The following is a 230,686-nucleotide window of genomic DNA, read 5'->3' on the forward strand; positions in this document are numbered from 1 at the left end:
GCCGGCATGCCTCTCCGTCGTCTTGCGCCCGACCTCGTCCAGCGGACGAAGCAGCAGGCCGGCTGCGACCGCAACGACCGCCCATGCGACGATGACCCAGATCAGATCGCGCGCGGCGATGTGGTCGACGAGAAAGCCGCAGGCGAGCGAGCCGGCGGCGAAGGCCGCCGAGCCCCACAGCCGCAAGGGTCCGTAATCGAGCCCGTAACGGGCGACGCCGCGCAGCGCATAGGCATCGGTCAGCGGCATCGTCGGCGTCCACATCATGCAGGTCAGCGCGTAGATCAGGAACAACGCGAGCGGCTGCTGCTGCAGGCCGACCGCGGTAAAGCCGATCGCGGTCGCCAGCACAGAGACCATCATGCCGGCGCGAATCGCATGTCGCTTTTCGGCAAAGGCGGTCACTTGCGGCAGCGTGGTGAAGCGCGTGATCGCCGGCAGCGCGTTGATGAGGCCGATCCAGGCCGCGTCGACGCCGATCGCCTTCAGCCACACCGGGAAGAACGGCAGATGCGTACCCGAGACCGCGAAGACGGCCGAATAGAACAAGGCGAGGCTGACGGCGAATCGCCGTTTCGCCGATGCTGGCGTGGGGATTTGTGATTCGGGTGCCATCAAACCAATTGCGATTCGGTCGATATCGTGGTGATCGTTACTGTAACGCGCGGTGATTTGCGCGACGAGATCGCAATGGCCAACGAAGCATTCGCCCTTTCGCCCATGTCTGCCCGCGCGGCCGAGCCGAACGAGCAGGATTACGACGCGATCCGCGAAGCCTTCATGGAGACGGCGCGCGGCCGCTGGTTCCTCGGCGAATACGCCAGGCGCAACCGCAACGCCGACACGAGCATGGTGCTCGACGCGGTCGCGAAAATCGAAGAAACCCTTGCGGCGCAGCGGCAACCCGTCGTCGAGGATCGTCTGCCCGAAGCACTGGTCGAGATCCGTCGCGCGATCCATGATGCCGAGACGAGCGCCATCGCCGCCTTCGATCCCACCGCGATCGAGGCAAGCCTCGCCGCGATCCCGCGCGGCGTGCGCATCATCAAGGAGATCTCCTGGCGCTGGCGCGAGATCGGCGCCGACGGGCGGATCTGCGACCTCATTGATTCGCAGCTCGCCTCGATCGAGGCCGCCTGCGGACAGATTTCGATCATCGACCCCCGCGTCGAGCTCAAGGCCGCATTCGATCTGTTGAGGGATCGGGTCGAGCAGACCGACGGCGGCGCAACGCCGCAGGCGCCCTCGGCTCCGGTGCAGGAGGCGCCGTCATCCGGTGCCGACGCTATTCCTGTCGAGACCGCGCCCGCGACGATGGCGAGCGACGCAGCCGTGGCTTTTACGGAGGCGCCGCAGGATCTCGCATCGGCTGCCGAGCCCGAAGCTGCCATCGAGGCGGCCGTCGCCAGCGAAGCGTTCGCCGAGACCGAGCCGGCCATGGACGCCGTCGTCGCACCCGAGATTGCGGCCGAGAGCCAGATCGTTGTCGAGAGCATGGCGCCGGACCAGGTCGCGCCGGAAGACGCCTCGTTCGAGCAACCCGCCGCCTTCGAGGAAGCCGCCGACACATTCGCGCTCGACGCCGCCGCGCAGGCCGAGGACGACGCCGTGCTCGAGGCCATCGCGCTCGAGATGGCCGCGCCCGATCCGGAGTTCGACGAGATCATCGCAGCCGAGGAGATGGAAGCGGCCATTGCGGAGCCGATGGTGGCAGAGGCCGCAGCGCCCGTTGCCGCGGAGCTTCCGGAGCCGATCGCGCCTCAGCCGGTGATGGCTCCCGTGGTGGAAGAGCCTGCCACCGACGCGCCGATCGCGATGGACTCGCTCGCACGTCTCACCGACGCCATCGCGGAGGCCGCCGCCGAAGTGATGGAGCAGCCGGCTCAGGCCATGGCCGCGACGGCGATTTTCGCTGCAGCGCCGGCCGCGACGCTGCCGCCGATGCCCGCGCCCCTCTCCTCATCCATGCCCGCGTCCATGTCCGAGACCTCGCTCGGCGCCACGATTCTGGCCAGCGGCATCCTGCAAAAACCCCGCGCGCCCGCCAACGATCCCCTCGCCCCGATCCGCCGCATGACCCAGGCCGAGAAGATCGCGTTCTTCTCGTAAGGGGGCGGACGCTCTTCCACATCGTCAGCGCGCCGTCACCCGCAATTCCACACCGCCCCGATCGGCGTGCGGGTCCAGCACGGACCGAAACTGCCGCCGTTGTAGCGGCCGCCGTTGAAGCCGGGGCGGCCGAAATAGTGCCACTCGCCGTCCCAGCGGTAATATTGCGGAACCGGATCGATGTACCAATGGCGGCGGTCGTTGCGCGCGAGACGCCGCATCGCGTCCTTCTGCTTGTAGAGCGGAATGCTGTTGCTCAGCGGCTGACGATAGCCCGGCAGGAAGCCGTAGCCCTTCCAGACCGGCTTGGGACGCTTGTGAGCGGGCTCAGCGGATGCGACGGCCGGCAGCAGCGACAGGATGACGGCAACGAATAGACACATGAGGCGGGACATGGATTGATCATAGTCATTCGATCGAAGGATGACCATTCAATTTCGAGTGCAGCCGCGTTGAAACGAACTCGTGCCGTAACAAAGGCCATGGGCCGTGCGAAATAGAATCGCACGTTTACAAGCGCGATCCACGACGAGGCTCAAACATGATCGGCGAAGTGATTGTCATTGGTGATCTGAAGATGCGCGACGGCGCCTCTGTCGAGGAGCACGACCGGTTGGGCGCGCGCATGTACGACCTCGTCAGCCGCATGCCGGGCTTTCTGTCGATCAAATCCTTCAAGGCCGATGACGGCGAGGAGGTCACGGTCTTCCGGTTCGCCTCGGAAGCAGCGCTGGAGGCCTGGCGCACCCATCCGGAGCACGTCGAGACGATGAGGCGGGGTCATGCCGAGTTCTACGACAGCGGCTTCCTGCAGATCTGCAAGGTGATCCGCGAGGTCGGCCCGTTCGCGCACGATTGACGCGGCGCTCACCATAGCAGGTTCCGGGCGTGATTCAGATCACGCAAGGCGCGAGGGTGAGAGGGATCACGGACGTCGAGCTCGAACGCGGCGAGGCTCCCCGGCAACCAATCTCGTATCCGAGATCAGTGCCAGAGGAGCACGCCATGTTCCGCCTAAAGCCTTTGCTGATGACAGCCGGCCTCGTGGGAAGCCTGTTCGGCTTCGCCTGCGGCCCTGTTTCCGCGCAAGTCGCCCCGGTCCAGCCGGCCCCTACCGCGTTGCAAGGCCCGGAGCAGCGGGTCGCGCTGGTGATCGGCAATTCGAACTACCAGAACGCACCGCAGCTCGCCAATCCCGACAATGATGCGGAGTCGATGGCGAAGTTCCTGAACTCCGCCGGCTTCGAGGTGGTCGCCGCGACCGACCTGACCCAGAACGACATGCTGCGCGTGGTGCAGGACTTCTCCGCAAAAGTGTCCGCGCGCGGTCCCAACACGGTGGCGATGGTCTATTACGCCGGTCACGGCGTGCAGCTCGCCGGCGAGAACTATCTCGTTCCCGTCGACGCCAAGGTGTCGAGCCAGACCGAGCTCGTCAACAATTCGGTTCGCCTGGTCGACGTGATGTCGACGCTGGAGACGATCCCGAGCCGCATGCGCATCGTCATCCTCGATGCCTGCCGCAACAACCCGTTCCCCGAAGTCAATGACGCCGGCCGCGGCCTCGCCATCGTCGATGCGCCGAACGGCTCGATCGTCGGTTACTCGACCGCGCCGGGCGCCGAGGCGCTCGACGGCACCGGCGGCCACAGCCCTTACACGCAGGCCTTCCTGAACGCCGCGCGCGAACCCAACGTGCCGATCGAGCAGCTGTTCAAGCGCATCCGCCTGCAGGTGAACCAGTCCACCAGCGGCCAGCAGATCCCGTGGGAAAGCTCCTCGCTGACGTCCGACTTCACTTTCTTCGGCGACACCGCGGTCGCCGCCAACCGCGCGCCGGTGAATACGCCGGTGGTGCAGATGGCTGCCAACCTGCCGAGCCGCTCGACGCGTCAGGCCTATGACTACGTCGTGTCCGAGGGCCGGCCGGAATATTATCAGGAGTTCATCCAGATGTATCCGCACGACCCGCTGTGCGACCACGTCCGCTGGCTGCTCAACAACATCCTGCTCTCGCAGGCCTGGCACAAGGCGGTGCTCGTGAACTCGCCCGTGGCGTACAAGAGCTTCTATGACAGCTACGGCAACAGCCCCTATGCGCAAGTCGCGCTGAAGCTGCAGACGCAGCCGAAGCAGATCCCCCTGATGCAGGCGACCAAGTTCTTGGCCCCGCAGAACATGGCTCCGACCTTCAAGATCGGCAATCTCGGCCAGCCGAAGTACATGCCGCTGCAGCAGGGCAACGGTGGTTCGCAGATGGGCGGCAATCTGCCGGTCGTGCAGAAGCCGGTCGACGGCAACGTCATCGGCAAGCCCGGCAATGGCGGCCAGATCGTCAACCTGCCCTCAGGCAACAACAACCAGCAGAACGGCACGCCGTCGCAGACCCCGGGCAAGATCGTCACGCTGCCTGCGCCGACCAACACGACCACCAACAATGGCGGCATCGGCAAGATCGTGACTTTGCCCGCGACCAACACCAAGCCGGACGCTGGCAGCGGCAAGCCGGGCAAGATCGTGAGCATGCCGGTGAATGTCGGCAAGGGCGGCACGAAGGTCGACACCAAGCCGGTGAATGTTCAGACGCAGAACAATCCGATCCGTGTCAACAACGGCGTGAAGGTCAACAACAACCCGGTGAACAAGGTGCAGGTTCAGAACAATGTCCAGAACAACAGCCGCCCGCAGTTCAACGCGACCAACCGCATGGTCAACAGCAACAACAACTTCCGCCAGTCGATGAACCAGTCGCAGGGCATGAATGGCGGCGGTAACAACCATCGCGGCTTCATGCGCTGATCAGACCGAGAAGACGGTGCGCTCCCTCCCCCGCCTGCGGGGGAGGGTTGGGGAGAGGGTCTCTCCGCAACGGGACAATCCCCAAGAGGAAAGAGCCCTCACCCGGCACTACGTGCCGACCTCTCCCGCAAGCGGGAGAGGTTGCACCGAGCAAGCGGAGAGTTCGTTCTACAAGATCGGCAGACACAGAAGGGGCAGAGCGGAAGCGCTCTGCCCCTTCTTCATGTCGAGGATAGATAATACGATCAGCTCGCCTTCACCAATGGAGCCGCTGGAGCGCACGCCTCGTCCTTCGAGACGACCGCTACGCGGTCTCCTCAGGATGAGGCTAATAGGCATCGGTGCCCGTTGAAGCTGTCGCCGCGCACTCCGCCCTCATCCTGAGGAGCCCGCCAAAGCGGGCGTCTCGAAGGATGCGCCACGAGGAAACCGCTCAGGCTACCAGCTCGGAGAACAGATCCGCGTCGACATTGCCGCCGGAGAGCACGATGACGACGTTCTTGCCGGCGACATCAAGCCGGCCCGCCAGCAGCGCGGCGAGGCCCACTGCGCCGCCCGGCTCCACCACGAGCTTCAGCTCGCGATAGGCGAACGCGACGGCGGCGCCGACTTCCTTGTCCGAGGCCGTGACGCCGCGCGCGAGCAGCTTGCTGTTGATCGCAAAGGTCATCTCGCCGGGGATCAGGGCCATCAGCGCATCGCAGATGGTGCGGCCCGCGGGCCCGTGCGGCTCGCGATGGCCGGCGGATAGTGAAATGCCGTGATCGTCGAACGACTCGGGCTCGGCCACCACGATCTCGGCCAGCGGATAGCGCGCCTTCACCGCTGTCGCGACGCCCGCAATCAGGCCGCCGCCCGAGGCCGGGGCCACCACGATGTCGGGGCTGAGGCCGAGCGCCGCCATGTCCTCGGCGATCTCGCGGCCGGCGGTGCCCTGGCCTGCGATCACGAAGGGATCGTCATAGGGCCGCACCAGCGTTGCGCCACGCTTCTCCGCGATGCCGCGCGAGATCGCCTCGCGGTCGTCGTTGTAACGGTCGTAGAGCACGACCTCGGCGCCATAGGATTTGGTGCGCTCGCGCTTCGATAGCGGCGCATCCGCCGGCATCACGATGGTTGCCTGCATGTCGAGGATCTTGGCCGCGGCCGCCACGCCCTGGGCGTGGTTGCCGGAGGAGAACGCGACGACGCCGCCGGCGCGCTTGTCCTGCGGGATCGAGGCGACCTTGTTGAAGGCGCCGCGGAACTTGAACGAGCCGGTGCGCTGGAGCATCTCCGGCTTCAGGAACACTTTCGCACCGACGCGCTCGTTGAGGACGGGAAACGACAACAGCGGGGTACGAATGGCATAGGGCGCGATCACGCGCGCAGCGGCGTCGATGTCGGCGGGGCCGATCGGGAGGAGCTGTTCGGTCATGCCGGATGTTATCGCGCCCGATGAGCCTCGGGCAAGACACCTCCGCGCGATGGACCGCGGTTTTCAGGCTACGAAGCTAACCGGCTCTGCCCCATTCCGGCCCGGAAGCACCGCGCCGACGGCTTCAATGCTGTCCACGAAAGCCCTCGCCGAGGCCTCCCAGGTGTAATTGGAGGCGAACGCGACGCAGTCCTGCCGGGGGACGTCGAGCGCCGCAAAGCAGGCGTTGCGGAGGTCGTGATCGAGCGCACCGACCGGCGCATCGCCGATCACGTCGCGGGGACCCTTCACCGGGAAGGCCGCGACCGGCAGGCCGCTTGCGAGCGCTTCGAGCAGCACCAGGCCGAACGTGTCGGTTTTGCTGGGAAACACGAACACGTCGGCCGCCGCATAGATGTCCGCCAGTTCCTCACCGTGCTTCTCGCCGAGGAAGATCGCGTCCGGATAGGCCTCTTCGAGCGAGGCGCGCGCGGGGCCGTCGCCGACGATCACCTTGGTCCCGGGCAGATCGAGATCGAGGAACGCCTCGAGATTCTTCTCCACCGCAACCCGGCCCACCGACAGGAACACCGGCGCCGGCAGGCAGAGGTCGATGGCGCGGGGGTGGAACAGATGGGTGTCGACGCCGCGCGGCCACAGCACGACATTGTCGAAACCGCGCTCGGTCAGCTCACGGCCGAGCGCGGGCGTTGCCGCCATCACGGCGCGGCTGGGCGCGTGGAAGCGGCGCAGCGCCCGCCAGATCAGCGAGCCCGGCACCGGCACGCGGGCGCGGACATATTCGGGAAAGCGGGTGTGGAAGCTGGTCGTGAACGGCAACTTGCGCTGGCGGCAATAGCGGCGGACCATCAATCCGATCGGCCCTTCGGTCGCGATGTGGATGCTGTCCGGTTGCGCCTCCGCTATCAGCTTCGCAATTCGCGCCGGGCGGGGCATCGCCAGGCGCACGTCGCGATAGCTCGGCATCGCAAAGGTTCGGAACGATTGCGGCGTCAGGAACTCGAATTCGACGCCTAGGCTCTTGCCGGCGTCGGCAAGCTTGGTCAGCGTCCGAACCACACCGTTCACTTGCGGGTGCCAGGCGTCGGTCGCGACCAGGATGCGCATCAGGCGGTCTCCGTCATGCAGCTCTGGCTGCGACCTGCGGGACGGCTGCCGGCTTCTGCAAATGATCCGCCCAGGTGATGATCTCGAAACGGCCGTCGTCGTGCTCGACCAGCGCCGTGCAGCTCTCGACCCAGTCGCCGCAATTCATGTAGCGGATGCCGCCCTCGTCGCGGATCACGGCGTAATGGATGTGGCCGCAGATCACGCCGTCGGCGTCGTGGCGTCGCGCCTCGGCGGCGAGCGCCTGCTCGAACGCGCCGATGTAATTGACGGCGTTCTTGACCTTCTGCTTGGCCCATTGCGACAGCGACCAATAGGGCACCTTGAACAGGCGGCGGAAGAAGTTGACGAAGCGATTCATCTGGATCGCGAAGTCGTAGGCCTTGTCGCCGAGATGGGCGAGCCAGCGCGCGTTCTGCACCACGAGATCGAAGATGTCGCCGTGGATGACGAGATAGCGCTTGCCGTCCACGCCGGTGTGGACGGTGTTCTCGACCACGTCGATGCCGCCGAAATGCGTGCCGTAATAGTTGCGCAGGAACTCGTCGTGATTGCCGGGGATGTAGACGACCTTGGCGCCCTTGCGCGCCTTGCGCAGCAGCTTCTGCACCAGATCGTTGTGGGATTGCGGCCAGTTCCAGCTCGATTTCAGCGCCCAGCCGTCGACGATGTCGCCGACCAGATAGATCGTGTCGGCATCATGGTAGCGCAGGAAGTCGAGCAGAAGATCGGCCTGAGAACCGCGGGCTCCGAGATGAACGTCGGAGATGAACAACGTGCGAAAGCGCCGCTCCGGGCTCTCGTCACTCACATCGTAACTTCCCATGCGCCAGCCTGTAACAAATGTCCCGTGACAGGGGGATGACAGATTGAACCCTTGAGGCACCTTCAGATACGAATCAAACCTTGCCTCGCCCTCCCCGCGAATATCAGTCGCATGCGACAATCAGGCGACATGGGGCCGCAGGGGGGCGCAGGACGTCTACCCTCCCCTGGAGGGGGAGGGTCGATCGCGCGCAGCGCGAGCGGGGTGGGGTGATCTCTCAGGCACTGTTGGCAATGGAGAGACCGTCACCCCACCCCGTCTCACATTTCGCTACGCTCAATGTGAGCCGACCCTCCCCCTCCAGGGGAGGGTGAGCGGGCCGCGCCGCTTGTGCTGAACGGGTAAATGGCCGCGTTTCCGCAGACTGGCTCAGTAGAACCGATGGAAATGATGCACGGGCCCATGCCCGTGGCCGACGCTGAAACGGTCGGCGGCGGCAATGGCTGCGCTGATCCAGGCCTTGGCGTTGCGCACGGCGGTTTCCAGATCCTCGCCCTTGGCCAGTCCCGCCGCGACCGCCGAGGACAGCGAGCAACCGGTGCCGTGGGTGTTGCGCGTGGCAACACGCGGTGCCGCGAGCGCGACTCCGCCTTCGGACGTGACGAGATAGTCGGTGCTCTCGGCGCCCTCACCGTGCCCGCCCTTGATCAGGACCGCGCGGCAGCCCAGCGCCAGCAGGCGCCGCCCCTGGCTTTCGATCCCGGCCTCGCTCACCGCGATCTCCTCGTCGAGCAGCGCCGCGGCCTCCGGCAGGTTCGGCGTGATCACTGAGGCCATCGGTATCAGCTTCGTGCGCAGGGCATCGACGGCCTCGGATGCCAGCAGGCGGTCGCCGGAGGTCGCCACCATCACGGGATCGAGCACGACGTGCTTCGGTTTCCAGCGCGACAGCGCGGTCGCGATTGCCTCGATGCTGGCGACCTGGGCGACCATGCCGATTTTCACCGCGCCGACGTCGAGATCGGAGAACACAGCATCGATCTGCGCGGTGACGAACTCGGCCGGCACCGCTTGAATGCCGGTGACGCCGCGCGTGTTCTGCGCCGTCAGCGCCGTGATGGCGGAGGCGCCATAGACGCCGAGCGCGGCAAAGGTCTTGAGGTCGGCCTGGATGCCGGCGCCGCCGCTCGAATCGGAGCCGGCGATGGTGAGTGCGACCGGGGTCGTCATGGGCAGATTTTCATCGTTTTCGGGACCATGGTCCGTCCTACCGCGCTCGCCCTGTGACAAGCAAGTTCGCTTGCTAATTCCGGCCGGTTTTGGCCTATTAGCCGGAAGAATACGCTTTCGGAGTGCCCGCGATGGTTCCTTTTTTCGTCCAGATCAAATGCAAGCTCGGCCAGTCCTATATTGTCGCCAACGCGCTTGCCGAAGCCGAGATCGCGTCCGAAATCTACTCCACGGCCGGCCAATACGACCTTCTCGTGAAGTTCTACGTCGACAAGGACACCGACATCGGCCATTTCGTCAACGAGAAGGTGCAGGTGCTGCCGGGCATCCAGGACACCCTCACCATCATCACCTTCAAGGCGTTCGGCGCCAGCTAGCCCGCAGCTAGCCGGCGTCCTTGCCGGCTTCCTTGCGCTTGGGCCGCGGCGGACCGTCCACCGGCGGCAGCGATTTGAGATAGTCCGCCATTGCGGCAAGATCCGCGTCGGACAACTGCGAGGTGTTCTTGATCACTCGCGTCATCGCACCGCCGACGCTGTCGCCGTCCGGGAGTTCGCCGGTCTTGAGGAAATAGGCGATATCCTTCGCGCTCCACTCGCCGAGGCGCTTCTGGGTGATGTTGGGCACCCAGCCCTCGCCTTCCGGATTAGGCCCGCCGGCAAAGCGCTGGCTCGAGATGATGCCGCCGAGCGCGTTGCGCGGGCTGTGACATTCGGCGCAATGGCCAAAACTGTTGACGAGATAGGCGCCGCGATTGAATTGCGGCGACCTGGTGCCGTCGGCGACAAAAGGCTTGTCGTCCAGGAACAGGAATTTCCAGATGCCGACGTTGCGGCGGATGTTGAAGGGAAAGCCGACGTCGTGGTCACGCACCTTGCCGGTCACGGGCGGCAGCGTCTTCAGATAAGCGAAGAGATCGAGCACGTCCTCGCGCCTGGCATGCTGGTACGACGTATAGGGAAACGCGGGAAAATAATGCTGCCCGTCCGGCGAAACCCCGTGCATCACCGCATTGACGAAGTCGGCGTCGGTCCATTTGCCGATGCCGTCGTTCGGATCGGGGGAGATGTTCGGCGCGTAGAACGTTCCGAACGGCGACTTGATCGCGACGCCGCCGCCGAGCCTGACACGATCGGGCTGGTTGGGCGTGGCATGGCAGGACGCGCAGCCCCCGGCGTTGAACATCGTCTCACCATTGGCAAGGTTTGCCACATGGGCCGGCGCGTTGCCCACAGCTGCCACCACCGGCGCGCTGAGCCACCAATAGACGCCGGCAGCAATGACCGCGGCGAGCAGCCCTGCGAGAATTGTTCGTTGCAACATGCCGATCCATTCACTCGTCGCGGCGAACCTAAGACCGATGTCGTCGCGGCTCCAGCCACGAAGAATTTAGCCCGCCCTGGCCAAAAGCGGGAATAAACTGAAATGCCGGCTGTTGGAAGGTTGGCAGCCCGAACGGGCTCAGCAGGGAGATTATCATGAACAAGACCGTCATTGCCGCCTTGGCGCTTGGCGCCGTTGCCTTCGCAAGCCCCGCCAGTGCAGAAAAGCTGAAAGCAGCGCTCGACGGCAAGTCCGAGGTGCCGGCAACCACCAGCAGCGGCACCGGAACCGCCGATCTGAACTATGATGCCGCCAGCAAGAAGCTGTCCTGGACCGTCACTTATTCCGGACTCTCCGGCCCCGCCACCGCCGCACATTTCCACGGACCTGCCGAGGCCGGCAAGAACGCCGGCGTGGCCGTTGCGATCCCGAATGCGGCCGCAAGCCCGGTCAAGGGTGAGGCGACGCTCACGGATGCGCAGGCTGCCGATCTGCTCGGCGGCAAGTACTACATCAACATCCACACCGCGGCCAATCCGGGCGGCGAGATCCGCGGTCAAGTGACGAAGTAAGCCTCCAAGATTACTTCGTCGCAAAAGGCCGGGCGCAGGAGGGGGCGTCCGGCCTTTTCGATTCCTAGGAGGTTGACGTCGCAGCCCGGATGGAGCGCAGCGCAATCCGGGACGAACTCAGAGGCGTAAAGATCCCGGATTACGCTTGCGCTCCATCCGGGCTACGCACTTTTCGAGGAGCACTCAGGCCGCGTTCAGCGCCTGCGTGAGGTCCGCGATCAGGTCCGACGGGTTCTCGATGCCGATCGACAACCGGATCGTGGAATCGAGCACGCCGATTTTCCGGCGGATGTCGGCGGGAACGCCGGAATGCGTCATGGTCGCGGGCAGGCTCGCGAGCGACTCGGTGCCGCCGAGACTGACCGCCAGCTTGATGATCTGCAGCGCATTGAGGAATTTGACCGCCGCGTCCTTGCCGCCGACGATGTCGAACGAAAAGGTCGATCCCGCCCCCAGGCATTGCCGCGCGAACACACGGCCCGCGGGCGAGGCCTCCTCGTGATGACCGAGGTAGTGAACCTTGGCCACCTTGGGGTGATCGCGCAAATAATCCGCCACGAGGCGCGCATTCGCATCGGCTTTTTCCATGCGCAGGCTCAGCGTCTCGAGCGAGCGGCTGATCATCCAGCAGGAATGCGGATCGAGTTGCGTTCCGATGGCGCCGCGTAGCGCCTTGATGCCCTTCATCAGCGCCTTCGAACCAAGGGCTGCGCCAGCGATCAGATCGGAGTGACCGCCGACATATTTCGTGAGCGAGTAGAGAGAAATGTCGGCGCCGTGCTCGATCGGCCGTTGAAACACCGGTCCGAGCAGCGTGTTGTCGCAGGCGATGATCGGCGTGTCGCCCTGCGCCTTGCCGATGGAATCGGCAATGCGGCGGATCATGGCGACATCGACCAGACCGTTGGTCGGGTTGGCCGGAGTTTCGATCAGGATCATCGACACGCGGCCCTTGGCCATGGCCTCCTCTGCCGCCTGCTGGACGGAGGCCTCATCAATCCCGTCGGCGAAGCCGACGGCGCCGATCGACAGACGCGCCAGCGTGTTCGTCAGCAGCGTCTCCGTCCCGCCATAGAGCGGCTGGGAGTGCAGGATGACGTCGCCGGGACGAACGAAAGCCAGGATCGTGGTCGCGATCGCCGCCATGCCGGACGAGAACAGCGCGCACTTCTCGGTACGCTCGTAGATCGAGAGCCTGTCCTCGACGATCTCGCTGTTGGGGTGATTGAAGCGCGAATAGACCAGGCCCGCGCCCATGCCTTCCGGCGGCTCGCGCCGGCCGGCGACGAAGTCGAAAAAGTCCTGCCCGTCATCGGCCGTCTTGAACACGAAGGTGGAGGTCAGGAACACCGGCGGCTTGATGGCGCCTTCCGACAGCTGCGGATCATAGCCATAGGTCAGCATCAGCGTTTCAGGATGCAGCATGTGATTGCCGATGTGCGTCTTCGACGGAAACGGTTTGACCATGGCATGTCTCGCTGTTGATGGGATCTTCGCCGCGTGCTGGAACTCCTGATGCCATGGCGCCGTCGGAACCGAGTGCACCTCGTCGCATCAATGGCGCGGCCATTGGCACGAAGATAGCTGCTCCCGCAGCGATCCGTCAGACCTTGCAGATGGAAAAAGGGCGGCTGCTTTCGCAACCGCCCTTGTGAATTCCGGGTAGTCCGGATGAGCGCAGCGACATCCGGGACAGACTATCGGCTGGACTCCCCGGATATCGCTGCGCTCATCCGGGCTACGAGACTACGAACCTCAGCCGTTCTTGACGCGATAGGTCTCGTGGCAGCCGCCGCATTCCTTGCCGACGGCGGGGAAATTCGCCTTGAGCGAGTCCAGATCCTTGATCTTGCCCTTGGCCTCGCCGACGACCTTGGCAAAGCTCGCGATCTTGGCGTCGAAGCCCGCCTTGTCGTCCCAGACCTTCGGCGAGCTCGAGTAGTCGCCCTCGGGCTTCATGCCCTTGGCGCTGGCCGGAAACAGGTTCGGCAGCTTCTTGGCGGTATCCTCGAACTGCGCCAGCGCGGTGTCGACCGTGGCCTGGTCGTAGGGCTTCTCGCCCTTCACCATCGCGGCCATCGCGCCGGCATTCTTGCCGTTGCCCTTCATGAGGGTCTGGACCTCCTTGACGGAGTCCTGTTGTGCCCAGACGGCGCCCATCCCGAGCAGCAGCGCGCCCCCAACAACCAACACTCGCTTCATTCGCAAAATCCCTTTCCTGATGCAGGATCGTGCCGACCCCTTATGGGCCAACACCGTTCGGCAGATTTCATTCCATCCCGAGCGCGACGATAAATCGTCGCACTCCGGATCCATCGACTGGGCCTGAAGTCACAGGCTGTGGCGGCGATGGTGCTCGTTGATCGCGATCCACACCCGTTCCGGGGTTGCCGGCATGTCAATGTGGTCGATCTTGTATTCGCGCCAGAGCGCATCCACGATGGCGTTGACGATGGCCGGACAGGAGCCGATCGCGCCGGCCTCGCCCGCCCCTTTCACGCCCATCGGATTGGTCTTGCAGGGGACGTTGGCGGTCTCGAACACGAAGGCCGGCCCGTCCGCCGCCCGCGGCAGCGCATAGTCCATGTAGGTCGCGGTGATGAGCTGGCCGTCATTGGGTCCATAGACCACCTGCTCCATCAGCGCCTGGCCGATGCCCTGCATGGCGCCGCCGTGCACCTGGCCGGCGAGAAGCAGCGGATTGAGCGTCTTGCCGAAATCGTCGACGATCACATAGTTGACGATCTTGATGATGCCGGTGGCCGGATCGATCTCGACTTCCGCGACGTGCGTGCCGTTGGGATAGGTGCCGTCGGCGCTGGCGAAGGTCGCGCTGGCATTGAGCTTCGACGGATCGGCGCCGGGCCGCTTGGCGAGATCGGCGAACGAGATCGAGCGGTCCGTGCCGGCGATGCGTACCACACCATCCGAGATCTCGAGGTCGCCCGCGCCGGCCTCCAGTGCCTGCGCCGCGATCTCCTTGAGCTTTTGCCCGAGCTCGCGCGTGGCCCGCTCGACGCTGACGCCGCCGGAGGGGATCGAGGCCGAACCGCCGGTGCCGAGACCGGTCTTGATTTCGTCGGTGTCGCCCTGATGGACGTGGACGCGTTCCGGCGCCACGCCGAACTGCTCAGCGACGATCTGCGCATAAGCCGTCTGGTGCCCCTGCCCGCTCGACTGCGTGCCGATCAGGACGGTGATGTCACCATTTGGGTCCATCCGCACATTGGCGGTCTCCTCGCCCATGGTGCCGCAAACCTCGACATAGCTTGCCAGCCCAATGCCGCGGATCAGGCCGCTCTTCTTGGCCGCCTTGGCGCGCTTGGAAAAGTCCTTCCACTCGGCGATCTCCATCGCGCGCTTCAGATGCGCGGCGAAGTCGCCGGAATCATAGACCTTGCCGGTCGCGGTCTTGTAGGGCAGCGCCTTCGGCTGGATGAAGTTCTTGCGGCGAACCGCGTCCGGCGTCATGTCGAGTTTTCGTGCGCAAGCATCCACGAGACGCTCGATGACGTAGGCGGCCTCGGGCCGGCCTGCGCCGCGATAGGCATCGACCGGCACGCTGTTGGTGAAGACGGTCCGCACCCGGCAGTGAAAGGCCTGGATGTCGTAGAGACCCGGCAGCATGCCGGCGCCGCCATGGGGGATGTAGGGGCCGAAGGTCGACAGATACGCGCCCATGTCGCCCATAAGGTCGCAATCCATCGCGAGGAACTTGCCGTCCTCGGCGAGCGCCATCTTGGCGGTGGTGACGTTGTCGCGGCCCTGCGCGTCGCCCATGAAGTGCTCGGTGCGGTCGGCCGCCCATTTCACCGTCTTCTTCAGTTTCTTCGCTGCGACCGCTACCAGCGCGTATTCGCGGTACGGGAACAGTTTCGTGCCGAAGCCGCCGCCGACATCCGGGCAGATCACCCGCATATGCTCGGTCGGGATCTTCAGCACGTTCTGGCACAGGATGTCGCGCAGGCGATGGCTGCCCTGGCTGCCGATCGTCAGCGTCAGATGATCGCGCTTGGCATCGTATTCGCAGACCGCGGCGCGCGTCTCCATGAAGCTTGCGACCACGCGCGGATTGACGATGGAAACCTCCGCCACCGCATGCGCCTTGGCGAAGGCGGCTTCCGTCGCCGCCTTGTCGCCGATCGAGACGTCGAACAGCACATTGCCGGCCTTGTCGGGCCACACCTGCGGTGCGCCCTTTTTGACGGCATTGACGACGCCGGTCACCGCCGGCAGCGGCGACCATTTGACCTCGATCGCCTCGATCGCGTCGCGGGCCTGGTCGATGGTCTCGGCGACCACGAAGGCAATGGAATCGCCGACATGGCGCACCTCATCCTTGGCCAGGATCGGATAGGGAGGGCCCTTGAACGGGTCGGTCTCGAGATTGAACAGGCACGGCAGATCGCCGAGATCGCTGACGTCGGCGGCCGTCAGGATCAGCGCGACGCCGGGCAGCCCGCGGGCGCGGCTCGCATCGATGGTGAATTTGGCGTGAGCATGCGGCGAGCGCAGCATCAGGCAGCGCAGCGCGGCCTGCGGCGCGTAATCGTCGGTATAGCGGCCCTTGCCGCGGATGAGCGCGTCATCCTCCTTGCGCAGCACGCTTTGGCCAACGCCGAACTTGATGGGAGCCGCCATTTGATTGTCCCGTTCTCATGGTTGTTTTGCCGGCATATTGCCGTGGAAAAACTGGCAAGGCAAACGGGTTTAAACCGGCGCCATCCGCCAAAAAATGCTCAGCCCGTTGCGCTCCAGAGCAGTACCGGACGGATAGGCCGCCGCTCGATCATTTCACTGTGAAAATCCTTGATTCTACACCGCAGCGCACACCTGAGAACAAGCGACGATGTTGACCGTCGCTTGCTCGCAAAGTGCATGTCTGCGTTTGCCAGGATGATCTACATCCCAGTGTGGTTCAACAGATACCTCGTGCGATCTCTCAAGGCATCGATCGCTCTCCCAGGTGCGAGGCGGTAGAGATCGCCGCGCGTCAGGCCGATATCCATCAACTCCCTGTCGCTCAAATCCTGCAGGATGACCCGCGGGTTCTGACGCCACTCTCGAAACGCGCGCCAATATCGCTTGAGCAAGCCAAGGACGCCCTGCGTCGGTTCGGCCACTGCTCCCGCATCCCTTCCCAATAGGGTGTCGCGCGGCATTGCCGTGGATGAATTAAGGCGCGCCGCTGCTGTCAAAACCTCGTCCATGGCCTCCTTCGCCAACGCGATCGAGCGGTCAAGGCGGAGCACCGCGGCATCGCGCTCCGTCACGGCTGTGATGATGTTCGTCTGTTGCGGTGGCATCGCACGCTCCTGCTGTTGTGCCGGCAGGGAAGCGTGGCCACAAAAAAGGCCCCGTCCGATGCCGGCGGGGCCTGGTGGAAAAGATGTCGTCGAGATCCTAGCGCACGACTCCTCCCACGGCCCAGCCGAAGCGGGTCATGTGATTGCGGTTGAGTTTGCGCGAGCATTTAATCATGCAGCGCTGATATCACGGCAATTGCACAAAATCAAGAGATGTGGAGAGGTTGCATACATCCCTGGGGCGAGCACCCTGCTTCGTCGGATGCATCGTCCCTCGGATCACCTTCCATGGGCAGGCACTCCAGCGGGATGGGCAAGAGATCTCGATGCTCGCCGGCTGCTACTTTTGCTGAATGCGACCGAGATAATCGACGACGGCGAGGATACGTTTTCGCACGACGACTTCCGGGCTTTGATCCGGTCCGGCCTTCTGCCAATAGGATGGATCGACATAGTGAGGCAGGTTGACGATCGGGTTGAATCGTACTCCCCAAACCGGCATTTCACGGGTGCCGTGAGCGGGAATTGTTTTCATTCCATCGATGGTTTCATAGACGGTGTTCGCAGGAAACACACCGTTGTTGGTCTTGGCCAACACAGTCAAATCGGAAGGCGGCGTCTTGAGCTGGTCGCTAACCGGTCCTTTGCCTCTGGCATCCGCACCGTGGCAACTCGCGCACGACGACTGAAACTCCAACTTGCCGACGTCGAGATCGTCAGCCTGAGCCGCCGCGGCGAAACCAGCGGCAAGACCGGCAATGATCAAACATTTCACAGCAGATATTACCATGTCCTGCTCCGATGCTGGCCAGCAAGAGTTCATTACTAGCCGCTTCGCCCGCCGGCAGTTTGACCCACATCAAGACTGGCTTCCGGCCTGGCTCAAGCGTGCTCCGAGCCTGCGCAAATTCAGGCGGACGGCGACGGGGCTCCGAAGGTTTCGACGAACCTGTTGCGTGCGATCGTTCCGCGCCTAGCCGCGCACCAGCGAGACCAGCCAGCTGCGGCCGAACAGCACGAGGATCGCGAGCGCATAGACGATGGTGCCACCGACCGCGAGGAGAACCAGCATCACCTCATCGCGGAAGTGCATCGGGCCCAGCGCGGGTCCGCCAAAGCGCGCAATCAGCCAGAACACCACCGCCAGAATGATCCCGGTCAGCAGAAATTTCGCGAGCGACATCAGCCAGGCACGATCCAGCACGAGAAAGCCCCGGCGCACGGCGAAGAACAGCACCAGCAATAGATTGGTCCAGACGCCGACGGCGGTTGCGAGCGCAAGGCCGATCTGGGCGAGCGATCCCATCAAGGCGACCTTCAGCGCGACGTTGACGGCGATGCCGGTCAGCGACGCCCGCACCGGCGTCGCGGTATCCTTGCGGGCGTAGAAGGTCGCGACTGCGCTGCGGATCAGCACGAACGGGATCAGGCCGATGGCATAGGCTGCGAGGGTGCCGCCGGCAGCCACCGCGTCGGCCTTGGAGAACGCGCCGCGGGCGAACAGCGCGCGCATGATCTCGTCGGGCACGGTGAGGAAGGCCGCCACGAACGGGATCGAGAACAGCAGCGTAAAATCGAAGGCGCGGCGCTGCGCCTTCATCGCCCCGTCATGGTCGTTCGCCGTGATCCGTTTCGACATCTCCGGCAGCAGCACGGTGCCGATGGCGATGCCGATCACGCCGATCGGGAGCTGGTTGAGCCGATCGGCGTAATAGAGAGCCGACAGCGCACCGGCGGGCAGGAAGGTCGCGATGATGGTGTCGGCGAACAGCGCGACCTGCGTGCCCATCGAGCCCAGTGTCGCGGGGCCGAGCGCTTTGAAGAAACCGCGGACATCTTCGTCGAGCTTGAGCGGCGCAAAGCGCGGCAGGCCGCCATGGCGGGCGAGATCGCCGGCCAGCAGGAAATATTGCAGGAAACCGGAGATCAGCACGCCCCAGGCGGCGGCGTGGCCGGCCGTCGGAAACCAGACGGCGACCGCCAGCGTCATCATCATGGCGACGTTGAGGAAGATCGATGCGGCTGCCGCGCTGGCAAAGCGCTGCATCACGTTGAGCATGCCGCCATAGAGCGTCACCAGCGTGATCAGCAGCAGATAGGGAAAGGTGATCCGGGTCAGCTCGATCGCGAGCTTGCGCTGCTCGGCATCCTCGGAAAAGCCGGGCGCAAGCAAGCTCATGGCCTGCGGCATGAACAGCCAGGCGACGATCAGCAGCACCACCTGCGAGGCCAGCAGCAGCGTGAAGATGCGGTCAGCGAACCGATGCGCCGCCGCCTCCCCCTTCTCGCCATGGACATGGGCATAGGCCGGCACCCAGGCGGCGTTGAAGGCGCCCTCGGCGAAGATCGCGCGAAAATGGTTGGGCAGCCGCAGCGCCACGAAAAAGGCGTCGGCCACGGGGCCGGCGCCGAGGATCGCCGCGAGCATGATGTCGCGGGCAAATCCCGTCAGCCGCGAGAGCAGCGTGTAGCCGCCAACTGTGAAGATGCGTCCGAGCATGCGTCTGTTTTAGAGGCTTATCGAACAGAGGTCGATTGCATCTTGCGATGCGCATCGCTGTGCCCTCTCCCCTTGTGGGAGAGGGCAGCTCCGCGAGTAGACACAAGCTCATTGGGGTGAGGGGTCTCTCTCCACGCATTCCGTGCGGAGAGAGACCCCTCACCCGTCTCGCCGCTTTGCGGCGAGCCACCCTCTCCCACAGGGGGAGAGGGTTGGAGCGGCCCGCTCAGCCCGCCAGCGCACCTTGCACGGCGGCGATGATTCGCTCCTGATCGGCTTCGGTCAGATAGGCATGCATCGGCAGGCTGATGACGTCCTGCGACAGGCTCTCGCAACCGGGCAGGCCGCCCTCGGCGACCGGATATTGCCTGTAGGCGGTCTGCTGATGCATCGACTTGCCGTAATAGATCGCGGTCGGCACGCCCTGGGCCTTCAGCGCGGCAGCAAAGCCGTCGCGGTCGGTGCCCTTGGGCAGGCGGATGGTGTACTGCGCCCAGACCGAGGTATTGCCGGGCGCCAGGCGCGGCACGGTGACGACGTTGGACAGGCCGCGCGCGTAGCGCTCGGCGACCTTGTTGCGGGCGGCGATCTCGTCGTCGAAGATCTTCAGCTTCTCGATCAGGATCGCGGCCTGCATGGTGTCGAGCCGGCCGGTGAGGCCGAGGCGGACGTTGTCGTATTTGTCGACGCCCTGCCCGTGCACGCGGATGCTGCGCAAGGTCGCCGCGAGTTCGTCGTCATCGGTGAAGATCGCGCCGCCGTCGCCGAAGCAGCCGAGCGGCTTGGCCGGGAAGAAGCTGGTCGCGGTCGCGAGCCCGAAGGTGCCGAGCTTGCGGCCCTTGTAGCTCGCGCCAAAGCCTTGCGCGGCGTCGTCGAGCACGAACAGGCCCTCGGCCCTCGCGATCTCGGCGATCGCATCGTGATCGGCGGGCTGGCCGAACAGATCGACCGGAACGACCGCGACCGGCCTGAGGCCGGCCTTGCGCGCAGTCGCGATGCCGCGCTTGAGCGATTCCGGGCTCATGTTGAAGGTGGTCTCGTCGACGTCGACGTAGACAGGCGTCGCGCCGGTTCGCGCCACCGGCGAGGCCGTCGCGATGAAGGTGAAGGACGGACACAGCACGGCATCGCCGGGCCCGACGTTCTTCGCCATCATCACCATCAGGATCGCGTCGGTACCGCTAGCGCAGCCGATGACGTGCTTGGCGCCGCTATAGGCCGCGAGCTGCTTCTCGAGCTCGGCGACTTCAGGGCCATTGACGAACTGGCAATGGTCGAGAACGCGCTTGACCGCGGCATCCAGCGAAGCGCCGAGCCGGCGGCGCTGCGAGGCGACGTCGATGAAGGGAATGGGTTCGGAACGCAGATGCTGGTTCATGGCCTGGTTCTTGGCGCTTTCAGGGGGCGTCGACATGGATCAAGGGTTTAGCCGGCGACGCGGCGCGGGCCCTTGAGGGCGGGCGATTTGGCCGCGGGCCGTGACGGCGTCTCCAGGCACTGCGTCGCGATCTCGAGGCTGGCAACGCCTTCGTCGCCCGTGACCGCCGGCGTCTCGCCGTTGCGCACCGCCTTGAGGAACGCGATCAGCTCGGCGCGGAGCGGTTCGTCATGGCCGACCGGCAGATGCCGCATCGAATAGCTGCCGTCAGGCTTGAAGCCGAAGCATTCGGTGACCTGGCGCGTCAGCAGATCGCCCATCACGTATTTGCCGCGGGTCGCGACCGTGACGCTGCGCGCCTTGAACGGCGTCAGCCAGTTGGTGTTGATGTGCGCGAGCACGCCGTTGGCCGTGCGGAACTGCAACAGCGCAATGTCCTCGCGTTCGGCGACCGCGCTCGACAATTGCGGCTGCACCTCGACGATGTCGGATTCGGTGAACCAGCGGATCAGATCGATGTCGTGCACGGCGAGGTCGATGACGACGCCGACATTGGACATGCGCGGCGGGAACGGGCCGACCCGCGTGATCGCGATGGAGAGAATGTCCTCGCCCGCGATCGCCTGCTTGACGGCGACGACCGCCGGATTGAAGCGCTCGACATGGCCGACCATCAGCGTGACGCCGGCCTTGTGCGCGGCAGCGACGATCTCGCGGCCCTCCTCCACGGTGGATGCGATCGGCTTCTCGACCAGAACATGGATGTTCTTGGCGATGCAGGCGAGCGCGACCTCGTGATGCAGATGGGTCGGAGCTGCGATGGTGACGGCGTCGACGCCTTCGGCCAACAGCTGGTCGAGGGTCTCGAAGCTTGCGCAATTGGCCAGTTCCGTCGCGCGTGTGCGATGTGCCGGCGAAGGATCGACGACGCCCACGAGGCTGACGCCGGGAAGACCCGCAAGCACGCGCGCGTGGTTGCTCCCCATTACACCGGCGCCAATGACGCCGACGCGCAAGCCGGCCTTTGCCGGTGCAGACCCTTTGGAACTCATCTGAGCAAACCCCGATTCAACGCAAATCCCCGGCGCGCTTCTAGCACGGCCGCCACATTTGTGGCGAATGCCGCCTTGGCGGCCCGGACACGATTTGATTCAAAAAGTTACACGTTCCCCGGGCCTTAAGCCGAAAAATATCGCCTACCTGGCCCGGGTCTCGTGATTCGGAGTTTGCTGGTTACGACCTTTGATAGTCGTCTTCAATCCGGATGATGTCGTCTTCCCCGAGATAGCTTCCAGTCTGGACCTCGATCAGTTCCAGCATGATCTTACCGGGGTTCTCCATCCGGTGGACGGCGCCCATCGGGATGTAGATCGACTCGTTCTCGTGCACGGCCTTCACGGTCTCGTTGACGGTGACGCGGGCGGTGCCGCGGACCACGATCCAGTGCTCGGCACGATGATGGTGCTTCTGCAGCGACAGCCGGCCACCCGGCTTCACCACGATGCGCTTGACCTGGTGGCGCTCGCCATTGTCGACCGACTGGTAGCTGCCCCAGGGGCGGTGCACCTTGAGATGCTCCTCGGTGACCTTCGGCGCGACCGCCTTCAGCTTGGTGACGAGACGCTTCAGGCCGTTGGCATCCTTCTGGCGCGAGACCAGCACCGCATCGGCGGTTGCGACCACGACGAGATCATCGACGCCTTCGAGCGCCACCAGCGCGGAGTCGGTCGTGACATTGCAATTGCGGGAATCCTCGAACACCGCGCTGCCGTGCGACGCGTTGCCTTGCGCGTCCTTGTCGGAGAGCTCCCACACCGCGTGCCAGGAGCCGACGTCGGACCAGCCGCACGACACCGGCACCACCGCTGCGCGCGAGGTCTTCTCCATCACGGCATAATCGATCGAAATCGCCTTCGCCGCGCCGAACGCCTCGGGCTCCAGCGTGACGAAGCCGAGATCGCGGCCGGCATTGTTGACCGCGCTGGTGATGGTCTCGACGCTTCCCGCATCGACCTTGCGATATTCGTCGAGCAGCAGGCTCGCCGGGAACATGAAGTTGCCGCTGTTCCAGAGATAACCCGAATTGACGTAATCGGAGGCCTTCACTGCGTCCGGCTTCTCGACGAAGCGTGCGACCGCATGAACCTCACCGGAGATCACTTCGCCCGGATTGATGTAGCCGTATTCGGTCGCCGGCCGCTCCGGCTTGATGCCGAAGGTGACGATGCGCCCGGTGCTCGCGGCGGTGAGGCCCTCGCGGCAGGCGGCGACGAAAGCCGCATTATCCTGCACGACGTGGTCGGCGGCGAGCGCGAGCACGATGGCGTCACTGGCGCGGTTCTGCGCGAACACCGCGCCGGCCGCGATCGCAGGTCCGGAATCGCGGCGCATCGGCTCGAGGATCACGTCGGCCTCGATGCCGATCTCGGCGAGTTGCTCCAGCACCATGAAGCGATAGGACGCGTTGGTGATGATGATGGGCCGGTCGAACAGGGAGGGATCGGAGACGCGCAGCAGCGTGTCCTGGAAGGTCGAGCGCGCGCCGAACAGCGGCAGGAACTGTTTCGGCCGCACCTCGCGCGAAGCCGGCCACAGCCGCGTGCCGGCGCCGCCGCACATGATCAGGGGGATTATGCGTTTGTCCATCGTCATCTCAAACCTTGAAGTAGTCGCGATACCAGGTGACAAAATTGTGGACCCCATGCTCGATCGGCGTTGACGGTGCAAAGCCGGTGTCGCGCATCAGATCCTCGACATCCGCGAACGTTTCCAGCACATCTCCCGGCTGCATCGGCAGCAATTCTTTGATCGCCGTCCGGCCCAGCTCCCGCTCCAGAAGACCGACGACGTGCATCAGTTCCTCCGGATGGTGATTGCCGACATTGTAGAGCTTAAACGGCGCATTTGCGGCAGCCGGATCGTCCGCAGGCACAAGATCGATCAGCTTGGATACTACACGTGTGACATCATCAACATAGGTGAAGTCGCGGCGCATTCGGCCATGGTTAAACAGCCGGATCGGCTTGCCCGCCATGATGGCGTTTACGAACAGGAACATGGCCATGTCGGGCCGTCCCCATGGCCCGTAAATGGTAAAGAAGCGCAGGCCCGTGACCGGCAGGCGATAGAGATGGCTGTAGGACTGCGCCATCACCTCGTTCGCCTTCTTGGTCGCGGCGTAGAAGCTCACGGGATGATCGGTGCGGTCCGCAACCGCAAATGGCATTTTTGTGTTGGCGCCGTAAACGGAGGATGACGAGGCGTAGACGAGATGACGACAGCCGCTGTTGCGGCAGCCCTCGAGCACGTTGAGAAAGCCCACCAGATTGGAATCGACATAGGCGTGCGGCTGCTCGATCGAGTAGCGCACGCCGGCCTGTGCCGCCAGATGCACGACCTCGGTGAAACGATGCCGCGCAAACAGCGCCGCCATCGTCTCGCGGTCGGCAAGGTCAGCCTCGACGAAGGAGAAGCGAGGGTCGCCCTGCAGCAGCGCCAGACGCGCCCGCTTCAGTGCCGGATCGTAATAGGCGTTGAGATTGTCGAGCCCGACGACGGACCGGCCTTCGCCCAGAAGCTGCCGGGCGACGTGAAAGCCGATGAATCCGGCGGCCCCGGTGACCAAAATCGCCTGATCCGTCATCCTGTTCCCCCGGAGATTCCCTCGCCCGATCCCCTTTAGCCGTCCGTTCGAGGGGATCGCAATAGGCCCGCCGCCGCTCACGACGGCTATTGCAAGATCGGCGCCAAAACCATACCAAAGCGGCCGAATTCGGCGCTCGCGTCGGGTTGCCTCAAATCTTCGCAAACCCAGTTCATGCGGGCGAGATGCGCCGAATCCTGCTGTCGACGGCCAAAATCCTGATTTCCGTGGCGCTGCTCTATCTGGCGCTGCGCAAGGTCGATCTGTCCGAATTGTTTTCGCGCTTCACCGTGTCCAGCCTGTTCTGGATCGGCGCCGCGATCGCGATCACCTTCCTGCAGATCTTCGTCGGCGTGCTGCGCTGGCGCGAGATCAGCGCCGTCTGCGGCGCGCCGCTCGAGCTCGGCCGCGCCATGCGCTACAACGTGATCGGCTCGTTCTTCAACCAGACCCTGCCGTCGGCCATCGGCGGCGACGCGGTCCGGCTGTGGCTGGTCGCGCGCGCCGGCGCCGGCTGGCGTGCGGCGACCTACTCGATCTTCGTCGACCGCGCGATCGGATTGATCGCGCTCGCGATTCTCATCGTCGCGAGCCTGCCCTGGAGCTACACCCTCATCACCGATCCGCACGGGCGCTCGGCGCTGCTGCTCATCGATCTCCTGGCGCTCGCCGGCGGCCTCGGCTTCCTGGTTTTCGGCGCGCTGAAATGGCGCTGGCTGAAGACCTGGTGGGCCACGCATCACATTCACGCCTGTGCCGTGATCGCGAACCGCGTGATCTTCAACCGCAGCCGCGGACCGATCATCGCGATCCTGTCTCTGCTCGTTCACGTGCTCGCCGTCGTCATCGCATGGTGCGTCGTGCAGTCGATCGCAGCCCCGGTCCGCTTCAGCGACGTCTTTATGCTGGTGCCGCCCGTGATGCTGATCACGATGATGCCGATCTCGATCGCCGGCTGGGGCGTGCGTGAAGCCACGATGGGCCTGGCGTTCGGCTTCGCCGGACTTGCCGCCAACGAGGGCGTCAACGTCTCGCTGCTGTTCGGCGCCGTGTCCTTCATCGTCGGCGCGTTCGGCGGCCTGGTCTGGATCCTCAGCGCGGAGAAAGCCGCGCAGGGGTCGGCGCCGATCGGAGTGCCGGAGTGACGACCCTCGTCGCGGGTCCGGACCTTGCGGCGGGACTGGTGCTGTTTGCACTTGCGCCGGCCGTGCTGGCCGCACTGATCTCGGCCGGCATCACCTGGCAGAGCATGCCGCTGCTGCAACGTTACGCGTTGGCGCGTCCGAACGCACGCTCGTCGCACAGGATACCGACCCCGCAGGGTGCGGGCATCGCGGTTGTCGCGGCCACGCTGCTGGTGGCTGCGGCATGGACATCCGGCGCGATCCCCTTGCCTCTGATCGGCTCCGCTGTCCTGATCGCGATGGTCGGGCTCGTCGATGACATCAGGCCTCTGCCAGTACTGCTCCGCCTCGTGTTGCAGGCGGCAGCCGTGGCTGCCGTCGTCTTCACGACACCGGAGACGCTGCGCATCGTGCCGGCCCTGCCGCTCGCGCTGGAGCGTGGCCTCATCCTGCTCGCCGGAATCTGGTTCGTGAACCTCGTCAATTTCATGGACGGGCTCGACCTCATGACCGTAGCGGAGGTGGTGCCCGTCACGACCGCGCTCGGACTGTTCGGGTGGTTTGGCGACCTCTCGCCATCCGCGGCGCTGCTCGCCACCGCGCTGTGCGGCGCCATGCTCGGCTTTGCGCCGTTCAACCGTCCGGCCGCAAAGGTGTTCCTGGGCGATGTCGGCAGCCTGCCGATCGGCCTTTTGCTCGGCTGGTGCCTGCTGGAGCTCGCCTGGAACGGACAGCCCGCCGCGGCGCTGCTGCTGCCGGCCTATTACCTTGCGGATTCCACCATCACGCTGTTTCGCCGGATCGCGCGCCGTGAACCATTCTGGTCGGCGCACCGCACGCACTTCTATCAGCGCGCCACCGACAACGGCTTCACGATCGGGCAGGTGATCGCCGAGGTGTTCGCGCTCAATCTCGTGCTGGCGTTGCTTGCCATCGCCAGCGTTCGCGCCGGCTCGGTGCCGGTCACGATCGTCTCCCTGATCGCAGGCGCGGTCTCGGTCGCCTTCGTGCTGCGGCGGTTCTCCCGCCCTCAGGCATCCTGAGCCGCCAACGCCAGCCGCAGCCCCTCGTCGAGGGAGACCTCGGGCTGCCAGCCGGTTGCGAGCGCCTTGGAGATGTTGAGCTCGAGCGAGCCGATCAGGCTATCATGCGTATCCTGCCGGCCGATCACGCTGAGCAGCGTACTGAGCACGCCCGACGGCACGCCGAGCAGCCGCAGCTTCTTGCCGGATGCTTCCGCCAGCCGCGTGATGAATTCGGGCGTCGAGACCTGCTCCCTGTCGGCGACGAGGAAGATCTCGAAATTGCTGGCGGGATCGGGATGGCCGAGCCGATGCAGGATGAACGACGACAGGTTCTGCACGGCAAGGAAGGCGCGGTGGTTGCGGATCGCGGCAAAGGGCAGCGGCAGCCCGAGATGGACCGCGCGCGTCAGCAGCGCGAAATTGCCCCTGGCGCCCGCGCCATAGACCAGCGGCGGCCGGATCACCGAGATTTTCATGTCGTTGTCGCGCGCCAGCGTCCTCAAGCCCGCCTCGGCCGCAGCCTTTGACATGCCGTAGAGGCCGCGCGGCGTCAGGATGTCGTCTTCGCTGAACGGCGCACGGCCCTCGTTGCTGCGACCGTGCACGAGAACGGTGCTGACGAAGACGAATTGGCGCACGCCGGCCGTCGCCGCGCAACGCGCCAGATGCAGTGTGCCGGCGATATTGACGTTGCGGTAGAGCTGGACCGCGTGCTCCTCGTTCTTGTGGTGCACCCGCGCGGCGAGATGGACGACGGCATCGACGCCCTCCAGCGCGGCGTGCCAATCGGTCTCGGGACCGATCGTTTCGATCACGACCTCGTCGTCGACACCTTGCGGGCTGCGGACCGCGCGGCGGACCGACCATCCCTCGCGCGCCAGCGCAGGGGCGACATGACGTCCGACGAAACCGTTCGCCCCCGTCACCAGCACGACCGGCTTCTTCTCGCTCATCGTTGCTCCGAAAGGTGCGGGGTGCGCAGCAATTCGTCGATTACGCCGGCATAGGCGTTCATCGCAATCGTCCGGTCGAATCGCGCTGCCGTCTTCACCGCGCGCGCCGCAATCGCGTCGTCGTCGGAACGCGACGCCGTGCGGATCGCCGCGGCGAGCTGATCGGCGCGGCCCGGCGTCACGACCCAGCCAAGCCCGTTCTCCACCACCGTCAAGGCCGCCTCGGCCTCCGGCTCGGAGACCAGCAGCACGGGACGGCCGACCGCCAGCAGATTGTAGAACCGGCTCGGCACCGACACCCCCGCCACGTCCTTCCGGTACGGAATGATCCAGAGATTGGCCGCCGCCAGGAACGCCTCGAGCTCGGTATCCGCGACGCGCGCCACGAAGGAGACATTGGAGAGGTTTGCTTCGGCCTGCAACTGCTTCAGCCGTTCGAATCCGATGCCCCAGCCGGACAGCAGGAAGTGAATGTCGGCCTCGTCCTTCAGAATACGCGCCGCCTGGAACACGATCTCGGGATCATGGGTGAAGCCGAGATTGCCCGACAGGCCGACGATGAAGCGCGCGGAAAATCCCTTGCGGAACGGGTTGTCCGAATTGACCGGCCGTGGCGCGGGCACGAGCGTCGCCCAGTTCGGGATGAAGCGGATCTTGTTCCGCGTCATTCCGGCATAGCTCAGCAGCGGCCGCTCCGCGTCGCGGCCGATGGTGATGACGGCATTGAGCGCGCGGAACATCAGGCCGTTGGCGGCGCGCATCGTCCGCGTCACGAGCGAACCCGGCTTCAACAGGCCCGCCATCACCAGCACGTCGGGAAAGAGGTCGTGCATGATCAACGCCGAGCGTGCGCCCTTGAACCTGGCTGCCGCCGCCACCGCGTAAGGCAGCATGAACGGGGCGGTGACCGTGAGCGCGACGTCCCCTGCCTTGAGCTCCCGCATCAACGCGACGAACGTGCGCGCCGCGAACAGCAGCTCCGACACCCCGCGCCGCACCAGCGCCGCCTTGCCCGCCATGCGGTTCTTGATCGCGACGACGCGCGGCTTGCCCGGTCCGGTCTGCAAGGCCGGCAATGCGCCCGGCCAGCCCGAGAGCACGACGACCTCGTGCTCGGCGGCGAGACGGCAGGCGATCTCTGCCATGATCGCCGCCGTCGTGCTCGTATCCGGCGGGTAATGCTGGCTCGCGACGACGATCTTGCCTCGAGGCTGCATGGTCAGGCCGCGGTCGACCCGAATTCGGGCACCGCATCCTTCAGGATGGTCCTGATGGTGGCGCGATCGTCGCGCGCGATCGCCTGCTCCAGCGCCGCGATCCATTTGCGCAGCGTCTGCATCGGCGGCTCGTTTGGCTGCGCGGCCATGATGCCGGCAACGCCGATCTCGCGGGTCGGCTCCTCGGTGGCGAACAGGATCTCGTGCAGGCGCTCGCCCGGCCGCATGCCGGTGAACACGATCTCGATGTCGTAGCCGGGCTGCAGTCCGGACAGGCGGATCATGCGCTCGGCGAGATCGACGATCTTCACCGGCTGGCCCATGTTGAGCACGTAGACCGAGACGTCGGGTCGGTGCGTTCCGAGCGCATGCGTGGCCGCAGTGATGACGAGATCGCAGGCCTCGCGGATGGTCATGAAGTAGCGGACCATGTCGGGATGTGTCACGGTCACCGGACCGCCGGCCTCGATCTGGGCCTTGAATTTGGGAACCACCGAGCCGTTCGAGGCGAGCACGTTGCCGAACCGGACCGAGATCAGCCGCATCGCCGGCCTGGCGCCGCCGCTACCTGCCGCAAGGTCGTGATCCAGCGCCTGGCAGTACATCTCGGCGAAGCGCTTGGTCAGGCCGAGCATCGACACCGGCTCGATCGCCTTGTCGGTCGAAATCATCACCATGGCTTCGGCGCCGGCGGCAACGGCGGCATCCGCAACGTTGATCGAGCCGAAGATGTTGGTCTTGACGCCCTCGCTCCAGTCGCGTTCGAGGATCGGCACGTGCTTGAGCGCGGCGGCGTGGAACACGATGTCCGGCTTGAACCCGGCCATCAGGCGCATGATGCGCTCGCGGTCGCGGATGTCGGCGATCCGTCCCTCGACCTCGGCAGCCGCGCCTCGCGCGGCGAGCGCCTCCGTGATCGCATAGAGCGCGGGCTCGGAGTTTTCGACGATCAGGAGCCGCGCGGCGCCGAAGGCGACGACGCGCTCGCAGATCTCCGACCCGATCGAGCCGCCGCCGCCGGTCACGATCACCGCCTTGCCGTTGATCAGCGCCTCCAGGCGGGCATAATCGATGGTCTCGCTCGGCCGCAGCAGGAGGTCCTCGACCGCGACGGCCGTGAGCCGCGGGGTGTCGCCGCTCTCGAGCGAGGGCATCCGGTTGACGATCACACCCAGCTTGCGCGCCCGCATCAGGATCGATTCCGGATGGGATTCCGGCTCGAATGCCGACGGCGTCATGACAAGGCGCGCGATCGGCTTGTTGCGCTTGGCGAAGTCGGCGACGACGTCCTCGACGTCGTCGATGCCGCCCAGCACCGGCACGTTGCGGATGAACTGGCCCCGATCCGAATTCGACGGCGACAGCAGGCCGACCGGCCAGATGCGCTTGATCGCCCCGCTCTCGATGCCGCGCAGGAGCACCTCCGCATCCGCGGCGCGGCCGATCAGCAGCGTCGGCGCGGCCTCCTCGCCCCTGGCGTGACGCCTCACCCGCGTGTAGCGGAAGTAGCGGTAGGCCATGCGCAACGCGCTGAGGCAGGAGATTTCGAGGAACCAATAGAGGACGATCGTCACCTTGCCGAGGAAGAAGGCGCCGCGGACGTTGGGGGCGACGAAGATGTAATCGAGCACGAGCAGCGCGACCGTGAGCACAGTCGCGACGCGGATGATGTTCAGCGCGTCAGGCAGCGAGATGAAGCGCCATTTCGTCGTGGTCAGGTTGAAGATGAAGAACACGACCACGCTGAAGGCGAGGAAATAAGGCAGGATCTGGAACAGCAGCGGCAGGCGGTCGAAGAAGCCGTCGCCACCCTCGAATCGCAGATAGAAGGCGGCAAAAAGCGCCGCCGCGGTCGCCAGCAGGTCGTGGAGCGCGATCAGGAAATTGCGCAAGGTGAGATGCGAAAGACGCGTCATCCGCCGACCGATGAAAACCCAGTTAGATGCAACCTGACCGCGCTGATAGCCCATCTGGGCTGGACTTGCCAGCCGCGCGGCCGCTCAGGAACCGGCTTCCCCCATCTTCACCTGGGGCTGTTGTGCCCGGAGCACCATGCCGCCGGCAACGCCGACGCCGATGACGTACATCCAGCCCTCGTGGAAGTCGAACAGATGGGAATTGAACAGCGAGGTGAAGACGTTCTGCACCACCACCAGAAGCCCGATCCAGTTGGCCAGCCCCTCGCCGCGAAACAACCGCAGGTGCAGGATCCAGATCGCGTAGAGAACGGCGATGCCGATCATGCCCCATTGCACGGCAACGTTGAGCGTCTGGTTATGCGGGTTGCCGATCACCTCGGCGGAGGCCTGGTACCGACCGGCGGGGGTCGCAACGCGTTCGAACAATCCGCGCGTCGAACCGGTGCCGTGTCCCTTGATCGGCGCCTCCGCGAAGAAGCCGAGCGACTTCCGCCAGAATTCGAGCCGCAGGCCGAGCGAGGTCGGCTCGCCATTTTCGACATAGCGCGTGTAGTCGTCGGAAAACCTCTCGGCAGTATGGCGCAAATGCGGCGAGGCCTGCCAAGCGAGAACGGCGCCGACGAGCAAGGCGGCGGAGATGAGCCCGATACTGCGCCTCTTGAGATGCAGCAGCGCGAACACGCCGAACATGATCGGGATGGTGACGAGCGCGGTGCGTGACACCACCACGAAGGTCATGTTGACGAAGAAGCCCAGTGCCAGTGCCGTCAGCAGTCCGGCGAACCAGTATCGCCTCTCACGCAGCAGCATCACGATCGGATAGGCGAGCGCGACCGCGCAGAGCGCGAATTCCTGGCTTTGGTCGATGTAATTCTTGACGAAGATGCCGCGCTCGGCCGGATCGGTCTTGAGTGCGAGGTTCGGATAGAAGGCGACCAGCCACGACATCACCGACAACAGGGCGCAGGACACCAGGAAGGCGACGAAGATCCAGCGGCCGCGCGGCGAGCGCTCGAAATGATAGAGCAGCACCGGCAGCACCAGCAGCTTCATGGTCGGATTGACCGCATAGAAGCGCGCGCCCCAGGCTGCGTCCGACCACAGCGTCCCCACCAGCGCGAGCAGGACGAGCGCGATCGGGGCCGCGCAGATCGGACGCTTCAGGGATTGCAGGAACGCGCGGACGTCGAGGAACGGCACCATGCAGAGCAGCATCAGCACGTTGAAGATGCCCGTCAGCGAGGTCGACCAGGGCAGCGAGGCCGCGGTCAGGATAGCAAATAGATCGACGGTCTCGCTCCAGGCCGCCGGGCTGCGCAGGCGGCGAAGCAACATCTCGCCGGTCGTCTCGCGTGCCAGTGCCGTCACTTGCCCCCTCCCCGGGCGCGATGGACCAGCGCCGTCGTGCTGAAGCCCTGGAGGATGTCGACCAGCACGACCGTTCCGCCGGCTTGCTCGACGACCTCGTGGCCGACCACCTGCTCGCGGGTGTAATCGCCGCCCTTCACCAGCACGCCGGGCTTGATCCGCGTGATCAGGTCGATCGGCGTGTCCTCTTCGAAGATGACGACGAGATCGACGGCTTCGAGCGCGGCGAGCACCTCGGCACGCGCGCGCTCGTCCTGGACCGGCCGCTCGGCGCCCTTGAGCCGCCGCACCGAGGCGTCGCTATTGAGCCCGACGATCAGGCGGTCGCAAGCGGCGCGCGCCGCAGTCAGCACCTTGACGTGGCCGGGATGCAGGATGTCGAAGCAGCCATTGGTGAAGCCGACACGCTGGCCCTGCCTGTTCCATTCGGCGAGCTGCGCATCGAGGGTATCAGGCTCGAGCACGATCTTCTCCTCGGCCGCCAGCGTGGCATGCGGCAGGATCTTCCGGCGCAGCTCGGCCGCGCTCACGCTGGCAGTGCCCTGCTTGCCGACGGCGACGGCGGCAGCGGCACTGGCCATGCGCAACGCCGTGTCCCAGTCCGCGCCTGTCGCAAGCGAGACCGCGAGCGCGGCGGCGACGGTGTCACCGGCGCCGGAGACGTCGCGCACCTTGACCGGGAAAGCCGGAACGTGAACCGCAGCACCATTGCGCGGCACCAGTGTCATGCCGTGCCCGCCTTGCGTGACCAGGATCGCCTCGCAATCGGCGAGCCGCATCACATCCTCGCTGGCGTCGACGATGCTTTGTGGCGTGTCGGCGCGGCTGCGCGTTGCTTCCGAAAATTCCTTGCGGTTGGGGGTGAGCAGCGTCGCGCCGCGATAGATCGCCCAGTTCAGGCTCTTGGGATCCACGATCACGGGCTTGCCGAGCTTGCGCGCGGCGTCGATGGTGTGGCGGATGACGCGCGCCGTCAGCACGCCCTTGGCGTAGTCCGAGAGCAGCACGACGTCGGCGCGCGCGATCTGCGGCAGGATCGCCTCGATCAACCTGGTCTCGACGTCGTCGGACGCAGGCGCCGCCTGCTCCCAATCCGCCCGCAGCATGTGCGTGGAAAAATGTTCGGAGACGAAGCGGACCTTTCGCGTGGTCGGCCGCGTGGGGTCGCGCACCAGCACGTTTTCGATCGCAGCAAGCTCATCCAGCGCCGCCTCCAGCCGTGCGCCTGCATCGTCCGCGCCGACGAGGCCGACGAAGATGCAGCGCGCGCCGAGAGAGGCGACATTGCGCGCGACGTTACCGGCGCCGCCGATGTGGATCTCGCTGCGCTGGGCCGTGATGACGGGCGTCGGCGCTTCCGGCGAGATCCGCGACACCTCGCCATAGACGAACTCGTCCAGCATGATGTCGCCGATGCACAGCACCGTGCGGCCTGAGATGGCCTTCGCGAGAGCGTCGAAATCGAGAATGGGCGTCGGCATGGTCAAATGGCCTCAGCGGAAGCGGTCGGGCCGGTCGAGGTAATCCCCGACATAGGCCTTCACCGCGTCCTCGAGCGTCGTGAAGCCGCCATTATAGCCGGCGCGGTGGAGGCGATCGACCTCGCTCTGGGTGAAGTACTGGTAGGCCCCGCGGATCTGCTCGGGCATGTCGATATATTCGATGTTGGGCCTGGTGCCGAGCGCCGCATAGGCGGCCTGCATCAGATCCTTGAAGCTGCGCGCCTTGCCGGTTCCGACGTTGAAGAGTCCTGATACCGATGGTGTCGCGAGCAGCCACATCACCACGCGCACGACGTCGTCGACATAGATGAAATCGCGGCGCTGATCGCCGTCGGCGATGCCCTCGCGGTGCGACTTGAACAATTGCACGACGCGGCCCGCCTTGACGTCGTCGAAGCGCCGCGCCAGCACGCTCATCATCGAGCCCTTGTGGTACTCGTTGGGGCCGAACACGTTGAAGAATTTCAGGCCCACCCATTGCGGCGGGAGCTTCTCGCCGCGCGCGGCACGTTCGGCGACCGCGAGATCGAACATGTGCTTGCTCCAGCCGTAGAGATTCATCGGCCGCAGTTTCTTCAGCGCCGGCAGCGAGCCGTCGTCGTCAAAACCCGTCTCGCCGTCGCCATAGGTCGCCGCCGAGGAGGCATAAATGAAGGGCACCGCGCCCGCCGTGCACCAGTCGAGAAGGCGCATCGACAGGCGGAAATTGGTCTCGAAGACGAGGTCGCCGTCGGTCGCGGTGGTCGCGGAAATTGCTCCGAGATGGATCATTGCGTCCAGCTTGCGGCCCTTCAGCCAGTCCATCAGCTCGTCGGGCGGAACGATATCCACAAGCTGGCGCTTGGCGAGGTTCCGCCACTTGCCCTCGTTGCCGAGGACATCGCAGACCACGACGTCGCTGCGGCCGGCGTCATTGAGCGCGGCCACGACATTCGACCCGATAAAACCGGCCCCGCCGGTCACTAGCAACATTCAGAAATCCCTGCCCGATCTTTGCGGCCCGGTCCTGCCGTAGCGCATGAGCCGCCGAAGTGTAAGCGGTTTTGGAATTGAACGGTCTGCCGGCTTTACCTGCCGGCCCGGAGCGGCTACCGAACCGCGATAATCGGATCGCCGCGGCCCCATCAACAAATGAATGCAGATTCGCAATTTAGTGAAGACGCCGATCCGGACGACACGCGCCCGATCCTGATCATTCCCTACATGTGGATCGGCGATTTCGTCCGGAATCACACCGTGGTGCGGGTCCTGAAAGAGCGCTGGCCCAACCGGCCGGTCGATCTGCTCACCACATCCCTCTGCGCTCCGCTGGTCGATTACATGCCCGGCGTGCGCGAGGGCATCGTCTGGGACCTGCCGCGTGGCCGCCTCGCCGTCGCCCGCCAGCTCGCCTTGGGGAAGCTGCTGCGCGAGCGGAACTACGGCACGGCCCTGGTGCTACCCCGGACCTGGAAGGCGGCCATAGCACCGGCGCTGGCCGGTATTCCTGAACGGGTCGGCTTCGTCGGCGAATTCCGGTTCGGCCTGCTCAACCGCTGGCGCTGGGGCGAGAAGAAGCTGCCCCGCTTCATCGACAAGAACGCCGCCCTGGCCCAGCCCGATGGCGCGCCCCTGCCTCCGGAATGGCCGGTGCCGCAATTGCGGGTCCCGGCCGAGGACATCGTCCGCTGGCGACAGGCCAACGGCCTCAGCGCCGGCGCCGCGGTGGCGCTGGCACCCGGCTCGGTCGGCGTGTCGAAGCGCTGGACCGGCTACCCCGAGGCCGCCCGGCTGCTGGTCGAGCGCGGGCTCGAAGTCTGGGTGGTCGGCGGCCCCGGCGAAAAGGGCCTCGCCCAGGAGATCGTCGCCGCGGGCGGTCCGGGGATCCGCGATCTCACCGGCACCGATTTGCGCAACGGCGTGCTGGCGATGGCCGCCGCCGGTGTCGCCATCTCCAACGATTCCGGCCTGATGCACATCGCGGCCGCACTGGGCACGCCCACCATGGGCATCTTCGGCCCGACCAGCCCCTATCTCTGGGCCCCCCTCAACGGCCTCGCCGCGACCGTGGTCCAGGACAAGGAAAAGCTGTCCTGCCAGCCCTGCCAGAGCACGATCTGCAAGATCAACGACCACCGCTGCATGCGGAATATCGCCGCGAGCGAGGTGGTGGGGATTGCTCAGACAGTCTTGGCGGAGTCACGCGTCACGGGCCGGGACATCGAGCACGGACAGTCCTGACCCAAATCGCACCGGAGACCACCCTGCGTCGGCACGGGTGGTCTCCGGTCGATCGTCAGTGATGCGTCTTGCCGCGCGCCGGAGGCAGCAGCACGGTGTCGATGACGTGGATCACGCCGTTCGACGCCTCGATGTCCGGCTGGATGACATGCGCGTCGTTGACCGTCACGCCGAAGCTGCCGTCGACGCTCACCGGCTGGCCCTGGACGGTCGCGACCTTGAGCGACTTGCCGGCCACGTCAGCCGCCTTCACGCGGCCCGGAATGACGTGATATTTGAGCACAGCGCGCAGCTTGGCCTTGTTCTTGAGCAGCGACTCGACGGTGCCCGGCGGCAGCTTGGCGAAAGCCGCATCGTTCGGCGCGAACACCGTGAACGGACCCTTGCCCTTCAGCGTAGGTACGAGGCCGGCGGCCTTGACGGCGGTGACGAGTGTCGTGAACTGCCCAGCGGAGACCGCGGTGTCCACGATGTCGGCGGCGCGTGCCATCGAGGGGCCGAGCAGACCAGCGACCAAGGCGGCTCCAGCCACGAACGAACGAATTGCGGGCGTCATCATTTTCTCCGAGTTGCTGTGATCTTGTTTCCACCGATGTGACGGATGCGCACGAAATCCACCTTGCGATCCGATGCGATCGACGTTGACGAAACGGAGCCTCGCGACCGCTGGATCACCTGCCTGTTGGAAAATCCTGCGGCGCAGTGCCGCGCTCGATCAACGCGACAGTGAACAACGAGCGATGCGCGCTCGTGGATCACCGCGCTCCCGGAGGACGCGTCAGCTCAGGGTCTTGATTACGAACTCCTTGAGGCGTTGCGCCGGCCGGGGGAGACGGTCGCGCTCCAGGATCGCGATCTCGGTATCCTTCAGGTCGGGCATCGGCTTTCCGTCCACGACATGCAGATCGGGCGGGACCATGTCCTTCGGAAGCACCGTCACGCCAAGCCGGGCGCGCACGGCCGCCAGCGTTCCCGCCAGCGAACCGCAGGTGTAGGCGACGCGCCAGGACCTTTTGGCGCGATCGAGCGCCTCGGTGGCCCGCTTCCTGTAGACACACGGCTTGGGCGACACGGCGAGAGGTAAAACGCCCTGCCTGAGATCGAGCCCGCCCGTCACCCAGACCAGAGGCTCACGCCAGACACGGATGCCGGGGATTTCGATGGATCGCTCACGCTTGATCAGAGCGAGGTCGAACGCGCCCTTCCTGAAGCGCTCGATCAGATTCATCGTCAGATCGCAGGTGACCTCGAGGTCGACCTGCGGATAGGCCTGGGCGAAACGCGAGAGCACGTCGGGAAGATGGCGGGTCGCGAAATCCTCGGGGGCCCCGAGCCGGACCAGCCCGCGCATCGCCGGCTCCTGGATGCGCGAGACCATCTCGTCGTTCAGATCGAGCATGCGCCGCGCATAGTCGAAGAACGTCTCGCCTTCCGCGGTCAACGCAACCGATTGCGGCGATCGCTCCAGCAGCTTGCTGCCGATCTGCTCTTCCAGCCGGCGGATTTGCAGCGAGATCGTGGATTGCTGCACGCCGAGCCCCTGCGCGGCGCGTGTGAAGTTTCCGAGCGATACGATGGCGACGAAGGACCTGACCAGGTCGATGTCCAGATTGACGCGCGTGCGTGGCATCATCATTGCCTTTCTCAATGATGATATTCAATACAATCAATTTCGACAAAGGCCAGCCGAAAGCTATCAGGGCGCTGTTGAACAAACACGTCAGGGGGTCCCGTGCTTGCGCTTGCCGTCCAGAACCTTGTCTCTCCTCCCGTGCTCTTCTTCGGAATGGGCCTCGGGGCTTCGCTCGGCCGGTCCGACCTGTCCGTGCCCGAGGCGATCGCACGCTTCCTCTCGCTCTATCTCCTGATCTCGATCGGCTTCCGGGGCGGCGCCGAGGTCGCCCACCAGGGGCTGACGCTGACGCTGGTGGCAACGATCGCGGCCGGAATCGCCTTGTCCGGCGGCTTGCCGTTCCTCGCCTACGCCTTCCTGCGCACTATCGCAGGCCTCGACCACGTCAATGCGGCGGCGGTGGCCGGACATTACGGCTCGATCTCGGCCGTGACCTTCGTCGCCGTCACCGGCGCCCTGACCCAGCTCGGGCTGCCGTTTGACGGCTACATGATCGCCGTTGCGGCTGCGATGGAGACGCCGGCGATCTTCTCCGCGCTGTTCATCGCGCACGCAGGGCGAGGCCGGGCCGAGGGAGAGATGCCAAAGGATTTCCTGCGGGAGATCGCGCTCAACGGCTCGATCGTGGCCCTGCTCGGCGCGTTCGCAGTCGGCTGCGTCACGGGCGAACGCGGCATGACCTCGCTCAAGCCTTTCCTGCTCGACGCGTTCGCGGGATTTCTCTGCATCTTCCTGCTCGACATGGGTCTGCTCGCCGGCCGGGGGCTGCGGGACGGCTGGCGGTCGCTGTCCGTCCCGGTCGCTGCCTTTGCCTGGGTCATGCCGCTCGTCGGCGCCGCGCTGGCGGCGGCCCTGGCGTGGCTGATCGGATTGCAGGCCGGCAGCACGGCGGTGCTGATGACGCTCGGCGCCTCCGCCTCCTACATCGCCGTGCCGGCCGCGATGCGGCTGGCGCTGCCCGCAGCCAATCCCGCGATCGCGCTCACGCTCTCGCTCGGTCTGACGTTTCCGTTCAACCTCACGGTCGGCATCCCCCTGTACATCGCCGCCGCACAGATCATCGCACAATGAGGACAGCATGCAGATGTTTGCCAAGAAGCGCGTCGAGATCCTGATCGAGCGGGCTCTGCTGAAGCGACTGACGGATGAACTGGTGCGCACCGGCGTCAGCGGATTTTCCGTCGTGCCCCTCGCCGCGGGACGCGGCCAGGCCGGACAATGGGATTCGGACGGCCAGATCGGAGACGCCGCCGGCATGTACGCACTGTGGTGCATCGTCGATCCCGGCCGCCTCGACGGCCTGCTGGAGGCTGTCTTCGCGATCGTCTCCCGGCAGGTGGGACTGGTCTCAGTCAGCGACGTGGAGGTGGTGCGGCCGGAGCGGTTCTGAGCGGGATGTGCCGTTAGAGCAGAAATGAGTCAGCTTGATCCAAAAGTGGGTCGGAAGATCGTCGCGCTGCCGACGGTCGCTTACGTTGAATGCCCGGTTCTGTTCGAGAGTCGACCTCGAGCCGAAGTCGCATTTTGTCCCAAAGCGGAAGAACGATGGAAGACCAGACTACGAAGCTAAAAATACTGGCGTCGTAAGCGCGTCGCAGAAGGCAATTCTCCGAATGCAGATTTGTAGCTTACCGAGAATTCGCCCATGTGCCAGAAGCCATTAGCCATGGCAATGTTCGTTACGGTCGCAGCCGGAGGACCGAATTGCAGCTGTTTTCGGACCTCCCAAAGTCGCTTACTGCGAATGTAGTGGTGTAAGTTGACGCCGTGCATCGTTCGGACTGCGGTTTGCAGTGTGCGCACCGAGACATGCAGTCGTAGCGCAAGATCGTCGCTGTATAATGGTGAGTGCTTGAGTAATGAAATATGCTCATCAAGCTCTGCCACTAATTTGCGATACGTTTCAAACTTGCCTCGCCGTCCTATAGACGTTCCTTCACGCGGCATCAGAGCGGCGTCGAGGCAAGCGTAGAGCGACTCACGTAGACTACCTTGCAACAGACCAAAGTCCGTCGCGTCGTTACAAGTCGACGCGGAACAAAAAATATCTAGAATTGATGCCTTAAGTCGGTTCATGACCGGTCGAGCCGGCCTTATAAGCGACAGCCCTTTACCACTATCCAGCCAGCCGCGGTGACTCATATCGGAATCAAAACGGAGCATTAAATAAGTGTTCGGATGTTCTTCGACCGCTTCAGTCTCAACTCGACCCCGCAGCACCGCGATAGTTGAATTGTCGAGCGTTGCCTTGTTGGCAATCGAGTGAAAGGCTATGGGGATGACGAGGCCCACTCCCTCATCCGTACCCATGTTTGTTTGAAGGCGTCTCGCAAAGGATCGCTGAAGAACGAGTAAGCTGCCTTGTAGAGGCAGGACGGCACGGTGAGCCGAAAAGTTTGATGGATCGGTAGGCTTGCTGATGCCGCCTCCGATCACCTCGTTAGGACGGAATTGCTCGAAATCGACGAACGACTCCGTGCTAAGAAAGCGAGAAGGTTTCAGCCAACGAACGGGCATATTGGTCTCAGGTTGATGCGAAGTCGTGTCCGAGCCAAATTCTAAGCTGCTGTAATACGTAAAGACGTCGCCAACGCATCATTCACGATGCGTCATAAAGCTACGGCTATGTGGTTGCTAAAAAGTTTGTCCCGCCAACGCCAGGGATGCTCAAATTCTGCCATGGCCTTTCAAAGGTCCAAGCCGATGGATTGCCTAAATCCGATAGCTAAATTTCTGGTGGCCATTTTAAATCCAACAGGTGGGTCCGATTTTGATACCGCCCTTTGGTCCGTCGGCGAAGTGGTACCATCGCTCCACGAAGTCGGCTTATTAAGACGACCCCCTCATGTCGGCTTGTGGCCCGTTGCTGACCAATCACGGCATGGTCAGCGATGGCAGCATTTGACGCTATTGGGACATTGGGTTGCAATGGCTGTCATGCCGGTTGCTCACGTTTCAGAGCTAACCTCGCTAAGGATTTCATCCCCAGTATCCTTCGTCAGCCGGTCGGGAATGCCCGGAGGCTGTTTGATCTCTGGCGGAATTGGCGAGACGTATTTGTAGTCACCTCGGCGGCGCACCAGATCTTCCTTCGCCGCTTTGCGCAAATCGGCGTTGGTCATTAGATCGTGCCCAATGCCTGCCATGATCTTCGCCGACGCAATGGATGCCTTGTCGCCGATGGACATCCCGCCGCATGCCGTTACACCCCACGTGTGCAAGGCGACGCCGAGCGGAAGCGTTGGCCAGCCGAAGACCGACAATGGCGTGTTGAAGCTGACGTCGCCGCAATCCGATCCGCCCCCCGTCGTCTTTTCGCCGATTGTTGGGGCGACAGCCGTGGCCAATCCTTTTTCCGGCAACGTCATTTCTTTCTGAATAGTTTTAGCAAACGTCTGCTCTGCGTCTGTCCATTCTATCGGCGTCGCCTTCATGTGCCGATGTGTTAGCGCAATGAGTGTATCGTTCGGAAGGATCTGGTGAACGCCGGTGAACACTTGGAATTCCGCTCTGGTCTGGGTCATCTGAGCCGCACCTTCGGCGATGCCCTTCGCCCACTCAGTGAGCTTCACCACGTTCTGGCGATTCTTGTCCCGAATCGTGAGGAGCATTTGTGCAAAATCCGGCACGATGTTCGGAGAGAGGCCAGCCTTTTCGTAAACGTAATGCATGCGAACGGTCGGCTCCACATGCTCGCGCATAAATTGTATGCCAATGCCGAATAGTTCCGCCGCTTTCAGTGCGCTGCGCCCTTGCCACGGTTCCACGCCCGCATGCGCAGTTCTGCCAAAGAACTTGATGTGAATGCCATTATTCGCAGCGGTAGAGACGGCGCCTGTGACTGCAACTGGGGCTGGATGCCATGACAAGGCGGCATCGACATCGTCAAAGAGCCCATCTCGCGCAAAATAGGCTTTTACCGCCCCGCCTTCCTCGGCGGCACAGCCAAAGACCAAGATAGTGCCGGGCGTTTTGTCCTGCTCCATCATTTTCTTGAGCGCTATAGCGGCGCCCGTGCACCCGGCTCCCAGCATATTGTGTCCGCAGCCATGCCCGACCTCAAAGCCGGTCGGCCCGGGCGTCTTGCGCGGTTCTGCCGCGTTGCCGAGGCCGGGGAGGGCATCATACTCAGGAAGGAACCCGATCTTGGGACCTGCCGATCCCTGTTTCCATTCCCCGAGAAATGCGGTTGGGATATTTGACGTACCGGTAGTCACCTTGAAGCCAGCGGCCTTCAGCTCTCTCACGTGAATTGCCGACGATTTTTCCTCTACAAAAAGGCCCTCGGCGTTCGTCCAAACCTCGCGGGAAATACGCAGAATGATGTCGCGCGTGCTCTCCACGGCTGTTGCAGCATTAGCTGCAGAAGGAGGAGGAGCAGCCGCTGCGGTTGCTACAGGTGCCGCCTGCGCCAGCACCGGTCCGACCGAGCCGATGCTGCTTGCTCCGATGCCAACCGCACCAGTTGCGAGAAATGTTCTGCGATCAACGCCGGCCTTGTCATTTTTATTGCCAGCCATTTTTGCCTCCCAAGGGCATGCATGCCTCTGAGGCACAATTTTCAGACTAACCCATTTAACTCAAGGATGATTGATCCATCTCAACAAGCGCCTTTCGTTCGATCACCTCAAGGTGGTCTCTACCGACGCTCGACGTCTCCGTTTGGCCCTTCTCGGACTCGTGGCTCCAGCGGAATGTCCGGTTCAGGCATAAAACTGCCGCCCCTCCGGTACTCGAAATTCAAGAGTCTCGGATGCTCGGGGCCCGCGGTTGATGAAAATCTGACTTCAAACCCGCTCAATGGGCCGGCTTGAAAGCAATAACGCTCCGATCTCCCCGGACCCGCAATTCGCCTTGAGGCACGCGGCGCATCATGCCGCCGTCGGATCGCCGCGCCGCCGGTAGATCTGGAGATAGTTGGTATTGCACGAGCGGGTCGTATGCCAGCGCATGGTGATCGGAGCGAGCTCCAGGCCGCAGGTCTCGATGACGGAGAAGCCGAGCGGAGCAAGTGTGCTCGCGATCTCGTCCGGCCGCATGAAGCGCCGCCAGTCGTGCGTGCCGCGGGGCAGCCAGCCCAGAACGTATTCCGCCCCGATGATCGCCTTCACGAACGACACCAGCGTGCGGTTCAACGTGCCGATCACCAGCAGCCCGCCGGGCGCAACCAGGCTGCCGGTCGCGGCGAGGAAGCAATCGGTGTCGGCGACGTGCTCGACGACTTCGAGCGACAAGACGATATCGAACTGCCGCCGTTCGGCGACCAGCTCCTCGGGAACGGCCTGCCGGTAGCCGATGGGCAAACCGGCCTGGTCCGCATGGACGGTCGCCACGCGGACGTTCCGCTCGGCAGCGTCGATGCCGAGGACAAGCGCGCCGAGACGCGCCATCGGCTCCGTCACCACACCCGCGCCGCAACCGACATCGAGCAGGGTCAATCCGTCGAGGGGCCGCTCCAGCCTGATGTCACGCACCATCAGCGCAGGTAGCCGCTTGCGGAGATGCGCGACGCGCGCCGCATTGAAGCTGTGAATTAGCTTCATGCGGCCATCGGGATTCCACCAATCCTCGGCGAGGGCCTCGAACCGCGCGATCTCGTCGGGATCCACGGTCGGCGGAAGACCGGTCTTCATGTCCTTGCGCAGCATGGTCAACCTTCCTGGCGCGCGGCTCTTCGCCCGTCGCCTCGACACCGTTCGGAACAGAATTTCACGCTTGGCCAATCCCGCGACCATTTTCGCCGCCAAGCGAACGGCCGCTTGCAAGCGGCGCATATTTTGGTCGGAAGGTCCGATTTGCGTCGCATCTTCGGCATGGAGGCTTGCCCGGAGAGAAAAAGACCCGTCAGGGCGGCTGGTGCCCGCAGCCAGCGTGGGTACCCGCACGGATCGAGACCTTCTCTCCCTGAACGACTCTGAACGGCTTCTGGATCATGACGCGTGGCCCTTCGCCGCGCCACCTGTGATCCGAATCCGGCTTGCGATCGTTTCCTACACCGTGGCGACGCTCATCGTGCAGGAAGATCAGATCAACCGGCGCGCCAAAGGCAGATGATCAAGACCATTGCAGCTTGGATCGGCAGCTATGCGGATCACCCGGAACCTCGTTCGGCCTTGGCCGGCAAGATCGCGCTCGTGGTGGCATCCAACCAGCCGTTCTATCCACTCTATCTGCATTGGATCGTGGGGACGGCCGCCTGGCCGGCCTGGCTCAGCCTGCTCTCCACGCCTTTTTTCCTCGCCGTCCCGGCCCTCGCAAAAAGGCATTCGCTTGCGGGGCGCGCGCTGCTTCCACTGGCCGGCGTCGGCAACACCGTCTTGTGCGTCAAGCTGCTCGGCGCACCGTCGGGCGTCGAGCTGTTCCTGCTTCCCTGTGCGCTGCTTGGCATCATCCTTTTTCGGCCGGACGAGCGCCTCAAAACCGCGATCGTCGCCGCGCTTCCCTTCATCGCCTATCTCTTCGTCGACGCCCATCTCGGCCAACCCCTGATGATGACGTCGGACCATGCGAGGCTGGTCGCCTTGAACGGCATGAGCGTGGCAGCCTTGATCGTGCTGATCGGCCTGCTCTGTTCGACGCTGCTGGCGGCGCGGGAGGCGTGAGATCGTGACCATCGGGATCCCCGGCGCGAGGCAGCATGTCGACATCTCCGGCTGACGATCACGATGGCGGGCGGCGGCGCGCCGCACCGGTTCCGACTGCTGCAACATGGCTCGGCGGATTGGGCCTGGTGCCGTTCGTCGGGCTCTCGGTCGCCTCCCAGGCCATCGAGGGCGATTTGAAGACCGCCACCCTGCGCGGACTGCTGGCCTACGGCGCCGTCATCCTGTCGTTCCTCGGCGGCATCCATTGGGGCGCGGCAATGACCCGGTCGATCTCACAGCCGGATCACGGCATCGATTCCGCCAGGCTCGGCATCAGTGTCGTTCCCTCGCTCGTCGGCTGGGCGTCGCTGCTGATCGATGTCCGGTATGGTCTCGCACTGTTGGCGGTCGGCTTCGCCGCGAACCTGTTGCTGGATCTCCGGTCCGCGCGTCAGGGTTTGGTCCCGCCGTGGTACCGCAGGCTTCGCCAGCCGCTCACGATGGTCGTCGTCGTCGCCCTGATTGTCGCCGAGTTCGGCCAGTGAGACGCCTTTGTTTCGCCGGATCTGATGATGTTGCGATGGTGAAGGCTGAGAGCTGTTTTGCCCGACAGGTCAATCAACTTTCGCATACTCAGAACAACGTTGTCACCGACCCGCAAGTCATTGATTCCGTTATGGCCGGCTACTGTGCATGGGGTTGTTTTCGCAGTTTTTAGTTCTTGGCGCCTGAAGGCGCTGCTCAAAGCAGCGGCCGATAGACCTCGCCGATCCGCGCCGCCTCGGCGTCGAGGCTGAACTTCGCGAGCACCCGCGCCCGCCCCCGCTCGCCCATCGCCGTCGCCGCGGCCACGTCGCGCATCAGCGGCTCCAGTGCCGCAGCCAGCGCCTCGGCATCGCCGGTCGGGACCAGCACGCCGCTCACGCCATCCTCGACCACCAGCTCGGCCGCACCGGCGCGGGCGGCGACGAGCGCGCTGCCCGCGGCCATCGCCTCGATCAGCGTCAGGCCAAAGCCTTCGTTGCGCGAGGTGAAGGCGTAGATCGTCAGCCGCTGATACCAGCGCTGCACCGCTTCGATCGGCAACTCGCCGGTGATGACGATGCGTGATTGCAGGCCGGCGGCTTCGATTCGCTTTTTCAGGTCATTGGCAAAGGCGGTCTGCTCGGCCGTGACCTGCCCAACGATCGCGGCGGTGAAATCAGGATAGTGCGGCAGCAGCCGGCACATCGCGTCGACGAACACATCGGTGCCCTTCTGCGCGCGCACGCGGCCGAAGCAGCCGATGGCGTAGCGGCCCGGCAGCGCGGCCTCCGCAAAGGCCGCGGCGCGATCGCTCGGCGGCGCATAGATTTCGGTGTCGACGCCGTGCGGGATCACAGTCGCCTTCACCTTCAGGAACGAGGCCGAGAGATCTGACGTCGCGATGATCGCATCCATGCGCCGGATCAGCCAGCGCGTGATCCAGCTATGGTGCCGCTGCGCCGCCGAGGTGAACACGAGTTTCAACGGCCAGCCGAGCGCGCGCAGCACGACGCCCGCGATCATCTCGTTGTTGCGCCGCGCATGCCAGATCAATGGCGCCTTGCGGCGCCACAGCTTCAGGAAATCGGCGGCGCTGAGGCGCGCGATCCCGGCCGGCGCGTGCGAGCCGAACCAGCCGGCGCGGTACAGTTTCGCCAGCCGCGGCGCCACCATCCGGTTGGTCGCGGTGACCCCGGAATAGCGCCTGTGCAGATTTGGCACGATCACTTCGAGATCGCCGGGGGAATTGGCCACGTCATGCTCCGTCTGGTGGGTCCCCTATACGCAACATTAAGCATAGTGACCAGTTCAGCGCCGCCGAAACCCACTCTTCACCGCACAAACGTTAGCTTGCCGCGTTGATCGAAGACGGGTGAGATCATGACTGTGCTAGTCACCGGCGGCGCCGGCTATATCGGAAGTCACACGGTCCTCGCGCTGGCGGAAGCCGGCGAGGACGTCGTCGTGATCGACGATCTCTCCACCGGTTTCTCCGCCTATCTGCCAGAGGGCGTGCCGCTGTTCATTGGCGACGCCGGCGACGAGAACCTGCTCGAAGGCGTGATCGCGCAGCACAACATCGAGAGCATCATCCATTTCGCCGGCTCCGTCGTCGTGCCGGATTCGATGCGCGATCCGCTCGGCTACTACCGCAACAATTTCACGACCGCGCGCAATCTGCTCAACGTCGCGGTCAAGCGCGGCATCAACCGCTTCATCTTCTCCTCGACCGCCGCCGTCTACGGCAATCCGGACCAGGTACCGGTCCCCGAACACGCGCCGACGCGGCCGCTGTCGCCCTACGGCTCGTCGAAGCTGATGACCGAGATCATGCTGCACGACGTCGCCGCCGCCTACGGCATGCAGTACGTCACCCTGCGCTATTTCAACGTCGCCGGCGCGGACCCGCAGGCCCGCATCGGCCTTGCCACCGCCGGCGCCACGCATCTGCTCAAGATCGCGGTGGAAGCCGCAACCGGCCAGCGCGCCAAGATCGACGTGTTCGGCACCGACTATCCGACCCCCGACGGCAGCTGCATCCGCGACTTCATCCACGTCACGGACCTCTCGCAGGCGCATCGTTCGGCGCTCGCGTATCTGCGCAACGGCGGCGCCTCGACGACGCTCAATTGCGGCTATGGCCGCGGCTATTCGGTGCTGGAGACCATCGACGCCGTGCGCCGGGTGTCAGGCCGCAGCTTCGCCGTGCAATACGCCCCGCGCCGGCCCGGCGACATCATGACCATGGTCGCCGACACCAGCCGCATCCGCGGCCTGCTCGACTGGAAGCCGCAATACGACGACCTCGAGACCATCGCCGCGCACGCCCTGGCGTGGGAGGACAAGCTGTTCCACGAGCGCCATGGCGAGCTCCGCCACGCCGCCTCGGCCTAGATTCTCTTCCGACGCAAGCCCTTAATTGGGCTTGAAAAACTCCGCTTGAGCGGGCACAGAGGCCCATCGATCCCTGACGCGCGGGCAGGCTTTGTCCCGTGCCGTCAATGGACTGCGGATGGCCCAGTTTCCAAAGAAAATCACCGACGATCCCTATGCGGCAATGGTGCTCGTTCGCCGCCTGGTCACGGAACAGGGGGTCGTCTATTGGCGGCGCTACCTCGTCGCCTTCGCGTTGATGGCGATTGCCGCGGGATCGACCGCGGGCGCGACCTACGTGCTCGGCCAGGTCATCAACCAGGCCTATGTCGACAAGAACATCCCGGGCATCGCGATGTTCTCGGGCATCACGGTGATCCTGCTCTTCATCAAGGGCGTGGCGACCTACGGCCACATGGTGATCCTGACCAAGATCTCCAACGCCATCCTCGCCACCAACCAGCGGCAACTGTTCGCCAAGCTGATGCGCGAGAGCGTCGGCTTCTTCTCCGAGCGGCATTCGTCCGAGTTCCTGGCGCGGCTGACCGCCGGCGCCAAATCCATCACCGACGTCCTCAACATGCTGGTCAACGCCATCGGGCGCGACCTGTTGATGCTGCTTGCCATGATCGGCGTGATGGTGTGGCAGGATCCGCTGATGTCGCTCATTGGCCTCGTCGCGGTGCCGCCGGCGATGCTGGTGCTGCGCAAGCTGGTCAAGCGCATCAAGGGTCTCGCCTTCAACCAGTTCACCGGCACCGCCGACATCATGGAGACGATGCAGGAATCGCTGCAGGGCATCCGCACCGTCAAGGCGTTCACGCTCGAAGACACCATGCAGAAGCGCATCGACGAGAACATCGCGATCGTCGAGCGCAACGCCAACAAGATGGCGCGTGTCGCCAACCGCTCCAACCCGCTGATGGAGATGCTCGGCGGCTTCGCGGTTGCCGGCTGCCTGCTGTACGGCGGCTATGCCGTGGTCGCTCTCAACGCCACGCCCGGCGCCTTCTTCTCCTTCATGACCGCCTTCCTGATGGCGACCGAGCCGGCCAAGCGGCTGGCGCGGCTCAATATCGATTTGAACAGCCAGCTCGTCGGCGCCCGCATGCTGCTCGAGATCATCGACAGCCCGGAGAGCGAGCGCTCCGACGACGACAAGCCGGCGCTGAAGCTCACCGACGCGCGGATCGAGCTGCGCGATGTCAGCTTCTCCTATCGCTCGGGCGAGACCGTGCTCAACCGCATGAGCTTCGTGGCGGAGCCCGGCAAGATCACCGCGCTGGTCGGCCCGTCCGGCGGCGGCAAGTCCACGGTGCTGGCGCTGCTGCTGCGCTTCTACGAGGTGTCTCAGGGCGACATCGCGATCGACGGCCAGTCGATCGGTGCGATCTCTCGCAAGTCGCTGCGGGCGCAGACCGCCTATGTCGGGCAGGACGTCTATCTGTTCCGCGACACCATCCGTAACAACATCGCATTCGGCAAGCCGGGCGCGACCGAGAACGAAATCGTCGACGCCGCCAAGGCAGCCTGCGCGCATGATTTCATCATGGGCTTCCCGCTCGGCTACGACACGCCGGTCGGCGAGCACGGCACGCAGCTTTCAGGCGGACAGCGCCAGCGCATCGCGGTGGCGCGCGCGCTGCTCAAGAACGCACCGATCATCCTGCTCGACGAGGCCACCGCCGCTCTCGATTCCGAATCCGAACGGCAAGTGCAGGAAGCGATCGAGCATCTCTGCCAGAACCGCACCACCATCGTGATCGCGCACCGCCTGCACACCATCATGCACGCAGACAGCATCCTTGTGATCGAAGACGGCGAAATCGTCGAGCAGGGCCGGCATGACGAGCTGCTCCGCCGCGGCGGGCGCTATGCCTCGTTCTTCCGCCTGCAACATCACGATGCCGGCGCTCTGGCGCCGATCAGCGCAACCGCATAGAGTTCCCTGTCAACCTCAAGAGCCGCGAGACCCGCATGAACGCCGCCTCCTACGTCATCCCGCTTCCACCCCAGGCTTCGCTTCCCGTCGTCGGCGAAAGCGGCCGCTATCCGGTGCGCCGCATCTGGTGCGTCGGCCGCAACTATCTCGAGCACATCCGCGAGATGGGCAATGACGAGCGCGCCCCGCCGTTCTTCTTCGCCAAGCACGCCGATATGCTGGTGCCCGATGGCGCCACCATTCCCTATCCGCCGCTGACCAAGGATTTGCATCACGAGGTCGAGCTGATCGTCGCGATGAAGAGCGGCGGACTCAACATCCCCGCCGACAAGGCGCTGGATCACGTCTACGGCTATGCCGTCGGCATCGACCTCACCCGCCGCGACCTCCAGATCGCCTCGCGCAAGAAGGAGCGTCCCTGGGAGATCGGCAAGTCGTTCGACGGCTCCGCTCCGTGCTCCGCGATTCAGCCGGCCTCCAAGATCGGCCATCCCGCCAAGGGCAAGATCTGGCTCACGGTCAACGGCAAGGAGGCTCAGAAGGGCGACCTCACCGAGCTGATCTGGAACGTGCCCGAGATCATCTGGCAGCTCTCGCAGCAGGTGAAGCTCGCCGCCGGCGACATCATCATGACGGGCACCCCCGCCGGCGTGTCGCAGCTCCAGCCGGGCGACAAGCTCGAATGCGGCGTCGACGGCGTCGGCGCGCTGAAGGTGAGCATCGGCCAGCCGGAATAGGCTGCACGACATCTCGAAAATCAAAAGGCCCCGGACATATCCGGGGCCTTTTTGATTCCGATCACATCTACCAGGCTTTTACCGGTCGATTGGCGTGGCTGGCCTGCGGCACACCACGATTGAGTGACATGTGCGAATGCACGCACAGCCAGCCATCACCTTCTCTCGAAAACACCATCGTCGCGCGACCAGGGCGCGGAAAAGCGCTGCCATCGGCATGATAGCCCGTGCTCGTCCATGGCGCGATGACCGTCGCCATCATGCCGTCAGGGGATGCCAGGATCGAGGTTTGCTCGAGCACGAAACGGAAGTCGCTTGTCTTGGGCCAGACGTTATTCCATTGACTCGTGACCCATTGGTCGAGGCCGGGGATGACATCGTTATGCGTGCCGAATGCAAGCACGTCGGGATGGAACAGCGGCCTCGCCGAAGCGTAGTCGACCTCGCGGACGTAGCCTGCGAAGGTTTCCAGCCACCGGCGGAAGAACTGCACGATCTCGGTGTTCGCAAGCGGCAAGGCAGCCATTGTGCGCCGACTACCTCAACGCCGAATACACGATGAGGCCGAGGATCAGCGCCGTCAGCGAATATTTCAGCGTGTAGTAGACGTTGCGGTTCCACTCCTTCACCTTGCGGCTGCCGAGATGGATCTCGTAGAGCTTGCCGAACACCTTGTTGAGGGCGCCGACATGCTCGCCGTCCACGTTCTGGGTCGCCGACGCCTTGACGATGTGATGGCTGACCCAGCGGTTGATCGCGGTCATGAAGCCGTACTTCATCGGGCGCTCGACGTCGCAGAACAGGATGATGCGATTGACGTCGGTCGCATTCTCGGCGCTGTGGATGAAGGTCTCGTCGAACATGAAGGCCTCGCCGTCGCGCCAGACGCATTCGACGCCGTCGACCAGGATGCGGCACTTGTTCGAGTTCGGCGTCACCAGGCCGAGGTGGTAGCGAAGCGAGCCCGCGAACGGATCGCGATGAGCCCCTAACTTGCCGCCCGGCGGCAGCATCGCGAACATCGCGCCGTGCACGCTCGGGATCGACTTGAGCAGTTCAACCGTCTTCGGGCACAGCGTGTTCGCCGAGGGCAGGAAGTCGTCGTACCATTTCAGGTAAAACCGCTTCCAGCCACTCTTGAAGAACGAGTAGAAGCCCCAGTCGTTGTTCTTGGCAGCGGCCCGGATGAAACCTTCGTCGAACAGGCGCACGGCCTCGTCGCGGATGGTTTCCCAATTCTCGCTGAGGGGCCTCAGTTCCGGAAACTGCTCGACCGCGATCACCGGCTTGTTCGGCACCGCCGAGCCCGCATACATCAGCACATTGTAGGGCGCGAGATAGGTCGAGTGATCGCCGAGCTGGCGCGCGAAGCGCAGCCGCTGCTTGCCGCGGAAGTGAACGTAAATCGTCGAGGCCACAAGCACATAAAGAATGACGAGTTGCGGCGCAAAAAGCTGCTTCAGCATTTCCCCGGTCCCCAGTGACCCAGCCGGGATGTCCTCTACCCCGACCCGACAGGGACGGCAAGATGTTCCCGGGTGGGTTGCAATCAAGCTGGGGGGAGCGCTCGGGCGGAACTGTAGGAAACCGCCGCGATCACGCCCGGGATAGCGCCTGGAGGCCCTTGAAGGTCAGGCGCTTGGGGTCGGTCACCCCGGCGAGATAGAGCCGGCGGATAAAGGCAACGACAGCGTTGCGGTCGCAATCGGTCAACGCGACGACTGCGTCGACCGCGATCTTCTGGGCTTCCATTGGGCTCACCTCGGCCTTGCGAGTAACCCCGGCCGAGACAGGCTAGGACTGATCCGTAAATCCGGCGTTAACCGTTCGGGCAGGATCGCCGATTCCTCCTCGCGGCCGAATACGTAAAACGACGCATTGCCGGGCGCGCGGCAGCTCATTGCGCACTCACGCACTTCTTCAGCTGAGCAAAGTGCTTCTTCAGCCGCGGCACCGCAAAGTCGGTGAAGGCCCGCACCTTCGGCACCGAGAGCCGACCCTGCGGGCAGATCAAGTGCGCCGGCATCTCCGGGTCCTTCTCGCCGGCCAGCACGATCTCCAGCTCGCCGCGCCCGACCTGCTCGGCCACCTGGTATGAATACATCCGGGCAACGCCGCGGCCGGCAACGGCGGAGGCTACGGCCGCATAGGTGCTGTTGACGATGAGACGCGGCGTGAACTGGACCGTACGCGGGACCGCCCCGCCGGCCTGCGGTGCGAAGGTCCAGGAATTGGGCAGATGCGCCATCGCCACGATCTGATGCTTGGCGAGATCGCCGGGCTCGGTGATGCGGGGATGCTGCTTCAGATAGCGGGGGGCTGCGACGACGACGCGGCTGATCTCGCCGACCCGCATCGCCACCATCGCCGAATCCGCGAGGGGGCCGATGCGAAGCGCGATGTCGATGCCCTCCTCGATCAGATTGACCGCGCGATCAAACAGCAGCAGCTTGGCCGACACCGTGGGACAGGCATCGAGAAACGCATCCAGGATCGGCCGCAGCACCATCTCTCCCGACACCACGGGAGCGGTGATCGTAAGCAGGCCGCGCGGCGCCGAGCGCGGTCCGGCCGCGATGTCGTCGGCCTCCTCCAGCTCGGTGAGAACCCGGCGGCAAATCGCGACATAGCGCTCGCCCTCCTCGCTCAACTTGATCGAGCGGGTCGTCCGATGCAGCAGCTCCGCACCGACCCGTTCCTCGAGAAAGGCGATGGCGCGGCTCACCGCCGCCGGCGAGCGGCCGAGCTTACGGCCGGCGGCAGCCAGACTGCCCTCGTCCACCGCAAGGACGAACACTTTCATCGCATCCAGACGATCCATGCCTTCCCGCCCGCCCCCTCAGAGTCAGGCCGCAGGCTAGGCGTTCCCCTCCGTGGCGACAACCGTCGCCGGGCGCCGACCCGGCATTCGTACGCGCCGCGAAAGAGTGTCTGCCGGACGGCATGTATTCGCAGCGGGGCCGCCCCGGCGTACCTCACAGACCATGCCAGCTGAGTGCCGGCGCAGTTTTCTCAAGGCCAACAACAGGAGCCCGTCATGGGTATCGAGCAGAAAGTCGCCATCATCACCGGTGCTTCGCAGGGCATCGGCGCCGCCCTGGTCCAGGGCTTTCGCGATCGCAACTACCGCGTCGTCGCGACCGCGCGCTCGATCAAGCCGTCGGGGGACGACGATGTCCTCGCGGTGCCGGGCGACATCACCGAGCGGAGCACCGCCGAGCGCGTGGTTTCGCAGGCGGTCGCCCGCTTTGGGCGCGTCGACACGCTGGTGAACAACGCAGGCATTTTCGTCGCAAAGCCGTTCACGCAGTACACGGCCGAGGATTACGCGGCGGTGATGGGCACCAACGTCGCGGGCTTCTTCCACATCACGCAGCTCGCCATCGCCGAGATGGAGAAGCAGGGTTCGGGCCACGTCGTCCAGATCACGACCACGCTGACCGATCAGGCCAATTCCAACGTGCCCTCGGTGCTGGCCTCGCTGAGCAAGGGCGGCCTGAACGCCGCAACCAAGTCGCTTGCCATCGAATACGCCAGGCGCGGCATTCGCGTGAATGCGGTCTCGCCGGGGATCATCAAGTCACCGATGCACCCGGCCGCGACGCATGCCCAGCTCAGCGCGCTGCACCCCGTCGGCCACATGGGCGAAATGTCCGACATCGTCGGTGCCGTCCTCTATCTCGAGGGCGCCTCCTTCGTCACCGGCGAAATCCTGCATGTCGACGGCGGACAGAGCGCCGGCCACTGAAAGCCGGCCGCGCCAAGCGAGTACGCAGGAGGTCGACATGACCGAATTGAATGCAGACACCAAACATCGGGTCCACGCGCGACCGCACATGCGGCCAGGTTCAAATTGGCGATACGCGGTGGCGGGACTAACCGCTTCCCTGGTCGGACTGGGCCTCGCCCGCTTTTCCTACACGCCGCTGATCCCGGCCCTGATCGGCGCAAAATGGTTCAGCGCGTCGGATGTCGTCTATCTCGGTGCTGCGAACCTCGCCGGTTATCTCGCCGGCGCGCTGGCCGCACGGAGGGTCGCCGGCCGCATCGGCGCGGTTCGCGCGTTGCGGGCGATGATGCTGCTGGCCACCCTCTCCTTCTTCGCCAGCTCATCGCCGGTGTCGTTCACCTGGTTCTTCGCCTGGCGCTTCCTCTCCGGCCTCACCGGCGGAATCATCATGGTGCTGGCGGCCTCCGTGATTCTGCCGCACACCTCGGCCACAAGGCGCGGCATTGTCGGCGGCGTGATCTTTGCGGGTGTCGGCCTCGGCGTCGCCGCATCGGGCACGCTGGTGCCGCTGCTGCTGCAACAGGGATTGCGGCAGAGCTGGTATGGGCTCGGCGTGCTCTCCGCCGTGCTCACGGTCGCAAGCTGGTGGAACTGGCCCGCCGAAGCGAAGGGCGACACGGCGCCGTCCCAGACCAAGCACCATCAAGCCTCGGCCGTCACCCGTGCGCTGCTGATCCAGTACGGCCTCAACGCGATGGCATTGGTGCCGCACATGGTCTTCGTCGTCGATTTCGTGGCCCGCGGCCTCGGCCAGGGCATTGCCGCGGGATCACGCTATTGGGTGCTGTATGGCCTCGGCGCCGTCGTCGGCCCGCTCATCACCGGCCATCTCGGTGACCGCGCGGGGTTCGGTCCGGCGTTGCGCGCGGCTTTTCTGATCGAGGCGGCCGCGGTGCTGCTGCCGACGGTCAGCACCGCTCCTGTCTCGCTGATCGCATCGAGCATCGTGGTCGGCGGCTTCACGCCCGGCATCGTGCCGCTGGTGCTCGGACGCATCCATGAACTCGTTCCGCACTCCGCCGAGCAGCAGCGCGCAACCTGGAGCCATGCCACCACCAGCTTTGCACTGTTCCAGGCCGCGGCCGCTTACGGCTTCTCCTGGATCTACGCGCAGACCGGCGGTGATTATCCGGTGCTGTTCTCACTCGGCGGGGGTGCGGCGGTGCTGGCGCTCGCGATCGACCTTGCACTGGCACTTACCACACGCAAGGCATAAGCACGGGCGGCGATGCGATCAGGAATATCGCATCACGCCGTCGTCGATCCGGCCGAACCGCAAGGACACGATGTCGAGCGCGTAGTTCTGGTACAGCCGCCACGGCTGCTTCGAGCCCTGCTTCGGCATCTTGGCCACCGAGCGCTGCACATAGCCCGAGGTGAAGTCCAGCGACGGCTGCGCCGTGATATCAGGGTCGTCATTATGCGGCATGCACTGGCGGAAATTGTGTCGGTCCATGTAGTTGATGAGCCTGCAGACATATTCGCAGGTGAGGTCGCATTTCAGCGTCCAGGATGCATTGGTGTAGCCAAACGCCGAGGCCATGTTAGGCACGTCGGCATACATCATCCCCTTGTAGGTCAGCGTGTTGGCGAAATCGACGGCACGGCCGTCGACGCTGACGTCGAGACCGCCGACGACCTGGAGCACCAGCCCGGTCGCGGTCACGATGATGTCGGCGGCGAGTTCGCGGCCGTCTCTGAGACGGATGCCGTCGCGGGTAAACGTGTCGATCTCATTGGTGACGACGGAGGCGCGCTGCTCGCGGATCGCCTTGAACAGATCGCCGTCAGGCACCAGGCACAGCCGCTGGTCCCACGGATTGTAGCGCGGCGTGAAATGGGTGGCGACGTCGTAGTCCGGGCCAAGCGCCATCTGCACGCCCTTGAGGACCAGCTCCTTGACCTTCGCAGGACGGCGCCGGCTGAGCTGGAAGAAGAACATCCCCCACATCACGTTGCGCCAGCGGATGACATGATAGGCCAGCCGCGTCGGCAGATTACGGCGGATCTTGTTGGCGACGGGATCCTGCGCCGGGCGCGACACCACATAGGTCGGCGAGCGCTGCAGCATGGTAACCTGTGCCGCCTTCTTGGCGAGCTCCGGCACCAGCGTCACCGCGGTCGCGCCCGAGCCGATCACCACGACGCGCTTGCCCGAATAGTCGATGTCCTCGGTCCATTTCTGCGGATGGACGATGCGGCCGGCGAAATCAGCGGAGCCCTTGAACTCCGGCGTGTAGCCCGCCTCGTATTTGTAATAGCCCGAGCACATGAACAGGAAATTGCAGGTGAAGCGCACCAGCTCGGTCGCGCCCTCGCCCGTGATGCGCTCCGCCTCGATGGTCCAGCGTGCGTCCGGCGTCGACCACGACGCGCGCTTGACGCGATGGCGGAAGCGGATGTGCTTCTCGATGCCGTTCTCGGCCGCGGTCTCGCGCACATAGTTCAGGATTTGCGGCCCGTCGGCGATCGCCTTCGGGTCGGTCCACGGCTTGAAGGAATAGCCGAGCGTGAACATGTCGCTGTCGGAGCGGATGCCGGGATAGCGAAACAGGTCCCAGGTGCCGCCGATGCAGTCGCGACCCTCGAGAATGACGTAACTCTTGCCCGGGCACTTCTTCTGCAAATGATAGCCGGCGCCGATACCTGATAGCCCGGCACCGACGATGAGGACGTCGAAATGTTCTTGTTGCATGGCTTCCTCCGCCAGGAGGATTGTCCGCCCGTCACTGCTGGCCGTCAATCGGCAATCAGCCACGCAGCAACCGGAAAGCGAGTTGAATTCCGTGCGCCGAAACGATGAAGCCCCGGATCGCTCCGGGGCTTCGCGTCGATGGCTGATCTGACCAGGGGATCAGTAGCGGTAGTGATCCGACTTGTACGGACCTTCCTGCTTGACGCCGATATAGTCGGCCTGGTCCTTGCGCAGCTCGGTGAGCTTGACGCCGATCTTGGCGAGGTGCAGGCGCGCGACCTTCTCGTCGAGCGACTTCGGCAGCACGTAGACTTCCTTCTTGTACTTGCCGTCCTTGTTGTTGGCGTAAAGCTCGATCTGCGCCAGCGTCTGGTTGGTGAAGGAGGCCGACATCACGAAGGACGGATGGCCCATCGCGTTGCCGAGGTTCACGAGGCGGCCTTCCGACAGCATGATGATGCGGTGCTTGTCGGGGAATTCGATCTCGTCGACCTGCGGCTTGATGTTGGTCCACTTCAGGTTACGCAGACCCGCGATCTGGATCTCGTTGTCGAAGTGACCGATGTTGCAGACGATGGCGCGATCCTTCATCGCGCGCATGTGCTCGATGGTGATGATGTCCTTGTTGCCGGTAGCGGTGACGAAGATGTCGGCGCGGGGCGCTGCGTCTTCCATGGTCACGACTTCGTAGCCTTCCATCGCGGCCTGCAGCGCGCAGATCGGATCGACTTCCGACACCATCACGCGGCAGCCGGCCTGGCGCAGCGAGGCAGCCGACCCCTTGCCGACGTCGCCGAAGCCGGCGACCATCGCGACCTTGCCCGACATCATCACGTCGGTGCCGCGGCGAATGCCGTCGACCAGCGATTCACGGCAGCCATAGAGGTTGTCGAACTTCGACTTGGTGACGCTGTCGTTGACGTTGATGGCAGGCCACAGCAGCGTGCCGGCCTTCTGCATGTCGTAGAGACGATGCACGCCCGTGGTGGTCTCCTCGGAGACGCCCTTGATGCTCTCGGCAATCGCGGCGAAGTAGCCCTTCGGCTTCTCCTTGAGCTGCTTCTTCAGCAGCGCGAAGAAGACTTCCTCTTCTTCCGAACCGGGCTTGTCGAGGAAGGCGGTATCGCCCTTCTCGGCGCGCAGGCCGAGATGGACGTACATGGTGGCATCACCGCCGTCGTCGAGGATCATGTTCGGGTGGCCGCCGCCGTGCCAGTCGAACAGCTTTGCGGTGTAGTCCCAGTACTCGGCCAGCGTCTCGCCCTTGACGGCGAAGACGGGAATGCCGGCGGCCGCGATCGCGGCGGCAGCATGATCCTGCGTCGAATAGATGTTGCAGGACACCCAGCGAATGTCGGCGCCGAGCGCTGCCAGCGTCTCGATCAGCACGCCGGTCTGGATCGTCATGTGCAGCGAGCCGGCGATGCGCGCGCCCTTCAGCGGCTGCTTCGGGCCGTACTCCTCGCGGGTGGCCATCAGGCCGGGCATCTCGGTCTCGGCCAGCGAGAGTTCCTTGCGGCCGAAATCGGCCAGCGAAATATCCTTGACGATGTAATCGGTGAAGCCGGGCTTCGCGTTCATGGCAGGTTCCTGTTTGTTTGGCTCGTCATTCCGGCGAGCTCGTGAAGCGAGCGAACCCGGAATCCGAAAGCTTCGAGATTCCGGGTTCGCCGCTGTTGCGGCGCCCCGGAATGACTCAAGTGACTCAGAGCGCGCGCTTGAGCTGCTCGACGAGGTCGGTCTTCTCCCAGGAGAAGCCGCCCTCGTTGTCTGGCGTGCGGCCGAAATGGCCGTAGGCCGAGGTGCGCGCGTAGATCGGGCGGTTGAGGTCGAGATGGCTGCGGATGCCGCGGGGCGTCAGGTCCATCGCCTGCGCCGCCGCCTTCTCGAGCTGGTCCTCCGGCACCTTACCGGTGCCATGGGTGTCGATGTAGATCGACAGCGGACGCGCCACGCCGATGGCATAGGCAAGCTGCAGCGTGCAGCGGTCGGCAAGACCGGCGGCGACGATGTTCTTGGCAACGTAGCGCGCGGCATAGGCCGCCGAACGGTCGACCTTGGTCGGATCCTTGCCGGAGAACGCGCCGCCGCCATGCGGAGCCGCGCCACCGTAGGTGTCGACGATGATCTTGCGGCCGGTCAGGCCGGTATCGCCGTCGGGACCGCCGATGAAGAACTTGCCGGTCGGATTGATGTGCCAGATCGTCTTCGGCGTGATCCAGTCCTTCGGCAACGCCTCGCGCACATAGGGCTCGACGATGTCATGGATCTGCTTGGACGAGATGTCCTCGATCAGATGCTGGTGCGAGACCACGATCTCGCGCACGCCGACCGGCTTGCCGTTCTCGTACTGCACGGTGACCTGGCTCTTGGAGTCCGGACCGAGCACCTTCTCCTTGCCGGAGTGACGGGCTTCGGAGATCAGGCGCAGGATCTTGTGGGCGTAGAAGATCGGCGCCGGCATCAGATCGGGCGTCTCGTTGGTGGCGTAACCGAACATGATGCCCTGGTCGCCCGCGCCCTCTTCCTTGACCTCGCCCGGCTGCAGCGCATCGACGCCCTGGGCGATGTCGGCCGACTGCGGATGCAGGAGGATCTCGATGTCGCAGGTCTTCCAGTGGAAGCCTTCCTGCTCGTAGCCGATGTCCTTGATCGCGCCGCGGACGACGCCCTCGATCTGCTCGTTGGTCACCGACTTCGGACCGCGGGTCTCACCGGCGATCACCACCTTGTTGGTGGTCGCCAGCGTCTCGCAGGCGGCGCGGATCTGCCAGGGGTCGATGCCGGCCTTCGGCCCTTCGCGGTAGAACAGATCGACGATCTCGTCGGAAATCCGGTCGCACACCTTGTCCGGATGACCCTCGGACACGGACTCGCTGGTGAAGAGATAGGACGCGCGCATCAGTAACCCCTTGTTCCGCCACTAAGCCGGCGGGCGTTTGCGATATTTACTTGTGAATGAAGTCAATCACGCCGGCGCGAGATGACGTAGGATTCGTCGAGAAACCAGAGCCCATTGTACTTCCGCAGCACATCCCTGGCGGCATCCAGAGTGCGGCCGTTTTGAGTCATTTCTGTCAACCGGTCGTCCTCAATCTGAGCGACATACACCGCCGCATTCCACGCTGCAAAGGCCGTCGAGGTTCCGATGGTCCCGGTTACCTCGTTGGGCAACGCTTCCATATCATACCTGAAGATCGAGCGGTTATCCGCATATGCATTAAAATTTAAGTCGCGGCCCAACGATCCGAGTTCATACTTAACGGCGCGCAATAGCTCATGACGGCTCACGGCGAAAGGATTTTCTCCTGGCCAGATCGCCTGGATCATTTCCATGCCCGGATCCTGGCCATGGGAGTGGATTCCGATCAGCCGCCCGCCCGGCCGAAGCGCCTTTGCCAGAGGTGCGATGATCCGCTTCGCCCGAAAGTTGACCGAGGACAGGGCGCGGTAAGGCTGGGACGCGATGACGAGGTCGAAATTGGCCTCGGTCTGGCCCGGCCGCGGAATGGTCGAGTCGAGCAGGAACCGGTGATCCTCGCGGTAGAGCACCAGAACCACAGGCCGCTCGTAGAGCGGCATGGCCGTGCGTGGGCTGATCGCGGCACGCCAGTTCTGCTCCAGGAACGGCCGGAGCTCGGCGATCTGCTGCTCGAACTCGCCTGACGAGGCGCCCCGCAGCGGCACCTCGTGCCAGACGGTCGCAGCCGCCGCCGCAGGCGATGCCGGCGTCAGCCAGGGCGCTTCCGAGTAGAACATGTTGGTGAAGACGAACACCGACGCCGGATGCTCGAAAATGCGGTCCGGCACCTTTTCCAGCGTCAGGCGCAGATCCTCCAGGCTGAGCTCCTTGCCGGCAACGTAGAATGGCATATGGGGGTAGCGCTGGTGCGTGGCGCGCAGCACCCGCGCCAGCACCGTGCCGTCGCCGACGCCGGCGTCGAACAGGCGCAGCGCCGGTGGGCGCGGATGGATGGAGGCGAGCTCCAGCGCGACCCTGTCGGCGACCACCCGCTTTTCGCTGCAGGTGTGGACGAACAGCAGGTATTTCTGCCGGTTCTCGAAGAAGCGGAAATTGCCGCGCGGGTCGCGTTTTTCGGGCGGTACCTGAAGCCCCCGCGGCGGCGGCACACCACCGGCCATCGAGGCCGCCATATAGGCCTGGATCCGGTCCAGCGTGTCGATGGTGATGCGCTTGCCCTCGCGCAGGCGATGCACAAGCTTCCCATCGTTCACCGCGCGCCGGCCGAACGTCGATTCCGCCATGTCCGCCTTGCGGCAGAACTCCGTGATCTGGCTGAGGATTTCGTCGTTTTTCATGAGTGGGACGCGGTGGGCAGAAAAGTTGGGCTCCGCCTCCTAGCAAATTCTGCCCACTAAAGGAATAGCAGCTGTCCGACTTTTCCTCGTCTGCTCACGCCAGCGCGGCCCGTGAACCCCCGCAGCAAGCCGAGCAACAAACAAGCGCCTTCCTTTGATGGGGACTTTCGCATGCGCCGCCTGCTCGTCGCGCTCAGCCTGCTCGCCGCAACCCTATGGTCCGCGCCCGCGGCGGCGCAGGCGCGCAATCAGCTCGGGCCGCTTTGCACCACCGACACCACGCCGGCGGACCAGATGATCGACGCCTGCAACAAGATCATCGCGTTGAAGGTGTTTCGGGGCGAGCAGCTTGCGACGATCCATTTCTGGCGCGCAGTCGGCTGGAACAAGAAGGGCGACTATTCGAAGGTCATCACCGACGCCACCGAAGCGATCCGGCTGCAGCCGAGCCAGGCGGCCTACAACCTCAGGGGATCGGCTTATTACGACAAGGGCGACTACGACATCGCGATCGCGGACTTCGACGACGCGCTGAAGCTCGGCCCGCCGAGCGGCACCATCTTCCACAATCGCGGCAATGCCTGGCGCGGCAAGCACGACTATGCCAAGGCCATTGCCGACTACGACATGGCGATCAAGGCCGATCCGAAAGCGGCGTTCTCGTTCCAGAACCGCGGCATCTCGAAACAGGCACTCGGCGATCTCGACGGTGCGCTCGCCGACATCAACCAGGCGATCCGGCTCGATCCCTCGCTGCCGCAGCCGCTGATCAACCGCACCGCGATCTGGCGCGCCAAGGGCGATCTCGACCGCGCCATCGCCGACGGCAGCGAGGCGATCCGGCTCGCCAGGGAGAAGCCGCCGGCCAACATCATGACGCCGCCGAACAGCGTGCTGATCTCCGGCTATACTCATCGCGCGCTGGCCTTTGAAGCGAAGGGCGATTACGCAAGCGCGCGCGAAGACTACAAGGCGACGCTTGCGATCGTGGCTTCGGATGCCGGCAGCAAGGCCAACCAGGCGACAGCAAAGGTTCGGCTGTCGCTGGTGACGGAGACGAGCGCGCCGATCCCGCGCGATGCGCCTTCGCCGGCGACGCAGCCGACCGCGACTCCCGCTCCGCAGCAGAAGCCGGGCGCAGCGCAGCTTCCCTCACCTGCGCCAGCCGCTCGCGGCGTACGCATGGCGCTGATCATCGGCAACGGCGCCTATGCGCACGTCAAGGCGCTGGCCAATCCGGCCAACGACGCACGCGCCGTCGCGAAGAGCCTGCGCGATATCGGCTTCACCGTGTCGGAAGGCATCGATCTCGACCGCTCTGCGATGCAGAAGATAACACGCGACTTCCTGCGCGAGGCCGCGCGGGCGCAAGTCGCGGTGGTCTATTATGCCGGCCACGGCGTTCAGGTTGACGGCCGCAACTATCTCATTCCCATCGACGTCGAGCTCAAGCCGGGCACGGCCATGACCGAGGCGATGATCGACATGGACACGATCATGGCCGGCCTCGACGACCAGGTTCGCACCAACATTCTGATATTCGATGCCTGCCGCAACAATCCCATGGCGCAGCAGGTCGCCAGTGCCGGCGCCAACCGCGCCATCGAGGGCGTCTCCGGACTTGCTGCGCCGGCAAGTCTCGGTAGCGGCGTAACGTTAGGAGCAGGCACGCTGATCGCGTTCGCAACAGCGCCGGGCCAGGTCGCGCTCGATGGCGAGGGCGCCAATTCGCCGTTCTCCGCCGCACTGTCCCGCCACGTCGGGACGCCGGGGCTGGAGGTACAGCAGATGTTGACGCGGGTACGGGCCGAAGTGGTGTCGAGCACGAAAAACAAGCAGGTGCCGTGGTCGAACTCCTCGCTGCTGGGCGAGGTTTATCTGGCGGAGAAGTGAGGCTTGGGCGCGATGCCGTAGCCCGGATGAGCGAAGCGACATCCGGGTTCAAGCGGCCCCGCATATCGCTCCGCTCATGCGGGCTACGAAAGCGCCCCACGCTCGCTGTCGCCCTCGGCAAGTACGCAATTGCCCACTAGGACCGGGCGCCCCAGTCTTCCAGAGACGCCGGCGATTCTCTGGGAAGCCGCGGCGTACTGGATTCCCCGCCTTCGCGGGGAATGACAGTGATTGTGCGGAGAGGCCTCGCCTCGACCTACGCAACGCCCAGTGCTGGGCTCAGTTACCCCACACTTCCTTTGCGATCTCGACGGCAAGGCTCAGCTTCGCCCACTGCTCTTCCTCGGAAAGGACATTGCCTTCTTCCGTCGAGGCAAAACCGCATTGCGGCGACAGCGCGAGCTGCTCCAGCGGGGCGAACTTGGCGGCTTCTTCCAGACGGCGCTTGATGTCGTCCTTCTTCTCGAGCTCGCCGAACTTCGAGGTGATGACGCCGACCACGACGACCTTGTTGCCCTTGGGCAGGAAGCGCAGCGGCTCGAAGCCGCCGGCACGATCGCTGTCATATTCGAGGAAATAGCCGTCGTAATTGGTGCCGGCGAGCATGGTCTCCGCGACCGGCTCGTAGCCACCCGAGGAAATCCAGGTCGAGCGGAAATTGCCGCGGCAGACATGCGTCGTCACCACCATGTCGGCGGGCTTCTCGGCCAGCGCGTAGTTGATGATGCGAGCATAGATCTGCTGGAGACCGTCCGGATTGTCGCCGCGCTCGCGCGCCTTCTGCAACTCGTCCTGCGAGCAGAGATAGGCCCATACGGTGTCGTCGAACTGGAGATAGCGACAGCCGGCGTCGTAGAAGGCCTTGACCGCTTTCCGATAGGTCTTGCCGAGGTCCTCGTAGAATGCGTCGAGATCGGGATAGACATCCTTGGAGATCGCCTTGCGGCCGCCGCGGAAGTGCAGCACCGCGGGCGACGGGATCGTCATCTTGGCGGTGACGTGGGCCTGGTCGGCGACCTTCTTCAGGAAGCGGAAATGGTCCAGCATCGGGTGATCGGCCGGGAAGTCGAGCTTGCCGATCACCCGCACCGCATCGTGCCGGGTCTGCACGCCTGCGAACTGAATGCCGGAATCGGGATGAAACAGCTCGCAGCCGGTGAGCTTGGCCAGGAAGTCGAAATGCCACCAGGAGCGGCGGAATTCGCCATCGGTCGCGAGCTTGAGGCCGAGCGAGGCCTGCTTGTGCACGACCTTCTCGATCTCCATGTCCTCGATCTTGCGCAGATCGTCGGCCGAGATCTCGCCCTTCTCGAGCCGGCTACGGGCTTCCTTGATCTTGGCCGGACGCAAGAGGCTGCCGACCTCGTCGGCGCGGAAGGGGGCTTTGGTTCGCTGCATGTCTTACTCCCTGGACATTTTAGTTTAGTGAGCTGCGGCCCCGGCGACGCCGAGATGGCGCTCCAGGACCGAAGGGTCGGCTTTCAGCGCGGCGCTCGGAGCATCGTGGACGATCGTTCCGCGCTCCAATATCACAACGCGGTCGGCCAGCCCCAGAATCTTTTGGGCATTCTGTTCGACGATGATCGAGCAGATGCCGCCTGCCCGCGTGATGCTGCCGATCGCCTTCAAGAGCTCCTCGACGATGATGGGGGCAAGGCCTTCGGTCGGCTCGTCCAGCAGCAGCACCTTCGGGTTGAGGGTGAGCGCGCGGCCGATCGCCAGCATCTGCTGCTCGCCGCCGGAGAGCTGGTTGCCGAAATTACTCCGCCGCTCCTTCAGCCGCGGGAACATCTCGTAGACCTTCTCGATCGTCCATGGACCGGGCTGCGCCACGGCGGTCATGTTCTCTTCCACGGTGAGCGAGCGAAAGATATTGCGCTCCTGCGGCACCCAGCCGATGCCGGCGCGCGCCCGCTGGTCGGGCCGGAGCGAAGTGACATCGGCGCCGGCGAGCGCCACGCTGCCGGAGAAGCGACGGGTGACGCCGACGATCGAATTGATCAGCGTGGTCTTGCCGGTGCCGTTGCGGCCGAGCAGCGCCAGCACCTGCCCCTCGGCGAGGCGCAAGGACATATTGGGCAGGACCACCGCCTCGCCATAACCGGCGCGCAACGCCTCGATCGCGAGCAGGTCAGACATTGACCGCCTCCTCGCCGAGATAGACCGCCTTGACCTGCGGATCGCGCGCGACCTGCTCGGGCGGCCCCTCGGTGAGCAGCGCGCCGGAGACGAGCACGGAGATGCGGTCGGCGAAGGAGAACACGAGGTCCATGTCGTGCTCGATCAAGAGCACGGTGACGTCGCGCGGCAGGCTGCCGACGACCGCGAGGATATCGTGGCGCTCGCTCTCGGGCACGCCGGCGGCGGGCTCGTCGAGCAGCAGCACGCGCGGCTTGGCCGCGATCGCGACTGCGATCTCGAGCAGGCGCTGCTTGCCGTAGGGCAGCGTCACGGTCTGTTCGTTCATGACGTCGAGCAGATGGAAGCGCGCAAGCAGATCGGCGATCTCACCATTGACGTCGCTGCGCGTGCCCATCCGCCGCCACCAGTCGCCGCCATGGCCGAGGCGCTCGGATACGGCGAGGCCGATGGTCTCGAGCGGCGTCAGGTCAGGATAGAGCTGGTTGATCTGGAAGGTGCGCGACAGACCACGCAGCACGCGCTTGTGCACGGGCAGATCGGTGATGTCCTGTCCCTCCAGCAGGATGCGGCCGGAATTGGGCTTGAGCACACCGGTGAGCTGGTTGATCACCGTGGTCTTGCCGGCGCCGTTGGGACCGATCAGCGCGTGGCGGGCGCCCTGCTCGATCTTCAAGGAGAGATCGCGAGTGACGCGCAGCCCGCCAAACTGCTTTTCGAGATTTTGGGTTTCGAGCGCGATCGTCATGCCTCGCTCTCCGGCACGGCGGCGACGGCCTTGCGACCCGCGATCTGCCTGATGACCAGATTGGGCAGGTACAGCACCCAGCGGTGCAGGCGCTGGCGGCCGACCAGCACGATCACGACCAGCACGAGGCCGATCCAGAACTGCCAGTATTGCGGGGTGATGGTGGAGAACACTTCCTGGAGCATGCGGAAGATCACCGCGCCGATCAGCCCGCCATAGAGATAACCGGTGCCGCCGATGACGAGCACCAGCATCAAATCGGCGGAGCGCTCGAAGGCGAAGACGTCGAGCGAGGCGATCGCGGTGGTCTGGGTGAACAGCGCGCCCGCGACGCCGGCATAGAATGCCGCCAGCGTGTAGATCGCGATCAGGCGGCGGTTGACGGGAATGCCGATCGCGGCGGCGCGCAGCGGATTGTTCTTGATCGCGCGCAGCGACAGGCCGAACGGCGAATGCACGACGCGGCGGGCAAACAGGAACAGCAGGAACAGCACGGCGAGCGAATAGAAGAAGCCGGCCTTGCCGAACATGTCGAACGGGATCTGGCCGAGGATCGGCTGCATCTCGATGCCCTGCAGGCCGTCGGTGCCGCCGGTGACGTTGGAGAAGCGTTCGGCGAGCGCTTCCAGCAGCAGCGCGATGCCGAGCGTCACCATCAGCCGCGTGAGATCGACGCCTCGGATCACCAGGAAGCTGGTGGCAAAGCCGAGCACCATCGCGGCAAGACCTGCGGCGATCAGCGCCAGCACAGGCTCGTTGACGATACCATGAAGCGCGAGCAGCCCCGCCGCATAGGCGCCGACGCCGAAGAAAGCAGCATGCCCGAGCGAGACGATGCCGGCATAGCCGAGGATCAGATCGAGCGACATCGCAAACAGCGCCAGCCGCAGGATGTCGGTCATGATCAGATAGCGCGCGGGAAATGCAAAGCCGCAGGCCAGCACGACGAGCCAGAAGGCGACTTCGCCATAGTGCCAGCGTGCCTGGCTCTGGGCGTGATGACCGACGTCGGAGGAAGCGCTCATCGGCGAACTCAACGCGCGGCCGTGCGGCCGAACAGGCCGTTCGGGCGCCAGATCAGGATCACGATCATCATGGTGTAGATCACGAAGGGGCCCATCTTCGGCACGTAATACTTGCCGGCGACGTCGCCGATGCCGAGCAGAAGCGAGGCCAGGAACGGGCCGGTGATCGAGGACGAACCGCCGACGGTGACCACGATCAGGAAGTAGATCATGAACTTCAGCGGAAAGTACGGATCGAGGCCGAGGATCTCGGCGCTCAGCGCGCCGCCGAGGCCCGCGAGCCCGCACCCGAAGGCAAAGGTGAATGCGAACACTTGCGGCACGTTGATGCCGAGGCCGCTCGCGGCGCGGGGATCATCGACGGCGGCGCGCAGGCGGCTGCCGAAACGCGTCTTGGCGAGCACCATCTGGAGGCCGATGGTGAGCAAGCCGCAGATCACGATGATCATCAGCCGGTAGCGGCCGATACCGACCCCGAACACATCGAACTGGCCCTGGAGCGCGGCCGGCAGGTTGATGAAGACCCGCGACGAGCCCTGAATGTAGTCGACGGCGGCGACCGACATGAAAGTCAGGCCGATGGTGAACAGCACCTGATCGAGATGGCTCCGCGCATAGAGGTGGCGGTAGAGCGTGCGTTCGAGCACGATGCCGATCGCGGCCGACGAGACAAAAGCGAGCGGCAGCGCTGCGAAGAACGGCCAGCCCATCCGGTTGACCAGCACCATGCAGACATAGCCGCCGGCCATCGCGAAGGCGCCATGAGCGAGATTGACGAAGTTCATCAATCCGAGCGTGACCGCGAGCCCGCAAGCGAGCACGAACAGCAACATGCCGTAGGCGACGCCGTCGAACAGGTTGGTGAGGATAGAGGTCATTGAAGGTCGAAGATCATTTCAGGTTTAGCCCAAGGCCGTGCTGCGCTCCCTCTCCCGCTTGCGGGGGAGGGCTGGGGAGAGGGTGTCTCCGCAATGGGACACCTCCCTAGTGGAAAGAACCCTCACCCGCCGCTTCGCGATAGCCGAGGCGACGCCTCGGCGTCTCTTGAAGGACGGCCGCCGGAGGCGGCCTACGCTCTCCCGCAAGCGGGAGAGGTGAAGCGAGCGCGTCACTTCTTGGTCTTGCCGAGATCCTTGACGGCCTCGAAGGTCTGGAACTCGACGTTGTAGAGTTCGCCGTCGACCTTCTCGACCTTGCGGATGTAGATGTTCTGCACGATGTCGCGGGTCTCCGGGTCGATCGAGATCGGGCCGCGCGGGCTCTCCCACTTCTGCCCCTTCATGGCCTCGACCAGCTTGGTGCCGTCGGTGTCGCCATTCGTCTTCTTAAGCGCCTCGTAAATCAGGTGGATGCCGTCATATCCGCTGACCGCCATGAAGCCCGGACGATTGCCGAACGCCTTCTTGTAGGCTGCGACGAAATCCTTGTTCATCTGCGAGGGGTGCGCCGCGGAGTAGAGGTGCGCGGTGACCGTGCCGAGCACGGCGTCGCCCATGTTGTTGAGCAAATCGTCGTCGGTGACGTCGCCGGGTCCGATCACCTTGATGCCGGCCTTGTCGAGGCCGCGCTCGGCATACTGCTTCATGAAGTTGCCGCCCTGGCCGGCCGGCACGAACACGAAGATCGCGTCGGGCTTGGCGTCTTTCATGCGCTGCAGGAACGGCGCGAAGTCGGGATTGGCGAGCGGCGTCTTGACTTCTTCGACCACCTCGCCGCCGCCCGCGGTGAAGTGCTGCTTGAAGAAGTTCAGCGCGTCATTGCCCGGCGCGTAGTCGGAGGTCAGCGTCGCCACTTTCTTGATGCCGTTCTTCACCGCCCAGTCGCCGATGATGGTCGAGGACTGTGCCAGCGTGAAGCTGGTGCGTACGATATAGGGCGAGCGCTCGGTGATGATGGAGGTGCCGGCTGCCATCACGACTTCCGGAATCTTGGCCTGCGTCGCCAGCGGAGCCGCCGCCAGCGCGGCCGGCGTCACGCCGAAGCCTGCGATGAAGTTGACCTTGTCGTTGACGATCAGCTCTTGCGCGGCGGTCTTGGTCTTGTCGGGGATCGCGGCGTCGTCCTTGAGGATGATCTCGATCTTCTTGCCGGCGACGGTGTCGCCCTTCTGCTGCATGTAAAGCTTGATCGCGTTTTCGATCTGCTTTCCGGTCGAGGCCTGGCCGCCGGTCATCGGCAGGATCAGGCCGACCTTGACGCTGTCCTCGGCCTTTGCAGGCGCAAGGCCTGCAACGCCTGCAATGGCGGCTGCTGCTACGGTGCGTGAAAAAATTCTGCGTTCGAACATCAGATGTCCCTCCCCTTCCATTCCTGACCTGTTGTGCGCCAGACCGAGTACCCGGTCCTTGCCGCGCTCTAACCCACGGACAAGCCATGCCGTCTGGCCACATGGCGTCCTCCGCAACCCCGTTGTCAATCGGACGTTGGGCGACCATTCGGCGCAAGCCACGCGGTCGGATTGCCGGCAGGGGAGTTATTTGTACGATTGTACAAATAAAATGGCCCTGTCAACAATAAAGCCTTTCGATGCCCGCGCCTAACCCCTCCGCGTCATGCCGTACTCTAAGAGCGCCCGGCGGCGCCGTGGTTGGATGAATCCGCCTCCGCTTTGCAGAATTCGAACATTCAAAGGGCCCGACGAAATTGAACTCTCCACCTCGATCGTGAATACGGATTGTATACCGTATCAACTAGCACGGCGCGATCAACCTCAAATAAGACGTATTATTCTACCTTTATGTATACAAAAAAATTCGCCGCCGAATAGGCCAATTTTACTTGTTGAGGACTAGAGTGCGCCGCTGGCGCCCACCGGGCGTCCCGTATCCGCGCCCGGTCCAGTTCGACCCAGAAGATGATCATGCGTATCCGCTTGCCTTCGACCGCTGCCATCGTTGCCTTGCTGGCCTCCAGCCTTGCGGGCTGCGGGACCGTCAACGAAAGACTCTCCGCCGGCATGGGCGACTACGTCCCGCAATGGGCCGGCGGGCTGCCGGCCGATGCCCCGCCGCGGGCGGGCACGCCGCAATACGACGCCTACATGAAGGAGCGCGAACGCAAGCGGCTGCTGCCGGCGGCGGATCGCGAGAAGGAAGAGCAGGCGCAGAAGGGCGCGACGGGGACGATTTCGGGCAGCGCGGTGCGTTAGGGGCGCTCCCTCAATCCACGAACACCACGGTCTTGCGGCCGTTGAGGATGACGCGGTCGTCGAGATGGTAGCGGATCGCGCGGGCCAGCACGCGGCGCTCGATGTCACGGCCCTTGCGGACGAGATCCTCCGGCGTGTCGCGATGGCTGATGCGCTCGACGTCCTGGTCGATGATCGGGCCCTCGTCGAGGTCACGCGTGACATAGTGCGCGGTGGCGCCGATCAGCTTGACGCCGCGCTCATGGGCCTGGTGATAGGGCTTTGCGCCCTTGAAGCCCGGCAGGAACGAGTGGTGGATGTTGATGCAGCGCCCCGACAGCTTCGCCGACAGGTCGTCCGACAGGATCTGCATGTAGCGGGCGAGCACGACGAGATCGGTCTTCGTGGTATCCACGAGGTCCATGATCCGGCCCTCCTGCTCGCGCTTGGTCTCCCTGGTCACGGGCAGATGGTGGAACGGGATGTCCCCGAAATCGAGCCCGCCATAGACCTCGCGCGGATGGTTGGAGACGATCGCAGCAAGCGTCATCGGCAGTTCGCCGGTGCGCCAGCGATAGAGGATGTCGACCAGGCAGTGGTCGGACTTCGACACCAGCAGCATCACCTTGCGGTGCGCGGCCCGATCGCGCATCTGCCAGTCCATGCCGAAACGCTCGGCGATCGCGGCAAAGCCGGTCTGCAGCGCCGACAGTTCCACGGCGAGATCGGCCGCGGTGAACACCACGCGCATGAAGAATTTCTTGGTCTCGATGTCGTCGAACTGCTGGGCGTCGAGAATGTTCTGTCCATTATGGGCCAGGAAGGTCGACACCGCCGAAACGATGCCGGGGCGATCCGGGCAGGACAGGGTCAGCACATATTGATGATCGGGCATGTTGATGAACGGGCTTGGCTCTGATGAAGGTTTGTGCAGCAGCTACGGGACACGCCGCGATTTGCACCCTGCTCTAGCACCGACACGCCCCTTGCGCCAATCCCGGGGCTTGCTTCGACGTAAAGCGTGGAGTCAGGATGAACGGACGATTGCGATTTATGCCGGAGCATTTCCATGGCCGACCGTTTGAACGGCACCCGCATCCTGATCCTGGAAACGCGTGAGGAGGCGCAGTTTTCAAGACTTCTCGCCGAGCAAGGCGCCGAGGTCGTGCAATGCCCGATGTTCACCATCCAGGATGCGCCGGATCCGGCCCCGGTCGACGCCTGGATCCGCCGCGCCATCGACAAGCCGTTCGACGATCTCGTGCTGATGACCGGTGAAGGCCTGCGGCGGATCATGAAGCTCGCGCGCGCACGCGGGCTCGACCAAGCCCTCGTCGCTGCTCTCGCCGGATCGCGAAAGTTCATCCGCGGGCCGAAACCAGGCAAGGCACTGCGCGAACTCGGCCTCGAACCGCAGCAGACCACGGAGAAACCGATCACCGAGGGCGTGATCGAGATGCTCGGCAAGGTCGACCTGAGGGGGCACCGTATCGGCCTCCAGCTCTATCCGGACAAGGACCATAGCGCACTGACCGGCGCGCTCGCCGCGCAAGGCGCCGATGTCGATGCGGTGCTGCCTTATGCCTACGATGCCAGCGCCGCCGATGCCAGCATCGTCACCGCGATCGACGAGATGGCCGCGGGGCGGATCGATTCCATTGCGCTGACCAATCTCGGCCAGGTCCGTCGCCTGATCGAGGCAGCGAAGGCGCATGGCAGCGAGGCCAAGCTGCGCGCAGGCTTCGAACGGACGTTGATTGCGTCGGTGGGCCCGGCGGTCTCGGGCGAGCTCGCCGCGCACGGCCTGCGCGCCGACATCTCGCCGGCCGATGAAGCCTATTTCATGCGGCCGCTGATCTCGGCGATGGCCACGGCTCTGGCAGAGCGGAAGCCGGCAACGACCAGGTAAGAGCTGAGCGCGGGAGCGGCATGCGGCGGCTCTGATTGACACGTGCGCCCTCGGCCCTACGGTGCCGGAAATGAAAAGAAACCACACGGGCAGGGAATCGCCGTGACACGAGCCATCGCGTCTTGAGCACAGCCGCACGACCTTCTGCGCTCGCGCCGTTCCGCATCCGCAATTATCGCTTTCAATGGCCGTCCGATCTGCTCACCTCCTGGGCTTTCGAGGTGGAGACGCTCGTGCTCGGCTGGTACATCCTGGTCGAGACCGGCTCGGTGCTGCTGCTCACCGTGCTTGCCTCGCTCCAGTTCGTGGGGACCCTGGTCGCGCCGGTGCTGGGCATGATCGGCGACCGCATCGGCCATCGCGATCTCCTGGTCATCATGCGCCTCATCTACACGGTGCTGTCGTCAACCATCATGGTGCTGGCGCTGACCGGTCACCTGTCGCCGCTGAGCGTCATGATCATCGTGACGATCATGGGGATGATCCGACCCTCGGATCTCGGCGTGCGGGGCGCGCTGCTGGCCGAGATCATGCCGGCCGAGCAATTGGTCGGCGCCATCAGCGTTGCACGCACGACCCAGGACAGCGCGCGCATCGCCGGCGCGCTGACCGGCGCCGGGCTGTTTGCCCTCCTCGGCATCGGCTTCGTCTATGTGGTGATCGCCTGTCTCTACTTTGCGGCCGCGCTGCTGATGCTCTGCCTGACCCGACCGGAAAGGTCCGTCGCGACCAGCGATCTTCCGGCGAACAGCCGCGCCGTCTCACGATTACTGGGCGATCTCAAGGAAGGGATTGTCTACGCCTGGAACGGCCCGGGAATGCGTGCGGCGCTGTGTGTCGCTTTCCTGGCCAATCTCACCGCATTTCCCTTCACCGGCGGATTGTTGCCCTATATCGCGCGCGAGATCTTCCACACCGACCAGACCGGCCTAGGTTACCTCTCGGCGAGCTTCGCCGTGGGCTCGTTGATCGGCTCCATCACCCTGAGCCTCGTCAGCGGACTGCGCATTGCCCGGCTTCTGATCGGCGCGACGCTGGCCTGGTACGCCATGTTGCTGGTGTTCGTCGAGATCAGGACCATGCCGGTGGCAATGGCCTGCCTGGTGCTCGCCGGCATCGCCCAGAGCATGTCGATGATCTCGGCGGCCGTGATCCTGATGCGCACCGCGAGCGCGCACCTTCGCGGCCGCGTGATGGGCGTGCGCATGATGGTGATCTACGGCCTGCCGATCGGACTGCTCGCGGCCGGCAGCCTGATCGACGTCATCGGCTATTCCGCGACAGGCTCGCTCTATGCTGTCGCGGGCTTCATCGCGATGCTGGCGATCGCGATCCGCTGGCGCGCCGATCTATGGCCGGTACACGCGCCCGCCAATGCGCGATGAGGTCGGCTAGTCTCCATACCCGCGCAGCCGCTCGATATCGAGGATGGTGACGCCGCCATATTCGAGCCGCAGCAGCCCCTCCTTCTCCAGCCGGTTCAGCGCGCGATTGGCGTTTTGGCGGGACATGCCCGAGAGCGCGCCGATCTCCTCCTGGGTGATCTCCAGATGCGCGGTCGATTCCGGATAGAGGATCGGGTTGAACAGCGAGGCGATGCTGCGGGCGAGGCGCGCGGTGGCATCCAGTGTGCGGTTGACCTCGAGCATGCCGATGAACTGGCCGAGCCGTTCGTTGAGCTGGCGCACCAGGAAGCGGTTGAAGCCGACGCTGTTCTCGAACAGCCACATGAAAGCGCTGCGTTCCATCAGCGCAACGCGGCTGTCGCGCAGCGCGACCACGTCATAGCGGCGCGGTTCGTTCTTGAGCACGCTGCCCTCGCCGAACCAGGCCCCCGCCGTCAGACCGGCGAGGCTCGTCTCCTTGCCGTCGCGCGAGACCCCGCCCATCCGGGCGAGGCCAAAGACCATGCCGGCCCAATAGTCGAACGAATCGCCGCGCATGAACACGGTCTCTCCGGTGCCATAGGACCGCTCCGTGATGCCTGCGCGAGCGACCTCGATCTCAGCCTGCGTGAGTTCGCGCGACCAGGCGGCGACGCGCTTCAGTTGATCCTCTGAAATCATGATCTCGAAGCCAGCCGCACCGTTTCGTCACCCAAGCCTTCTGCTGCACCGCACAAGATCATTTCGACCGCCATCAGACGAAAGACGAAGGCCGCGGCCACCCGAAAAAACTTTGTCGCAGAATTGTCAGCCGGGAGACATTTCAAAATAGCGCTTTCCCCTATTGAGGGCCACCTCGGGCGATGCGGCTTTTGATCCCAAGCGGGAATGAGAGCGGCGCGGCTTTCCGTGGAGACCATCTGCTGCATGGTCTCACCGGCACGGCCGTACTAGGATCGCCGGGCAGGAACCGACGAAGAGCGCCGCTGAACGCGCCATCACCGGGAGGGATTTGTTTGGTGGCTACCAGTCTTGAAGTGCGAGGCGTGTCCTTGCGATTCGGCGGCGTCCGGGCGCTGACCGATGTCAGCTTCGCCATCAGGGACGGAGAGCTGTTCTCGATCATCGGTCCCAACGGGGCCGGCAAGACCTCGATCGTGAACTGTATTTCCGGTCGCTACAAGCCGACCGAAGGCCAGCTGTTCTACCAGGGCCGTGACATCACCGCCCTGACGCCGAATGCGCGGGCTTCGCTCGGGATCGGCCGCACCTTCCAGAACCTCGCACTGTTCCACCATATGAGCGTGCTCGACAACATCATGGTCGGGCGTCATCACCTCCTGAAGAACAATTTCCTCACGGGCTCGCTGTACTGGCTCACCGGCGCGCGCAAGGAAGAACTCGAGCACCGCCGCAAGGTCGAGGAGATCATCGACTTCCTCGACCTTCAGTCGGTGCGGAAGGCGCAGGCCGGCACCCTCTCCTATGGCTTGCGCAAGCGCGTCGAGCTCGCCCGCGCCATGGCGCTCGAGCCGCGCCTCATTCTCCTCGACGAGCCGATGGCCGGCATGAACTTCGAGGAGAAGGAGGACATGGCCCGCTACATCGTCGATCTCAACGAGGAATTCGGGATGACGGTGGTGATGATCGAGCACGACATGGGCGTGGTGATGGACATCTCCCACCGCGTCATGGTGCTGGATTTCGGCAAGAAGATCGCCGAAGGCGACCCGGCGACGGTGCTCGCCGATCCTCACGTCAGGCGCGCCTATCTGGGCGAAGAAGACGAGGTGCTGGTCGATCCCGATGACGCTGCCCCCGCGCAGGAGAGCGCGGCATGATGGATTACGCAGGCCGCGTCGCCCAGGCCGACACCTATCCGAAGATGCTCCGGCTCAACGCCAGGGAGCACGGCAACGAGATTGCCCTGCGCGAGAAGGATCTCGGGCTCTGGCGTGTGTTCACCTGGAACGACTACCAGACCCGCGTCCGCGACTTCGCGCTAGGTCTTCTCGAAATGGGCCTTGGCCGCGGTGACGTCGTCGGCATCATCGGCGACAACCGGCCGGACTGGGTCGCGGCGGAAGTGGCGACGCACGCCATCGGCGGCCTCAGCCTCGGACTCTATCGCGACGTGCTGGATGACGAGGCCTCCTATCTCCTCAACTATGGCGAGGCACAGCTCGTCTTCGCCGAGGACGAGGAGCAGGTCGACAAGCTTCTCAGCCTCGCCGATCGCGCGCCGAAGCTGAATCACATCATCTATTCCGATCCGCGCGGGATGCGGAAATACGACGATCCCAGGCTGATGTCGGCGGAGAAATTTGCCGAACTCGGCCGCGCCCGCGCCGCGCGCGAGCCTGAGCTGTACGACAGACTGGTCGATGCCACCAAGGGCGAGGACGTCGCGATCCTCTGTACGACGTCGGGCACCACGTCGCATCCCAAGCTCGCAATGCTGGCCGCCGGCCGCGTGCTCGGCCACTGCGCGACCTATCTCGCCTTCGATCCGAAGGGACCGGAGGACGAATATGTCTCGGTGCTGCCGCTGCCGTGGATCATGGAGCAGGTCTACGTGCTCGGCAAAGGTCTGCTTTGCCGGATGAAGATCAACTTCGTCGAAGAGCCCGACACCATGATGAACGATCTGCGCGAAATCGCGCCGACCTTCGTGCTCTTTGCCCCACGGGTCTGGGAATCCATCGCCGCCGACGTTCGCGCCAAGGTGATGGACGCCACGCCTTTCAAGCAACGCCTGTTCGAGGTCGGCATGAAGAGCGGCCTTGCCGCGCTCGAACAGGGCAAGCGCTCGGGTCTCGCCGACGCGATCCTGTTCCGCGCGCTGCGCGATCGCCTCGGCTTCACCCGCCTGCGCTCCGCCGCGACCGGTGGCGCAGCGCTCGGCCCTGATACCTTCAAGTTCTTCCAGGCCATGGGCGTGCCGCTGCGCACGCTCTATGGCCAGACCGAGCTGCTGGGGGCCTACACGCTGCATCCCGAGGGCAAGGTCGATCCTGACACCACCGGCGTGCCGATGTCCGACCAAGTCGAGATCCGCATCGACAATCCCGACGTCCACGGCGTCGGCGAGATCGTGGTGCGGCATCCCAACATGTTCCTCGGCTATTACAAGAACCCCGAGGCCAGCGTCGCCGACATCAAGGACGGCTGGATGCTGTCGGGCGATGCCGGCTATTTCAACGCCAACCAGCAGCTCGTCGTGATCGACCGCATCAAGGATCTCGCCGAGACCTCGCGCGGCGAGCGTTTCTCGCCGCAGTTCATCGAGAACAAGCTGAAGTTCTCGCCCTATATCGCCGAAGCCGTGGTGCTCGGGGCCGGCCGCGACACGCTCGCGGCGATGATCTGCATCCGCTATTCCATCATCTCGAAATGGGCGGAGAAGAACCGCCTCTCCTTCACGACCTACAGCGACCTCGCCTCGCGGCCGGAGGTCTATGCACTGCTCCGCAAGGAGGTCGAGACCGTCAACGCCACGCTGCCGCCGGCGCAGCGCATCTCGCGCTTCCTGCTACTCTACAAGGAGCTCGATGCCGACGACGGCGAGCTCACCCGCACCCGGAAGGTGCGCCGCAGCGTCATCAACGAGAAATACGAAGGCATCATCGACGCCATCTACCGCGGCGATGCCGACATCCCCGTCGACACCGTGATCCGCTTCCAGGACGGCAGCACGCAGAGGGTGCGGACGACGTTGCGCGTGGTGGACCTGGGTGGACACGGGCACATGGCGGAGGCGGCGGAGTGATGTTCCAGTCGGCAACGGGCCCGGTGCGCATTGCTGTGCCCTCTCCCCTTGTGGGAGAGGGCCTCGCCGTCATCAGCCACAGCCTCACTAGGGTGAGGGGTTCTCTCTGCGTACCGTTACTGCCGAAACAACCCCTCACCCGTCTTCGCTTCGCGAAGCCACCCTCTCCCACAAGGGGAGAGGGGAAGAGCGCGCCGGACTCGTCATCGAGCATCACAGCATGAACACCGCCTTCCTCTTTCAGCTCCTGGTCAACGGCCTTGTGGTCGGCACGCTCTATGGCGTGGTCGCGATGTCGTTCGTGCTGATCTACAAGGCGACGCAGGTCGTCAACTTTGCGCAAGGTGAATTGCTGCTGGTCGGCGCCTGGGTGTGCTGGGCCCTGCTTGCCAAATACCAGGTGCCGTTCTGGATCGGCATGCCGATGACGCTGGTGTTCATGTTCGTGTTCGGCATCGCGATCCAGGTCCTGATCCTGCGGCCGATGATCGGCGAACCCATCATCTCGGTGATCATGGTGACGATCGGCCTCTCGACCGTGCTGCAAGCGACCCTGAAATGGATGTTCGGCGTCAACCCGCAGCCGTTCCCGCGCGTGTTCGAGAGCCAGTCAGTCAGCCTGTTCGGGTTACAGATCCAGACCGTCTATGTCATGAGCCTCGTGGTCTCGGTCGCGATGATGATCGGCATGGCCTGGTTCTTCCGGGCCTCGAAGTACGGCCTTGCGATGCGCGCCACCGCATTCAACCAGCAGGTCGCGCAGTCGCTCGGCATTTCCGTGAAGAGCGTGTTCGCGATGGCCTGGGCGATCTCGGCCACCGTCTCGGCGGTCGCGGGTGTCGTCGTCGCCGTCGTCAACGGCGTGTCCTCGGGCCTTGCCGCCTACGGCATCAAGGTTTTCCCCGCGGCCATCCTCGGCGGGCTCGATTCCGTCGGCGGCGCCGTGCTCGGCGGGATCATCATCGGCCTGCTCGAGAACGTCGCGCAATATGTCGACAGCGAATATCTGCACTGGGGCAATCTCTACGAGATCGCGCCGTTCTACGTCCTCATCATCGTGCTGATGATCAAGCCCTACGGCCTGTTCGGCACCCACGACATCGAGCGGATCTGATCCATGGCTGGCCCTGCCCTCATTCCTGCTGGTGATTTCCGCACCTCCTACGCGGCCGACACCACGATCTTTCCGACCACGACCGGCCGCAACTTCGCGATCCTCGGCGTGCTGCTGTTGTGCTTCGCGCCGCAATTGCTCGCCGGCTACTGGCTCAGCATCCTGATCCAGATCGGCATTTTCTCGATCGCCGCGCTCGGCCTCAACATCCTGGTCGGCTTCACCGGCCAGATCTCGATCGGACATGCCGCCTTCTTCCTGCTCGGCGCCTTTACCTCGGCCTATATCTCCAACAACGCGCCGATCCCGGTGTTCTTCGCCATCCCGCTCGCGGGCGTCATCACCGCGCTGGTCGGGCTGATCTTCGGCATCCCGGCGGCGCGCCTGAAGGGGCTGTATCTCGTCATCGCGACGCTTGCCGCGCAATATATCCTGCTCGACTTCTTCTCCCGCGCCGAGTGGTTCACGGGCGGCTCGGTACCGGCGAGCGCCAATCCGTTCTCGATCTTCGGCTACACGCTTCGCGGCGACAAACAGTATTTCTACGTCGTGCTGGCCTATGTGCTGCTCTGCTACATTCTGGTCACCAATCTGATGCGCACACGCGACGGCCGCGCGCTGGTGGCGATCCGCGACCATTATCTCTCCGCCGAGATCATGGGCATCAACCTCACCAAATACCGCACGCTGTCGTTTGGGTTGGCGGCCTTCTTCGCCGGCATCGCCGGCGCGCTCTATGCGCATTACCAGCTCGTGGTGTCGCAGGAAGGTTTCGGCATCGAGCGCTCGATCCTGTTCCTCGCCATGATCATCATCGGCGGCACCGGCTCGATCATGGGCACGCTGATGGGTACCGCGTTCGTCGTGCTGCTGCCGGAGTCGATGGAGCTTCTCAGCGCCTATCTGAAGGGCGGCGCGATCGACAAGGCTCTGGGGCTCAACAACAACCTCACGTTCTTGCGCGAGATCGCCATCGGCGTGATCATCATCGCGTTCCTGATGTTCGAGCCCGACGGACTCGCGCATCGCTGGCGGCAGATCAAGGCCTACTGGAAACTCTACCCGTTCTCGCACTGAGCGCGGCTGCTTCACTTAAACAATAAACAGGAGGAACCGACCTATGAAAATGAAATCCCTTTTGAGCACGGCGTCACTCGCGCTCTTGATCGCGACCTTTTCGGCCAGCGCGCAGGCGCAGATCGCACTCGGTCATCTGGAGGATCGCTCCGGTGGTACCTCCGACGTCGGCACTCCCTACGGCCAGGCCGTCGCCGACACCTTCGCCTGGGTCAACAAGAACGGCGGCGTCGGCGGCAAGCAGCTCAATGTCGACACCAACGACTACGGCTACCAGGTGCCGAAAGCGATCGCGCTGTACAAGAAATGGTCGGCGCCGGACAGCAAGGTCGCGGCGATCATGGGTTGGGGCACCGCCGACACCGAGGCGCTGACCGGCTTCCTCGCCCAGGACAAGATCCCCGATATGTCCGGCTCCTACGCCGCGGCCCTCACCGATCCCGAAGGCATCAGCGGCAAGGCCAAGCCCGCGCCCTACAATTTCTTCTACGGCCCGAGCTATTCGGATTCGCTGCGTGCGATGCTGATCTGGGCAGCCGAGGACTGGAAGGCCAAGGGCAAGTCCGGCAAGCCGAAATTCGTCCACATGGGCGCCAACCATCCTTATCCGAACGCGCCGAAGGCCGCAGGCGAAGCCATGGCGCAGGAGCTCGGCTTCGAAGTACTGCCGCCGCTCGTGTTTGCGCTCGCGCCGGGCGACTACAGCGCCCAGTGCCTTAGCCTGAAATCCTCAGGTGCCAACTACGCTTATCTCGGCAACACCGCAGCCTCCAACATCTCGGTGATGAAGGCGTGCAAGACCGCAGGCGTCGAGATCCAGTTCATGGGTAATGTCTGGGGCATGGACGAGAACGCCGCCAAGACGGCCGGGGACGCCGCCAACGGCGTGATCTTCCCGCTGCGCACCGCGGTGAGCTGGGGTGGCAATGCGCCCGGCATGAAGACGGTGATGGAAATCTCCAAGATGTCCGATCCCACCGGAAAGGTCTATCGCCCGGTGCACTACATCGCGGCCGTCTGTTCGGCGCTCTACATGAAGGAAGCGCTCGACTGGGCCGCCAAGAACGGCGGTGCCACCGGCGAGAACGTCCGCAAGGGATTCTATCAGAAGAAGGACTGGGTCCCGGCCGGAATGGAAGGCGTCTGCAATCCTTCGACCTGGACCGAAAAGGACCACCGCGGCACGCTGAAGGTCGACCTCTATCGCACCAAGATCACCGGTGCGACCGACGGCGACCTCAACGATCTCATGGCCAAGGGCGCGATCAAGCTCGAGAAGGTCAAGACCGTCGAGCTGCCGCGCAAGGCGGAGCTGCTGGGCTGGTGAGCGATCTCGGACGTCATGGCCGGGCTTGTCCCGGCCATCCACGTCTGACCACTCGGCACGAAGAGCGTGGATGCCCGGGACAAGCCCGGGCATGACGGGCGTAACAAATTGGCACCCAACATGACCGACACCCTCGAAGCATCCCGTCCTTCGCCGACCGCCGTCCCCGCGCCCCCTCTCCTCGCCGTGCGCAACATCGAGGTCGTCTATGATGACGTCATCCTGGTATTGCGCGGGCTCAGCCTCGACGTGCCCAAGGGTGCAATCGTCGCACTCCTCGGCGCCAACGGCGCCGGCAAGTCCACGACGCTGAAGGCGATCTCGGGGCTGCTCAAGACCGAAGACGGCGAGGTCACGCGCGGGGAGATCCTGTTCGAGGGCGAGCGGATCAATGGCATCGATCCCGACAAGATCGTCCGCCGCGGCATCTTCCAGGTGATGGAGGGCCGGCGCATCGTCTCCGACATGACGTCGCTGGAGAACCTCAAGCTCGGCGCCTTCACGCGTCGGGACCGCGAGGTCGATGCCGATCTCGACATGGTCTTCACCTATTTCCCCCGCCTGAAGGAGCGCACGGGTTTGGCCGGCTATCTCTCCGGCGGCGAGCAGCAGATGCTCGCAATCGGCCGGGCGCTGATGGCGCGGCCGAAGATGATCCTGATGGACGAGCCGTCGATGGGCCTGTCGCCGCTGCTGGTGAAGGAGGTGTTCGCCATCATCCAGACGATCAACCGCGACCTCGGCGTCACCATCCTCCTGGTCGAGCAGAACGCACGCGCCGCGCTGTCTGTGGCAAGCCACGGTTACATCATGGAGCAAGGCAAGGTCGTGCTCGACGGCACCGCCGACGAGCTTCGCGACAACGAGGACGTCAAGGAATTCTACCTCGGGGGCGCCGGCGACCAGCGCAAGAGCTTCAAGAACCTCAAGAGCTTCAAGCGGCGCAAGCGGTGGCTCTAACCCAGCACCTGCTCCGCTTCCGTGACTGCGCAGAGAACATGATAGAACGACGACGCAGGAATGGTGTCGATCAGCGACTTGCCGTCGCGATCGAACTGGTCGTACCAGCCGCCCCTCACGGGATGGCTGAGATAATGCCGTTCGAGCCGCACCAGTGCCGCACGCGCCTCGTCCGCTGCGCCCGCCTCGCCGGACTCGGCCTGCGCGATCCACGCCTTCGCGATCTCGGTCTGCGGCCAAAGCCGGCGCGTGCCGCGGCGAATGTTGCCGATGTCGTCCCCCTCGTCGATCAGGCAGCCCGTGGCCTCGTCGCGATATCGGAGCGCGGTCGCAAGCAACTCGGCGCGCCGCTGACCGGTCGGGCATCCCGTGATGCGTTCGAAACCTTTCAGCAGCCAGACCCATTCCGCCTGATGGCCCGGCTCGACGCTGACGGGCTCGATCTTCGACCAGTCCTCCTCGAAATACTCGGTCAGGATGCGCTTCTGCTTGTCGTAGAGATTGGCAAGGAACAGCGCGAAAAACTCGCCGGCACGGTTCTGGAACGACAAATCGTGGGTCGCGTCGAAACACGCGATCATCGCCTCGAACAGGTGCATGTGCGGGTTCTGCCGGCGCGGCAGCGAAACCGGAAGGCTTTCGTGCACGCCGCCATGCGGCGAGCGGAGATGGCCGTCGAGGAAGGCCAGCAGCGCGTCGATCTCGGCACGAATCTGAGCGTCCTGGTCGAGCGCGTAGACGGTCGCGAGCGCAAACAGGATGAAGGCGTGGTCGTAGGCATCGCGCCGGCCGTCCAGCACCGTCCCCTCCGGCGTCAGCCGGTGCACGTAACCGGGCTTGCCGTCGGGCGCCTTCGCTTTGCTGAGCAGATGCTCCAGCCCCTTCAGCGCGATGGCGCGGCCCTCAGGGTACCAGCCCATTTGTGCGGCCTTGGCGTAGCAATAGATCTGGCGGGCCTGCACGAACACGCGCCGCGGCGCAGCCGCATCCGCAGCGCCGTCGCGGTGCAGCCGGTCGATGAAACCGCCACCGGCAGAATCCCAGCCGACGGTCGACCACAGCGGCAGCGCCTCCTCGATCATGCGGCGCTTCAGGCGCGCGACGACGTCCGTCGCCTCCTCCGCCGCAATGATTCCTTCGTCCGCCATCGCGTCCTCTCCGGGCCTCGCCAATGGCCGTCTGATACCCACGCCAGCGGCGGCGCGCAACGGATGCCAACACGGAAAGAGCAGCCATGACCGCCCACTACGACGCTCGCGAGACGCGCGAACAAGCCGCCCGCGAGGCCGATCTGTTCTCCCGCCTGCCGGAGGTACTGCGAGCCGCGATGGCCGCGCCGGCCTATGCCGAGCGGCTGAGAGGTATCGATCCCGCCGCCGTGACCTCCAGGGCCGCACTGGCGGGCCTGCCGGTCTTGCGCAAGTCGGAACTGCCCGCCCTGCACAAGGCCTCTGCGCCCTTCGGAGGCTTCGTGGCGGCGGCCCCCGGCTCATTCGCCCGCCTCTTCACCTCCCCCGGCCCGATCTTCGAGCCGGAGGGACGGCAGGCCGATCCCTGGCGCGGCGCGAGGGCGTTGTTCGCGGCCGGGTTCCGGCCCGATGACATCGTCCTCAACACCTTCAGCTACCATCTGACCCCCGGCGGCTTCATCTTCGATGCCTCGGCGCGGGCACTCGGCTGCGCCGTGATCCCGGCAGGGCCCGGCAATACCGAGCAGCAGTTCGAATTGATCGAAGCCTACCGCCCGGTTGGCTACAGCGGCACACCGGACTTTCTGAAGATATTGCTGGATGCCGCAACCAGTTCAGGCCGCGACGTTTCCTCGATCAAGCGTGCACTGGTTTCCGGCGCGGCGTTCCCGCCCTCACTCCAGGCTGAGATCAAGGCGCGCGGCATCGACGCCTACCAGGCCTTCGGCACCGCCGATCTCGGCCTCATCGCGTTCGACACCGAGGCACGCGAGGGCATGGTCGTGAACGAAGACCTGATCCTGGAGATCGTCAAGCCCGGCACTGGCGATCCCGTCGCGTCGGGCGACGTCGGCGAGATCGTGGTGACGTCGCTCGATCCCCACCATCCCTGGATCAGGCTCGCCCTCGGCGACCTCACCGCAGCGCTGCCCGGTCCGAGCACGTGCGGCCGCACCAACATGCGCATCAAGGGCTGGATGGGCCGCGCCGACCAGACCACCAAGGTCAAGGGCATGTTCATCCGCCCCGAACAGATCGCCGAGATCGGCAAGCGCCATTCCGAGCTCGGAAGACTCCGCCTTGTCGTCACACGACAGGGCGAGAGCGACGCAATGACGCTGAAAGTGGAAACGGCGGCTGCGAGCGAGGCGCTGCACGAGGAAATCGCCAGCAGCTTGCGGGCCGTGACGAAACTCGGCGGAGCCGTCGAGCTGGTCAGCCCCGGCATGCTTCCGAACGACGGCAAGGTGATCGCGGACGAGCGGTAGCATTCCTGACAGGCGCCTGAAGCCGCGCGCCCTCGCTCACCGCTCCGGGGAGGCATATCGTGAAAGGCGCGCCTTCAAATCCTTGCCGACGACGGTCTCGCCGCAAACGCTGAGATGATCGAAATCCCTGTACATCAGGCAATCGCCACTCAGCAGATTCATCGCATCAGGCTTGATGATATCGAAAAACGAGACGTAGTCGAAGGACCTGCGCTGCAGGTCAATGGTGCCGCGCAAGTGCTTCTCGAGCTCCAAGAAAATATCGACTGTCACGGGACTGATCGGATACCCCTCCCGCGCGACCTTCCTCATGCCTTCAAAGTCGGCGAGATTGAGCCTCGGTTCGACGAAGGGACCAAGCCAGACCACCCGGGTCATCCCGGACATGGCTTGCAGATAGCCGATCGTCTGGGTGATCGCGTTATCGTTGAAATGGTACTTGCCGCCAAATTTCAGCACATCGCCGGGCTCTTCCTGATCATTTTCGTCGAGCACGAGATGGGATCCGGAGAAATGCAGGATGACCGTCCGGATAGCTTCCCGATGCGCATCCATGAATTCGCCGAATCCAATATAGGGACATTCACGTCGCGTGTTGTCCCAAGGGCGGCAGCCAGGGTTGACCAGCCCAACGACGAACTTGCCATAGTTGCTCCTGAACAGGGCGTTGTAGATGTTCATCGCGTGGGAGTCGCCGATCACGACTGTTCCGGGTCCAAACCTCTTCGAGCAGTCGACCAGCCGGCCCCAGGCCGCAGGTTCGAGCTGCGTCATCCAGAAAACGCAATTGCCATCCGTGGCCATGTCGCGCGTGAGCTCGCCCCCGGTGTCACGCATGAGCAACTGGTAGAGACGACGCGTATCGTCTCCGCTGAAGTAAAGACCTTGCTTTTCGAATCCGTTGGTGGCGATCGCAGCGATACTGGTGCCGGCGAGAGAGAATATGCCGAGCGAGCAAGCCGCAATCAGCGCCGGCTTTCTCAGCCATTTGCGATCCCTGGCCGGTTGCTCGACCAGGCGATAGGTCAAGACGGCAAGCACGAAGGAACCAGCCGTCAGCGCAAGCGCGACACCGACATCGGGGCGATCAAAGCCGCTCAATCTGGCGAAAACCAACACCGGCTGATGCCACAGATAGGCGCTGTAGCTGACGAGTCCGATCGCGACGGGGATCCGACTTCCGAGCACCCTTCCGACCGTGGTCCGAGTGGTCGCGAACGCAATGACGAGCCAGGCTCCGGCCACGGGGGTAAGAGCTCGAAAACCGGGATATTTGAATCCGCCGCGCTCAAAAAGGCCGAACGCGATAAGCCCGATGCCGACGAGGACCAAAGTGTCGAGTGTTGCGTTTGACAGCCGGGCCCGCAACTTCGTGACGGGCCACAAGGCCAGAACAGCCCCCATGAGCAATTCCCAGAGGCGACTCGGAATCAAATAGAAGGTGGCTTCCTTGGTCTGGGGTCCCCATTGGGCGTAGCTGATGCTTGCAACCGCGATCGCCGCGAGCAGCACTCCGGCCCACTTCCGGCCGAACTTCAAAGCGCCCATCAGGAGAATGGGGAAGATCAGGTAGAACTGCTCTTCGACGCCGAGGCTCCACGTATGCAACAGCGGCTTCAGTTCGGCTATCCGGTCGAAGTAGCCGCTCTGCGACCAGAAAAATACGTTCGACACGAACGCGCACACCGCGATCACGCTCTTCGAGAACTCGAGCACCTCGCGCGGAAGCATGAGAATGACAACGAGGGGGGTGCACACCAGCAAGACCACGATGAGTGCCGGCAATATTCTCCGCGCCCGCCTTTCGTAAAAAGCCGCGAATGTAAACCTGCCCTGCTCCATCTCGGTGCTGATGATGGAGGTGATCAGATAGCCGCTGATGACGAAGAATATGTCGACACCGAGATAGCCGCCCGGCAGCGCCTTGATGCCCGCATGGAAGAGCATGACCGAAAGAACGGCGATCGCTCTAAGTCCATCTATTTCGGGGCGATACTCCACTTAAGGTCAATTCGATTTCGACAGCCGGTAATTGCCGAGATAGAGCACGTCCAGCCCCGAGCAGAAATAGGTATGCAACGCCTCCAGCGGCGCGTTCACCGTCGGCTGCTCGTTGATGTTGAGGCTGGTGTTGATCAGGACCGGCAGCGAGGTTGCTTTCGCGAATTCGCCGATCAGGCGACTATAGAGCGGGTTGCTGTCCGCATGGACACTCTGGATCCGTGCGGTGTTGTCGACATGGACGACCGCAGGCATGGTCTCGGCGACCTTCTGATTGACCGGAAACGTCACCACCATGAAGGGCGCGTCGAACGTGTCCTCGAAATACTCGGCCTGGCGTTCGTACAGCACGGACGGACAGAACGGGCGGAATTCCTCGCGATACTTGATGGTGAGGTTGATGCGGTCCTTCATGCCCGCATGCCTAGGATCGGCGAGGATCGAGCGGTTGCCGAGCGCGCGGGGACCATACTCCATCCGCCCCTGGAACCAGCCCACCGTCTTCTGCTCTGTCAAATCGGTGACGCAGCGCGACACGGGATCGTCGAGCAGCTCGAACCGCGCGCCGATCTTGTCGAGCGTCTCCCGTATCGTGTCGTTGGAATAGTCCGGGCCCCAGTAGGCATGGGTCAGCGGTGCGATGGCGTGGCCCGCCTCCGCGCATTTCATCATTGCGGCGCCGAGCGCCACGCCGGCATCATGCGGCACCGGTGGGACGTAGAGACGCTGCACGGACGGCTCGGCCGCAATCTCCATGTTCATCTTGCAGTTCAGCCCGACGCCGCCGGCGATGCAGACATCACCGCAGCCGGTCTCGGCGATCGCGGAACGGATCACTTCGGTGGCGACGATCTCCAGCTGCTTCTGGCCGCTCGCGGCGATGTTGGTCAGCCGCTGGTCGAGCGGCGCGCCGCGCAGCCGGCGCGGGCCCAGAATCTCCTCCATCTTCTCGGTGAAGATGCGCTCCTGCCGTGTCGAGAAATCACTGGTGAAGATCTCGGCATCGCGCCTGCGCTTGTCGAGCTCGGGATCGAGCTCGTAGTTGATGCCGTTAGGACGCAGCAGCTGTGCGAACTTGTCGAGATAGTCAGGGCTGCCATAGGACGACAGCCCCATGACCTTGTACTCGTCATTGGTCATCTGATAGCCGAGATACTGCGTCAGCATCCCGTAATAGAGCCCGAGACTGTTATTGCGGGCAAAGCGCGTCAGCACGCGGAAGTCGTTGCCGCGCGCATGCGCGACGAGGCCGGAGCTGGAATCGCCCGAGAAGTCGAAGCAGGCCACGGTCGCCTCCGGAAAACCGGAGCCGTAGAACGAGCTCGCGGCATGACAAAGGTGGTGGTCGTAGAGCTCGATCTTCGGGCTGTGGCCGAACTGATACTTGAAATATTCGGTGAGACGCTGCGTGTAGTTGGTGTAGGTCTTCAACGGCGAGCAGATCCAGTCGACGTCGCACATGGTGATGCCGGCCTGCTTCAGGCAGAAGCCGATCGCCCCGCGCGGCAGCTCGCCGCGCGCATGTTTGGCCAGCGTGAAGCGCTCCTCCTCGGCAGCAGCGATCAGCTCCCCGTCGCGCAGCAAAACCGCAGCACCGTCGTGGTGCCCGTGCTTGATCCCCGAGCTGATTCCGATCACATACATGTCGCGTAGACCTCTCGGGAGCCTTCTATAGAAACCACGGCCAATGTAAATCGGCCCGGGCCCGACCGGAGCGCTTGACGCCGGCCATTCTGGCCCGATGCCGCCGGGCGCAGGAACCTTGCATCGCCCCTGCCGCTCCCGTATTACCAACCTTGCTGCGATATGGCCTGGAATCGGCCCTTCCTGGACCCCGAAACGTGCTTGAACGAACCCTCGTCACCATCGCCGAGACCGAGACCATTGAGGAAGCCTTCCGGCGCCTGAATGCGAACATGCTCGGCATCCTGTTCGCACAGGATGCGAGCGGACGAATCGTCGGCGCCGTGACTGACGGCGACATCCGCAGGCGCATGCTCGCCGGGACCACGATCCAGGACCGGGTTGCGACCTGCATCAATCGCAACTTCGTCTCGGCGAGGGCCGGCGGCCCGCGCGAGCAGATCCTCAAATTGCTGGATCAGCGTGTCCACGTGGTGCCGATCCTCGATAGCGAAGGACGGCTCGTCGACGTGTTCAGCCGCGAGCTGTTCAACCTGTCCGAAGAGAGCGAGGTGTTCGCGCGCGCCCGCTCGCCGGTGCGGATCAGCTTCTCCGGCGGCGGCACCGACCTGACGCATTATTTCGTCGAGAATGACGGCGGCGCAGTCATCAACGCCACGATCAAGATGTACGCTCACGCGACGTTGCGGCGCCGGAGCGATTCCAGCATCCGGATCTATTCGCACGATTTCCGCAGCACGATCGAGGCCGACAATCTCGCAGAGCTCGGAACGGATGGGGATCTGGCACTGATCAAGTCCGTCGTGCGCCTGATCAAGCCGACTTTCGGGTTCGAGCTCGAGGTCTCCGCCGACTTCCCGGTCGGCTCGGGCCTCGGCGGCTCGGCGGTGGTCACATCCGCCATCATCGGCTGCTTCAACGAATTCCGCGGCGACCAGTGGGACCGCCACGAGATCGCGGAGATGGCGTTCCAGGCCGAACGGCTGATGCTCAACATCCCCGGCGGCTGGCAGGACCAGTACGCCACCGTGTTCGGCGGCTTCAACCACATGGAGTTCTTCTCCGACCAGAACACCATCGTGCCGCTTCGCCTCGACCCCAACATCATCGCCGAGCTCGAGGAGAGCCTGGTGCTCTGCTACACCGGCTCGGGCCGCGATTCCGGCGCCATCCACCGCGACCAGAAGGCACAGCACGAGACCAGCGATGCGGTCGCCGCAGCCGCCAAGCAGAAGGAAGTGACGCGCGACATAAGGCGGCATCTCCTGCGCGGACAGCTCCTGGAATGCGGCCGGCTGATCGACGAGGCCTGGCACGCCAAGCGGAAGCTGAGCTCGAAGATCTCGTCGGACGCGATCGATGCGATCTACGAATTCGCCAAACAGCACGGCGCGGTCGGCGGCAAGCTGCTGGGCGCAGGTGGCGGCGGCTACTTCCTGTTCTTCGTGCGTCCGTTCGAGCGCTATCAGCTCATCGCGGCGCTGGAACAGCAGGGGCACAGCTGTTCGCGCATCATGTTCGAAGAGAACGGGCTGCGAACGTGGAAGTCGCGCTTTCCCGCGCGATTCGCCTGACGCAGCGAGACGAGAATGTTGATGACATCGCCAAATCAGACCGCTTCAGTCCGCATCGGCAACCGCGTCCTCGGTGACGGTGAACCCTGCTACGTCATTGCCGAGATCGGCAACAACCACAATGGCGACTTCGACCGCGCCATTGCGCTGGTCGATGCCGCGATTGCCGCAGGGGCCGACTGCGCCAAATTCCAGATGCGCAAGCTCGACGAGGTCTATCGCGCTTCGAGCCTGTCCGGAAAGGACGACGACCTCGCAGTCGAATACACGCTCGATCTGTTGCGCCGCTTCGAGCTTCCGACGGCGCAGCAGAAGAAGATCGCCGAGTATTGTGCGGCCAAGGGCGTCCAGTATCTCTGCACGCCCTGGGATGCGAGCAGCGTCGCGGTGCTCGAAGGTTTCGGCGTCCAGGCCTACAAGGTTGCCTCGGCCGACCTCACCAACCTGCCGCTGCTCGCGCGCCTCGCCGCCACCGGCAAGACGCTGATCGTCTCCACCGGCATGAGCACGACGGACGAGATCAAGGCCGCGGCGAAATTCCTCGACGAGCGCAACACGAGCTACGTGCTGCTGCATTGCCAGAGCACCTATCCGGCCGCGCTCCACAACATCCATCTGCGCTTCATGGAAACGTTGCGCGAGATCCATCCGGTCGTCGGCTATTCGGGCCACGAGCGCGGCGTTGCCGTCTCGACCGCCGCTGTGGCGCTCGGCGCCGTCGTGATCGAACGCCACATCACCCTCGACCGCGAGATGGAAGGTCCGGACCATGCTGCAAGCCTGGAGCCGGATGAATTCAAGGCTCTCGTCTCGGGCATCCGCGAAGTGGAAGCCGCGCGCGGCGAGAAGCTGGCCGAGCGCGCGCTGAGCCAGGGCGAGCTGATCAACCGCGAAAACCTCGCCAAGAGCTTGGTGGCCGCGCGCGACCTTTCGTCCGGCACCGTGATCTCCGAAGCCGACATCGCGGTGAAGAGCCCGGGACAGGGCCTGTCGCCGCTGAAGATGCCGGCCCTGCTCGGCCGCAAGCTGACGCGGACGATGGCGGCGGACGACTATTTCTTCCAGAGCGACCTCGACGACGGCGCCGCGAAAGCACGGCGCTACCGCTTCGACCGCCCCTGGGGCGTGCCGGTGCGCTATCACGACGCCGAGCGTTTTCTGGAGATATGCCAGCCCGACATCATCGAATTCCATCTCAGCTACAGCGACATGGAGCGCGATCCCGCGACCTATCTGTCCGGCACCTACGATCTCGGCTTCGTCGTGCACGCGCCGGAGCTGTTTGCCGGCTCCAAGCTGATGGACCTGGCAACGCCCGACGAGGCGCTGCGGCGGTATTCGCTGGAGCAGACCCAGGCGGTGATCGACATTACCCGCGGCCTGAAGAAGTACTTTCCCAAAACCAAGCGTCCGCCGATCGTCGCCAATATCGGCGGCTTCACTATGGATGAGCCGCTGCCGCCGGAAGAGAAGGCCGAGCGCTATCGCATCTTCGCACGAAGCCTGACCGAGCTCGACATGGACGGCGTCGAGCTGACGCCGCAGACCATGGCGCCGTTCCCCTGGCATTTCGGCGGCCAGCGCCACCAGAACATCTTCATTTTCCCGGACGAGTCCGCCGCGTTCTGCGCCAAGCATGATCTGCGCATGTGCGTCGACATCTCGCACACGAAACTCGCCGCCAATCATTTCGGCTTCGACTTCGCGCAAGGTCTCGCCCAGCTCGGTCCGCACACCGCGCATCTGCATTTTGGCGACGCCAAGGGGCTCGACGGCGAGGGTCTTCAGATCGGCGAAGGCGAGATCGACTTCGACGAGATCGGAAAGGTGCTGCGCAAGCACGCGCCGACGGCCTCGTTCATTCCCGAGATCTGGCAGGGCCACAAGAACATGGGCGAAGGATTCTGGACCGCGCTCGAGCGTCTCGAGGGACACATCTGATGGCGCGCAAGACGCTGGCCGTGATCGCCGCACGCGGCGGCTCCAAGGGCATCCCGCACAAGAACCTGCTCGATCTGTGCGGCAAGCCGCTGATCGCCTGGACGGTCGAACAAGCACGCGCGGCGCGGGGCGTCGACGTGGTGGCCGTGTCTTCGGACAGCGACCAGATCCTCGCCGCGGCCGAGGCCGCCGGCGCGGTCGGGGTGCGGCGTCCCGACGACATTTCCGGCGACCTCGCTTCTTCCGAATCCGCCTGGCTCAATGCGCTCGATGCGATCGACGCGCGGATGGGACGGTTCGGGCGGATCGTCGCGCTCCAGGCGACATCGCCGATCCGGGAACCCGGCGACATCGAGAACGCGCTTGCGACCTTCGATCGCGACCATCTCGACAGCCTGCTCTCGGTCTGCGAGGTCGAGGATTATTTCAACTGGCGGATCGGCGCGAACGGACCGGAGCCGATCAACTACGACTATCGCAACCGCCGCATGCGGCAACAGATCGAGAAGCGCTATTTGGAGAACGGCTCGTTCTACGTTCTGATCCCCTCCCTGCTGCGCGAGCAGAACAACCGTCTCGGCGGCAAGATCGGCTTCCACGTGATGGAACGTCACAAGATGTTCCAGATCGACCGCCCCGAGGACGTCAAGCTTTGTGCCGCCATCATGCGCAGTTATGGCTATGCCTGATCTCAGCGCCTTCTCGCTCAAGAACAAGATCGCGGTGGTGACCGGCGCTTCGCGCGGCATCGGCGCCGCCATCGCGACCGGCCTCCAGGATGCGGGAGCTACGGTGTTCGGCCTCAGCCGTTCCGGGACCGCGCCGCAGGGCGTGACCGCGATTGCCTGCGATCTCTCCGACGACAAGGCGATTGAAAACGCGTTCCGCACGATCGCGGCGCAAGGCGGCCGTATCGACGCACTGGTCAACGCGGCCGGCATCAGCCTTCCCCCACAGAGCACCGAGAGCGAGCTCGCGCGCTTCCGCGCCACGCTCGCGACCGACCTCACCGGCGTCTACGCCACTATCGTCGCCGCCTACCCGCTCTTGAAGAAGGCGGGCTCGGCTGCCATCGTCAACGTGACCAGCATCAATTCGATCCGCGGCTTTCCCGGCAATCCGGGCTATGTGGCGGCGAAGGCCGGTCTTGCCGGGCTGACGCGCGCGCTCGCCGCCGACTATGCGGCCGACGGCATTCGCGTCAACGCGCTTGCACCGGGTTATGTCGCGACCGAAATGACCGCAAAGAGCTTTGCCGATCCCGTCATGCACGAAGAGAGGCGCCGCCACACCATGCTCGGCCGCTGGGGACAGCCCGCCGACATGGTGGGAGCCGCCGTTTTCCTTGCGTCGGAAGCCTCCGCCTATGTGACCGGCCAGGAGATCTTCGTCGACGGCGGCTGGATCGCCAAGGGCCTCGCCATCAGTTCGGATAGCAAATCGTGACCACAACGCTCGAACGCATCGGCTTCATGCAGGGACGGCTGTCGGCGCTGGTCGACGGCAAGATCCAGGCCTTCCCCTGGGACGAGTGGCGCGACGAATTTCCCCGCGCGAAAGAGCTCGGCCTGACGCGGATGGAATGGACCATCGACCAGGAACGGCTGCGCGAGAACCCGCTGACGACCGAGCCGGGGCAGCAGGAGATTCTAGCACTGTCGCAACAGAGCGGCGTGCGCATCCCGAGCCTGACCGGTGACTGCTTCATGCAGGCGCCGTTCTGGAAGGTCGACGCCGTCGTGCGCGACGCGCTCGTCGCCGACCTCGATCTCCTGATCGCCGCCTGCAGCCGCGTTGGCATCGCGTTCGTCGTGATCCCGCTGGTCGACAACGGCAAGATCGAGCGCGAGAGCGAGAGCGATACGTTGAAGCGCGTGCTGCTCGCACGCTCCGGGCAGCTGACAAGAAGAAACGTCAAGATCGTCTTCGAATCCGATCTGCCGCCGGGCGAGCTTGCCCGGTTCATGGAGGCGTTTCCGGCCGAAGTTTTCGGCATCAACTACGACAGCGGCAACAGCGCCTCGCTCGGCTATGACAGCGACGAGGAGATCGGGGCGTATGCACCGCGCATCCTGAATGTGCATATCAAGGACCGTATCCGCGGCGGCACCACCGTGCCGCTCGGCACCGGCAACGCGGACCTCGCCAAGACGATCCGGCTGATCGAGCGCGCCGGCTACAAGGGCCAATACATCCTGCAAACCGCGCGCGCGGCCGACGGCGACCATGCCGGCGCGCTGGCGAAATATCTCGACATGACGGTTCGCTGGATCGAGGACGCCGCGCAATGAAGCTCGAGCTGAACGATCGTGTCGCTCTCGTCACCGGCGCCAGTCGCGGGATCGGGCTTGCGATCGCGACGACGCTCGCTGCGGAAGGCGCCAAGGTCGCACTCGCGGCGCGTGGTGCCGAGGCACTCGACGCGGCGCGCACGATCGTAGAGGGCCTCTCGTCCATCCACGTCGCCGACGTCACTGACCCCGCCGCTGCGAAGGCACTGGTCGAGGGCGTCGAGAAGCAATGGGGCCGGCTCGACATCCTCGTCTGCAATGTCGGCAGCGGCGCCTCAGTGCCGCCGGGCAAGGAGACCGCGGCCGAGTGGTCGCGGGTGATGGATCTCAATCTGTTCGCCGCGACCAATATGATCGAGGCTGCCCGGCCGCTGATGGCGCGCGGCAGCGGCGACCGGTCCATCATCTGCATTTCCTCGATCGCTGGCATGGCGGCGCTAGGAGCGCCCGTAACCTACTATGCCGCGAAGGCAGCGTTGAATGCGACCGTGCGCGGTCTGGCGCGGCCTCTTGCGCTCGAAGGCATTCGCATCAATGCAGTTGCGCCGGGCAACGTCCTGTCGGCGGACGGCACCTGGGCGCGCAAGCTTGCGGAAAACAGTGCCGCGGTCGAAGACATGCTCGTGCGCGACGTGGCACTGCGCCGCCTGGGCAAGCCGGAAGAGATCGCCGATCTCGTCGCCTTTCTCGTTTCGCCCCGCGCAGCATTCATCACGGGCAGCGTGATGGTCGCGGACGGCGGCCAGCTCAGAAGCTGAACAGGAGCCTTCGATGACCTCCTCCTCCCGCTATGACCTGACTGGCCGGACCGCGCTCGTGACCGGCGCCGGCGGCCTGCTGGGCAAGCAGCATGTCGCAGCGCTCGCTGAATCCGGCGCGCGCGTGGTCGTCACCGATGTCGGCCTGGCGCAGGCCGAGACCGCCGTCGCTGCGTTGGAACAGGCATCGCCTTCAGCCGATTTGATCGCGCTTGAGATCAACGTCACCTCGCTCGACTCGGTGCGGGCCGCCAATGAGCAACTTGCAGGCCGCGGCATCGCCGTTGACATCCTGGTCAACAACGCCGCCATCGATCCAAAGGTGACGTCGAGCCCCGGCGTCATGCACTCCTCGCGCTTCGAGGCATTCCCGGTGCCGCAATGGCAGACCGAGATCGCCGTCGGTCTGACCGGCGCAATGCTGTGTGCGCAGGTGTTCGGCGGCGAGATGGCCAAACGCGGTCGCGGCGTGATCCTCAACATCGCCTCCGATCTCGGCGTGATCGCGCCGGACCAGAGGCTCTACCGCCAGCCGCAGGTGACGCGCGAAGAGGAACAGCCGGTGAAGCCCGTGACCTATTCGGTGATCAAGCATGGCTTGATCGGGCTGACGAAATATCTGGCGACCTACTGGGCCGATCACGGCGTGCGCGTCAACGCGATCTCGCCGGGGGGCGTCTTCAACAACCAGGACCCCGCCTTCGTCGAACGACTGACGCGCCTGATCCCGATGGGCCGCATGGCCGATGTCGACGAATACCGCGCCGCCGTGCAGTTTCTGTGCTCGGATGCCTCGAGCTACATGACGGGACAGAATCTCGTCATGGATGGCGGGCGCAGCGTCTGGTAAAAACACCGCGGCCAGGCGCGAGTATTCGCCCAGAGGACATTGCCGATGCGAGTGCTCGATCACAATCACCACGTCGGCTCGAGCCCAAATCAGGCTTAGCAAGTGCCCTATCGCCCCGAAATCGATGGCCTTAGAGCAATTGCCGTTCTCTCGGTTATTTTCTTCCACGCCGGACTGGATGCGATTCCGGGCGGCTATCTCGGCGTCGACATTTTCTTCGTCATCAGCGGCTATCTGATCACGTCCATCATCAGCAGGGAGATGGAGGACGGACAATTCACATTTGCAGCCTTCTACGAACGACGGGTCCGGAGGATATTGCCGGCACTCATCGTGGTCCTGCTGGCTTGCATTCCCTTCGTTCCCATCTTCATGCTCCCGAGCGAGGTGGTCGAATTCTCGAAGAGCGTGATCGCTGTGTGCGCATTCGTCTCGAATGTGTTCTTCTGGGCGCAGAGCGGCTACTTCGACAGGGCTGCCGATTTGAAGCCGCTGCTGCACACCTGGAGCCTCGGCGTCGAGGAGCAGTTCTACCTGTTCTTTCCGGTTCTCCTGATGGCGGCGCTGCGGCTTGGCCGCAACCGCGCGGGCGTGCTGTTCGCCGCGATTGCGGTCGCGAGCGTTGCCTATGCCCAATGGGGCCCCCAAGCCAAGGAGACGACCTTTTACCTGATGCCAAGTCGGCTCTGGGAATTGCTCGATGGCGCCGTCCTGGCCCTGTGGCCCACCTCGAAACTGAGGGCTGAGCTGCCCAATGCGGCGCTCGATATCCTCGTCGCCATCGGCATCGGGCTGATCGGCTATAGCCTCCTCGACCACGGCGACGTCCGATACCCCGACTTGCGCGCGTCGCCTGCCGTGCTCGGCGCCTGCCTCGTCATCGCATTCGCGACCACGCGGACGATTGCGGGTAAATTGCTCGGAAGCCGGATCCCGGTCGCAATCGGGCTCATCAGCTACAGTGCCTATCTATGGCATCAACCGATCTTCGTTTTCGCGAGGTTAAGCGGTTTCGACCGGCCGAATGTCGGCCTCGCCTTCCTGCTGACGGCGATTTCTCTCGTGCTTGCCGCCTTGACATATCGTTTCGTCGAGCAGCCGGCGAGAGATCGCAAGCGGTTCGGAAGGCCGGCCCTGATTGCGGTTTCCGCGGTTGGAATGTGCGGCCTGGCTGGCGCGAGCGCCTTCGCGATTGCCACCAACGGCTTCGAGAAGCAGAGCTTCTACTTCAGCAGCAACGATACCCGCCGGCTCTACGAACTGCTCGAGCGCAGCACCGGTGGCGATTTCATGCGCGACATGGGCACGAACGGCGATTGCGTGTTCTGGACAAATCGATTCGAGCCTGCCGCGAGGGACCGGCTTATCGAATGCTCGAAGAGGTTTGGGCCAGCGACCGTTATTCTCGGCGATTCTCACGCGATGAACATCTACAATGCATTGTTCAGGAACAACTACTCCCAGTTCCTCGTCGGCCTGGTCGGCCCGGGATGCCGCCCATGGGCCAGGATCCCGGATTGCCCCTATACGGCATTCGACGAGTTCATGACCGCGCATCGCGAGGTCGTCGAAACCGTCATCCTGCATTTCTCCGGATCCCACCTCGTGGTCGACGAGCATGACCGGCAGGAGCCGGCCGATGTGATGAAGTTCGGAGGCCGTTATCATTTCAACGACCGGCCGATCGCCATGACGATCGACTACCTGCAAGCTCTGTCCCGACAGACCAAGACGATCTGGCTGGGCCCTTTCGTCGAATCGAGAATGGACTTCCGCGACCTCGAGCGCATGAAGCGGGTTGCGCGCGGCGGATTCCGTCTCAATCCCCCGACGGTGGACATCTTTGCGACCCTCGACAAGCACCTGCGCGACAAGACCAGCCTGCCGCAGAAGAACTTTCAGTTCATCTCGTTCTCCGAGGTCATTGATCAGGACGCAAAGGGGCTGCTGGACGGCGATTGCCTGATGTATCGGGACTCCGATCATCTCAGCGTCTGTGGAGAACGCGTCGTCGGGAAAGACCTCAAGAGGGTGCTTCTGAGATACACGTCCACAGGGCAGTAGACGCCAGAGCAATCTCCACGCCTCGCTATCTCCTGAAGCGCGATCCGGCCGCGATCTCAGCCGCTTCCCGCTTGCGTCTCTTTGTCTCCCTCCAGCAATTTTCCAAGACCCTCGCTCGCCACGAAGGTGAGCCCCGCCAGCGCAGGTATGATGAGGCGCGTCTCGGAAAAATCGGCGATGAAGAAGACGAGTCCCACATGGGTCAGCGTCGCCGCGCCGACGATGGCAATCGTCCGGGTAAGTGCAAAGGTTCTCACAATCGCAATTGCGAGCACGGGACTGGCGATCGCGACCACTAGCTTCATGGTCTGAAGATTGCCGACCAGCTTGCTGAAGTCGCCATTAGTGACCAGGAAAGACTTGTAGTCCGTTCCGGGATGCATCCAGATCAGCGTCTTCGGCACGGCCACCGAGATGCCGATCAGCAGTCCGAACACCATCCACTCCTTGAGGGTCGGCCATCGCCGCTCGAAAGCTGCAAGCCCCAGAAGGGCGAACGCCGAAGCGAACACGACGTCGGTTCGACCGAAGCTGATAATCAGCCCGGAAATGATCGCGGCGGGATATCGCCGCGACGTCAACAGGAACAGCTGCCAGAACAGCCCGCCCGCAATGAAGACGGGACCCATGCGCCCCGGATAGATCGCGATCTGCGTGTAGAACGCAAAGGTCAGCAGGCAGAGCCACGACGCGGTCGGCGAAAGCAGCAGGGTCGCCAGCGCGAACACCGCAAGGAACGACAGGGAATCGAACAGATAGTTGGCGATGATGTGGGTGTGGTACGTCGAGCCCCCGAAGGTACGATCGTCGCCGAATATCCGGACATAGGCCTCGGTAATCTTGGCGAGCAGCGGCCGCATGACGCCTTCGACGGCGTCCATGTGGGCGAACTCGCGCTCGTGATCCAGGCTGAACTGCATTTGCTCGCGCAGCAAATTGGCTTCGTGCGCGGTGATGGACAGCGCAAGGCAGCAGCTCACGAGCAGTCCCAGCGTGACCGGATTGAAGAAGCTCCTTCTGACCTTGAACAAGACCAGCAGCGGAACGAGCGCGACGGCCACGAAGAAAGCGATGCCCGCATATCGCAAGAGACCCGGGAGGTATCGGTCGGAGACGTTCACCCAGTACCAGGCGATGACCAGAACGTTCGAGACACCCCAGAACCCGAGCACCAGGCCGAGGGACGGCGTCTTCATCTGATCGTCAAACTTCAGCAAGCGGCCAAGACCGCCAGACCACGACAGCATCGCCCCCTGCTTCGACACCCGATCTCCTCGATCAATGCTGCAGAATGCCGGCAAGGTTCATATGCGCGGGCCGCGAGTGCTCGATGCCCAGCAACGTGCGCCGATTGTCGTTCGTGCGTTGCAAATGCAGGCTCGCGAGCGTCATTCCGTTGCAGGTGGTAACCGTAGTCCCGCGACCGCCGAACGGTTTGAGAAAGTCGAACACACGACTGCCGAACATGTCGACGACCGACACCTCTCGCGCACCGAGCGGCGGAATCTCGCCGAAATCGCCCTCGATCTGCTCACCATCCTCGCGGATCAGCTTCGACGTCGGCCGCGCCGCATGAGCATATTCGGGATCGGAGGAGTGATTGATCAGCATCACGCTGCTGACGATGTCGCTGGTCGCAATGATCTTCGGATTGATCCCGGTGAACCCGACATGCGCCTTGAGCCTGCCCTCGTTCAAGGGCCGGGCAAACGCGCCGGTGCGGTAGATCGCGACGTTGTCCTGATCGACATAGGTCATCGAATAGCTGGCAGGCGAGGAGCGGAAGCCGTCCATGCGTCCGCGCGACATAACGGCGATGACCAGGTAATCGTGCTGTGGCAGCTTGAGCGATGCGAAAAGGCGCGACAGTTCGATCTCGACGGAGGCGCCCGGCGCGTAGTCTTCCGGAAACTCGTAAGTCGCCCTGTACTCGCCGTCACGCGACAGGATATGCAGTTTGAACCTTAGCTTCTTGCTGAAGCCCGAGGCGACCAGGCTGGCGAGCTCGGGAACGAGATCCTTGACCGTTTCGCGAAAATTCTTGCGCAGGCTGCCTGCGACGAGGCTGCGGAGATACCTGATGTCGACCGGACGATACCAGGCAGGAATCGAAAAGCCCATGCGCGACTCGACGCCCGCGAAAGTCGGGAACATGAATCTGGGCTCGTAGGGCTTCCAGGGGCTGGACGAAAAACGGGTCACGGACGCGCCTCTAAAAATGATGCAGGCTGAACTTGCCGTTGGCAAATTCGTAATAACTGAACGGACTGGCGATGTTGGTGCCCTTGAATTCCAGCGCGAAACCTTCGGCCGCGCCGACCAACTGTTCAGCCCCGGGGAAAAGGTCCAGCGTGCTGATGCGGATGGCGCCCATCGGCGCGATCTCCGGTATCTCACGCTCGCCCAATGCCGTGCCGTCCAGGGCCATGAGCCGTGCCGTCCCGACCGAGACGCCTTCTGACGCCATGCAGGAGTTCACCAGCACCACGCCGGACTCCCTCAGGAATCGCGTGAGATAGGATTGCATCCAGGCGGAGGTCGGGAACGGCGCTGCCGCGACCGGTTCGCGCTCGTGCGACAACGTTATCGCACCGTGCTGCGAGAAATATTGTGCGTAATAGCCGGTCGTCACCTTCCGTCCAGGACGAAGCTTGGTCTCGTGCTTCGGGACCAGCGCCATCGCGACCGTTCCCGAAACGCGCGGACACAGCTCCGACGTCTGCAATTGCAATTGACCGTTGACGCCGAGTTCCCTGTGGAAATATCCAGCCGGCTTGCCCGCTCCGTCGAAGAGCCAGACATGAGCATCCACCTCCGGATGATCCTTCATGAAAACCGAGAAGTAGTTGAACGCGCAGACTTCCGTCGTGACGGTCTCGTCGTTGCGCAGGTAGAGCACGGCGGGCGGATAGCCCCTTGCGACGGCCTCGCCAATCAGCAATTCACCGGGCATTCGACAAGACTCGGCGGGAGAGCAAGGGATCGGCACAGACCGAACCGGCCGGCGGCTTTGGAAAAATCAAACGCGATGTTCTTGCCCGCTTGCTAAAACGTCGACGCGATTTCAGCGCCTGTTTACGCTGAGCCGACAGGAGAATCAACCGGGAACGGGGTCGCGTCGAGCGGCCGAAGAGAGACGGCGCGAGCATCGCCGTCATGCTCGAGAGCGCCGGTCTCTGCGGCCGCGTGACAGCCGGACAATGCGTGGCGACCAAACAAGAAGACGCTCCGCTTCCGATACGGGTACCCGCGATCCTGCCTGCCCTGGAATCCTTGCATTGCCGCTGCGGCTCCCGTATGACCGAATCCGGCTACGTGACCTGGTACCCGCCTGAAAACAGGCCGGAACATCGGCCTTTCCTGGATCCACACCGTGCTTCAGCGACTGCTCCTCGGCATCACTCCAATCACGGCGTCCATTGCGCCGGGGAAACGCTGACGTGCGCTGGCAAACAAAGGCGCGGGCGTTCTCGGTGCTGTCGAATATCCCCCGTGGCGAAGACCTGCACTATGCCCTGCAGCGCTATGTCACGCGCCGGCTGCCGCGACCGGAAAAGCAGGTCAGATCCATCTACACCCTCGCGCAGCGGCTGCTGGCCGTTCACGAGAAGTACAGCTTGCGGCCGCTGCGGGATTCGACTTGCTTCGAGTTCGGCGCCGGACGCGATCTGATCGTTCCGCTGTCTTTCAGCGCCCACGGGGCCCGACGCTTCGTCACCGTCGACATCGAGCGCCTGGCCAAGCTGGAGCTGATCCGCTCCAACGCCGCCATCGTTTCTCGACTGAGCGGCACCGACCACCCCGAGATAAATTCCCTGGAGGACCTCGAACCTTCGTGGAGGATCGACTATCGCGCACCGGCCGATGCCCGGACGACCGGCCTGCCCGCCGCCTCGATCGACTGCGCCGTCTCCGTCGAAACGCTCGAGCACATTCCCAAGCGCGACATCTCGGCAATCTTGAAGGAGCTGCGACGCATCATGCGTCCCGACGGACTGGTCCTCATGCAAATCGACTATGGCGACCATTTCAAGGGCTTCGATCCCTCCATCAGTTCATTCAACTTCCTGACCTATTCCGAGGAGGATTGGGCGCCCTTCCAGTCCCGCTTTCAATACGTCAATCGTCTGCGCCACAGCGAATATCTGCAGCTGTTCAGGGAGGCGGGGTTTCAACTGCTCAGCGACCAACCTGACCGCCGGCCGCCGGAACAGCAGATCCTCGAGCGACTGGCGCCATGCTTCAGAGACTTCTCCGAAGAGGATCTGTTTACACTCGGCTCGCTGATCGTCGGCCGTCCGGCCGACCTATCGACAGGACACTGAACATCGCCATCTCCCGGTTGTTTGGCGGAAGCCCATTGTAGAGATCTCCCGATGTGGACGACCACATTTGTCCTGACGCTTCTGTTCTTCCTGATACAGCTCGGCACCGGATTTTCGATTCTGACCATTGCGTCGAGGAAATTCATCGAGGTGTGCCAGCTCACGAAGGCTCAGTTCGTCGTTCTCGGATTTACGGTTGGCGCCTCTACAACCGGCATCCTGCTGGGACTACTCTCGCTATTCGTAAACGATATGTGGCTTCAGCTCGCCGTGGTGCTTGCCGTCTCCGGCTTCGGCCTTGCCTGGTCATGGCCGAACTGGCGCCCGAGCTCCGGCGACACAGGCGCCGCGGCCGCTTGGTGCGTTCTGGCTCTGCCGATTGCGCTTCTAACATGGTGGTGGTCCTTCGGCGCATTTTCCAGCTTTCCTTACGGCGACATCGGCGCCGATGTTCACTGGATGAAGACGGCGCAGGAGTACGCCGACAGCGGCGTCATCAACCCCTACGCGGCCCAATCCTACGTCGATCTTCGGTCAGCACTCGCTGGCTCCCTCGCCGGAACGCTCGGCCTGGATCTTCTGAGATTCAGCTGGACCTATCGCTTCTTCTCGATCCTGTTCTTCCTGTTGGCATCCTATGCCTTCGTACAGGGCATCTATTCCACGTCTCCGCGAAAATGGATCGCCTTCTTCTTCGCCGCGACCGGCAACGCTGTCGTCTTGACGACAAACGGCAGCCTGGCGGTCGTCAGCAGCGTGGTTTTTCTCGGCGTGCTGATGAGCAATTCGAAGCGGAACGCAGACGATCTGTCGACGCGATCCGTTTTGCTGCTGGCGGTTATCTCCGGCGCGACGCTTCTGCTCGCGTTCGCACTCAACAACAACACGCTCGTGCTTGCGTTGCTTATGGCCGGGCTACTTGCGGTCAGGATCCTGAACAACACCGGAAAATATGGAGGGCTTCTCTTTCTTGGTTGCGTCTGGCCGGCAACGCTGCTGCTTGCACATCGTGGTTCCTTCCTGTTCGTTCCAACCGTCCTGGCCAGTTGGCTTCTGTATCTTGCCATCGTCCGGATGATCTCTGCCTGGCCGTCCGTCAGCATCGCAGCCCTGCGATTCTTGTCCTTCGCGCTTCCCCTGATCATTGCCGGAATTGTCGTCAGCGTTGCGGGAATGCGCTTCGGCTACATTCCGCCAATGAGCGGCAACGACACGTTCTCCACGATTACGGGCCTGATCCTCGGCAGACGGATCGAGGGTGGCGAAGAGCTGTTCCTGGGCTCTGGACCACAGGTCGCTACGATCGAGCTTGGCCGGGCGATGGGCCCGGTTTTCACCATCTGCATCACATTGGGCGTTGCATGGTGGTCGATGACCCGGCCAGTCTTCCGTGGTCCGTCGGGGGCGATCGGACCTCAAAGCAAAGGCTTCGTGACACTCGTGTGGTCCTGGATTGCCGGCTGCGGCCTGATGCTTGCCGTACTCTCTGGCTTCCCTTTCCTGTATCGTATCAGCACGATCATAATGTCGCTGTTCACGATCACGGCCGCCGAGACCTTTTGTCAGCTGCTGATCGATTTCAGCCCTCCCCGATATCGACGGGTCATGGTTGCGGCAGCCATTACACTGCTTGCGACCGTCCTTGTGGTGCTGGTCTACGCGTTTGCCTGGCGGACCGACCTGCCATTTGCCCGCTACCAGGCGTTCCTGCGTCCGACGGAAATCGCAGGCATCGTGCTGCTCGCGATACTCGCGCTATCGACCCTGGCCAGATCGAGGCGGGTCTACATTTATGGTCTGGTGGGGGTCGTGGGATTGGGCGTGGCGGTCGACAAGATTGGCCTGTCCGGCATTGTCAGGAGCTACAGCTACGGCGCGCTTCCAGAACACACGGCAGTCGTTTCGCACTACAACGCCGAGGATCTCGAAGTCGCTCGCTGGCTTCGCAACAATCTGCGAAAGGGAATCATTCTTTCGGACCCGTATACGATGGGCATAGTCCAGGCGGTCACGGGCGCGCCGGCCGCCTATCTGTTCTCCAATCTGGACACTGTGAACGAAGCGGTTGCGAAGCGGACAAAATCGGTGGTGCGCACGATGCTGCAGCCGACCGGAGGACGTCAGCGGCTTGAAGACACTTGCAGCCTGATCGCGCCCCTGGTGGGAGCAATCAATTCGGAGACCTTCTTTCAGATGGGAAGGGCCGATGCTTTGGGCGGAATGATGCGATCCGTCCGCACCGTAACGGCACCGCTTCCGGAAACGGGGCAACCGTCTTCCGAGGCAGGCGGCTGGGTGAGCCCGGAGCTCACGGGTGAGGAAGCCAAGTCCACGATCCAGAATATCCTGCGAGCGGGTGATAACGCCTGGAACCTGGTCGCGATCATCACGCCCCGCACGATCGCCTGGACACATCTCGCGGCCGACCAGCGCCTCAGCTATTTTCCTCCCGCCGAGCCGATCGAGCCTGCGATCATCGATGCGTTGCGCACCGGCCCGTTTCCAGTTCTGTTTGCCAACAGGCAGGCTGCCGTCGTTCGCATTCCCTGCTCGCGCTGATATGAAGGGGACCGCACATTGATCCTCGCATGGTCGCAGATTGGCGCGACGGCCGGCCAACCATGCTGTGAAAAGGGCACCTCATGCTGAGACAGGCCGCGATCCTCGTCGGTGGGCTGGGCACCCGGCTGGGTGAACGCACGAAGCTGGTTCCAAAGCCGATGCTCGACGTCGGCGGACGGCCGTTTCTCGATACGCTGATCGACGAGCTGGTGCGCTATGGCGTGTTCGATGAAATTCTCCTGCTCGCGGGCCACAAGGCGGAGATCGTCGAGACGCACTATGCCGCGGCCATCCAGGGTCGGACGCGAATCGTCGTGTCGCGCGAGACCGAGCCGCTCGGCACCGCCGGCGCGCTCGTACACGCACGCGATCTGCTGCACGATCGCTTCCTGCTGCTCAATGGCGATTCCCTGTTCGACTTCAACCTGCTCGACCTGATCGCTCGCGCGCATGACGGGCGCGTGCACATGGCATTGCGTGACGGCGTCGTCGGAGATCGCTACGGGCGCGTCGTGCTCGATGGTGACATGGTGCGCGATTTCATCGCCCCGGGGGCGGGCGCTACGGGCCCGGTCAATGCCGGCATCTACGTCATCGACAAGTCCGTTCTCGACGACATCGCGACGCTGCCCGCTTCGCTCGAGCAGGAGATATTCCCCGGCCTTGCCAGGTCCGGCGCGCTGCGTGGCACGGCCTATCGCGGTTACTTCATCGACATCGGCATTCCCGATGACTTCGCGCGCGCCGATCGCGAATTGCGCCGGCAGTTGCGGCGGCCGGCCGTGTTCTTCGATCGCGACGGCGTGCTCAACCACGATTCTGGATATACGTTCGAGACGCACAAGCTCGAATGGATCGAGGGGGCACGCGAGGCCGTGAAAGCCGTCAACGATGCCGGCTATTTTGCCTTCGTCGTCACCAATCAATCCGGCGTCGCGCGCGGCTATTACGAAGAGCATCACGTGGTCACACTGCACCGCTGGATGGCGGACCAGATGGCACTGATCGGCGCGCATATCGATGCATTCGAATATTGCCCTGATCACCCCGACGGAACCGTGGCGCGCTATTGCCGCATCAGCGATCGCCGCAAGCCGGCGCCGGGCATGATCACCGATCTCGTCAGGCGCTTCCCCGTCGACATGACACGCAGCATGGTGATCGGAGACAAGGAAAGCGACATGGAAGCGGCGAAAGCCGCCGGCCTTGCTGGCCATTTGTTCGAAGGCGGAAATCTGGAGGCGTTCGTGAGGCAACGCCTGGTCCCGACCGAAGACGCCTAGAGCCGCGCCCAAAAGTGCTGCATCCCCGGGCATTTGGCGAAAGCCGAGCGGTGCTCTGTTGCACGCAACCGCCAGTGTGCTATAGCGCCATCCTATTGCGAAGACTAAGCTAATCGCGTTGGGACCCGACATGGAAGATCTGAAGGACGCCCGCGTCCTCGTCACCGGCAGCGACGGCTTCATCGGCTCGCATGTCGTCGAGGAGCTGGTCAAGGCCGGCGCCCGGGTCAAGGCGATCGTCTATTACAACTCCTTCAACTCCTGGGGCTGGCTCGACACGATACCGCCCGAGATCATGACGTCGGTGGAAGTGGTCGCTGGCGACATCCGCGACCCCCATTTCATGATCGCGGCCGCGAGCGGCTGCACCGACGTGCTGCACCTGGCGGCGCTGATCGCCATCCCTTTCTCCTATGTCGCGCCCGATTCCTATGTCGAGACCAATGTGCGCGGCACCGTGAACGTGCTCCAGGCCGCGCGCATGGCCGGGGTCCGGCGCTTCGTTCAGACCTCGACCAGCGAGGTCTACGGCTCCGCGCAGACGGTTCCGATCAAGGAAAGCCACCCGCTGGTCGGGCAGTCCCCCTATTCGGCCTCGAAAATCGCCTCCGACCAGATGGCGCTGTCATTCCAGGCTTCGTTCGACATGCCCGTCGTGGTGATCCGCCCGTTCAACACCTTCGGCCCGCGGCAATCGGCGCGCGCGGTGATCCCGACGATCATCAGTCAGATCGCGACCGGCAAGCGCAAGATCCGTCTCGGCGCCGTCAGCCCGACGCGCGACTTCTCGTTCGTCACCGACACCGCGCGCGGCCTGATCGCGGGCCTCACGGCGCCTGCGGAGCAGGTTGTCGGCCAGACCATCAATCTCGGCAGCGGGTTCGAGATTTCGGTCGGCGCGACCGCGCAGATGATCGCGGACGTCATGGGGACGGCCATCGAAATCGAGACCGACGAGGCGCGGCTGCGCCCCCCCAATAGCGAGGTCGAGCGCCTCTGGGCCGACAATTCCAAGGCACGCCAGCAGCTCGGCTGGAGTCCGGAATTCGGCGGCATCGAAGGTATGCGGCGCGGCATGGTCAAGACGGTGAACTGGTTCACCAATCCTGCAAACCTCCGCCGCTACAAGGCGGACGTGTACAATGTCTGAGGCGATGGTGGACAGTCACGTGACGAGGTCAGGCTTCGACCGAAAGACGATCGTCGATGCCGTGCAGCGCGCGGTGGGAACGCCGAACGGCATCCTCGGCCTGCACGAGCCGGTGTTCGCGGGCAACGAGATCGCCTATCTCGAAGAGTGCATCAAGAGCACCTTCGTCTCCTCTGTCGGCCCCTTCGTCGATCGGTTCGAGCGCATGCTCGAGGGGGTCACCGGCGCCAAGCGCGCGGTTGCCGTCGTCAATGGCACGGCCGCGCTGCATGCCTGTTTCGTCCTCGCCGGCGTCGAGCCCGACGACGAGGTCATTTCGCCGGCGCTGACCTTCATCGCGACGACGAACGCAATCGCCTATTGCGGCGCGATCCCTCATTTCGTCGACAGCTCACTCGAAACACTCGGCATGGACGCGCGCGCGCTTGCGGCGCGCCTCGATGCGATCGCACAGAAGACCGCGACCGGCACCATCAACCGCGAGACCGGCCGCCGCATCGCAGCGATCGCCCCGATGCACACGTTCGGGCATCCCGTCGAGCTCGACGAGATCGCAGCCTTGGCGAAGGATTGGAACATCGCGCTGGTCGAAGACGCCGCGGAATCGCTGGGATCAACCTACAAGGGCCACGCAGTCGGATCGCAGGCACGCCTTGCAGCACTCAGCTTCAACGGCAACAAGATCGTCACCACCGGCGGCGGCGGCGCCATCCTGACCAATGACGAGGAGCTCGGCCGCCGCGCCAAGCACCTGACGACGACAGCAAAGCTGCCGCATAAATGGGCCTTCGTCCACGACGAGATCGGCTTCAACTACCGCCTGCCGAACTTGAACGCGGCACTCGGCTGCGCCCAGCTCGAGCAACTCGACGGCTTCCTGGCGAGCAAGCGCAAATTGGCCGCGGCCTATCAGCGCGCCTTTGCCGGTGTGCCCGGCGTCCGTTTCTCGCACGAGCCGAAGGACACCACGAGCAATTACTGGCTGAATGCGATCCTGCTCGACGAGGAAAATGCCGGCAGCCGCGACGACGTCCTCGCCGCGCTCAACGACGCCGGTTTCGGCGCGCGTCCGGCCTGGACTTTGATGCACAAGCTGCCGATGTTCGCGCAAAGCCCTCGCGGCGATCTTTCCACCGCCGAAGCCATCGAACACAGGCTGATCAACCTGCCCAGCAGCGCCAGCATCAGGGCCCACGATGAATGATAATGCGCGCAAGATCTGCTTCGTCACCGGCAGCCGCGCCGATTTCGGGCTGCTGGTCTGGCCGATGCGCGCGATCCGGGAAACGCCCGGCCTGACCCTTCAACTCGTCGCCACCGGCATGCATTTTGCGCCGGAGTTCGGCTACACCTTCAACGCGATCCGCGACGAGGGATTCGAGGTCGACGAGCGCGTCGAGACGCTGCTGAGCAGCGACACCGGCGCCGGCGTCGCGAAATCGGTCGGCCTCGGCGTCATCGGCTTTGCCGATACCTTCACACGCCTGCAGCCGGATCTCGTCGTCGTGCTCGGCGACCGTTTCGAGATGTTCGCGGCCGCGCAGGCCGCCATGTTCATGCGGCTGCCGATGGCGCATCTGTTCGGCGGTGACGTCACCGAAGGCGCGGTCGACGAATCGACGCGCCACGCCATCAGCAAGATGTCGCACCTGCATTTCACCAGCAATCAAGACTCGACGCGACGATTGATGCAGCTTGGTGAGCACCCGTCCCGGATCCACACCATTGGCTCAGTCGGCATCGACGCCATCAAGCATCTCGATCTGATGGACCGCGACGGCATCGGCGGTGCGATCGGGATGCCGCTTGGCGAACGCAATGCGCTCATCACGTTCCACCCCGCCACGGTCGAAGCCGGGCGCTCGGTGGCCCAATTGGAGGAATTGTTCGCGGCCCTGTCGACGCTCGATCCCGCCTTTCGTTTCGTGTTCACGCTTGCCAACGCCGACGCCGAGGGCCGCGCCTTGAACGCAGGGATCGAGGCTTTCGCGGCCAGCCGGCCGAACACGATCGCGGTCGCCTCGCTCGGGCAGCTTCGCTATCTCAGCCTGATGAACCAGGTCGATGTCGTGATCGGCAATTCCTCGAGCGGCGTGCTTGAAGCGCCATCCTTCGGCGTTCCCACGGTCGATATCGGCGACCGTCAGAAGGGCCGCGAGCGCGCAACCTCGGTATTTCATGCGGCGCCCGAGCGCGGGGCCATCTCGACCGCCATCGCCGCGGCGATCCAGCGCGGCCGTCAGGCCACCGTCAACCCCTACGGTGACGGCGCATCCAGCCGGCGATTTGCGGATATCGTCGCCGGCATTCCGGATTTCAGGCCGCTTCTGGTCAAGGGCTTTTACGAGCTTCCGCCAAGCGGAGCGCAGACATGACCACGCACACGCTGATCATCGCGGAAGCCGGCGTCAACCACGACGGAAGCCTGGGCAAGGCACTCGCCCTCGTCGAGGCCGCCGCGGACGCCGGCGCCGACATCGTCAAATTCCAGACCTTCAATGCGAAGGCATTGGCTGGCAACGCGGCGAAGAAAGCCGACTATCAGCAACGCATGACGGATGCCGATGAAAGCCAGCTTGCCATGCTGGAACGGCTCGAATTGCCGCAGGCCGCGCATCACACGCTGATCGAACGCGCGCGGGAACGCGGCATCGAATTCCTGTCGACGCCGTTCGACGATGCTTCGCTCGCCTTCCTGCTGTCACTGAAGCTGCCGCGCATCAAGATCGGATCGGGCGACCTCACCAACGCGCCACTGCTTCATGCGGCGGCGAGGGCCGGCGCGACGCTGATCCTGTCGACCGGCATGGCAACGCTCGGCGAGATCGAGGAGGCGCTGGGCGTGCTCGCCCATGGCTACGGCCCATCCGGCGGGCCACCCGGCATTGCCGCCTTCCGCGCGGCGTGGCGCGATCAGGCAGCGCGCACGGCGCTCGCACGGCACGTGAGCTTGCTCCATTGCACGACCGAATATCCCTGCCCCGTCGACGACGTGAACCTCGCTGCAATGGCGACGATGCGATCCGCGTTCCAGCTTCCGGTCGGCTATTCCGATCACACCGACGGTCTCGAGGTTTCGGTGGCCGCCGTCGCGCTCGGCGCGACGATCATCGAAAAGCACCTGACGCTCGACCGCAAGGCGCAAGGCCCCGACCACGCGGCTTCGCTGGAGCCTGATGATTTCAAGCGCATGGTCGTCGCCATCCGCAACGTCGAACGCGCGCTGGGCGACGGCGTGAAGGCGCCAAAGGACTCCGAGATCAGGAACGTCCCTGTGGCGCGCAAGAGCATCGTCGCGGCGCGCGCGCTCGAGGCCGGCGAGACCATCGGCCCCGCCGACATCACCGCCAAGCGACCGGGCGCCGGCCGGCAGCCGATCGACTACTGGTCGCTGGTCGGAACGGCCGCGCCCCGCGCGCTCGAACCTGACGATCCGCTCTAGCCTTGCGGCTTAGCCGGAACGCCGCGAAGGACGGACCCTGCCGGGCATGGAGCCGTGACCACCGATCCCATTGCGACCAGCGTGTCGTTGCCGATCGCGATGTGGTCCCTGACCCGGCTGCCGAGACCGACGAAGCAGTTCTCGCCGATCTTCGCGCCGCCGCCGATCACGGTTCCCGGCGACAGATGCGTGCAATCGCCGATCTGCACGTCATGCTCGACGACGACAGCGGAATTGACGATGCAGTGATCGCCGATCCGGCTTCGCGCATTGACGATTGCACCCGGCATGATGACGGTGCCTGCGCCGATCGTGGCCGACGGCGAGACGATCGCACGCGGATGAACCACGGACGCCCAGCGCTTGACCTGCATGCGGCCGATCATCTGCCGGCGCGCCGGCCCCGCCTGCATCGACCCGATTCCCACCACGAAGGCGGCATCCGGATACTCTGAGGCGACCTCGTCGGTTCCGAGGTAACTGAGATCGCCGAGCGTTCCGGGCTGGCGATCGAGGAAGCCGACGACCTTGAACTGTCCGGACAACAGCGCTGCCTCGCAGACCATGAAGGCATGCTCGCCGCCGCCTATGATGATGAGATCGTCCATCGCTGCTCCCCTTCGCGAGGCAATCTTAGCGGGGGGATCGCGGGTCTCCAAACTGTTGATTCAGACCGCGAAATGCTGGGTTAACGAGGCTGTTCAGGGGATGCCGTTGGGGTTGACGCCGCCTCTCGCAGCCGCGATATAGCAGGCTCAGCCGTGGGCCGCCGCCGATATCTGGCGTATACGAGGCAGATTGCCATGAAATCCTGGCGTAAGGCCGTCGTTGGAACGCAGGCGACTGTGGGCCAGGCCATTGCCGCCATCGAGAGCGGAAGTATTCAGATTGCGCTCGTGCTCGACGACCAGAACCGCCTGCTCGGCGTGGTCACCGACGGTGACGTGAGGCGCGGCCTGCTGCGCGGCATCCCTCTCGCCGGACTTGCGACCGACATCATGAACCGTGTGCCGGTGTCGGCTCCAGCCACGCTGCCCCGCGAGGATCGCCTGCAGCTGATGCGGCAGAAGTCGATCAAGCAGCTTCCGCTTGTCGACGAGGGCGGCCATCTGGTCGTGGTCGAGACGCTCGATGAGTTGCTCGAACCGGCTCACTATCCGAACCCTGTCCTGATCATGGCGGGCGGCCTCGGTGAGCGCCTGGGCGCGCTGACACGCGACCTGCCGAAGCCGATGCTCAATGTCGGCGGCCGGCCGCTGCTCGAGACCATCGTCCGCAACGTCGTGCAGCAGGGCTTTGGCAACATCTTCATCTCGGTCAACTACAAGGCCCAGACGATCAAGGACTACTTTGGCGATGGCGCTGCCTTTGGCGCCGCGATCAAGTACGTCCACGAAACGGAACGACTGGGAACTGCAGGCGCGCTCGGGCTCTTCCCGACGCCGCCGGCCCTGCCGATGATCGTCACCAACGGCGACATCCTCACCACGATCAACTACGGGGCTCTTCTCGACTTCCACAACGGAACGCCGGCGGAAGCGACGATGGCCGTGCGCGAGCACAAGGTGCACGTGCCCTATGGCGTGGTTTCCACGTCGGACGGTTTTCTCGATGCCATCCGCGAGAAGCCGACTGAGAGCTGGTTCGTCAGTGCCGGCATCTACGTGATCGGCCAGTCCGTCTTCAGCCATGTCACGCCCGGCGCCAGCATCGACATGCCGACCGTGCTGGAGCGCGTCATCGCCGGCAAGGGACGGGTTGCGGTCTATCCCATTCGCGAATACTGGCTCGATATCGGCCGCCTGGAGGATTTCGAGCAGGCGCATGCGGAGTTTCACGAGGTCTTCCCGTGACCTCGACAAAAGCGGTCGTGGTTGGTCTCGGCTCAATCGGCACGAGGCATGCGCGCGTCCTGCGCGAGCTTGGCCTCGAGGTCGCGACCGTCAGCCGCCGCGAAGGCGGCGATTACGGATCGATCACGCAGGCCGTCGCGACGGCGCATCCGGACTACGTGGTGATCGCCACCGAGACTGCGCGCCATGCGGACGATCTGAAAGAGCTCGCGCAGGCCGGCTTCCAGGGCAAAGTCCTCGTCGAAAAGCCGCTGTTCGCGACACCGACACCTCCCCCGAAATATCCGTTTGCCCATGTCAGCGTCGGGTACAATCTTCGCTTTCACCCCGTGATGACGGCGCTGGCCGAAAGACTGCGCGGGCGCGACGTGATCACGGTCGCTGCCTATGTCGGCCAGGACATCAGGGACTGGCGGCCCGGCCGCGATCATCGCGCGACCGCATCCGCCACGGTCGATGCCGGAGGCGGCGTGCTACGGGATCTCAGCCACGAACTGGACTATCTGCTGTGGCTGTTCGGCCCGTGGCATCGCGTCGCGGCGCTCGGCGGCGCGTCCGGCGCGCGCGACATCGACGTCGACGACCACCTCGATCTGCTGCTCGATATGCAGCGGGCGCCATCGGTCCACGTCCACATGGACTATCTCGACCGCCAGGGCATCCGCCGCATTCGCGTCAATGTCGACGACGACACCATCGAGGCCGATCTCGTCGGCAGCCGTCTTGCGATCAACGGCAAGGCAACGGAGATCCCCAGCGACCGCGACCAGAGCTATCGCGACATGCATGTCGCGGCGATGCGTGGCGCGCGCCCGGCCTGCTCGCTGCCCGAGGCGCTCGGCGTCGTGCATCTGATCGACGCCAGCGAGCGTGCTCTGCGCACCAAGACCTGGATATCGCCATGAGTCTCCTCTGCACCATCTGCGCGCGGGGCGGCTCGAAGGGGGTCGTCGGCAAGAATGCGCGCGATTTGCTGGGCAAGCCCGTGCTGGCCTGGAGCATCGCGCAGGCGCGCGAGACGGGCCTGTTCGATGCAATCGCGTTCAGTAGCGATTCGGACGCACTGCTCGAGGCGGCCCTGAAGGCCGGCGCCGACATCGCGGTCAAGCGTCCGGACGAGATGGCGACCGATACCGCACCTAAACTGCCAGCGATCCGCCACTGTCTGGAGCAGGCTATCGCGCAATCCGGCAAGACGCCGGAGATCTTCGTCGATCTCGACGTCACCTCCCCGCTCAGGCTGGCCTCCGACATCGCCGGTGCGGTCGCGCTGCTGCGCGAGAGCGGCGCACGCAACGTCATTACGGGGGCACCGGCGCGACGATCGCCCTATTTCAACCTGGTCGAGCAACGCACAGATGGCAGCGTCGGCCTCTCCAAACCCACCGATCCCCCGATCACGCGTCGGCAAGATGCGCCGCGCTGCTTCGACATGAACGCGTCGATCTATGTCTGGCGCGTCGCGCCGTTCCTGGAGCGGCCTGCGGTGTTCTATCCGGACACGCGCCTGTTCGAAATGCCGGAAGAACGCTCGATTGACATCGATTCCGATCTCGATTTTGCGTTGGTCGAACTGTTGCTGCGCCAACGACTGCCGGCCTGAGGAGGCCCAAGCGATGACCACGAGCTTCAAGGCCCTGTTCGATCTGACCGGCCGAACCGCCGTCGTCACCGGGGGATGCGGTATCCTCGGACGCCGCTTCGCCGAGGGCCTTGCAGAGTTTGGCGCCAACGTCGCGATCGTCGATCTCGATCAGGCCGCGACCGATGCTGCGGCAGCCGACGTCGCCTCACGCCATGCCGCGCGCGCCAAAGGCTATGGCTGCGACATCACCGAGCCAAGCTCCGTCCGCAACACGGCCGATGCGATCGAAGCGGACCTCGGCCCGGTCTCCATCCTGCTCAACAATGCCGCCAGCAAGACCCGCGATGTCGATGCCTTCTTTGCACCCGTCGAGAAATTCTCGCTGGACACCTGGCGGGAGATCATGGCGGTCAACCTCGACGGCATGTTCAACGTCGCGCAGGTATTTGGCGGCCGAATGGCCGAGCGTGGCTACGGCGCTATCGTACAGACCGCCTCGATCTACGGCCTGATGGCGCCCGACCAGCGCATCTACGAAGGCTCCGAATATCTCGGCCGCGCGATCAACACGCCGGCGGTCTACACCGCGTCCAAAGCCGGCGTCATCGGCCTGACCAAGCACCTGGCGACCTACTGGGCGGCGAAGGGCGTTCGCGTCAATACCCTCACCCCCGGCGGGGTCGAGAGCGGACAGAACGAAACCTTCAAGGCGCGCTACGGTGCCCGTATCCCGCTCGGCCGCATGGCTCGCGCGGACGAGATGGTGGGGACGATGCTGTTCCTGGTGTCGGATGCCGCGTCCTACGTGACTGGGCAGAACGTCGCCGTCGACGGCGGTCTGAGCGCCTGGTAGCGAAACATCAATGATCAAGCGCCTGATCCAGAACACGGTGATTTCGGCGCTGGCCTTCGGCGTGGCCGCCCTGCTGGGCCTTGCGGTCATTCCACTGATCATCGGGACCTGGGGGGTGACCGAGTTCGGCCTCATCGTCATCTCGCGGCTGCTGCTTCCCACCGGCATGATGGCGGTGCTCGACCTGGGTCTGTCCGAGGTCGCTACCCAGGTCGTCGCCCGCGCGCGAGAGCACCGCAATTGGACGCAGGCCAGTCGCCAGATCGCCTTCCTGGGGGCGGTCTCCTTCGCTCTCACCTTGATCCTGAGCGCCGTCATATGGTTCGCGACGCCACTGTTCGTCATCGTGATGAAGGTTGACGCCGCACATGTGGAGACGCTCACCCGGATCATGCACTACACGGCCATCGCGAATCTGATCTTCGTTCCGGCACTGGTGTGGGAAGGCACCATCAAGGGCTTCGAGCGCTACAACCTGCTCCGCGTTGCGGAGGTCACGTCGACGGTGGCCTATGTCGGCCTGACATTCGCAGCCTCGTGGGCGGCGGCAGGCTTTGAAGTGGTCGCCTATATCTATCTCGCCACGCTAGTGGCCCGCGCCGTCGTCATTGGAATTGCCGCGTTCGTGGCCCTGCGGCACAAGCACGTGCGATTGCTGCCGTGGACCCCGGACATCCGGCAGGATATTCTGCACCGCTGCGTGCTGCTCCTGCAGGGCAAACTGATGGGCGGCGTATCCGGACCGCTTCAGCCGTTCCTGATCGGATTGCTGTTCGGGCCCAAGGCGGTCGGCACCTACGACGCGCTGGTGCGATTGTCGCGGGTTTCCAAGGTCGTTGTCAGCCTCCTGACATCCGCACTGCTTCCCGTCGCCAGCCGCCTGGACGAGCGCGGCAGCGCGACGTCCTTCCAGCGCCTCGGCGATCTCGGCCTCGTCCTGATGCCGATGTTCGTGGTGCCGCCGCTTGCCGCGACCGCGATCCTCTCGCCGGAGATCATGAACATCTGGATCGGTCCCCTGCTTGCGCCCTACGCGTTCTGGATGGGCCTGAGCTTCCTGGTTCCGATCTGCGCCCAATACGTAGCGATCGGCAGCCTGATCTTCCTGACGCGGCCGGAGGTGCAGGCCAGGCTCAACCGGCTGATCGCCGTTCATCTTCTGATCTGGGCGGTCGTCTCGGCCGCGACATTGCACCTGTTCGCGGAACGCGCCCTGATCCTCGGCCAGGTGATCGGTAGTATGCTTATCCTGCCCTTGCAGCTGGAAGCGTTGCGCGGCGCACTCGAGCTCGACCGCAATCGCTTCGTGAAGGTCATCGGAACCCAGTTCGCAATCCTGGTCCTGGCAAGCATTTTTCTAGCGGCAATTGCAGGTTACATTCGGTTCGACAGCGTGCTAAAGCTCGCCCTTGGTTCCATGACTTTCTGTCTGATCACCTGGACGCTCCAATACTTCCTCGTGCTCGAAAAGCGGCACCGGACTGTATTTCCAGCCGTCGGACAATTAATGGGACTGACATCCAGAAGCAGTTGAATGAATATCCACGCGACAGACACGAAAGCCGTCATCTCAGGTTTCGCTCCGGCCTCGTTGTCGGACAAGGCGACGACGTATGCGCTGGACGCGGCAAGGAGCATCGGCCGTTTCGCAATGCGCCGCGTACGCACCGCCGACGTCGTCGATTCCGAATACAACATGACGCACTGGCAGCGGACGCTGTCGGAAAAGGCCTGGACGAAGACCGCAAGCATCAGCGAATTCCTGGTGCCGAAGAATTCCGCGCAAAGTCTGCGCAAGGTCGACAATCAGATTTGCAGGGTCGCCGCCGAAGACTATTACCGCTATCGCGCCAGAGCGCTCGGCGACTTGCTGGCGCGTCACGCCGGCGGCGCCAAGGAGATCGTCGAGCTCGGCACCGGCTGCGGCATCAACCTGCTCTCGCTCCACCTCAACCATCCCGACTGGAAGCTGCACGGCTTCGATATCGCGCCGAACGGCATCGCCGCGGGCCGCGAGATCGCTGCACATTTCGGCCTGTCCGACCGGATCTTGCTCGACAGGATCGACCTGACCGACGGCAAGGATCCCAGCTACACGGCGATCCGCGACCAGGTCGTCTTCACCTATTTCTGCATCGAGCAAATTCCCTACGACGTGCGCAAGGTGGTGGACAACATCATTGCGGCGAGGCCGAAGCGCGTCATCAACATCGAGCCGACGACGGAGCTCCTGAATCTCGCAAATCCGCGAGACATGGTCAGCTTCCTCTACATCCGGTCGGTGGACTACCAGACGCAGCTGTTCTCGACGCTCGACGATTACGAGCGACAGGGCCGCGTCCGCATCCTGGCGCGGGAACGCATGCCGTTCGCGCCGACGATCCACAATGATGGTTTTTTGTATTGCTGGGAGCCCACATGACAACCGTCGATACGACGGCTGATCGGCCTGCCCCGAAGAAGGCGAAGATCAGCCAATTCCGCCGCCTGCTGTGGCACGTCAACCGCACCGATCTCGGATGGGTGCTGAAGGCTGCCCTGACCAGCCTGCAACTGCCGGCCCGTGCCAAACGGATCGCGTTGCTGAAGCAGCTTCCGACCAAACCCGAGTGGGCCGAGGCCAGCCGCAAGCTGGAGGCGGATGGCTACGTCGATGTCTCCTCGATCGTCGACCGCGGGCTCGCGGAAGCCGTCGCGTCGTTCGCGGACGGCAAGGTGAACCGCCTCCAGGAGCTGGTCGGCCGGCAGAGAGAAGGGCACAAATCGTTCTGGGTCAGCCTGCTGGACGAGGATCTCGTCAACGGCGCGTTTGCCACCGATCATCCGTTCGTCCGCTATGCCCTGCAGCCGGCTGCACTGCGCATCATCGGCGACTTCATGCACGACCTGCCGCAATTGTCGGACGTGGTGCTGACATTGTCGCAACCCACGCCGAACCAGGCGTTGAGCTTCTCCCAGTTGTGGCATCTCGATCACGACGACAAGCGCGTCTGCAAGCTCTTCATCTATCTGACCGATGTGCAGGACACTGCCGATGGCCCGTTCACCTTCATCCCGGCCGGGCCGTCAAAGGCGTTCCGCAACTCGCTCAAGAGCCACATGAGCGATGCGCAGGTTTTTGCCAAAACCGGTCCCGACGCCGTCAAGGAGATGATCGCGCCCCGCCTGTCGTCCTTCATCGTCAACACGGCGCGCTGCCTGCACATGGGAAGCAGGATCCAGTCGGATCACAGCCGTTTGCTGTACACGGCAACCTACATCCAGCAGCCGCGCATCTTTCCCGAACCGCCGGCGCGTTTCCGCGCGGTCGGAGCCCTGTCGGACCTCGATCGCACCGTGATGCGGCTCTGACACGGACCTGCCGGGAGCTGACATCTTGCGAATAGGCCTGGTGGTCGATCACCCCAAGCGTGACCTGCCTGGGGCCGTCATGCTCGGTTACCAACTGGCGCGGCGCGGCGTATCCGTTGCGCTGGTGCCGATGTACGAGCAGGCCGTCGATGTTCCGCGACTGGGGCTGGATGCGCTGGTCGTCAACTACGCGCGTCCCGTTAATCTCGACCTGATGCGCAGCTTCGCCAAAGCGGGCCTCGCGCTGTACGTGCTCGATACCGAAGGCGGCGTGCTCGCCGAAAAGGGCGGCAACTCGCCGCCGGCGATGGCCGCCCACATCAAGAGCAGCGGCTACGGCGATATCCTGGCAGGCTATTTCTTCTGGGGCAGCCGGCTGCACGACGCCTTCCTCGCGGCGGGAACCATGAAGCCGGAGCAGCTTCACCTCACCGGATGCCCGCGCTTCGATTTCGCGGCCCCGCACTGGCGCGCGCTGCTCGACGGCGAACCGCGCGGCTATCTGCTCGTCAACGCCAACTTCCCGCTGGTCAATTCACGCTTCACCGGCAAGCCGGGCGGCGAACGCGAAGCGATGGTGCGCGCGGGCTGGGACGGCGCCTATGTCGATCGCTTCATCGCGGACCTGAAGCAGGTCTTCGCCAATTATCTCGTCGAAATCGACCGGCTCGCCACCGCGCGGCCCGATCGCAACATTCTCTTGCGACCTCACCCCTTCGAAAGCGAGGACGTCTATCGCAACGCGCTCTCGCGCCACGCCAACGTTTTGATCGACGGCACTGGCAGCGTGCTCGACCGCATCCGCAACGCGGCCGCGGTGATCCATCTCAACTGCGGGACGGCCGTCGAATCGGTCTTGCTGGGAAAGCTGCCGCTGCAGCTCGAATATCTGAACACGCCGACCACTGCCGGCCATGCCGCGCTGCCCGCGCGCGTGAGCCGGCCCGTCGCCTCGTTCGAAGAGCTGCTCGGCGCGATCGATCACATCGAGCGCGAGACCGAAACCTTCGATTTCGCCCGCGTTCACGCCGCCGACATCGAGGCCTTTTTCCATCTCAATGACGGAAAGGCCGCCGAACGGGTCGCCGACGTCCTGACCAGCGCAGCGAGCTCGCACCGGCCCTACGTCTCGCTGCTCGCGACCGTGAAGGGAACGCGTGCCCAGCCGAGCCTTGGCCAGATCGTCAAAGGGACCGCCAGCGCTGCGCTCGGCTCGGCCGTCACCGAGCGGCTGCGCAGCCAGTTCAATCCGGCCCGGCGCGACAAGCGAATCGCACCGCCCTTCGTCCAGACCCTGCTTCATCGCATCGCCGCCCACGATCAGGCGAAGCCGTCTCAATTTACCGCAAGACGTGCGCATTGCGCGACGACCGGCTTGCCGCTTGCAAGTATTGCGATCGAACACGCCCGATAGAGCCATGGCCGCACCCGCAAAGACGATTCTCATCACCACGCTCGCCGAATACCAGACCCGGTTCTGGATTCCGGTCGCGCAACGGTTGCGCGCGGCAGGCCATGATGTCGAGTTGCTCGCCTTCGACGATCGCAGCGCGGAGATGTCGACGGCCGAAGGCGTTCCGGTCACGAACATGTATCGCGAGGGCCTCAAGGCCGGCCCCTCGCCCGACGACCGCACGGCTTTCAACGCGCGGGTCGCAGCCTACGGGCTCCACGGAACCAATTTCCTGTTCAGCCATGAGCGTTTCACTTTCGGCATCCGCGACACCGCGGCACTGCGCCGGCGCTTCATGATCTACGCCAATGCAATGGAGACAGTGCTCGACCGGCTGGAGCGGCAAGGCAAGCGCGCCGAGCTGGTGCAGGAACTCGGCGGATTCCTCTCGGTCCTCGCGAGCTTCTACGCCGCCAGGCGGCGCAACATCCGCAACTGGTTCATCGAGCCCTCGTTCTTTCGCGGCCGGATGTACTTCACACCTGACAGCCTTGCTGCGCCCGACGTGATGCCGGCGCCGGCGGACGCCGTCTCCCCTGAGGTTCGCGCCTATCTCGACGAGACGCTGACGCAGCGCGCGATCGTCATTCCCAAGAAGGATCAGCACCATTATTCCGCGGCCTTCAAGAAGGTCGTCAATTTGCGCAACGCGCGCCGCCTCACCGAAAAGCTGTGGGACCAGTTCGCGCTCGGCAAGCACCAGGAGTTCGGGCACAATCTGCGTCATGCCCGGGTGCACGCCGCGATGGCGCTCAACGCGACGCGGCTGCGCACGCTCTACAAGCCGATCCCCGAGGCACCCTTCGTCTATTATCCGTTCCACGTTCCGGCCGACATGGCGCTGACACTGCGCTCGCCGGACTATCTCGACCAGGTCGCGACCGTCGACTTCCTGCTGCGCACGATCCCGGATTCGCATGTGCTCGTGGTGAAAGAGCATCCCGCCCAGATCGGTGCGATCGCGGCTTCCCGGCTGTTCGAGCTCGCGCGCCGGTTCGACAATTTCGTGCTGCTGCCGCCGCAGACCAACAATTACACCGTGCTCAATCGCGCCGATGCGATCATCTCCGTCAACAGCAAATCGGGCGCCGAGGCGCTGCTGCTCGGCAAGCCGGTCGTGGTGATGGGGGATGCGTTCTACCGCTCCTGCCCGCTGGTGTATGCGGTCGACCGTCTGGCCGATGTGCCCGCACGGCTGCGGGAGGCACTCTCCGCCGGCCCGTTCGATCCGGCCAAAGGCGCGCCCTATTTCGAATCCGCCTGGCGCCGGTCTTATCCGGGCGAGCTCTATATCAGCGATCCCAAGCTGCTGGACATTTTTGCGGCCACCTTGCGCGCGGCGATCGCCGAGCCGGCCGGCGTGAACTGAACGGACCCGTCATGCCGCTTGTCTCGATCATCACACCGTCCTGGAATGTCGAAGGCCTGATCGAGGAGACGATCCGCTCGGTGCAAAACCAAACCTTCGCCGATTGGGAGCTCCTGATCGCGGACGACTGCTCGACCGACCGGACGCCGGCGATCATCGCCGGCATCGGCGAGCGCGACCCGCGCGTCAAGCTGATCCGGATGCCGAAGAACGGCGGCCCGGCGCTGGCGCGGCAAGCGTCGATCGACGCCGCGCAGGGCCGCTATCTCGCCTTCCTCGACAGCGACGATCTGTGGCTGCCCGAGAAGCTGGAGCGGCAGCTTGCCTTCGCGAAGGCAAAGCAGGCCGCGCTCAGCTACACCGCCTTCCGCCGCATCAACGAGGCCAACACCGTCACCGGACGGCTGATCGAGGTGCCGGCCTCGCTCACCTATGGCCAGCTCCTGGAGAACACCGCGATCGCGACGCTGACCGCGATGGTCGACCGCGAGATATCAGGCCCAATCGCGATGAAGAACGAGGGCTACGATGATTTCTGTCTGTGGCTCTCGGTCCTCAAGCGCGGCCACACCGCTTACGGCCTCAACGAGGATCTCGCGCGCTATCGCGTCAGGGGCTCCTCGGTCTCCAGCCGGCCGGCACGCTCGGCCAAATGGGTCTGGCAGATCTACCGCAATGTCGAGCACCTCTCCCTGATCAAATCGGCCTGGTGTTTTGCCCATTGGGCTACGCGGGCCTGGCTGAAACGGCGGGCGTTCTAGCGCGGATCGCCGCCCGCCAGCGCCCTTCAGGCGCGCGCTGCTGGGGCTGCAAATGAACATTGCGACCCGGGCCGGTTGTCTCTAGTCTGCCCCTGATCGGAGGGGGCTTTGCGTGTACAATCAAGGTGTTATTCCACTGGCAGCGCGTCCCCACGCCGATCGCCGGGCCTGGATTGGCTGGGCGCTATGCAGCCTGTTTCCGGCAATTTTTCTGCTGCTTCTGTTCGCGCTCACTTCGCTGAGTGCGCCCGAGCATGACGACTTCTGCTTCGCTGAACTGTATGTGCAACACGGCTTCGTCCAGACCGTGTCGATCTTCTATCATGGCCAATCGGGCCGGATCCTCGCCCTGTGGCTGACCCAGGTTCCGCCGGCGATCTCTGCGGCGACCGGTGTCAGCTTGCTGTTGACCTATTCACTGACGATGGCCATGAGCGCCGCGCTGTTCCTGGCCGGCATGGCGATTGCCATGGTCAGGGCTTGGCCGCGCACTTCCGCCCTGCAACTGACCTTCCTCACGCTTGCCTTCGCGAGCGCCACGGTCAGCGCGGCGCCGAGCGTCCGGGATCTGCTCTATTGGCTGTCGGCCGTGACTTGCTACGTCCCGCCCGCCGTGGTCACGATCCTGATCCTCGGAGAGTGCATCCGCGCACTCGAAGGGCAATCCGGCTTCTCGTGGACGCTCAGCCTATCGATGGCGCTAGGCGGCTTTGCGGCTTCGCTGTGCAACGAATTTACCGGGGCATGGCTGCTGCTGATCGTTTCGGCCTCGCTGGGTGCGCGCCATTTTTTCGGCCAACAACGTCAGATCGGGCATCACGTTCTGATTGCCGCCGCCATTGCCGTCGGCTGGATCATCGTCGTCTCCGCCAGCGGTAACAGCACGCGCATGGAGCAGCTCCCGAACGGTGGGCACGCGATCTCGTCCGTTCTCCAGGCACTGATCGATTCGCTCACTGGCCTCGGCCGCTTCCTGCGAGAGCCCGCCATCCTCGTCTGGCTCGGCGCGGTCGGCCTCATTGCGTTGACCGAGCCTGCTCCAGCGCCGGCAGCGCCGCAAAAGCGCAGGCTACTGGCTCTCGGTACGATCGCGATCTGCCTGGCGTGCTGCTATTTTGAATATTTCGCCCATCGCTATGCGACGGGCATGCGGCTCGTCGAAAGAGCGCAGAACCAGGCCTTGATCCTGCTGCTGTTCGGATCGACGCTGGGCGTCAGGCTGCTCGTCGGCGCCTACCGCGCGCAACTGCGCGAACGCATTGCACGCAGCGCGCTTCGCGGCCTGCTCGGCCCGGTCGGGATGCCCGCGAGCCTGACGATGCTCACGATCGCCTCGCTGTGCCTGAGCTCGACGGGAAGCCAGCTGCGTTCCCAATGGCAGGGCCTGTATCCCTACTGGCGGGAGAGCGCCGATCGGCATGCCCTCCTGACGACGAGCCCCGAGCCGGTTGTCGTGATCCCGCGGCACAAATGGACGCCGTCTCTGCTGATGACCGCCGATGTGACGGCCAACGCCGACAGATTGCCGAACGACTGCATCGCCAGATACTACCACAAATCCGCCGTCTACGGCGCCGACACACCGCGATGACCATTTGCCCTGCTTCAGAGATGCGAACGTGAAAACAATCAGCGTCATCACGCCCTGTTACAACGAAGAGCTCAACGTCAGGGATTGCTACGAGGCGATCCGGAAGATCTTCGACGGCGAACTCCGAGGCTATCAGCGCGAGCACATCTTCTGCGACAACGCCTCCGACGATCGCACCATGGAGATCCTGCGCGAGATCGCAGCACAGGATCCGGCGGTGAAGATCATCGTCAATGCACGCAACTTTGGACCGCTCCGCAACACCTTCAACGGCGTGATGGCCTCGCGCGGCGATGCCGTCCTGCTGTTCATGCCGGCGGACCTTCAGGATCCGCCGGAATTGCTTCCCGAATTCGTCAAGCTGTGGGAGGCCGGCTACGAGATCGTCTACGGCATCCGCGCCGTGCGCGAGGAAAGCCGTCTGATGCGCGGGCTCCGCAACGTCTACTACCGCGTCCTGACCCGGTTCTCCGAGCTCAAGGTGCCTCCGGGAGTCGGTGACTTCCAACTCGTCGACAGGCGCGTTGTCGAGGCCATGCGTCACGTCCGTGACGCCTATCCATTCATGCGAATGATGACGTTCGAATGCGGCGGTCGCATGATCGGCGTGCCCTACACCTGGCGCGAGCGCAAGAAAGGGTTTTCGAAGAACCGCGCCAGCGCGCTGATCGATCAGGGCCTCAACGGGCTGGTGTCCTTCACCACCGCGCCAGTCCGATTCGGCCTGCTCGCGGGCTTCCTGATCTCGGCCGTGAGCATCGCATACGCGATCGTCAACTTCATCATCGGCCTGGTGCTTTATCAGAAGCTCGCCGAACCCGGCATCCTCACGCTGATCGTCGCCATGTTCTTCTTCGGTGGCGTACAGCTGTTCTTCATGGGCATGATCGGCGAGTACGTTCTCGCGATCTACGGACAAGTGCGCGAGAAGCCCGTGGTCTTCGAGCGCGAGCGCGTCAATTTCGACCCCTCCCCGCCGCCCGGCGCGTGATGCGCAGGCGGCGTCAGCGCTTCGCCAGCGATTGCTCGATTCGCGCGACGATCGCCTGAGCCGAGAGGTCGGCGGCATCGAGCAGCGCCTCGCGCGACCCCGCACTCGAGGTCTTGCCGCCCTGCTCCGGAATGCCGAGGCCTGTGACCGGCGGTCGCCGCGCATCGCCGGCGAATAGGCCGGCGACCAGGCTGAACAGGCCGCCGCGCAAGATGTGCTCTTCCAGAGTCACGATGAGCGAGGCGTCGCGCACGGCGTCGCGGATAGCGGCCTCGTCGAGCGGCTTCAGACATGAGACGCTGACGACACCGACGTCCCTGCCGCGCCCGGCGAGTTCGCCGGCAGCCTCCAGCGCGCGGGAGGCGATCGGCCCGGACGCGAGGATGACGACCTCGCGTCCCTCACGCAGCACACGCGGCTTGCGCAGGTCGGTCACGGCGGTGCCGAGATTCGGCTCCCCCTGACGGCTGAGCCGCAAGTAAGAGGGCTTGCCGCTTGTCGCGATCAGACGCGTCGCAGCCCGCACCTCCATGGGATCGCAGGGCACGAACACCTCGATGCCCGGGAGCATCGACATGATCCCTGCGTCCTCCAGCGCGTGGTGGGTGTAACCTTGGCTGCCATAGGCATAGCCGGCGCCGACCGCCACGACCTTGACGTCGGCACCGTGGTAGCAGACGTCGTTGCGGAGCTGCTCGAGGCAGCGCAACGTCGGGAAATTGCCGATCGAGTAGATGAAGACGGTCTTGCCCGACAGCGCAATGCCGGCGGCTATCCCCGCCATGTTCTGCTCGGCAACGCCGACATTGAGATAGCGATCAGGAAACTTCGCCGCGAAAGGCTCCAGCACGGAGTAGCCGAGATCGCCGCAGAGCAGCCAGATGTCGGGGTTTTCGCTTGCGGCCTGCGACAGGCTCTCGATGAACGTCGTCCTCATGCGCCGACCTCGGCCAGCGCCTGCGCGAGCAGTTCATCCGATGGCGAGCGGTAGTGCCATTCGAGCTTGTTCTCCATGAAGCTCACGCCTTTGCCCTTCACGGTGTGGGCGATCACGACGGTCGGCCGGTTCGATGCGGCCGGCACGCCGCTCAGCACATGCTCGAGCGCAGCGAGGTCGTGGCCGTCGATCTCCTCGACCTGCCAGCCGAACGCTTTCCATTTCTCGGCAAACGGATCCAGGTTCAACACCTCGGCGACCGAGCCGAAACTCTGGATCTTGTTGAAGTCGACGATGACACAGAGATTGTCGAGCTTGTGATGCGGCGCGAACAGGATGCCCTCCCAGTTCGAGCCCTCGTCGCATTCGCCGTCGCTGAGCAGGCAGAACACGCGGCTGCCCGCGCCTGCATGGCGTGCGGCCAGCGCCATGCCGATCGCGATCGGCAGGCCGTGGCCGAGCGAGCCGGTCGAAACCTCGACGCCGGGCACGGCGTGGCTGACATGCCCGGTAAAGATCGAGCCGTCGCGGCAATAGGTGTCGAGCTCGGTGAGGGAAAAGAAACCGCATTCGGCAAGCGTTGCGTACATGATCGCCGTGGCGTGGCCCTTGCTGAGCACGAAGCGATCGCGGCTCGGGCTTTGCGGCTCTGCGGGATCGACGCGCAGGATCCGCGTGTAGAGCACCGCCAGGATGTCCGCCATCGAGAGGCAGCCGCCGATATGAGAGGCCTTCGCGGCATGCACCATGCGCAACGCGTGCGCACGAATCCGCCGCGCGAATTCTTTCGGCTCAGGAAGATTTGGTCGCGTCATGCCACTCTACCGTCTCGCGTAGTCCCTCATCCAACGGCACTTCGGGCTTCCAGCCCAAGGCAAGCATGCGCGAAACGTCCGCAGCCAGGACCATAACCTGATCGGGCCGATACGCCAACTCGCCGAAGCCGAGAGCGGCGCCGGGGTCTACGAGATCGCGCAGCCGCGTCACCGTCTCGCGCAACGGCGGGGCGTCGGCGCTGCCGACATTGAAGATGCCGCTCGCCGCTTCATGCGTGATCGCCAGCCGGAAAGCGCTCGCGGCATCTCGCGCGTGCAGAAATCCCCAGCGCTGTTCGCAGGCCGTAAGCGCCATATGCTGTCCAGAGCGCAAGTTCCGGATCGTGCTCGGAATCAGCCAGTGATCGGCATCCTTCGGGCCGTAGGTCGAGAAGATCCTGAGCCAGGCGGCACGCAGACCGCGCTCCTCGCACAGGCGCATCGCCATCGATCCAGCCGCGAGCTTGGCCATGCCGTACAACGTCGTCGGCCGTGGCACGTCGTCCTCCCGGATCGCGCGTTCATAGGGGCCGTACTCCGCCTGCGATCCGGCTCCGACGAAGATCCTGGCGCCGGCCTCGGCCGCGAGTTCGGCGAGGCCCACCGTGTCGGCCACATTGACGGCCTGAACCGGGCTGTTGCGATCGCTGCCTGCGACGCCGCGCCAGGCCATGTGCACGACCGCCTCCGGCGCAAACGCCCCCAGCGCTCCGCGCAGCCCGTCCGGATGCTCCAGACTGCCCGGGATCACGTGCAGCCGGTCATGGAGCTGCGCGAGGCGCCAATAGGAACTCGCCGGCCGCAGCAGGACGGCCACCTCGTGCCCTCGCGCCACAAGGTCCGCAACGAGATAGGAGCCGAGAAAACCGCTCGCACCGGTGGCAAAAACACGCATAACCCCGGGTAGATCAGCTACCCCGGCGCCGTCAATGTCCCGCTTCGGCGAGCCCCCCTGCCCGTGCCGCGTTCCCGGCACCTTGGAAGGGGCGATCCGAACTTGATTATCCGGCCCATGCGGCTAAACGGAGGGCCAGATCGAGGTTCGACGACGTTAGGGGTAGAGGCATGAACGACTTCCGGCTGGCCATGGTTTCCGCAGGCTTCGAGCACGGCGGAAACGTCACCCATCGTCACTTCGACGGTCATCCTGACCTGCTCGTCTATCCCTTCGAATCTCAGCTCGGCAACCGCAACTTCAACGACTTCCTCGCCTCGGTCGAGCGCGTCCAGTACCGCTACCCCGAATTTCCGGAGGGGCTGACGGCCACCGAGCTCTATGAGCAGATGATCGACGAGGAGCTGAAGACCTTCCTGCGCAAGCGCAACGGCTCCAAGTTCCGCGATGCGGACTGCGTGATGGACGAGAAGAAGCGGGTCGCCGAGTTCGCCCGCATCGTCGGCGAGCCGCCGATCTTCCGCCGCCAGGTGATCGAGGCCTTCTTTCGCGCGACCTTCGCGGCCTGGGAGAACTATTACGTCAAGCCGCGGCCGGGCATGGTCCATGTCGGCTACTCGCCCGCCATCGGGATCGATGCCGATCGCATGGTGCGCGACTTTCCCAACGTCCGCATCCTGCACATCGTGCGCAATCCGTTCTCGGCTTACCGCGACACCAAGCGCCGCCCGTTCCCGCAGCCGCTGACCAAATATTTGATCACCTGGAACATCTATCACTCGACGGTCGAGATGTTTGCCAAGATGTATCCCGAGAACGTGCGGATCTTCCGTTACGAGGACCTCGTCGACGACAAGCGCAAGTTCATGACCGAGGCGGCCGGATTCATCGGCGTGCCATTCGCCGACTCCATGCTTTATCCCAGCTGGAACGGCGTCGAGATCAAGGACTCCATCGCCCCCTGGGGAACCGTGCTCAAGAGCACCAAGGACTACAACCAGGCCGTGATCCAGGAGCTTTCGGACGCGGAGCGCAAACAGATCGCACAGGGCACTGCGGCACTCGCCCGGCATTTCGGCTACGACCGGATCGACTATCTGAGCCCGCTCTATCGTGCTGAGTAAGATCGCGTTCTTCGAGACCGACAACCGCCCCGACATCGCCGCCGATCGCGCGCGCCTCCTGCCCGCGCTGCGACAGCACCTGCAGTCCCTAAGCCGCGACGTCACCGTTGCGCCGGCGCCCGGCGGCACGCTTGGTGCCTGCTACGATGCGAACATCTCCGGCGAGAAGCGGTTTCTGAAGACGCATCTGCCGGAAACGCGTGCGCGCGCCAACCTCGCCAAGGAAGCCGACATCCTCGCGCAACTCTATGGCAACACGATCGTGCTCGACCGTTTCGAGATCCCGCTCGCGGATGAAACGGCGCGGCTCTGCCTGATGATGCCCGCGCTCGAGCCACATGCCGCCCCGATGCCGCCCGCTGATGCCGCCGCAATGGCATCCGCGTGCAGTGAGCGGCTCAAGGACTGGCAGCCGGATGGGCTTGCCTCGTTCGATCACTATCTGGCATCCGCCGCAGAGGCACTGAAGACGCTTTCGAGCCGCGGCCTGCTGGACCGGTCCGGCGCGACCGAGGTGCGCAGGCTTATTGCGCTGCTCGGGGATGGTCTGGCGGATTTGCCCGAGGCGCTCTGTCACGGCGATTTCGGGCCGAAGAACATCATGCTGCAGGGCGGCGTGCGGCGCGTCATCGACTGGGAAGATGCATTCCGCGGCATCGCCGGCTACGACTACCTCTACTGGCTGACCTTCATGGAGAACCGGCCGTTCCTGCAAGAGGCTGCCTTCGGCCGAACCGGCCTTTCGCCCGACGTCGAGCGTGCCATCCTCGTGCTCGTCGTCCTGCTCAAATCCTATCTGGCGGTCTTGTCGGGCGAGCACGTGAAGCACGCGGTGTCCGCGCAGGGCCGCATTGCCGAGATCCTCGACCTGCCGGGCTGATCAGGCCTACGCAGTGTGGGCGACCTGGTCGAGCTGATCGAGCGAGAAGCTGCGCAGGTCCCGGCCCTCGCGCAGCGCCTTGTACCAATCGACGGTCAAGCGAAGGCCCTGCGCCAGATCGAGCCGCGGCGTCCAGCCGAGCTCGCTCCGCGCCTTCGCGCAATCGAGCCTGAGATAGGCCGCTTCGTGCGGATGCGGGCCGGGATCGGCCGTCCACCGCGCGCCGTCGCCCCACAGCGCGATCAGGCGATCGACCACGGTCCCGACCGGCACCTCGCTCGCGGTATCCGGTCCGAAATTCCAGCCCCCGACGAAACGCTCGTCGCCGGCCAAACGCTCGACCAGCGAGAGATAGCCGAGCACCGGGTCGAGCGCGTGCTGCCAGGGCCGCACAGAATTGGGATTGCGGATGCGGAGCGCCTCGCCGGCCAGGAACGCCTGCATCGCATCGGGCACCAGGCGGTCGCGCGCCCAGTCGCCGCCACCGAACACGTTGCCGGCCCGCGCGGTCGCCACGCGCGCTGCGCCCTTGGCGTTGAAAAAACTGTGGCGGTAGGAATGCGTCACGAGCTCGGCGCAAGCCTTGCTGTTGCTGTAGGGATCGTCACCGCCGAGCCGGTCGCCTTCGCCAAAGGCGGTGCCCTTGCCATTGTTCTCGTAGCATTTGTCGCTGGTGACGTTCAGGATCACCCGCACCGAGCGCAGATGCCGTGCCGCTTCCAGCACATGCACCGTGCCCATTACGTTGGTCGCAAAGGTCTCGACCGGCTCCTCGTAGGACGGGCGCACCAGCGCCTGCGCCGCCATGTGGATGACGATGTCCGGCTCGGCCTCCGCCATTGCGGCGCGGAGGGTTGAGAGGTCACGGATATCGGCAATGCGGTGCTTGATGTCGTCGGCGATCCGCGCCGCGACGAACAGCGCGGATTGGTGGGTCGGCGGCAGCGCATAGCCGTAGACCTCGGCCCCGAAGCGGCGCAGCAGCAGCGACGCCCACGCGCCCTTGAAGCCGGTGTGGCCGGTGAGAAAAACCTTCTTGCCGCGCCAGAATGCCGGATCCGTCACCAGACCCTCCATTTGGCACGGTTGCCGGCCCACTCACCCTCGAGGAAGTTGCGATCGCGCAGCGAATCCATCGGGTGCCAGAAGCCGGGATGCACGTAGGCGCGCAGATCGTCGCCGCGCACGAGTTGCTCCATCGGCTCACGCTCCCAAATCGTATTGTCGCCTGCGATCAACTCGCCGACCGACGGTGACAGCAGAAAGAAACCGCCGTTGATCCAGCCGCCGTCGTCATTGGGCTTTTCCTCGAAATTGACGACCCGGTCGCCCTCGATCGCGATCGCGCCGAACCGCTTGGCCGGCCGCACCACCGAAACGGTGGCGCGCCGTCCATGCGCCTTGTGGAACGCGATCTCGGCAGCCAGGTCGATGTCGGCGACACCGTCGCCATAGGTCAAGGCGAAGAAGGGCTCGTCCGCGACATAAGGCAACACCCGCTTCAGCCGGCCGCCGGTCTGGGTGTCCTCGCCGGTGTCGACGAGCGTGACCCGCCACGGCTCGGCCGTCTCGCGATGCACTTCCATCCGGTTCTCGGCGATGTGGAAGGTCACGTCGGACATGTGCAGGAAGTAGTTGGCGAAGTACTCCTTGATCATGAAGCCCTTGTAGCCAAGGCAGATCACGAAATCATGGAAGCCATAATGGCTGTAGATCTTCATGATGTGCCACAGGATCGGCCGCCCGCCGATCTCCACCATCGGCTTCGGCCGCGTGGTGGTCTCCTCCGCGATTCGCGTGCCCAGGCCTCCCGCAAGAATTACGACTTTCATTCACCTGCTCCGAACCGGAGGCACGCTCCCCGCGTATCCCAGATGGCTTCTATACGAAGTGGGGTGGCCTGGAAAATCATCGGTCCTCAAGAAAGGCCCGGCTTCAATAGGTAATTTATTACCTTGGCGCAAGGCTATTGGCGTTTCCGCCCGTAGTCGATACCACTCTGCCGCCGCACCGAGACGAGACTGCCCCAAGACCCAGCTGGAACCGATCATGCCGTTTGAAAGCTACAAGAACAGCCGCATCCTCGTGACCGGAGGCGCCGGGTTCATCGGATCGCACATCTGCGAGCGACTGCTCGATGCCGGGGCCGAGGTGGTATCGGCGGACAATTATTTCACCGGCAGCCGGCGCAACATCTCCCATCTGATCGCGAATCCACTGTTCGAGGCGGTCAGGCACGACGTCACCTTTCCGCTCTACATCGAGGTCGACGCGATCTTCAACCTGGCCTGCCCGGCCTCGCCGATCCACTACCAGCGCGACCCCGTGCAGACCACCAAGACCTCGGTGCACGGCGCCATCAACATGCTGGGGCTCGCCAAGCGGCTCAAGGCGCGCATCTTCCAGGCCTCGACCAGCGAGGTCTATGGCGATCCGCTGATCCATCCGCAGACCGAGGAGTACTGGGGCAACGTCAACCCGATCGGCATCCGCTCCTGCTACGACGAGGGCAAGCGCTGCGCCGAGACGCTGTTCTTCGACTATTGGCGTCAACACGGCCTGCCGATCAAAGTCGCGCGCATCTTCAACACCTATGGACCGCGCATGCAGCCCAATGACGGCCGCGTGGTGTCGTCCTTCATCGTCCAGGCGCTGAAGGGCGAGCCGATCACGGTGTTCGGCGACGGCGGGCAGACCCGCTCGTTCTGCTATGTCGACGACCTCGTCGAGGCCATCATGCGCTTGATGGTGACCGCGGAAGAGGTTACCGGCCCGATCAATCTCGGCAACAATTCCGAGTTCACGATCCGCGAGCTCGCCGAGAAGGTCATCAAGCTCACGGGCTCGCGCTCCCAATTGGTGTTCAAGCCGCTGCCGCAGGACGACCCACGCCAGCGCCAGCCCGACCTCACCAAGGCGAAGGCGCTGCTCGACTGGGAGCCGAAGGTCGCGCTCGAGGACGGGCTGAAGGAAACGATCGCCTACTTCAAGCACTCGCTCGATATCGCCTGACCTGCTCGCAACGTCCATCGTCCGCAGCGAGCTTCCGCAATGAGCGCACCGGCCGGCATCATCAGCGATCTGCGCGCCCGCCTGGACACGAAAGCCGCGCTGACGAGGTTGGTGCTGCTGCACAGCGCCGTCACCTGCCTGTCGCTGATCGAGGTCGCGACCTTCCAGCTCTCCATCGACTTCAACCCGAGGCGCCTCTGGATCGCCGTCCTCGTGGCAGCCGGCTTTTCCGTGGTCTCGCTGCTGTTTGCCTCCGCCCGCTTCTGCTTCGGCTATTTCGTCGGGTTCTATTTCTACACGATGATCCTGGGCTTCCTGTGGATCGACGTCTTCTCCGACTACAATTACCCGCGACCGCTTGCCGGCGTATCGGCGGCACTGGCGCTGCTGCTCTGCCTGATGCCCATGCTGTTCATCCGGGCCCCGCTGCGGCAATTCGTGATCCTGTCCAATGCCCGCTTCGAGCATCTGCTCGCATTCATTTTGCTAGTCTCCATCGCAACCATCGCAGTCGCTTCGACCTATAATTTCCGTCTGGTCTCGATCGCGCGTATCTACGACTATCGCGACACCCTCGAATTTCCGGGACCGCTGCGATATCTCATCGGCTGGGTTTCCAGCACGCTGCTGCCGTTCGTCTTCGCGTGCTACTGGCTGCTCGGCCACCGATGGCGCGCAGGCTTGACGCTGGTCCTGCTCCTGCTGTTCTATCCCATCACGCTGACGAAGTTCGCGTTCTTCACGCCGGCCTGGTTGATCGCGCTGGTCGTGCTGTCGCGGTTCTTGGAGGCGAGAGCGTCGGTCATCGCCTCGATCTTCGTTCCGATGCTGATCGGGCTGCTCGTGATCTGGCTGACAGAGGCAAGCCTGGGGAGCATTCCCGGCAGGTATTTCGATATCGTCAACATCCGGATGATGGCGACGGCATCGGGCGCGCTCGAGCTCTACAACGATTTCTTCGCCAGCCACCCGCTGACCTGGTTCTGCCAGATCTCCGTTCTCAAGCCGCTGATACATTGTCCTTACGATGAACCGCTCGCAGTGGTCATGCAGAACACCTACGATTTCGGCAATGTGAACGCCTCGCTGTTCGCGACCGAAGGCATTGCGTCGGTCGGTCCATGGCTCGCACCGCTGACCGCGCTCGCAGCAGGCCTCGTGCTGGCGCTCGGCAACCGCACCTCCGCAGGGCTTCCGCCTCGCTTCGTCCTGATGTCATCAGGCGTGCTGCCGCACGTCCTGCTCAACGTGCCGCTCTCCGTCGCCATGCTCACCCACGGCACCGCGATCCTGTTCCTGCTCTGGTACGTGATGCCCCGCACCCTGTTCGAAGAAAAGCCGTGACGCCGTGCGCATCCTGATCCTCAATGCCGACTATCCGCGCTTCCTCGCCTGGCTCTACCGGCGCATGCCCGGCCTCGAGAACGAGCCTTACGCGGCGCAGATGGCGGCGCGGAATGCCAGCCTGTTCGGTGTCGCCGACTTCTATTCGCGCAATTTCGCCGGCCTCGGCCATGTCGCCGCCGACATCCATGTCAACAATCCCTGGATGCGGGCGGCCTGGGCGCGCGAGCACGGCCTTGCCGTCACCGAGCCGCCGCCATCGGGCACGCCGGCCGCGCGCGACGCCGTTCCCGGCTGGCTGCAACGCGCGGTCGCCCCCTTCAAGCCGGTGCTGCGGCCGCTCGCGCGCAAGGTTGGCCTCAGCCCGCGCCTGGATGCCGAAGCGGAAGAGATCCTGCTGGCGCAGATCGAGGACTTCAAGCCTGATCTCGTCCTCAATCAGGATCTGTTTCACGTCGACACGCGCCTGGCGCGCCGGATCAAAGGGATCGGCCGCCCGATCCTGATCGGCCAGATCGGCATCTCGCCCTCACGCGGCGAGGATTGGTCAGTGTACGATCTCATGATCTCGCAGATGGCTGCGGTGGTGGACTTCTTCCGTGCCCACGGAGCGCGCGCGGAAGTGGTCCATCTCGCCTTCGAGCCCGGCATCCTCGACGTCCTGCCGTCGCCGCCCTCGCAGGAATTCGACGTCACCTTCGTCGGGGCCGTTTCCGCCGATCACCAGCTTCGCGTCGCGCAGCTCGAAGCGGTGGCGCGGCGCTACGATCTCAAACTGTTCGGCAGCGGCCTGCACTCCCTTCCCGCCTCCTCGCCGCTGCACCGCTGCTACCAGGGCGAGGTGTGGGGCGCTGAAATGTACCAGGCACTGCGCGCCTCGCGTGTCACGCTGAACTCGCATATCGACATGGCCGGCCGCGAGGCCGGTAACGCCCGCCTGTTCGAAGCGACCGGCGTCGGCGCGTTCCTGCTCACCGACTTCAAGGACAACCTCCACACGCTGTTCGATCCCGAGCTTGAAGTCGTCGCGTGGCGCAGCGTCGAGGACTGTCTCGCGTTGATCGATCGGTACCTCGCCGACGATACGGCCCGCCAGTCCATCGCCAGGGCGGGACAGGCCAGGACGTTTGCCACCCACACTTTCCGCCGGCGTGTCGAAGAGATCCTCGGCTACATCAGCTGAATTGCGCACCGGCAGGCGGAGCGATCGCCACGATCCGTCCGCCCTTGACGGTCCCGGCCAAAATAGCCAAAGTGCACCGCGAGACAGCTATCTCTCTCTAATCACAGCGATTTTTCGAGGCTCACGATGGAACACGTCGAACAAGTTCGATTCGGCGACCAGCTCTACGCGATCATCGTGCGGGCCTCGTTCCGCGAGCCGGGCATCCACTTCTTTTCGACGCCGGAGTTGTCCCAGCAGCTCGCCTTCATGAGTCACCCGCAAGGCAAGACCATCGAGCCTCACCGCCACAACAAGGTGACGCGGGAGGTGCACTACACCCAGGAGGTGCTCCTGATCCAGAAGGGCAAGCTCCAGGTCGACTTCTACACCGTCGAAGAGGCATATCTCGAAAGCCGCGTGCTCGGTGTCGGCGACATCATCCTGCTCTGCAGCGGCGCTCACGGCTTCCACGTGCTCGAGCCGCTCGAGATGTTCGAGATCAAGCAAGGTCCCTATTCCGGCGAGGCCGACAAGACACGCTTTGCCGAAGCTTCACCGTCCGAGATCCGGATCAAAGGCCCAAACCCGTGACAGCGCCGTTCATTCCCGTCAACACGCCGCTGCTCGACGGCAACGAGGCCGACTATCTCGCCGAATGCATCCGCACCGGATGGATCTCCTCGGAGGGGCCGTTCATCAAGCGGTTCGAGCAGGCGATGGCCGAAGCCGCCGGTCGGCACCACGGCGTTGCCGTGACCAACGGCTCGGTCGCGCTCGATATCGCCGTTCATGCGCTCGGGCTCGAGCAAGGCTCCGAGGTCATCATTCCGACCTTCACGATCATCAGCTGTGCCGCGGCGATCGTGCGCGCCGGTCTCGTCCCGGTCGGAGTCGACTGCGACGCCGCGACCTGGAACATGACGGCCGAAGGCGTTGAAGCCGCGATCACACCTCGCACGCGCGCGATCATGCTGGTCCACATCTACGGTCTGCCGGTCGATCTCGATCCGATCATCGCGCTGGCGCGCAAGCACGACCTGAGGGTGATCGAGGATGCCGCCGAGATGCACGGCCAGACCTACCGCGGCGCCCCCTGCGGCAGCTTCGGCGATGTCTCGACGTTTAGCTTCTATCCGAACAAGCACGTCACGACCGGTGAGGGCGGCATGATCCTCACCGACGACGACGCGCTTGCCGATCGCCTGCAGGGCTATCGCAATCTCTGCTTCCAGCCGCAGCAGCGCTTCGTGCACGAAGAGTTCGGCTGGAACGCGCGCATGACCAACCTCCAGGCGGCGCTCGGCGTCGCCCAGGTCGAGCGCCTGCCCCGCACGGTCGAGCTCAAGCGCCGGATCGGCCGGCTCTATGACGAGCATCTCGCGGGCCTCAACAGCATCCGCCGCCCGGTCGCTCGGACCGGCTATGCCGACAACATCTACTGGGTCTACGGCGTCGTGCTGAACGACGACGTGCCGTTCGACGCCAAGGAGGCGATGCGGCGCCTCGGCGAAAAGGGCATCGGGACGCGGCCGTTCTTCTGGTGCATGCATGAGCAGCCGGTGCTGCGCCGGATGGGCCTGATGCGCGACGAAAGTCATCCGAACGCGGAAACCATCGCCCGGCGCGGTTTTTACCTGCCGAGCGGGCTTGCCCTGACCGACGACGAGATCGAGCGATCGGCCGCGGCGCTGAAGGAGATACTGGCGTGACGGTGTTCGCCGACTACGCGCCCTGGTATGATCTTCTCTATCAGGACAAGGACTACGCGGCCGAGACGGCATTCGTCGAAGCACGCCTGCGCGACCACGGCGTTTCCTCGGGCAGGCTGCTCGATCTTGGTTGCGGCACCGGCCTGCATGCGCTCGCCTTCGCGCGCCAGGGTTGGAATGTTGCCGGCGTCGATCTCAGCGACGAGATGATCGCGCGCGCCAGGACGCGCGCCGGGCAAGCCGGATTGTCGATTTCGTTCCGGCAGGGTAATGCCTGCGAGACGGGCCCCGAACGCGATTTCGATGCCGTGGTGTCGCTGTTCCACGTCGCAAGCTATCAGACCAGCCGCGATGCGCTGACCGCTATGTTCCGCACGGCCCATGCGGCGCTGAAGCCGGGGGGCGTCTTCTTGTTCGATTATTGGTACGGCGGCGCCGTGCTGGCGCAGGGGGTCGAGACGCGCGTCAAGGTGATCGAGCAGAAGCCGCTGCGCCTCACTCGCATTGCTCAATCCGATCACGACGAACTGGCCGCGACCGTCACCGTGAACTACACCCTGTTCTGCGAAGACATGGATCGCGCCACGATCCGGCGTGTCGATGAAGCGCACCACATGCGCTACTGGTTTCCGTTCGAGATCGACGCGGCGCTTGCGGAGAGCGGCTTTGAGCCCGCCGCTCACGCCGCCTGGTTGACGCAGGACGCGCCGACCTCGAAGAGCTGGGCGGCCTATGCGGTCGCCAGAAAGAGTGTTGCACCGTGAGACCGCTGCGGCTCGCCGTGATGCTGGAACAGGCGCTCGAGGTCGGCGGCGGCTTTCAGCAGCCGCTCAACGACCTGCTCTGGCTGCGCGACTGGGCGGCCAAGTCGGGCAACGAAATCGTGGTGTACTCGCCCTATCCGAAGACCCTCGACATCCTGAAGGAGTTCGGCGTCGCGGCGCGTCTGCTCAAGTTTGGCCCGCTCGACCATGTCTTCCTGTTCCTGAAATATTGCGGGCCGTTCGATCTCGTCCAGATCGCGTTGAAGCTGAAATCACCGTTCGAGCGTGCGCTGATCCGCGACGGCATCGATGTCGTGCACTTCACCTCGACCTCGAAGCGGCACCTGCTGCTCTACGAGCTGCCGTTCATCATCACGATCTTCGACGGCTGCCATCGCGACGCGCCGGAGTTTCCGGAAGTCAGGACGTTCGGCGAATTCGAGCGCCGCGAGATCCTGTTCGGCCTCGCCAGCACCAAGGCGGCGGTCGTGATCGTCAACGCCCCGGAGCTGGTCGACGATCTCTGCCGCCGTTATGCCATGGAAAAGGAGCGCGCGGTCTGCATCCCGTTCTCGCCCTCCACCTATGTCAGCCAGTCCACGTCAGACGCCGCCGACGACGAAGCGGTGTTGTCACGATACCGGCTCAAGCCCGGCTATCTGTTTTATCCGGCTCAGTTCTGGCCGCACAAGAACCACATGACGCTGCTCGCGGCGCTCGCGAGCCTGCGCGAGCGGGGCGTCACCGAACGGCTGGTGCTGTGCGGATCGGACCGCGGCGGCCGCGACAAGATCGATGCCGCGATCCGCGCCTACGGCCTGTCGGACCAGATCTCCATCATCGGCTTCGTCGAGTCCGCCGAGCTCGGAGCGCTGTATCGCGGCGCCGCGGCGCTGGTGATGCCGAGCTATTTTGGCCCGACCAATCTTCCCCCGCTGGAAGCCTGGGCGGTCGGCACGCCGGTGATCTATCCCGAGGCCTTCAAGACCCAGGCCGGCGACGCAGCGATACTGTTCGACTATGATGACCCCCGCTCGCTCGCGGATGCGATCGTCAGCCTGCGCGCCGACGGCACGCGCGAGCGGCTGCGCACGGCCGGTCACCTCCGCCTCGCGCAGTTTGCCGAGGAGACCAACGCCGGCCACCAGCAATTTGCCCGGCATCTGGAACGGCTGAAGCACCGGCTGGCATTGACCGCGCGCTGAAACCTCCTAGGCCGGAATACACGCCCTCAGACGTTCGCGCAGCGCCGCATTCAGAAGCGGACTTGCGATTGCGCCGATCGCGGCCAGCCAGATCGCACATTCCACGATGAAGTGCACGAGCCCGCTTCCCGGTACCAGCGCGATGATCGCCTGCCCGATCAGCCAGCCCGTTCCCACGACAATGACGGCCATGAGCAACAGGAAGGCGATGTGCCTGAACGGATGATGCAGGGTCTGGCGCATGACGATCAGCGCGAGCAATCCGAACTGGATGAGGATGTCGCTCGCGACCACGGCGAGTGCTGCGCCCAGCGGTCCGAGCTGTGGGATCAGGACGAAGGACAGCGCCAGGAAGACCACGAGCTGGAGGCCTTTGGTCCGGATCAGGAGATCGCCGCGATTGCTGTGATTGGCAAAGACCAGAGCCAGCAGCGATGGCGCGACGGCCGCCGAGCCGAGCAACAACGTCACCGTGAGCGGCGCGTCATAGGGAATGCTGCCATGGGTCCACAAGGCGAAGAAGTCCGGCCAGAACGGCAGCAGGCCCGCGACGATCAGGCAGGCAAGGGCGGTCACGAACACCGAGCCATGGGCGTAGAGACGGCGCAGCCGATGCTTGTCGCCGACCGCGTGGTCGTGGCCGAGTTCGGCGGCGAGCGGCAGCGTCACCTGGAGACAGAGCCCCCGCACCAGGCTCGCGATCACGCGCGTCAGGCCCCATTGCGCCACCGCCACGCGGTTCGTGACCAGCGCGGAGACGAGCAGCACCGGAACGTTGACGAGCGCAAGCTCGGTGATGTTGGCAACCGCGAAGGGCACCGCGCGGCCGAATTGCCCGATGCTCCAGCGCAGCGACGGCGGTACCATCGGCGGCTTGCCGGCGCGGCGCAGGAACGGAAACAGCCGCGGCGCGTCGAACCCGGCGAGCAGGATCGCGAACAGCAACTGCATCGACACGAAGGCAATCGCGACCGCAAGCAGGCTGCCGAACCACGCGAGCGCGGCGAGCTGGGCGATCTGTCCGAGCAGCAGCGCCGCGTTTTGCAGCCAGACCGTCCGGCCATAATGGCCGCGGACCCGATAGAGGCCCGAGACGAGATTGGCCGGCACGGTGAGAAGCATGCCCAGAATCATCACCAGCATCGCGGCGTCGAATGTCGGCGTGGCCTGGAAGCCGAGCACGGCCGATGGCGGCGCGAGGACCACCGCTGCGCACAGCAGGACACCCAGCACCGCTACGATGGCAAGATAGATCCGCAGCAGCGCCGCGTAAAAATGCGCCGTGCGCCCGTCGCAATCGGCGCAAGCCTTGAACGCGAGAAAGCGGTTGATCGCGCGAAGCTGCAGTCCGGCATCCGCCACGACGACGAGGCTTCCCGCCGCATAGATCGCGAGCCAGGCCGCAAGCATGTCGCCGGTCCAGACATGCAGGAAGGCCGGGATGAGCAGGAGTTGCTGAGACAGCCCCAGCGCCATCTGGACCAGGTTGGCGGACCAGCCCTGCATGAGGCGGCGGCCGCGACCCATGCCGCCAGATCTGCTCGAGCCGTCGGACGTGCCGAGCGCGTCAATATGCTTGTCGGTCAAGCCGCGTCCTTCCCGTCGAGCAATCGGCCGCGCGCCCGCCAGCGCTCAGAGCCCATCCGACTCGCCGTTCTTCGGCGTCGAACGCGGCACGAAGGGGGAGAACGACGGATCAGCCGGGCCCGGCATCGTCAGCCTGCCCGCGGCATCTGCGGGCGGGCTCGCGGCAGCGGCCTGATCCGGCCGCTGGAGCACCAGCACCTCGCTGCGCTCGCCCTGCTTGAACGTCACCTCGCGCGGCTGCACCGAAATCAGCGACCAGCCTGCGAGCGATTCGCCCTGCCGCAGACGCACGACCTTCTGATCAAGGCGGTTGACCAGAATGGCAATCGCATCGCCCTCGCCCACCACGGCGCCGACCAGCGACAATGGCGGCGGTGCTTCGACCGGCCTGGGCGGCGGCGGCGCGGAACTTTCCTCGACCGGCGATACAGCGACCGCACGCGGCGGCGGCCGGCGCATGGCCGAGAAGATTGGGCGCTCGTGGGTCGCGGTCAGCGCCGAGAGCGGCACCGACCACAAAGGATTGCCGCGAGGAACCGGTTTGCCCGGCGCCTGCCGAGCGGGCCGCGCGATCGGCTTCATCGTCCCGACCTCGACACTGTCAGCAGGATTGCCCGCCGCGTCGTCCGACAGCACGTCCACGCGCGATGAGGTGGCCGCCATGGTCCCGGCTGTGCCCAGAACCATGTACAGCGCGGCCAACCCTGTCGGCCTCAGCCACCCGGACATCGACATTTCCCCTGCGACCACCGGCCGCGCCACGCGACGGCGAGGCATCCGGGCCAAACTAGTTCCGATCCGCGGCATCATCAACCCACACCATCCTGCCCAACCCGGCGCGAAGGCCCCTTGTTTCCAGCATCTGTTGCAATGCATGACAATGTTGCCCGTTGGCCACGATGGCTGGAAATGCAAAGCGGAACAGGGCGGAAGCAGCCGCAAATGGATATCCGTTCATTGCGGGCGATTGCTGCGGCATGAGATCATGGCCCGGGCCGGGGCCCGGTGCGCGCTCCGGTTGCATGTTTGCGATGATTTCTTTGCTGATTTGAGACGATCGGATGGCTGGACCGAAAATGGCACATGGGAGGATCGGTTTCGGGCTGCGATCCGTCGTGCGCCACTCGCTGGCCACACTCCTCGCCACCACGGCGCTCGGCGTCGTCGCCGCGCGTGCCGTGGACGGCTCATGGACCGGTGGCTCCTCGGATTGGACCGACCCGACCAACTGGACATCCAACCCGAGCGTGCCCGACGGGACCGCGATCTTCAGCACCACCGGAAGCACGGCGGTCGACAACAATAACGGTGTCGTCACCATCGGCACGATCCAGTTCGCGGGCACCTCGCAGGCCTACACGTTCACGATCGGCAACCCGTTCATCATCAACGCCGCGGGCATCGTCAATAGCGATACGGTGAACACCCAGACCTTCGAGGTCACCGCCGGCAACAATCTGGTGTTCCAGAACAACAGCACCGCGAGCGGCGGCGCCGGCGCCGTCACCATCACGAACGATGTCGGCGGCAACGTCAACTTCATCCAGAACAGCACGGCGGGAACGGCAAGCCTCGCCAACAGCGGCTTCATCACGTTCGAGGACTCGGCCTCCGCCGGCACAGCCCAGATCACCAACACCGCCACCGGCCAGATCGATTTCTTCACCAGCGCCTCGGCCGGCTCGGCGACCATCAACAACGCCGCAGGCGGCGTGGTGAACTTCCACAACAGCACCACCGCCAACGCCTCGACCATCATCAATGACGGCACGGTGAGTTTCGACGGCTCCGCCACCGCAGGCGGTGCCACGATCACCACCAACAACGGCGCGACGACGAACTTCACCGGCACGTCCAGCGGCGGCAGCGCAAAGTTCGTCACCAATGCCGGCGGCACGGTCGACATCTCAGGCCTGACCGGCGGCGGGACGACGGCCGGTTCGATCGAAGGCGCGGGCAATTACGTGCTCGGCGCCAACACGCTCACCACTGGCAGCCTCAACAGCTCGACCCAGGTCGACGGCGTGATTTCCGGCGTCGGCGGCGGGCTGACCAAGGTCGGAACCGGCACACTGACTCTGACCGGCACCAACACCTATACCGGCGCGACCAAGATCTCGGCCGGAACGCTGGCCATCTCCGGCTTTGGCAGCATCTCGTCGTCCAGTGTCGTCACGGTGGATGCGACGTTCGACATCTCGGCCTCGTCGGTTCCGTTCAATGCCATCACCACGCTGGCCGGCAGTTCGAGCGGCGTCGTCAACATGGGCGCCAACGGGCTGGTGATCAGCAACGGGTCGACCGAATTCGCGGGCGTGATCCAGGGCACAGGCGGGCTGGAGGTTTTCGGCGGAACCCAAACCCTGTCCGGCGCAAATACCTATGGTGGTCCCACGCAAATCGATGCGGGTGCGACGCTGGCGCTGAAGGGCAGCGGCTCGATCGCGAGCACGCTCTACGTCGGATTCAATTCCGGGGGCACCTTCGATATCTCGCAGACGACCAGCGGAGCCTCCGTCGGCGGCCTATTCTCGCTTTTCCTGGGCAATGTCGCGCTGGGATCGAAAACGCTGACGATCACCAACGGCAGCGTGTTTGCCGGCGTGATCCAGGACGGCGGCATCGGCGGCGGCACCAGCGGAAATCTCGTGATCGCCAACGGCGCCCTGCAACAGCTCGGCGGCATCAACACCTACACCGGCACCACCACGATCGACAGCGGCGGCGAACTCGATCTTGTATCTATCGGTGGCGGCGCCGGCAGCATCGCGACCTCCAGCAGGGTCATCGTCAACGGTACCTTCGATATTTCAAGTCTCCTGTTCAGCGCCGGCACCTCGATCAAATCGCTGTCCGGATCCGGCCAGGTCAATCTCGGCACCAAGACGCTGAACATTACCGCTGCCAACGATACCTTTGCAGGCGTCATCGACGATGCAGCAGCGGGAGGCGGCCTCGCACTCGCGGGTGGCACGCAGACGCTAACCGGCGCCAATACCTATACCGGTGCTACCACCGTGAATGGCGGCACGCTGGTGGTGGATGGTTCGATGCTGAACAGCGCGGCGACCGTCAATGCCGGCGGCACGCTCGCCGGCAGCGGCGCTGTCGCCAGCGTCGTCGTCAACGGCGGCACACTCGCGCCGGGCAGCGCGTCGAACCCGTTCGGCCCGCTGACGGTCAACGGGCCGCTGAGCTTCACCGCCGCCTCGACCTACATGGTGCAGGTCTCCTCGACCAATGCCGGCCTCACCAACGTCACGGGCGCGGCCGCTGATCTGGGCGGCGCGACGGTGCGCGCGAACTTCTCGTCGAGCACGCTGCAGAAGAAGTACACGATCCTGAACGCGACCGGCGGCCTTGGCGGCACGACGTTCAATTCGGCCGTCGTCTCCAACATGCCGACGGTCAGCGCGACATTGAGCTACGATCCCAATAACGTGTTCCTCAACGTCAACGTCAATTTCGCGCAAGGCGGCGGCCTCAACGTCAACCAGCAGAACGTTGCGAATACGCTGACCAATTTCTTCAACACGACCGGCGGCATTCCGGCCGCGTTTGCCGCGCTGTCGCCGGCAGGACTGACCGCCGCCTCGGGCGAACTCGGCACCGGCATCATTCAATCCGCGATCAATGCCGACGGCCAGTTCCTGAACTTGATGCTGGATCCAACGGTCGTCGGGCGCAGCGGTGGCTTCGCCAAGGCGGGCAGCGTCGCGCAATTCGCCGCAAGTGACGACGTTGCCTCTTACGCATCGATGCGGCCGGCGACTGCGCGCGAGCGCGAGGCTTATGCGATGGCGACCAAGGCGCCGCTGCTGTCCTCGCAGCCGAGCAGCCGCTGGAGTGTCTGGACGGCGGGCTATGGCGGCTCGGCCGAGGTCGGCGGCAATGCGACGGTCGGCTCGCAGGATCTGACGGCACGGGTCTGGGGCGGTGCGGCCGGTGCCGACTACAGGCTCTCGGTGGACACCCTGGTCGGCTTTGCGCTCGGCGGCGGCGGACTGAACTACTCGCTCGCCAATGCGATGGGTTCGGGCTCGGCCGATTTGTTCCAGGCCGGTGTCTATGGCCGGCACAATTTCGGACCGGCCTACGTATCGGCTGCGCTCGCCTATGGCTGGCACGACGTCACCACCAACCGCATCGTGGCGCCCGGCGGCTTCGACCAGCTCCAGGGCCGCTTCAAGGCCGATACCTTCTCGGCCCGCTTCGAGGGCGGCTATCGCTTCACGACGCCGCTGATCGGCATCACGCCCTACGCCGCGGCGCAAGTGACGAACTTCAACTTACCCAACTATTCCGAAGCCAGCCTCAATGGCGGCGGACTGTTTGCGCTGAACTACGCGTCGCAATCGCTGACCGACACCCGCTCCGAGCTCGGCCTGCGCACCGACAAATCCTATGCCATGCAGAACGGCGTGCTGACGCTGCGCGGCCGCGCCGCCTGGGCGCACGACTACAATCCGGGCCGCGCCGTCACCGCGCTGTTCCAGACTTTGCCGGGCACCAGCTTCGTCGTGAACGGCGCCAGGGTCGATGCCGATTCCGCGCTCGTCGGCGCCAGCGCCGAGATGAAATGGCTGAGCGGCTTCTCGATCGCCGGCACCTTCGACGGCGAGTTCTCCGGCAACGTCACCAGCTATTCCGGCAAGGGCGTGTTCAAATACAGCTGGTGAGCTGACGACCTCGCCCTACTTCCCCGCCTGCCATTGACCCGATACGCCCAAAATCACCCTGACGCGGCCTGAGCCGGCGTCGCTCAGCGCCGTGGTCTGCGGCACCTGGACGTCGAGCTGATCGACGAACAGGAACGGCATGCCGGCCTCGAGATCGTACAGCAGCCTCTGGAGCGCCGGCTGCTCGAGCTCACAGCTCACGACGAGGCCGACGAAACCATCCTTCACTTGCGCGCCGGAGACATCGACCTGCGAAGACTGAACCTGGCCGCCGACATTGCCGACCGCGGCCGCAACACGCTGCAACAGATTGGCGCCGGCGACCGTCACGGTCGGCCCCTCCAGGAACGGGGTGCCGGGATGCTCGGCCATCGCGGACGCGGTATTCCTGGTGCCGCCCTTGCGGCCGCGAAACTGGTCGAGCAGGTCGGCGGTCTGCGCCAGGGCCTGTCGATGGGCGACGATTTCGCCGATCGACAGCCCCGTCGTCAGCAGCAGCGCGCCCGCAATCGCCACATAGAGCGTGACCGCGATGAGGGGCGAACTCGCAAGCGCCCGCGTAACCGCATTGCCGCCGGTGACCTTGGCGATGCTCATGGCGCGTTCCTCGGCTCGATCTGTGCCTCGATGTGGAAGCGCTCACCGGGATCGGAGGAGCTGCGCGTGGTCGGAGCATAGAAGGTCGCGCGGGTGAAGTGTTGCGACTGCTCTATCAAGGGGATCAGCGAGGGCGCATCTTGGGTGATGCCGCCGATTTGCAGCTTGTTGCCCGCCAGATGCAGCTCGGTGACATAGGTGTGGTCGGGCAACACCCGGCTCAGCGTTTCCAGCACGATCACGCTCGCCGGCGCCTCGTATTTCCGGCGTTCGAGCAGCGCGAGCGGCGAGCGCTCGCCGCCGTCGCTGCCGCGGAGCGCGGCGCGGCGCTGGGTGATCTGCCGTTCCAGTTCCCTCTCCTGCGCGCCGAGGCTGTCGGCCAGATAGCTTGCGGCGACCGATCCGGCCACGGCGGCCACGGCGATGAGGGCCAACGCCGCCTGCAGCGCCCGGCTCAGCCGCGCCGGATCGACCGCGCCGCGCGATCTCTGTTCGAACACCTTGATGCGTCCGCCCGCGGTCGCCTCCGTCGCGATCGCGATGGCCGACGGATGGAACGGCGCCACGGCCTCGACATAGCTCATCGCCAGCTTGCGCGGCGCGGCGGCGATCTCGGTCGTGATGCTGTCGCTGCCATGCGGCGCCGGGGCACGGCAGCCGAACACGGCCTCGCTTGCGGTCCACGGCGTCAGCCGGTCGATCTGCGCCCGCACGATACCGTCGAGGAAATCGGCCGCGCGCGCCGGCAGCTCCAGCGGACGAAACAGGAAGCGCTGTGGCCGCAGCACGATTTCGACGCGGCTGCCACGGACGATCTGCGCGAGATTGGCGTCCGCAAACTTGCCATCCGTGAACGCGATCTCGCTTGGAACGTTCTCAGCCTTCGCCGCCTCCAGCGCGAACGCGCCGGTCTCGCTTTCCACCAGCCGCACCACCCGCGGCGACACGATCCGCTCCAGGGCGCGAACGATTGCGCCGGCCACGGTGCCGGTCCAGGCATCGAGAACGGCGCGGAGGGGTTCGAGCGAGCTCATCTCACAGAGGCTTTCCGGCGGAGCCGTCGACGGCGTTGTGCCACGACAACACACGATACGGCTCATCGCCGCTTTCGAGAAGCAGGATGACGATCTCGGCCGAGCTCCGCCGATGCGACGGCAACTCGACCGCGACCGTCACCCGGTACGCCTTCGAGCCCTCGACTGTCGCGTTGGTGCCGCCGGCAAGCCCGACCAGGGCTCGGGGATCGAGATTCGGGTCGGCGCGGTCGCGCAGCACCTGTTGCAGCAACCCGGGCGTCATGCCCGGCAACCCCGCTACCACCTGCGGCGCGGCGTCGAGCAAATTCACCGCCCGCATGTTGCTGAACACCGTGACGAAGGGCAGCACGCGCTCCACGACGGCGGCGGGAATGCCGCGCACCAGCCAGAGCTCCTCGCTGTGCGGAAACGGCGCGTGGCGCGGCAGATAGGGCGCGCCGAGCGTGCGATAGTAGGAATCCTCGGGATTGTCCTGGCCAGGCTCCGTCGACGAGCGCCAGGCGAGAATCCGGTCGGCATAGACGGGCGCATCCGTCGCGGAGACACCGAGCGCCGTCATCAGGCCCGACAGCAGCGGCTTCGGCGCCATGTTCAGGTCGACGCGGGCAGCCTCCGAGCGGAACGTCACGCTCACCCTTCCGGCACCGACGCGGGCATTGAAGGTACCGCTGGTCGGACGCGCGGCCTCGTTCCGCGCGGTCAGACGGTAGGCCGCCAGCTCGATCCCGGCGTTCACCAGTGCATCGGCCTGCAACCTGTCGGCATTGACGGCGACCGTGACCGCCGTGTTGGTGACGTAGGTCAGGTAGATCAGCGCGAGCGCCGCCAGCGCCGCCAGCATCCAGAGCACGGCGACGACGATGAAGCCGCGGTCGTCGGCAAGCCCCGCCTGGTCGCGCCGTGCGCCGCTCACAGCTGCTGCTCCTGTTTCTCCGCCTGCTGCGGCCGGGTGCGCGCCGTGACGCAAGCCGCCGGATTCCTGGCCCGCGCGCATTCGGCCGGCGCCGTGATGTGCGGGACCACCGCGCCCGAGACTGCAAGCACCTGCCCGGTCCCGCTGTCGCGCACGGTGACACGGACGCGGTCCGGCAGTTGCGCCTGCCCGCGCCAGATCGGCTGCCACTGACCGTCCGGTCCGGCATAAGCGAAGCTCACGCGGAACGGCGCCCGGATCAGCACGACCTGATCGACGAAGCGGATCTGCCCGTCGGTCGGCATCGGCTGGAACGGCGCGCGCTCGCGCACCAGCGCGAGCCCCTGCGCGTCGGCCTTCTCGATCAGACGGACGAATTCGAGGCCCGGGCGCGTGCTCGGACCGATTGCCGTGCGCAGGAAGGTGACCGACAATTGGGCGCCATCGAACAGCGGCACCTTGGCATCGCCGTTCACTGTGATCTGCTCGGCAACGGAGAGGTCGGCGACGATCCGGTCGAGCCCGATCGCGAGACGCTCGGCCCGCTGCACGCGAGCGATGCCGCGATTCCAGTTCGGCAGCCATTGCGCCGTCACGGTCGCCAGCGCGGCCAGGATGACGGTCATCAGCAAGGTCGCGAGCAACACTTCGAGCAGGGTGAAGCCGGCCTCGTCGGCCAGTGCGCGGCGCAAGCGCTGCGTTACCGGGCGCTTCATTGCGAAGCCCTCGGCACCAGCTTCACCGTCGTAACCTGGATCGCACTGCCGTCGGCGCGCTGGAGGCGCAGATTGACGGCCAATGGCACGAAGCGATCGCTGGCGGGATCTCCGCCCGGCACGTTCATCGGCGCAACGTCGACCCGCCAGCGGCTGCCGGCCAGTTCGCCGCTGCGCCGGCCGGGTTTCAGCAGGGAGCGCGTCGGCAGGTCGGCAAGCAAGGTCTCGGCCGTGCCGGCGAGTGCCATACGCTGGTCGATCGCGCGCGTGCCCTTCGCCGTCGTGGCGACGACCGCACCGATCGTCCCGAGCACGACCGCGATGATCGCGAGCGCGACCAGCGTCTCGATCAGGGTGAAGCCGGCGCTATCAGAGCAGCTTCTGCGGGACAATCTCGACGCCTCCTGTCAGCCAGTTGACGCGCACCTCATATCCCATGCCGGGCCGCGCCAGCGCGATCACCCCGCCGCACGACATGCCCGATGGAAAGAAATCGATCGACCGTCCCGCGGCCCGGTCGGCACAGCGCGAAGCCAGCATCGCCTGCACCACCACGTCATCGGGCAGGCGGATGGTCCTCCCGGTCACGCCGGAACGGATTGCGCGCGCCTCCGCATCCACCAGGGTCGCCACCCTGGTTTGCCGGCGCAGCGCCGCGTTGCGGTCGGCTTTCAGCAACGCCGCGGTCTCGACCGCGTAGCTCTCCAGCCGCGCCCGCGTCGTGCTGCGCGGAATCGCCGGCAGGATGATGGCCGCGAGCAGGCCGATGATCGCGAGCACGCACAGAATCTCGATCAGCGCAAAGCCGCGCGCATCGCGGATGCCTTCAGCGCGTGCCGCTGACAATGTCGGCCGCCGTTCCACCGCCGCCTTCCTGACCGTCTGATCCGAGCGAGATGATCTCATAAGGCGCGCTCGCAGCCGGCGCACGGTAGACGTAGATATGCCCCCACGGGTCGTTCGGCACCACGCCGCCGCGCAGATAAGGGCCATTCCAGCCGGCCTGATTGGTGTTGCGGGTCAGGGCGGAGAGGCCCTCGTTCGACGTCGGATAGCGGCCGAGATCGAGGAAGTAGAGATCGAGCGCGCTGGAAAAGCTCTCGATCTGGATCTTCGCCGCCTTCGCCTTGGACTCGCTGAGATAGTTCAGCACCCGCGGGCCGACCAGCGCCATGATCATCCCGATGATGGTGATGACGACCAGCATCTCGACCAGGGTGAAGCCCGCCTCCCCGCGGCCTGCGCGCCGCCGGCGGCGCTTTGACGATCGATGTTTCGTCACCTCAAATCCTCCAACTATCAATTCAACCGACAATCTGGCTCACCGACATCAGCGCCGTCATCACCGACGTGATCAGGCCGCCGACGACCAGCGAGATCGCGATGATCGCCGCCGGGCCAGCGATGCCGACCGCGCGGTCCAGCGTGCGCTGCAGCTTGGCTTCGTAGAATTCCGCGATGCGTCCCGACAGCATCGGCAATTGCCCGGTCTCGTCGCCGAGCCGGAGCATGCGCACCGCCATTGCGGGCAGCGCCTCGGTCTCGGCCAGCGCATCGGACAGCTTCGAGCCATGGCGAACGCGATCTGCGGCATCGCTCCAGACCGCGGACGGGCCGGTCGTCGCCATCATGTCGACGAGGATGCGCAGCGTGATGGTGAGATTGACGCCGCTGCCGAGCAGCAGGCCGAGATTGCGGCAGAACAGCGCCGTCCGGTACGCGCTCATCACGTTGCGAATGGCCGGCAGCCTCGTGATGGCATTGGCGGCGGCGCGGCGGACACGCTCTTGCCGGAGCAGCAGCCACGCCGCAGCGATCATGGCCGCAAGACCAGCCAGGACCGCATCCGAATTGCCGCGCAGGAAGGTGGAGATGTTGAGGAAGACTCCGACGACCGGATCGATCTTGGCGCCGAAATCCTGCAACACGGACGCAAACTGCGGCAGCACGAAGGTGAGGAAGAACAACAGCACGCAGCCCGCTGCGCCCAGCACGAACAGGGGATAGCGGATCGCATCCGACAGCCGCCGCCGCAACGCCTCGCTGCGGGTGCGCTCGCCGGCCAGCACTTCCAGCACCTGGTCCAGCGATCCCGAGGCCTCGCCGACCCGCACCAGCGCAACATACATCGCCGGAAACAGCCCTTCGTGCCGCGCCAGCGCTTCGGCAAAGCTCTCGCCCGCGACGACGCGCGAGCGGATGTCGGCAACGACCGGGCGCAGCCGCCCGAAATCGGGATCGGCCGCGAGCAGCTCCAATCCGTCATTGATGCGGGCACCGGCGCGCAGCAACAGCGCGAGGTCGCGGGTGAAGATGGTGACGTCTTCGGGCTTCGGCCTGTTGAAGAGGCTGAACACCCGGCCCGCCGAACCGCCCTCTTCCGGCGTGACGTTGTCGACCAGCACGAGACCGAGCCGCTCGATCCGCTGGGCGACGTCGCCCGGCGCAGGCGCGACGATGGCGCCGGAGACCAGTTCGCCGTTGGCGTTGAGCGCGCGGTAACGATAGTTCGGCATGGGTGTCAGCGCACCGTCGTGACGCGGAAGACCTCAGGCACTGTCGTCAGCCCGGCCCGGCATTTGGCCACTGCATCCTCCAGCATCGTCGTCATGCCGCCCCGCATCGCGGCGGCGTCGATCGAGTGGGAGTCGGTCTGCGGGCCGATCAGCGTGCGCACCTCGTCGGACATTTCCAGGATCTCGAACACGCCGTTGCGGCCGCGATAGCCGGTGCCGCCGCAGCGTTCGCAGCCGCCGGCCTCATGCACGACCTCGCCGCACTTGAAGCCGATCACCGCAAAGCGCGGGTCCTCGGCGAGATCGGCCTCGGTCAGCGCATGCGGGACCTTGCAGCGGTCGCAGAGCACGCGCACCAGGCGCTGCGCCACCACCGCGCGCAGCGTGGACTTCAGCAGGAAGCCCTCGATACCAAGATCGATCAGACGCGGCACGGCGGCCGCGGCGGTCTCGGTGTGCAGGGTCGTCAGAACGAGATGGCCGGTGAGTGCCGCGTGAATCGCGATATGCGCGGTCTCGGCGTCGCGGACCTCGCCGACCATGATCACGTCGGGGTCCTGGCGGACGAAGGCGCGCATCGCCGAGGCGAAGGTCAGCCCGATCGACGGCTTGACCTGGGACTGGTTGATGCCGGCAATCTCGTATTCGACCGGATCCTCGATGGTGAGGATCTTGCGCGTCGGCTCGTTCAGGATCGACAGCATGGTCGCGAGCGTCGTGGTCTTGCCGCTGCCGGTCGGTCCCGTGACCACGATCATGCCGTGCGGCATCGCGAGCAGCCGCGTCATCACGCTCTCGTCGCGCGCGGCAAGACCGAGCTTGCTCATTTCCAGCAGGCCGCGGTCGCGCGGCAGCAGGCGGATCACAGCGCTCTCGCCATGCTGCGTCGGCATCGTCGCGACGCGAACGTCGATCTCGCTGCGCCCGACGCGGACGCGAGCCGCGCCGTCCTGCGGCAGGCGCCGTTCGGCGATGTTGAGGCTGGCGAGAATCTTGATGCGCGAGATCAGCGCCTGCGGCGGAATGCCGTGCGGCGACGGCAGCGCACGCAACAGGCCGTCGACGCGCATGCGCACCGTCAGCCCGGCACGGAACGGCTCGACATGGATGTCGCTGGCGCGCAGATCCACCGCGCGCTCCAGCAGATCGTTGAGCGCGCGCACCACCGGCGCGCCGCTGGCGAGATCGCGCAGGCTTTCGATGTCGTCCTCGGACTGCTGCGCAACGTTCCTGCCGCTTCGATCGGCATTTGCGTCGTCGGCATCGGCCCGTTGATCGAGCACCGTGGCGATGTCCTCGTATGAGGCCACGACGACATCGACCGGTGCGCCGAACACGATCTCGGCGGCGCGAATGGCCGCCGTGTCGGAGGGGTCGGCGACAGCGAGCCGAAGAACTTCGTTGGATGCAGTGAAAGGAAAGATGGTGGATTCACGCAGGAAGCGGCGCGAGAAACCGTCGAGGCGAGGCGTGGCCGCGAGCAGTTGCGGAAGGCTCAGCCGCGGCAGACCAAAATGGCCGGAGACTTCATCTGCGAATTCGGCCGCGGAGAGATCGGTCGCCTCCCACAATTCGCGCAAGGGACGCGTGAGCGCGGGGGTGGCCGATTTTTCGACATGGGCATGCGCCCACTGCGGCAATGAGTATTTTTCCAGGAGGTGCTGCCGAAAGCTATCTGCGGAGCGGTCGCGCATCGCATTCACAGCGTTGACCTTGTTACCTGAAAGCAACAACTTCGGCGAGTGACGGCAGGCCCTTTGCCCTTGACTTATTTCTTAGCAAAAACATAATCGCTGCGCAAATTATTGCGTATCCGAACCAAGACGGATGCAACCCAGCCACATCCAGCGTTGGCAGGCGTATTTTGTTTAAGGTGGTTCAGCCGCTTTTGCGCCGTCGTTCAGCGTTGTCTGGAACGCTCCTTCTGTTGTCCTCCGCCTTCGTGCTCGGCGCCTGCATCGTGACCGCCGACAGGTCGATCGAAGCCGATCCAAAGGACCCGCGCGCCCAGGACATCGCCGACAAGGTCCGCTCCCTCGATCTCCAGCCACGTCAACCCGCGGATGCAGGCACAGGCGGCATTGCGCAGGCAAGATCATCGAAGCCGGCGATCTATCTCAGCGATGGTGCAACGCCGCAAGGCGGCGCGCTGGCCGAGCGCGACGATGGCGGCGGCAGCGGCTACGACCTCAATTTCGAGAACGCGCCGGTCGCCAGCGTCGCAAAGGTCATCCTTGGTGACGTACTCAACGTCGGCTACACGATCGATCCGCGCGTCCAGGGAACTGTGACCCTGGCCTCGGTGCGGCCGGTGCCCAAGGCGGACGCGCTCTTCGTGCTGGAGAACGCGCTGCGCATGTCCGGTGTCGCGCTGGTCCGTGACCGCACCGGCTATCGCCTGCTGCCGGCGCCGGAGGCCGGTCCCGGCGGCGTCGACCGCTCCATGAACGCCGCGGCCGGCCAGGGCGTCACCGTGGTGCCGCTGCGCTACGTTTCGGCGCAGAACATCTTCAAGCTGCTCGATGCCTTCGGCGTGAAGGCCCAGACCATGCGTCCGGACAGCGCCCGCAACACGCTGATCGTCAGCGGCAGCGGCACCGACCGGGCGACAGCGGTCGACACCATCCTCTCCTTCGACGCCGACTGGATGCGCGGGCAATCGGTCGGCATCTTCCCGGTGCGAAACTCCACGCCCGAGCCGCTGATCTCCGAGATCGAAAAGATCATGGATTCAGGCGAAGGCGGACTGGGCCAGAACGTGGTGAAATTCCAGCCGATCGGCCGGCTCAACGCGATCCTGGTCGTCAGCCAGAAACCGGAATACCTCAAGCGCGCGCAGACATGGATCACGCGGCTGGACCGCTCCGACACCGACGGCGTGAACCTGAAGTCCTATCCGCTGCGTTACGGCAACTCCAAGGCGGTAGTGGCACTGCTGAATGAGATCCTGTTCAGCCAGAGCGCGACCAGCAGTTCCTCGCTCGACAATTCCGCCGGCCAGATCTCGCCCGGCGCGGGCATCGCGACGTCCTCGTCCGGGACCAATCCGATCGCCTCGCTCAGTGCGCTTCCAACCGCAGCCTCGGGCGCCGCAACCCCGGTCACCGGCGCTCCCGGCTCGTCGCTGGCCGCGCGTCCCGCCCCTGCGGCGTCGGGCGTACCCGGCCAGGATAACGGCTCCGGCTCGCTGCTCGGCAGCGGCGCAAAACCCGTCAACAATGCCATCCTTCAGAACGTTCGCATCACCGCCGACGTCACCAACAACGCGGTGCTGGTCTATGCCAACGCGGAATCGCAGCGCGTCGTCGAGCAGACGATCCGGCAAATCGACCGGCCGCAGCGCCAGATCGCGATCGAGGCGACGATCGCCGAAGTCACGCTGAACGACGCGCTGAACTACGGCGTCCAGTTCTTCATCGCCAGCAAGCAAGGCTCGGTCTCCAACGTCATCGGCGGTGTCAGCAACAGCGCCGCGGTCGGCAGCAACGTCGAGCAGCAGACCAGCGCGGTCAACGCCGCCGCCGGCGCGCTGCTCGGCCGCGCGCTGCCCGGCTTCAACTTTCTGATCGGCGCGGAAAACTCCCCGCGCGTGGTGCTCGATGCGCTCCACAACGTCACCACCGTCAAGGTGCTGTCCAACCCGTCGCTGGTCGTGCTGGACAACCAGCCGGCGACCTTGCAGGTCGGCGACCAGGTCCCGTTCTCGACCGGCACCGCGACCGTGCTGACCGCGAACAACACCGTCGTCAACACCATCGACTACAAGAACACCGGCATCATCCTGCGTGTGCTCCCGCGCGCCAACGCCAACGGCAACGTCGTGCTCGACATCGAGCAGGAGATCTCGAGCGTCGCCGCCGGCAGCACCGGCTCGCTGACGCCGACGATCTCGCAGCGCCGAGTCAAGAGCTCGATCGCGGTGACGAGCGGGCAGACCGTGCTGCTCGCCGGCCTGATCAGCGAGACCGAGAACAAGCAACGTCAGGGCATTCCGATCCTCGATTCCCTTCCCGGCGTCGGCGATGCGTTCTCGCACCAGGGCACGACGCGCGCCCGCACCGAGCTGATCCTGTTCATCCGCCCGACCGTCATCAAGGACGGCGTCGATGCGCACGTCATTGCGGAGGAGATGCGCAGCAAGATGAACAGCCGCCTGGTCGGCACCAGCAATCCCGTCGTCACCGTGAACCCGCCCAAGGCGGCGCGCTAGGGCGTGACGGATCGGGCGGCGAGGGTCGGGACGGGCGCTGCGCTCGCGCTCGCCCTGCTGCTCGGCGTCATCGCAAGCCTCGTCACTGCCCCGGGCGCCGAAGGCCTTTACGGCGCGTTCCTGGCCGCCCTGATGCTTGCGATCGCGGCGAACGATGCGCGCCACTACCGCATTCCGAACGAGCTGACGGGCGCCGCCTTCGCGCTCGCGCTGCTTCGTGCCGGCGCGTTCGTGCCCGATATCGGTGCCGAGGCGCTGCTCTGGCCGCTGACCCGCGCCGCGGCCACGGGCCTGCCGCTGCTGCTGCTGATGGTGCTCTACCGCCGCTGGCGCGGTCGCGACGGGCTCGGGCTCGGCGACGTCAAGCTCGCCGCGGTCTGCGGCGCCTGGCTTGACCTTGCGACCGTCGTCGTGGTGATCGAGCTTGCGGCGTTGCTTGCGATCGGTGCCTATGCCGCCAATGCCGCCCTGCAACGGAAGCCGCTGCGCGCCACGGCCTTCCTGCCGTTCGGGCTGTTCCTGGCGCCGGCGATCTGGATCGGCTGGCTGGGCGAGACCTGGTACGTGAACTGGCTCGGCTGAAAGCGAGGGGCTGGATCATCGCCATTGCGGACCCTGCTCACATCAAAGATGCGAAAACAACCCCATGCACAGTAGAAGGCGGCCGCGTTATCAAGGACTTAGGGGTTGCACTCACGACGGTTTTGACCGAGCGATTTGACGCGTCGGGCAAAACACCGGCATGGCGGTCTTCGTGACGTCGATGGTCCGCGCCGCCCATTCCTGAACACCAGGAGCCGGCGGGCCTTCAAGGCGCAGCGCTCAGTGCTCGCGGCTCGGCGTCCATTCCAGCGCCCGCAGGCGGGCCTGGGCGATCTCTCCGCGCGTCATCTTGGTGGTGACGGCGTCGCGGATCCTGGCCCGCGCCTCGCGTGCCGGCGGCGGTGCCGCCGCCGTGGACAGATTGAGCCATTTGGAAGCTTCGACGATGTCCTGCGGCACGCCCTGGCCGCGATCGTAGAGCAGACCCAGCGAATATTGAGCGCGGCTGTCGCCCTGCTCCGCCGCGCGCCGGTACCACATCGCAGCCTCGGTGTAGTTCTGCGGCACGCCGCGGCCGGTCTCGAACAGGAAACCGAGATAAGATTGTGCCGCCGCGTTGCCCCGCTCGGCGAGCGGGATGAAGATGCGGGATGCCGTGACATAGTCCTGACGATTGAAAGCGGAGACGCCCTGGCGGAACGATTGGGCGTGGGCCGGGACTGCGAAGGCCAAAGTCAGCAGAACGGCGGCACAGCCCCACCGCGCCCGTCGCCAAAAGCCGGGCGTCTGCGGCGCCGCATGACCGAACCTCGGATCCCGATTGTGGAGGGTCTCCATGCCCACCCGCGCTCCCCTGCTTGTGCGGCCAGACTAGTCTGCAGGCATTCTGAAATCCATAGGGACCCCGGGCGCAAAAAAGCTCCGGGCGCAACGCGCCCGGAACTCGTCGATAGCGTCGGCCTAATGATATCCGCCCGCGGTGGCCGGTGTCGTGTCCGGAGCGTTGCCGTTGATCTGGTTGTCCAGATAGGACAGTACGTTGCCAGTCGTTGCTGCGCCGAGATTGTTGACGATTACCGAGCGGCCGATCCGGGCTGCCGCAGCGCCGCTGAGGGCAAGAGCCGTGCTCAGATTCTCGGAGATGGTGCTGTTGTTGACCTGCACGTTGGACGAACCCTGCACGTTCAGGCCGACGAAGTTCTTGTGAATGGCGGTGTTGTTGATCAGGACCCGGGTGCTGCCGCCATTGGTGTTGATGCTGATCCCCCGCCAGCCGCCGCAGCGCCGTTGTGCGAAATGACGCTGTCGCGGATCATCAGCATCGAGTTGAAATTCGACGGATTGGAGAAAATGCCGGTTCCCGACGCGCCGTTGAAATCCCTGATGAAGCAGTGCTCGATGACCACCGAGGCCGCCTGGAGGATGTTGACGCCCTTGAGTCCCGTGCCGGCACCTGAGATGTCGAGACCGCGCAGCACCACGTGATCGGTCGCCGCGGCGTTGACGTTGACGCCATTGGTGCCGGACCCCAGGATGCTGCCGACGACGCCTTCGCAGTAGATCGAAATTGCCTTGGTGATCGTCACCGCGCCGTAGCCGGCGGAATCGAGACAATTGATCTCGCCGCCGGCGGCCGTCTTCGAGATTGCGCCGGCGAAGGTCTTGCACGGAGCGGTGCGGCTGCACGGATTGACGTCATCGCCGACACCGGAAACCCACGTTCTGGTCGCCTGGGCATGAGCCGGCTGCGACACGGCGAACGGCAAGACCAATCCCGCCAAGAGCGCCCATAGAGCAATGCGACGCATTTTCAACCTCCCAAATTGAACTGAAAATTTCACGCTATTGTTGCCAGAAGAAAGTCACGAGCAGCTGCGGGCTAGTGATACCCGCCCGCGGTGGCCGGCGTCGTGTCCGGCGCGTTGCCGTTGATCTGGTTGTCCAGATAAGACAGCACATTGCCGGAGGTCGCTGCCCCCAGATTGTTGACGATCACAGAGCGGCCGATGCGAGCCGCGGCGGCGCCGCTAAGGGCGAGGCCCGTACCGAGATTTTCGGAGATGGTGCTGTTGTTGATCTGGACGTTGGACGATCCCTGCACGGTTACGCCAACGAAGTTCTTGTGGATGGCCGTGTTGTTGAGAAGGCCCCGCGAACTGCCACCGTTGGTATTGATGCTGATTCCGGCGCCATCGGCCGCGGTGCCGTTGTGCGAGATCACGCTGTCGCGGATCATGAGCATCGAATTGAAGTTCAACGGATTGACGAAGACGCCGACCCCGCCCGCACTGTTGAAGTTCCTGATGTAGCAGTGCTCGATGACCACCGAGGCCGCCTGGAGGATGTTGACGCCCTTGATGCCGGTTCCGGCCCCGTCGATATCCAGGCCGCGCAGCACGATGTGATCGGTCGCGGCTGCGTTCACGATCACGCCGGAGCTCCCGGCTGCGAGGATGCCGCCGACGACGCCTTCGCAATAGATAGAGATCGCCTTGGTGATGGTCACGACGCCGAACCCCGCGGAGTCGAGACAATTGATCTCTCCGCCCGCCGCCGTCTTCGAGATCGCCCCGGGAAAGGTCTTACATGGGGCGGTGCGGCTGCAGGGATTGGCGTCGTCGCCCACGCCCGACACCCATGTTCTGGTGGCCTGGGCATGAGCCGGTGTTGCGATCAACGGTGCGAACAATCCTGCGACCAGAGCCAAGAGTGCAATTCGACGCATTTCTCGTCCTCCCAAGATTAAGCTGAGATCAGCTTGTTGCCATGCACAAGTCTTCGCTGCCGCAGCCCGCGGTTGGCGCGGCCCTACGGCATCATTCTCCATATTTCGCTGAAACTTCGCCCGCCGTTTTCGGCGCTCGCAATACGGCCTTCGTGTTCAAATGATTGGGTACGCAACACTATTGGGAAAAAAGAAGCAGACTATTCGGCGCTTCGGATCACGCAACTGTTGCGCGATGGGTCGCGGGCCTTCTAGTGGTCGCGCCGGATCAGGCAAGGTTCAATCTGACGTAGCAATTTTACAGGGATTTTTGCGCGAGGGAAGCGTGCTTCATGCGTCGCGAACGGAATCGGGGATGGCCGACGGCGACAGCCAGCTCCCAAGCGAGATCGCAAACGCATCGTTGACGTCGAGAACCCGACCAAACCTCTCCGCCGTAACGGAAGGTTCAGCCGGCGCTGCGTCGATTCGACGCGACCGGCGCTGTCAGCTCAGCAGAAAGCCGTGTCCCTGCAAGTTGTGAACAAAATCGGCCAGAATGTCGTTCACGGCCGCGTCGTGACTGCCCGACTGTTGTGTCCACAACTCTGACGCAGTCGGCAAATTGATCGGTGCGGGCATGGCGTCCGGTACCTCGGACGCGGTGGCCAACGAAGTCTCGCTCTGGGTGAAATTGAACGCAAAGCCATCACCGGAGGTCCCGAGCCCCGCAGTCGCGGGCGGCGCTGCGCCGATGGTGCCGTCGCCATTGAGATCCTGGTGAAGCGTCGGCTCCAGCGCCTTCAGCGCGGCATCGGTCCCCAGCATCTCGGGCGCCGAACCGAGCGTCCTGAGGAAGTTGCCATTGCTGTCCGTGCTCCACACCGAATAATGGCCACTCGACGAGTCCTTCCAGACCGCGTCATAGCCGCCGCCGGACACCTGCTCGGCGCCGATGACCTTCCACGTTCCCCAGTCGGCCGCGATCACCGCAGAGCCCGCATATTTCAAGGTAGGCCCAGTGCCGGTGGCGATGCTGTCCATGTGGTAGTTGCCGCCGGAGAGGACCAGGCGAGTCGATCCCAGCGACTCGATCGTAGTGCCGCTGGAAACGGGGGTGCCGATCGTGCCGTCGCCGTTGAGGTCCTGTTGCAGCGTCGGCTCCAGTGCCTTCAGCGCGGCATCGGTGCCCAGCATCTCGGGTGCTGAACCGAGCGTGGCCAGGAAGTTGCCGTTGCTGTCCGTGCTCCACACCGAGTAATGGCCGCCCGACGTATCCTTCCAGACCGCGTCATAGCCGCCGCCGGACACCTGCTCGACGCCGATGACCTTCCACGTTCCCCAGTCGGCCGCGATCACTGCGGAGCCGGCATATTTCAGCGTAGGCCCGGTGCCGGTCGCGATGCTGTCCATGTGGTAGTTGCCGCCGGAGAGCACCAGACGTGTCGATCCGAGCGCCTCGATCGTGGTGCCGCTGGAAACGGGGGGGCCGATCGTGCCGTCGCCGTTGAGATCCTGATGCAGCGTCGGCTCCAGCGCCTGCAGCGACGCGTCGCTCCCCAGGACTTCGGGGGCAGCGGCAAGCGTGGTCTGGAAGTTGCCGGTGCTGTCCGTGCTCCAGACCGAATAATGCGCGTTCGCCGAATTCTTCCAGACGACGTCATAACCACCGCCCGCCACCTGCTCGGCGGCAATGACCGACCACGTGCCGTAATCGGGCGCGTTCACGGCAGAGCCGCCAAATTTGAGGATTGGCGCGGTGCCGCTCGAGATGTCGGCCAGGTAATAGGTGCCACCTGACAAGACCGTTTTGGTCGAGCCGAACGCCTCGACCGTGACGCCGCTGACGGCGGGGGCAACGGGGACCCCGATGGTGCCGTCGCCGTTGAGATCCTGGTGCAGCGTCGGCTCCAGGGCCTGCAGCGACGCATCGCTCCCCAGCACTTCGGGGGCAGCGGCAAGCGTGGTCTGGAAATTGCCGGTGCTGTCCGTGCTCCAGACCGAATAGTGCGCGTTCGCCGAATTTTTCCAGACGACGTCATAACCGCCGCCCGCCACCAGCTCGGCGGCAATGACCGACCACGTGCCGAAATCGGGCGCGTTCACGGCAGAGCCGCCAAATTTGAGGATCGGCGCGGTGCCGCTAGAGATGTCGGCCAGGTAATAGGTGCCACCTGACAAGACCGTTTTGGTCGAGCCGAACGCCTCGACCGTGACGCCGCTTACGACGGGGACCCCGATCGCGCCGTCGCCGTTGAGATCCTGATGCAGCGTCGGCTCAAGGGCCTGCAGCGACGCGTCGCTCCCCAGCACTTCGGGGGCAGCGGCAAGCGTGGTCTGGAAGTTGCCAGTGCTGTCCGTGCTCCAGACCGAATAGTGCGCGTTCGCCGAATTCTTCCAGACGACGTCATAACCGCCGCCCGCAACCTGCTCGGCGGCAACGACCGACCACGTGCCGAAATCGGGCGCGTTCACGACAGACCCGCCAAATTTGAGGGTCGGCCCGGTGCCGGTCGAAATGTTGTTCAGGTAATAGGTGCTGCCGGATAGGACCGTGCTCGTCGAGCCGAACGCCTCGATCACGATCACCAGGCTGGAGCTTGCGACGGTGCCGTCGGCGAATTTGAAGTACTCGATACTCGTGGCGGTATCGGTGCCGTCAGGAGAACCGCTGCGCAGGTCGACCAGGGTGAAGGTCTGCGTGGTGGCGCTATACGAAATCGTGTAGCTCGCCCGGCTGCCCGAATACACCGCGGTGTCGGTGCCCGAGCCGCCGATGATGGTATCGTTGCCCCCTCCGCCGGTGATCGTGTCGTTGCCGCCGCCACCGTTCAGCGTATTGGCGATGGCGTTGCCGACGATGGTGTCGTTGCCGGATCCGCCGATGGCGTTGTCGATGTAGGAGCGTGCGTCGCCGTTATAGAGATAGGAGTTGTAGACGTTGCCCGACGCGTAATGGCCATCGCCGAGATAAGCCAATTGCACGGAGGAGAACACCGACGAGGCGCCGGGATTGAGATTGATGCTCAAATTCGTCGTGTAGTTCGACAGGTCGAATGTATCGACGCCGCCGCCGTCCCAGACCGTCTCGTAGATGCGGTTGGCCGAGCCGCCGACGCCGCCACCCGGCGCGAGCTGCCCGACGCCGTTGATGGACTCCTGCCCGGTGGTCGGATTCCAGGTGTAGACGGTGTTGCCGCTCTGGGTCCCGTAATCCGCGCCGTACATCGTCTGCAACGCGAGGATATCGTTGGCCATATAGGTCTGCGAATATCCGTACGCTTCGTTGGTGTAGCCGGACGTGGTCGAACCGCCGACATAGCTGCGATAGCTCATGACGGTGTATTCGCTGTCGTCATGCGCGCTCGGCACCGCGACATTGGCGGGGCCACCGGTCTCCTGGCTGTGCTTGAGGCCGAGAGCGTGGCCGAGCTCGTGCAGCGCGGTGGTGAAGTAATAATTGCCGAGCTTGGCCAGCGAGAAATTGTACTGGGTGCCGAACCAGACGTCGCCGCCGGAGGCGTAGTTGCCGGGATAGTAGGCGTAGGCGGTCGGATTGGCCGCCGGCGACTGCGCGACCATGATGTCGGCGCCGTTCGTGCCCGCATACTGGATGTCGGCGTTGGTGTAACTGAGGATCAGCCCGATCGCGTAATTGATCGCCGCCTGGATCTGCGTGGGCACTGCTGAGAAGCCGGACGTCGTCGGCTCGCCGTTGCCGCCGCTATAGGGATTGGCGTAGTCGCTCGTTGCGTCGGGAAAACTGTAAGTGATCGTGCCGGACCATTTGGCACCCGACAGCAGGCCGTCGATCTCGGCGTTGTTGGTGGCACTGACGTTGACGGCGGTAGCCAATTGACTCTCCAGAGCAACCCATCGCGCGTGATTCGCCGCAACGGCACATAATTTTAGCTTGAGAGTTGAACGTTTGGTTTAATTTGGGCAGCGGCGCCCGCCCTCTTCCATAAGGCCTCGTTAGCCATCAAATCCCGTAGTCATACGGGACCCGGCAGCGGCCTCGGGTGCCGCGGCGCCCGTAATTTGCAGGGATTTCATGCCACGACGTTCACGCTCCGCCGGCCTGTTTGGCGCCCTGATGGCGCTCGCCGGACTGGACCATCAACCCTTCGGAGGACTGCCTGTCATGGTGGAAAAGGCCAAGGCGGACGACAGCGGCAAGGCGGCGCATGCGCCCACCATGCCGATGGCCCGCGATCCCGCCGTTGCGGTGGCGGAGGAATATGAGGCCGCCCGCCGCAAGGGAACGCGCCAAGCCCTCGAGCTCTTCATTGCGCGCCATGGCGACGATCCCCTGGCCGAAAAGGTGCGCGCCGAATTGAAGCGCCTGTCGCGCTGATCGGTCAGCCACTGCATCAGGCATGGCATCAGGCATGGCATTTCGGCAGGCGGCATCGGCGCCGGGCCGGCTTGCCGGGTGATCTTTCGGCACTATGGTAGGCCCGCAATCTGTCCCGGAGCCTCTCAAAATGCCTTTTCCGCATGCCTCAGAAGCCCTGTCGCGCTTCACCGTGCTCGATCTGACCCGGGTCCGCTCCGGGCCCACCTGCGTGCGGCAGCTGGCAGACTGGGGGGCCAACGTCGTCAAGATCGACGCGCTGACCGAGGATGCCGGCGGCGAGCAGCCGGGCGGACCTCGCCGGGGTTCCGACTTCCAGAATTTGCACCGCAACAAGCGGGCCATGACGCTGAACCTGAAGGACGCGCGCGGGCTCGCCGTATTCAAGCGCCTCGCCGCCAAGGCCGACGTCGTGGTCGAGAATTTCCGGCCCGACGTGAAGAAGAAGCTCGGCATCGACTATGAGAGCATCGCCGCGATCAATCCGCGCATCGTCTATGGCAGCATCTCCGGCTTCGGCCAGGACGGCCCCTACCACAAGCGACCCGGCTTCGATCAGATCGCGCAAGGCATGGGCGGGCTGATGTCGATCACCGGGGCGCCGGGCGAAGGCCCGATGCGGGTCGGCATTCCCGTCGCCGACCTCACGGCGGGCCTGTTCTGCGCCCAGGGCATCCTCACCGCGCTGCTGGAGCGCGAGGTCTCGGGCAAGGGACAGTGGGTGCAGACCTCGCTGCTGCAGGCCCAGATCTTCATGCTCGACTTCCAGGCCGCGCGCTGGCTGATGGAGAAGGAGGTCGCCAAGCAGGCCGGCAACAACCACCCGACCAGCATTCCGACCGGCGTGTTCAGGACGTCGGACGGCTATATCAACATCGCCACCACGGGCGGACGGATCTGGGAGCGCTGCGCCCAGGCGATCGGCGCGCCGGAGCTCTATAGCCATCCCGACTATGCGACGGCGCCGGCCCGCTCCAAGAACCGCGACGCGCTCAACGCCGAGATCGAGAAGCGCACCTTGACGAAGTCGACCGATAGCTGGGTCCGCGAACTCAACGAGGCCGGCGTACCCTGTGGGCCGATCTATGCCATCGACCAGATGTTCGAGGACGCGCAGGTCAAACATCTCGGCATCGCCCAAGATGTGCCCAACGACGAGGACCGCCACATCCGCCTGGTCGGCCAACCCGTGACGCTGTCGCGCACGCCGAGCAAAATGGTGGCGCGGCCGCCGGATTTCGGCGAGCAAACCGAAGAGGTCCTGAAGGAGTTCGGTCTCAGCGCGGACGAGATCGTACAGCTGCGGGATGCCAAGGTGGTGTGAGAGTGCATCGCCTGACGAAAAAAGCCCGGCGCGCGCGCCGGGCCTTTTGACGTCGGATGGCTGCGCCGCCGCTCAAGTCCCGCTGAAGCGGTAGTTCACGCCAAAGCGCAGGATGTTGTCGGTGACGCGCGAGCGATAGCCGACGACGAGCGGCGCGCCGCTGAGCGCGATCACGGGCGTTGCGAGCGAGCCCGACACCGTTCCGAGATCGACATGGAGATATTCGAGCCGGGCGCTCCAATTGTCGGCGAAGGCGCCTTCGACGCCGGCACCCGCGCTCCAGCCGAATTTGGTGGTGCTGCTGCTGAAGCTTGCTGCAACCGGTGTGAACGTTCCGCCGTCTGCGCCGGGGAAGCCGCCGACATTGATTGCGCTGACACTGCCCGAGGTGGAGACGCGGCCATAGGCGAGACCGCCGGTGCCGTAGAGCAGCACACGCGGCGTCACGGCGACGCCGAGCCGGCCGCGGACAGTGCCGAACCAATCGAGCTTCTGGGTGAGATCGAACGTCACCGGCAGCGCGGGATCGAACGTGTTGTCGCCGCGATGGCCCGGCGTGCAGACGCCGTCCTGCACACCGTCAGGCGCGCCGGCGCACAACGCGCCGAAACGGCCCTTCTGTCCGCCGCCCTGGAAGTCGGCTTCGAGACCGACCACGAACATGTCGCGCTGCCAGTTGTAGCCGATCTGTCCGCCGCCGATGGCGCCGTTGAGATCAAACGTGCCAGCGCTCGAGCTCAGCCCTGTGCCGGTCCTGCTGTCGATGAAATTCGCTGTCGTGGAAGAGCGGCCCCAGCCATAGCCGAAATTGATGCCGGCGTAGAAGCCGCTCCAATTGTAGCCGGGATCCGCTGCCGCCGGCGGCGACTTGGTATGGATGTGCGGTACCGCCAGATCGGCGGCGAAAGCTCGCGGCGCGAGCAGCATGGCGATCGCGGACGCAACCAGCAGAGTTCGTGTCATCAATCTTCCCTCGAGAAACGGCATTGCCTGACCGCGGACGCGAAGATGCGCGAGCGATTCAGTGCGGCAACACTAGGGAAGAGCCGTTCGGCTCGCGTCCTGCGATCGAATGTCGGTCGTTTGGAGGAGTGGCGCGCGATTGCAGCAAGGCGAACACGGGGCGAGGCCGATCAAGGATCGGACAGAAACGACAAAGCCCGGCACGAGGCCGGGCTTTGCTTCTTGTTTGACGCCTTTGTCGGTTCAGTATCTCGCGACCACCGGGCTGTCGAATTGGTAGTTGATGCCGGCGCGCAGAATGTGGTCGGTGAAGTGTGACGAGACGCTGGCGCTGATCGGAAGCGTCGGCGCCAGGGTAAAGTTGCCGGTCGAGAAGCGGCCGAGATCCATGTAGAGATATTCGAGCTTCGCGCTCCAGTTCCGGGTGATCTTGCCTTCGACGCCCGCGCCGACGGTCCAGCCGACGCGCGTGGTCGAGCTCGAGCCGACCGAGGCGATCGGACCGAACGGCGCGACCGTGGTGAAGCTCGACAGGGTGCCGGTGGTCTTGATCTCACCGAAGGCGACGCCGCCGGTGCCGTAGAACAGCACCTTGGGGGTGGCGAGGATACCGACGCGACCGCGAACCGTGCCGAACCACTGGAGCTTCTGATCGATCGCCAGGGTGGTGCCGGCGAGGCCGCCCGGCGGAAGGAACGTAAAAGTGGGAAGACAGGGTCCGGCGACTGGCGCGGCGGCGGTGCCGACGCAGGAGAAGGCAGCGCGGCCCTTTTCGTCCGACCATTGCAGGTCGCCCTCGATGCCATACACCCAGTTGGCGCTCTGCCAATTGTACCCGGCCTGGCCACCAGCAATGGCGCCGTTCATGTCGAACGAAGCACTGGTGATGGAGCCGGCGGGCGGCGCGATCGGCACACCGGTTCCGGAATTGAAGTAGGAGGCGTCGGAGCGCGAGCGGCCCCAGCTGTAACCGGCATTGGCGCCAACGTACCAGCCGGTCCAGCTCCAGACCGGATCCATCACCGGCGCCTTGACGTAGGGACGCGCCGCAAGATCGGCAGCCATCGCACCCGTCGCGAACAGCGACAGTGCCGCTGCCATTCCAATCACGATCCGCTTCATGGGTAACCCCTCCGCACGATTTTGTGATTGGAAACATATGCCAGCTTCGGCCCCAAGGCTGTGCCGCGACGGCAACATCGCGAAACAATCGCGGCGTGTGGCGGCCCGGACTACAACGACATCGCCCGCGCAAGCAATTGAAATCGAAAGACTTCTGCTTACGGCGACGTCGCCTTTGCCCGCTGCGTCAGTCCGACGCGGGCCAGCAAGCCATCGATCACCGGCCAGAACAGCAGCACGATCGCCAGCGTCGTGATCGAGCCGACCAGGCCGTTCGACCAGAACACCTTGAGGTCGCCACCGGAGCCGATCATCGACAGGCGGAAGGCATCTTCGGCGCGATTGCCGAGCACGAGCGCGAGTGTGAACGGCGCCAGCGGAATGCCGATCTTCTTGAAGACGTAGCCGACCACGCCGAAACCGAGCATCAGCCAGATGTCGAACATCGCATTCTGGATCGCGTAGGCACCGATGGCGCAGGACACCACGATCATCGGCGCCACCGCGGCGAACGGCACGCGAAGGATCGAGGCGAAGACCGGCACCGTCGTCAGCACCAGCACGAGGCCGACGACATTGCCGAGATACATCGAGGCGATCAGGCCCCAGACGAAATCCTTGTGCTCGACGAACAGCAGCGGACCGGGATTGAGCCCCCACACCATCAGGCCGCCGAGCAGGATCGCCGCAGTGCCCGAGCCGGGAATGCCAAGCGCCAGCATCGGCAGCAACGCCGCGGTGCCGGAGGCATGCGCCGCCGTCTCGGGCGCGAACACGCCCTCGATGCGGCCCTTGCCGAAGCTCTCGGGATCCTTCGAGAAGCGCTTGGCGAGGTTGTAGCCCATGAAGGACGCCGCGATCGCGCCGCCGGGGGTGATGCCGAGCCAGCAGCCGATGAAGGAGGAGCGCAGCAGCGTCGCCCAGTATTTCGGCAGGTCCTTCCAGACGCCGAGCACGACGCGCAGCGAAATGCTTGCGGCGTGCCCGCGCAGCGCCAGCCGCTCCTCCATCGTCAGCAGGATCTCGCTGATGCCGAACAGGCCGATGACCGCGACCAGGAAGTTGATGCCGCGAAGCAGCTCGGACGAGCCGAAGGTCATGCGCAGATTTCCCGACACCGTGTCCATGCCGATGCCGGCGAGCAGCAGCCCCAGCGACATCGAGATGACGGTCTTGTGCTTGGCCTCACGGCCGAGACCGACAAAGGAGCAGAAGGTGAGCAGATACACCGCGAAGAACTCGGGCGGACCGAACTTCAGCGCAAAGGACGAGATCATCGGTGCCAGGAAGGTGATCAGGAGCACCGCGACCAGCGAGCCGATGAAGGAGGACGTGAACGCCGCGGTCAGCGCCTCCGCCGCCCTGCCCTGCTGCGCCATCGGATAGCCGTCGAAGGTGGTCGCGACCGACCAGGCTTCGCCGGGAATGTTGAACAGGATCGAGGTGATCGCGCCGCCGAACAGCGCGCCCCAATAGATGCAGGACAGCATCACGATCGCCGAGGTCGGATCCATCGTGAAGGTCAGCGGCAGCAGGATCGCGACGCCGTTGGGGCCGCCGAGGCCGGGCAACACGCCGACGAAGATGCCGAGCACCAGCCCGACCATCATCAGCACGAGCGTCTTCCACGTCAGCAGGACGGCAAAGCCGTGGAGCAGGAGACCGAAAGCTTCCATCGTGAAACCGCCTAGCGGCCGAAGGCCGCTTCGAGCGGCCCTTTCGGCATGATGACGTCGAAGGCGACATCGAAGGTGACGAACATGATCGCCGTGAACACAAGAGCGGTGAGCAGCGACTTCCACAACGCGATCTTGCCGACGAGGCGCATGAAGCCGGAGATCAGCAGGAAGCTCGCGACATAGAGGCCGAGGAACTGCGTCACCAGGCAGAACAGCAACGTCGGCACGAACACCGCCAGCACGCGGCGGGCCTGTGCCCGCGTGACGAAGGTCTCGGCCCCCGCACGCCGCGTCAGCAGCGCCACGATCAGGCCGTAGAGACTGCCGCCGCCGAGGATGACCGAGAGATAGAACGGAAAATAGCCGGGTTCGGGCCCGGTCGAATCCCAGGACGCGCCGGTGCGCCAATTGTCGTAGCCGAGCGTGAAGGCCAGCGCCAGCAGCAGCAGACAGACGACAATCTCGACCGTGCCGGACGAGACGACGGAGGGCGAGTCGTCTTCAGGCGCGGTCGGATCGTCGACGACGATTTCAAGATCGGTTTGGGACATGCTTTGCCAAATCAAGTTGCGCTGTCATCATCCGCGAATGCGGATGATCCAGTATGCCGTGCAGAAGCCGTATTCGAGTTCTGTGCAATACTGGATGCCCCGCCCCCCGTGCGCAATTGCGCACCAGGCGGGGCATGACGCGGAGGATGTGCTTACTTCGCGACGAATCCGGCTTCGGTCATCAGCGACTTGTTGACGGCATCATCCTCCTCGAGGAACTGCACCATGTCCTTGCCGGTGAGGAAGATCGGCTTCAGCGCCTGCTTCTCCATGTAGTCCTTGTACTCGGCGGTCTGCGTCACCTTGTGGAACAGCTCGACATAGAACGCCTGCTGCTCGGCCGTCACCTTGCCGGGCAGGAACATCGCGCGCAGCATCAGGTACTGCACGTCGACACCCTCCTCCTTGCAGGTGGGGATGTCGGCCCAGGACTGGGTGTCCGTCACCTTGGTGGTGTAGGAGATGCGCTCCTTGTCGAACACGCAGAGCGGACGCACCTGGCCGGCGCGCCAGACTTCCAGATTTTCGGAGGGATTGTTGACGTTGGATTCGGTGTGGTTGCCGACCAGCTGGGTCGCGGCCTCGCCGCCTGACTTGTAGGGCAGATAGGAGAACTTTGCGCCGGTCTTCTGCTCCAGGAAGACGGTCAGCACGTGATCCTCGCGCTTGGAGCCGGTGCCGCCCATCTTGAACGGCGCGCTCGCCGCCTTCGCGGCCGCGACGAACTCCTTCACCGTCTTGGGGCCTGCGCTGTTGTCCCAGAGCACGAACTGGTCGAGCGCGACCACCGAAACCGGGGTCAGCTCACGCCAGTTGAACGGGATCTTGGCCGACAGCGGCAGCATGTAGATCAGCGAATAGGCGATCAGCACCTTGTTCGGATCGCCCTCGCTGGATTTCATGTACATCAGCGCTTCCGCACCCGAGGCGCCGCCCTTGAGCGAGACGACGATCGGCTGCTTCATCAGATTGTTCTTCTGGATCGCGGCCTGCATCATCCGCGCCATCTGGTCGGAGGCGCCACCCGCGCCCGCTGCCACCACGATCTCGACGGGCTTTGCCGGCTCCCAGCCGGCAAATGCCGGCGTGCCGCAAAGCGCGACTGTCAGCGCAATCGCGGCCTTCATTCCATGTCCCACGGGCGTCTTCCCTATCTTCTTGTTCGGATTGGAAATTCAAAGATGAATTCGACGGCCATTGTGCTGGCGAATTCGACCAAGTTCAAGCCATCCGATGTCATCCCCGTTATGACTTTGGAATGAGATGACGCGACGCAAAAAAGCGGGCTCCCCGCGGAGCCCGCCCCCTTGCGGCCTGGAGCTCGGCCCGCTGTCTACACGACCAATATGTCGTGCTGGTTGAGCAGCGCGCCGTTCTGGACGCTGACCAATGCGACCGCTGCGCCCTGGGTGCCGTCGGCGCTGTAATAGAGCGTCTGGTTGCCGGTGTCGAAATGGAATTGCGAGAAGCCCGAGAACGCATCGTCGCCTGAGGTCTCGAACGTCACGTCCATTCCTGCCGTCAGCCCGCCGCCGAATCCGCTCGCGGAGACGGCGATGCGGTCGTGCTCGGTGGTGTTGTTGAAGTCGCCGATCGTGCTCGGACCGGATGGCTGGAGGAAGGCGAAGGTGTCGTTGCCGCCCCCGCCGGTCATCGCATGGCCGCCGTTTGTTGCGATCAGCACGTCGTTGCCGCCGCCCCCGCTCATCGTCTCGCTCCCGTTGGTCGCGATCAGGATGTCATCGCCGCCCGTCCCGGTCAGCGCGCTCGCGCCGGCCGCGTTGTTGACGATCGTTGCCGTGGCCGCATTGGACGAGGTCGTCCCATCGGAGATGGTGTAACTGAACAAGCCGCCGAGCGACGCGTCGTCGGTGAAGGAGGCATCTCCGAACGCGAAGGCACTGCCCCCAGAGCTTGCCGTGATGCCGCCGAGCGAAAGATGGTCGATGGTGTCGGGGTCGGTGTCGTTCGAGGCGAGAGCCCAGCCGGGGATCAGGACCGTCGCGTTCGCACCGACATCGGTGATCACGGTTTCGCCGACCGCTGCCGGCGCATCGTTGGTGCCGTTGATGGTGACGGTAACATCCTGCGTGGTCGAGCCGCCATTGTTGTCGGCGATCGTCACCAGATAGTCCTGGGTCAATGTCTGCCCCTCGGCCAGGAACTGGATGTCGGCATTGTCGACCGTGAAGTGCCAGGCCAGCGATCCCGTGCCGCCGGCCTCGCTGACCGGATCGAGCGAGAACGTGCCGACATAGAAGCTGTCGATCGGCACGAAGCTCGCGCTGTGCGTGTCCCCTGTCTCGGCATCGGAGAACGACAGCGAGCCCGCCGTCGATTCGGTAGCGGGTCCCGTCGCCGGGCTGACGTTGACGGAATCGAGGATCATCCCGGTGTCATGGTTGTTGTAGGTGAACTGCAGCAGCGTGGACGACAACGCGCCGTCGCCGAGCAGATCGAAGGAATAATGGTTGACGCCGGCCGGCACGTTGCCGAGCGACAGGATCGTGGCGCCGTCCCACGACACCGTAAGCGGCGAACTGACGCTCTCGGGATCGCCGATGACGTCGAAGCTGACGAAATAGTGCTGGCCGGGCGTGGTCGCGATGTTCTGCGACAGCGTTTCCGGACTGCTCGTCGGCAACAGCTCGACCGAGTAATGGCCGAAACTGCCGCCGAACTCGAGCTGCGCGACGTGGATGTGGCCGCCACTCACCGTCCAATTGGCGAGATTGCCGGTCTCGAAATCGCCGTTGAGGATCACCGGCGGGCCGGCATCCTCGGTGACCGCTCCGCTGAGATTGGCCGCGGTGACGAGCGGATTGTCGTTGGCGCCGGCGATGTCGAAGGTGATCGTGGTCGAGGCCTGGTGGCCCTGGCCGTCATCGACCGTGAAGGTGAACTGGTCGGTGACGTTGTCGCCGGCGAGCAGCGCGTCAACCGACGCATCCGCGACATAGCCGTAGGAGCCGTCGGCGTTGAGCACCAGCGTTCCATGCGCGCCGACGACCGAATGGCCGACATTGGCGGCGCTGCCGTTGACCTCGGTGATGGTCCGCGGCGTGCTCTGGTCGACCGGTTGCGTGATGTCGAAGATGGCACCGTTTGCGATTCCCGCGCCTGCATCCGGGCCGGCGGTATCGGATGCCGCGATCGTCAGCGGCGTCAGGACCAGCGGATCGGCCGCGCCGTCGATGGTCACGGTGACGGTCTGGACCGAATTGACAAAGCCGTCCCAGACATTGACGTCGTATTGCACCGTCAGGGTCTCGCCGACGCTCAGGAAGTCGAGATCGGCGTCGGGAATGCCGAAAGTCCAATCGACGCTGCCGGTGCCGGTGCCCGTGGAATCATGCAGGACCGTTGCGAGCGCCGATTGAAGGTCCACCAGCGTCTGTGCCGGGGCGGCAAAGCTATTGGCCGACCACACCGCCGAATTCAGCACGACGCTGACCGAATGCGTATCCGACAGATCGACGTCGTCGAAGCTCAGCGTCCCCGTCGGCACCGGGCTGGTGGTGTCCGGCGTCTGCGATCCGGTCACACCGGGCTGCTCGGACAGTGACGCTGATCCCGGTCCGCTGGTGACCACCGGCGCGTCGTTGGCGCCGGTGATGACGACGGAAACGGTCTGCGTCGAACTGGTCGAGCCGTCCGCGACCTTGATGTTGTAGGTTACCGTCAGCGTCTCGTTGAACGCGAGATAGTCGAGATCGTTGTCCGCGATGGCAAAGTTCCAGTCGATGCTGCCGGTCCCGGTGCCCGTGGAATCGTGCAGTGTCGTCGTCAGCGCCGCTGCGAGATCCGCCTGCGTCGCGGCGGGCGGCGTCGGCCCTGAACTCGAATTCAGCGTGACCGTCACCGTGTGCGTATCGCTGGTGTCCTGATCGGTGAAGGCGAGCGTGCCCGCCGGGATCGTCGGCGTCGTATCCGGAACGGGGGAGCCCGTGGTGGCGTCCTGCTCGGCGACGGTGGAGGATTCCGGACTGCTCGTTATTGCTACGGGATGGTTGACGCCGAGGATAGTGATGGTGACGTCCTGGGTCGTGGAGCCGCCGTGACCGTCGTCGACCGCAACGTGATAGACGAGCTTGAGCGTCTCGCCGCCGTTGAGGAAATTGGTCGAGGAATTGGATAGCGCAAAATTCCAATCGACCTCCCCGATCAGGTGGCCGGTCGAATCCTGGAGCGCGGTGCCGAACGCAGCCAGCAATTGCGCATTGGTCAGGGGGATCGCGCCCCCACCTGAACGGGTCGCGGTGACCGTCGTCGAGACGGTATGCGCGTCGGCAAGATCGATGTCGGTGAAGAGCAAGCTGTCATGCGCAGTGAGATTGCCGCTCGGATCGACATTCTGATCCTCGACGAGAGCAGCGGACTCCGGGCACGACAGGAATAGCGGCTTGTCGTTGGTGCCGACCACCGTCACGGTGACCGTCTGCGTCGAGATCCCGCCGGCATGGTCGTCGAGCTGCACCGTGTAGGTGATGTCGAGATGCTGGCCCGCCGAAAGATAGTCGAAGGCGAGATCGGGCGCGGCGAAGGTGGTGTTGATGGTGCCGGTCGCGGAGCCGGACGTCTTGACGACGTTGTCGACGTGATAGAACGACATCAGCTCGGCGTTGCCGAACGGGCCCGGCAACAGGCCCGCAGTAGCGCCGGAGGCGGAGACGCCGATCACTGTCGCGGTGTGCCCGGTGTTTGCGAGGTCGTCATCGGTGAAGTTGAGCGCGACGTGAACAGTGTCGGGCGAGAGCGACAGCGTCTGATTGGTCTGCTCGGTGACGGTCGCCGCCGTGGTCATGTTCATCACCGGCTTGTCGTCGGTACCGGTGATGGTGATCTTGACGGTCTGGATCGCGAAGCCGCCGTGGTTGTCGAGGATCTTGACGTCATAGGTCAGAACCAGAGTCTGGTTCTTGGCCAGGAAGTCGAAATCCTGGTCCTGGTCGCTGAAATTCCATTTGAGCTGGCCCGAGCCGTTTGAATCGCTCAGGATCTGCGATTGCATCGCGGTCTGGAAATGCGCAAGCGAGGCCGCCGGGACGACCGTTCCCCCCGAGACCACCGCGGAATGCAGCGTCGCCGACGTCGTATGGGTGTCGGTCCTGTCGCTGTCCTTGAAGCTCATCGTCCCGGACAGCGTGTGCAGCGTGGTTGAATCGTTGAGGTTGGCAAATTCGGTGAAGCTGCCCGTCGCGGATGACGAGGTGAAAACCGGCGTATGGTTGGTCATGGAAAAATCCCTGCCTGCGTTGCCATGGAGGCGCCGCCGCATGAGAGCGCGGCGACGTGACTGATCGGCCTGAAAAATCAGACTGGACTCAACGGTCCTGCATCAAAGCGTTGGCTTAGGGTCTTGATCTAGGAGCTTGGGCTTGTTCGCGAGGACGTACCCGGGATGGTCGGCAGCAATGAAATTCTGGCGCGGCTCGCGTCGTCGAAATTACGTCGCTATGTCTTCGGTTCAATTTCAATTCAATGACGTCAGGTTGCAGCACGGCCGGTCAGAACGCTTTGCGGAATTCACGTCGGTCAATTCGATTGGACTTAAAATCACTTGCCGGCCGGCCTGTCGGCACGAAAAACACGACAAGGCATCATGCAACCTTTGCAATCTTATGCCCGAGTTCGCCGCGCCGTCAACGTAGACGCGTCACCGCGGGCGCATACAATTGCGGTTCCGGCGGACGGAACCGTTTGAAAGACTTACCTTAGTTTGAAATTTCAGCTCCGTTTGCCCAACGAAGGAAGACCGCCTGAAACAGCGCGTATGCTGCCGCCTTTACTTCGCTTCAGGGCAGAACGTCTAAATTTGGCGCGCGCCTTTCGTCCCCGCTCAGTGTCCGCGCATTTTACACAGATGACCGCAGGGAATGTGACCTTGCTCCGTCCACAGGCAACGCACAGCTTGGGTCGTTTAATGAAAGATGCGGCGCGCTTCATGACCCCTCATTTGCGAAGATTACCGCTGGAATTTCAGACCATCGGACACAGCGCGGCGATAAAGCGGCAAGCATTTTCAAGATCCTTCAAGCGTAAAGTTCATTGTACCGCTTTAAGGTTTGGCGGCCCCTTGGCTCGTTCTGGTGGCGCAGTCGGCCCGGTCAGCCCAAACACCAAGTTTTCCAGTTCATCCGGCGGGAGGTGCAGATCGGCGGCAACCTGTCGCTTCGAAATCCGGTCAGCCCAAAGATCGGTAAACACCTTCTTCCATATAACCGACTCTTCGCGTGGGAGGCTATTCGGTTCCTGGGTCGCGAACCCTCTCTGATTAATCTGGATACAGAACGTTCGGTACTGCCAATCGCTCAGGACACCGAGCTTGTGCAGGCGATAGGCCAGCGCCGCTGTAGACACACCCCAGCGCTTCTTGGCGACAACAAGCTCGTCCAGTCTTGCCACGAACGGTAAGCGCGATCTCACGTCTGCCTTCGGCATCAAGAACGACGACGCAAAACTATTCGCTTCAATTTCAGCATCACGGCTTTGGCGCGGCGCACCATGCTTATGCAGAATCAAATGAGCTAGCTCATGTGCGGCATCAAGACGGCTCCGCTCAGCTGACTTGAACGTGTTCAGGAAGATGTATGGGATATCATTACGCCAGCAGGAGAAGGCGTCCACAGTCTTGGTGTTCTCCGCTAGCGAGAAGACACGGACGCCCTTCGATTCCAAGAGCTTGATCATGTTGCTGATTGGCTGTTCGCCCAGCGCCCATACTTGGCGGACCGTCCGCGCCGCTGCCGCTGGGTCCCGCTCATGAGACAGATCAATGAGCTTTGGCTCCGGCAAATTGAACTTGGCGGTGACGTAGTCCGCCAACAGGTAGGCCAGCGAACCGGATGCGAGCGCCGCGTCCCGTTCCTTGGCCGTCATCGACGTCATGCTGCGGAAGCTGGCAGACTCCTTTGACAGTTCGTCTACGTCTTCACCAAAGAAAAAATCTCGCGGGAAGCCTAGCGCCTCGGCGATCAGGTCGACAGTCGCCGGCTCCGGCTCGTTGTTCGCTTTCTCCAAGCGCGTCACTGTTACCGGCGACATGCCGATTAGTTCAGCGAATCCCTTGCTGCTGAGCCGTCGCCGTTTCCGGGCGAGGCTCATTCTCTGCGGATTGAACATGGGACGTTACGATTTGCGGGTGACGTTGATCTCAAAGTCCTGAGCCGGCAGCTCACCATCGTCTACCTTCGGCATCATGCTCGCCCACTCGCCGGGCTTGATGATGTAGATCCGCTCGTTGAAGCCCTTGAACTGTCCGTCTTCAATCCTCTTAGGGAAGGACAGTTCGGCGCGAACGTCGTCGCCGTTGACGTACACGAACAGATACCACAGCGCGGCATTCTCCTTCTTGCGCTGCTCCTCGTCTTCCTTCTCGTACTCAGGGAACAAGCTATACTGTCCCAACGTGACGGCCTTCGACGCCGCCGGTCCCTTGTCGGAGATCGCCTTCGGATCGCGGCCGTCGTCGCAGGCGCTGTCAGCGTTCTGAAACACGATCTTCATGCCGGTTGTCGGGTTGTAGGTCGACTCGATGTTGCCAGTGCGATCGATCTCCCATCCCTTCACGCGGAGCGTGTCGCGGACCGCGCCGGTGCCGTAGATGTAGGACAACTGGCCCGCCGCGTTCAGCGGGTGGTTGAGCACGAAGCCCGCCCTGGCGGCCACCGCCTGATGTACGACGCTGATCAACTCGCTGGCGGTCAGGCCGAACTGGTTCAGCCGCAATTCAACCTCGTAATCCTGCGAAACGACGCGGTCGGCCAGCATATCGGGAAACCTCATGTTAATTTCTTCAACCTCATTTGTGGCAGAAGAAATTAACATGGTCAAGCGGCATCTACTGGCCCCACCGGGATTTCGCCGCCTTCTTGGCGATCTCCAACCGCTTCCTGGCCGTCGTCCCGGCGCTCGGTGTTCGACCATCGCCCGCGCCCTTTGCGCCACATCTGGAGCGGCGCGAAGAAGGACCCGGGCTACTTGCCCTTCCAGACCGGCGTGCGCTTGTTGAGGAAGGCGTCCATGCCCTCGCGAAAATCTTCGCTCATATAGGCTTTCAGGATCAGGTCCTCGCCCTCTTCACGCGACAGCGTGCGCCGAATACGGCGCACCGCTTCCTTGGTCGCCTCCAGCGTCAGCGGCGCGTGGCTGGCAACGAGCTTTGCGGTCTCGTCGGCGCGGCGCTGCAGCGTCTCGACATCGGGCACGATTTCGTTGAGCAGGCCGAGCGCCAGTGCTTCCGGCGCCTCGACGAGGCGCGCCTTGAAGATCATATCCTTGGTACGGGCGGGACCGACCAGCGCGACGACACGGCTGATGTTGGACATCGACAGGCAGTTGCCGAGCGTGCGCGCGATCGGAAAGCCCATCCGCGTCGTCTCGGTGCCGATGCGCAGGTCGCAGCAGGCCGCGATGCCGGCGCCGCCGCCGGTGCAGGCGCCGGCGATGGCAGCGATAACGGGCACGCGGCACTGCTCGAGCGTGCCGAGCACGCGGTCGATCCGCGCCTCGTAGTCGAGCGCGTCCTGCGCGGTCTTGAAAGCGCGGAACTGGGAAATGTCGGTGCCGGAGGCGAAAGCCTTGTCGCCGGCGCCAGTCAGGATCAGCGCCTTGATCGAGCGGTCGGCGTTGATCTCCTGGCAGATCTCCGCCATGCGATCATACATGGCGAAGGTCATGGCGTTGCGCGCCTGCGGGCGATTGAAGGTGATCCGCGCGATGCCGTCCGTGACGGAGTAGAGCAGGTCTTCGTTGGCAGTCGTCGGTGCGTTCATCGCGCGCTCACTTCACTCTTGTTGATCTTGGGCCGGCCGGCCGTCACGCCACCCGAGCCTCCAAGTGACCTGGGTCTCTAAGCCACCTGGATCTCTAAGCCACCTGGATCTCTAAGCCACCTGGGCTTTGGTCATCGGCACCACGTCGCGTCCCTTCAGGACGTCCATGGCCGCCAACACGCCGCCGCTCCGGTGCGGGATCTTTGCAAGATCCAGGCCCATCTCGACGCCGGCGAGCGTACCCATCAGCATCAGATCGTTGAAGTGGCCGATATGGCCGATGCGGAACACCTTGCCCTTGACCTTGTTCAGCCCGGTGCCGAGCGACATGTCGAAGTTTTCCAGCACGACCTTGCGGAAGGCGTCGGCGTCGTGGCCATCAGGCACGCGCACCCCGGTCAGCGCCGGCGAGTGGGCGGCGGGATCGATGCACTGCGTCTCCAGGCCCCAGACCTTGGCCGCCGCGCGCGTTGCGGCGCTGTGGCGCTTGTGGCGGGTCCAGACGTTCTCCAGTCCCTCCTCTTCCAGCATCTTGACCGCTTCGCGCAGGCCGTAGAGCAGATTGGTGGCGGGCGTATAGGGGAAGGTGCCGAGCTTGTTGAAATTGATGACTTCCTGCCAGTCCCAGTAGGAGCGCATGCCGGGGTTGGCCTTGGCGACCGCGAGCGCCTTCTCCGAGACGGCGTTGAAGCCGAGGCCGGGCGGCAGCATCAGGCCCTTCTGCGAGCCCGCAACCGAGACGTCGATGCCCCAGGCGTCGTGCTCATATTCCATCGAGCCGAGGCCGGAGATGGTGTCGACCATCAGCAACGCCGGATGCTTGACGCGGTCGAGCAGCTTGCGCACCTCCAGCGGCGGCGTCACGCAACCGGTCGAGGTCTCGTTGTGCACGACGCAGACCGCCTTGATCGTATGCTGCTTGTCGGCGACGAGGCGCTTCTCGATCTCGGCGAGGTCGGCGCCGTGGCGCCAGTCGCTCGGGATAAAGTCGACGTCGAACTTGAACTTGTCGGCGATGCCGCGCCACAGCACGGCGAACTGGCCGGTCTCGCACATCAGGAGCTTGTCGCCCGGCGCGAACACGTTGACCATCGCCGCTTCCCAGGCGCCGGTGCCGGACGAGGGGAAGATGATCACGGGCTGCTTGGTGCGGAACACCCGCTGCATCGAGGCGAGAACCGCAAAACCGAGCTCGGCGAACTCCGGACCGCGATGGTCCAGCGTCGGCATGTCCATCGCCCGCAGTACCCGGTCGGGCACGTTGGTCGGTCCTGGAATCTGTAGGAAATGCCTTCCACTGTGCACGGTCATCGGCGTCCTTCCCGGTCTTTGAGGCTTGTCTCGGAAACTCGTCTTAGCGCTATCGTGGGTCGGCCCGAATTCAAGCTCCCGCGAGCCGCTCGCATATCACTATTCGCCGGGCTTGTCCCTCGCCCGGCGACGTCCGTCAATGCACAGGAAGCAGGGCTCGCTTGCCAAGGGCCGTGACGGGAGGCAAGACGGTGCTGGCGAACAGGCGAAAGCGGACCATGGCGGCGGAAGTGGCTGGAAAATCACCGGAATCGGCCCAAAAGGATGGCCTGGCTGCACGTCTGGCCCGGGAAATCACCGGCGATGTCCTGTTCGACCCCTTCAGCCGTGGCCGCTACGCCACCGATGCCTCGTTCTACCAGATCGTGCCGGCAGGCGTGGTGGTCCCCAAGACCACGGACGAGGCCTTGCTGGCGCTGGCGATTGCCCGTGACGAGGGCCGCAAGGTCACCCCGCGCGGTGGCGGCACCTCGCAATGCGGCCAGACCGTCAATGACGGGATCGTGGTCGATTTGTCGAAGCACCTGAACCGCATCCTGTCGCTCGACGTCGAGGGCCGGACCTGTGTGGTCGAGCCCGGCATCGTGCTCGACGATCTCAACCGCCAGCTCAAAAAGCACGGCCTGTGGTTTCCGGTCGACGTCTCGACGGCCTCGCGCGCCACCATCGGCGGCATGGCCGGCAACAATTCCTGCGGCGGCCGTTCCTTGCGCTACGGCACGATGCGCGACAACACGCTGTCGATGGAAGCGGCGCTGGCCGACGGCACGCTGAACCGTTACGGCGAGGTCTCGCGCGATCTCTCCGATCTCGACCCCACCGACAGCGCACGCGCCCTGTTTCGCGACATGCTCGATCTCGGCGCTCGCGAAGCCGACGAGATCGTTGCGCGCTTTCCCAAGGTGCAGCGCCGCGTCGGCGGCTACAATCTCGATGCGCTGACCCCGCGCAATGCGCGCAACAACATGGCGCATCTGCTGGTCGGCTCGGAAGGCACGCTGGCCTTCACCACCAAGGTCGAACTGAAGCTGTGGCCCGTGATCCGCAACAAGGTGCTGGGCGTTTGCCATTTCGGCAGCTTCTACGAAGCGATGGACGCGGCCCAGCACCTCGTCAAGCTCAAGCCGATCGCGGTCGAACTGGTCGACCGCACCATGCTCGCGCTCGGCCGCGACATAGCGATGTTCAAGCCGATCATCAATGCGGCGATCAAGGGCGATCCGGACGCCGTGCTGGTGGTGGAGTTCGCCGAAGAGGACCAGGCCGACAATCTCGTACGCCTGAAGCAACTCGGCGAGCTGATGGGCGACCTCGGCTTTGGCTCGACCAACGACAAGCGCAAATGGGGCGGCGTGGTCGAAATCACCGAGCCTGCGCTGCAGAGCGGTATCGCCGATTTCCGCGCCGCCGGCCTCAACGTCATGATGTCGATGAAGCAGGAGGGCAAGCCGGTCTCCTTCGTCGAGGACTGCGCCGTGCCACTGCCGCATCTCGCCGACTACACTGCGCGGCTGAACGAAGTCTTCGCCAGGCACGGCACCAGCGGCACGATGTACGCGCACGCCTCCGAGGGCTGCCTGCACGTGCGACCGGTGCTGAATTTGAAGCTGGACAAGGACGTCAAGGCGATGCGCGCCATCGCCGAAGAGGCATTCGCGCTGGTGCGCGAATACAAGGGCTCGCATTCCGGCGAGCACGGCGACGGCCTGGTGCGCTCCGAATTCCACGAGACCATGTTCGGCGAACGCCTCGTCGCCGACTTTCGCGAGGTGAAGCAGCGCTTCGATCCCGACGGCACGCTCAATCCGGGCAAGATCGTCGATGCGCCCAGGATGGACGACCGCTCGCTGTTCCGGTTCAAGCCCGGCTATCGCGTCGGCGACCTCGACACCAAACTCGACTGGTCGGCCTGGCCCGGCGCCGGCGGCGGCTTCCAGGGCGCGGTCGAGATGTGCAACAACAACGGCGCCTGTCGCAAGCTCGAAGGCGGCGTGATGTGCCCGTCCTATCGCGCCACGCGCAACGAGAAGGACGTCACGCGAGGACGTGCGAACAGCTTGCGGCTCGCGATCTCCGGCCAGCTCGGCCCCGGCGCGCTGTCGTCCGACGAGATGATGGAGACGCTCAAGCTCTGTGTCTCCTGCAAGGCCTGCCGTCATGAGTGCCCGACCGGCGTCGACATGGCCAAGATGAAGATCGAGGTGCTGGCCGCGCGCGCCGCCTCTCACGGCCTGACATTGCGCGACCGCCTGGTCGGTTACCTCCCGCGCTATGCCGGCCTCGCATCGCGGCTGGCGCCGCTCGCCAATTTGCGCAATCGCAGCCCGCTGTTGCGAAAGCTGTTCGAGCGCTTTGCCGGCATCAGCGCACGCCGCGCTCTGCCCGCGTTCCGCAGCGACGTGTTTGCGCCGGCGGCTGAAGTGGTTGGACCTGTTGATGGCCGCGAGGTCGTGCTGTTCGCCGACACCTTCAATCGCATCTATGAGCGCGAGAACCTCGACGCCGCCTTGCGGGTGCTCGCGGGCGGCGGTTATCGCGTGCACCTGCCGAAGCCGGCGCGCGGCAGCCGGCCGCTTTGCTGCGGCCGCACCTTCCTTTCCGCCGGTCTCGTCGATGAAGCCAGGGTCGAGCTCGACCGTCTGGTGGCCGCGTTTGCGCCCTTTGCCGCGCGTGGCGTGCCGATCGTCGGGTTGGAGCCGAGCTGCCTGTTGACGCTGCGCGACGAGCTCGCTTCGCTGCGCAAGGACGACGACGCCAAGGCGGTCGGCGCCCACGCGCTGACTTTCGAGGAATTCCTGGTGCGCGAGGCCGAGGCCGGACGGCTGCAGCTGCCGCTCGGCACCATCGCCGACAAGGCTGTCGTCCACGGCCATTGCCATCAAAAATCCTTCGGCGCCTTCAAGCCGGTCGAGCAGGTGCTGCGTCTTGTCCCAGGACTTGCCGTCGAGACCATCGAGTCGAGCTGCTGCGGCATGGCGGGCGCGTTCGGCTACGGCGCGGATACCTATGATGCCTCGATCGAGATGGCGGAGCTGTCGCTGCTGCCCGCGGTGCGGCGCGCGGACCGGACGACGCTGATCGTTGCCGACGGCACCTCCTGCCGACACCAGATCCATGACGGCACGAAGCGCGAGGCGCTTCACGTCGCGCGCGTGCTGGCGATGAGCCTCGATCGCACTGAAAACCTGTCTACCTCAACCGCTGCAAAGGAAACCAGCCATGGCTGACCTCACCCTCGACACCGCCCGCAAGATCCTCGACGCCGCCTTCGCGAAGGCCGGCGAACTCAAGCTCAAGCCGCTGGTCGTCACCATCCTCGACGCGCGCGGCGTGCTCAAGCTCGCCGCGGCGCAGGACGGCACCAGCCTGATGCGCGGCGAGATCGCGCACGGCAAGGCCTATGGCGCGCTCGCGTTGGGCATGGGCTCGCGCGCCCTGTTCCAGCGCGCCCAGGAGCAGGCCTATTTCATCGACGCCGTGAACACCATCGCCAGGGGCGCGCTGGTGCCGGTCCCCGGCGGCGTGCTGATCATGGACGGCACGACCCTGCTCGGCGCCGTCGGCGTCTCCGGCGACACCTCCGACAATGACGAGGCCTGCGCGGTGGCCGGTATCCAGGCGGCGGGGCTGAAGGCAAACGCTGGGTGAGGTCCGGTCCCGTAGCCCGGATGAGCGTAGCGACATCCGGGAATGACGAGAGCGCGGTCCCGGGTATCGCTTCGCTCACCCGGGCTACAAAGAGAGCCGCGGCGCTTCAGCATACTCCGTCATTGCGAAGCTGAGAAAGCGAGCCCCCCTCTACCTCCCCGTCCAGACCGGCTTCCTCTTTTCGCTGAAGGCCTTCAGGCCTTCCTTGGCGTCTTCGGTCATCGCGAGCAGCGCGATCTGGCTTTCGGTGTAGGCGATGCTCTCGTCGAACGACATCGAGGCGATGGCGCGCATGGCGTATTTGCCGCGGCGGATCGCGGTCGGGGACTTGTCGACGATGCGGCCGATCAGCCAGTCGACCTTGGCATCGAGTTCGGCGGCAGCGACGACATGGTTGAGCAGGCCCGCGGCCTGCGCCGTCCTGGCGTCGAACGGCTCGCCGGTGAGCGCCCATTCGTTGACGAGGCGCGGCGGCGCGATGGACTGCAGAAGGCTCAGCACCTGCATCGGGAACACGCCGACCTTCACCTCCGGCAGGCCGAAGACGACATGATCGGCCGCGACCGCCATGTCGGTCATGCAGAGCAGGCCCATGCCGCCGGCCATGCAGACGCCGCCGACGCGCGCAATCGCGGGTTTGGTGGCGTTCTGTGACAAACGTAACAGATCGGCATAGTCCACATTTGGTTTGGAATGATCCATCGCGAAAGCCGCGCCGGAATTCTGCAGATCGGCGCCCGCGCAGAACGCCTTGTCGCCCGCGCCCGTCAGCACGATGACGCGGACGTCCTTGTCGTCATGCGCGTCGCGATAGCCTTTGGTGATGCCGGCGATGACCTCGCCGTTCAGCGCGTTGCGTTTCTCCGGCCGGTTGATGGTGATCCAGAACGCCTGCCCGCGCTTCTCGGTGACGACTGCTGTGGTGTCGGTCATGGTACGCTCGCTTCCTTGCCATCCGTTTTGCAGCCATTTGCGGCAGGACGGGCGGAGCGTGCAAGGCCAATCTACAACCTCTTGTCACCATAGCGTGTGGGCGCAAATTCGCTTGGCGATTGAATTACGGGTGACGGCCGCTATCCTGACTGGAGATTTTGATCACCGATGAGCCATTTCATGCGCGCCGCGAAGATGTTGCTGCTGGCAGGCCTGCTCGTCCTGGGCGCGAGCCGCGCCGCCGATGCCGCCAAACTGGCGCTGGTGATCGGCAACGCCAGATATCCCGACAACGAATTCGTGCTGAACGACGTCGCCAACGACACCCAGGACGTCACCGAAGAACTGAAGCGCGACGGCTTCACCGTCGACCGCCAGAACAATCTCACGGCCGACGCCATGCGGCAGGCGCTGGATCGCTTCTATGCCCGCATCGAGCGCGGCGCGGTGGCGCTGATCTTCTTCGACGGTTTTGCCATCCAGTCGAACCGGCAGACCTATTTGCTTCCCGTCGACGCGCAGATCTGGACCGAGCCGGATGTGGCGCGCGACGGCTTCAGCCTCGACAGCATCCTCGCCGAGATGAACACGCGCGGCGCCGCGATCAAGATCGCGCTGATCGACGCCTCGCGCCGCAACCCGTTCGAACGGCGCTTCCGCCGCTATTCGGCAGGCCTCGCGCCGGCGATCGCGCCGAGCAATTCGCTCGTGCTCTACTCAGCCGCGCTCGGCGCTGTCGCGGCCGGCGGCAAGACCGATCATGGCCTGTTCGTCGCGGAGCTGCTGCGCGAGATGCGCGCGCCGAACATCAGCGCCGAGCAGGCCCTGACCAACACCAAGAACGGCGTCGTCGCCGCGACCAAGCGCGAGCAGGTGCCGTGGCTGTCGTCCTCGCTGACCACGGAATTCTCGTTCGCGGGGCCGTTGCCCCAGCCCTCCGACCACAAGGGCGACGCGACGCCGGCGAAACCCGAGCAGCAAATCCCGGTCTGCGAGACGTCGCGAGCAGAGCTACCCCCGAGCGCCGACGATCTTGCCAGGGATCCCGTCATCGCCGATCTCAGCCGCAAGATCGCGGCGAACACCAATGACATCGTCTCGCGCTACAAGCGCGGCCAGGTCTATGCGATCAAGCGCGCGCATGCGCTCGCCATGCAGGATTTCGACGTGGTGATCCGCAGGGATCCCAGGGATGCGCAGGCGCTGAACAACCGCTGCTGGACGCGCGCCGCGACCGGCGACCTGCAAGGCGCGCTGACCGACTGCAACCTTGCACTGCAGATCGATCCCGGCTTGAGCGATGCGCTCGACAGCCGTGGTCTCGTCAACCTCAAGCTCGGGCGCAATGCGGAAGCGATCAAAGACTACACCGACGCGATCCAGCGCAACCCGCGCTCCTCATCGTCGCTGTTCGGCCGTGGCATCGCCACCCGCAAGAGCGGCGGCGACGGCGCCACCGACATTGCGTCGGCAAAGTCGATGAACCCGGATATCGCGAAGGAGTTCGCAGGCTACGGCGTCTCGGAGTGCATGCCCTAAGCGGTGGCGGCTTTCCTGATCCAGACCTTGTTGTCGTGGAAAGCGGCGCCGCCGATCGGCGCGACGGCTTCGGCGCCGGTCAGCATGTTGATGCCGCGACCGCCGACGTGATTCCTGTTGGGATGAACGGACTCCGCAATCAGCACGCCGCGCCGCACGCCGTCGAACAGCGTCGCCACCAGCGTGGTCTCGCCCCGGGTATTGCCGAGCGTCACCGCATCGCCGTCGGCGATGTCGAGCGCAGCCGCATCCAGCGGATGGATCATCACGCTCGCCTTGCCCTCGCGCGCCTGCGAGGACGGCGTCTCGTTGAAGGTGGTGTTGAGGAAGCTGCGCGAAGGGCTGGTCGCAAGCCGAAACGGATGGACCTGGTCGGCCTGCTCGATCACCGCCCAATGGTCCGGCAAACCAGGCATGCTGTCGACATCGCCCATCGTCACACCGAACGGCGGATGCGCCCAGTCGGCCTTGAAATGGAATTTCCTGTCGGCATGGGCAAAGCCGTCGAGATAATGCGAGGTGCGGAAGTCCGGTTGCAGGTCGCGCCAGAGGTCGGCCTCCAAGCCGGCGATGTCGCCGTGATTGCTCAGCTTCAGCGTCGCGTCGATCAATTCACGCGGCATCATCTCGAAACCCGGATGCCTCGCGCCCAGGCGCGGCGCCAGCGCCTGCAGCACCTGATGGTTGGAGCGGCATTCGCCGGGCGGGTCGATCAGCTTCGGCCCGACAGAGATGTGCTGGTGGCCGCCGCCGTAATAGAGATCGTCATGCTCCATGAACATGGTAGCCGGCAGCACGATGTCCGCCATTTGCGCCGTCTCGGTCATGAACTGCTCGTGCACCGCGACGAACAGATCCTCGCGCGCAAAGCCCTGGCGGACCAGCGCCTGCTCCGGCGCCACCGTCATGGGATTGGTGTTCTGGATCAGCATCGCCTTGACCGGGCCTTTGCCATGCAGGGCATCGGCATCGCCGGTGAGGACGCGACCGATCTTGGACTGGTCGAGCGCACGAATGCTCGGGTCGATGGCGTCGTGGCCCTCGATGATGGATTCGTTGAAGTGCCACAGCGCGTAATTGTTGAAGAAGGCGCCGCCGCCTTCATACTGCCAGGCGCCGGTCACCGCGGGAATGCAATTGGCCGCGTGCATCTGCGTGGCACCGTTGCGACTCCGCGTAAAGCCGTAACCGAAGCGGAAGAAGGTGCGCTTGGTCTCGCCGACCGCCTTGGCAAAGGCCTCGATCTCGGAAACCGGTACGCCGCAAATCGCGGACGCCCATTCCGGCGTGCGCGTCTTCAGATGCGCCTCGAGTTCGGCCGGGCAGTCGGTGTATTTGTCCATGTAGGCGCGGTCGGCGTGGCCGTCGCGGAACAGGACGTGCATGACGCCGCATGCGAAGGCGCCGTCGGTGCCGGGCCGCAGGATGATCTTGATGTCGGCCTGCTTCATGGTGTCGTTGTCGTAGATGTCGACCGCCGCGATCTTCGCGCCGCGCTCCTTGCGCGCGCGGGCGGCGTGCGTCATCACGTTGACCTGGGTGTTGACGGGATTGGTGCCCCAGATCACGACGAGGTCGGACAGCGCCATCTCGCGCGGATCGACGCCGGCGATCTTGCCGGTGCCGATCGCGAAGCCGATGCGCGCGACATTGGCGCAGATGGTCTGATAGAAGCGCGAATACTTCTTCACATGCGTGAGGCGATTGAGGCCGTCGCGCATCACGAGGCCCATCGTGCCGGCATAGTAATAGGGCCAGATCGATTCCGCGCCGAACTCGCGCTCGGCCTGATTGAAGCGATGCCCGATCTCGTCCAGCGCTTCGTCCCAAGAGATGCGCGCGAATTGCCCGGAGCCCTTCGCACCCGTTCGGCGCAGCGGATACATCAACCTCTCGGGATGATGAATACGCTCGGCGTAGCGGGCGACCTTGGCGCAGACGACGCCGGCCGTGTAGGTCTGCTTTTTCGAACCGCGGACACGGCCGATGCTGCGGCCTTCGATCACCTCGACATCGAGCGCACAGGCCGATGGGCAATCATGCGGGCAGGTCGAATGGCGGATTTCGATCTTGCTGTCGATCTTGGCGTGCTGGTTCATGTCCCAGTTCGTAACACCAAAATACCGGCCAGCCGAGCGCATTTATCCGGCACGGCCCATGCGATCTGCTCAAACCGCACGCGCCGTGGGTTCCTGCTGCAAGCGCGAAAGAAGGACCCGCCACACCGAAAGCCACCCGGTATTCCCAGCCCAATCCCCCTTGTGAGGCGTCGACAGTCCGCATTCCCTGCCGCTACAGTGCCGGCCAACAAGAACGATATCAGGGAGGTGGGCATGATCGCCCGAAGATCCGTGCTGGCCTTGGCGGCCGGCCTGCTTGCCGCAGTCTCCGCAGCCCCCTCATTTGCACAGGATTATCCCAGCCACGCCGTCCGGATCGTCGTTCCCTTCGGTGCCGGCGGGCCGGCCGACGTCGCGGCCCGGCTGATCGGCAATGTGCTGCAGGAGAGCTTTGGCCAGCCTTTCGTGGTCGAGAACCGCACCGGCGCAGGCGGCGTCATCGGCACGATTGAGGCGGCGAAGTCGCCGGCCGACGGCTACACGCTGCTGATGATGTCTAACACCCAGACAGCGAACGAATCGCTGCTGACGGCGGACCAACGCAAATACGAGCTGATGCGCGACCTCGCGCCGATCGCGCCGGTGAATTATTCCGATCTCGTCATCGTGGTGAATCCGCAAGTGCCGGTGAAGACGCTGGCCGAGTTCATCGCGCTCGCCAAGGCGCAGCCGGGCAAGCTGAACTACGCCTCGTCCGGTCAGGGCACGCCCTATCACATGGCCGGCGAGCTGTTCAAAGCCATGGCCGGCATCGATGTCGTCCACGTTCCCTATCGCAACAGCGGCGAGGCGCGCAGCGGCGTGATCGGCGGACAGGTGCAGATGATGATCGACGCGGTGCCGGCGATGGCGCCGAACATCGCCGAGAACCAGGTGCGCGCGCTCGCCACCACCGGCAAGCAGCGCTCCGCCGTGCTGCCGAACGTGCCGACATCCGGTGAAGCGGGTGTACCCGGTTATGAGGCGACGATCTGGCTAGGCTTGATGGCGCCTGCCGGCACGCCGAAGCCGATCATCGACAAGCTCAATGCCGCCGTCAACGCAATGGTGAAGCGGCCCGACATCGTCAAGCTCTGGACGGAACAGGGTGCCGTGCCTATGTCCATGACACCGGCAGAATTCGAGAAATTCCTGCGCGGCGACATCGAGAAATGGGCCGACGTCGTCAAGAAGTTCGACAAGTCCTGAGGCCGCAGAGCGATCATGCCGACCATTCAATTCCGGCTCAATGGCGCAGCGACGACCGTGGATGCCGAGCCCGATCGGACGCTGCTCGACGTGCTGCGCGGCAGGCTCGGTGTCACGGGTGCGCATTTCGGCTGCGGTGCCAACGAATGCGGCGCCTGTTACGTCTTGGTCGGCGATCGCGCCATGGCGTCCTGCGACATGCCGATGTGGTCGGTCGCGGACAAGGACGTCGTCACGGTGGAAGGCCTCGGCACGGTGGGCGCACCACATCCGTTGCAACGCGCCTTCATCGCCGAGCAGGCGATGCAGTGCGGCTATTGCGTATCCGGCATCCTGATCAGCGCGGCGGCGCTGCTGAAGCGCAATCCGTCGCCGACGGAGGCAGAGGTCAGAGCGGCACTGGATCGCAACCTGTGCCGCTGCGGGTCGCACAGCCGCATGGTCCGCGCCGTCCTGCGTGCGGCGGCAGAGATGGCGACATCATGAGCACGTCGTCCCCTGCCCCGAAACTGCCGGTCAGCCTCGTCGCCAATCCCAAGCTGTCGTCATGGCTGCGATTCACCGATGACGGCCGTGTGGCGATCTCGCCCGGCAAGGTCGAGATCGGCCAGGGCATCGTCACGGCGCTAGCGCAGATCGCGGCGGACGAGCTCGACGTCGAGATCGCCAGGATCGAGATGATCCGCGCCTCGACGGCGACCAGTCCGAACGAAGGCGTCACCTCGGGCAGTCTCTCGATCCAGCAGTCCGGCCGCGCGCTGCGCCAGGTCTGTGCCGAGGTGCGCCAGCGCTTCCTCGCCGTCGCCTCAGAACGCTTTGGAATCGATGCCTCGCGGCTCGATATCGATGACGGCACGATCTCAGGCCCCGGCAATGTCAGGACAAGTTATTGGGAGCTGATGGGCGAGGTCTCGCTCGACCATGACGCCACCGCAGGCCCCACAGCGAAGGGTGCCGCCCGGCGCACCATCGCCGGACATTCGGTCCAGCGTGTCGACATTCCCGACAAGGTGTTTGCGCGGCCGCGTTTCATCCATGACCTTGCGCTGCCGGGAATGGTGCACGGACGCGTGCTGCGGCCGGATCTCTCGGGCGCCGGATTGATCACACTCGATGAGAAGGCTGTGCGCGTGGTCCCCGGCCTCGTTGCGATCGTCCGCGACGGCGGCTTTGCCGGCGTGGTCGCCGACAGCGAGATTGCGGCGGAAGCGGCACTCAAAGTCTTAAGCAAGGGCGCGACGTGGTCGGCCGGCGAGCCCCTGCCGGACGAAGACGATCTGGCGGGCTTTTTGAAGAGCCAACCGGTCGAGACCACAATCATCGATACCAGGATGGCGGGGCCGGCCCGCAATCCCACCCAAACGCTACTCCGGCAATACACCCGCCCCTACATCGCACATGCCTCGATCGCGCCGTCCTGCGCCGTGGCGCAATGGAACGGCGATCGCGTCCACGTCTGGACGCACAGCCAGGGCGTCTATTTGCTCCGCACCGATCTCGCGATCGTGCTGACGCTGCCGGAAGACCACATCGTCGTCGAGCACATCGAGGGCGCCGGCTGCTATGGGCACAACGCGGCCGACGACGTCGCGCTCGATGCCGTGTTGCTGGCGAAAGCGGCCAGCGGACGTCCGGTCCGGGTGCAGTGGTCGCGCCACGACGAGATGTCTCACGCGCCGTTCGGCGCAGCGATGGCCGTCGAGATCGAGGCCGATCTCGACGCCGACCACGAGATCGTCGGTTGGCGCCACGCGATCTGGAGCAACGGCCATGCGGCACGGCCGGGACGCGCAGCGCAGCCCGCACTTCTGGCGGCGAGCGAGATCGCAAATCCCTATCCACGCATGATCTCGACCAACCCGCCGGCTGCGAATGGCGGCGGCGGCGACCGCAACTCTATTCCGCTCTATGACTTTCCGGCCTGGACCATCACCAGCCACCGGCTGCTGACCATGCCGGTGCGGACCTCGGCGCTGCGGACCTTGGGCGGACAAGGCAATGTGTTTGCCATCGAATCCCTGCTCGACGAGATCGCGGCGCTGCGCGGTGAAGACCCGATCGCATTCCGCCTGCGGCATCTGCGCGACGAACGGGCGCGCGATGTCATCAGCGCTGCGGCGCGACGTGCCGGATGGAGGCCGCAGAAGCAGCCCGGCATCGGCCACGGCGTCGGCTTTGCGCGCTACAAGAATACGGGGGCATATTGTGCCGCGATTGCCGAAATCGAGGGCACCGACGACATCCGCGTCAAGCGACTGACGCTCGCGGTCGATGTCGGCGAAGCCATCAATCCCGACGGCGTCACCAATCAGATCGAAGGCGGCGCGATCCAGGCCACGAGCTGGGTGCTGAAGGAACGCGTCCGCTTCGACCGGAGCCGCATCACCTCGACTTCCTGGACCGACTATCCGATCCTAACCTTCAGCGAGGTGCCGGCGGTGGATGTCGAGATCATCCAGCGGCCGGAGATCGAGCCGGTCGGCGCCGGCGAGGCCGCGCACGGCCCGGTGACGGCGGCGATTGCCAACGCGGTCTACGATTGCCTCGGCGTGCGCGTGCGCGACCTGCCGATCACGCGGGACAGGATCATTGCAGCGATGGAGCGTGCGCCTTGAAGACAGTGACCATCTTGAGCGGCGGCGCGGCGCAAGGCCTGGTGCGCGACCTCAGCGGCCTCTTCAAGGCGCAAACCAGCCTCGATATCGAAGGCGAATTCGGCGCGGTCGGCATCATGGCGGACAAGTTGCGCGCGGGAACCCCGGCCGATCTCGTGATCCTGACGCAGGCGCTGCTTGCGAAGCTTGCCGAAGAGAAGCTCGTAGTCCCCTTCTCGATCACGGATGTCGGCCGGGTCGAGACCGCGCTGGCTGTCCGCAGCCGCGATCCCAAGGTGATGGTGAAGACCCAGGGAGATCTGCGCGAGGTGCTGCGCAGCGCCGATGCCATCTACGTCCCCGACACCAAGGCCTCGACCGCCGGCCAGCATGTCGCAAAAGTGCTGGACCAGCTCGGCATCGCCTATGAAGTTGCCTCGCGCCTCAAGATATTTCCGAACGGTGCAACGGCGATGCGAGAGCTCGCGGCATCGACGGCAGCAAGACCGATCGGATGCACGCAGGCGACCGAGATCATCGCGACCGACGGCATTGCACTGTCAGGGGCGCTGCCGCTTGGCTGCGAGCTGGTGACGATGTACACGGCCGGCGTGACCGCGAGCGCAGCGCATCCAAAGGAAGCGGCCGCGCTGATCGCGTTGCTGACCAGCGCAGATCGGAAGGAGCTGCGCCAGCGCGTCGGGTTCGCCGGCTAGATGCCGATGAGGCCCTATTTGTGCAGCTGGGTGAGGCCTGTCGGCGGGCCGTCGACGGCGGTCCAGCCGCCATCGACGAACAGCGTGCTGCCGCTGACATAGCTCGCGGCGTCCGAGGCGAGATAGGCCACCGCTGTCGCGACCTCGTCGGCGCTGCTCCAACGGTTGAACACGGTGTGGCCGGCGTAGAGATTGTAGATGTCGGGCCGTTGCTTGAACGGACCGGTCAGCGCAGTCTCCGCGATGCTCGGCGCGATCGCGTTGACGCGCACGCCCGCATGGCCGACCTCGGAGGCAAAGCCCTTCACCAGCAGGCCGATCGCCGCCTTGGTCGAGCCATAGACGCCGAGGCCCGGCTCGATGGTGACCGCGCGCACCGACGAGCAGGCGATGATGCTGCCGCCCTTTTGCGCCACCATGATGCGGCCGAAGGCCTGGAAGAACCACACCGTGCCCTTGACGTTAAGATTGAGGACGCGGTCGAGATCCTCCTCGGTGTAATCGAGGATGGTCTTGCGGATGTTGAGACCAGGCGTCGTCACGGCGATGTCGAGCCGGGGAAATTTCTGCATCACCGTTTTGGCCAGCGCATTGACGTCCGCAGCGCTCGCAGCGTCGCAAGCCGCCGCTTCCGCCCAGCCGCCCTTGTCGCGAATGCCGGCAGCAGTCGCTTCAGCGGCGTCAAGCGCGCGATCAGCGCAGAACACGCTTGCGCCCAGCCCGGCCAGCGCCTCGGCCGACGATTTGCCGATGCCCGATGCGGCGCCGAGCACCACGGCCGTCTTGCCGGTGAGATCAAAGAGCTTGCGATAGTCGGTCACGGATGGATTCTCCTGGTGCTGCTAGCCCTTGTAGCCCATCAGCAGGCGGGGCAGCCACAGCGAGAATGCGGGGACGTAAGTCACGAACATCAGGGCTGCGATCAGCGCGGCATAGAACGGCAGGATGGTGCGCATCACCGCGCCGACCGAAATGCCGCCAATGGCGCAGCCCACGAACTGCGTCGTTCCGACCGGCGGGGTGTTCAGCCCGAGGGCGCAGTTGATCAGCATCAGCATGCCGAACTGCACCGGATCCATACCCGCCTTCATCGCGATCGGCAGGAAGATCGGGGTGCAGATCAGGATGGTCGCCGCCATGTCCATGAACGTGCCGAGCACGAACAGGATGACATTGATGAGCAGGAAGATGACCCAGGGTTGGGTGGAGACCTTGCCCATCATCTCGCCGGCGAGATCGGCCACCTCGTAGAGTCCCATGAGATACTGGAACATGGTGGAGACGCCGATCAGCAGCAGCACCACGCCCGTCGTCTTCACCGCCTTGGCGGCGGCGCGCAGGAAGTTGCTCAAGGTCATGGTGCGGTAGATGAAGAACGTCAGCAGCATCGTATAGGTGACCGCGACGGCTGCGGATTCGGTTGCCGTGAAGACCCCGGACAGGATGCCCGTCAAGATGATGCCGACGATCAGAAGGCCGGGCAGCGCGGCCGCGAGCGAGCGGAAAACCTCGGCCCAGCCCGGAAACTTGCCGGCCGGATAGCCTCGCTTCACCGCAACGCCGTAAGCGGCGACCAGCATGCACGCCATCAGCACGATCGCCGGCAAGAGGCCGGCAGCGATCAGCGCGCCGATCGAGACCTTGCCGCCGGCGGCCAGGGCATAAATGATCATGTTGTGGCTGGTCGGCATCAAGGCGCCCACCAGCGACGCATGGGTGGTGACGTTGACGGCGTAGTCGGTGTCGAACCCCTCCTTTTTCATCATCGGGATCATCACCGCGCCCATCGCCGACACGTCGGCCACGGGCGAGCCGGAGACGCCGCCGAACAGCGTGCAGGCGACCACGTTCGACATGCCGAGCCCGCCGCGGATGTGCCCGACGAGATTCTTGGCGAGCAGCACGATCTTGTCGGCGACCCCGCCATGCAGCATCAGCTCGCCGCTGAAGACGAAGAAGGGAATCGCAAGGAACGAGAAGATGTTCATCCCCGACATCATCTGCTGGAAGATGACGGCGACCGGCAGGCCCTCGTAGAGGATGGTGCAGATCGCCGAGAGGCCGATCGCGAAGGCGACGGGGACGCCGAGGATCAGGAAACCGAAGAAGGAAGCCCCGAGAATGATCAGTTCCATGAGGGGACGACCTCTTCGCCGCGCAAGAGAGCAATGATGTGCTCGATTGAAAAGGAGACGATCAGAACGCCGGAGGCGATCAACGGGACGTAGCGAACGACCTCGGGGAGGCCGAGATTGGGGATCTTCACGGTCCCGACCGATGCGCCGAGAATCCAGCCGTTATAGGCCATCGCGACGCCAAACGCGGCCACCAGGACGTGGATCACGAGCTCGATCTTCTCGCGCGCGTGCTCGGGCAGCATCACCAGCAGGCTGTCCATTCCGATGTGTCCGGCATCGCGCACGCCGACGGCGGCGCCGATCAGCGTGACATAGAGGATGAGAACCAGCGCAAGGTTCTCCGTCCAGGTCGGGCTCGAATTGAGCACATACCGGCCGAACACCTGGTAGAACACGACGGTGACGATGAGGAGCAGTCCGCTCACGGACAGGTACATGCCCGCGCGCGCGATCCTGGCATTGATCCGCGACAGCAAGCCGGTCGCCGGGCGTGCGGCAACCGCCCCCTGCTCGTGGTCTGCGACATGTGGGTCCGTCATTCCCGCGTCTCCCCTTGCGAGGGTCCGGTGTCACCTCGCGGGTGACGCCGGACCCGACGCCGCCATGTCTTACTTCGTGTCCTGGATACGCTTGACGAGGCCCTGCAGCTTCTCGTCGCCGGCGAACTTCTGGTACACCGGCTTCATCGCATCGACGAATTCCTGCTTGTTGGCGATCGTGACGACCTGAACGCCGGCGGCCTCGACCGTCTTGCGGGACGCCTGCTCACGCTCGTCCCAGAGCTTGCGCATGACCGGCACCGATTCCTTAGCCGCCTTGCGGATCATGGCCTGATCCTCCTTGCTCAGCGTGTCCCAGACCTTCTTGGACATCACCAGAACTTCCGGCGCCAGGGAGTGCTCGGTGATGTTGTAGAACTTGGCGGCCTCGAAATGGCGCGACGATTCGTAGGAGGGCCAGTTGTTTTCGGCGGCATCCACCAGGCCGGTCTTGAGCGCGGTATAGACCTCGCCATACGGCATCGGCGTCGGGTTGGCCCCTAGGCTCTGGATCATGCCGACCCACAAATCGGACTGCTGGACGCGGATCTTCAGGCCCTTCAGGTCCGCAAGCGACTTGACCGGCGCCTTGACGGTGTAAATGGACCGGGCGCCGCTATCGTAATAGGCAAGCCCGACCAATCCAGCGGGCTCCATGGCCGCCAGGATCTCATCGCCGATCGGCCCGTCGAGGACGGTGCGCATGTGCTGTGTGTCCCGGAACACGAACGGTAGGCACAACGCGATGGTTTCCGGCACGAAATTGTTGAGCGGCGACGCGTTGATCCGCATCATGTCGAGCGCGCCGATCTTGAGTTGCTCGATGGTGTCCTTCTCGGAGCCCAGGGCTCCGTTGGGAAACACCTTGACGCCGAGCTTGCCGCCGCTCGCCGTCGCGAGCTGCTTGCCCATGAACTTGACGGCCTCGACGGTCGGATAATCTGCGGGATGGATGTCGGCGGAGCGGAAGTCGCGTGCGGTCGCCAGTGGCGCTGAGAGCACCAATGCAACGGCTGCGATGATACCGGTAAGTGTCTTCATCTGGGCTTCCTCCTGGTTGATTATGTCGTTGTCGGCAGGCTGCAGGCCGCCTTGGGTCGCTCCCCTTCCGGTGTGAAGTCAAGCGCCAATGTCGTCCCTAGGGCGCGCGGCATTCCATGTCCAAGCCAAATCCGGCATTGATCGATGCCGCAGTTGCATCGATCAATCCGGGGCAATTCGCGTCGTCGGGGAAGCCGGCGGAACGGCTTGCGTCGCCGCGACTTGACTTGACGCGACCAAGAGAGGCCCCTCAAGATGTCCGGAACAGCGGACTATCTCGAAGGAATGCCCATGGCGCGGAAGCTGATCGATATCTCTGTGCCGCTCAGAAACGACGTGACGGCCGATCCGCCCGGCAACCATCCGAGCATCCAGTACATCGATCACCAGCAGGGCCTGCCCCGAATGCTGCAATTTTTCGACGGCCTCAAGGCGCAGGATTTGCCTGATGGACAGGGCTGGGCCGTCGAGCAGGTGTCGCTGTCGACCCATAACGGCACGCATCTCGATGCGCCCTGGCACTTCCATCCGACCATGAACCGCGGCGAGCAGTCATGGACGATCGACGAGGTCCCGCTGGAATGGTGCTTTCAGCCCGGCGTGAAGCTCGACTTCCGGCATCTGCCCGACGGCTACGTGGCTGGTGCCGACGATGTCGAGCAGGAACTCAAGCGCATCGGGCACACGCTGTCGCCGCTGGAGATCGTGGTCGTCAACACCAGCGCCGGCGCCAAATTCGGTCAGGCCGACTACGTCAACTCCGGCTGCGGCATGGGCTATGAGGCCACCATATATCTGCTCGAACGCGGCGTGCGGCTGACCGGCACCGACGGCTGGAGCTGGGACGCGCCGTTCGTCTACACCGCAAAGAAATATGCCGAGACCAAAGATGCCGGCCTGATCTGGGAGGGCCACAAGGCGGGCCGGCACATCGGCTATTGCCATCTGGAGAAGCTGCACAATCTCGAACAGCTGCCCTCGACCGGTTTCACCGTCTCGTGCTTTCCGGTGAAGATCGAACGCGCCTCCGCGGGCTGGACCCGCGCGGTCGCCGTCATCGAGGATTAGAGCGGGATCACTCGCCGTCGAGGCCGCTCTCGGCGAGTTCGCGCAGTGCGTCCGTGTCGAGCACGACGATGGCGCCGTGCTCGAGGCGAACCCAATTGCGGCCGGCCCAGGCGCGCAATTGCTTGTTGATGCTCTCGCGCGTCATCCCCACCATCTCGCTGATCTCCTGCTGCGTGATGGCCAGCGTGCCGCTGCCGGAGTCGAACTTGCGCTCCTCGGTGAGACCGAGCAGCGCGCTCGCCAGCCGGCCCGGCAGATTCTGGAGGATGACCTGCTCGACCTGCTGGCTGGTCCAGCGCAGACGCGCGCAGAGCAACTCGATGAATTTCATCGCCAGCGCCGGCTGGCTCTTCACGAACGGCAGGAAGTCCCGGCGATCGATGATGTAGAGCTCGCAATTGGTGTTGGCGGTCGCATCAGCCGAGCGGGGAGCGCCGTCGAGCACCGCGATCTCGCCGAAGATTTCGCCGGGACCGATCAGGTTGAGAATCGCGTTGCGCCCGTCGGGCGACGAGGAGGAAATCTTCACTGTCCCCGTGATCACCGCGAACAGATTGTTACCGGGATCGCCCTTGGCAGCGATCGTCGCGCCACGCTTCACATTGGTGTGCTTGGCGTAGCGGCAGAGCTGATCCAGCGCTTCCGGCTCCAGATCCGCGAAGATCGGGTGCTTGCGCAGGACCGATAACTTGTTGCCCGCCGACTGTCGGGGATCGCCGGTCTTGTCCTGAGGCACGCCGCGGGGCTCCTAAGACTACGAGGCACTGGGGTTCCTGCGTAGTCAACGTTATCAGGCTTTTCAACCGGAAAGCACGCGCGCGATCTGTGGCAAATGCCGCGAAAAGATCGCGGTCACGCCGAATTATACATCCAAAGGATGCGCCGATGCGCTTGATAGATGCAGAGTTGCAGTCAAAGCATGCCGCGATTGCGTTGAGGCGCTGGCCAACAGCGAATCGCGCCGACCGGTCCAAGCGGGCGAACGGCGTGGAAACTTCAGCGCTTGGAATCCGAATCGAGCCGGTGTGAACTGGTTTGCCGGTCGGCCCAAGCCAAGGTCACACCAAATACGACGAAGATCGCGACAACGATAACAGTCACCAGCAGCGCATCAGCAGGCATCATCCCCTCCCGGAAGTTTTGGGCATTATTTTGCTGCAGCTGGCCGGCGTCATTGATCGAGATCAAAAACGTCAGGGATGCCGAACTAAATGTCAGGCTGCGGCCATCGCCTCGGCACGGGCAGAATCCAGCAGGCTGATGCCGCCGTGGATGATCTCGATCACGCCGTGACGCTCCAGCTTGGTGAAGGTGCGGCTGACGGTTTCAATGGTCAGGCCGAGATAGTCGGCGATGTCCTGACGGCTCATTGGAAGCGGAACCGTGTCCGACAGCCCCTTGAGCGTGACCAGCCGCTCGCGCCACCCGAGCAGAAAGGTCGCAACCTTCTCGTCGGCCGAGCGGCGGCCGAGCAGGACCATGTGGTCGCGGGCCTGGCTCAATTCACGGATGGCCAGCTCGTTGATCCGCTTGAGCAGTTGCGGCCGGTCTTCGATGAAACGGCCGAAGGGCGCTTTGGCGAACTGGCACACGGTCACGACGCCGATCGCATCGGCCGAAAAATTGTGCCGGCCGGAGATGTTCATCCCCAGGAAATCGCCCGGCAAGGCAAAACCGACGATCTGCCGCCGGCCATCGGGCAGCAGCTTGTACAGCCGCATGACGCCTTCGAGGACGTTGTAGAACGAGGTCGTGATGTCCTCCTCGGAGAACACGGTTTCGCCGGAGTTGAAATGAACGCGGCGCCCGAGATGCTCGAATTCCCTGAGTTCGGCGGTATTCAGCGACGAACAAACCGCCACGCCGCGTACGGCACAATCGCTGCAAAGGTGCCCGTTCGGCTCAATCGTGACCACGGAAGGCTTCATCCACCGCTCCCAGCGTCGGTCTGCTCTGCCCCCCGGCCGAGTCCGCCTCGCGGGTGCATTTTACTGCACTGCGCCAAAGCCAATTGACAGAGATCAAATTTGAGTGGCATCCCCGTCATATTCTCCTTCCAGAGTTCGACGGGATCACCTTTCCATGCTGCAAAGCGCCTTACGTCACGGCCTGATTGGGCTGCTTCTGATCACGCCTGCGCTGGCGGCTCCCACTGCCGAGCAGCGTGGCGAGGCGTTTGCCCGGGCCAATTGCGCACGTTGTCACGCGATCGACCGCGTCTCGCGTAGCCCGCTCGAGGGCGCGCCGCCGCTGCGCAATCTGCACCGGAGTTACCCGATCGAGACCCTTGGCGAAGCGCTGGCCGAAGGAATCTACACCGGCCACGCCGACATGCCGGCCTTCGAGCTCAATCCGAACCAGATCCACGACCTTCTATCCTACCTGAAGACGCTGGAATAGACGGCGTCACACCGCCTGCACGGTCCACCCGATCAGCTCTTTGGCGATGCGGGCAAAGGCCGCATCGAAGGCGGCAACTGCGGCGGCCGGCTCGACCTTGTCGAGCTTTTCGCTGCTCTCGACCAGGCGCGATGCCACCACCTTGCCGTTCTTGTCGACGATCCGCGCCGACAGTCCGATCTCGACCCGTGCCTCGCCCTCCGTGGCGATCCGGAAGCTGCGGATGTCGATCAGGAGTTGGTAATCCGCCTGACCGAGATCGCTCGTGCGCAGCGGAGCGTGGGCGATGTCGTAGTTCTCGAAGCTGTCGATCAGGCGCGCCTGCACCAATTTCGGAATGCTGTCGGCCCAGAGGAAGTCGGCAAAGCCAGGCCGGTCCCCAACGGGCGCGAACAGCATGCGCTGGGTCTGCAGCATTGCGACCGCGCTCGGCTCTGGAATGGCCAGCGACGCCGAGAGCGTCTTGCCGGCCGGCCCGAGGCTCTGCGGCGTGTGCAGATCGTAGGTGATCTTCTGCGCGGGAGCGCCGCCGCCGGTCATCTTCTCCAGGCCCGCCAGAATGCCGTCGAGCTTGCCGGTGTTGCGCGCGAGGCCGTCGGAGAACGTCTTGAAATTCGCGATGGTGTCCTTCAGCGGGCCGGAATTGTCCTGAAGCACCGTGTCGACCCGCCGCAGCGCATCGCGCGCCGCCTGCGTCATGCTCTGGCCGGCGCCGGCCTCCGCGATCAAGGTCAGGGGCTCGCCGGTTTTGGCGACGATCACGCCGCCCTCCAACGTCACCACCGGCACGCCGGTCAGGCCCTGGAATTCAAGACCGACCTTGGTGTCGGAACGCACCGGCGTGGCGGTCGCAACCGAGATCGTCGCGTTGACGAAGCGCGGGTTGTCGGGCGCGAGCCCGAGCTGGGTCACCTCTCCGACACGGATGCCGTTGAACAACACGCCGGCGCCGACCAGGAGGCCCGGGACCGAACCCTGGAACTGCACGTGGTAGTTCGTGCGGGGCCCGATGCCGCCGGTGTTGTTCAACCAATAGACGAAGCCGAACACTGCGAGGATCGCGGCCAGCACGAAACTGCCGATCAGCACGTAGGGAGCGCGGGTTTCCATGTCTTATCTCATCTCGTGTTGCAGCATCTGCGAGCGTTTGCCGTGGAAATAGGCGCGCACCCAGGGATGCTCGGATTGCAGCAATTCGCGCATCGGGCCGATCGCCACGATCTTGCCGTCGGCGAGCGCGGCGACGCGGTCGCAGACCGTGGTCAGGCTGGCGAGGTCGTGCGTCACCATGAACACCGTCAGCCCCAGCGTCCTTTGCAGCGTTTTGATCAGCACGTCGAAATCGCCGGCGGCGATCGGATCGAGGCCCGAGGTCGGCTCGTCCAGGAACAGGATCGGCGGATCGAGCGCGAGCGCGCGCGCCAGCGCCACGCGCTTGGTCATGCCGCCCGACAGCTCCGCCGGGTATTTGTCCGCGTCCTGGGCACGCAAGCCGACCATCTCCAGCTTGGCGATCGCGATCTCGTCCATCAGCTCCTGCGACAGGACGAGATTTTCGCGCAGGGGAAACTGGACGTTCTGGCGGACCGTCAGCGAGGAGAACAGCGCGCCCTGCTGAAACAGGATACCCCATGTCGTGGCGGCGCCGCGGCCATGGCCGCCAGTGGGCTGTCCCATGACTTCGATGGTCCCGCTCCGGCGCGGGATGAGGCCGATGATGGTTCGCATCAGCACCGACTTGCCGCCGCCGGATGCGCCCACAAGTCCGAGGATCTCGCCACGGCGGACGTCAAGCGACAGATGGTCGAGCACCGTCTGGCGGCCGAAGCCGACCACGAGGTCACGGACGCGGATCGCGAACTGGTCCTGCGATACGTCCATCGTCACATTCCGATCGAGGCAAAGAAGATCGCGAACAGGCCGTCGAGCACGATCACCAGGAAGATCGACTTCACCACCGACGTCGTGGTCTGCCGGCCGAGCGATTCCGCGCTGCCCTTGACGCGCAGCCCCTCGCTGCAGGCCACGATCCCGATCACCAGCGCCATGAACGGCGCCTTCAGGATACCCACCTCGAAATGGGTCACTGAGATGGCCTCGTGCAGCCGCGCGATGTAGATCGCCGGGCCCATGTCGCCGTAGAACTGCGCGACGAGACCGCCGCCATAGAGCGCTGCAATCGATCCGATGAAGGTCAGGATCGGCAGCGCAATGACCAGCGCCGCAACACGCGGCAGGATCAGGACGTCGACGGGATCGAGCCCCATGGTGGACAGCGCGTCGATTTCCTCGCGCATCTTCATCGAGCCAAGTTCGGCGGTATAGGCGCTTCCCGACCGTCCCGCGACCATGATGGCGACGATCAGCACGCCGAGCTCGCGCAGCACCAGGATGCCGACCATGTCGACGGTGTAAGACTCCGCGCCGAACCTGCGGAAATGGAAGAAGCCCTGCTGCGCGATGATGGCGCCGATCAGGAAAGTGATCAGCGCGACGATGGGGATCGCCTGCCAGCCGATGCGGTAGAGCTGATAGATCAGCGAGGTCAGCCGCAGCGAACGCGGCCGGCGCAGCACGCCGATTATGGCCATGAACAATGCGCCGAGCATCTGCAGGAAGATCGTGACGTCCTCCCGCGCACCGGCCGTGGCCTTGCCGAGATCGCCCAGCCTCGCCAGCACCGGATTGGGCGTAGCAACCGGGACCGGTGTGTGGCGATTGACTTGGCGCACCTCGTCGAGCAATCCGCTGAAATGATCGGCGACGCCGACGAATTCGGCCGATCTGCCCGATGTTGCGGCCCTGCGCGACAGTTTCTCCAGGACCCAGGCACCGAGCGTGTCGAGCGCGCTGACGCCAGACATGTCCAGGGTGACGACACGCGAGCGATCGACGTCTGCACCGACCGACCGGGACAATGTCTCGAGCGTGACCACGTTCGCGGCGGTCCAGGGCCCTTCGGGGCGCAACTTCAGCGCGTCGCCGGACGGCGTCGCGAGCAACAGCGGTTCGTGGTTCACGCTTCCACCTTGTCGGGACAATCGGTCCCCATTCTGACGGCATTTCTAGGCCAGCCTATGGCGGCCGGCTTGACCTTTCTCAAGACCCCGATCGCGGCCGCGGCTTGAGGCAAATCAAGCACGATTGCACGGGCGGGCCCTAGGCTTGCTTCCATTCAACGGGGATATCAAGTCCATGTTCGACAGTGACAGGATGAGCGAAGAATTGCGGGCGCTGAAGGTTGATGTCACACGCTTGCTGAGCACCGCGGGCGAGGAGATGTTCGAAAGCTCGAAGGACCGCGCCGAGGCGCTCGCCGATCAGATCAGGGCCGCGCTGACCGAACTCGGCGAGACCGTGGACGAAGAGCAGGCGCAGCTTCAGGGCATCATTGCGGATCGTCCGATCACATCGCTCGCCTCCGCCTTCGCGCTCGGCGTCGTTGTCGGCTTCATGCTGAGGAGACACTAGGTGAATACCGAGAATGTGGCCAAACATCTGCGCGCGTTGTGGCGGACCGACAGGATCATCGCGGACATCAGGCTGCGCCATCTGCTCGTCGGCCTCGGCTTGCGTGCCTTTGCGGCGCTGATCGCGGCGTTCGGGCTTCTGATGCTGGAGCTGTCGGCCTATTTCGCGCTGGTCCAGATCTGGAGCGCGATTGCCGCTGCCGCCATCCTCGGTGCCGTCAATTTCGCCATTGCAGCCGCTCTCTTCGCGATCGCCGGCCGCGCTCCGTCAGGCCGCGACATCGAACTTGCCAACGAAATTCACGACTCCTCCGTCGAAGCTCTTCAGCTCGAGGCGCGCGCGTTCCAGGCCCAGGTGTCGGGCGCGGTGCATCATCCGCTCAGCACGATCGTGCCGGTGCTGGTGCCGTTGATCGCGATCATCATCAGGAGTTTGCGGACGTCGGCGGGCAAATCCGCCGCGACGCCGACTGAAGCCGAATCCTGAGGCGCCGGGCGCTCAGAGCTTCAGCTTGACGTCGCAGATATCAGGCTCAGCCGGATCCGGCTTCACCTCGAAGCCGAGGTGCCGGCACATTTCGAGCATCACGGTGTTCTCCTTGAGAACGTCGCCCGAGATGATTTTCAGCCCCTCCGACTTGGCGTAGTTGATGATGAGCTGCATGAGCGCCCAGCCGAGCCCCCTGCCCTTGAGATCGGACCGCAGCAGGATCGCGTATTCGCCGCTCTCATAGATCGAATCCGAGTGGAGCCGGACCACACCGATCATTTCGCCGGTGGCCTCGTCGAAGGCGATGAAGGCCATCGCGCGCGCATAGTCGAGCTGGGTCAGGCGCGCGATGAACTCGTGGGTAAACTCCTTCATCGGTGCGAAGAAGCGCAGGCGAAGGTCGTGCGGGGTGACGTGATGCAGGAATCCGTGGATGGTCGGCTCGTCCTCGGGGCGCATGGGCCGAACGAAGATGCGCCAGTCGTCCTTGAGCTTGATGCGGCGCTCCCATTGTGACGGATAGGCGCGAACGGCGAAATTGGCCGGGCCCGAACCGACGAACTTCCGTTGCGGCGGCCCGACCGCGACGCGGGCATCGACCGCGGTCGCGCCGGTCTCGTCCGCCAACAGCGGATTGATGTCGAATTCGCGAATCTCGGGAATGTCGGCTGCCATCTGCGCCAGCTTGACCAGCACCATGGCCACGGCGTCTTGCTTGACCGCCGGCACGTCACGATAGGCCTTCAGCAGCCGCGACACGCGCGTGCGGTCGATCAGATCGCGAGCGAGCTGCAAATCCAGCGGTGGCAGCGCCAGCGCCTTGTCGTTGATGATCTCCACCGCCGTGCCGCCGCGACCGAACACGACGACGGTGCCGAAAGTGGGATCGTCGGCGAGGCCCAGGATCAGCTCGCGCGCTTTTGCCTTGACGACCATCGCCTGGACGATGACACCGCCGATACGCGCCTCCGGACGCAGCTTCTTCGCCCGCGCGAGAATGTTCGCGGCAGCCCCTCGCACGGCTTCAGGCGTGGTCAGGTTGAGAACGACGCCGCCGACGTCGGATTTGTGGGTGATGTCCCGCGACATGATCTTCAGCACGACGGTGCCACCCTGTGCGAAGATCTCGCTTGCATAGCCTACCGCCTGCTCGACGTCGGTTGCCGCATAGGTCGGCACCATCGCGATGTCGTAGGCTTCGAGGAGGTTTTTGATCTCGACGGGCTCGAGCCACTCACGACCGTCCGCGATCGCGGCGGTGACGATCTGCCTCGCGCCCCGTGCATCCGGAACGAAGGTGTCGGGCATCGCCGGAGGCACCTGGCTCAGCTCCTCTACCACTTCGCGGTGCCGGACCAGATGCATGAAGCCGCGCACGGCGTCGTCCTCGGTCGGATAGTTCGGCATGCCGGCGCCGGAAAGGGTCTGAATGATGTTCTGATCGGCTCCGACCCAGGCCGCCAATACTGGTTTGGCCCATCGGCGGTGCTGCTGGCGATATTTAGCGACGAGCTCCGTCACGGTCGAGGCGATCTCGGCGGCCGAGGCGATCGCTGTCTGCACGTTGAGGACCAGGACCGCGTCATTGTCGCGATCGGCCAGCAGCACCTCCAGCGCCGCCGCGTAGCGCGAGGCGTCAGCGTCGCCGACGATGTCGACGGGATTTGCACCGGACCAAGTCGGCGGCAGAACCGCATCGAGCGTCTTGCGCACCTCCGCCGAGAGGGGCGCCGGAATTCCGCCGAGTTCGACCAATCGATCGACGGCGAGCACGCCGATGCCGCCACCGTTGGTCAGGATGGCGAGACGCTTTCCGGTCGGCGATTCGACGCGGCCGAGCGTCTCGGCGCAATCGAACAGCTCACGCAGGTCGGAGACCCGCAACACACCCGCGCGGCGGAACGCCGCGTCATAGACCGCGTCGGCGCCGGCGAGCGCGCCGGTATGCGTGGCGGCGGCTTTCGCGCCCTGCGCCATGCGGCCGGATTTCACCACGACGACAGGCTTCACGCGCGCGGCGGCACGCGCCGCCGACATGAACTTGCGCGCGTCCTTGATGGATTCGACGTAGAGCAGGATCGCGCGGGTCTTGTGATCCATTGCGAAATAGTCGAGCAGATCGGCAATATCGACGTCGATCTGATCGCCGATCGAGACGATCCCGGAAAAGCCGACGCCGCGCTGCGCCGCCCAGTCGACCATGCCGGCAGCGATCGCGCCCGATTGCGAGATCAGCGCGAGGCTACCCGCCTCCGGCATGTGCGCGGCAAAGCTGGCATTCAGGTTGACCCCGGGCATCATGATGCCGAGGCAGTTCGGCCCGATCAGCCGCATGCCGTATTTGCAGGCGGCTGCTATTGCAGCCTCGTGCAGAGATCCCGGTCCGTGGCCTAGCCCAGCCGAGACGATCAGCGCACCCGCTGATCCGCGACGCCCGGCCCGGTCGATGATGTCGGGAATCTCGTGCGCCGGCGCGGTGATGACCACGAGCTCGGGCACGAAGTCCAGGCCGTCCAGGCTTTTCACCGCGGCGATGCCGCTGATTTCGGCATGGCGTGGATTCACGAGGCCGAACTGCCCCTTGAACCCGGCCTTGTGAATGTTCTCCAGAACGGCGCGTCCGACTGAGACCGGACGGGCACTCGCGCCGACGAGTGCGACTGAACGCGGCGCCAGCAGATGGTTGAGACGATAGGTTGACATGAAGGCAAATGCGCCGGGTCAGCGGCGGTTCCGATGGTTGAAGATCCGGCCGGGAAGATGGCGAGCCTAGTGCGAGATCATAACCCAGCACGGTGGCTGGCCAATGACGGTCTTTGTCACACCGCCCCACACGATCTCATTCAGGCGTGAATGATGGTAGGCGCCCATCACGATCGCATCCATGCCATGGGATTTCGCCCAACTTCCCAGTACCTTGCCGATCGAGCTGCCATTGCCGGTCACCGTCTCGAACGAGGCATAGACCCCGTGTTCTCTCAGATGGTCGACGAGAGCCGGGCCGGATTGAACGATTGCGTCAGCCTTGTCATCCGCCACCGTTACCACGCGGACCGAGGTGGCGGCCTGAAGAATCGGCAATGCGTCGCCGACCGCACGCGCAGCGCGGGCAGAATGATCCCAGGCGATCATGACGTTCTCGAATTCCGGCCGCAACTGCTCCGCATGCTGCTCCGGGCAGAGCAACAGCGGCCGCCCGGATTCGAACAGGAAGGTTTCGATGATGTGCTCCGTTCGGCTGTCGTGCGGCATCACGGGAAACAGCGTGAGATCGCTGAAACGGGCATGCTCGGCCAGGATCGCCGCGATCTGGTCCGCCGGCACCTTGCCCGTTCGGCTCTGGGCGCGGATGTTGGCGCCGGAGGCCGCGATGGTGAAAGCATTGAGGAGCTGCTGGGAGTCGTTCACCTCATTAGAACTGCCGGCCTCCGCGGAATCGCGGTCATACGGCAGCATCACCTTCGGCCGCTCGAAAACATCTTGCTCGAGCGCGAGCGCCGTGATCCTGGCGCCGAGGTCGGCGGCAACGGCCACGCATTTCTCGATCGCAACCAAGGCTGGTCCGCGCGGCTGGCCGACAAGCGGCAGAAAGACATCCTTGATGGGCATCGGATTCTCCTCGGTCGCCACAATAAGCCGGCTTTCGTCGAGGCCCTTGATCCTCATCAAGCCAGGGGAACCCGGTCCGATCGGGACGAACACGGGCGTTGACCGACGTCAAGGACTGGCCGTCCAGCTATTCTATGGATAATTCGGTCGGAGCGGTCCGCCCCCGGAGAGACTGATGCGCGCGATGGTGTTGCCGGCCCCGCGAACGCGGCTCCAGATGGAGGAGCGGCCTGATCCGATACCCGGCGAGGGTCAACTCCGGGTGAAGGTCAGCGCCTGCGGCGTATGCCGGACCGATCTTCATCTCGTCGATGCCGAGCTGCCCGATATTCGCTATCCGATCGTGCCCGGCCACGAGATCGTCGGTCGGGTCGATCTCGTGGGTCCGAATGTCACCACGCATGCGCCCGGTGATCGCGTCGGCGTTCCCTGGCTCGGTTTCACTTGCGGAAACTGCCGTTTCTGCCGTGAGGGTATGGAAAACCTGTGCGACGCACCGCTGTTCACCGGCTACACGCGCGACGGTGGCTACGCGACCCACACCATCGCCGACGCACGCTACGCCTTTCCCCTCGGTGAAGAAGGCAACGACGTGGAGATTGCTCCTCTGCTGTGCGCGGGGTTGATCGGTTGGCGCTCGCTGGTGCTGGCCGGCCCTGCCGAACGGCTCGGCCTCTATGGTTTCGGCGCGGCCGGCCACATCATTGCGCAAGTCGCAGTTTGGCAGGGACGATCTGTTTACGCATTCACGCGACGCGGCGACGCTGCCGCCCAAGACCTTGCCCGTCGTCTCGGCGCCATCTGGGCGGGAGCATCGGACGAGATGCCCGACGAACCGCTCGACGCGGCCATCATCTACGCACCGTCAGGCGAGCTTGTCCCGGCCGCGCTGCGCGCCGTCCGCAAAGGCGGCCGCGTCGTATGCGCCGGCATCCACATGTCCGACATTCCAAGCTTTCCGTACGATCTGCTCTGGCAGGAACGGCAACTGCTCTCGGTCGCCAATCTGACCCGGCAGGATGGCCTCGATTTTCTCAAGATCGCTCCGCAAGCCGGCGTGCGCACCGAAACGACGGCATTTCCACTTCATCAGGCCAACGAGGTCCTGAACATGCTGCGAGCCGGGCAAATTCTCGGCGCGGCCGTGTTGACGCCCTGATGGTGCTTTCGGATGTCCGTTCCCATGAATGATGAAATGGCGAGCCAGCAGCGGATCTTTCGGACGCTGGCCCATCATCCCGGCGTGACGCGGATCGACACGCACGGCGCCTCGGTTTTCCTCGACGGCAAGCGCGCGTTGAAGATCAAGCGTGCCGTGCGGTTTCCCTTCCTCGATTATTCGACGCTCGAGAAGCGCAAGGCGGCGTGCGAGGAGGAAATCAGGATCAACCGGCCGTTGGCCCCGCAGATCTATCATCGCGTCGTGGCGATCACGGAAGAGCCGGACGGCTCGGTGCAGGTCGACGGTCCCGGCCGGCCGATCGAGTATGCGGTGGACATGTCGCGCTTCGACGAAAACATGACGCTGGATCATCTGGCAAAAGCGGGCCCGCTGGATACGAAACTCGCCTCGGCTGCCGCCGACGCGATCGTGGCTTCCCACGCCGCGGCGCCACGCGCCGACGGCGAAGCCTGGGTCGCCTCCATCCCCGCCCTGATTGACGGCAACAGTCACGGTCTGCTGGCCGGCGGCCATTTCAACGCGGGAGACATCGAAGAGCTCGGCAGAGCCTCCCATGAGGCATTCTTGCGCCTCCGTCCCCAGCTCGCCGAGCGTGGCCGTCAGGGCTTCGTGCGCCGCTGCCATGGCGATCTGCATCTCGCGAACATCGTTCTGCTCGACGACCGGCCGGTGCTGTTCGACGCCATCGAGTTCGATGCGCAGATGGCAACCGTCGACGTGCTCTACGATCTCGCATTCACGCTGATGGACCTGTTGCACCACGATCAGCCGGGTGCGGCCAACATCGTCCTGAACCGCTATCTCGCCGGGACGCCGGCCGACAATCTCGACGCGCTCTCGGCCCTGCCGCTTTTCATGTCCATCCGGGCAGCGATCCGCGCCCAAGTGGCCCTGGCGCGGCTGAAGCCGGCGCATCCCGACGACCCCGGCATCCTCGGCGAGGCAATACGTTATTTTGACCTCGCGAGGACGCTGATCCATCCTGCCGCCCCGCGCCTGATTGCGGTCGGCGGATTGTCGGGCACCGGCAAGACGGCTCTGGCGCAAGCGCTCGCGCCCGTCGTCGCACCACCCCCGGGGGCCGTCGTGCTGCGCAGCGACCTCATTCGCAAGCAGATGTTCGGGGTCGAGGATACGCACCGCCTGCCGCCGTCCGCCTACACGCCGGAGCACGCAGCCCGAGTCTACGACACGCTGGCTCAGCACGCCCGGCGGGTGCTGGCGCAGGGCCATTCGGCGATCGTCGACGGCGTATTCGCCCGCGAGGACGAACGGGACGCGATCGCCGCACTGGCGCGGGAGCGCAATGTGCCGCTGAACGGCCTGTTTCTGGTTGCGGACCTCGCGACCCGGCAGATGCGGATCGGAGGCCGCCGGGGAGACGCATCCGACGCCACGCAGGAGGTTGCTGCACAGCAAGAGCACTATAATATCGGCCTCGTCGGCTGGGCGACCATCGATGCATCCGGGACTCAAGCGCAGACGCTCGAGAGCTGCCGGGATGCGATCGCTGAGGGGAAATAAGGCAACCGGATTGGCGCGGACAAAGATGGCGCGACCCACCACGACCTCAACGGCCGCTCGCGCCAGGCCGGCGGCGCGGCGCAATGCCCTGCCCGGCCGCCTCGGCCCCGGAATGGCCTGCGATACCGCGTTCCGCATCATCGCGCGCCGTCACCTCGCTGCCGTGCTCGCCCAGCATGAAGGCACCTGCCGCGGCGATCCCGACGCGCTGCACCAGATCCGCATCGCGTTGACCCATCTGCGAACTGCGATCCGCTTCTTCTCGCCGATGGTCGACGACGCCCTCCGCCCGAAGGTCTGGGCCGAACTGAAATGGCTGAACGGCCAGCTCGGCATGGTCAGGGATCTCGACGTGGCGATCGAACGGATCGTCGCCGAGAGCAGCGACGAGCTTGCGATCGTCGCCGAGCTTCAGCATTGGGACGAAAAGCGTGCCGAGAGCCACCGCCTGCTGGCGCGTGCGCTGCAATCCGCGAGGTATCGCCGTCTTGGCGAGCAGATTTCGGCCTGGATCGAGAGCGGCCCCTGGTCGACCCGGCGCAGCAAGGAGGCCATTCGATTGCGCCGCTGCACGCTCGCCGATCACGCGACGGAGCGGCTGACCGAGTGGGAGACGACGCTGCTCAAGAAGGCGCGGAAGCTCCACAAGCTCGACGTCGAAAAACGGCACAAGCTGCGGATTCTCAACAAGCGGCTGACCTATTCGATCGAATCGCTCCAGGACCTGTTCGCCGAGGACTCGCTGACGAAACAGAGATCGATCCTCAAGACATTGCGCAAGGCGCAACGCTCGCTCGGACAATTGAATGACGATGCACGGGGGCGAGCGCTGGCGGCTTCGTTGAACGGCGCCGGCCACGATGCTGGCAAACGTTTCCGCAGCCGCAAGCGGGAAAAGAAGCTGTTGCGGACGGCGTCAACGGCCTACCGCAAACTGGAAAGGGCCAAACCCTTCCGCTCCTCGGATCTCGCACCGAGTTCGGAGCCTGAGACCTAAAGCTTCCCACTTTCCGGATCGCGACCTAGGTGTGGACGTAGTCTCCCGGCGCATCAGGCAGGTCGGCAGCGTCTCCAAGTCCGATCGACGGCGGATCGCAGGGCGCACCGGAGCGCGCCGCCAGCCAATTGGTCCATTCCGGCCACCACGACCCTTCGATTTGCGGAGCCAGCTTCAGCCATTCGTCCGGACCGACATAGGGCGCGTCCTCGGCCTTGCTCAATACCTGATAGCTGTGGCCGGGCTCGTCGGGGGGCGCGACGACGCCGGCATTGTGACCGCCGCTGGTCAACAGGAACGTCACGTCGGCATCGACCTGATAGTGGATCTTGTAGACGGACCGCCACGGCGCGACGTGATCGGCCAGCGTGCCGACCACGAACATCGGGGCGTGAATATCGGATAGCGAAACGTTGCGGCCACCGACCTGATAGCGCCCCTCGGCCAGATCGTTGTCGAGGAACAGCTGTCGCAGATATTCCGAATGCATGCGATAAGGCAGCCGCGTTGCGTCCGCGTTCCACGCCATCAGATCGTTCAGTGGTGCGCCGTCGCCCATCAGATAGTCATGTGACAGGCGCGACCAGATCAGTTCGTTGGAGCGCAGCAGCTGGAAGGCGCCGGCCATCTGCGTCGTGTCGAGATAGCCACGCTGCCACATCATGTCTTCGAGAAAGGCGACCTGGCTCTCGTTGATGAAGAGCGTCAGCTCTCCGGCCTCAGTGAAGTCAGTCTGGGCGGCAAGGAGAGTAACGGTGCCAAAGCGGTTGTCACCGTCGCGCTCCATCGCAGCGGCTGCGATCGACAGCAATGTGCCTCCCAGACAATAGCCGAGGGCGTGGGTCTTCCGCCCCGGCACGATCAGACCGATCATGTCGAGCGCCGCCATGACCCCCAGCCTGCGATAGTCGTCGAAGGCGAGATCCCGATCCGTCGCATCCGGGTTGCGCCAGGAGATTGCGAACACCGTGAAACCCTGGCCGGTCAGATACTTGACAAGCGAGTTCTGCGGCGAGAGATCGAGGATGTAGTACTTCATGATCCAGGCCGGCACGATCAGGATCGGCTCGGGCCGCACCTGCGCTGTGGTCGGTTGGTACTGAATCAGCTCGATCAGTTCGTTGCGGTAGACGACCTTGCCGGGCGAGACCGCCACCGTCTTGCCGACCACAAACTGCCCTTCGTCCGTCAATTTCGAGTTGGAGAGCAGGCGCATCAGGTCACTGCACCAGTTTTGCCAACCGAAGACGAGATTCTCTCCACCACTCTGGAAAGCCTTCTCCAGCACCTTCGGATTGGTCGCCGCGAAATTCGACGGCGCCAGCATGTCGAGCGTCTGGCGCATCGAGAACTCGACGATGGCCTCGTTGGCGTGCGACACGCCGCGCACGCCGGTCGTGGCATCGTGCCACCAGCGCTCTCCGAGCAGAAATGCCTGGGCCAGCAGATTGAACGGCGCGGTCTCCCATTGCGGTCCACTGAAGCGGCGATCCCGCCCCTGCGGCTGGATCACGGACCACGGCTTTTGCTCCGGTGACGCCACGTGCGCGACGGCTTCCGCCAGCCGACCGGAATCACGCAGGACATTGCGCGCCATTTCCATCTGGCGCTGCGGCGCCGCAGCGAGGTGCGAACTCCAGTCGAGCCAGGCCAGCGACAAGGCCAGCGGCGAAATTCCGCCCGTGAACCGCGCCAGCATCGCATGAAACGCGCGATCGAGGGGATACGGCTCCGGCGCAGGCGGAGGAGCGGCGGCGGCAGGGATTCCGGCGGGTGTTTCGGAACTCACCGTCGGGGCTTCGGGAGCAGCGACGGGATTGACCGGGAGAGCCTGCACCGCCGGCTCGTCGGCCCGTGGAAAAATCTGCACGACGCTCATGGCTCAATGTTCCCGGGGGCTTCTGGTCTAGGTCGGTCACAGGATATGGCGACGCCTCGCAGAGGCCTTGAGCTGCATCAAATCCGGGGCGGATCACGATTGCTCAATCGGGACGGACAGGCTTTGTCCGATTGACCTGAGTCAAGCCGCACCCTGACACCCGCGCTAGTTTTCGCGCATCGAAATTCGAAAAGCCAGCGGAGTTATCCATGCGCGCCCACCAGATCATGACCAGGTCGGTCATCTCGGTTACCCCCGACACCAGCATCGTCGAGGCGGCGAATATCATGCTGAAGCGGCATGTCAGCGGCCTCACCGTGGTCGACGAGACCGGCAAGCTCGTCGGCGTCGTATCGGAAGGGGATTTCATCCACCGCAGCGAAATCGGCACCGGGCGCAAGCGTGGACGGTGGCTGCGGTTCATCCTTGGTCCGGGCAAATCCGCCAGCGATTTCGTTCAAGAACACGGCCGCAAGGTCGCGGAAGTGATGACCGCCTCGGTCGTGACCATCACGGAGGACACGGCGCTCGCCGAGATCGTCGATCTCATGGAGCGCAACAACGTGAAGCGGCTGCCGGTGGTGCGGGGCGAAAAGGTCGTCGGGATCGTCTCGCGGGCCAACCTGCTTCAAGCCGTGGCAGGGCTCGCACGCGAGGTGCCCGATCCGACGGCGGACGACGACCACATTCGTAGCCGCATCATCGAGACCATGGAGAAGAACGACTGGTGCCCGTTCGGGCTGAACGTCATCGTCCGCGACGGCATCGTTCACCTCAGCGGCGTCATCACCGAAGAGCGCACACGGCAAGCCGCCATGGTCGCCGCGGAGAACGTCGAGGGCGTGAAGAAGGTGCACGACCATCTGTGCTGGGTCGACACCATGTCGGGCATCTATCTGAACTCGCCCGAGGACGATGACCTCGCCAAGGCCAGTTGACAAGGCGAGCTGAGCAGACTCAGCGTGGAATGACGGCGGTGGCCTCGATCTCGACGCGCGCCGCCTTCTCCACGAGGCGCACTACCTGCACCAGCGCCATCGCCGGATAGTGTGCGCCGAAGATGGCACGGTAGATCTTGCCGAGCTCCTTCAGGTTGGACAGATACTCGTCCATGTCGACGACGTACCAGGTCAGCCGCACGAGGTGCTCTGGCCGGGCGCTGGCCTCAGTCAGGATCGCCGCGATGTTGCTCAGGGTCTGGCGCACCTGCGCGACAAAGCCGTCGGCGAGACGCTCTTCGGCATCCCAGCCGATCACCCCGCCGGTGACGACGATGAGTCCCTCAGCGGCCATGCCATTGGCATAGCCCTTCGGCATCGGCCAACCCGACGGCTGGAGCACCTGCACCCGCGAATGGGTGTCATCCTCGGCTGCTGTCGGCGGCACTGCAAGCTGCGGGCCTTTTGGCGTCGTCACGGACAATTCTTCATCCTTCTCTCATTCCGCCGCGACGCCCGAGGACGTCGCCGCGGTCTGCGCCAGTTGCCGCAGGGCAAAGCGCTTCAATTTTCCGGTCTCGGTCTTGGGCAGTTGCGTCACGAACTCGATCGCCCGCGGATATTTGTACGGCGCGATCTCGCGTTTGACATGCTCCTGCAGCTCGGCCACGAGCTGTGCGTCCGCCGTCACGCCGGGCGCGGCGACGACATAGGCCTTCACGATCATGCCGCGCGCCTCGTCGGGGGCGCCGACCACGCCGCACTCGGCGACCGCCGAATGCGTGAGCAGCGCCGCCTCGACGTCGGTGCCCGCAATATTGTAGCCGGCCGATACGATCATGTCGTCGGAGCGGGACTGGTACCAGAAGTAGCCATCGCTATCCATCAGGTAAGTGTCGCCGGTGATGTTCCAGCCGTTCTGGACGTATTTGCGCTGCCGCTCGTCGGCGAGATAGCGGCATCCGGTCGGCCCGCGCACCGCAAGCTTGCCTATCGTGCCCGGCGGCAAATCATGGCCGTCATCGTCGACGATCTTGGCCTCGTAGCCCGGCACGGGCTTCCCGGTTGCGCCGGGGCGGATCTCGTCCTCGGTCGCGCTGATGAAGATGTGCAGCAATTCAGTCGAGCCGATGCCGTCCATCAGCTTGATGCCGGTGGCCTTGAGCCAGGCATCGAAGGTCGGCTTGGGCAGGGTCTCGCCGGCGGAGACGCACTTTCGAAGCGAGGAGATGTCGCGCCCCGAAAGCTTGCCGATCATGGCACGGTATGCCGTCGGCGCCGTGAAACAGACCGTGGTCCTGTATTGCTCGATCGCCGTCAGGATGTCGTCCGGCGTCGTCTTCTCCAGCACGACAAAGGAGGCACCGATGTGCATCGGAAACAGCACGCCACCGAAGCCGAACGTGAAGGCGAGCGGTGCCGAGCCGACGAAACGGTCGTTCTGCTCGGCACGCAGGATGTTGCGCGCATAACCGTCACACACAGCGAGCATGTCGCGATGGAAATGCATGGTGCCCTTGGGGTCGCCTGTCGTGCCCGAGGTGAAGGCGATCAGGCAGATGTCGTCGGCGGCCGTATCGACGGCCCTGAATTCCGGACTCGCATCGGCGATCAGCGCCTCGAGCGCGTCGGCGGCGCCATTGCCCCAGTACACCACGTGCTTGAGATCGGGGGCCGCGGCTTTTGCCTTCTCCATCTCCTCGGCGAGCTTGCCGTCGCACAGCGCCAGCGTGATCTCCGCCTTCTGGATCGGATAGGACAGCTCCTTGGCGCGGAGCAGCGGCATCGTCGCCACCACGATGCCTCCGGCCTTGATCACTGCGAGATAGGTCGCGACCATCATCGGATTGTTGGCCGAGCGCAGCAGCACGCGCCCCCCGGGAACCAGCCCGAGCTTGCCAACCAGGACGTTGGCGATGCGGTTCACCAGCGCTTGCAACTCGCGATAGGTGTAGCTGACGGCGGGGCTGATGACGCAGGGTGCCTCGCCATGTCCCTGCTCGACCCAGCGATCGAGGAAATAACTGACGCAATTCAATCGCGGCGGATAGTGCAGCTCCGGCCGCGTGAAGATGAATTCGGGCCACAGCTCGCGTGGCGGCAGATGCTGCCGCGCAAAACTATCGACATGGGCCGTCGCGGCGTTGCCGTCATGCGAGCCCGTCACTTGAACCTTGGCGGCGTTGGCCATCGCACGCTCCTTTCAGCATGGATTGCACCCGGCAGCACGATCTGGAAAACATTTTAGGCTTAAAGCAATTCGGCGCAATAGCGGATTTTGGGCATCCCGTGCTTTTTCCGGCGGCAGAAGGGATTGGGGTGCCGTTCTTACGCCCGGCGGCGCGCCGCCGATTTCTGCGCCGACGCCTTGGTCTTGGCGAGCAGCCGCATCAATTCGCGCACATCCTTCGGCGAGAGGTCGGCGAAGAGATCGGCGATCCAGGTCTCGTGCTCCGCAGCCATCTTGCGGAACTCGGCGCGACCGAGTTTCGTCAGGCGGATCACCTGGACCCGGCGATCCGTCTCCGAGGTCCGACGATCGAGATGACCGGACTCCACGAGGCGCTCGACCAGACCGGTGACGTTGCCGTTCGAAACCATCATCCGCTTGGAGACATCGGACAGCGTCATGCCGTCGGGTACCTTGTCGAGCTGCGCCATCAGATCGAAGCGGGGCAGCGTGACGTCGAACCGCTGCCGCAGCCGGCCGCGAACCTCACCTTCGATGAGCGTCGTGCAGGTCAGGAGGCGCAACCACAGCCGAAGCTCGTCGGCGTGGTCCTCCGGAGTTTCGACGGCCTTGGTCTCGGAATCGAGCATCTCGGTGCAGTCACTCTCGGCCGGCATCAGCGCCGGCACGGATTCCCCAACGTTTTGAGCTTCAAGTAAATTGAAGCCGGCCGCAAGCCCAAAGCTGCAACAATCGATCGCACGCCAATTTCTTTAGGCTTCAAATAATTGGCGCGCCGTTTGCATGCGCCGCTTAACGCGCGGGATGGCGACACATTGAGCTCTGCTTGCCGCGGCCGCCATCATCGGCATAAGCTTGGATCGGAGTACGCGGCTTGCCACGCAAGCCCTGATGTCACGGGGGACAGATCATGAGAATGCAATCGACCTTGGCCGCAGCCTTGCTGCTCGGCACCGCAATGACCCCTGCTCTGGCCCAGGAGAAGATCAAGCTCGGCGTGATCGTGACCCTGTCGGGACCGGCCGCAGCGCTTGGGCAGCAGGTTCGCGACGGCTTTGCGCTCGCGGTCAAGGACCTCGGCAGCAAGATGGGCGGCCGCGACGTCGAGGTCGTCGTGGTCGATGACGAACTGAAGCCGGACGCGGCGGTGACCAAGGTCAAGGGACTGCTCGAACGCGACAAGGTCGACTTCGTGATCGGCCCGATCTTTTCCAATATCCTGCAGGCGATCCACCGGCCCGTGACGGAATCGAAGACCTTCCTGATCAGCCCCAACGCGGGCCCGTCGACCTTTGCCGGCAAGGACTGCAACCCGTTCTTCTATGTGACCTCGTATCAGAACGATCAGGTGCACGAGATCCTCGGAAAGGTCGCGCAGGATCGCGGCTACAAGCGCATGTACCTGATGGTGCCGAACTATCAGGCCGGCAAGGATTCGGTGGCGGGCTTCAAGCTCGACTACAAGGGCGAGATCGTTGAGGAATCCTACATGCCGCTGAACACGCTGGACTTCCAGCCGGAGCTGTCCAAGATCTCCTCGCAGAAGCCCGATGCGCTCTTCACGTTCATGCCGGGCGGCCTCGGCGTCAATCTCGTCAAGCAGTACCGGCAGGCCGGCCTCGCCGACAGCATTCCGGTGCTCTCGGCGTTCACGGTGGATGAATCGACCTTGCCGGCCCAGCAGGACGCGGCCGTCGGCATGTTCGGCGGCGCCAACTGGGCGCCCAATCTCGACAATCCCCAGAACAAGAAGTTCGTCGCGTCCTACGAGGCCGCCTATAACGTCGTGCCCGGCACCTACGCGTTCCAGGCCTATGACGCCGCGATGCTGATCGACAGCGCCATCAAGTCCGTGAAGGGCGACCTCTCGAACAAGGATGCCGTGGGAGCCGCGCTGAAGAAGGCGGACTTCACCTCGCTGCGCGGCGCCTTCAAGTTCAACACCAACGGCTATCCGATCCAGGATTTTTATCTGACCAAGGTCGCCAAGCGTCCGGACGGCAAGTACCAGACCGAGATCGTCCAGAAGGTCTTCGAGAATTACGGCGATCGCTACGCCAAGGACTGCAAGGCGGCGAACTAAAGCCGCACGTCGCGTTGAGGGAGGACTACAATGACAAGCGAAATCACCGGCATCACGCGAGCCAACGAGGGCATTCAGGGCATCTCCTGGAACATCCTCGGCCAGACCTATGTGCCGAAAAGCAAGACCGAGCACAGCTTCTCCTGGCACGCGACTTTGCCGCCGGGCACGTTCGTGCCGCCGCACATCCATCCCGACCAGGACGAATATCTCTACATGCTGGAGGGCAAGCTCGACTTCATGCTCGGCAATTCGGAGTCGCAGGCAACGGCCGGCGACCTGATCCGGCTCGGCATGGGCGTGCCGCACGGCATCTTCAACAAGTCGGAGCAGACCGCAAAGGTACTGTTCTGGGTCTCACCGACCAAGAAGCTGTTCGATCTGTTCTGGGGCCTTCATAACATGAAGGAGCAGAAGCCCGAGGACGTGGTGGCGATGGCGGCCGAGTTCAACATCCACTTCCTGCCGCCACCTCCCGGCGGCTAGCCGCGCGTTAGGCGCGCACCGCCGCGAGCCCCGGCACGGCGGCGAAGCCCGCCTTGGTCGCATAGCCGCGCACGATGGCCTCGCGCTGGGAATAGCTCAGCACGTTGTCGACATTGTCGAATCCGTCGGGCGCGAGCTGCTCGACGGCGTCGATGACACCCTCGGGGCCGCCGCGCCGGTTGGAGCGAACGATATCGGCCGTCATCGGCAGGCGCTTCTTCTCGTATTCGAGCAGCGCCTGGCGTGGATGCTCTGCGCGCACCAGCGCATCAGCAAGGCAGCGCGCATCGAGGATCGCCTGCGAGGCGCCGTTGGAGCCGACCGGATACATGGGATGTGCGGCATCGCCGAGCAGCGTCACGCGCCCGGACGACCAATAGGGCAAGTGATCGCGATCGCAGGTCGGATATTCGTAGAATTCGGGCGTCGCCGAGATCAAGCTCTTGACGTCGATATGGGGGATTGAGAAGCGGGCGACATGCGGCATCAGCTCCTCGCGGCGACCCGGCCGCGACCAGTCCTCCTTGCGCGGCGGCGGTGCATTGCCCTCGCCCACCTTCACCAGCACGGCCCAATTGGTCAGGCGGCTCGCCGGGCTCGATCCCTCCGCGATCGGATAGATCACCACCTTGGCGTTGAGGCCGCCGGCCACGATCATCGATTTGCCGGTGAGAAATAGCGGCCAGTCGCGCGCGCCGCGCCACAACATCAAGCCGTTCCAGCACGGCGGTCCCTCATTCGGGAACATCGTGTCGCGAACGCGGGAATGGATGCCATCGGCGCCGATCAGGATGTCGCCGCGCGCGGTATGGACATGCGCGCCCGCCCGATCGAAAAAGTAAGCGGTGACGCCGCCCTCGTCCTGCGTGAAGGCACCGAGGCGGCAACCGGTGTGGATCGCCTCGTGTCCGAGCCGCTCCTCGACGGCGCGATGGATGACGCCCTGAAGCCGGCCGCGATGAATCGAGAATTGCGGCACGTCGTGACCGGCGTCGACACCGCGGGCTTCGCGCCAGACCTCCTGGCCGTGACGGTTGAGGTAATAGAGCTGGTCGGTACGAACAGCGACGTCGTCGAGCTTCTGGAGCAGGCCGAGGCCGGCGAGCTCGCGCATGGCATGCGGCAGCGTGTTGATGCCGACACCGAGTTCGCGGATCGTGTCGGCCTGCTCGAAGATCTCGCAGTCGAGGCCGCGCGACCGCAGCATCAATGCCGTGGTAAGACCACCGATACCGCCACCGACAATAATCGCCTTCATCGCCCTTACTCCACTCGAAACACTTGAGGCAATGAGGTTAACGTCGCACGGGCGGTTACTCCGCCGCAAGCGGCTTTGTCGCCTCCGCCTTGAGCTCGGCCCGGGTCTTGGGCTTAGCCTTAATGCGCAGCTCCTCGAGATCCTGACGGTCGCGGGCGCTGTTGCGGAAAATCTGATCCATTCCGGGCAGATATTGCGGCGGGCAGAACGCGTCCGTTGCCCCATACCAGGCCGCCGCCTTCATCGTGAAGAAGGGATCGACCAGATGCGGCCGACCAAGCGCGACGAGGTCTGCCCGGCCGGCAGCCAGAATGGTGTTGGCCTGGTCGGCCGTCGTGATGTTGCCGACGCACATCGTGGCCACGCGGGCCTCGTTGCGGACCTGATCCGAGAACGGCGTCTGGAACATGCGCCCGTAGATCGGCTGCGCATCGCGGACGGTCTGCCCGGTCGAGACGTCGACGAGATCGACGCCGGCCTCGACGAAGGCGCGCGCAATCGCCACCGCATCGTCGCCGGTGATGCCGCCGTCGGCCCAGTCTGTCGCGGAAATGCGTACCGACATCGGCTTGTGCGACGGCCACGCCAATCGCAGCGCCTCGAAGATCTCGAGCGGGAAACGCAGACGGTTTTCGAGCGAGCCGCCATACTCGTCGGTGCGGGTATTCGTCAGCGGCGAAATGAAGCTCGCAAGCAGATAGCCGTGGGCGCAGTGCAGCTCCAGCATGTCGAAACCGCATCGTTCGCCGCGCTCGGCCGCCGCGATAAAGGAATCCCGCACCGCGTTCATCCCGGCGCGATCGAGCTCGCGCGGCACCTGACTGTCGGGGAAATAGGGCAGCGGTGATGCTGAGATCACGTCCCAGCCGCCCTCCTCCAGTGGACGGTCCATGCCGTCCCACATCAGCCTGGTCGCGCCCTTGCGGCCGGCGTGGCCCAATTGGAGGCAGAGCTTTGCAGCCGAATTGCCGTGGACGAAATCCACGATGCGCCGCCAGGCGGCCTCCTGCTCGTCGTTCCACAAACCTGCGCAGCCGGGCGTGATGCGAGCGTCGCGGCTGACGCAGGTCATCTCCGTGAAGATCAGGCCGGCACCACCGATCGCGCGTGAGCCGTAATGCACCAGGTGGAAATCGGTCGGCACGCCCTCCTTCGCCGAATACATGCACATCGGCGACATCACCGCGCGGTTGGCGACCTCCATCTCGCGCAACCGGAACGGTTGGAACAGCGGCACCACCGGCTTCTCGGTGTCGACGTCAAAGCCGTTGTCGCGAACCTGTTTGGCGAACGACTTCTCGACTTCGGCCACGAAATCGGGCGCGCGAAGCTTCAGATTGTCATAGGTGATCGCCTTCGAGCGCGTCATCACGCCGAAAGCAAACTGCACGGGATCGAAATCCCAGAAGCGGTCGACATGCTCGAACCAGACCAGCGAGACGTCGGCGGCGTGCTGCGTCTTCTCGACCTCCTCGCGGCGGCCGTGCTCGTAAACGTCGAGCGCGGCCTTGATGCCCGGCGCCTTCGCCATCGCTTCTGCGAGGGCAATGGCATCTTCCATCGCGAGCTTGGTGCCCGAGCCGATGGAGAAATGCGCGCTCGCCTTGGCATCGCCGAGCAGCACCATGTTGTCCTTGACCCAACGCTTGCTCCGGATCATCGGGAAGTTGCGCCACATCGAACGGTTGGTGAGCAGCTTGTGCCCATCGAGGAACCAGCCGAAAATCTCGGCCATCCGCGCGGCAGACTGCGTCTCGTCCAGCCCCGTCAGGCCAGCCCGCTCGAACGTCTCAGGATCGGTCTCGAAGATCCAGGTCGAGTGTCCGGCCTCATACTGATAGGCGTGGGCGATGAACGGCCCCCACTCGGTCTCCTGGAAAATGAAGGTGAAGGCGTCGAGCGGCTTGGTCGAGCCCATCCAGGCGAACTTGTTGGAGCGGAGGTCGACCTCGGGCTGAAAGTGATCGACGTATTTCTCGCGGAAGCGGCTGTTGATGCCGTCGGCGATCAGGACGAGATCGGCTTCGGCGAACCGGGATTCGTCGTCGATGTCCACCTCGAAGTGCAGGACGACGCCAAGCTCGCGAGCCCGCTCCTGGAGGATCAGGAGCAACTTGCTTCGGGAGCATCCGCAAAAGCCGTTACCGCCGACCCGGTGGACGGTGCCGCGGAAATGCACGGCGATGTCGTCCCAGTAGGCGAATTCCTGGGTGATGCGGCGATAGCTCGGCGGATCGTGCTTTTCGAAATTGTCCAGCGTGGCATCCGAGAACACCACGCCGAAGCCGAAGGTGTCGTCGGCCCGGTTGCGCTCATACACCGTGATGTCGGCGCCCGGGCGCTGCTTCTTGAGCAGGATCGCAGCATAGAGACCCGCAGGTCCGCCACCGATGATCGCGACTTTCATGGGAGCCTCGCCAAGTTCACCCGGCCACGAAACTATTTTAAGCCTAAAATAATTTCACGCAAGTCCCCGTTGCTGGCCCGGCGTCGGACAACGCCGGCCGGTTCTAGTCGCCCCTGAATACCGGCTTGACCTTGTTGGCGAAGGCCTCGAAGGCGCGTTCGAAATCGGCAGTGGTCATGCACAGGGCCTGGGCAACGGCTTCCGCCTCGATCGCCTCCTCCACCGACATTGCCCATTCCATGGCCAGCATCCGCTTGGTCATGGTGTTGGCGAAGGTCGGCCCTTCCGCGACCTGCCTGGCCAGCAGTTGAGCCTGGGTCAGCACCTGCTCCGGCGTCACGATGCGGCTGAAGAAGCCCCAGCGCTCGCCCTCTTCCGCCGTCATGAAGCGGCCGGTGTAGAGCAGCTCGGAGGCGCGGGACTGTCCGATGATCCGCGGCAGGATCGCGCAGGCGCCCATGTCGCAGCCAGCCAGCCCCACCTTGTTGAACAGGAACGCGACCTTGGTCCCGCTCGCTGCGAGGCGCATGTCCGATGCCATCGCGACGATCGCACCAGCCCCGGCGCAGATGCCCTCGACCGCGGCTATGATCGGCTGCGGGCAGGCGCGCATCGCCTTGACGAGATCGCCCGTCATCCGCGTGAAGGCCGTGAGCCCCTTGGTGTCCATCTTCACCAGCGGTCCGATGATCTCGAACACGTCGCCACCGGACGAGAAATTGCCACCGGCGCCGGTGACGACGATGGACTTGACCTCGTCGTCGAACGCACAAGCGCGGAAGAGATCGGTCAGTTCCCGATAGCTTTCGAACGTCAGCGGATTCTTTCGTTCCGGCCGGTTGAGCGTGACGGTCGCGACACCGTCGACCACCGCCAGCAGGAAGTGTTGCGGCGAATAGTCCGCGAGCGGAATGGTGACGGGATTTGCCGGTCTGCTCATAGTATCTCCTTGATGTTGTTCCGCGCAGCTAGATCTCACCGCCTGCGACTGCGATTGTCTGCCCGGTGATCGCGCTGGCGCCCTGGCCGCACAGCCAAAGCACGGCGTCTGCCACCTCTTGAGGCGCTATCAGGCGCCCTTGCGGATTGTGCTTGGCAAGCTCGGCGATGGCCTGCTCACGACTCCGTCCCGTTTTCTTCATGATGTTGTCGATGCTGGCGGTGACGAGGTCTGTGTCGGTGAAGCCCGGGCAAACCGCGTTCACGGTCACATTGCCCCCGGCCAGTTCCAGGGCAAGCGAACGAACGAGCCCGACCGCAGCGTGCTTGGCCGCAGTGTATGCGCTGACATAGGCATAGCCCTTGAGACCCGCCGTCGACGCAATCACGACGATGCGGCCATAGGGACGATCCTTCATACCCGGCAGCACGCCGTGGATGGCATGGACCACACCCATGAAATTGATGTCCATCATGCGCGCAAACAGGGCGTTGTCCGATTTTGCGAAAGGCGCGGATTCGGCGCTGCCCGCATTGGCGATCAGGATATCGATCGGCTTGCGCGCATGCGCCTCGGCGATGGCGGCCTTCAGAGCGGCCTCGTTCGCGACATCGGCGACAACTGCGAAATGCGCGGCGCCGGCATTGACGGCCTCGCCGAGGACCCCGGCATTCCGGCCGACGATCGTCACGGTGGCGCCAGCGCCGACGAGAGCCGCCGCGATCGCGCGGCCGATGCCGCGACCGCCACCGGTCACCAGCGCGTGAGGCGAATGGGGCAACCCGGACATGCGCTGGCTCCCTCGGATCTGCGGAACGTGCATCCGATATATTTTAACCTTCAAACTTTTGCAATGAACGCCGCTCGCCCCGCGAATGCCACGGCACGAAACACGGCCTGGAAATTGCTTTAAGTATAAAATTATCGCTTCCCATCGCCAAAAGGCCTGTTAGCATCAAAGGGCCCAGCAGAAGGATGTCGCGTGTCGCAGCCTGTGCCGATGATAACAAGGGACGGACGCTTCGCCTATGAAGCCGCCGGCGATCCTGGCGCGATCCCTCTGATTTTCCTGCATGGCATCGGCGGGGCGGCGCGGAGCTGGCGGCAGCAGCTTGATACGTTCGGCAATCGCTTCCGCGCAATCGCGTGGGATATGCCGGGCTATGGCGGCTCGGCGCCACTCGCCAATGTCAGCATCGCTGCCCTGGCTGATGCGCTCCAGCAATTCGTCGAGCAACTCGTTGCGACAAGACCCATTCTGGTCGGCCATTCCATCGGCGGTATGATCGTCCAGAAATGGCTGGTGCAGTTCCCGAAGCTGGCCCGCGCGGTGGTGCTGGCGCAGACCAGCCCGGCCTTCGGCAAGGCCGATGGCGACTGGCAGAAATCGTTCATTGCGGCGCGGCTCGGCCCGCTCGATCGCGGCGAGACGATGAAGTCGCTGGCGCCTTCATTGGTGAAGGAGCTCGTCGGCGACGATCCCGATCCGAGCGGGATGGAACTTGCACGCGAATGCATGGGAAGCGTGCCCGGAGCGAGCTATCGCGCCATGATGCTCGCTCTCATCGGGTTCGACCAGCGCAACACGCTGGGAGATATTGCCGTTCCCACGCTGTTGCTGTCCGGCTCCAAGGACAACAACGCGCCTGCGCCCATGATGGCGAAGACGGCGAGCTACATCCCCGGGGCTGACTATGTCGAGCTCGCCGGCGTCGGCCATCTCGCCAACCTCGAGCGTCCCGATGCCTTCGACGAGGCGCTCGGCCGCTTTCTGAACTCTCTCGCGACCAAAGCGTAAGGTGACTGCGCAATGACCATGCAAGTCAGCAAGACCATCGGCACAACCGACAAGGTTACACTGGATGCTCCGATCTTCGATCCCGTTGCATTCCGCCTGAGCGACGAGCAGGCCGGCATCATTACGCGAGCAAGAGAGATCGGCCAGAGCGTGTTCGCCGCTCGCGCTGCCACTTACGATCGCGAGGCGACCTTTCCGGTCGAGAATTATCGCGACCTGCACCGCGTCGGCCTGCTCGGCATCGCCGTTCCCAGGAAGCACGGCGGACTCGGCGCGAACTACCAGACCTATGCGTTGGCGGCCGCCGAGATCGGCCGCTATTGCGGCGCGACCGCGCTGACCTGGAACATGCACGTGTGCTCGACCCTATGGTCGGGCCCGCTCGCCGACGATCTCGACATGGACGCGGACACCCGCGCCGAGCACGAGCGGCGTCGCGCAGTTCATTACAAGCGGATCGTCGAAGACGGCGCGATCTATTCGCAACCCTTCTCCGAAGGCGGTGCGGCCGCCGCGGGCGGCGTCGCTTTTGGCACGGAAGCAAGGCCGGTCGAGGGCGGCTGGATCGTCAACGGCAAGAAGATCTTCGCGTCGCTCTCCGGCCATGCCGACTATTACGGCGTGCTCTGCACCGAGATCGAGGAAGGCGAGAAGGCGTCCCGCCGCAACACGCTTTACCTCGCGATATCTGCCAGGTCCGACGGCGTCTCGGTCGTCGGTGACTGGGATCCGCTCGGCATGCGCGGAACGGTCTCACGCACCCTTCTGTTCAAGGACGTGTTCGTGCCGCAGGATTCCGCACTGATGCCGCGCGGCGTCTATTTCCAAGCCGCGATGCGCTGGCCGCACATGTTCCTGACGTTGTCGCCGACCTATATGGGCCTGGCGCAAGCCGCCTATGATTTCACCGTACGTTATTTGCGCGGCGAAGTGCCGGGAATGCCGCCGGTCAAGCGCCGGATGTATCCGACCAAGCAGATCGCGGTCGCGCAGATGCAGATCAAGCTCGAGCAGATCAAGGCGATCTGGTTCCAGGCGGTCACCGAAGCCTGCGCCAATCCGAGCAAGGAGCAGGTACTGCGCGCCTATGCCGCGCAATATTCGGTGATGGAGGGCGCCAACGAGCTCGCCGCGCTCGCGATCCGCACCTGCGGCGGTCAGGCCATGCTGCGATCGCTACCGCTGGAGCGGATCTACCGCGACAGCCGCTGCGGCTCGCTGATGCTGCCCTGGACCGCCGAACTCTGCCTCGACCGGATCGGACGTGAGGCGCTGTACGAGACCGGCGAGACGGACGACTGACGGTGGACCTCTGCAGTCTGATCGATCGCAACGCGGCGTTCGCGCCGGACAAGACGGCGATTGCCTTCGAAGGGGAACGGCTGAGCTATGCCGCGTTCGCCGCACGCATCGAACACACTGCGACGGCATTGAAGCAGGAGCTCGGCGTCGGCCGCGGCGACCGCGTTGCCATCCTCAGCCTGAACCGGCCTGATTATCTGGTTCTGCTCTACGCATGCGCGCGGCTGGGTGCGATGCTCGTGCCGCTGAACTGGCGGCTGGCGGTCGCTGAGCAGCTCTTCATTCTCACAGACGCTGGCGCCAAAGTCGTGGTGCTCGAACGGGCGTTCGAGGGAGTTCTCCCCGAACTTGCGCCGGGGACATCCGTTGTCGGCCTCGACTTCACACCGCCCCGTGGTACGGCGTTCGAAAGCCTGCTGGCACGCAGCGACGGCAGCAGCCGCAATCCGCACACCGATCTTTCCTGCCCGCTGCTGATCGTCTACACGTCAGGAACAACGGGGCGGCCGAAAGGCGCGGTGCTGCGCCAGGAGGCGCTGTTCTGGAACGGCGTCATGAGCCAGCACATGCACAACATGACGTCCGAAGACCACGTGCTGACCGTGCTGCCATTCTTCCACGTCGGCGGCCTCAACATCCAGACGACGCCGGCGCTCCAGCTTGGCGCAACCGTCACGGTCCACGCCCGCTTCGCGCCGGATACCGCGCTTGCCGCCATCCAACAGGAGCGGCCGACACTCACGGTGATGGTGCCTGCGATCATCCAGGCGGTGAGCGAGCATGCTGCTTGGGCAGCCACCGATCTTTCGTCATTGAAGGCCGTCGCCACCGGCTCGACCATCGTGCCGCCGCATCTGATCGAGCGCTTTGTCGCGCGCGATGTCCCGGTGCTTCAGGTTTACGGCTCGACGGAGACCTGCCCGATCGCCGTCTACACGCGGCTTGGCGGCGACCTTTCGCGGGCGGGATCGACCGGGCTTGCCGGCTTGTGCTGTGAAGCAAAGGTGATCGACCAGGCCGGCAACGAACTGCCTGCGGGAACGCCGGGGGAGATCGCGGTGCGCGGGCCCAACGTGTTCTTCGAATATTGGGGAAACGAGGCCGCAACGCGCGACGCGTTGCACGACGGCTGGTATCGCACCGGAGATATCGGCCTGTGCGATGCCGACGGCTATTTCTGGGTCAGCGACCGCAAGAAGAACATGATCATTTCAGGCGGGGAAAACGTCTACCCGGCCGAGGTCGAGCGCGTCCTGCTCGAACACCCCGATGTCAGCGAATGCGCCGTGATCGGCCGGCCGGACCCGCGCTGGGACGAGGTGCCGATCGCCTATGTCATCCCCCGATCCGGCTGCCGGCTAGAGGCGAATGAGCTGCGAGCCCATCTTCAGGCGCAACTCGCCCGCTACAAGGTGCCGCGCGACATCGTCTTGGTCACCGACCTGCCGCGGACCGCGCTGGGCAAGGTCCAGCATTTCCTGCTGAAGCAGCTTGATGCGCAGTCCCGCGCGCAAGGAGAAGCATCTTGAAGATTGCAGTTCTTGGTGGCGGAAACGGCTCCTTCGCGGCCGCCGGCGATTTTGCGCTGTCGGGGCACGAAGTCCGGCTCTGGCGCCGCGATGCCGGTCAGGTCGCGGCCCATCGCGCTGCCGGCTCGCGCATCCTGGTCAAGGACCACAGCGGCCGCCACGACGTGAAACTCGCGCTGGTCACGACCGATATCGCCGAAGCCGTCGGCGGCTCGGAGCTGATCCTGTGCCCTGCCCCTGCCTTCGCGCAGACCGATATCGCTCGCCTGCTCGCCCCGCATCTGCGGGATGGTCAGGTCGTGTTCTTGCCGCCGGCAACATTCGGCTCGATCATCTTCGCCCAGGCGGTGCGGGACGCCGGCAACCAGGCCAAGGCAAGCTTTGCCGAAACCGGCACACTGCCGTGGCTCACCCGCAAACATGGACCTTTCGAAGTGGCGATCACCATTCGCGCCAAGCGGCTTCCGGTCGGGGTGTTCCCGCTCGACCACGCACCGCATGCGCTCGACGTGATCGGGCGCGCTTTCCCCGATGCGATCGAGTCCTGCGGGGACGCGCTGTCGGGGGCGCTGATGAATGCCGGCCCGATCATCCATCCGCCGCTGATCATCATGAATACGGGCCCGATCGAGCATTTCGAACGGTGGGACATCCACAAGGAGGGAACGCAAGCCGCGATCCGCCGGGTGACCGACGCACTTGACGCCGAGCGGATCGCGGTGCGCGAAGCGCTCGGTTACCGCGCACCGCATTTCCCGCTCGCTCATCACTATGCGAAAGAAGGCGAGATCTGGATGTACGGCCGCGGCTCGCATGACCGGCTGACGGACTCAGGCGACTGGCGCGAACGGATCGTGCTGACGGAGCACCGCTACATGCGTGAGGACCTCCGGCTTGGGTTGTCGCTGCTGGTGTCGGTCGCCGGACTGGCTGGCGTGGCCACGCCGCTGGCCAAAGCGTTCCTCGCCATCGGCGGCGCGATCTGCGGCGAGGATTTTGCGCATGGCGGCCGCACGCTGGCCACGCTGGGGCTCGACAATCTCAGCAAGGCCGAATTGCAGACGGTGCTTCGCAATGGATTCTGATCGATGACCAATCGCGTCAACATCGCCTGTCTCGGGGCTGGCCGCATGGGGCGCGGCATCGCCGTCGCATTCGCCTACGCCGGGCACAGCGTGACGATGATCGACGTCAAGGCCCGTAGCGCAGAAGAGTTCGCCAAGCTCGAGGCGGACGCGCTTGGTGAGGTCGCAAAGACATTTGCCAGCCTGTCCAAGCTGGGACTGCTGACGGAGGCGGATGTCGGTCCGCTCGTCGCGCGCGTCTCGGTGGTGCCCGCCGGCCATAGCCAGTCCGCGCTATCCGAGGCCGGAATGGTTTTCGAAGGGGTCCCTGAAGTCGTCGAGCTCAAGCGCGAGGTGCTGGGCTTAGCCTCACGGCAGGTGCGACCCGACACGATCATTGCATCGACGACGTCGACCATCCTGGTCGATGATCTCTCCAGCGCGATCGTGAATCCCGGCCGCTTCCTGAACGTGCATTGGCTCAACCCGGCCTATCTAATCCCGCTGGTCGAAGTTTCGCCAGGTAAGGCCACCGATCCCGCCATCGTCGACGAGGTCAAGGCGCTGCTTGAGGGCATCGGCAAGGTGCCGGTGGTCTGCGCGGCAACGCCCGGCTTCATCGTCCCACGCATCCAGGCGCTGGCGATGAACGAGGCCGCGCGCATGGTCGAGGAAGGCGTCGCCAGTGCCGAGGATATCGACAAGGCGATCCGCCATGGTTTCGGCTTCCGCTATGCCGTGCTCGGGCTGCTCGAGTTCATCGACTGGGGCGGCGGCGACATCTTGTACTATGCCAGTCGCTACCTCGAAGGCGCGCTCGGCAGCGACCGCTATCGCGCGCCGGACGTCATCTCACGCAACATGCATGAAGGCCGGATCGGCTTGCGCACGGGTGCCGGTTTTCTCGACTATTCGGGCATGGACGTCGATGCCTATCGCGTAAAACGGCTTCAGGCCATGGTGGACCTGCTGCGCCACTTCGACCTGGCTCGCCCACCCGTGCTCGACCGCACTTAGCCGAAAACGTCCTGCAATACGCCTTCGCGAACGACCGCGACGCCATCGAGCTCGATCGTCGTTCCCATCATCGGCAGGTCGAAATGCCCCGCCGTGTAGCGGCCGGCGAATTCGTTCGCGCCGGTCGAGAACAGGAAATTGCCGGAGACGGCCCGGATCTCCGTGCCATTGGTGTCGCGCTGGTCGTACATCGACAGCGCTTCATAGCGCGCGCCAGGGTTCATGCCGAAACCGACATGCGAGACCGCATAGGCCTCGCGATCGCCCCAAGCCGCAAGATAGGAGCGCATCATTGCGGCGTCCGTGCCTTCGCCTTCGAGTTCGACGACATAGTCGTCTTTCAAGGTCATCGTCACCGGCGACGTCAGATAGCGCTTGAAGGTCAGGTTGATGTCGCCTGGCGCCATCACCAGCGTGCCGTTGATCGTCCCGCTCTTGGGGAAGCTGACGACGATTCCACCGGGCCAATGCGCCAGCGTGCCAGGCTTGTCGGTCCAGCCCCATACACCGACCGTGGACGCGCCGACCATATCGACGTCGAGCGCGGTGCCGGCCTTCGAGGTCACCCGCATTCGCTTCGTCCCGCGCAGCATCTTGGCCGCCGCCCGAACGCGTTTTTCGAGCGCTGTATCCGGCACCATCCGCTCCAGCGCTTCGGGATGCTCGTTGGAGATCACCAGGATCCGCGCGCCAGCCTTGAGGATCTCCGGCGTCTCCACCGCGTGCATCAAGCCCTCGATGGTGCAATCCACCACGAAACCAGCCTGCTGAAGCGCACTGATGACCGGACCAAGCTTCTGGATCGCCTCGCTCGCGCCCGTCGAGCGAACCGGAACGATATTCCGGTTACGCGGTGTCGGCATCACCACGTGAAACGGCCGCGCGCCCATGCGCAGCAGCGCGAGTTCCGCCAGATGCACGTTCAACGCGCGCGACTGGGTTTCGGAGAGAATCGCCGCGGTATCACCGGCCTTGACGGCACAGCGTTCAAAGATCTCGCAAAATGCGTCGATCCATTTTGCCTCAATGCGATCAGCCAGCATGGTTCACTCCCGGTCTTCCGATTTCTTCTTGGTCAGTTCAGGCCTCGGGAAAGCCCCGCAGCAGGTATGAGCGCAGCGCCCCGAGCAGGCCATTCAAGATCAGGCCCAGCAGCGAGATCGTGATCAGAGGCACGAACATGTCGACGGCCTGAAAAGTTCGCGCCGCGGTCACGAGCGCGTGCCCCAATCCGTCCGTCGACGTGATCATCTCGGCCAGAAACACCACGATGCAGGAAATGACAAGCCCGATCCGGCATCCAGTCAGGATCGACGGCATCGCCGCCGGCAGCACCACCTTGAAAAGGATTTCGTAGCGTGGCGTTCCCGCTGCCATCGCCGACCAGATCAGCTTCTGTTCGACGGTGGAGGCACCGTAATAGGTCGAGAGCAGAATGGGAAAGAGTGCGTCCGCGGCCACCAATGTGATCTTCGACCCGTGGCCGAATCCGAGCAAAAGCAGGAGTGCCGGATAGAGCGCAACCTTGGGCAGCGGGGCCAATACGCGGACGATCGGCCGGACCACGGCATTGATGGCCGGATTGGCGGCGGCGGCAATGCCGATACTGACACCAAGCACGACCGCAATCGCGAACCCTGCAAACAGCCGGATCAAGGTTGCCGCGATCTCCTGCTGAAACGTCCACGTCACGAGCTGCTGGAGCAGCCGGCTGAAGACGAAGCCCGGCGGCGGCAGCAAGACCGCGGGCGCGAAGCCGAATGACACCAGGCCCTGCCACAAGGCGATGACCAGCGCGATCGGGGCAATCCCGAGAAGGACGTTTGCGGAGAGACGGCGCGACATCACGAGAAACTCAGCGGCATGTCGAACTGTGGTTCGGACCAACGCACGAGTCTGGCACGAACCCTTTCAAAAATCGCGTCGAGGCAGATTCCCATCGCCCCCACGATGATGATCATCGCAAAGACGGTGTCGTACTGGCCCATGTCGAGCGCATTGAACAGAATGTTGCCGGCGCCGGACTGGCGGGCGATCATCTCACTGGTGATCATCGTGATCAGCGCCAGCACCAACCCCGTACGGCAGCCGGTCAGGATTTCCGGCAACGCTGCGGGCAACACGATCCGCACCAGGCGCTGTGCAGGAGAAAGTCCCATCGCCGCTCCCGACCACAGCATCTTCTCTTCAACAGCCTTGGCGCCCTCGAAGCTGTGATAGATCACGGGGAGGCTGACGCCCAGGAAGATCACCAATGTCTTGGTGACGTCGCCGACGCCCAGCCAAAGCATGATGATCGGCATCAAGGCGGCCTTCGGCACCGGATAAATCACCATCAGGAGCGGATTGAAAAAGGCCGCAACGCCCCGGCTGCGTCCCATCAACAGGCCCAGCGGGATCGAAACCAGTACCGCCACACCGAACCCGAGCGCCATCCGGCGAAGCGACGCCAGGATGTTGATCAGGGATTCCTTGTCGCCAAGAATATCAGGAATTGCCCGGATCGCCTCGATTGCCGTCGGGAAGCTGTCGTTCTTGAGCGCCAGGGATGCAAACTGCCACACGGCCAGCAACCCGATGCAGGCCAGTACCGGGGCGACCCGTCTGAGCATGGCGGCCGGCGACATCACGAGACGGGCCCGGCTTCGTCGCTTTCATCGAACATGCGCTCGATATCGACGACGTATTTCTGATAGCGCGGGTCGAGCAACAGCTCGTTGCGGCGACGCGGTCGCGGTAGATCAATGTCGATAACCTCGCGGATGCGGCCGGGCGATTTCGACATCATCACGACTTTATCCGAAAGAAAGACGGCTTCGTCCACCGAGTGGGTGACGAACAGCACCGTCTTGCGGTCGCGCTCCCAGATGTTGAGAAGGTCGTTCTGCAGGCGCGTCCTTGTGTGCGCGTCGAGCGCACCGAACGGTTCGTCCATCAAGAGCACTTCGGGATGGTAGGCCAGCGTCCGCGCCAGCGCCACGCGCTGCTTCATACCGCCCGACAGCTCCTTGGGGTAGAAGCTCTCGTAGCCCTTGAGGCCAACCATCTCGATCAAGGCCCGGCTCTGCGCTTCCGCTTCGGCGGCGCGCACGCCCTGCTGACGCGGGCCGTACATCACATTGCCCAGCACGGTCTTCCAAGGGAAAAGCGCGAACTCCTGGAACACCGGTCCGCGATCCGGACCGGGCCCCGTGATCGCATGTCCCTTGATCTTCGCCGAGCCGCTGGTTGGGCTGACAAAACCGCCGACGATGTAAAGGAGTGTCGACTTGCCACAGCCAGACGGCCCAAGGATGGAAACGAAGGCGCCCTCCTCGATCGTCAGCGAGATGTCCGAAAGCGCCACATGATCCTTGCGCGCCGAAGTCTGAAAGACCTGCGAGACGCGGTCGATCTCGATGATCGCAGAAGCCGGCTCTCGTGATGTCACCGGTCTCACCCATTCGCTCGATCTCGCAGGCACCACCGTCATCCCGTCTCTCGCCTCACTCGCGCGAACATTGCCCGCCGAACCTGCTGAACGTCCTCCGTCAGCCGATCGAGCTTAGCAAGAAGCCTGCCAGACAGGCGGTCGTTTTCGCACCCATGCGGTGCGTCATTCGAACCACGGCCATTCTGCGGGGCCCTCATGCGTCACGGCTCCGCCCGGCGCCTGCCCGACCAGTCGCGCATATTTGGCAAGCGCGCCAGCACGGTGGCGCGGCGGACGCTGCTTCCAATCTCGTCGCCGCGCGGCGAGTTCCTGCTCATCAAGCAGGACGTCCATGCGCCGATTTCCGGCATCGATCCGGATCCTGTCACCATCGCGAACGAGCGCGAGCGGACCGCCGACAAATGCCTCGGGGGCCACGTAGCCGATGCACATGCCACGCGTCGCGCCGGAGAACCGTCCGTCGGTGATCAGCGCCACCTTTTCGCCCATACCCTGTCCATAGATCAGCGCGGTAACGCCGAGCATCTCACGCATGCCGGGGCCGCCGACCGGCCCTTCATTGCGGATCACGAGAACCTCGCCCGCCTTGTAGCTACGGTCACGAACCGCTCTTACACAAGCTTCCTCATCTTCGAAAATGCGCGCTACGCCTTCGAAGAACTGGCTCTTCAAACCTGCGACCTTGATCACCGCGCCGTCAGGACAGAGATTTCCCTTTAGAACGGCCACGCCGCCGTCGGGCAGGATCGGCGCGCGGGCCGCATATACGATTTCTCCATCAGGTGCGTTGGCCCCGCCATATTCTTCGGCAAGTGTGCGGCCGGTGATGGACAGGCAGCCGCCGTCGATATGTCCGCTCTGGATCAATTCTCGGATCACGACCGCGGCGCCACCGATGTCGTAGACGTCCTTCGCGGTGTACTTACCCCCCGGGCGCAGATTTCCGATCAGCGGCGTCCTGGCGAAGACCTCGCCAACGTCATCGATCGTGAACGCTATGCCGGCCTCGTTAGCGATCGCCGGCAGATGCA

202 protein-coding genes (2 of these 202 only partly in view) are annotated in these 230,686 nt (G+C 64.4%); 91 read left to right on the plus strand and 111 right to left on the minus strand.

Annotated elements, in window-relative coordinates:
- Positions 1-615, minus strand: partial view of an MFS transporter gene (locus CIT40_RS23175; RefSeq protein WP_094895825.1) — the 5' portion only. It extends 582 nt beyond the left edge of the window; the window shows 615 of its 1,197 coding nt (coding positions 1-615); it begins with the start codon at positions 613-615; its stop codon lies off the left edge, out of view.
- A gap of 75 nt (positions 616-690) precedes the next feature.
- Between CIT40_RS23175 and CIT40_RS23180 the strand changes: the two genes are divergently transcribed.
- Complete coding sequence (locus tag CIT40_RS23180; protein ID WP_162307630.1) at positions 691-2,109, plus strand: hypothetical protein; 1,419 nt, start codon at positions 691-693, stop codon at positions 2,107-2,109.
- A gap of 35 nt (positions 2,110-2,144) precedes the next feature.
- Here the strand turns inward: CIT40_RS23180 and CIT40_RS23185 are convergent, their stop codons facing one another.
- The gene (locus CIT40_RS23185; protein WP_162307631.1) at positions 2,145-2,504 is read right to left on the minus strand and encodes a hypothetical protein; all 360 of its coding nucleotides are present in this window, start codon (positions 2,502-2,504) and stop codon (positions 2,145-2,147) included.
- 146 nt (positions 2,505-2,650) lie between these two features.
- Between CIT40_RS23185 and CIT40_RS23190 the strand changes: the two genes are divergently transcribed.
- Both CIT40_RS23190 and CIT40_RS23195 read left to right on the plus strand, forming a co-directional pair.
- Positions 2,651-2,968 carry an antibiotic biosynthesis monooxygenase family protein gene (locus tag CIT40_RS23190; protein ID WP_094895828.1) on the plus strand — a complete coding sequence of 106 codons (318 nt, stop codon included), beginning with the start codon at positions 2,651-2,653 and terminating at the stop codon, positions 2,966-2,968.
- 146 nt (positions 2,969-3,114) lie between these two features.
- On the plus strand, positions 3,115-4,908 hold the full coding sequence (locus CIT40_RS23195; RefSeq protein ID WP_162307632.1) for a caspase family protein: 1,794 nt from the start codon (positions 3,115-3,117) through the stop codon (positions 4,906-4,908).
- A 433-nt stretch (positions 4,909-5,341) separates the two neighbouring features.
- Here the strand turns inward: CIT40_RS23195 and CIT40_RS23200 are convergent, their stop codons facing one another.
- The 4 genes from CIT40_RS23200 to thiD all read right to left on the minus strand — a co-directional run bounded on the left by CIT40_RS23200 (position 5,342) and on the right by thiD (position 9,428).
- A complete protein-coding gene (locus CIT40_RS23200) occupies positions 5,342-6,325 on the minus strand; it encodes a threonine/serine dehydratase family protein (RefSeq protein ID WP_094895830.1) in 984 nt (327 codons plus the stop codon).
- A 63-nt stretch (positions 6,326-6,388) separates the two neighbouring features.
- Positions 6,389-7,432 carry a glycosyltransferase family 4 protein gene (locus tag CIT40_RS23205; protein WP_094895831.1) on the minus strand — a complete coding sequence of 348 codons (1,044 nt, stop codon included), beginning with the start codon at positions 7,430-7,432 and terminating at the stop codon, positions 6,389-6,391.
- 13 nt (positions 7,433-7,445) lie between these two features.
- On the minus strand, positions 7,446-8,258 hold the full coding sequence (locus tag CIT40_RS23210) for a UDP-2,3-diacylglucosamine diphosphatase (protein WP_094895832.1): 813 nt from the start codon (positions 8,256-8,258) through the stop codon (positions 7,446-7,448).
- 369 nt (positions 8,259-8,627) lie between these two features.
- On the minus strand, positions 8,628-9,428 hold the full coding sequence (gene thiD, locus CIT40_RS23215) for a bifunctional hydroxymethylpyrimidine kinase/phosphomethylpyrimidine kinase (protein WP_094895833.1): 801 nt from the start codon (positions 9,426-9,428) through the stop codon (positions 8,628-8,630).
- Between the two features lie 131 nt (positions 9,429-9,559).
- On the opposite strand from thiD, the gene CIT40_RS23220 reads away from it, so the two are divergent.
- Complete coding sequence (locus CIT40_RS23220) at positions 9,560-9,805, plus strand: Lrp/AsnC ligand binding domain-containing protein (RefSeq protein ID WP_094895834.1); 246 nt, start codon at positions 9,560-9,562, stop codon at positions 9,803-9,805.
- A gap of 7 nt (positions 9,806-9,812) precedes the next feature.
- On the opposite strand, the gene CIT40_RS23225 is transcribed toward CIT40_RS23220, so the two are convergent.
- On the minus strand, positions 9,813-10,751 hold the full coding sequence (locus CIT40_RS23225; RefSeq protein ID WP_094895835.1) for a c-type cytochrome: 939 nt from the start codon (positions 10,749-10,751) through the stop codon (positions 9,813-9,815).
- Positions 10,752-10,906: 155 nt separating this feature from the next.
- Here CIT40_RS23225 and CIT40_RS23230 point away from each other — a divergent pair, with 155 nt between their 5' ends.
- The gene (locus CIT40_RS23230; protein WP_094895836.1) at positions 10,907-11,323 is read left to right on the plus strand and encodes a CHRD domain-containing protein; all 417 of its coding nucleotides are present in this window, start codon (positions 10,907-10,909) and stop codon (positions 11,321-11,323) included.
- A 183-nt stretch (positions 11,324-11,506) separates the two neighbouring features.
- Here CIT40_RS23230 and CIT40_RS23235 read toward each other — a convergent pair whose 3' ends face one another.
- The 10 genes from CIT40_RS23235 to CIT40_RS23280 all read right to left on the minus strand — a co-directional run bounded on the left by CIT40_RS23235 (position 11,507) and on the right by CIT40_RS23280 (position 24,150).
- Complete coding sequence (locus tag CIT40_RS23235; protein WP_094895837.1) at positions 11,507-12,790, minus strand: cystathionine gamma-synthase family protein; 1,284 nt, start codon at positions 12,788-12,790, stop codon at positions 11,507-11,509.
- Between the two features lie 288 nt (positions 12,791-13,078).
- Complete coding sequence (locus tag CIT40_RS23240; protein ID WP_094895838.1) at positions 13,079-13,525, minus strand: c-type cytochrome; 447 nt, start codon at positions 13,523-13,525, stop codon at positions 13,079-13,081.
- Positions 13,526-13,654: 129 nt separating this feature from the next.
- Positions 13,655-15,964, minus strand: a complete 2,310-nt coding sequence (locus tag CIT40_RS23245) for a xanthine dehydrogenase family protein molybdopterin-binding subunit (RefSeq protein WP_094895839.1) — start codon at positions 15,962-15,964, stop codon at positions 13,655-13,657.
- A gap of 260 nt (positions 15,965-16,224) precedes the next feature.
- Positions 16,225-16,629, minus strand: a complete 405-nt coding sequence (locus tag CIT40_RS23250; protein ID WP_094895840.1) for a DUF1127 domain-containing protein — start codon at positions 16,627-16,629, stop codon at positions 16,225-16,227.
- Positions 16,630-16,969: 340 nt separating this feature from the next.
- Positions 16,970-17,419, minus strand: coding sequence for a c-type cytochrome (locus CIT40_RS23255; protein WP_094895841.1), 450 nt, complete (start codon positions 17,417-17,419; stop codon positions 16,970-16,972).
- Positions 17,420-17,602: 183 nt separating this feature from the next.
- Positions 17,603-19,129 carry a murein biosynthesis integral membrane protein MurJ gene (murJ, locus tag CIT40_RS23260; RefSeq protein ID WP_094895842.1) on the minus strand — a complete coding sequence of 509 codons (1,527 nt, stop codon included), beginning with the start codon at positions 19,127-19,129 and terminating at the stop codon, positions 17,603-17,605.
- A gap of 226 nt (positions 19,130-19,355) precedes the next feature.
- Positions 19,356-20,507 (minus strand): DegT/DnrJ/EryC1/StrS family aminotransferase, encoded by a 1,152-nt coding sequence (locus CIT40_RS23265; RefSeq protein ID WP_162307633.1) that lies wholly within the window; start codon positions 20,505-20,507, stop codon positions 19,356-19,358.
- Positions 20,508-20,554: 47 nt separating this feature from the next.
- Positions 20,555-21,559 carry a Gfo/Idh/MocA family protein gene (locus CIT40_RS23270; protein ID WP_094895844.1) on the minus strand — a complete coding sequence of 335 codons (1,005 nt, stop codon included), beginning with the start codon at positions 21,557-21,559 and terminating at the stop codon, positions 20,555-20,557.
- A 181-nt stretch (positions 21,560-21,740) separates the two neighbouring features.
- Positions 21,741-23,153, minus strand: coding sequence for a mannose-1-phosphate guanylyltransferase/mannose-6-phosphate isomerase (locus CIT40_RS23275; protein WP_162307634.1), 1,413 nt, complete (start codon positions 23,151-23,153; stop codon positions 21,741-21,743).
- Between the two features lie 7 nt (positions 23,154-23,160).
- Positions 23,161-24,150 (minus strand): NAD-dependent epimerase, encoded by a 990-nt coding sequence (locus tag CIT40_RS23280; RefSeq protein ID WP_094891568.1) that lies wholly within the window; start codon positions 24,148-24,150, stop codon positions 23,161-23,163.
- Positions 24,151-24,335: 185 nt separating this feature from the next.
- Here CIT40_RS23280 and CIT40_RS23285 point away from each other — a divergent pair, with 185 nt between their 5' ends.
- Complete coding sequence (locus tag CIT40_RS23285) at positions 24,336-25,295, plus strand: lysylphosphatidylglycerol synthase transmembrane domain-containing protein (protein WP_094891565.1); 960 nt, start codon at positions 24,336-24,338, stop codon at positions 25,293-25,295.
- Complete coding sequence (locus CIT40_RS23290; protein ID WP_414645364.1) at positions 25,292-26,317, plus strand: MraY family glycosyltransferase; 1,026 nt, start codon at positions 25,292-25,294, stop codon at positions 26,315-26,317. The genes CIT40_RS23285 and CIT40_RS23290 overlap by 4 nt, the downstream gene beginning before the upstream one ends.
- On the opposite strand, the gene CIT40_RS23295 is transcribed toward CIT40_RS23290, so the two are convergent.
- From CIT40_RS23295 to rfaD, 6 genes are all read right to left on the minus strand, one after another.
- On the minus strand, positions 26,305-27,252 hold the full coding sequence (locus tag CIT40_RS23295) for an NAD-dependent epimerase/dehydratase family protein (protein ID WP_094891562.1): 948 nt from the start codon (positions 27,250-27,252) through the stop codon (positions 26,305-26,307). The genes CIT40_RS23290 and CIT40_RS23295 overlap by 13 nt on opposite strands.
- On the minus strand, positions 27,249-28,469 hold the full coding sequence (locus tag CIT40_RS23300; protein WP_162307635.1) for a glycosyltransferase family 4 protein: 1,221 nt from the start codon (positions 28,467-28,469) through the stop codon (positions 27,249-27,251). The genes CIT40_RS23295 and CIT40_RS23300 overlap by 4 nt, the downstream gene beginning before the upstream one ends.
- A gap of 2 nt (positions 28,470-28,471) precedes the next feature.
- Positions 28,472-30,385 carry an SDR family NAD(P)-dependent oxidoreductase gene (locus CIT40_RS23305; RefSeq protein WP_162307636.1) on the minus strand — a complete coding sequence of 638 codons (1,914 nt, stop codon included), beginning with the start codon at positions 30,383-30,385 and terminating at the stop codon, positions 28,472-28,474.
- Positions 30,386-30,469: 84 nt separating this feature from the next.
- A complete protein-coding gene (locus CIT40_RS23310; protein WP_094891556.1) occupies positions 30,470-31,756 on the minus strand; it encodes an O-antigen ligase family protein in 1,287 nt (428 codons plus the stop codon).
- Entirely contained in the window at positions 31,753-33,237 is a 1,485-nt protein-coding gene (rfaE1, locus tag CIT40_RS23315; RefSeq protein WP_094891553.1) for a D-glycero-beta-D-manno-heptose-7-phosphate kinase, read from the minus strand. Before rfaE1 ends, CIT40_RS23310 begins: the two co-directional genes overlap by 4 nt.
- A 12-nt stretch (positions 33,238-33,249) precedes the next feature.
- A complete protein-coding gene (gene rfaD / locus CIT40_RS23320) occupies positions 33,250-34,230 on the minus strand; it encodes an ADP-glyceromanno-heptose 6-epimerase (protein WP_094891551.1) in 981 nt (326 codons plus the stop codon).
- Between the two features lie 159 nt (positions 34,231-34,389).
- Between rfaD and waaF the strand changes: the two genes are divergently transcribed.
- Entirely contained in the window at positions 34,390-35,478 is a 1,089-nt protein-coding gene (gene waaF / locus CIT40_RS23325) for a lipopolysaccharide heptosyltransferase II (RefSeq protein WP_094891549.1), read from the plus strand.
- 55 nt (positions 35,479-35,533) lie between these two features.
- On the opposite strand, the gene CIT40_RS23330 is transcribed toward waaF, so the two are convergent.
- Complete coding sequence (locus tag CIT40_RS23330) at positions 35,534-35,968, minus strand: fasciclin domain-containing protein (RefSeq protein WP_349259202.1); 435 nt, start codon at positions 35,966-35,968, stop codon at positions 35,534-35,536.
- 288 nt (positions 35,969-36,256) lie between these two features.
- On the minus strand, positions 36,257-37,114 hold the full coding sequence (locus CIT40_RS23335; protein WP_244611830.1) for a LysR family transcriptional regulator: 858 nt from the start codon (positions 37,112-37,114) through the stop codon (positions 36,257-36,259).
- 96 nt (positions 37,115-37,210) lie between these two features.
- Here CIT40_RS23335 and CIT40_RS23340 point away from each other — a divergent pair, with 96 nt between their 5' ends.
- Both CIT40_RS23340 and CIT40_RS23345 read left to right on the plus strand, forming a co-directional pair.
- Complete coding sequence (locus CIT40_RS23340) at positions 37,211-38,182, plus strand: sodium-dependent bicarbonate transport family permease (RefSeq protein ID WP_094891547.1); 972 nt, start codon at positions 37,211-37,213, stop codon at positions 38,180-38,182.
- 7 nt (positions 38,183-38,189) lie between these two features.
- On the plus strand, positions 38,190-38,501 hold the full coding sequence (locus tag CIT40_RS23345) for a P-II family nitrogen regulator (RefSeq protein WP_094891545.1): 312 nt from the start codon (positions 38,190-38,192) through the stop codon (positions 38,499-38,501).
- Between the two features lie 176 nt (positions 38,502-38,677).
- Here the strand turns inward: CIT40_RS23345 and CIT40_RS23350 are convergent, their stop codons facing one another.
- From CIT40_RS23350 to CIT40_RS23365, 4 genes are all read right to left on the minus strand, one after another.
- Positions 38,678-39,628, minus strand: a complete 951-nt coding sequence (locus tag CIT40_RS23350; protein WP_094891543.1) for an AraC family transcriptional regulator — start codon at positions 39,626-39,628, stop codon at positions 38,678-38,680.
- A gap of 431 nt (positions 39,629-40,059) precedes the next feature.
- On the minus strand, positions 40,060-41,631 hold the full coding sequence (locus CIT40_RS23355; RefSeq protein WP_094891541.1) for an amidohydrolase: 1,572 nt from the start codon (positions 41,629-41,631) through the stop codon (positions 40,060-40,062).
- Positions 41,632-41,982: 351 nt separating this feature from the next.
- Complete coding sequence (gene ubiG / locus CIT40_RS23360) at positions 41,983-42,759, minus strand: bifunctional 2-polyprenyl-6-hydroxyphenol methylase/3-demethylubiquinol 3-O-methyltransferase UbiG (protein WP_094891539.1); 777 nt, start codon at positions 42,757-42,759, stop codon at positions 41,983-41,985.
- A gap of 2 nt (positions 42,760-42,761) precedes the next feature.
- Positions 42,762-42,926 (minus strand): DUF2256 domain-containing protein, encoded by a 165-nt coding sequence (locus CIT40_RS23365; RefSeq protein ID WP_094891537.1) that lies wholly within the window; start codon positions 42,924-42,926, stop codon positions 42,762-42,764.
- 124 nt (positions 42,927-43,050) lie between these two features.
- Here CIT40_RS23365 and CIT40_RS23370 point away from each other — a divergent pair, with 124 nt between their 5' ends.
- Both CIT40_RS23370 and CIT40_RS23375 read left to right on the plus strand, forming a co-directional pair.
- Complete coding sequence (locus tag CIT40_RS23370; RefSeq protein WP_334265210.1) at positions 43,051-43,713, plus strand: hypothetical protein; 663 nt, start codon at positions 43,051-43,053, stop codon at positions 43,711-43,713.
- Between the two features lie 35 nt (positions 43,714-43,748).
- Positions 43,749-44,240 (plus strand): DUF3429 domain-containing protein, encoded by a 492-nt coding sequence (locus CIT40_RS23375; RefSeq protein ID WP_094891533.1) that lies wholly within the window; start codon positions 43,749-43,751, stop codon positions 44,238-44,240.
- Between the two features lie 196 nt (positions 44,241-44,436).
- Here the strand turns inward: CIT40_RS23375 and CIT40_RS23380 are convergent, their stop codons facing one another.
- A complete protein-coding gene (locus tag CIT40_RS23380) occupies positions 44,437-45,474 on the minus strand; it encodes a glycosyltransferase family 4 protein (RefSeq protein WP_094891532.1) in 1,038 nt (345 codons plus the stop codon).
- A 126-nt stretch (positions 45,475-45,600) separates the two neighbouring features.
- Between CIT40_RS23380 and galE the strand changes: the two genes are divergently transcribed.
- The 3 genes from galE (at position 45,601) to CIT40_RS23395 (ending at position 49,272) form a co-directional block, all read left to right on the plus strand.
- Positions 45,601-46,614, plus strand: coding sequence for a UDP-glucose 4-epimerase GalE (gene galE, locus CIT40_RS23385; protein WP_094891531.1), 1,014 nt, complete (start codon positions 45,601-45,603; stop codon positions 46,612-46,614).
- Positions 46,615-46,732: 118 nt separating this feature from the next.
- Positions 46,733-48,535, plus strand: coding sequence for an ABC transporter ATP-binding protein (locus tag CIT40_RS23390; RefSeq protein ID WP_094891530.1), 1,803 nt, complete (start codon positions 46,733-46,735; stop codon positions 48,533-48,535).
- 35 nt (positions 48,536-48,570) lie between these two features.
- Complete coding sequence (locus CIT40_RS23395; RefSeq protein ID WP_094891528.1) at positions 48,571-49,272, plus strand: fumarylacetoacetate hydrolase family protein; 702 nt, start codon at positions 48,571-48,573, stop codon at positions 49,270-49,272.
- Positions 49,273-49,339: 67 nt separating this feature from the next.
- On the opposite strand, the gene CIT40_RS23400 is transcribed toward CIT40_RS23395, so the two are convergent.
- From CIT40_RS23400 to CIT40_RS23415, 4 genes are all read right to left on the minus strand, one after another.
- Positions 49,340-49,798: a YybH family protein gene (locus CIT40_RS23400; protein WP_094891527.1), complete on the minus strand. Its 459-nt coding sequence runs from the start codon at positions 49,796-49,798 to the stop codon at positions 49,340-49,342.
- Positions 49,799-49,808: 10 nt separating this feature from the next.
- Complete coding sequence (locus CIT40_RS23405; protein ID WP_094891526.1) at positions 49,809-50,738, minus strand: aspartyl/asparaginyl beta-hydroxylase domain-containing protein; 930 nt, start codon at positions 50,736-50,738, stop codon at positions 49,809-49,811.
- 130 nt (positions 50,739-50,868) lie between these two features.
- On the minus strand, positions 50,869-51,024 hold the full coding sequence (locus tag CIT40_RS23410; protein WP_167443371.1) for a hypothetical protein: 156 nt from the start codon (positions 51,022-51,024) through the stop codon (positions 50,869-50,871).
- A gap of 145 nt (positions 51,025-51,169) precedes the next feature.
- Positions 51,170-52,093 carry a LysR family transcriptional regulator gene (locus CIT40_RS23415; RefSeq protein WP_094891524.1) on the minus strand — a complete coding sequence of 308 codons (924 nt, stop codon included), beginning with the start codon at positions 52,091-52,093 and terminating at the stop codon, positions 51,170-51,172.
- A 216-nt stretch (positions 52,094-52,309) separates the two neighbouring features.
- Between CIT40_RS23415 and CIT40_RS23420 the strand changes: the two genes are divergently transcribed.
- Both CIT40_RS23420 and CIT40_RS23425 read left to right on the plus strand, forming a co-directional pair.
- Positions 52,310-53,020, plus strand: a complete 711-nt coding sequence (locus CIT40_RS23420) for an SDR family NAD(P)-dependent oxidoreductase (RefSeq protein ID WP_094891522.1) — start codon at positions 52,310-52,312, stop codon at positions 53,018-53,020.
- A gap of 37 nt (positions 53,021-53,057) precedes the next feature.
- Complete coding sequence (locus CIT40_RS23425) at positions 53,058-54,278, plus strand: YbfB/YjiJ family MFS transporter (RefSeq protein ID WP_162307637.1); 1,221 nt, start codon at positions 53,058-53,060, stop codon at positions 54,276-54,278.
- Positions 54,279-54,296: 18 nt separating this feature from the next.
- Here the strand turns inward: CIT40_RS23425 and CIT40_RS23430 are convergent, their stop codons facing one another.
- The 4 genes from CIT40_RS23430 to CIT40_RS23445 form a co-directional block, all read right to left on the minus strand.
- Positions 54,297-55,757, minus strand: coding sequence for a flavin-containing monooxygenase (locus tag CIT40_RS23430; protein ID WP_094891518.1), 1,461 nt, complete (start codon positions 55,755-55,757; stop codon positions 54,297-54,299).
- Positions 55,758-55,916: 159 nt separating this feature from the next.
- Positions 55,917-57,338, minus strand: a complete 1,422-nt coding sequence (ahcY, locus tag CIT40_RS23435) for an adenosylhomocysteinase (protein WP_094891516.1) — start codon at positions 57,336-57,338, stop codon at positions 55,917-55,919.
- A 124-nt stretch (positions 57,339-57,462) separates the two neighbouring features.
- On the minus strand, positions 57,463-58,659 hold the full coding sequence (gene metK / locus CIT40_RS23440) for a methionine adenosyltransferase (protein WP_094891514.1): 1,197 nt from the start codon (positions 58,657-58,659) through the stop codon (positions 57,463-57,465).
- 62 nt (positions 58,660-58,721) lie between these two features.
- Positions 58,722-60,077, minus strand: coding sequence for a hypothetical protein (locus CIT40_RS23445; protein ID WP_094891512.1), 1,356 nt, complete (start codon positions 60,075-60,077; stop codon positions 58,722-58,724).
- A gap of 171 nt (positions 60,078-60,248) precedes the next feature.
- Between CIT40_RS23445 and CIT40_RS23450 the strand changes: the two genes are divergently transcribed.
- The gene (locus tag CIT40_RS23450) at positions 60,249-61,970 is read left to right on the plus strand and encodes a caspase family protein (protein ID WP_094891511.1); all 1,722 of its coding nucleotides are present in this window, start codon (positions 60,249-60,251) and stop codon (positions 61,968-61,970) included.
- 279 nt (positions 61,971-62,249) lie between these two features.
- On the opposite strand, the gene CIT40_RS23455 is transcribed toward CIT40_RS23450, so the two are convergent.
- The 6 genes from CIT40_RS23455 to CIT40_RS23480 all read right to left on the minus strand — a co-directional run bounded on the left by CIT40_RS23455 (position 62,250) and on the right by CIT40_RS23480 (position 68,169).
- Entirely contained in the window at positions 62,250-63,368 is a 1,119-nt protein-coding gene (locus CIT40_RS23455; protein ID WP_094891510.1) for a cobalamin-independent methionine synthase II family protein, read from the minus strand.
- A 24-nt stretch (positions 63,369-63,392) separates the two neighbouring features.
- Positions 63,393-64,109: an ABC transporter ATP-binding protein gene (locus CIT40_RS23460; protein ID WP_094891508.1), complete on the minus strand. Its 717-nt coding sequence runs from the start codon at positions 64,107-64,109 to the stop codon at positions 63,393-63,395.
- Positions 64,102-64,857, minus strand: coding sequence for an ABC transporter ATP-binding protein (locus CIT40_RS23465; protein ID WP_094891507.1), 756 nt, complete (start codon positions 64,855-64,857; stop codon positions 64,102-64,104). The genes CIT40_RS23460 and CIT40_RS23465 overlap by 8 nt, the downstream gene beginning before the upstream one ends.
- Entirely contained in the window at positions 64,854-65,882 is a 1,029-nt protein-coding gene (locus CIT40_RS23470) for a branched-chain amino acid ABC transporter permease (protein WP_094891505.1), read from the minus strand. Before CIT40_RS23470 ends, CIT40_RS23465 begins: the two co-directional genes overlap by 4 nt.
- A gap of 8 nt (positions 65,883-65,890) precedes the next feature.
- Complete coding sequence (locus CIT40_RS23475) at positions 65,891-66,760, minus strand: branched-chain amino acid ABC transporter permease (protein WP_007612509.1); 870 nt, start codon at positions 66,758-66,760, stop codon at positions 65,891-65,893.
- 230 nt (positions 66,761-66,990) lie between these two features.
- A complete protein-coding gene (locus tag CIT40_RS23480; protein WP_094891502.1) occupies positions 66,991-68,169 on the minus strand; it encodes an ABC transporter substrate-binding protein in 1,179 nt (392 codons plus the stop codon).
- 567 nt (positions 68,170-68,736) lie between these two features.
- Between CIT40_RS23480 and CIT40_RS23485 the strand changes: the two genes are divergently transcribed.
- Positions 68,737-69,030, plus strand: a complete 294-nt coding sequence (locus tag CIT40_RS23485) for a hypothetical protein (protein WP_193550880.1) — start codon at positions 68,737-68,739, stop codon at positions 69,028-69,030.
- Between the two features lie 10 nt (positions 69,031-69,040).
- Here CIT40_RS23485 and purU read toward each other — a convergent pair whose 3' ends face one another.
- A complete protein-coding gene (gene purU, locus CIT40_RS23490) occupies positions 69,041-69,904 on the minus strand; it encodes a formyltetrahydrofolate deformylase (protein WP_094891501.1) in 864 nt (287 codons plus the stop codon).
- Positions 69,905-70,078: 174 nt separating this feature from the next.
- Here purU and CIT40_RS23495 point away from each other — a divergent pair, with 174 nt between their 5' ends.
- Complete coding sequence (locus tag CIT40_RS23495) at positions 70,079-70,918, plus strand: uroporphyrinogen-III synthase (protein ID WP_094891500.1); 840 nt, start codon at positions 70,079-70,081, stop codon at positions 70,916-70,918.
- A 122-nt stretch (positions 70,919-71,040) separates the two neighbouring features.
- On the plus strand, positions 71,041-72,303 hold the full coding sequence (locus CIT40_RS23500; RefSeq protein ID WP_094891499.1) for an MFS transporter: 1,263 nt from the start codon (positions 71,041-71,043) through the stop codon (positions 72,301-72,303).
- Between the two features lie 6 nt (positions 72,304-72,309).
- Here CIT40_RS23500 and CIT40_RS23505 read toward each other — a convergent pair whose 3' ends face one another.
- Positions 72,310-72,984 carry a Crp/Fnr family transcriptional regulator gene (locus tag CIT40_RS23505; RefSeq protein WP_094891498.1) on the minus strand — a complete coding sequence of 225 codons (675 nt, stop codon included), beginning with the start codon at positions 72,982-72,984 and terminating at the stop codon, positions 72,310-72,312.
- A 338-nt stretch (positions 72,985-73,322) separates the two neighbouring features.
- On the opposite strand from CIT40_RS23505, the gene CIT40_RS23510 reads away from it, so the two are divergent.
- From CIT40_RS23510 to CIT40_RS23535, 6 genes are all read left to right on the plus strand, one after another.
- Positions 73,323-74,144: an ABC transporter ATP-binding protein gene (locus CIT40_RS23510; protein WP_094891645.1), complete on the plus strand. Its 822-nt coding sequence runs from the start codon at positions 73,323-73,325 to the stop codon at positions 74,142-74,144.
- Positions 74,141-76,072, plus strand: a complete 1,932-nt coding sequence (locus CIT40_RS23515) for a long-chain fatty acid--CoA ligase (RefSeq protein ID WP_094891497.1) — start codon at positions 74,141-74,143, stop codon at positions 76,070-76,072. The genes CIT40_RS23510 and CIT40_RS23515 overlap by 4 nt, the downstream gene beginning before the upstream one ends.
- A gap of 220 nt (positions 76,073-76,292) precedes the next feature.
- Positions 76,293-77,186 carry a branched-chain amino acid ABC transporter permease gene (locus tag CIT40_RS23520; RefSeq protein WP_094891496.1) on the plus strand — a complete coding sequence of 298 codons (894 nt, stop codon included), beginning with the start codon at positions 76,293-76,295 and terminating at the stop codon, positions 77,184-77,186.
- A 3-nt stretch (positions 77,187-77,189) separates the two neighbouring features.
- Positions 77,190-78,263: a branched-chain amino acid ABC transporter permease gene (locus tag CIT40_RS23525; RefSeq protein ID WP_094891495.1), complete on the plus strand. Its 1,074-nt coding sequence runs from the start codon at positions 77,190-77,192 to the stop codon at positions 78,261-78,263.
- A 43-nt stretch (positions 78,264-78,306) separates the two neighbouring features.
- Positions 78,307-79,590: an ABC transporter substrate-binding protein gene (locus tag CIT40_RS23530; protein WP_094891494.1), complete on the plus strand. Its 1,284-nt coding sequence runs from the start codon at positions 78,307-78,309 to the stop codon at positions 79,588-79,590.
- Between the two features lie 120 nt (positions 79,591-79,710).
- Positions 79,711-80,550, plus strand: a complete 840-nt coding sequence (locus tag CIT40_RS23535; RefSeq protein WP_162307638.1) for an ABC transporter ATP-binding protein — start codon at positions 79,711-79,713, stop codon at positions 80,548-80,550.
- Here CIT40_RS23535 and CIT40_RS23540 read toward each other — a convergent pair.
- A complete protein-coding gene (locus tag CIT40_RS23540) occupies positions 80,547-81,698 on the minus strand; it encodes an AGE family epimerase/isomerase (protein ID WP_162307639.1) in 1,152 nt (383 codons plus the stop codon). The two genes, CIT40_RS23535 and CIT40_RS23540, sit on opposite strands and share 4 nt — an antisense overlap.
- Before the next feature lie 86 nt (positions 81,699-81,784).
- Here CIT40_RS23540 and CIT40_RS23545 point away from each other — a divergent pair, with 86 nt between their 5' ends.
- Entirely contained in the window at positions 81,785-83,008 is a 1,224-nt protein-coding gene (locus tag CIT40_RS23545) for a phenylacetate--CoA ligase family protein (protein WP_100298061.1), read from the plus strand.
- A 36-nt stretch (positions 83,009-83,044) separates the two neighbouring features.
- Here CIT40_RS23545 and CIT40_RS23550 read toward each other — a convergent pair whose 3' ends face one another.
- Together CIT40_RS23550 and CIT40_RS23555 are read right to left on the minus strand one after the other, a co-directional pair.
- Positions 83,045-85,009 carry an acyltransferase family protein gene (locus CIT40_RS23550; RefSeq protein WP_148667220.1) on the minus strand — a complete coding sequence of 655 codons (1,965 nt, stop codon included), beginning with the start codon at positions 85,007-85,009 and terminating at the stop codon, positions 83,045-83,047.
- A 6-nt stretch (positions 85,010-85,015) separates the two neighbouring features.
- Positions 85,016-86,653 carry a carbamoyltransferase family protein gene (locus CIT40_RS23555; protein ID WP_094891491.1) on the minus strand — a complete coding sequence of 546 codons (1,638 nt, stop codon included), beginning with the start codon at positions 86,651-86,653 and terminating at the stop codon, positions 85,016-85,018.
- Positions 86,654-86,850: 197 nt separating this feature from the next.
- Between CIT40_RS23555 and CIT40_RS23560 the strand changes: the two genes are divergently transcribed.
- The 8 genes from CIT40_RS23560 (at position 86,851) to CIT40_RS23595 (ending at position 96,131) form a co-directional block, all read left to right on the plus strand.
- Positions 86,851-88,227 carry a GHMP family kinase ATP-binding protein gene (locus CIT40_RS23560; protein ID WP_094891490.1) on the plus strand — a complete coding sequence of 459 codons (1,377 nt, stop codon included), beginning with the start codon at positions 86,851-86,853 and terminating at the stop codon, positions 88,225-88,227.
- A gap of 21 nt (positions 88,228-88,248) precedes the next feature.
- Positions 88,249-90,168 (plus strand): N-acetylneuraminate synthase family protein, encoded by a 1,920-nt coding sequence (locus tag CIT40_RS23565; protein WP_244611831.1) that lies wholly within the window; start codon positions 88,249-88,251, stop codon positions 90,166-90,168.
- Complete coding sequence (locus CIT40_RS23570) at positions 90,168-90,857, plus strand: acylneuraminate cytidylyltransferase family protein (protein ID WP_094891488.1); 690 nt, start codon at positions 90,168-90,170, stop codon at positions 90,855-90,857. Before CIT40_RS23565 ends, CIT40_RS23570 begins: the two co-directional genes overlap by 1 nt.
- Positions 90,850-91,614 (plus strand): SDR family oxidoreductase, encoded by a 765-nt coding sequence (locus CIT40_RS23575; RefSeq protein WP_162307640.1) that lies wholly within the window; start codon positions 90,850-90,852, stop codon positions 91,612-91,614. The genes CIT40_RS23570 and CIT40_RS23575 overlap by 8 nt, the downstream gene beginning before the upstream one ends.
- Complete coding sequence (locus CIT40_RS23580) at positions 91,611-92,459, plus strand: sugar phosphate isomerase/epimerase family protein (RefSeq protein ID WP_094891486.1); 849 nt, start codon at positions 91,611-91,613, stop codon at positions 92,457-92,459. The genes CIT40_RS23575 and CIT40_RS23580 overlap by 4 nt, the downstream gene beginning before the upstream one ends.
- On the plus strand, positions 92,456-93,217 hold the full coding sequence (locus tag CIT40_RS23585) for an SDR family NAD(P)-dependent oxidoreductase (RefSeq protein WP_094891485.1): 762 nt from the start codon (positions 92,456-92,458) through the stop codon (positions 93,215-93,217). Before CIT40_RS23580 ends, CIT40_RS23585 begins: the two co-directional genes overlap by 4 nt.
- A 13-nt stretch (positions 93,218-93,230) precedes the next feature.
- Complete coding sequence (locus tag CIT40_RS23590; protein WP_094891484.1) at positions 93,231-94,067, plus strand: SDR family oxidoreductase; 837 nt, start codon at positions 93,231-93,233, stop codon at positions 94,065-94,067.
- A gap of 102 nt (positions 94,068-94,169) precedes the next feature.
- Complete coding sequence (locus tag CIT40_RS23595) at positions 94,170-96,131, plus strand: acyltransferase family protein (RefSeq protein ID WP_094891483.1); 1,962 nt, start codon at positions 94,170-94,172, stop codon at positions 96,129-96,131.
- Between the two features lie 56 nt (positions 96,132-96,187).
- On the opposite strand, the gene CIT40_RS23600 is transcribed toward CIT40_RS23595, so the two are convergent.
- Genes CIT40_RS23600 through CIT40_RS23610 form a run of 3 tightly spaced genes read right to left on the minus strand, consistent with a single transcriptional unit; the run spans position 96,188 to position 99,084 of the window.
- Positions 96,188-97,396 (minus strand): hypothetical protein, encoded by a 1,209-nt coding sequence (locus CIT40_RS23600; protein WP_162307641.1) that lies wholly within the window; start codon positions 97,394-97,396, stop codon positions 96,188-96,190.
- Between the two features lie 13 nt (positions 97,397-97,409).
- The gene (locus tag CIT40_RS23605) at positions 97,410-98,333 is read right to left on the minus strand and encodes a hypothetical protein (protein WP_094891481.1); all 924 of its coding nucleotides are present in this window, start codon (positions 98,331-98,333) and stop codon (positions 97,410-97,412) included.
- Positions 98,334-98,343: 10 nt separating this feature from the next.
- The gene (locus CIT40_RS23610) at positions 98,344-99,084 is read right to left on the minus strand and encodes a hypothetical protein (RefSeq protein ID WP_162307642.1); all 741 of its coding nucleotides are present in this window, start codon (positions 99,082-99,084) and stop codon (positions 98,344-98,346) included.
- Between the two features lie 487 nt (positions 99,085-99,571).
- Here CIT40_RS23610 and CIT40_RS23615 point away from each other — a divergent pair, with 487 nt between their 5' ends.
- From CIT40_RS23615 to neuB, 7 genes are all read left to right on the plus strand, one after another.
- Complete coding sequence (locus CIT40_RS23615; RefSeq protein WP_162307643.1) at positions 99,572-100,456, plus strand: class I SAM-dependent methyltransferase; 885 nt, start codon at positions 99,572-99,574, stop codon at positions 100,454-100,456.
- Between the two features lie 51 nt (positions 100,457-100,507).
- Positions 100,508-103,015, plus strand: coding sequence for a hypothetical protein (locus CIT40_RS23620; protein WP_094891479.1), 2,508 nt, complete (start codon positions 100,508-100,510; stop codon positions 103,013-103,015).
- Between the two features lie 83 nt (positions 103,016-103,098).
- Entirely contained in the window at positions 103,099-104,301 is a 1,203-nt protein-coding gene (locus tag CIT40_RS23625; RefSeq protein ID WP_094891478.1) for an HAD-IIIA family hydrolase, read from the plus strand.
- Positions 104,302-104,431: 130 nt separating this feature from the next.
- Complete coding sequence (locus CIT40_RS23630) at positions 104,432-105,451, plus strand: NAD-dependent 4,6-dehydratase LegB (protein WP_094891477.1); 1,020 nt, start codon at positions 104,432-104,434, stop codon at positions 105,449-105,451.
- A complete protein-coding gene (locus CIT40_RS23635) occupies positions 105,444-106,655 on the plus strand; it encodes a LegC family aminotransferase (RefSeq protein WP_094891476.1) in 1,212 nt (403 codons plus the stop codon). Before CIT40_RS23630 ends, CIT40_RS23635 begins: the two co-directional genes overlap by 8 nt.
- Complete coding sequence (gene neuC, locus CIT40_RS23640) at positions 106,648-107,826, plus strand: UDP-N-acetylglucosamine 2-epimerase (RefSeq protein WP_094891475.1); 1,179 nt, start codon at positions 106,648-106,650, stop codon at positions 107,824-107,826. Before CIT40_RS23635 ends, neuC begins: the two co-directional genes overlap by 8 nt.
- Positions 107,823-108,893, plus strand: a complete 1,071-nt coding sequence (gene neuB / locus CIT40_RS23645; RefSeq protein ID WP_094891474.1) for an N-acetylneuraminate synthase — start codon at positions 107,823-107,825, stop codon at positions 108,891-108,893. Before neuC ends, neuB begins: the two co-directional genes overlap by 4 nt.
- Here neuB and CIT40_RS23650 read toward each other — a convergent pair.
- Complete coding sequence (locus CIT40_RS23650) at positions 108,890-109,501, minus strand: acetyltransferase (RefSeq protein ID WP_094891473.1); 612 nt, start codon at positions 109,499-109,501, stop codon at positions 108,890-108,892. The genes neuB and CIT40_RS23650 overlap by 4 nt on opposite strands.
- Positions 109,502-109,696: 195 nt before the next feature.
- Between CIT40_RS23650 and CIT40_RS23655 the strand changes: the two genes are divergently transcribed.
- From CIT40_RS23655 to CIT40_RS23710, 12 genes are all read left to right on the plus strand, one after another.
- A complete protein-coding gene (locus CIT40_RS23655; protein ID WP_162307644.1) occupies positions 109,697-110,746 on the plus strand; it encodes a nucleotidyltransferase family protein in 1,050 nt (349 codons plus the stop codon).
- Entirely contained in the window at positions 110,743-111,651 is a 909-nt protein-coding gene (locus CIT40_RS23660; RefSeq protein WP_094891471.1) for a Gfo/Idh/MocA family protein, read from the plus strand. The genes CIT40_RS23655 and CIT40_RS23660 overlap by 4 nt, the downstream gene beginning before the upstream one ends.
- Entirely contained in the window at positions 111,648-112,349 is a 702-nt protein-coding gene (locus tag CIT40_RS23665) for an acylneuraminate cytidylyltransferase family protein (RefSeq protein WP_094891470.1), read from the plus strand. The genes CIT40_RS23660 and CIT40_RS23665 overlap by 4 nt, the downstream gene beginning before the upstream one ends.
- A 13-nt stretch (positions 112,350-112,362) precedes the next feature.
- Positions 112,363-113,184: an SDR family oxidoreductase gene (locus CIT40_RS23670; RefSeq protein WP_094891469.1), complete on the plus strand. Its 822-nt coding sequence runs from the start codon at positions 112,363-112,365 to the stop codon at positions 113,182-113,184.
- A gap of 10 nt (positions 113,185-113,194) precedes the next feature.
- The gene (locus CIT40_RS23675) at positions 113,195-114,718 is read left to right on the plus strand and encodes an MATE family efflux transporter (RefSeq protein WP_094891468.1); all 1,524 of its coding nucleotides are present in this window, start codon (positions 113,195-113,197) and stop codon (positions 114,716-114,718) included.
- Positions 114,719-115,606 (plus strand): class I SAM-dependent methyltransferase, encoded by an 888-nt coding sequence (locus CIT40_RS23680; RefSeq protein WP_094891467.1) that lies wholly within the window; start codon positions 114,719-114,721, stop codon positions 115,604-115,606. It begins immediately after the preceding gene.
- Positions 115,603-116,535 carry a hypothetical protein gene (locus tag CIT40_RS23685; RefSeq protein WP_094891466.1) on the plus strand — a complete coding sequence of 311 codons (933 nt, stop codon included), beginning with the start codon at positions 115,603-115,605 and terminating at the stop codon, positions 116,533-116,535. Before CIT40_RS23680 ends, CIT40_RS23685 begins: the two co-directional genes overlap by 4 nt.
- Positions 116,536-116,560: 25 nt before the next feature.
- Positions 116,561-117,949, plus strand: a complete 1,389-nt coding sequence (locus CIT40_RS23690) for a surface carbohydrate biosynthesis protein (protein ID WP_162307645.1) — start codon at positions 116,561-116,563, stop codon at positions 117,947-117,949.
- 4 nt (positions 117,950-117,953) lie between these two features.
- Entirely contained in the window at positions 117,954-119,357 is a 1,404-nt protein-coding gene (locus tag CIT40_RS23695) for a capsular polysaccharide export protein, LipB/KpsS family (RefSeq protein ID WP_094891464.1), read from the plus strand.
- A gap of 11 nt (positions 119,358-119,368) precedes the next feature.
- Positions 119,369-120,118 (plus strand): glycosyltransferase family 2 protein, encoded by a 750-nt coding sequence (locus tag CIT40_RS23700; protein WP_094891463.1) that lies wholly within the window; start codon positions 119,369-119,371, stop codon positions 120,116-120,118.
- Positions 120,119-120,518: 400 nt separating this feature from the next.
- On the plus strand, positions 120,519-121,709 hold the full coding sequence (locus CIT40_RS23705) for a DUF6056 family protein (protein ID WP_334265211.1): 1,191 nt from the start codon (positions 120,519-120,521) through the stop codon (positions 121,707-121,709).
- Between the two features lie 28 nt (positions 121,710-121,737).
- Positions 121,738-122,700, plus strand: a complete 963-nt coding sequence (locus tag CIT40_RS23710) for a glycosyltransferase family 2 protein (protein WP_094891461.1) — start codon at positions 121,738-121,740, stop codon at positions 122,698-122,700.
- 13 nt (positions 122,701-122,713) lie between these two features.
- Here the strand turns inward: CIT40_RS23710 and CIT40_RS23715 are convergent, their stop codons facing one another.
- From CIT40_RS23715 to CIT40_RS23725, 3 genes are read right to left on the minus strand one after another with little or no spacing between them, the layout of a single operon-like run.
- Positions 122,714-123,637 carry a transketolase family protein gene (locus CIT40_RS23715; protein ID WP_094891460.1) on the minus strand — a complete coding sequence of 308 codons (924 nt, stop codon included), beginning with the start codon at positions 123,635-123,637 and terminating at the stop codon, positions 122,714-122,716.
- Positions 123,634-124,386: a transketolase gene (locus CIT40_RS23720; protein WP_244611832.1), complete on the minus strand. Its 753-nt coding sequence runs from the start codon at positions 124,384-124,386 to the stop codon at positions 123,634-123,636. Before CIT40_RS23720 ends, CIT40_RS23715 begins: the two co-directional genes overlap by 4 nt.
- A gap of 43 nt (positions 124,387-124,429) precedes the next feature.
- Entirely contained in the window at positions 124,430-125,347 is a 918-nt protein-coding gene (locus tag CIT40_RS23725; RefSeq protein WP_094891458.1) for an NAD-dependent epimerase/dehydratase family protein, read from the minus strand.
- A gap of 170 nt (positions 125,348-125,517) precedes the next feature.
- On the opposite strand from CIT40_RS23725, the gene CIT40_RS23730 reads away from it, so the two are divergent.
- Both CIT40_RS23730 and CIT40_RS23735 read left to right on the plus strand, forming a co-directional pair.
- Positions 125,518-126,471 carry a sulfotransferase family protein gene (locus CIT40_RS23730; RefSeq protein WP_094891457.1) on the plus strand — a complete coding sequence of 318 codons (954 nt, stop codon included), beginning with the start codon at positions 125,518-125,520 and terminating at the stop codon, positions 126,469-126,471.
- Positions 126,461-127,351, plus strand: a complete 891-nt coding sequence (locus CIT40_RS23735; RefSeq protein ID WP_094891456.1) for a phosphotransferase — start codon at positions 126,461-126,463, stop codon at positions 127,349-127,351. The genes CIT40_RS23730 and CIT40_RS23735 overlap by 11 nt, the downstream gene beginning before the upstream one ends.
- 6 nt (positions 127,352-127,357) lie before the next feature.
- Here the strand turns inward: CIT40_RS23735 and rfbG are convergent, their stop codons facing one another.
- A complete protein-coding gene (gene rfbG, locus CIT40_RS23740; protein ID WP_094891642.1) occupies positions 127,358-128,416 on the minus strand; it encodes a CDP-glucose 4,6-dehydratase in 1,059 nt (352 codons plus the stop codon).
- The gene (rfbF, locus tag CIT40_RS23745; protein WP_094891455.1) at positions 128,413-129,183 is read right to left on the minus strand and encodes a glucose-1-phosphate cytidylyltransferase; all 771 of its coding nucleotides are present in this window, start codon (positions 129,181-129,183) and stop codon (positions 128,413-128,415) included. Before rfbF ends, rfbG begins: the two co-directional genes overlap by 4 nt.
- Positions 129,184-129,400: 217 nt before the next feature.
- Between rfbF and CIT40_RS23750 the strand changes: the two genes are divergently transcribed.
- From CIT40_RS23750 to CIT40_RS23780, 7 genes are all read left to right on the plus strand, one after another.
- Positions 129,401-130,363 carry a UDP-glucuronic acid decarboxylase family protein gene (locus CIT40_RS23750; protein ID WP_094891454.1) on the plus strand — a complete coding sequence of 321 codons (963 nt, stop codon included), beginning with the start codon at positions 129,401-129,403 and terminating at the stop codon, positions 130,361-130,363.
- 39 nt (positions 130,364-130,402) lie between these two features.
- The gene (locus CIT40_RS23755) at positions 130,403-131,707 is read left to right on the plus strand and encodes a hypothetical protein (RefSeq protein WP_094891453.1); all 1,305 of its coding nucleotides are present in this window, start codon (positions 130,403-130,405) and stop codon (positions 131,705-131,707) included.
- 4 nt (positions 131,708-131,711) lie between these two features.
- Positions 131,712-132,890, plus strand: a complete 1,179-nt coding sequence (locus CIT40_RS23760; protein ID WP_094891452.1) for a CgeB family protein — start codon at positions 131,712-131,714, stop codon at positions 132,888-132,890.
- Positions 132,891-133,016: 126 nt separating this feature from the next.
- Positions 133,017-133,463, plus strand: coding sequence for a cupin domain-containing protein (locus tag CIT40_RS23765; RefSeq protein WP_094891451.1), 447 nt, complete (start codon positions 133,017-133,019; stop codon positions 133,461-133,463).
- Positions 133,460-134,581 carry a DegT/DnrJ/EryC1/StrS family aminotransferase gene (locus tag CIT40_RS23770; protein WP_094891450.1) on the plus strand — a complete coding sequence of 374 codons (1,122 nt, stop codon included), beginning with the start codon at positions 133,460-133,462 and terminating at the stop codon, positions 134,579-134,581. Before CIT40_RS23765 ends, CIT40_RS23770 begins: the two co-directional genes overlap by 4 nt.
- On the plus strand, positions 134,578-135,345 hold the full coding sequence (locus tag CIT40_RS23775; RefSeq protein ID WP_094891449.1) for a class I SAM-dependent DNA methyltransferase: 768 nt from the start codon (positions 134,578-134,580) through the stop codon (positions 135,343-135,345). The genes CIT40_RS23770 and CIT40_RS23775 overlap by 4 nt, the downstream gene beginning before the upstream one ends.
- Positions 135,342-136,550 (plus strand): glycosyltransferase family 4 protein, encoded by a 1,209-nt coding sequence (locus CIT40_RS23780; RefSeq protein WP_094891448.1) that lies wholly within the window; start codon positions 135,342-135,344, stop codon positions 136,548-136,550. The genes CIT40_RS23775 and CIT40_RS23780 overlap by 4 nt, the downstream gene beginning before the upstream one ends.
- A gap of 6 nt (positions 136,551-136,556) precedes the next feature.
- Here CIT40_RS23780 and CIT40_RS23785 read toward each other — a convergent pair whose 3' ends face one another.
- Positions 136,557-138,137, minus strand: coding sequence for a lipopolysaccharide biosynthesis protein (locus tag CIT40_RS23785; protein ID WP_094891447.1), 1,581 nt, complete (start codon positions 138,135-138,137; stop codon positions 136,557-136,559).
- A gap of 45 nt (positions 138,138-138,182) precedes the next feature.
- Positions 138,183-138,866 carry a hypothetical protein gene (locus tag CIT40_RS23790; RefSeq protein WP_094891446.1) on the minus strand — a complete coding sequence of 228 codons (684 nt, stop codon included), beginning with the start codon at positions 138,864-138,866 and terminating at the stop codon, positions 138,183-138,185.
- 332 nt (positions 138,867-139,198) lie between these two features.
- On the opposite strand from CIT40_RS23790, the gene CIT40_RS23795 reads away from it, so the two are divergent.
- Entirely contained in the window at positions 139,199-142,816 is a 3,618-nt protein-coding gene (locus CIT40_RS23795) for an autotransporter outer membrane beta-barrel domain-containing protein (protein ID WP_094891445.1), read from the plus strand.
- Positions 142,817-142,831: 15 nt separating this feature from the next.
- Here the strand turns inward: CIT40_RS23795 and gspM are convergent, their stop codons facing one another.
- The 9 genes from gspM to CIT40_RS23840 are packed head-to-tail and all read right to left on the minus strand — an operon-like array spanning position 142,832 to position 150,289.
- On the minus strand, positions 142,832-143,413 hold the full coding sequence (gene gspM / locus CIT40_RS23800; RefSeq protein WP_094891444.1) for a type II secretion system protein GspM: 582 nt from the start codon (positions 143,411-143,413) through the stop codon (positions 142,832-142,834).
- A complete protein-coding gene (locus CIT40_RS23805; RefSeq protein WP_148667221.1) occupies positions 143,410-144,447 on the minus strand; it encodes a PilN domain-containing protein in 1,038 nt (345 codons plus the stop codon). The genes gspM and CIT40_RS23805 overlap by 4 nt, the downstream gene beginning before the upstream one ends.
- Position 144,448: 1 nt before the next feature.
- Positions 144,449-145,363, minus strand: coding sequence for a type II secretion system minor pseudopilin (locus CIT40_RS23810; protein ID WP_094891442.1), 915 nt, complete (start codon positions 145,361-145,363; stop codon positions 144,449-144,451).
- Positions 145,360-146,079 carry a general secretion pathway protein GspJ gene (locus tag CIT40_RS23815; protein ID WP_094891441.1) on the minus strand — a complete coding sequence of 240 codons (720 nt, stop codon included), beginning with the start codon at positions 146,077-146,079 and terminating at the stop codon, positions 145,360-145,362. The genes CIT40_RS23810 and CIT40_RS23815 overlap by 4 nt, the downstream gene beginning before the upstream one ends.
- Positions 146,076-146,471, minus strand: coding sequence for a PulJ/GspJ family protein (locus CIT40_RS23820; protein WP_094891440.1), 396 nt, complete (start codon positions 146,469-146,471; stop codon positions 146,076-146,078). Before CIT40_RS23820 ends, CIT40_RS23815 begins: the two co-directional genes overlap by 4 nt.
- Positions 146,449-146,943: a prepilin-type N-terminal cleavage/methylation domain-containing protein gene (locus tag CIT40_RS23825; RefSeq protein ID WP_094891439.1), complete on the minus strand. Its 495-nt coding sequence runs from the start codon at positions 146,941-146,943 to the stop codon at positions 146,449-146,451. The genes CIT40_RS23820 and CIT40_RS23825 overlap by 23 nt, the downstream gene beginning before the upstream one ends.
- Positions 146,906-147,361: a type II secretion system major pseudopilin GspG gene (gspG, locus tag CIT40_RS23830; RefSeq protein WP_094891438.1), complete on the minus strand. Its 456-nt coding sequence runs from the start codon at positions 147,359-147,361 to the stop codon at positions 146,906-146,908. The genes CIT40_RS23825 and gspG overlap by 38 nt, the downstream gene beginning before the upstream one ends.
- A 22-nt stretch (positions 147,362-147,383) precedes the next feature.
- Positions 147,384-148,595, minus strand: a complete 1,212-nt coding sequence (locus CIT40_RS23835) for a type II secretion system F family protein (RefSeq protein ID WP_094891437.1) — start codon at positions 148,593-148,595, stop codon at positions 147,384-147,386.
- A gap of 5 nt (positions 148,596-148,600) precedes the next feature.
- Positions 148,601-150,289, minus strand: coding sequence for a GspE/PulE family protein (locus tag CIT40_RS23840; protein WP_414645368.1), 1,689 nt, complete (start codon positions 150,287-150,289; stop codon positions 148,601-148,603).
- Positions 150,290-150,522: 233 nt separating this feature from the next.
- On the opposite strand from CIT40_RS23840, the gene gspD reads away from it, so the two are divergent.
- Together gspD and CIT40_RS23850 are read left to right on the plus strand one after the other, a co-directional pair.
- On the plus strand, positions 150,523-152,805 hold the full coding sequence (gspD, locus tag CIT40_RS23845; RefSeq protein ID WP_244611833.1) for a type II secretion system secretin GspD: 2,283 nt from the start codon (positions 150,523-150,525) through the stop codon (positions 152,803-152,805).
- A gap of 3 nt (positions 152,806-152,808) precedes the next feature.
- Complete coding sequence (locus tag CIT40_RS23850; protein ID WP_094891434.1) at positions 152,809-153,387, plus strand: prepilin peptidase; 579 nt, start codon at positions 152,809-152,811, stop codon at positions 153,385-153,387.
- 240 nt (positions 153,388-153,627) lie between these two features.
- On the opposite strand, the gene CIT40_RS23855 is transcribed toward CIT40_RS23850, so the two are convergent.
- The 5 genes from CIT40_RS23855 to CIT40_RS23875 all read right to left on the minus strand — a co-directional run bounded on the left by CIT40_RS23855 (position 153,628) and on the right by CIT40_RS23875 (position 159,907).
- Entirely contained in the window at positions 153,628-154,185 is a 558-nt protein-coding gene (locus CIT40_RS23855) for a tetratricopeptide repeat protein (RefSeq protein WP_094891433.1), read from the minus strand.
- A gap of 123 nt (positions 154,186-154,308) precedes the next feature.
- Positions 154,309-154,512: a hypothetical protein gene (locus CIT40_RS23860; RefSeq protein WP_334265212.1), complete on the minus strand. Its 204-nt coding sequence runs from the start codon at positions 154,510-154,512 to the stop codon at positions 154,309-154,311.
- A gap of 59 nt (positions 154,513-154,571) precedes the next feature.
- Positions 154,572-155,156 (minus strand): right-handed parallel beta-helix repeat-containing protein, encoded by a 585-nt coding sequence (locus tag CIT40_RS23865; RefSeq protein ID WP_334265213.1) that lies wholly within the window; start codon positions 155,154-155,156, stop codon positions 154,572-154,574.
- Between the two features lie 71 nt (positions 155,157-155,227).
- On the minus strand, positions 155,228-156,175 hold the full coding sequence (locus CIT40_RS23870; protein WP_244611834.1) for a right-handed parallel beta-helix repeat-containing protein: 948 nt from the start codon (positions 156,173-156,175) through the stop codon (positions 155,228-155,230).
- Positions 156,176-156,559: 384 nt separating this feature from the next.
- Positions 156,560-159,907 (minus strand): M10 family metallopeptidase C-terminal domain-containing protein, encoded by a 3,348-nt coding sequence (locus CIT40_RS23875; RefSeq protein WP_094891430.1) that lies wholly within the window; start codon positions 159,905-159,907, stop codon positions 156,560-156,562.
- A 199-nt stretch (positions 159,908-160,106) separates the two neighbouring features.
- Between CIT40_RS23875 and CIT40_RS23880 the strand changes: the two genes are divergently transcribed.
- Positions 160,107-160,409: a hypothetical protein gene (locus CIT40_RS23880; protein ID WP_094891429.1), complete on the plus strand. Its 303-nt coding sequence runs from the start codon at positions 160,107-160,109 to the stop codon at positions 160,407-160,409.
- Between the two features lie 130 nt (positions 160,410-160,539).
- Entirely contained in the window at positions 160,540-161,733 is a 1,194-nt protein-coding gene (locus CIT40_RS23885; RefSeq protein ID WP_162307647.1) for a CaiB/BaiF CoA transferase family protein, read from the plus strand.
- A 72-nt stretch (positions 161,734-161,805) separates the two neighbouring features.
- Here CIT40_RS23885 and CIT40_RS23890 read toward each other — a convergent pair whose 3' ends face one another.
- The 10 genes from CIT40_RS23890 to CIT40_RS23935 form a co-directional block, all read right to left on the minus strand.
- Positions 161,806-162,696: an outer membrane protein gene (locus CIT40_RS23890; protein WP_094891427.1), complete on the minus strand. Its 891-nt coding sequence runs from the start codon at positions 162,694-162,696 to the stop codon at positions 161,806-161,808.
- A gap of 243 nt (positions 162,697-162,939) precedes the next feature.
- Positions 162,940-163,818 (minus strand): outer membrane protein, encoded by an 879-nt coding sequence (locus tag CIT40_RS23895; RefSeq protein ID WP_094891426.1) that lies wholly within the window; start codon positions 163,816-163,818, stop codon positions 162,940-162,942.
- A 158-nt stretch (positions 163,819-163,976) separates the two neighbouring features.
- A complete protein-coding gene (locus CIT40_RS23900) occupies positions 163,977-165,494 on the minus strand; it encodes a tripartite tricarboxylate transporter permease (RefSeq protein WP_094891425.1) in 1,518 nt (505 codons plus the stop codon).
- An 11-nt stretch (positions 165,495-165,505) separates the two neighbouring features.
- A complete protein-coding gene (locus tag CIT40_RS23905; RefSeq protein ID WP_094891424.1) occupies positions 165,506-166,048 on the minus strand; it encodes a tripartite tricarboxylate transporter TctB family protein in 543 nt (180 codons plus the stop codon).
- A gap of 152 nt (positions 166,049-166,200) precedes the next feature.
- On the minus strand, positions 166,201-167,175 hold the full coding sequence (locus CIT40_RS23910; RefSeq protein ID WP_162307648.1) for a Bug family tripartite tricarboxylate transporter substrate binding protein: 975 nt from the start codon (positions 167,173-167,175) through the stop codon (positions 166,201-166,203).
- A 206-nt stretch (positions 167,176-167,381) separates the two neighbouring features.
- Complete coding sequence (locus CIT40_RS23915; protein WP_244611835.1) at positions 167,382-171,284, minus strand: beta strand repeat-containing protein; 3,903 nt, start codon at positions 171,282-171,284, stop codon at positions 167,382-167,384.
- Between the two features lie 809 nt (positions 171,285-172,093).
- Positions 172,094-173,170 carry a helix-turn-helix domain-containing protein gene (locus tag CIT40_RS23920; RefSeq protein ID WP_094891421.1) on the minus strand — a complete coding sequence of 359 codons (1,077 nt, stop codon included), beginning with the start codon at positions 173,168-173,170 and terminating at the stop codon, positions 172,094-172,096.
- Between the two features lie 6 nt (positions 173,171-173,176).
- Positions 173,177-173,881, minus strand: coding sequence for a hypothetical protein (locus tag CIT40_RS23925; protein WP_148667222.1), 705 nt, complete (start codon positions 173,879-173,881; stop codon positions 173,177-173,179).
- 143 nt (positions 173,882-174,024) lie between these two features.
- Positions 174,025-174,822: an enoyl-CoA hydratase/isomerase family protein gene (locus tag CIT40_RS23930; RefSeq protein WP_094891419.1), complete on the minus strand. Its 798-nt coding sequence runs from the start codon at positions 174,820-174,822 to the stop codon at positions 174,025-174,027.
- A gap of 111 nt (positions 174,823-174,933) precedes the next feature.
- A complete protein-coding gene (locus CIT40_RS23935; RefSeq protein ID WP_094891418.1) occupies positions 174,934-176,133 on the minus strand; it encodes a pyridoxal-phosphate-dependent aminotransferase family protein in 1,200 nt (399 codons plus the stop codon).
- Positions 176,134-176,351: 218 nt separating this feature from the next.
- Between CIT40_RS23935 and CIT40_RS23940 the strand changes: the two genes are divergently transcribed.
- A complete protein-coding gene (locus CIT40_RS23940; protein ID WP_162307649.1) occupies positions 176,352-179,360 on the plus strand; it encodes an FAD-binding and (Fe-S)-binding domain-containing protein in 3,009 nt (1,002 codons plus the stop codon).
- Complete coding sequence (locus CIT40_RS23945) at positions 179,353-179,781, plus strand: GlcG/HbpS family heme-binding protein (RefSeq protein WP_094891417.1); 429 nt, start codon at positions 179,353-179,355, stop codon at positions 179,779-179,781. Before CIT40_RS23940 ends, CIT40_RS23945 begins: the two co-directional genes overlap by 8 nt.
- 150 nt (positions 179,782-179,931) lie before the next feature.
- On the opposite strand, the gene CIT40_RS23950 is transcribed toward CIT40_RS23945, so the two are convergent.
- Positions 179,932-180,714, minus strand: a complete 783-nt coding sequence (locus CIT40_RS23950; protein WP_094891416.1) for an enoyl-CoA hydratase/isomerase family protein — start codon at positions 180,712-180,714, stop codon at positions 179,932-179,934.
- Positions 180,715-180,882: 168 nt separating this feature from the next.
- Between CIT40_RS23950 and CIT40_RS23955 the strand changes: the two genes are divergently transcribed.
- A complete protein-coding gene (locus tag CIT40_RS23955; RefSeq protein ID WP_094891415.1) occupies positions 180,883-182,253 on the plus strand; it encodes a caspase family protein in 1,371 nt (456 codons plus the stop codon).
- On the opposite strand, the gene CIT40_RS23960 is transcribed toward CIT40_RS23955, so the two are convergent.
- Positions 182,250-184,352, minus strand: coding sequence for a molybdopterin oxidoreductase family protein (locus tag CIT40_RS23960; RefSeq protein ID WP_094891414.1), 2,103 nt, complete (start codon positions 184,350-184,352; stop codon positions 182,250-182,252). The genes CIT40_RS23955 and CIT40_RS23960 overlap by 4 nt on opposite strands.
- A gap of 234 nt (positions 184,353-184,586) precedes the next feature.
- Here CIT40_RS23960 and CIT40_RS23965 point away from each other — a divergent pair, with 234 nt between their 5' ends.
- The 4 genes from CIT40_RS23965 to CIT40_RS23980 are packed head-to-tail and all read left to right on the plus strand — an operon-like array spanning position 184,587 to position 188,871.
- Entirely contained in the window at positions 184,587-185,561 is a 975-nt protein-coding gene (locus CIT40_RS23965; protein WP_162307650.1) for a tripartite tricarboxylate transporter substrate binding protein, read from the plus strand.
- Positions 185,562-185,576: 15 nt separating this feature from the next.
- Entirely contained in the window at positions 185,577-186,047 is a 471-nt protein-coding gene (locus CIT40_RS23970; protein ID WP_094891413.1) for a (2Fe-2S)-binding protein, read from the plus strand.
- Positions 186,044-188,176, plus strand: a complete 2,133-nt coding sequence (locus CIT40_RS23975) for a xanthine dehydrogenase family protein molybdopterin-binding subunit (protein ID WP_094891412.1) — start codon at positions 186,044-186,046, stop codon at positions 188,174-188,176. The genes CIT40_RS23970 and CIT40_RS23975 overlap by 4 nt, the downstream gene beginning before the upstream one ends.
- The gene (locus CIT40_RS23980; protein ID WP_094891411.1) at positions 188,173-188,871 is read left to right on the plus strand and encodes a molybdate ABC transporter substrate-binding protein; all 699 of its coding nucleotides are present in this window, start codon (positions 188,173-188,175) and stop codon (positions 188,869-188,871) included. The genes CIT40_RS23975 and CIT40_RS23980 overlap by 4 nt, the downstream gene beginning before the upstream one ends.
- Positions 188,872-188,885: 14 nt before the next feature.
- On the opposite strand, the gene CIT40_RS23985 is transcribed toward CIT40_RS23980, so the two are convergent.
- The 4 genes from CIT40_RS23985 to CIT40_RS24000 all read right to left on the minus strand — a co-directional run bounded on the left by CIT40_RS23985 (position 188,886) and on the right by CIT40_RS24000 (position 192,589).
- Positions 188,886-189,692: an SDR family NAD(P)-dependent oxidoreductase gene (locus CIT40_RS23985; RefSeq protein ID WP_094891410.1), complete on the minus strand. Its 807-nt coding sequence runs from the start codon at positions 189,690-189,692 to the stop codon at positions 188,886-188,888.
- Between the two features lie 21 nt (positions 189,693-189,713).
- Entirely contained in the window at positions 189,714-191,006 is a 1,293-nt protein-coding gene (locus tag CIT40_RS23990) for a TRAP transporter large permease (protein WP_094891409.1), read from the minus strand.
- A complete protein-coding gene (locus tag CIT40_RS23995) occupies positions 190,997-191,548 on the minus strand; it encodes a TRAP transporter small permease (protein WP_094891408.1) in 552 nt (183 codons plus the stop codon). Before CIT40_RS23995 ends, CIT40_RS23990 begins: the two co-directional genes overlap by 10 nt.
- Positions 191,549-191,617: 69 nt before the next feature.
- The gene (locus CIT40_RS24000) at positions 191,618-192,589 is read right to left on the minus strand and encodes a TRAP transporter substrate-binding protein (RefSeq protein WP_094891407.1); all 972 of its coding nucleotides are present in this window, start codon (positions 192,587-192,589) and stop codon (positions 191,618-191,620) included.
- Between the two features lie 291 nt (positions 192,590-192,880).
- Here CIT40_RS24000 and CIT40_RS24005 point away from each other — a divergent pair, with 291 nt between their 5' ends.
- Entirely contained in the window at positions 192,881-193,657 is a 777-nt protein-coding gene (locus CIT40_RS24005; RefSeq protein ID WP_094891406.1) for a cyclase family protein, read from the plus strand.
- A 7-nt stretch (positions 193,658-193,664) separates the two neighbouring features.
- Here the strand turns inward: CIT40_RS24005 and CIT40_RS24010 are convergent, their stop codons facing one another.
- From CIT40_RS24010 to CIT40_RS24020, 3 genes are all read right to left on the minus strand, one after another.
- Entirely contained in the window at positions 193,665-194,393 is a 729-nt protein-coding gene (locus tag CIT40_RS24010; RefSeq protein WP_094891405.1) for a Crp/Fnr family transcriptional regulator, read from the minus strand.
- Between the two features lie 260 nt (positions 194,394-194,653).
- Positions 194,654-194,845, minus strand: a complete 192-nt coding sequence (locus tag CIT40_RS24015; protein WP_094891404.1) for a hypothetical protein — start codon at positions 194,843-194,845, stop codon at positions 194,654-194,656.
- A 26-nt stretch (positions 194,846-194,871) separates the two neighbouring features.
- Positions 194,872-195,585, minus strand: coding sequence for a helix-turn-helix domain-containing protein (locus tag CIT40_RS24020; RefSeq protein ID WP_094891403.1), 714 nt, complete (start codon positions 195,583-195,585; stop codon positions 194,872-194,874).
- Positions 195,586-195,739: 154 nt separating this feature from the next.
- Here CIT40_RS24020 and CIT40_RS24025 point away from each other — a divergent pair, with 154 nt between their 5' ends.
- A complete protein-coding gene (locus tag CIT40_RS24025) occupies positions 195,740-196,057 on the plus strand; it encodes a c-type cytochrome (RefSeq protein WP_094891402.1) in 318 nt (105 codons plus the stop codon).
- A gap of 6 nt (positions 196,058-196,063) precedes the next feature.
- On the opposite strand, the gene CIT40_RS24030 is transcribed toward CIT40_RS24025, so the two are convergent.
- Genes CIT40_RS24030 through CIT40_RS24040 form a run of 3 tightly spaced genes read right to left on the minus strand, consistent with a single transcriptional unit; the run spans position 196,064 to position 199,077 of the window.
- Complete coding sequence (locus CIT40_RS24030) at positions 196,064-197,167, minus strand: ABC-type transport auxiliary lipoprotein family protein (protein ID WP_094891401.1); 1,104 nt, start codon at positions 197,165-197,167, stop codon at positions 196,064-196,066.
- A gap of 3 nt (positions 197,168-197,170) precedes the next feature.
- Positions 197,171-197,938: an ABC transporter ATP-binding protein gene (locus CIT40_RS24035; protein WP_162307651.1), complete on the minus strand. Its 768-nt coding sequence runs from the start codon at positions 197,936-197,938 to the stop codon at positions 197,171-197,173.
- 2 nt (positions 197,939-197,940) lie between these two features.
- Complete coding sequence (locus CIT40_RS24040) at positions 197,941-199,077, minus strand: ABC transporter permease (protein WP_094891399.1); 1,137 nt, start codon at positions 199,075-199,077, stop codon at positions 197,941-197,943.
- A gap of 175 nt (positions 199,078-199,252) precedes the next feature.
- On the opposite strand from CIT40_RS24040, the gene CIT40_RS24045 reads away from it, so the two are divergent.
- Positions 199,253-199,528, plus strand: a complete 276-nt coding sequence (locus tag CIT40_RS24045) for a hypothetical protein (protein ID WP_094891398.1) — start codon at positions 199,253-199,255, stop codon at positions 199,526-199,528.
- Positions 199,529-200,014: a hypothetical protein gene (locus tag CIT40_RS24050; RefSeq protein ID WP_094891397.1), complete on the plus strand. Its 486-nt coding sequence runs from the start codon at positions 199,529-199,531 to the stop codon at positions 200,012-200,014.
- Between the two features lie 12 nt (positions 200,015-200,026).
- Here the strand turns inward: CIT40_RS24050 and CIT40_RS24055 are convergent, their stop codons facing one another.
- Positions 200,027-202,720, minus strand: a complete 2,694-nt coding sequence (locus CIT40_RS24055; RefSeq protein ID WP_094891396.1) for a bifunctional acetate--CoA ligase family protein/GNAT family N-acetyltransferase — start codon at positions 202,718-202,720, stop codon at positions 200,027-200,029.
- A gap of 66 nt (positions 202,721-202,786) precedes the next feature.
- Complete coding sequence (locus CIT40_RS24060) at positions 202,787-203,626, minus strand: universal stress protein (protein WP_162307888.1); 840 nt, start codon at positions 203,624-203,626, stop codon at positions 202,787-202,789.
- 175 nt (positions 203,627-203,801) lie between these two features.
- Between CIT40_RS24060 and CIT40_RS24065 the strand changes: the two genes are divergently transcribed.
- Genes CIT40_RS24065 through CIT40_RS24075 form a run of 3 tightly spaced genes read left to right on the plus strand, consistent with a single transcriptional unit; the run spans position 203,802 to position 207,330 of the window.
- A complete protein-coding gene (locus CIT40_RS24065; protein ID WP_094891394.1) occupies positions 203,802-204,785 on the plus strand; it encodes a zinc-dependent alcohol dehydrogenase family protein in 984 nt (327 codons plus the stop codon).
- 24 nt (positions 204,786-204,809) lie between these two features.
- Positions 204,810-206,333 carry a bifunctional aminoglycoside phosphotransferase/ATP-binding protein gene (locus CIT40_RS24070; RefSeq protein ID WP_094891393.1) on the plus strand — a complete coding sequence of 508 codons (1,524 nt, stop codon included), beginning with the start codon at positions 204,810-204,812 and terminating at the stop codon, positions 206,331-206,333.
- A gap of 25 nt (positions 206,334-206,358) precedes the next feature.
- On the plus strand, positions 206,359-207,330 hold the full coding sequence (locus CIT40_RS24075) for a CHAD domain-containing protein (protein WP_094891392.1): 972 nt from the start codon (positions 206,359-206,361) through the stop codon (positions 207,328-207,330).
- A gap of 25 nt (positions 207,331-207,355) precedes the next feature.
- On the opposite strand, the gene CIT40_RS24080 is transcribed toward CIT40_RS24075, so the two are convergent.
- The gene (locus tag CIT40_RS24080) at positions 207,356-209,209 is read right to left on the minus strand and encodes a PHA/PHB synthase family protein (RefSeq protein ID WP_094891391.1); all 1,854 of its coding nucleotides are present in this window, start codon (positions 209,207-209,209) and stop codon (positions 207,356-207,358) included.
- 209 nt (positions 209,210-209,418) lie between these two features.
- Here CIT40_RS24080 and CIT40_RS24085 point away from each other — a divergent pair, with 209 nt between their 5' ends.
- Positions 209,419-210,147, plus strand: coding sequence for a CBS domain-containing protein (locus CIT40_RS24085; RefSeq protein ID WP_094891390.1), 729 nt, complete (start codon positions 209,419-209,421; stop codon positions 210,145-210,147).
- Between the two features lie 19 nt (positions 210,148-210,166).
- Here the strand turns inward: CIT40_RS24085 and CIT40_RS24090 are convergent, their stop codons facing one another.
- The 3 genes from CIT40_RS24090 to CIT40_RS24100 all read right to left on the minus strand — a co-directional run bounded on the left by CIT40_RS24090 (position 210,167) and on the right by CIT40_RS24100 (position 212,994).
- Entirely contained in the window at positions 210,167-210,625 is a 459-nt protein-coding gene (locus tag CIT40_RS24090) for a RidA family protein (RefSeq protein WP_094891639.1), read from the minus strand.
- Positions 210,626-210,646: 21 nt separating this feature from the next.
- Entirely contained in the window at positions 210,647-212,338 is a 1,692-nt protein-coding gene (locus CIT40_RS24095; protein ID WP_094891389.1) for a benzoate-CoA ligase family protein, read from the minus strand.
- A gap of 137 nt (positions 212,339-212,475) precedes the next feature.
- Entirely contained in the window at positions 212,476-212,994 is a 519-nt protein-coding gene (locus tag CIT40_RS24100; RefSeq protein ID WP_162307890.1) for a MarR family winged helix-turn-helix transcriptional regulator, read from the minus strand.
- A gap of 254 nt (positions 212,995-213,248) precedes the next feature.
- Here CIT40_RS24100 and CIT40_RS24105 point away from each other — a divergent pair, with 254 nt between their 5' ends.
- On the plus strand, positions 213,249-214,421 hold the full coding sequence (locus CIT40_RS24105; RefSeq protein WP_094891388.1) for an ABC transporter substrate-binding protein: 1,173 nt from the start codon (positions 213,249-213,251) through the stop codon (positions 214,419-214,421).
- A 30-nt stretch (positions 214,422-214,451) separates the two neighbouring features.
- On the plus strand, positions 214,452-214,907 hold the full coding sequence (locus tag CIT40_RS24110) for a cupin domain-containing protein (protein ID WP_094891387.1): 456 nt from the start codon (positions 214,452-214,454) through the stop codon (positions 214,905-214,907).
- Between the two features lie 7 nt (positions 214,908-214,914).
- Here the strand turns inward: CIT40_RS24110 and CIT40_RS24115 are convergent, their stop codons facing one another.
- The 4 genes from CIT40_RS24115 to CIT40_RS24130 all read right to left on the minus strand — a co-directional run bounded on the left by CIT40_RS24115 (position 214,915) and on the right by CIT40_RS24130 (position 220,302).
- Positions 214,915-216,165, minus strand: a complete 1,251-nt coding sequence (locus CIT40_RS24115) for a flavin-dependent oxidoreductase (protein ID WP_094891386.1) — start codon at positions 216,163-216,165, stop codon at positions 214,915-214,917.
- A gap of 55 nt (positions 216,166-216,220) precedes the next feature.
- Positions 216,221-218,572, minus strand: coding sequence for a bifunctional salicylyl-CoA 5-hydroxylase/oxidoreductase (locus tag CIT40_RS24120; protein ID WP_094891385.1), 2,352 nt, complete (start codon positions 218,570-218,572; stop codon positions 216,221-216,223).
- Between the two features lie 103 nt (positions 218,573-218,675).
- Positions 218,676-219,512, minus strand: coding sequence for an enoyl-CoA hydratase family protein (locus CIT40_RS24125; RefSeq protein ID WP_094891384.1), 837 nt, complete (start codon positions 219,510-219,512; stop codon positions 218,676-218,678).
- Positions 219,513-219,540: 28 nt separating this feature from the next.
- A complete protein-coding gene (locus CIT40_RS24130) occupies positions 219,541-220,302 on the minus strand; it encodes an SDR family NAD(P)-dependent oxidoreductase (protein WP_094891383.1) in 762 nt (253 codons plus the stop codon).
- A gap of 192 nt (positions 220,303-220,494) precedes the next feature.
- Between CIT40_RS24130 and CIT40_RS24135 the strand changes: the two genes are divergently transcribed.
- The 5 genes from CIT40_RS24135 to CIT40_RS24155 are packed head-to-tail and all read left to right on the plus strand — an operon-like array spanning position 220,495 to position 226,222.
- Complete coding sequence (locus tag CIT40_RS24135) at positions 220,495-221,310, plus strand: alpha/beta fold hydrolase (protein ID WP_094891382.1); 816 nt, start codon at positions 220,495-220,497, stop codon at positions 221,308-221,310.
- A gap of 12 nt (positions 221,311-221,322) precedes the next feature.
- The gene (locus tag CIT40_RS24140) at positions 221,323-222,612 is read left to right on the plus strand and encodes an acyl-CoA dehydrogenase family protein (RefSeq protein ID WP_094891381.1); all 1,290 of its coding nucleotides are present in this window, start codon (positions 221,323-221,325) and stop codon (positions 222,610-222,612) included.
- Positions 222,613-222,614: 2 nt separating this feature from the next.
- The gene (locus tag CIT40_RS24145; RefSeq protein WP_094891380.1) at positions 222,615-224,141 is read left to right on the plus strand and encodes a class I adenylate-forming enzyme family protein; all 1,527 of its coding nucleotides are present in this window, start codon (positions 222,615-222,617) and stop codon (positions 224,139-224,141) included.
- Positions 224,138-225,226, plus strand: coding sequence for an NAD/NADP-dependent octopine/nopaline dehydrogenase family protein (locus CIT40_RS24150; RefSeq protein ID WP_094891379.1), 1,089 nt, complete (start codon positions 224,138-224,140; stop codon positions 225,224-225,226). The genes CIT40_RS24145 and CIT40_RS24150 overlap by 4 nt, the downstream gene beginning before the upstream one ends.
- 3 nt (positions 225,227-225,229) lie before the next feature.
- A complete protein-coding gene (locus tag CIT40_RS24155; RefSeq protein ID WP_094891378.1) occupies positions 225,230-226,222 on the plus strand; it encodes a 3-hydroxybutyryl-CoA dehydrogenase in 993 nt (330 codons plus the stop codon).
- Here the strand turns inward: CIT40_RS24155 and CIT40_RS24160 are convergent.
- The 5 genes from CIT40_RS24160 to ilvD all read right to left on the minus strand — a co-directional run.
- On the minus strand, positions 226,219-227,265 hold the full coding sequence (locus CIT40_RS24160) for a 2,5-dihydroxypyridine 5,6-dioxygenase NicX family protein (protein WP_094891377.1): 1,047 nt from the start codon (positions 227,263-227,265) through the stop codon (positions 226,219-226,221). The two genes, CIT40_RS24155 and CIT40_RS24160, sit on opposite strands and share 4 nt — an antisense overlap.
- A 37-nt stretch (positions 227,266-227,302) precedes the next feature.
- The gene (locus CIT40_RS24165; protein WP_094891376.1) at positions 227,303-228,067 is read right to left on the minus strand and encodes an ABC transporter permease; all 765 of its coding nucleotides are present in this window, start codon (positions 228,065-228,067) and stop codon (positions 227,303-227,305) included.
- Positions 228,067-228,852, minus strand: coding sequence for an ABC transporter permease (locus tag CIT40_RS24170; protein WP_162307653.1), 786 nt, complete (start codon positions 228,850-228,852; stop codon positions 228,067-228,069). The genes CIT40_RS24165 and CIT40_RS24170 overlap by 1 nt, the downstream gene beginning before the upstream one ends.
- Positions 228,849-229,694, minus strand: coding sequence for an ABC transporter ATP-binding protein (locus CIT40_RS24175; RefSeq protein ID WP_094891374.1), 846 nt, complete (start codon positions 229,692-229,694; stop codon positions 228,849-228,851). Before CIT40_RS24175 ends, CIT40_RS24170 begins: the two co-directional genes overlap by 4 nt.
- Before the next feature lie 123 nt (positions 229,695-229,817).
- Positions 229,818-230,686 carry the 3' portion of a dihydroxy-acid dehydratase gene (ilvD, locus tag CIT40_RS24180; protein WP_094891373.1) on the minus strand. The gene runs 826 nt beyond the window's last position, so 869 of the gene's 1,695 nt are visible here — the last part of the coding sequence; the start codon falls outside the window, past its right edge; its stop codon occupies positions 229,818-229,820.

Source organism: Bradyrhizobium amphicarpaeae, assembly GCF_002266435.3.
GTDB lineage: Bacteria > Pseudomonadota > Alphaproteobacteria > Rhizobiales > Xanthobacteraceae > Bradyrhizobium > Bradyrhizobium amphicarpaeae.

Bases quoted from the DNA above. Each gene is read 5' to 3' on its own strand.
- CIT40_RS23180 (WP_162307630.1), top strand. From the start codon at position 691: ATGGCCAACGAAGCATTCGCCCTTTCGCCCATGTCTGCCCGCGCGGCC.
- CIT40_RS23185 (WP_162307631.1), bottom strand. From the start codon at position 2,504: ATGTCCCGCCTCATGTGTCTATTCGTTGCCGTCATCCTGTCGCTGCTG.
- CIT40_RS23190 (WP_094895828.1), top strand. From the start codon at position 2,651: ATGATCGGCGAAGTGATTGTCATTGGTGATCTGAAGATGCGCGACGGC.
- CIT40_RS23195 (WP_162307632.1), top strand. From the start codon at position 3,115: ATGTTCCGCCTAAAGCCTTTGCTGATGACAGCCGGCCTCGTGGGAAGC.
- CIT40_RS23200 (WP_094895830.1), bottom strand. From the start codon at position 6,325: ATGACCGAACAGCTCCTCCCGATCGGCCCCGCCGACATCGACGCCGCT.
- CIT40_RS23205 (WP_094895831.1), bottom strand. From the start codon at position 7,432: ATGCGCATCCTGGTCGCGACCGACGCCTGGCACCCGCAAGTGAACGGT.
- CIT40_RS23210 (WP_094895832.1), bottom strand. From the start codon at position 8,258: ATGGGAAGTTACGATGTGAGTGACGAGAGCCCGGAGCGGCGCTTTCGC.
- thiD (WP_094895833.1), bottom strand. From the start codon at position 9,428: ATGACGACCCCGGTCGCACTCACCATCGCCGGCTCCGATTCGAGCGGC.
- CIT40_RS23220 (WP_094895834.1), top strand. From the start codon at position 9,560: ATGGTTCCTTTTTTCGTCCAGATCAAATGCAAGCTCGGCCAGTCCTAT.
- CIT40_RS23225 (WP_094895835.1), bottom strand. From the start codon at position 10,751: ATGTTGCAACGAACAATTCTCGCAGGGCTGCTCGCCGCGGTCATTGCT.
- CIT40_RS23230 (WP_094895836.1), top strand. From the start codon at position 10,907: ATGAACAAGACCGTCATTGCCGCCTTGGCGCTTGGCGCCGTTGCCTTC.
- CIT40_RS23235 (WP_094895837.1), bottom strand. From the start codon at position 12,790: ATGGTCAAACCGTTTCCGTCGAAGACGCACATCGGCAATCACATGCTG.
- CIT40_RS23240 (WP_094895838.1), bottom strand. From the start codon at position 13,525: ATGAAGCGAGTGTTGGTTGTTGGGGGCGCGCTGCTGCTCGGGATGGGC.
- CIT40_RS23245 (WP_094895839.1), bottom strand. From the start codon at position 15,964: ATGGCGGCTCCCATCAAGTTCGGCGTTGGCCAAAGCGTGCTGCGCAAG.
- CIT40_RS23250 (WP_094895840.1), bottom strand. From the start codon at position 16,629: ATGCCACCGCAACAGACGAACATCATCACAGCCGTGACGGAGCGCGAT.
- CIT40_RS23255 (WP_094895841.1), bottom strand. From the start codon at position 17,419: ATGGTAATATCTGCTGTGAAATGTTTGATCATTGCCGGTCTTGCCGCT.
- murJ (WP_094895842.1), bottom strand. From the start codon at position 19,129: ATGCTCGGACGCATCTTCACAGTTGGCGGCTACACGCTGCTCTCGCGG.
- CIT40_RS23265 (WP_162307633.1), bottom strand. From the start codon at position 20,507: ATGAACCAGCATCTGCGTTCCGAACCCATTCCCTTCATCGACGTCGCC.
- CIT40_RS23270 (WP_094895844.1), bottom strand. From the start codon at position 21,559: ATGAGTTCCAAAGGGTCTGCACCGGCAAAGGCCGGCTTGCGCGTCGGC.
- CIT40_RS23275 (WP_162307634.1), bottom strand. From the start codon at position 23,153: ATGGACAAACGCATAATCCCCCTGATCATGTGCGGCGGCGCCGGCACG.
- CIT40_RS23280 (WP_094891568.1), bottom strand. From the start codon at position 24,150: ATGACGGATCAGGCGATTTTGGTCACCGGGGCCGCCGGATTCATCGGC.
- CIT40_RS23285 (WP_094891565.1), top strand. From the start codon at position 24,336: ATGCGCCGAATCCTGCTGTCGACGGCCAAAATCCTGATTTCCGTGGCG.
- CIT40_RS23295 (WP_094891562.1), bottom strand. From the start codon at position 27,252: ATGAGCGAGAAGAAGCCGGTCGTGCTGGTGACGGGGGCGAACGGTTTC.
- CIT40_RS23300 (WP_162307635.1), bottom strand. From the start codon at position 28,469: ATGCAGCCTCGAGGCAAGATCGTCGTCGCGAGCCAGCATTACCCGCCG.
- CIT40_RS23305 (WP_162307636.1), bottom strand. From the start codon at position 30,385: ATGACGCGTCTTTCGCATCTCACCTTGCGCAATTTCCTGATCGCGCTC.
- rfaE1 (WP_094891553.1), bottom strand. From the start codon at position 33,237: ATGCCGACGCCCATTCTCGATTTCGACGCTCTCGCGAAGGCCATCTCA.
- rfaD (WP_094891551.1), bottom strand. From the start codon at position 34,230: ATGTTGCTAGTGACCGGCGGGGCCGGTTTTATCGGGTCGAATGTCGTG.
- waaF (WP_094891549.1), top strand. From the start codon at position 34,390: ATGAATGCAGATTCGCAATTTAGTGAAGACGCCGATCCGGACGACACG.
- CIT40_RS23330 (WP_349259202.1), bottom strand. From the start codon at position 35,968: ATGGCACGCGCCGCCGACATCGTGGACACCGCGGTCTCCGCTGGGCAG.
- CIT40_RS23335 (WP_244611830.1), bottom strand. From the start codon at position 37,114: ATGATGATGCCACGCACGCGCGTCAATCTGGACATCGACCTGGTCAGG.
- CIT40_RS23345 (WP_094891545.1), top strand. From the start codon at position 38,190: ATGCAGATGTTTGCCAAGAAGCGCGTCGAGATCCTGATCGAGCGGGCT.
- CIT40_RS23350 (WP_094891543.1), bottom strand. From the start codon at position 39,628: ATGCCCGTTCGTTGGCTGAAACCTTCTCGCTTTCTTAGCACGGAGTCG.
- CIT40_RS23355 (WP_094891541.1), bottom strand. From the start codon at position 41,631: ATGGCTGGCAATAAAAATGACAAGGCCGGCGTTGATCGCAGAACATTT.
- ubiG (WP_094891539.1), bottom strand. From the start codon at position 42,759: ATGCTGCGCAAGGACATGAAGACCGGTCTTCCGCCGACCGTGGATCCC.
- CIT40_RS23365 (WP_094891537.1), bottom strand. From the start codon at position 42,926: ATGCCGAAGATGCGACGCAAATCGGACCTTCCGACCAAAATATGCGCC.
- CIT40_RS23375 (WP_094891533.1), top strand. From the start codon at position 43,749: ATGTCGACATCTCCGGCTGACGATCACGATGGCGGGCGGCGGCGCGCC.
- galE (WP_094891531.1), top strand. From the start codon at position 45,601: ATGACTGTGCTAGTCACCGGCGGCGCCGGCTATATCGGAAGTCACACG.
- CIT40_RS23390 (WP_094891530.1), top strand. From the start codon at position 46,733: ATGGCCCAGTTTCCAAAGAAAATCACCGACGATCCCTATGCGGCAATG.
- CIT40_RS23395 (WP_094891528.1), top strand. From the start codon at position 48,571: ATGAACGCCGCCTCCTACGTCATCCCGCTTCCACCCCAGGCTTCGCTT.
- CIT40_RS23400 (WP_094891527.1), bottom strand. From the start codon at position 49,798: ATGGCTGCCTTGCCGCTTGCGAACACCGAGATCGTGCAGTTCTTCCGC.
- CIT40_RS23405 (WP_094891526.1), bottom strand. From the start codon at position 50,738: ATGCTGAAGCAGCTTTTTGCGCCGCAACTCGTCATTCTTTATGTGCTT.
- CIT40_RS23410 (WP_167443371.1), bottom strand. From the start codon at position 51,024: ATGGAAGCCCAGAAGATCGCGGTCGACGCAGTCGTCGCGTTGACCGAT.
- CIT40_RS23415 (WP_094891524.1), bottom strand. From the start codon at position 52,093: ATGGATCGTCTGGATGCGATGAAAGTGTTCGTCCTTGCGGTGGACGAG.
- CIT40_RS23420 (WP_094891522.1), top strand. From the start codon at position 52,310: ATGGGTATCGAGCAGAAAGTCGCCATCATCACCGGTGCTTCGCAGGGC.
- CIT40_RS23425 (WP_162307637.1), top strand. From the start codon at position 53,058: ATGACCGAATTGAATGCAGACACCAAACATCGGGTCCACGCGCGACCG.
- CIT40_RS23430 (WP_094891518.1), bottom strand. From the start codon at position 55,757: ATGCAACAAGAACATTTCGACGTCCTCATCGTCGGTGCCGGGCTATCA.
- ahcY (WP_094891516.1), bottom strand. From the start codon at position 57,338: ATGAACGCGAAGCCCGGCTTCACCGATTACATCGTCAAGGATATTTCG.
- metK (WP_094891514.1), bottom strand. From the start codon at position 58,659: ATGCGCGCGTCCTATCTCTTCACCAGCGAGTCCGTGTCCGAGGGTCAT.
- CIT40_RS23445 (WP_094891512.1), bottom strand. From the start codon at position 60,077: ATGAAAAACGACGAAATCCTCAGCCAGATCACGGAGTTCTGCCGCAAG.
- CIT40_RS23450 (WP_094891511.1), top strand. From the start codon at position 60,249: ATGCGCCGCCTGCTCGTCGCGCTCAGCCTGCTCGCCGCAACCCTATGG.
- CIT40_RS23455 (WP_094891510.1), bottom strand. From the start codon at position 63,368: ATGCAGCGAACCAAAGCCCCCTTCCGCGCCGACGAGGTCGGCAGCCTC.
- CIT40_RS23460 (WP_094891508.1), bottom strand. From the start codon at position 64,109: ATGTCTGACCTGCTCGCGATCGAGGCGTTGCGCGCCGGTTATGGCGAG.
- CIT40_RS23465 (WP_094891507.1), bottom strand. From the start codon at position 64,857: ATGACGATCGCGCTCGAAACCCAAAATCTCGAAAAGCAGTTTGGCGGG.
- CIT40_RS23470 (WP_094891505.1), bottom strand. From the start codon at position 65,882: ATGAGCGCTTCCTCCGACGTCGGTCATCACGCCCAGAGCCAGGCACGC.
- CIT40_RS23475 (WP_007612509.1), bottom strand. From the start codon at position 66,760: ATGACCTCTATCCTCACCAACCTGTTCGACGGCGTCGCCTACGGCATG.
- CIT40_RS23480 (WP_094891502.1), bottom strand. From the start codon at position 68,169: ATGTTCGAACGCAGAATTTTTTCACGCACCGTAGCAGCAGCCGCCATT.
- CIT40_RS23485 (WP_193550880.1), top strand. From the start codon at position 68,737: ATGATCATGCGTATCCGCTTGCCTTCGACCGCTGCCATCGTTGCCTTG.
- purU (WP_094891501.1), bottom strand. From the start codon at position 69,904: ATGCCCGATCATCAATATGTGCTGACCCTGTCCTGCCCGGATCGCCCC.
- CIT40_RS23495 (WP_094891500.1), top strand. From the start codon at position 70,079: ATGGCCGACCGTTTGAACGGCACCCGCATCCTGATCCTGGAAACGCGT.
- CIT40_RS23505 (WP_094891498.1), bottom strand. From the start codon at position 72,984: ATGATTTCAGAGGATCAACTGAAGCGCGTCGCCGCCTGGTCGCGCGAA.
- CIT40_RS23515 (WP_094891497.1), top strand. From the start codon at position 74,141: ATGATGGATTACGCAGGCCGCGTCGCCCAGGCCGACACCTATCCGAAG.
- CIT40_RS23520 (WP_094891496.1), top strand. From the start codon at position 76,293: ATGAACACCGCCTTCCTCTTTCAGCTCCTGGTCAACGGCCTTGTGGTC.
- CIT40_RS23525 (WP_094891495.1), top strand. From the start codon at position 77,190: ATGGCTGGCCCTGCCCTCATTCCTGCTGGTGATTTCCGCACCTCCTAC.
- CIT40_RS23530 (WP_094891494.1), top strand. From the start codon at position 78,307: ATGAAAATGAAATCCCTTTTGAGCACGGCGTCACTCGCGCTCTTGATC.
- CIT40_RS23535 (WP_162307638.1), top strand. From the start codon at position 79,711: ATGACCGACACCCTCGAAGCATCCCGTCCTTCGCCGACCGCCGTCCCC.
- CIT40_RS23540 (WP_162307639.1), bottom strand. From the start codon at position 81,698: ATGGCGGACGAAGGAATCATTGCGGCGGAGGAGGCGACGGACGTCGTC.
- CIT40_RS23545 (WP_100298061.1), top strand. From the start codon at position 81,785: ATGACCGCCCACTACGACGCTCGCGAGACGCGCGAACAAGCCGCCCGC.
- CIT40_RS23555 (WP_094891491.1), bottom strand. From the start codon at position 86,653: ATGTATGTGATCGGAATCAGCTCGGGGATCAAGCACGGGCACCACGAC.
- CIT40_RS23565 (WP_244611831.1), top strand. From the start codon at position 88,249: ATGACATCGCCAAATCAGACCGCTTCAGTCCGCATCGGCAACCGCGTC.
- CIT40_RS23570 (WP_094891488.1), top strand. From the start codon at position 90,168: ATGGCGCGCAAGACGCTGGCCGTGATCGCCGCACGCGGCGGCTCCAAG.
- CIT40_RS23575 (WP_162307640.1), top strand. From the start codon at position 90,850: ATGCCTGATCTCAGCGCCTTCTCGCTCAAGAACAAGATCGCGGTGGTG.
- CIT40_RS23585 (WP_094891485.1), top strand. From the start codon at position 92,456: ATGAAGCTCGAGCTGAACGATCGTGTCGCTCTCGTCACCGGCGCCAGT.
- CIT40_RS23590 (WP_094891484.1), top strand. From the start codon at position 93,231: ATGACCTCCTCCTCCCGCTATGACCTGACTGGCCGGACCGCGCTCGTG.
- CIT40_RS23610 (WP_162307642.1), bottom strand. From the start codon at position 99,084: ATGCCCGGTGAATTGCTGATTGGCGAGGCCGTCGCAAGGGGCTATCCG.
- CIT40_RS23620 (WP_094891479.1), top strand. From the start codon at position 100,508: ATGTGGACGACCACATTTGTCCTGACGCTTCTGTTCTTCCTGATACAG.
- CIT40_RS23625 (WP_094891478.1), top strand. From the start codon at position 103,099: ATGCTGAGACAGGCCGCGATCCTCGTCGGTGGGCTGGGCACCCGGCTG.
- CIT40_RS23630 (WP_094891477.1), top strand. From the start codon at position 104,432: ATGGAAGATCTGAAGGACGCCCGCGTCCTCGTCACCGGCAGCGACGGC.
- CIT40_RS23635 (WP_094891476.1), top strand. From the start codon at position 105,444: ATGTCTGAGGCGATGGTGGACAGTCACGTGACGAGGTCAGGCTTCGAC.
- neuC (WP_094891475.1), top strand. From the start codon at position 106,648: ATGAATGATAATGCGCGCAAGATCTGCTTCGTCACCGGCAGCCGCGCC.
- neuB (WP_094891474.1), top strand. From the start codon at position 107,823: ATGACCACGCACACGCTGATCATCGCGGAAGCCGGCGTCAACCACGAC.
- CIT40_RS23650 (WP_094891473.1), bottom strand. From the start codon at position 109,501: ATGGACGATCTCATCATCATAGGCGGCGGCGAGCATGCCTTCATGGTC.
- CIT40_RS23655 (WP_162307644.1), top strand. From the start codon at position 109,697: ATGAAATCCTGGCGTAAGGCCGTCGTTGGAACGCAGGCGACTGTGGGC.
- CIT40_RS23665 (WP_094891470.1), top strand. From the start codon at position 111,648: ATGAGTCTCCTCTGCACCATCTGCGCGCGGGGCGGCTCGAAGGGGGTC.
- CIT40_RS23670 (WP_094891469.1), top strand. From the start codon at position 112,363: ATGACCACGAGCTTCAAGGCCCTGTTCGATCTGACCGGCCGAACCGCC.
- CIT40_RS23675 (WP_094891468.1), top strand. From the start codon at position 113,195: ATGATCAAGCGCCTGATCCAGAACACGGTGATTTCGGCGCTGGCCTTC.
- CIT40_RS23680 (WP_094891467.1), top strand. From the start codon at position 114,719: ATGAATATCCACGCGACAGACACGAAAGCCGTCATCTCAGGTTTCGCT.
- CIT40_RS23685 (WP_094891466.1), top strand. From the start codon at position 115,603: ATGACAACCGTCGATACGACGGCTGATCGGCCTGCCCCGAAGAAGGCG.
- CIT40_RS23695 (WP_094891464.1), top strand. From the start codon at position 117,954: ATGGCCGCACCCGCAAAGACGATTCTCATCACCACGCTCGCCGAATAC.
- CIT40_RS23700 (WP_094891463.1), top strand. From the start codon at position 119,369: ATGCCGCTTGTCTCGATCATCACACCGTCCTGGAATGTCGAAGGCCTG.
- CIT40_RS23715 (WP_094891460.1), bottom strand. From the start codon at position 123,637: ATGAGGACGACGTTCATCGAGAGCCTGTCGCAGGCCGCAAGCGAAAAC.
- CIT40_RS23720 (WP_244611832.1), bottom strand. From the start codon at position 124,386: ATGGTGCATGCCGCGAAGGCCTCTCATATCGGCGGCTGCCTCTCGATG.
- CIT40_RS23725 (WP_094891458.1), bottom strand. From the start codon at position 125,347: ATGCGTGTTTTTGCCACCGGTGCGAGCGGTTTTCTCGGCTCCTATCTC.
- CIT40_RS23730 (WP_094891457.1), top strand. From the start codon at position 125,518: ATGAACGACTTCCGGCTGGCCATGGTTTCCGCAGGCTTCGAGCACGGC.
- rfbF (WP_094891455.1), bottom strand. From the start codon at position 129,183: ATGAAAGTCGTAATTCTTGCGGGAGGCCTGGGCACGCGAATCGCGGAG.
- CIT40_RS23750 (WP_094891454.1), top strand. From the start codon at position 129,401: ATGCCGTTTGAAAGCTACAAGAACAGCCGCATCCTCGTGACCGGAGGC.
- CIT40_RS23755 (WP_094891453.1), top strand. From the start codon at position 130,403: ATGAGCGCACCGGCCGGCATCATCAGCGATCTGCGCGCCCGCCTGGAC.
- CIT40_RS23765 (WP_094891451.1), top strand. From the start codon at position 133,017: ATGGAACACGTCGAACAAGTTCGATTCGGCGACCAGCTCTACGCGATC.
- CIT40_RS23790 (WP_094891446.1), bottom strand. From the start codon at position 138,866: ATGTCCGGGTGGCTGAGGCCGACAGGGTTGGCCGCGCTGTACATGGTT.
- CIT40_RS23795 (WP_094891445.1), top strand. From the start codon at position 139,199: ATGGCTGGACCGAAAATGGCACATGGGAGGATCGGTTTCGGGCTGCGA.
- gspM (WP_094891444.1), bottom strand. From the start codon at position 143,413: ATGAGCATCGCCAAGGTCACCGGCGGCAATGCGGTTACGCGGGCGCTT.
- CIT40_RS23805 (WP_148667221.1), bottom strand. From the start codon at position 144,447: ATGAGCTCGCTCGAACCCCTCCGCGCCGTTCTCGATGCCTGGACCGGC.
- CIT40_RS23815 (WP_094891441.1), bottom strand. From the start codon at position 146,079: ATGAAGCGCCCGGTAACGCAGCGCTTGCGCCGCGCACTGGCCGACGAG.
- CIT40_RS23835 (WP_094891437.1), bottom strand. From the start codon at position 148,595: ATGCCGAACTATCGTTACCGCGCGCTCAACGCCAACGGCGAACTGGTC.
- CIT40_RS23840 (WP_414645368.1), bottom strand. From the start codon at position 150,289: ATGCGCGACCGCTCCGCAGATAGCTTTCGGCAGCACCTCCTGGAAAAA.
- CIT40_RS23855 (WP_094891433.1), bottom strand. From the start codon at position 154,185: ATGGAGACCCTCCACAATCGGGATCCGAGGTTCGGTCATGCGGCGCCG.
- CIT40_RS23865 (WP_334265213.1), bottom strand. From the start codon at position 155,156: ATGCGTCGCATTGCTCTATGGGCGCTCTTGGCGGGATTGGTCTTGCCG.
- CIT40_RS23870 (WP_244611834.1), bottom strand. From the start codon at position 156,175: ATGGAGAATGATGCCGTAGGGCCGCGCCAACCGCGGGCTGCGGCAGCG.
- CIT40_RS23880 (WP_094891429.1), top strand. From the start codon at position 160,107: ATGCCACGACGTTCACGCTCCGCCGGCCTGTTTGGCGCCCTGATGGCG.
- CIT40_RS23885 (WP_162307647.1), top strand. From the start codon at position 160,540: ATGCCTTTTCCGCATGCCTCAGAAGCCCTGTCGCGCTTCACCGTGCTC.
- CIT40_RS23890 (WP_094891427.1), bottom strand. From the start codon at position 162,696: ATGACACGAACTCTGCTGGTTGCGTCCGCGATCGCCATGCTGCTCGCG.
- CIT40_RS23895 (WP_094891426.1), bottom strand. From the start codon at position 163,818: ATGAAGCGGATCGTGATTGGAATGGCAGCGGCACTGTCGCTGTTCGCG.
- CIT40_RS23900 (WP_094891425.1), bottom strand. From the start codon at position 165,494: ATGGAAGCTTTCGGTCTCCTGCTCCACGGCTTTGCCGTCCTGCTGACG.
- CIT40_RS23905 (WP_094891424.1), bottom strand. From the start codon at position 166,048: ATGTCCCAAACCGATCTTGAAATCGTCGTCGACGATCCGACCGCGCCT.
- CIT40_RS23910 (WP_162307648.1), bottom strand. From the start codon at position 167,175: ATGAAGGCCGCGATTGCGCTGACAGTCGCGCTTTGCGGCACGCCGGCA.
- CIT40_RS23915 (WP_244611835.1), bottom strand. From the start codon at position 171,284: ATGACCAACCATACGCCGGTTTTCACCTCGTCATCCGCGACGGGCAGC.
- CIT40_RS23920 (WP_094891421.1), bottom strand. From the start codon at position 173,170: ATGTTCAATCCGCAGAGAATGAGCCTCGCCCGGAAACGGCGACGGCTC.
- CIT40_RS23930 (WP_094891419.1), bottom strand. From the start codon at position 174,822: ATGAACGCACCGACGACTGCCAACGAAGACCTGCTCTACTCCGTCACG.
- CIT40_RS23935 (WP_094891418.1), bottom strand. From the start codon at position 176,133: ATGACCGTGCACAGTGGAAGGCATTTCCTACAGATTCCAGGACCGACC.
- CIT40_RS23940 (WP_162307649.1), top strand. From the start codon at position 176,352: ATGGCGGCGGAAGTGGCTGGAAAATCACCGGAATCGGCCCAAAAGGAT.
- CIT40_RS23945 (WP_094891417.1), top strand. From the start codon at position 179,353: ATGGCTGACCTCACCCTCGACACCGCCCGCAAGATCCTCGACGCCGCC.
- CIT40_RS23950 (WP_094891416.1), bottom strand. From the start codon at position 180,714: ATGACCGACACCACAGCAGTCGTCACCGAGAAGCGCGGGCAGGCGTTC.
- CIT40_RS23955 (WP_094891415.1), top strand. From the start codon at position 180,883: ATGAGCCATTTCATGCGCGCCGCGAAGATGTTGCTGCTGGCAGGCCTG.
- CIT40_RS23960 (WP_094891414.1), bottom strand. From the start codon at position 184,352: ATGAACCAGCACGCCAAGATCGACAGCAAGATCGAAATCCGCCATTCG.
- CIT40_RS23965 (WP_162307650.1), top strand. From the start codon at position 184,587: ATGATCGCCCGAAGATCCGTGCTGGCCTTGGCGGCCGGCCTGCTTGCC.
- CIT40_RS23970 (WP_094891413.1), top strand. From the start codon at position 185,577: ATGCCGACCATTCAATTCCGGCTCAATGGCGCAGCGACGACCGTGGAT.
- CIT40_RS23975 (WP_094891412.1), top strand. From the start codon at position 186,044: ATGAGCACGTCGTCCCCTGCCCCGAAACTGCCGGTCAGCCTCGTCGCC.
- CIT40_RS23990 (WP_094891409.1), bottom strand. From the start codon at position 191,006: ATGGAACTGATCATTCTCGGGGCTTCCTTCTTCGGTTTCCTGATCCTC.
- CIT40_RS23995 (WP_094891408.1), bottom strand. From the start codon at position 191,548: ATGACGGACCCACATGTCGCAGACCACGAGCAGGGGGCGGTTGCCGCA.
- CIT40_RS24000 (WP_094891407.1), bottom strand. From the start codon at position 192,589: ATGAAGACACTTACCGGTATCATCGCAGCCGTTGCATTGGTGCTCTCA.
- CIT40_RS24005 (WP_094891406.1), top strand. From the start codon at position 192,881: ATGGCGCGGAAGCTGATCGATATCTCTGTGCCGCTCAGAAACGACGTG.
- CIT40_RS24020 (WP_094891403.1), bottom strand. From the start codon at position 195,585: ATGAAGCCTTCCGTGGTCACGATTGAGCCGAACGGGCACCTTTGCAGC.
- CIT40_RS24025 (WP_094891402.1), top strand. From the start codon at position 195,740: ATGCTGCAAAGCGCCTTACGTCACGGCCTGATTGGGCTGCTTCTGATC.
- CIT40_RS24030 (WP_094891401.1), bottom strand. From the start codon at position 197,167: ATGGAAACCCGCGCTCCCTACGTGCTGATCGGCAGTTTCGTGCTGGCC.
- CIT40_RS24035 (WP_162307651.1), bottom strand. From the start codon at position 197,938: ATGGACGTATCGCAGGACCAGTTCGCGATCCGCGTCCGTGACCTCGTG.
- CIT40_RS24045 (WP_094891398.1), top strand. From the start codon at position 199,253: ATGTTCGACAGTGACAGGATGAGCGAAGAATTGCGGGCGCTGAAGGTT.
- CIT40_RS24055 (WP_094891396.1), bottom strand. From the start codon at position 202,720: ATGTCAACCTATCGTCTCAACCATCTGCTGGCGCCGCGTTCAGTCGCA.
- CIT40_RS24060 (WP_162307888.1), bottom strand. From the start codon at position 203,626: ATGCCCATCAAGGATGTCTTTCTGCCGCTTGTCGGCCAGCCGCGCGGA.
- CIT40_RS24065 (WP_094891394.1), top strand. From the start codon at position 203,802: ATGCGCGCGATGGTGTTGCCGGCCCCGCGAACGCGGCTCCAGATGGAG.
- CIT40_RS24070 (WP_094891393.1), top strand. From the start codon at position 204,810: ATGAATGATGAAATGGCGAGCCAGCAGCGGATCTTTCGGACGCTGGCC.
- CIT40_RS24075 (WP_094891392.1), top strand. From the start codon at position 206,359: ATGGCGCGACCCACCACGACCTCAACGGCCGCTCGCGCCAGGCCGGCG.
- CIT40_RS24080 (WP_094891391.1), bottom strand. From the start codon at position 209,209: ATGAGCGTCGTGCAGATTTTTCCACGGGCCGACGAGCCGGCGGTGCAG.
- CIT40_RS24085 (WP_094891390.1), top strand. From the start codon at position 209,419: ATGCGCGCCCACCAGATCATGACCAGGTCGGTCATCTCGGTTACCCCC.
- CIT40_RS24095 (WP_094891389.1), bottom strand. From the start codon at position 212,338: ATGGCCAACGCCGCCAAGGTTCAAGTGACGGGCTCGCATGACGGCAAC.
- CIT40_RS24100 (WP_162307890.1), bottom strand. From the start codon at position 212,994: ATGCCGGCCGAGAGTGACTGCACCGAGATGCTCGATTCCGAGACCAAG.
- CIT40_RS24105 (WP_094891388.1), top strand. From the start codon at position 213,249: ATGAGAATGCAATCGACCTTGGCCGCAGCCTTGCTGCTCGGCACCGCA.
- CIT40_RS24110 (WP_094891387.1), top strand. From the start codon at position 214,452: ATGACAAGCGAAATCACCGGCATCACGCGAGCCAACGAGGGCATTCAG.
- CIT40_RS24115 (WP_094891386.1), bottom strand. From the start codon at position 216,165: ATGAAGGCGATTATTGTCGGTGGCGGTATCGGTGGTCTTACCACGGCA.
- CIT40_RS24120 (WP_094891385.1), bottom strand. From the start codon at position 218,572: ATGAAAGTCGCGATCATCGGTGGCGGACCTGCGGGTCTCTATGCTGCG.
- CIT40_RS24125 (WP_094891384.1), bottom strand. From the start codon at position 219,512: ATGAGCAGACCGGCAAATCCCGTCACCATTCCGCTCGCGGACTATTCG.
- CIT40_RS24130 (WP_094891383.1), bottom strand. From the start codon at position 220,302: ATGTCCGGGTTGCCCCATTCGCCTCACGCGCTGGTGACCGGTGGCGGT.
- CIT40_RS24140 (WP_094891381.1), top strand. From the start codon at position 221,323: ATGACCATGCAAGTCAGCAAGACCATCGGCACAACCGACAAGGTTACA.
- CIT40_RS24155 (WP_094891378.1), top strand. From the start codon at position 225,230: ATGACCAATCGCGTCAACATCGCCTGTCTCGGGGCTGGCCGCATGGGG.
- CIT40_RS24160 (WP_094891377.1), bottom strand. From the start codon at position 227,265: ATGCTGGCTGATCGCATTGAGGCAAAATGGATCGACGCATTTTGCGAG.
- CIT40_RS24165 (WP_094891376.1), bottom strand. From the start codon at position 228,067: ATGTCGCGCCGTCTCTCCGCAAACGTCCTTCTCGGGATTGCCCCGATC.
- CIT40_RS24175 (WP_094891374.1), bottom strand. From the start codon at position 229,694: ATGACGGTGGTGCCTGCGAGATCGAGCGAATGGGTGAGACCGGTGACA.